At 67.7% G+C, this 229,060-nt stretch carries 203 protein-coding genes, 1 tRNA gene, 1 other RNA gene and 2 pseudogenes (1 of these 207 cut by a window edge); 130 read left to right on the top strand and 77 right to left on the bottom strand.

What is annotated here, in order from left to right:
- The 4 genes in view from JI745_RS10610 to JI745_RS10595 are tightly spaced (at most 38 nt apart) and all read left to right on the top strand, a layout consistent with a single transcriptional unit that may run on beyond the window.
- Window positions 1-99 carry the end of an ABC transporter substrate-binding protein gene (locus JI745_RS10610; protein WP_201806025.1) on the top strand. The gene continues 939 nt to the left of window position 1, outside the view, so the window shows 99 of its 1,038 coding nt (coding positions 940-1,038); the start codon falls outside the window, past its left edge; the stop codon is at window positions 97-99.
- A 6-nt stretch (window positions 100-105) separates the two neighbouring features.
- Complete coding sequence (locus JI745_RS10605) at window positions 106-2,352, top strand: iron ABC transporter permease (protein WP_201806023.1); 2,247 nt, start codon at window positions 106-108, stop codon at window positions 2,350-2,352.
- Window positions 2,353-2,390: 38 nt separating this feature from the next.
- A complete protein-coding gene (locus JI745_RS10600) occupies window positions 2,391-3,446 on the top strand; it encodes an ABC transporter ATP-binding protein (protein WP_201806021.1) in 1,056 nt (351 codons plus the stop codon).
- 18 nt (window positions 3,447-3,464) lie between these two features.
- Window positions 3,465-4,298, top strand: a complete 834-nt coding sequence (locus JI745_RS10595) for a LuxR family transcriptional regulator (RefSeq protein ID WP_201806019.1) — start codon at window positions 3,465-3,467, stop codon at window positions 4,296-4,298.
- 12 nt (window positions 4,299-4,310) lie between these two features.
- On the opposite strand, the gene JI745_RS10590 is transcribed toward JI745_RS10595, so the two are convergent.
- The 3 genes from JI745_RS10590 to JI745_RS26765 form a co-directional block, all read right to left on the bottom strand.
- A complete protein-coding gene (locus JI745_RS10590; protein WP_236674959.1) occupies window positions 4,311-5,246 on the bottom strand; it encodes a LuxR family transcriptional regulator in 936 nt (311 codons plus the stop codon).
- Window positions 5,247-5,358: 112 nt separating this feature from the next.
- Window positions 5,359-5,571: a hypothetical protein gene (locus tag JI745_RS10585; RefSeq protein ID WP_201806015.1), complete on the bottom strand. Its 213-nt coding sequence runs from the start codon at window positions 5,569-5,571 to the stop codon at window positions 5,359-5,361.
- A 209-nt stretch (window positions 5,572-5,780) separates the two neighbouring features.
- Complete coding sequence (locus tag JI745_RS26765; RefSeq protein WP_201806014.1) at window positions 5,781-8,459, bottom strand: LuxR C-terminal-related transcriptional regulator; 2,679 nt, start codon at window positions 8,457-8,459, stop codon at window positions 5,781-5,783.
- Between the two features lie 229 nt (window positions 8,460-8,688).
- Here JI745_RS26765 and JI745_RS10575 point away from each other — a divergent pair, with 229 nt between their 5' ends.
- The 4 genes from JI745_RS10575 (at window position 8,689) to JI745_RS10560 (ending at window position 15,871) form a co-directional block, all read left to right on the top strand.
- Window positions 8,689-11,679: a YncE family protein gene (locus tag JI745_RS10575; protein WP_201806013.1), complete on the top strand. Its 2,991-nt coding sequence runs from the start codon at window positions 8,689-8,691 to the stop codon at window positions 11,677-11,679.
- A gap of 85 nt (window positions 11,680-11,764) precedes the next feature.
- Window positions 11,765-13,147, top strand: a complete 1,383-nt coding sequence (locus JI745_RS10570; protein WP_201806011.1) for a cytochrome ubiquinol oxidase subunit I — start codon at window positions 11,765-11,767, stop codon at window positions 13,145-13,147.
- Window positions 13,148-13,205: 58 nt separating this feature from the next.
- Complete coding sequence (locus JI745_RS10565; protein WP_201806009.1) at window positions 13,206-14,282, top strand: autotransporter outer membrane beta-barrel domain-containing protein; 1,077 nt, start codon at window positions 13,206-13,208, stop codon at window positions 14,280-14,282.
- Between the two features lie 2 nt (window positions 14,283-14,284).
- The gene (locus JI745_RS10560) at window positions 14,285-15,871 is read left to right on the top strand and encodes a caspase family protein (protein WP_201806008.1); all 1,587 of its coding nucleotides are present in this window, start codon (window positions 14,285-14,287) and stop codon (window positions 15,869-15,871) included.
- Here JI745_RS10560 and JI745_RS10555 read toward each other — a convergent pair whose 3' ends face one another.
- From JI745_RS10555 to JI745_RS10545, 3 genes are read right to left on the bottom strand one after another with little or no spacing between them, the layout of a single operon-like run.
- Window positions 15,872-16,627 (bottom strand): GntR family transcriptional regulator, encoded by a 756-nt coding sequence (locus JI745_RS10555; RefSeq protein WP_201812480.1) that lies wholly within the window; start codon window positions 16,625-16,627, stop codon window positions 15,872-15,874.
- A gap of 17 nt (window positions 16,628-16,644) precedes the next feature.
- Window positions 16,645-18,411, bottom strand: a complete 1,767-nt coding sequence (locus JI745_RS10550) for a glycerol-3-phosphate dehydrogenase/oxidase (protein ID WP_201806006.1) — start codon at window positions 18,409-18,411, stop codon at window positions 16,645-16,647.
- Window positions 18,408-19,886 carry an FGGY-family carbohydrate kinase gene (locus tag JI745_RS10545; RefSeq protein WP_201806004.1) on the bottom strand — a complete coding sequence of 493 codons (1,479 nt, stop codon included), beginning with the start codon at window positions 19,884-19,886 and terminating at the stop codon, window positions 18,408-18,410. Before JI745_RS10545 ends, JI745_RS10550 begins: the two co-directional genes overlap by 4 nt.
- Before the next feature lie 167 nt (window positions 19,887-20,053).
- Between JI745_RS10545 and JI745_RS10540 the strand changes: the two genes are divergently transcribed.
- From JI745_RS10540 to JI745_RS10500, 9 genes are all read left to right on the top strand, one after another.
- Entirely contained in the window at window positions 20,054-21,088 is a 1,035-nt protein-coding gene (locus JI745_RS10540; protein WP_201806002.1) for a substrate-binding domain-containing protein, read from the top strand.
- Window positions 21,085-22,599 (top strand): sugar ABC transporter ATP-binding protein, encoded by a 1,515-nt coding sequence (locus tag JI745_RS10535; protein WP_201806000.1) that lies wholly within the window; start codon window positions 21,085-21,087, stop codon window positions 22,597-22,599. Before JI745_RS10540 ends, JI745_RS10535 begins: the two co-directional genes overlap by 4 nt.
- A gap of 44 nt (window positions 22,600-22,643) precedes the next feature.
- The gene (locus tag JI745_RS10530; protein WP_201812479.1) at window positions 22,644-23,636 is read left to right on the top strand and encodes an ABC transporter permease; all 993 of its coding nucleotides are present in this window, start codon (window positions 22,644-22,646) and stop codon (window positions 23,634-23,636) included.
- A complete protein-coding gene (locus JI745_RS10525; RefSeq protein ID WP_201805998.1) occupies window positions 23,633-24,616 on the top strand; it encodes an aldo/keto reductase in 984 nt (327 codons plus the stop codon). Before JI745_RS10530 ends, JI745_RS10525 begins: the two co-directional genes overlap by 4 nt.
- Window positions 24,617-24,721: 105 nt before the next feature.
- Window positions 24,722-25,585, top strand: a complete 864-nt coding sequence (locus JI745_RS10520; RefSeq protein WP_201805996.1) for a class I fructose-bisphosphate aldolase — start codon at window positions 24,722-24,724, stop codon at window positions 25,583-25,585.
- A 92-nt stretch (window positions 25,586-25,677) separates the two neighbouring features.
- Entirely contained in the window at window positions 25,678-30,357 is a 4,680-nt protein-coding gene (locus JI745_RS10515; RefSeq protein WP_201805994.1) for a LamG-like jellyroll fold domain-containing protein, read from the top strand.
- A gap of 7 nt (window positions 30,358-30,364) precedes the next feature.
- On the top strand, window positions 30,365-32,008 hold the full coding sequence (locus tag JI745_RS10510) for a GMC family oxidoreductase (protein WP_201805992.1): 1,644 nt from the start codon (window positions 30,365-30,367) through the stop codon (window positions 32,006-32,008).
- A gap of 39 nt (window positions 32,009-32,047) precedes the next feature.
- Window positions 32,048-32,959, top strand: a complete 912-nt coding sequence (locus tag JI745_RS10505; RefSeq protein ID WP_201805990.1) for an amidohydrolase family protein — start codon at window positions 32,048-32,050, stop codon at window positions 32,957-32,959.
- 6 nt (window positions 32,960-32,965) lie between these two features.
- Window positions 32,966-33,571, top strand: coding sequence for an alpha-ketoglutarate-dependent dioxygenase AlkB (locus JI745_RS10500; RefSeq protein ID WP_201805988.1), 606 nt, complete (start codon window positions 32,966-32,968; stop codon window positions 33,569-33,571).
- 7 nt (window positions 33,572-33,578) lie between these two features.
- Here the strand turns inward: JI745_RS10500 and JI745_RS10495 are convergent, their stop codons facing one another.
- Window positions 33,579-34,394, bottom strand: a complete 816-nt coding sequence (locus tag JI745_RS10495; RefSeq protein ID WP_310738568.1) for a hypothetical protein — start codon at window positions 34,392-34,394, stop codon at window positions 33,579-33,581.
- 200 nt (window positions 34,395-34,594) lie between these two features.
- On the opposite strand from JI745_RS10495, the gene JI745_RS10490 reads away from it, so the two are divergent.
- Both JI745_RS10490 and JI745_RS10485 read left to right on the top strand, forming a co-directional pair.
- Window positions 34,595-35,395, top strand: a complete 801-nt coding sequence (locus JI745_RS10490; protein ID WP_201805984.1) for an SDR family NAD(P)-dependent oxidoreductase — start codon at window positions 34,595-34,597, stop codon at window positions 35,393-35,395.
- A complete protein-coding gene (locus JI745_RS10485) occupies window positions 35,395-35,706 on the top strand; it encodes an ATPase with chaperone activity (RefSeq protein ID WP_201805981.1) in 312 nt (103 codons plus the stop codon). The genes JI745_RS10490 and JI745_RS10485 overlap by 1 nt, the downstream gene beginning before the upstream one ends.
- A 13-nt stretch (window positions 35,707-35,719) precedes the next feature.
- On the opposite strand, the gene JI745_RS10480 is transcribed toward JI745_RS10485, so the two are convergent.
- Entirely contained in the window at window positions 35,720-36,901 is a 1,182-nt protein-coding gene (locus JI745_RS10480) for a diguanylate cyclase (RefSeq protein ID WP_201805979.1), read from the bottom strand.
- A gap of 146 nt (window positions 36,902-37,047) precedes the next feature.
- On the opposite strand from JI745_RS10480, the gene otnI reads away from it, so the two are divergent.
- Window positions 37,048-37,842 (top strand): 2-oxo-tetronate isomerase, encoded by a 795-nt coding sequence (otnI, locus tag JI745_RS10475; protein WP_201805977.1) that lies wholly within the window; start codon window positions 37,048-37,050, stop codon window positions 37,840-37,842.
- On the opposite strand, the gene JI745_RS10470 is transcribed toward otnI, so the two are convergent.
- Window positions 37,814-38,722 carry a 5'-nucleotidase gene (locus JI745_RS10470; protein ID WP_201805976.1) on the bottom strand — a complete coding sequence of 303 codons (909 nt, stop codon included), beginning with the start codon at window positions 38,720-38,722 and terminating at the stop codon, window positions 37,814-37,816. The genes otnI and JI745_RS10470 overlap by 29 nt on opposite strands.
- 130 nt (window positions 38,723-38,852) lie before the next feature.
- On the opposite strand from JI745_RS10470, the gene JI745_RS10465 reads away from it, so the two are divergent.
- The 3 genes from JI745_RS10465 (at window position 38,853) to JI745_RS10455 (ending at window position 41,928) form a co-directional block, all read left to right on the top strand.
- Window positions 38,853-39,041 carry a hypothetical protein gene (locus JI745_RS10465; protein WP_201805975.1) on the top strand — a complete coding sequence of 63 codons (189 nt, stop codon included), beginning with the start codon at window positions 38,853-38,855 and terminating at the stop codon, window positions 39,039-39,041.
- Between the two features lie 143 nt (window positions 39,042-39,184).
- Window positions 39,185-39,940, top strand: a complete 756-nt coding sequence (locus JI745_RS10460) for a response regulator (RefSeq protein ID WP_201805973.1) — start codon at window positions 39,185-39,187, stop codon at window positions 39,938-39,940.
- Window positions 39,937-41,928, top strand: a complete 1,992-nt coding sequence (locus JI745_RS10455) for a PAS domain S-box protein (RefSeq protein WP_201805971.1) — start codon at window positions 39,937-39,939, stop codon at window positions 41,926-41,928. The genes JI745_RS10460 and JI745_RS10455 overlap by 4 nt, the downstream gene beginning before the upstream one ends.
- A 20-nt stretch (window positions 41,929-41,948) precedes the next feature.
- Here JI745_RS10455 and JI745_RS10450 read toward each other — a convergent pair whose 3' ends face one another.
- From JI745_RS10450 to gspG, 17 genes are all read right to left on the bottom strand, one after another.
- Window positions 41,949-42,380 (bottom strand): globin family protein, encoded by a 432-nt coding sequence (locus JI745_RS10450; RefSeq protein ID WP_201805969.1) that lies wholly within the window; start codon window positions 42,378-42,380, stop codon window positions 41,949-41,951.
- Between the two features lie 186 nt (window positions 42,381-42,566).
- Window positions 42,567-43,550, bottom strand: coding sequence for a sel1 repeat family protein (locus JI745_RS10445; RefSeq protein ID WP_201805967.1), 984 nt, complete (start codon window positions 43,548-43,550; stop codon window positions 42,567-42,569).
- Between the two features lie 144 nt (window positions 43,551-43,694).
- Window positions 43,695-44,438: a phospholipase D-like domain-containing protein gene (locus JI745_RS10440; RefSeq protein WP_201805966.1), complete on the bottom strand. Its 744-nt coding sequence runs from the start codon at window positions 44,436-44,438 to the stop codon at window positions 43,695-43,697.
- On the bottom strand, window positions 44,368-45,729 hold the full coding sequence (locus JI745_RS26760; RefSeq protein WP_201805964.1) for a hypothetical protein: 1,362 nt from the start codon (window positions 45,727-45,729) through the stop codon (window positions 44,368-44,370). The genes JI745_RS10440 and JI745_RS26760 overlap by 71 nt, the downstream gene beginning before the upstream one ends.
- 36 nt (window positions 45,730-45,765) lie before the next feature.
- Window positions 45,766-49,077 carry a type VI secretion system Vgr family protein gene (locus JI745_RS10430; RefSeq protein WP_236674958.1) on the bottom strand — a complete coding sequence of 1,104 codons (3,312 nt, stop codon included), beginning with the start codon at window positions 49,075-49,077 and terminating at the stop codon, window positions 45,766-45,768.
- A gap of 126 nt (window positions 49,078-49,203) precedes the next feature.
- Window positions 49,204-50,205 carry an AAA family ATPase gene (locus JI745_RS10425; RefSeq protein ID WP_201805962.1) on the bottom strand — a complete coding sequence of 334 codons (1,002 nt, stop codon included), beginning with the start codon at window positions 50,203-50,205 and terminating at the stop codon, window positions 49,204-49,206.
- Between the two features lie 215 nt (window positions 50,206-50,420).
- The gene (gene gspF / locus JI745_RS10420) at window positions 50,421-51,635 is read right to left on the bottom strand and encodes a type II secretion system inner membrane protein GspF (protein WP_201805960.1); all 1,215 of its coding nucleotides are present in this window, start codon (window positions 51,633-51,635) and stop codon (window positions 50,421-50,423) included.
- Between the two features lie 6 nt (window positions 51,636-51,641).
- Window positions 51,642-53,063 carry a type II secretion system ATPase GspE gene (gene gspE / locus JI745_RS10415; RefSeq protein ID WP_201805958.1) on the bottom strand — a complete coding sequence of 474 codons (1,422 nt, stop codon included), beginning with the start codon at window positions 53,061-53,063 and terminating at the stop codon, window positions 51,642-51,644.
- An 18-nt stretch (window positions 53,064-53,081) separates the two neighbouring features.
- Window positions 53,082-55,364: a type II secretion system secretin GspD gene (gspD, locus tag JI745_RS10410; protein WP_201805956.1), complete on the bottom strand. Its 2,283-nt coding sequence runs from the start codon at window positions 55,362-55,364 to the stop codon at window positions 53,082-53,084.
- 2 nt (window positions 55,365-55,366) lie between these two features.
- Window positions 55,367-56,263, bottom strand: coding sequence for a type II secretion system protein N (gene gspN / locus JI745_RS10405; protein WP_201805954.1), 897 nt, complete (start codon window positions 56,261-56,263; stop codon window positions 55,367-55,369).
- The gene (gene gspM, locus JI745_RS10400) at window positions 56,263-56,778 is read right to left on the bottom strand and encodes a type II secretion system protein GspM (RefSeq protein ID WP_310738567.1); all 516 of its coding nucleotides are present in this window, start codon (window positions 56,776-56,778) and stop codon (window positions 56,263-56,265) included. The genes gspN and gspM overlap by 1 nt, the downstream gene beginning before the upstream one ends.
- Window positions 56,775-58,031, bottom strand: a complete 1,257-nt coding sequence (gene gspL, locus JI745_RS10395) for a type II secretion system protein GspL (RefSeq protein WP_201805950.1) — start codon at window positions 58,029-58,031, stop codon at window positions 56,775-56,777. The genes gspM and gspL overlap by 4 nt, the downstream gene beginning before the upstream one ends.
- 101 nt (window positions 58,032-58,132) lie before the next feature.
- Window positions 58,133-59,089, bottom strand: a complete 957-nt coding sequence (gene gspK, locus JI745_RS10390) for a type II secretion system minor pseudopilin GspK (protein ID WP_201805949.1) — start codon at window positions 59,087-59,089, stop codon at window positions 58,133-58,135.
- A 5-nt stretch (window positions 59,090-59,094) separates the two neighbouring features.
- On the bottom strand, window positions 59,095-59,748 hold the full coding sequence (locus JI745_RS10385) for a prepilin-type N-terminal cleavage/methylation domain-containing protein (RefSeq protein ID WP_201805948.1): 654 nt from the start codon (window positions 59,746-59,748) through the stop codon (window positions 59,095-59,097).
- 2 nt (window positions 59,749-59,750) lie between these two features.
- Entirely contained in the window at window positions 59,751-60,113 is a 363-nt protein-coding gene (gene gspI, locus JI745_RS10380) for a type II secretion system minor pseudopilin GspI (RefSeq protein WP_201805946.1), read from the bottom strand.
- Complete coding sequence (locus JI745_RS10375) at window positions 60,110-60,562, bottom strand: prepilin-type N-terminal cleavage/methylation domain-containing protein (RefSeq protein ID WP_310738566.1); 453 nt, start codon at window positions 60,560-60,562, stop codon at window positions 60,110-60,112. The genes gspI and JI745_RS10375 overlap by 4 nt, the downstream gene beginning before the upstream one ends.
- Window positions 60,563-60,575: 13 nt before the next feature.
- Window positions 60,576-61,016, bottom strand: a complete 441-nt coding sequence (gene gspG, locus JI745_RS10370; RefSeq protein WP_201805944.1) for a type II secretion system major pseudopilin GspG — start codon at window positions 61,014-61,016, stop codon at window positions 60,576-60,578.
- A gap of 219 nt (window positions 61,017-61,235) precedes the next feature.
- Here gspG and JI745_RS10365 point away from each other — a divergent pair, with 219 nt between their 5' ends.
- Window positions 61,236-61,700, top strand: coding sequence for a hypothetical protein (locus tag JI745_RS10365; RefSeq protein WP_201805942.1), 465 nt, complete (start codon window positions 61,236-61,238; stop codon window positions 61,698-61,700).
- A 4-nt stretch (window positions 61,701-61,704) separates the two neighbouring features.
- On the opposite strand, the gene JI745_RS10360 is transcribed toward JI745_RS10365, so the two are convergent.
- Both JI745_RS10360 and ilvA read right to left on the bottom strand, forming a co-directional pair.
- On the bottom strand, window positions 61,705-62,769 hold the full coding sequence (locus JI745_RS10360; RefSeq protein ID WP_201805940.1) for a nicotinate-nucleotide--dimethylbenzimidazole phosphoribosyltransferase: 1,065 nt from the start codon (window positions 62,767-62,769) through the stop codon (window positions 61,705-61,707).
- A gap of 58 nt (window positions 62,770-62,827) precedes the next feature.
- The gene (ilvA, locus tag JI745_RS10355) at window positions 62,828-64,399 is read right to left on the bottom strand and encodes a threonine ammonia-lyase, biosynthetic (RefSeq protein ID WP_201805938.1); all 1,572 of its coding nucleotides are present in this window, start codon (window positions 64,397-64,399) and stop codon (window positions 62,828-62,830) included.
- A 294-nt stretch (window positions 64,400-64,693) separates the two neighbouring features.
- Here ilvA and JI745_RS10350 point away from each other — a divergent pair, with 294 nt between their 5' ends.
- Window positions 64,694-65,116: an OsmC family protein gene (locus JI745_RS10350; RefSeq protein WP_201805936.1), complete on the top strand. Its 423-nt coding sequence runs from the start codon at window positions 64,694-64,696 to the stop codon at window positions 65,114-65,116.
- Window positions 65,117-65,119: 3 nt separating this feature from the next.
- Here JI745_RS10350 and coq7 read toward each other — a convergent pair whose 3' ends face one another.
- Window positions 65,120-65,773, bottom strand: coding sequence for a 2-polyprenyl-3-methyl-6-methoxy-1,4-benzoquinone monooxygenase (coq7, locus tag JI745_RS10345; protein ID WP_201805934.1), 654 nt, complete (start codon window positions 65,771-65,773; stop codon window positions 65,120-65,122).
- Between the two features lie 255 nt (window positions 65,774-66,028).
- Between coq7 and JI745_RS10340 the strand changes: the two genes are divergently transcribed.
- The 6 genes from JI745_RS10340 (at window position 66,029) to JI745_RS10315 (ending at window position 72,644) form a co-directional block, all read left to right on the top strand.
- Window positions 66,029-67,072 carry a porin gene (locus tag JI745_RS10340; RefSeq protein WP_201805931.1) on the top strand — a complete coding sequence of 348 codons (1,044 nt, stop codon included), beginning with the start codon at window positions 66,029-66,031 and terminating at the stop codon, window positions 67,070-67,072.
- A gap of 94 nt (window positions 67,073-67,166) precedes the next feature.
- Window positions 67,167-68,156: an ABC transporter permease gene (locus tag JI745_RS10335; RefSeq protein WP_201805929.1), complete on the top strand. Its 990-nt coding sequence runs from the start codon at window positions 67,167-67,169 to the stop codon at window positions 68,154-68,156.
- A gap of 44 nt (window positions 68,157-68,200) precedes the next feature.
- Complete coding sequence (locus JI745_RS10330) at window positions 68,201-69,760, top strand: ABC transporter substrate-binding protein (RefSeq protein ID WP_404932846.1); 1,560 nt, start codon at window positions 68,201-68,203, stop codon at window positions 69,758-69,760.
- Window positions 69,757-70,671 carry an ABC transporter permease gene (locus tag JI745_RS10325; RefSeq protein WP_310738564.1) on the top strand — a complete coding sequence of 305 codons (915 nt, stop codon included), beginning with the start codon at window positions 69,757-69,759 and terminating at the stop codon, window positions 70,669-70,671. Before JI745_RS10330 ends, JI745_RS10325 begins: the two co-directional genes overlap by 4 nt.
- A gap of 3 nt (window positions 70,672-70,674) precedes the next feature.
- On the top strand, window positions 70,675-71,655 hold the full coding sequence (locus JI745_RS10320) for an ABC transporter ATP-binding protein (protein ID WP_201805927.1): 981 nt from the start codon (window positions 70,675-70,677) through the stop codon (window positions 71,653-71,655).
- Window positions 71,652-72,644, top strand: a complete 993-nt coding sequence (locus JI745_RS10315) for an ABC transporter ATP-binding protein (protein ID WP_201805926.1) — start codon at window positions 71,652-71,654, stop codon at window positions 72,642-72,644. Before JI745_RS10320 ends, JI745_RS10315 begins: the two co-directional genes overlap by 4 nt.
- Window positions 72,645-72,647: 3 nt before the next feature.
- On the opposite strand, the gene JI745_RS10310 is transcribed toward JI745_RS10315, so the two are convergent.
- Window positions 72,648-72,818, bottom strand: a complete 171-nt coding sequence (locus JI745_RS10310; protein WP_201805924.1) for an LPS translocon maturation chaperone LptM — start codon at window positions 72,816-72,818, stop codon at window positions 72,648-72,650.
- A 16-nt stretch (window positions 72,819-72,834) separates the two neighbouring features.
- Here JI745_RS10310 and cyaY point away from each other — a divergent pair, with 16 nt between their 5' ends.
- A complete protein-coding gene (gene cyaY, locus JI745_RS10305; RefSeq protein WP_201805922.1) occupies window positions 72,835-73,197 on the top strand; it encodes an iron donor protein CyaY in 363 nt (120 codons plus the stop codon).
- Window positions 73,198-73,219: 22 nt separating this feature from the next.
- Here cyaY and JI745_RS10300 read toward each other — a convergent pair whose 3' ends face one another.
- On the bottom strand, window positions 73,220-75,583 hold the full coding sequence (locus JI745_RS10300) for a penicillin-binding protein 1A (RefSeq protein ID WP_201805920.1): 2,364 nt from the start codon (window positions 75,581-75,583) through the stop codon (window positions 73,220-73,222).
- A 280-nt stretch (window positions 75,584-75,863) separates the two neighbouring features.
- On the opposite strand from JI745_RS10300, the gene JI745_RS10295 reads away from it, so the two are divergent.
- The 12 genes from JI745_RS10295 to JI745_RS10240 all read left to right on the top strand — a co-directional run bounded on the left by JI745_RS10295 (window position 75,864) and on the right by JI745_RS10240 (window position 91,428).
- Window positions 75,864-76,928 carry a pilus assembly protein PilM gene (locus tag JI745_RS10295; protein ID WP_201812472.1) on the top strand — a complete coding sequence of 355 codons (1,065 nt, stop codon included), beginning with the start codon at window positions 75,864-75,866 and terminating at the stop codon, window positions 76,926-76,928.
- On the top strand, window positions 76,925-77,566 hold the full coding sequence (locus JI745_RS10290; RefSeq protein WP_201805918.1) for a PilN domain-containing protein: 642 nt from the start codon (window positions 76,925-76,927) through the stop codon (window positions 77,564-77,566). The genes JI745_RS10295 and JI745_RS10290 overlap by 4 nt, the downstream gene beginning before the upstream one ends.
- 13 nt (window positions 77,567-77,579) lie before the next feature.
- Window positions 77,580-78,284, top strand: a complete 705-nt coding sequence (locus JI745_RS10285) for a type 4a pilus biogenesis protein PilO (RefSeq protein ID WP_201805916.1) — start codon at window positions 77,580-77,582, stop codon at window positions 78,282-78,284.
- A complete protein-coding gene (locus JI745_RS10280; RefSeq protein WP_201805914.1) occupies window positions 78,281-78,829 on the top strand; it encodes a pilus assembly protein PilP in 549 nt (182 codons plus the stop codon). Before JI745_RS10285 ends, JI745_RS10280 begins: the two co-directional genes overlap by 4 nt.
- Complete coding sequence (gene pilQ / locus JI745_RS10275) at window positions 78,826-80,982, top strand: type IV pilus secretin PilQ (protein WP_236674956.1); 2,157 nt, start codon at window positions 78,826-78,828, stop codon at window positions 80,980-80,982. The genes JI745_RS10280 and pilQ overlap by 4 nt, the downstream gene beginning before the upstream one ends.
- Before the next feature lie 67 nt (window positions 80,983-81,049).
- A complete protein-coding gene (locus tag JI745_RS10270) occupies window positions 81,050-81,490 on the top strand; it encodes a hypothetical protein (RefSeq protein ID WP_201805912.1) in 441 nt (146 codons plus the stop codon).
- A 21-nt stretch (window positions 81,491-81,511) separates the two neighbouring features.
- Complete coding sequence (locus tag JI745_RS10265) at window positions 81,512-82,102, top strand: shikimate kinase (protein ID WP_201805911.1); 591 nt, start codon at window positions 81,512-81,514, stop codon at window positions 82,100-82,102.
- 23 nt (window positions 82,103-82,125) lie between these two features.
- Entirely contained in the window at window positions 82,126-83,220 is a 1,095-nt protein-coding gene (gene aroB, locus JI745_RS10260) for a 3-dehydroquinate synthase (protein WP_201805910.1), read from the top strand.
- A 21-nt stretch (window positions 83,221-83,241) separates the two neighbouring features.
- Window positions 83,242-84,378: a deoxyguanosinetriphosphate triphosphohydrolase gene (locus JI745_RS10255; protein WP_201805909.1), complete on the top strand. Its 1,137-nt coding sequence runs from the start codon at window positions 83,242-83,244 to the stop codon at window positions 84,376-84,378.
- 4 nt (window positions 84,379-84,382) lie between these two features.
- Entirely contained in the window at window positions 84,383-85,039 is a 657-nt protein-coding gene (locus tag JI745_RS10250; RefSeq protein ID WP_201805908.1) for a transposase, read from the top strand.
- A gap of 132 nt (window positions 85,040-85,171) precedes the next feature.
- Entirely contained in the window at window positions 85,172-89,929 is a 4,758-nt protein-coding gene (locus JI745_RS10245; RefSeq protein ID WP_201805906.1) for a glutamate synthase-related protein, read from the top strand.
- A gap of 32 nt (window positions 89,930-89,961) precedes the next feature.
- A complete protein-coding gene (locus JI745_RS10240) occupies window positions 89,962-91,428 on the top strand; it encodes a glutamate synthase subunit beta (protein WP_201805905.1) in 1,467 nt (488 codons plus the stop codon).
- Window positions 91,429-91,511: 83 nt separating this feature from the next.
- On the opposite strand, the gene JI745_RS10235 is transcribed toward JI745_RS10240, so the two are convergent.
- From JI745_RS10235 to JI745_RS10205, 7 genes are all read right to left on the bottom strand, one after another.
- Window positions 91,512-95,375, bottom strand: coding sequence for a pilus assembly protein (locus JI745_RS10235; protein ID WP_201805904.1), 3,864 nt, complete (start codon window positions 95,373-95,375; stop codon window positions 91,512-91,514).
- Between the two features lie 8 nt (window positions 95,376-95,383).
- A complete protein-coding gene (locus JI745_RS10230; protein WP_201805903.1) occupies window positions 95,384-96,046 on the bottom strand; it encodes a hypothetical protein in 663 nt (220 codons plus the stop codon).
- Window positions 96,043-97,293 carry a PilW family protein gene (locus JI745_RS10225; protein ID WP_201805901.1) on the bottom strand — a complete coding sequence of 417 codons (1,251 nt, stop codon included), beginning with the start codon at window positions 97,291-97,293 and terminating at the stop codon, window positions 96,043-96,045. Before JI745_RS10225 ends, JI745_RS10230 begins: the two co-directional genes overlap by 4 nt.
- Window positions 97,290-97,691, bottom strand: a complete 402-nt coding sequence (locus JI745_RS10220; protein WP_201805899.1) for a prepilin-type N-terminal cleavage/methylation domain-containing protein — start codon at window positions 97,689-97,691, stop codon at window positions 97,290-97,292. Before JI745_RS10220 ends, JI745_RS10225 begins: the two co-directional genes overlap by 4 nt.
- A 5-nt stretch (window positions 97,692-97,696) precedes the next feature.
- A complete protein-coding gene (locus JI745_RS10215; protein WP_201805897.1) occupies window positions 97,697-98,347 on the bottom strand; it encodes a GspH/FimT family pseudopilin in 651 nt (216 codons plus the stop codon).
- On the bottom strand, window positions 98,341-98,823 hold the full coding sequence (locus JI745_RS10210) for a type IV pilin protein (RefSeq protein WP_201805895.1): 483 nt from the start codon (window positions 98,821-98,823) through the stop codon (window positions 98,341-98,343). Before JI745_RS10210 ends, JI745_RS10215 begins: the two co-directional genes overlap by 7 nt.
- Before the next feature lie 137 nt (window positions 98,824-98,960).
- Window positions 98,961-99,641, bottom strand: coding sequence for a DUF3108 domain-containing protein (locus tag JI745_RS10205; RefSeq protein ID WP_201805893.1), 681 nt, complete (start codon window positions 99,639-99,641; stop codon window positions 98,961-98,963).
- Window positions 99,642-100,190: 549 nt separating this feature from the next.
- Between JI745_RS10205 and JI745_RS10200 the strand changes: the two genes are divergently transcribed.
- From JI745_RS10200 to JI745_RS10175, 6 genes are all read left to right on the top strand, one after another.
- Window positions 100,191-100,985: an ABC transporter ATP-binding protein gene (locus JI745_RS10200; protein ID WP_201805891.1), complete on the top strand. Its 795-nt coding sequence runs from the start codon at window positions 100,191-100,193 to the stop codon at window positions 100,983-100,985.
- Complete coding sequence (gene mlaE / locus JI745_RS10195; RefSeq protein WP_201805889.1) at window positions 100,982-101,764, top strand: lipid asymmetry maintenance ABC transporter permease subunit MlaE; 783 nt, start codon at window positions 100,982-100,984, stop codon at window positions 101,762-101,764. Before JI745_RS10200 ends, mlaE begins: the two co-directional genes overlap by 4 nt.
- Window positions 101,765-101,803: 39 nt before the next feature.
- A complete protein-coding gene (gene mlaD / locus JI745_RS10190) occupies window positions 101,804-102,319 on the top strand; it encodes an outer membrane lipid asymmetry maintenance protein MlaD (protein ID WP_201805887.1) in 516 nt (171 codons plus the stop codon).
- Entirely contained in the window at window positions 102,316-103,164 is an 849-nt protein-coding gene (locus JI745_RS10185; RefSeq protein WP_236674955.1) for a VacJ family lipoprotein, read from the top strand. The genes mlaD and JI745_RS10185 overlap by 4 nt, the downstream gene beginning before the upstream one ends.
- Window positions 103,165-103,324: 160 nt before the next feature.
- Window positions 103,325-103,930 carry a phospholipid-binding protein MlaC gene (locus tag JI745_RS10180; protein WP_236674954.1) on the top strand — a complete coding sequence of 202 codons (606 nt, stop codon included), beginning with the start codon at window positions 103,325-103,327 and terminating at the stop codon, window positions 103,928-103,930.
- Window positions 103,931-103,936: 6 nt separating this feature from the next.
- On the top strand, window positions 103,937-104,236 hold the full coding sequence (locus JI745_RS10175; RefSeq protein ID WP_201805883.1) for a lipid asymmetry maintenance protein MlaB: 300 nt from the start codon (window positions 103,937-103,939) through the stop codon (window positions 104,234-104,236).
- Window positions 104,237-104,254: 18 nt separating this feature from the next.
- Here JI745_RS10175 and JI745_RS10170 read toward each other — a convergent pair whose 3' ends face one another.
- On the bottom strand, window positions 104,255-105,124 hold the full coding sequence (locus JI745_RS10170; RefSeq protein ID WP_201812466.1) for a MurR/RpiR family transcriptional regulator: 870 nt from the start codon (window positions 105,122-105,124) through the stop codon (window positions 104,255-104,257).
- Window positions 105,125-105,158: 34 nt separating this feature from the next.
- The gene (gene zwf / locus JI745_RS10165; RefSeq protein WP_201805881.1) at window positions 105,159-106,604 is read right to left on the bottom strand and encodes a glucose-6-phosphate dehydrogenase; all 1,446 of its coding nucleotides are present in this window, start codon (window positions 106,602-106,604) and stop codon (window positions 105,159-105,161) included.
- A 159-nt stretch (window positions 106,605-106,763) separates the two neighbouring features.
- Here zwf and tal point away from each other — a divergent pair, with 159 nt between their 5' ends.
- The 3 genes from tal to JI745_RS10150 are packed head-to-tail and all read left to right on the top strand — an operon-like array spanning window position 106,764 to window position 109,923.
- The gene (tal, locus tag JI745_RS10160; protein WP_201805879.1) at window positions 106,764-107,714 is read left to right on the top strand and encodes a transaldolase; all 951 of its coding nucleotides are present in this window, start codon (window positions 106,764-106,766) and stop codon (window positions 107,712-107,714) included.
- A complete protein-coding gene (gene pgi / locus JI745_RS10155) occupies window positions 107,711-109,312 on the top strand; it encodes a glucose-6-phosphate isomerase (RefSeq protein WP_201805877.1) in 1,602 nt (533 codons plus the stop codon). Before tal ends, pgi begins: the two co-directional genes overlap by 4 nt.
- Window positions 109,309-109,923, top strand: coding sequence for an HAD family phosphatase (locus JI745_RS10150; protein WP_201805875.1), 615 nt, complete (start codon window positions 109,309-109,311; stop codon window positions 109,921-109,923). The genes pgi and JI745_RS10150 overlap by 4 nt, the downstream gene beginning before the upstream one ends.
- A 4-nt stretch (window positions 109,924-109,927) precedes the next feature.
- Here the strand turns inward: JI745_RS10150 and JI745_RS10145 are convergent, their stop codons facing one another.
- Entirely contained in the window at window positions 109,928-110,485 is a 558-nt protein-coding gene (locus JI745_RS10145) for an HNH endonuclease (RefSeq protein WP_201805873.1), read from the bottom strand.
- 109 nt (window positions 110,486-110,594) lie between these two features.
- A complete protein-coding gene (locus JI745_RS10140) occupies window positions 110,595-111,593 on the bottom strand; it encodes a 2-dehydropantoate 2-reductase (protein WP_201805871.1) in 999 nt (332 codons plus the stop codon).
- Window positions 111,594-111,772: 179 nt separating this feature from the next.
- Between JI745_RS10140 and JI745_RS10135 the strand changes: the two genes are divergently transcribed.
- From JI745_RS10135 to JI745_RS10090, 10 genes are all read left to right on the top strand, one after another.
- Window positions 111,773-112,435, top strand: a complete 663-nt coding sequence (locus JI745_RS10135) for a TetR/AcrR family transcriptional regulator (RefSeq protein ID WP_201805869.1) — start codon at window positions 111,773-111,775, stop codon at window positions 112,433-112,435.
- A gap of 60 nt (window positions 112,436-112,495) precedes the next feature.
- Window positions 112,496-114,286, top strand: a complete 1,791-nt coding sequence (locus tag JI745_RS10130; RefSeq protein ID WP_201805867.1) for an acyl-CoA dehydrogenase C-terminal domain-containing protein — start codon at window positions 112,496-112,498, stop codon at window positions 114,284-114,286.
- Window positions 114,287-114,334: 48 nt separating this feature from the next.
- Window positions 114,335-114,781 (top strand): DUF2147 domain-containing protein, encoded by a 447-nt coding sequence (locus tag JI745_RS10125; protein ID WP_201805866.1) that lies wholly within the window; start codon window positions 114,335-114,337, stop codon window positions 114,779-114,781.
- A gap of 24 nt (window positions 114,782-114,805) precedes the next feature.
- Window positions 114,806-115,666 (top strand): alpha/beta hydrolase, encoded by an 861-nt coding sequence (locus JI745_RS10120; protein WP_201805864.1) that lies wholly within the window; start codon window positions 114,806-114,808, stop codon window positions 115,664-115,666.
- A gap of 67 nt (window positions 115,667-115,733) precedes the next feature.
- Complete coding sequence (locus JI745_RS10115) at window positions 115,734-118,130, top strand: 3-hydroxyacyl-CoA dehydrogenase/enoyl-CoA hydratase family protein (protein WP_201805862.1); 2,397 nt, start codon at window positions 115,734-115,736, stop codon at window positions 118,128-118,130.
- A 27-nt stretch (window positions 118,131-118,157) separates the two neighbouring features.
- Window positions 118,158-119,354: an acetyl-CoA C-acyltransferase gene (locus tag JI745_RS10110; RefSeq protein ID WP_201805861.1), complete on the top strand. Its 1,197-nt coding sequence runs from the start codon at window positions 118,158-118,160 to the stop codon at window positions 119,352-119,354.
- Window positions 119,355-119,373: 19 nt separating this feature from the next.
- Window positions 119,374-119,910 carry a DUF1569 domain-containing protein gene (locus tag JI745_RS10105; protein WP_201805860.1) on the top strand — a complete coding sequence of 179 codons (537 nt, stop codon included), beginning with the start codon at window positions 119,374-119,376 and terminating at the stop codon, window positions 119,908-119,910.
- Between the two features lie 12 nt (window positions 119,911-119,922).
- Window positions 119,923-120,795, top strand: coding sequence for an alpha/beta fold hydrolase (locus tag JI745_RS10100; RefSeq protein WP_201805858.1), 873 nt, complete (start codon window positions 119,923-119,925; stop codon window positions 120,793-120,795).
- A gap of 35 nt (window positions 120,796-120,830) precedes the next feature.
- Entirely contained in the window at window positions 120,831-121,598 is a 768-nt protein-coding gene (locus JI745_RS10095; RefSeq protein ID WP_201805856.1) for an enoyl-CoA hydratase, read from the top strand.
- 64 nt (window positions 121,599-121,662) lie between these two features.
- Entirely contained in the window at window positions 121,663-122,484 is an 822-nt protein-coding gene (locus tag JI745_RS10090) for an SGNH/GDSL hydrolase family protein (RefSeq protein ID WP_201805854.1), read from the top strand.
- Between the two features lies 1 nt (window position 122,485).
- On the opposite strand, the gene JI745_RS10085 is transcribed toward JI745_RS10090, so the two are convergent.
- Entirely contained in the window at window positions 122,486-122,899 is a 414-nt protein-coding gene (locus JI745_RS10085) for an acyl-CoA thioesterase (RefSeq protein ID WP_236674953.1), read from the bottom strand.
- 68 nt (window positions 122,900-122,967) lie between these two features.
- On the opposite strand from JI745_RS10085, the gene JI745_RS10080 reads away from it, so the two are divergent.
- The 8 genes from JI745_RS10080 (at window position 122,968) to JI745_RS10045 (ending at window position 131,489) form a co-directional block, all read left to right on the top strand.
- Entirely contained in the window at window positions 122,968-124,761 is a 1,794-nt protein-coding gene (locus JI745_RS10080) for an ABCB family ABC transporter ATP-binding protein/permease (protein WP_404932809.1), read from the top strand.
- A 19-nt stretch (window positions 124,762-124,780) separates the two neighbouring features.
- The gene (locus JI745_RS10075; protein WP_201805850.1) at window positions 124,781-125,698 is read left to right on the top strand and encodes a LysR substrate-binding domain-containing protein; all 918 of its coding nucleotides are present in this window, start codon (window positions 124,781-124,783) and stop codon (window positions 125,696-125,698) included.
- Window positions 125,699-125,827: 129 nt separating this feature from the next.
- Window positions 125,828-127,243: an aspartate ammonia-lyase gene (locus JI745_RS10070; protein WP_201805849.1), complete on the top strand. Its 1,416-nt coding sequence runs from the start codon at window positions 125,828-125,830 to the stop codon at window positions 127,241-127,243.
- 54 nt (window positions 127,244-127,297) lie between these two features.
- The gene (locus JI745_RS10065; RefSeq protein ID WP_201805848.1) at window positions 127,298-128,215 is read left to right on the top strand and encodes an amino acid ABC transporter substrate-binding protein; all 918 of its coding nucleotides are present in this window, start codon (window positions 127,298-127,300) and stop codon (window positions 128,213-128,215) included.
- A gap of 110 nt (window positions 128,216-128,325) precedes the next feature.
- Window positions 128,326-129,216: an amino acid ABC transporter substrate-binding protein gene (locus JI745_RS10060; protein ID WP_201805847.1), complete on the top strand. Its 891-nt coding sequence runs from the start codon at window positions 128,326-128,328 to the stop codon at window positions 129,214-129,216.
- Window positions 129,217-129,363: 147 nt separating this feature from the next.
- Entirely contained in the window at window positions 129,364-130,074 is a 711-nt protein-coding gene (locus tag JI745_RS10055) for an amino acid ABC transporter permease (protein ID WP_201805846.1), read from the top strand.
- On the top strand, window positions 130,071-130,742 hold the full coding sequence (locus tag JI745_RS10050) for an amino acid ABC transporter permease (RefSeq protein WP_201805844.1): 672 nt from the start codon (window positions 130,071-130,073) through the stop codon (window positions 130,740-130,742). The genes JI745_RS10055 and JI745_RS10050 overlap by 4 nt, the downstream gene beginning before the upstream one ends.
- Window positions 130,743-130,754: 12 nt before the next feature.
- Window positions 130,755-131,489: an amino acid ABC transporter ATP-binding protein gene (locus tag JI745_RS10045; RefSeq protein WP_201805842.1), complete on the top strand. Its 735-nt coding sequence runs from the start codon at window positions 130,755-130,757 to the stop codon at window positions 131,487-131,489.
- Between the two features lie 89 nt (window positions 131,490-131,578).
- On the opposite strand, the gene JI745_RS10040 is transcribed toward JI745_RS10045, so the two are convergent.
- Together JI745_RS10040 and JI745_RS10035 are read right to left on the bottom strand one after the other, a co-directional pair.
- Window positions 131,579-132,448 (bottom strand): poly(ethylene terephthalate) hydrolase, encoded by an 870-nt coding sequence (locus tag JI745_RS10040; RefSeq protein WP_201805840.1) that lies wholly within the window; start codon window positions 132,446-132,448, stop codon window positions 131,579-131,581.
- 295 nt (window positions 132,449-132,743) lie between these two features.
- On the bottom strand, window positions 132,744-133,565 hold the full coding sequence (locus JI745_RS10035; protein WP_201805838.1) for a helix-turn-helix transcriptional regulator: 822 nt from the start codon (window positions 133,563-133,565) through the stop codon (window positions 132,744-132,746).
- A 66-nt stretch (window positions 133,566-133,631) separates the two neighbouring features.
- On the opposite strand from JI745_RS10035, the gene pyrC reads away from it, so the two are divergent.
- Entirely contained in the window at window positions 133,632-134,693 is a 1,062-nt protein-coding gene (gene pyrC, locus JI745_RS10030; protein WP_201805837.1) for a dihydroorotase, read from the top strand.
- A 93-nt stretch (window positions 134,694-134,786) separates the two neighbouring features.
- On the opposite strand, the gene JI745_RS10025 is transcribed toward pyrC, so the two are convergent.
- Entirely contained in the window at window positions 134,787-135,662 is an 876-nt protein-coding gene (locus tag JI745_RS10025; protein WP_201805836.1) for a poly(ethylene terephthalate) hydrolase, read from the bottom strand.
- Window positions 135,663-135,955: 293 nt separating this feature from the next.
- Between JI745_RS10025 and JI745_RS10020 the strand changes: the two genes are divergently transcribed.
- Window positions 135,956-136,717 carry a lipase secretion chaperone gene (locus JI745_RS10020; protein WP_201805835.1) on the top strand — a complete coding sequence of 254 codons (762 nt, stop codon included), beginning with the start codon at window positions 135,956-135,958 and terminating at the stop codon, window positions 136,715-136,717.
- Window positions 136,718-136,724: 7 nt separating this feature from the next.
- Here JI745_RS10020 and JI745_RS10015 read toward each other — a convergent pair whose 3' ends face one another.
- Window positions 136,725-137,573: a helix-turn-helix transcriptional regulator gene (locus JI745_RS10015; RefSeq protein WP_201805833.1), complete on the bottom strand. Its 849-nt coding sequence runs from the start codon at window positions 137,571-137,573 to the stop codon at window positions 136,725-136,727.
- 132 nt (window positions 137,574-137,705) lie between these two features.
- Here JI745_RS10015 and rnpB point away from each other — a divergent pair.
- The 3 genes from rnpB to JI745_RS10000 all read left to right on the top strand — a co-directional run bounded on the left by rnpB (window position 137,706) and on the right by JI745_RS10000 (window position 140,580).
- An RNA gene (rnpB, locus tag JI745_RS10010) (RNase P RNA component class A) lies at window positions 137,706-138,034 on the top strand.
- Window positions 138,035-138,173: 139 nt separating this feature from the next.
- A complete protein-coding gene (locus tag JI745_RS10005; RefSeq protein ID WP_201805832.1) occupies window positions 138,174-138,338 on the top strand; it encodes a hypothetical protein in 165 nt (54 codons plus the stop codon).
- A 16-nt stretch (window positions 138,339-138,354) separates the two neighbouring features.
- Window positions 138,355-140,580: a hypothetical protein gene (locus JI745_RS10000; protein WP_201805831.1), complete on the top strand. Its 2,226-nt coding sequence runs from the start codon at window positions 138,355-138,357 to the stop codon at window positions 140,578-140,580.
- Between the two features lie 31 nt (window positions 140,581-140,611).
- Here the strand turns inward: JI745_RS10000 and JI745_RS09995 are convergent, their stop codons facing one another.
- The gene (locus JI745_RS09995; RefSeq protein ID WP_201805830.1) at window positions 140,612-141,358 is read right to left on the bottom strand and encodes a hypothetical protein; all 747 of its coding nucleotides are present in this window, start codon (window positions 141,356-141,358) and stop codon (window positions 140,612-140,614) included.
- Window positions 141,359-141,453: 95 nt separating this feature from the next.
- Between JI745_RS09995 and JI745_RS09990 the strand changes: the two genes are divergently transcribed.
- The 23 genes and pseudogenes from JI745_RS09990 (at window position 141,454) to gmhA (ending at window position 166,912) form a co-directional block, all read left to right on the top strand.
- Window positions 141,454-142,659 (top strand): multidrug effflux MFS transporter, encoded by a 1,206-nt coding sequence (locus JI745_RS09990; RefSeq protein WP_201805829.1) that lies wholly within the window; start codon window positions 141,454-141,456, stop codon window positions 142,657-142,659.
- 97 nt (window positions 142,660-142,756) lie between these two features.
- Window positions 142,757-143,893 (top strand): carbonic anhydrase, encoded by a 1,137-nt coding sequence (locus JI745_RS09985; RefSeq protein ID WP_236674952.1) that lies wholly within the window; start codon window positions 142,757-142,759, stop codon window positions 143,891-143,893.
- A gap of 22 nt (window positions 143,894-143,915) precedes the next feature.
- Window positions 143,916-146,252 (top strand): diguanylate cyclase domain-containing protein, encoded by a 2,337-nt coding sequence (locus tag JI745_RS09980; protein ID WP_201805827.1) that lies wholly within the window; start codon window positions 143,916-143,918, stop codon window positions 146,250-146,252.
- A 184-nt stretch (window positions 146,253-146,436) separates the two neighbouring features.
- Window positions 146,437-147,639: an ammonium transporter gene (locus JI745_RS09975; protein WP_201805826.1), complete on the top strand. Its 1,203-nt coding sequence runs from the start codon at window positions 146,437-146,439 to the stop codon at window positions 147,637-147,639.
- 491 nt (window positions 147,640-148,130) lie between these two features.
- Window positions 148,131-149,249 carry a BMP family ABC transporter substrate-binding protein gene (locus JI745_RS09970; protein ID WP_201805824.1) on the top strand — a complete coding sequence of 373 codons (1,119 nt, stop codon included), beginning with the start codon at window positions 148,131-148,133 and terminating at the stop codon, window positions 149,247-149,249.
- Window positions 149,250-149,288: 39 nt separating this feature from the next.
- A complete protein-coding gene (locus JI745_RS09965; RefSeq protein WP_201805820.1) occupies window positions 149,289-150,389 on the top strand; it encodes an ABC transporter permease in 1,101 nt (366 codons plus the stop codon).
- Entirely contained in the window at window positions 150,386-151,309 is a 924-nt protein-coding gene (locus JI745_RS09960; protein WP_201805818.1) for an ABC transporter permease, read from the top strand. Before JI745_RS09965 ends, JI745_RS09960 begins: the two co-directional genes overlap by 4 nt.
- A gap of 11 nt (window positions 151,310-151,320) precedes the next feature.
- Complete coding sequence (locus JI745_RS09955) at window positions 151,321-152,343, top strand: formamidase (RefSeq protein ID WP_201805816.1); 1,023 nt, start codon at window positions 151,321-151,323, stop codon at window positions 152,341-152,343.
- Window position 152,344: 1 nt separating this feature from the next.
- A complete protein-coding gene (locus JI745_RS09950; RefSeq protein WP_201805814.1) occupies window positions 152,345-153,040 on the top strand; it encodes a cysteine hydrolase family protein in 696 nt (231 codons plus the stop codon).
- On the top strand, window positions 153,037-154,593 hold the full coding sequence (locus JI745_RS09945; protein WP_201805812.1) for an ABC transporter ATP-binding protein: 1,557 nt from the start codon (window positions 153,037-153,039) through the stop codon (window positions 154,591-154,593). Before JI745_RS09950 ends, JI745_RS09945 begins: the two co-directional genes overlap by 4 nt.
- The gene (locus JI745_RS09940; RefSeq protein ID WP_201805810.1) at window positions 154,593-155,243 is read left to right on the top strand and encodes a cysteine hydrolase family protein; all 651 of its coding nucleotides are present in this window, start codon (window positions 154,593-154,595) and stop codon (window positions 155,241-155,243) included. The genes JI745_RS09945 and JI745_RS09940 overlap by 1 nt, the downstream gene beginning before the upstream one ends.
- A 161-nt stretch (window positions 155,244-155,404) precedes the next feature.
- Window positions 155,405-157,537 (top strand): annotated as a pseudogene (fdnG, locus tag JI745_RS26360) (formate dehydrogenase-N subunit alpha); the annotation flags it as partial.
- A 276-nt stretch (window positions 157,538-157,813) separates the two neighbouring features.
- Window positions 157,814-158,737, top strand: a pseudogene (locus tag JI745_RS09930) (molybdopterin dinucleotide binding domain-containing protein); the annotation flags it as partial.
- 2 nt (window positions 158,738-158,739) lie between these two features.
- Window positions 158,740-159,627: a formate dehydrogenase subunit beta gene (fdxH, locus tag JI745_RS09925; protein WP_201805808.1), complete on the top strand. Its 888-nt coding sequence runs from the start codon at window positions 158,740-158,742 to the stop codon at window positions 159,625-159,627.
- Window positions 159,624-160,244 carry a formate dehydrogenase subunit gamma gene (locus tag JI745_RS09920; RefSeq protein ID WP_201805806.1) on the top strand — a complete coding sequence of 207 codons (621 nt, stop codon included), beginning with the start codon at window positions 159,624-159,626 and terminating at the stop codon, window positions 160,242-160,244. Before fdxH ends, JI745_RS09920 begins: the two co-directional genes overlap by 4 nt.
- Before the next feature lie 64 nt (window positions 160,245-160,308).
- Window positions 160,309-161,325, top strand: coding sequence for a formate dehydrogenase accessory protein FdhE (fdhE, locus tag JI745_RS09915; RefSeq protein ID WP_201805803.1), 1,017 nt, complete (start codon window positions 160,309-160,311; stop codon window positions 161,323-161,325).
- Complete coding sequence (gene selA / locus JI745_RS09910) at window positions 161,322-162,788, top strand: L-seryl-tRNA(Sec) selenium transferase (protein WP_201805801.1); 1,467 nt, start codon at window positions 161,322-161,324, stop codon at window positions 162,786-162,788. The genes fdhE and selA overlap by 4 nt, the downstream gene beginning before the upstream one ends.
- Window positions 162,785-164,725: a selenocysteine-specific translation elongation factor gene (gene selB / locus JI745_RS09905; protein ID WP_201805799.1), complete on the top strand. Its 1,941-nt coding sequence runs from the start codon at window positions 162,785-162,787 to the stop codon at window positions 164,723-164,725. Before selA ends, selB begins: the two co-directional genes overlap by 4 nt.
- Before the next feature lie 12 nt (window positions 164,726-164,737).
- A tRNA-Sec gene (locus JI745_RS09900) sits at window positions 164,738-164,830 on the top strand.
- A gap of 17 nt (window positions 164,831-164,847) precedes the next feature.
- Entirely contained in the window at window positions 164,848-165,279 is a 432-nt protein-coding gene (locus JI745_RS09895; protein ID WP_201805797.1) for a glycine cleavage system protein H, read from the top strand.
- On the top strand, window positions 165,276-165,668 hold the full coding sequence (locus tag JI745_RS09890) for a DsrE family protein (RefSeq protein ID WP_201805795.1): 393 nt from the start codon (window positions 165,276-165,278) through the stop codon (window positions 165,666-165,668). The genes JI745_RS09895 and JI745_RS09890 overlap by 4 nt, the downstream gene beginning before the upstream one ends.
- 55 nt (window positions 165,669-165,723) lie before the next feature.
- Window positions 165,724-166,302: an NnrU family protein gene (locus JI745_RS09885; RefSeq protein ID WP_201805793.1), complete on the top strand. Its 579-nt coding sequence runs from the start codon at window positions 165,724-165,726 to the stop codon at window positions 166,300-166,302.
- Window positions 166,303-166,321: 19 nt separating this feature from the next.
- On the top strand, window positions 166,322-166,912 hold the full coding sequence (gene gmhA, locus JI745_RS09880; protein ID WP_201805791.1) for a D-sedoheptulose 7-phosphate isomerase: 591 nt from the start codon (window positions 166,322-166,324) through the stop codon (window positions 166,910-166,912).
- Here gmhA and JI745_RS09875 read toward each other — a convergent pair.
- On the bottom strand, window positions 166,900-167,820 hold the full coding sequence (locus tag JI745_RS09875) for a LysR family transcriptional regulator (RefSeq protein WP_201805789.1): 921 nt from the start codon (window positions 167,818-167,820) through the stop codon (window positions 166,900-166,902). The two genes, gmhA and JI745_RS09875, sit on opposite strands and share 13 nt — an antisense overlap.
- A 76-nt stretch (window positions 167,821-167,896) precedes the next feature.
- Between JI745_RS09875 and JI745_RS09870 the strand changes: the two genes are divergently transcribed.
- A complete protein-coding gene (locus JI745_RS09870; RefSeq protein WP_201805787.1) occupies window positions 167,897-169,159 on the top strand; it encodes an SGNH/GDSL hydrolase family protein in 1,263 nt (420 codons plus the stop codon).
- An 82-nt stretch (window positions 169,160-169,241) separates the two neighbouring features.
- Window positions 169,242-170,354 (top strand): NADH:flavin oxidoreductase/NADH oxidase, encoded by a 1,113-nt coding sequence (locus JI745_RS09865; RefSeq protein ID WP_201805785.1) that lies wholly within the window; start codon window positions 169,242-169,244, stop codon window positions 170,352-170,354.
- A 2-nt stretch (window positions 170,355-170,356) separates the two neighbouring features.
- On the opposite strand, the gene JI745_RS09860 is transcribed toward JI745_RS09865, so the two are convergent.
- From JI745_RS09860 to atzF, 13 genes are all read right to left on the bottom strand, one after another.
- Window positions 170,357-170,989: a PEP-CTERM sorting domain-containing protein gene (locus JI745_RS09860; protein ID WP_201805783.1), complete on the bottom strand. Its 633-nt coding sequence runs from the start codon at window positions 170,987-170,989 to the stop codon at window positions 170,357-170,359.
- A gap of 69 nt (window positions 170,990-171,058) precedes the next feature.
- Complete coding sequence (pstS, locus tag JI745_RS09855; protein ID WP_201805781.1) at window positions 171,059-172,102, bottom strand: phosphate ABC transporter substrate-binding protein PstS; 1,044 nt, start codon at window positions 172,100-172,102, stop codon at window positions 171,059-171,061.
- 92 nt (window positions 172,103-172,194) lie between these two features.
- Window positions 172,195-173,643: a serine/threonine-protein kinase gene (locus JI745_RS09850; RefSeq protein ID WP_201805779.1), complete on the bottom strand. Its 1,449-nt coding sequence runs from the start codon at window positions 173,641-173,643 to the stop codon at window positions 172,195-172,197.
- A 16-nt stretch (window positions 173,644-173,659) separates the two neighbouring features.
- Window positions 173,660-174,532 carry a DUF3365 domain-containing protein gene (locus JI745_RS09845; RefSeq protein WP_201805777.1) on the bottom strand — a complete coding sequence of 291 codons (873 nt, stop codon included), beginning with the start codon at window positions 174,530-174,532 and terminating at the stop codon, window positions 173,660-173,662.
- A 69-nt stretch (window positions 174,533-174,601) separates the two neighbouring features.
- On the bottom strand, window positions 174,602-175,501 hold the full coding sequence (locus JI745_RS09840; RefSeq protein WP_201805775.1) for a hypothetical protein: 900 nt from the start codon (window positions 175,499-175,501) through the stop codon (window positions 174,602-174,604).
- A gap of 158 nt (window positions 175,502-175,659) precedes the next feature.
- A complete protein-coding gene (locus JI745_RS09835) occupies window positions 175,660-176,391 on the bottom strand; it encodes a GntR family transcriptional regulator (RefSeq protein WP_201805773.1) in 732 nt (243 codons plus the stop codon).
- Window positions 176,388-176,762 carry an oxalurate catabolism protein HpxZ gene (gene hpxZ / locus JI745_RS09830; protein ID WP_201805772.1) on the bottom strand — a complete coding sequence of 125 codons (375 nt, stop codon included), beginning with the start codon at window positions 176,760-176,762 and terminating at the stop codon, window positions 176,388-176,390. Before hpxZ ends, JI745_RS09835 begins: the two co-directional genes overlap by 4 nt.
- 8 nt (window positions 176,763-176,770) lie before the next feature.
- Window positions 176,771-178,156: an AtzE family amidohydrolase gene (locus JI745_RS09825; RefSeq protein ID WP_201805771.1), complete on the bottom strand. Its 1,386-nt coding sequence runs from the start codon at window positions 178,154-178,156 to the stop codon at window positions 176,771-176,773.
- A 20-nt stretch (window positions 178,157-178,176) separates the two neighbouring features.
- A complete protein-coding gene (locus JI745_RS09820; RefSeq protein WP_201805770.1) occupies window positions 178,177-178,392 on the bottom strand; it encodes a DUF4089 domain-containing protein in 216 nt (71 codons plus the stop codon).
- Window positions 178,389-179,210 carry an ABC transporter ATP-binding protein gene (locus JI745_RS09815; protein WP_201805768.1) on the bottom strand — a complete coding sequence of 274 codons (822 nt, stop codon included), beginning with the start codon at window positions 179,208-179,210 and terminating at the stop codon, window positions 178,389-178,391. The genes JI745_RS09820 and JI745_RS09815 overlap by 4 nt, the downstream gene beginning before the upstream one ends.
- The gene (locus JI745_RS09810; protein ID WP_201805766.1) at window positions 179,207-180,043 is read right to left on the bottom strand and encodes an ABC transporter permease; all 837 of its coding nucleotides are present in this window, start codon (window positions 180,041-180,043) and stop codon (window positions 179,207-179,209) included. Before JI745_RS09810 ends, JI745_RS09815 begins: the two co-directional genes overlap by 4 nt.
- A 6-nt stretch (window positions 180,044-180,049) precedes the next feature.
- Complete coding sequence (locus JI745_RS09805) at window positions 180,050-181,042, bottom strand: ABC transporter substrate-binding protein (protein ID WP_201805765.1); 993 nt, start codon at window positions 181,040-181,042, stop codon at window positions 180,050-180,052.
- A 63-nt stretch (window positions 181,043-181,105) separates the two neighbouring features.
- Window positions 181,106-182,929 (bottom strand): allophanate hydrolase, encoded by a 1,824-nt coding sequence (atzF, locus tag JI745_RS09800; protein WP_201805764.1) that lies wholly within the window; start codon window positions 182,927-182,929, stop codon window positions 181,106-181,108.
- A 214-nt stretch (window positions 182,930-183,143) separates the two neighbouring features.
- Between atzF and JI745_RS09795 the strand changes: the two genes are divergently transcribed.
- The 4 genes from JI745_RS09795 (at window position 183,144) to JI745_RS09780 (ending at window position 185,540) form a co-directional block, all read left to right on the top strand.
- Window positions 183,144-183,428 carry a hypothetical protein gene (locus JI745_RS09795; RefSeq protein ID WP_201805762.1) on the top strand — a complete coding sequence of 95 codons (285 nt, stop codon included), beginning with the start codon at window positions 183,144-183,146 and terminating at the stop codon, window positions 183,426-183,428.
- A gap of 114 nt (window positions 183,429-183,542) precedes the next feature.
- Window positions 183,543-183,812: a GlsB/YeaQ/YmgE family stress response membrane protein gene (locus tag JI745_RS09790; RefSeq protein WP_201805760.1), complete on the top strand. Its 270-nt coding sequence runs from the start codon at window positions 183,543-183,545 to the stop codon at window positions 183,810-183,812.
- 7 nt (window positions 183,813-183,819) lie between these two features.
- Window positions 183,820-184,602 (top strand): histidine phosphatase family protein, encoded by a 783-nt coding sequence (locus tag JI745_RS09785; RefSeq protein ID WP_201805758.1) that lies wholly within the window; start codon window positions 183,820-183,822, stop codon window positions 184,600-184,602.
- Complete coding sequence (locus tag JI745_RS09780) at window positions 184,599-185,540, top strand: NAD(P)H-hydrate dehydratase (RefSeq protein WP_201805756.1); 942 nt, start codon at window positions 184,599-184,601, stop codon at window positions 185,538-185,540. The genes JI745_RS09785 and JI745_RS09780 overlap by 4 nt, the downstream gene beginning before the upstream one ends.
- Here JI745_RS09780 and JI745_RS09775 read toward each other — a convergent pair.
- Window positions 185,476-186,465, bottom strand: coding sequence for a TIGR03885 family FMN-dependent LLM class oxidoreductase (locus JI745_RS09775; protein ID WP_201805754.1), 990 nt, complete (start codon window positions 186,463-186,465; stop codon window positions 185,476-185,478). The genes JI745_RS09780 and JI745_RS09775 overlap by 65 nt on opposite strands.
- 96 nt (window positions 186,466-186,561) lie before the next feature.
- Between JI745_RS09775 and JI745_RS09770 the strand changes: the two genes are divergently transcribed.
- Window positions 186,562-188,220, top strand: a complete 1,659-nt coding sequence (locus tag JI745_RS09770; protein ID WP_201805753.1) for an alpha-amylase family protein — start codon at window positions 186,562-186,564, stop codon at window positions 188,218-188,220.
- 18 nt (window positions 188,221-188,238) lie between these two features.
- Here JI745_RS09770 and JI745_RS09765 read toward each other — a convergent pair whose 3' ends face one another.
- The 3 genes from JI745_RS09765 to JI745_RS09755 are packed head-to-tail and all read right to left on the bottom strand — an operon-like array spanning window position 188,239 to window position 190,856.
- Window positions 188,239-189,132 carry an SDR family NAD(P)-dependent oxidoreductase gene (locus JI745_RS09765; RefSeq protein WP_201805750.1) on the bottom strand — a complete coding sequence of 298 codons (894 nt, stop codon included), beginning with the start codon at window positions 189,130-189,132 and terminating at the stop codon, window positions 188,239-188,241.
- A 42-nt stretch (window positions 189,133-189,174) separates the two neighbouring features.
- Entirely contained in the window at window positions 189,175-190,056 is an 882-nt protein-coding gene (locus tag JI745_RS09760) for an AraC family transcriptional regulator (RefSeq protein WP_201805741.1), read from the bottom strand.
- A 26-nt stretch (window positions 190,057-190,082) separates the two neighbouring features.
- Entirely contained in the window at window positions 190,083-190,856 is a 774-nt protein-coding gene (locus JI745_RS09755; RefSeq protein ID WP_201805740.1) for an SDR family NAD(P)-dependent oxidoreductase, read from the bottom strand.
- 79 nt (window positions 190,857-190,935) lie between these two features.
- On the opposite strand from JI745_RS09755, the gene JI745_RS09750 reads away from it, so the two are divergent.
- Window positions 190,936-192,177 (top strand): TCR/Tet family MFS transporter, encoded by a 1,242-nt coding sequence (locus JI745_RS09750; protein WP_201805738.1) that lies wholly within the window; start codon window positions 190,936-190,938, stop codon window positions 192,175-192,177.
- On the opposite strand, the gene JI745_RS09745 is transcribed toward JI745_RS09750, so the two are convergent.
- From JI745_RS09745 to JI745_RS09710, 8 genes are all read right to left on the bottom strand, one after another.
- A complete protein-coding gene (locus JI745_RS09745; RefSeq protein ID WP_201805737.1) occupies window positions 192,178-193,455 on the bottom strand; it encodes an RNA polymerase sigma factor in 1,278 nt (425 codons plus the stop codon). It lies immediately after the preceding gene.
- Window positions 193,456-193,476: 21 nt separating this feature from the next.
- Window positions 193,477-193,887, bottom strand: coding sequence for a VOC family protein (locus JI745_RS09740; RefSeq protein WP_201805736.1), 411 nt, complete (start codon window positions 193,885-193,887; stop codon window positions 193,477-193,479).
- Window positions 193,888-193,925: 38 nt separating this feature from the next.
- Window positions 193,926-194,465 carry an SRPBCC family protein gene (locus tag JI745_RS09735; RefSeq protein WP_201805735.1) on the bottom strand — a complete coding sequence of 180 codons (540 nt, stop codon included), beginning with the start codon at window positions 194,463-194,465 and terminating at the stop codon, window positions 193,926-193,928.
- Window positions 194,462-194,893, bottom strand: coding sequence for a YciI family protein (locus JI745_RS09730; protein WP_201805734.1), 432 nt, complete (start codon window positions 194,891-194,893; stop codon window positions 194,462-194,464). The genes JI745_RS09735 and JI745_RS09730 overlap by 4 nt, the downstream gene beginning before the upstream one ends.
- A 118-nt stretch (window positions 194,894-195,011) precedes the next feature.
- A complete protein-coding gene (locus JI745_RS09725) occupies window positions 195,012-195,368 on the bottom strand; it encodes a YciI family protein (RefSeq protein ID WP_201805733.1) in 357 nt (118 codons plus the stop codon).
- Window positions 195,369-195,453: 85 nt separating this feature from the next.
- On the bottom strand, window positions 195,454-198,351 hold the full coding sequence (locus JI745_RS09720; protein ID WP_201805732.1) for a hypothetical protein: 2,898 nt from the start codon (window positions 198,349-198,351) through the stop codon (window positions 195,454-195,456).
- A gap of 170 nt (window positions 198,352-198,521) precedes the next feature.
- A complete protein-coding gene (locus tag JI745_RS09715; RefSeq protein ID WP_201805731.1) occupies window positions 198,522-199,403 on the bottom strand; it encodes a hypothetical protein in 882 nt (293 codons plus the stop codon).
- Between the two features lie 19 nt (window positions 199,404-199,422).
- A complete protein-coding gene (locus JI745_RS09710) occupies window positions 199,423-200,460 on the bottom strand; it encodes a GlxA family transcriptional regulator (protein ID WP_201805730.1) in 1,038 nt (345 codons plus the stop codon).
- A 157-nt stretch (window positions 200,461-200,617) separates the two neighbouring features.
- On the opposite strand from JI745_RS09710, the gene JI745_RS09705 reads away from it, so the two are divergent.
- From JI745_RS09705 to JI745_RS09685, 5 genes are all read left to right on the top strand, one after another.
- Window positions 200,618-201,913 carry a vanadium-dependent haloperoxidase gene (locus tag JI745_RS09705; RefSeq protein WP_201805729.1) on the top strand — a complete coding sequence of 432 codons (1,296 nt, stop codon included), beginning with the start codon at window positions 200,618-200,620 and terminating at the stop codon, window positions 201,911-201,913.
- A gap of 14 nt (window positions 201,914-201,927) precedes the next feature.
- Window positions 201,928-202,995 carry a class I SAM-dependent methyltransferase gene (locus JI745_RS09700; RefSeq protein ID WP_236674951.1) on the top strand — a complete coding sequence of 356 codons (1,068 nt, stop codon included), beginning with the start codon at window positions 201,928-201,930 and terminating at the stop codon, window positions 202,993-202,995.
- 135 nt (window positions 202,996-203,130) lie between these two features.
- Window positions 203,131-204,420: a phospholipase D-like domain-containing protein gene (locus JI745_RS09695; RefSeq protein WP_201805728.1), complete on the top strand. Its 1,290-nt coding sequence runs from the start codon at window positions 203,131-203,133 to the stop codon at window positions 204,418-204,420.
- A gap of 159 nt (window positions 204,421-204,579) precedes the next feature.
- Window positions 204,580-205,473, top strand: a complete 894-nt coding sequence (locus JI745_RS09690; protein ID WP_201805727.1) for an amino acid ABC transporter substrate-binding protein — start codon at window positions 204,580-204,582, stop codon at window positions 205,471-205,473.
- Between the two features lie 14 nt (window positions 205,474-205,487).
- The gene (locus JI745_RS09685; RefSeq protein ID WP_201805726.1) at window positions 205,488-206,270 is read left to right on the top strand and encodes an aspartate/glutamate racemase family protein; all 783 of its coding nucleotides are present in this window, start codon (window positions 205,488-205,490) and stop codon (window positions 206,268-206,270) included.
- A gap of 3 nt (window positions 206,271-206,273) precedes the next feature.
- Here the strand turns inward: JI745_RS09685 and JI745_RS09680 are convergent, their stop codons facing one another.
- Window positions 206,274-207,179 (bottom strand): LysR substrate-binding domain-containing protein, encoded by a 906-nt coding sequence (locus tag JI745_RS09680; protein WP_201805725.1) that lies wholly within the window; start codon window positions 207,177-207,179, stop codon window positions 206,274-206,276.
- Between the two features lie 303 nt (window positions 207,180-207,482).
- On the opposite strand from JI745_RS09680, the gene JI745_RS09675 reads away from it, so the two are divergent.
- The 17 genes from JI745_RS09675 (at window position 207,483) to JI745_RS09595 (ending at window position 226,637) form a co-directional block, all read left to right on the top strand.
- The gene (locus JI745_RS09675; RefSeq protein WP_201812455.1) at window positions 207,483-207,911 is read left to right on the top strand and encodes a division/cell wall cluster transcriptional repressor MraZ; all 429 of its coding nucleotides are present in this window, start codon (window positions 207,483-207,485) and stop codon (window positions 207,909-207,911) included.
- Window positions 207,912-207,922: 11 nt separating this feature from the next.
- Entirely contained in the window at window positions 207,923-208,855 is a 933-nt protein-coding gene (gene rsmH, locus JI745_RS09670; protein ID WP_201805724.1) for a 16S rRNA (cytosine(1402)-N(4))-methyltransferase RsmH, read from the top strand.
- A 28-nt stretch (window positions 208,856-208,883) separates the two neighbouring features.
- Window positions 208,884-209,180 (top strand): cell division protein FtsL, encoded by a 297-nt coding sequence (ftsL, locus tag JI745_RS09665; protein WP_201805723.1) that lies wholly within the window; start codon window positions 208,884-208,886, stop codon window positions 209,178-209,180.
- A 47-nt stretch (window positions 209,181-209,227) separates the two neighbouring features.
- Complete coding sequence (locus JI745_RS09660) at window positions 209,228-210,967, top strand: penicillin-binding protein 2 (protein ID WP_201812453.1); 1,740 nt, start codon at window positions 209,228-209,230, stop codon at window positions 210,965-210,967.
- The gene (locus tag JI745_RS09655; protein ID WP_201805721.1) at window positions 210,967-212,469 is read left to right on the top strand and encodes a UDP-N-acetylmuramoyl-L-alanyl-D-glutamate--2,6-diaminopimelate ligase; all 1,503 of its coding nucleotides are present in this window, start codon (window positions 210,967-210,969) and stop codon (window positions 212,467-212,469) included. Before JI745_RS09660 ends, JI745_RS09655 begins: the two co-directional genes overlap by 1 nt.
- Entirely contained in the window at window positions 212,466-213,860 is a 1,395-nt protein-coding gene (gene murF / locus JI745_RS09650) for a UDP-N-acetylmuramoyl-tripeptide--D-alanyl-D-alanine ligase (RefSeq protein WP_236674949.1), read from the top strand. Before JI745_RS09655 ends, murF begins: the two co-directional genes overlap by 4 nt.
- A 4-nt stretch (window positions 213,861-213,864) precedes the next feature.
- The gene (mraY, locus tag JI745_RS09645; RefSeq protein ID WP_201805719.1) at window positions 213,865-215,046 is read left to right on the top strand and encodes a phospho-N-acetylmuramoyl-pentapeptide-transferase; all 1,182 of its coding nucleotides are present in this window, start codon (window positions 213,865-213,867) and stop codon (window positions 215,044-215,046) included.
- Window positions 215,047-215,132: 86 nt separating this feature from the next.
- Window positions 215,133-216,935, top strand: coding sequence for a UDP-N-acetylmuramoyl-L-alanine--D-glutamate ligase (gene murD / locus JI745_RS09640; protein WP_201805717.1), 1,803 nt, complete (start codon window positions 215,133-215,135; stop codon window positions 216,933-216,935).
- Entirely contained in the window at window positions 216,932-218,197 is a 1,266-nt protein-coding gene (ftsW, locus tag JI745_RS09635) for a putative lipid II flippase FtsW (protein ID WP_201805715.1), read from the top strand. The genes murD and ftsW overlap by 4 nt, the downstream gene beginning before the upstream one ends.
- Window positions 218,194-219,267, top strand: a complete 1,074-nt coding sequence (gene murG / locus JI745_RS09630; RefSeq protein ID WP_201805713.1) for an undecaprenyldiphospho-muramoylpentapeptide beta-N-acetylglucosaminyltransferase — start codon at window positions 218,194-218,196, stop codon at window positions 219,265-219,267. The genes ftsW and murG overlap by 4 nt, the downstream gene beginning before the upstream one ends.
- Window positions 219,268-219,358: 91 nt before the next feature.
- The gene (gene murC, locus JI745_RS09625) at window positions 219,359-220,768 is read left to right on the top strand and encodes a UDP-N-acetylmuramate--L-alanine ligase (protein ID WP_201805711.1); all 1,410 of its coding nucleotides are present in this window, start codon (window positions 219,359-219,361) and stop codon (window positions 220,766-220,768) included.
- Window positions 220,765-221,730: a D-alanine--D-alanine ligase gene (locus JI745_RS09620; RefSeq protein WP_201805710.1), complete on the top strand. Its 966-nt coding sequence runs from the start codon at window positions 220,765-220,767 to the stop codon at window positions 221,728-221,730. The genes murC and JI745_RS09620 overlap by 4 nt, the downstream gene beginning before the upstream one ends.
- Window positions 221,731-221,732: 2 nt before the next feature.
- Complete coding sequence (locus JI745_RS09615; RefSeq protein ID WP_201805709.1) at window positions 221,733-222,551, top strand: cell division protein FtsQ/DivIB; 819 nt, start codon at window positions 221,733-221,735, stop codon at window positions 222,549-222,551.
- A gap of 8 nt (window positions 222,552-222,559) precedes the next feature.
- Window positions 222,560-223,789 carry a cell division protein FtsA gene (ftsA, locus tag JI745_RS09610; RefSeq protein ID WP_201805708.1) on the top strand — a complete coding sequence of 410 codons (1,230 nt, stop codon included), beginning with the start codon at window positions 222,560-222,562 and terminating at the stop codon, window positions 223,787-223,789.
- 198 nt (window positions 223,790-223,987) lie between these two features.
- Window positions 223,988-225,187, top strand: coding sequence for a cell division protein FtsZ (ftsZ, locus tag JI745_RS09605; RefSeq protein WP_201805707.1), 1,200 nt, complete (start codon window positions 223,988-223,990; stop codon window positions 225,185-225,187).
- Window positions 225,188-225,356: 169 nt separating this feature from the next.
- Complete coding sequence (gene lpxC, locus JI745_RS09600; RefSeq protein ID WP_201805706.1) at window positions 225,357-226,292, top strand: UDP-3-O-acyl-N-acetylglucosamine deacetylase; 936 nt, start codon at window positions 225,357-225,359, stop codon at window positions 226,290-226,292.
- Between the two features lie 105 nt (window positions 226,293-226,397).
- Window positions 226,398-226,637, top strand: a complete 240-nt coding sequence (locus tag JI745_RS09595) for a hypothetical protein (RefSeq protein ID WP_201805705.1) — start codon at window positions 226,398-226,400, stop codon at window positions 226,635-226,637.
- 6 nt (window positions 226,638-226,643) lie between these two features.
- Here the strand turns inward: JI745_RS09595 and JI745_RS09590 are convergent, their stop codons facing one another.
- Both JI745_RS09590 and lysS read right to left on the bottom strand, forming a co-directional pair.
- Window positions 226,644-227,207 carry a pyridoxamine 5'-phosphate oxidase family protein gene (locus tag JI745_RS09590; RefSeq protein WP_201805703.1) on the bottom strand — a complete coding sequence of 188 codons (564 nt, stop codon included), beginning with the start codon at window positions 227,205-227,207 and terminating at the stop codon, window positions 226,644-226,646.
- Window positions 227,208-227,212: 5 nt separating this feature from the next.
- Window positions 227,213-228,694 (bottom strand): lysine--tRNA ligase, encoded by a 1,482-nt coding sequence (gene lysS, locus JI745_RS09585; RefSeq protein ID WP_201805701.1) that lies wholly within the window; start codon window positions 228,692-228,694, stop codon window positions 227,213-227,215.
- 72 nt (window positions 228,695-228,766) lie between these two features.
- Here lysS and JI745_RS09580 point away from each other — a divergent pair.
- Window positions 228,767-229,060: acyltransferase (locus JI745_RS09580; RefSeq protein ID WP_404932808.1), on the top strand; the 294-nt coding region annotated here is incomplete at its 3' end.

The raw sequence follows: 229,060 nt of genomic DNA, 5'->3' as shown, positions 1-229,060 counted from the left end.
AAGTTCATCCCCTACGACTACGCGAAGTACGGCAAGTCGAGCGAGCGCAAGCGCCTGATCGACCGCTGGGAGCGCGAAGTCAACTCGCTGCCGCGCTGACACGCCATGAGCTTCGACATCAACAACCGCAGCATCGTGGTCTGGGCCGCGCTCGGCCTGGTCGCGTTCGCGCTGCTGCCGTGGTATGCGCTGCCCGACGGCCTTTTCTCGCTGCGTGGCCCGGCCGAACTGCTCGGCGGCCACAACAGCTCGACGGCCCTCGCCCAGGTGCTGCTGCACCGCCGCCCGTGGCTGGTGCTGGGCGCGCTGCCGCTTCTGGCCGCCTTCGCGGCCGCGGCCATGTTGCCCTCGCGGGCGCAGGGCTGGCTGCTCGCACTGAGCGGCGCGCTCGGCGTGGCGGTCGTGCTGGCGCAGGGCTTCCTCATCGGCCTGCCGAACGGTGATGCGAACGCGGCGGCCGGCGTGCTGTCGCAGCTGCTCGACCCGGCCGCCGTCGGCCAGCCCGGCTTTGGCTGGGGCGCGGTGCTGCTGCTGGCGGCGCTGCTGATGCAGGCCGCGTTCGGCATGGCACGGCTCGGCGCCTTCCGCGGCGACCTCTTCGTCGCGGCCGCGGTGGTGGGCAGTGCCGGCCTGCTGCTGGTGTTCGTCGCCTTCCCGGTGCTGCGCACGCTGGCAGGCGCCTTCCTCGACGAAGCGGGCCAGGCCAGTGTGATGGCCGGCCTGCAGCGTGTGGCCAACGAGCGCATCTGGGGCCTCGGCTGCCTGCGCTCGGACACGAGCTGCGGCGTGGCCTGGAACACGCTCTTCCTCGCCACGCTCACAGGCGTGAGCACCACGGTGCTGGGCACGCTGCTCGCGCTGATCGAGGACCGCAGCGACTCGCGCGTGCGTCGCGCGCTGGGCCTGCTCGCGCCATTGCCCATCATCACGCCGCCCTTCGTCGTGGGCCTCGGGCTCGTGCTGCTCTTCGGCCGCGCGGGGCTGGTCAACCAGTTCCTCGAGTGGGCCTTCGGCATCGAGCCGGGGCGCTGGTTCTACGGTTGGTTCGGCGTGTGGCTGGCGCAGCTCTTCGCGTTCACGCCCATCGCCTTCCTGATCGTGCGCGGCGTGGTGCAGGGCATCAGCCCCTCGCTGGAAGAAGCCTCGCAGACGCTGCGCGCCAACACCTCGCGGACCTTCCGCCACGTGACCTTCCCGCTGATGCTGCCGGGCCTGGCGAACGCCTTCCTCGTCGGCTTCATCGAGAGCATCGCCGACTTCGGCAACCCCATCGTCGCGGGCGGGCAGTTCTCGGTGCTGTCGACCGAGATCTTCTTCGCCATCGTCGGCGCGCAGTTCGACCAGGGCCGCGCCGCGGCGCTCGCGTGGATCCTCACGCTCTTTGCGCTGGGCGTGTTCGCGCTGCAGCGCGGCGTGCTCGGGCGCAAGAACTTCACCACCGTCTCGGGCAAGGGCGACGCCGGCATCTCGATGCGGCTGCCCGCTGGGCTGCGGCGCGTGGCGCTGGCGATCGCCATTCCCTGGCTGCTGTTCACGCTGGTCGTCTACGTCTTCGCCTTCAGCGGCGGCTTCGTGCAGACCTGGGGCCGCAACTACACGCCCACGCTGGATCACTTCCGCACGGCCTTCGCCATCACGGCCGAGGGCGGCGCGCTGCAGTGGGCCGGCATCGCGTGGGACTCGCTCTTCACCACCGTGAAGCTCGCCGCCGCGGCCGCGCCGCTGACGGCGGGGCTCGGGCTCCTGATCGCCTGGCTGCTGGCGCGGGTGCAGTTTCGCGGGCAGGGCCTGTTCGAGTTCTCGGCGCTGATGGCCTTCGCCATTCCGGGCACGGTGCTGGGCGTGAGCTACATCCTCGCCTTCAACGTGCCGCCGCTCGAGATGACGGGCACCGGGCTCATCATCGTGATGTGCTTCATGTTCCGCAATTTGCCGGTGGGCGTGCGGGCCGGCTCGGCGGCCTTCCGCCAGCTCGACAAGTCGCTCGACGAAGCGGCGCTGATGCTGCGTGCCTCGACCGCGCGGACCTTGTGGACGGTGGTGTTGCCGCTGCTCAAGCCGGCGGTCGCCGCGTCGCTCATCTACAGCTTCGTGCGCTCGATGACCACGGTGTCGGCGGTGATCTTCCTCGTGACCGCCGAGACCGACCTGGCCACCACTTTCATCATCGGCCGGGTGGGCCAGGGCGACTACGGCGTGGCGCTGGCCTACAGCACGGCACTCATCGTGCTGATGGCACTGGCCACCGCGGCCATCCAGTGGCTGGTGGGAGACCGCAAGCTCGGCCGGCGCGATGCGGCGGCACCTCGCCCTCAGGACACGGTGGCGCGCCCGGTGGCGACCACGCTCTAACCCCGATGACCCCTTCTTCGCTTCAAGGACCCACACCGATGTACGGGATCGAATTCCAGAACGTCTCGAAACGCTACGGCAGCGACGACAGCGCGCCGCTGGTGGTGAAGGACATCAGCTTCGGCGTGCCCAAGGGCACGCTCACCACCATCCTCGGCCCCTCGGGCTGCGGCAAGACGACCACGCTGCGCATGATCGCCGGCCTGGAGAGCCCGAGCGCCGGGCGCATCCTCATCAACGGCGAGGACGTCACCGCGCTCGGCGCGGCGCAGCGCAACGTGAGCCTGGTGTTCCAGAGTTATGCGCTCTTCCCGCACATGAGCGTGATCGAGAACGTGTCGTACGGGCTGCGCATGTCGGGGCAGCGGGGGCCGCAGGCGCGCGAGAAGGCGGCGCAGATGCTCGCCACCGTGGGCCTGCACGGGCTCGACGAGCGCATGCCCAGCGAGCTGTCGGGCGGCCAGCAGCAGCGCGTGGCGCTCGCCCGTGCGCTGGCGCTGGAGCCGGCGGTGCTGCTCTTCGACGAGCCGCTCTCCAACCTCGACGCACGCCTGCGCCGCTCGATGCGCGAGGAGATCCGTGCGCTGCAGCAGCGCCTGGCGCTCACCGTGGCCTACGTGACGCACGACCAGAGCGAGGCACTTGCCGTCAGCGACCACATCATCGTGATGGACCAGGGCGTCATCGCGCAGCGCGGCACGCCGCACGAGCTCTACGAGTCGCCCAACTCCGAGTTCGTCGCCGGGTTCATGGGCGAGGCGATGTTGTTCGACGGCATGTGCGATTCGCAGGGCCGGGTGTCGCTCGGCGCGCTGAGCATCCCCGCGCAGCAGGACATCGAGCCCGGCCCGGTGAAGATCGCGGTGCGCCCCGAGGCCTGGCTCATCCGCCCGGTGGCGAGCTCGGGCCTGGCGGCGCGCGTGGTCAAGCAGACCTACGTGGGCAGCGTCATGGAGTACACGCTGGGCAGCCCGCTCGGCGACATCTTCGTCGTCTCGCCCGACGTGAAGCAGCCGCTGAGCCCCGGGGCGCCGGTGAGCCTCTACCTCGCCGACCATGGCGTGTCGATCGTGGCCCGTGGCCAGCAGGGCTGAACCATGTGCCACCCCGACATGATGATGAGAAGAGAGGCCGAGCCGCGGCTCTATGCCGAAGAGCAGCTGCTGGCGCACGAGGGCACGCTGCCGGCGGCACCGCTGCCGGGCCTCGCGGGCGAACTGCTCGCCGCAGGCAGCGCCGACGCGCGCAAGCGCGTGGTGCAAGGCGCGCTGCTGGCGCTCGGATTCGAATGGCTGGGCTACGGCACCGTGGTGCAGCAGCACGGCCGCGCCGTGCCGACGCGCTTTCTCACGAGCTATGCGCACCCGGCCTGGCTGAAGCGCTACTTCGCGCAGCGCTACCACGAGGTCGACACGCGGCACCAGGACGCGCCCACGTCCAGCCTGCCGCTGATCTGGGACATCGACGAATTGGGCAGCCTGCACACGGGCCACCGGCCGAGCGGCCGCGAGCGCGATTTTCTCGACGACTTCCGCGACAGCGGCATCCGAAGCGGCGTGTTCTTCCGCCTGGCCTCGCCGGTGCGGGCCCACGAGCACACGGTCATCAGCCTGATGTCGTCACGGCCCGGGCGCGCCTGGATCGTCGACGGCGTGCTGGGCCAGGCGCTGACGCTGGGCCTGAGCCTGCACGAGGTGCTGTCGCATCACCTGCACCTGCCGGACGAGCTGCACAAACCTGCGCTGGGCGACATGTCGGCCACGCAGCTTCACATCCTCGAGGAGCTGCAGCAGGGCCGCAGCGACAAGGAGATCGCCTACCGCCTGCAGCTCACGATGCACGCCGTCGATTACCACATGCGCCAGTTGCGCCGCCGGTTCTCGGCGCGCAACCGGGTGCAGCTGGTCAACGCGTCGGTGGAGCTGCTCGGGGCCGGTTGCCCGTGAGGCGCGCGGGGCTCAGAGAGCGTCGTCGCTCTGCATCGCCTGCAGCAACTGCACGCGGTTGCGCACGCCGAAGCGCTTGCGCAGTTGTCGCATGTGGTAGTCGACGTTGTGCAGGCCGATGCCGAGCCTCGCGGCGATGGCCTTGTCGCCCAGCCCCTGCGACACGCACGCGAGGATCTCGCGCTGCAGCGGGGTGAGCCCCGCCCCGGCCGACCGTGGGCTCGCCACCGGGTTGCTGGCCGGTTCGGGCGGGGCGGCGTAGCGGGTGTAGAACTCGTGCAGGCACAACGCGAGCGTGAGCACCTGGCCCAGCAGGCCGTCTCCCATCCAGCCGCTGCCAGGCGTGCGCGAAAGCAGGCTCACGATCTGGCGGTCGGTGTGCGTGGCGCCGGGCAGCGCGAGGATCACGCCGCTGCGCATGCCGGTGTCGCCGAGCTCGTCGACGAAGCGCTGCAGGCGGCCGTCGTCCGGCTGCGCAAGGGCGAGCAGGTGGTCCAGCGTCCACACGACCGGCAGGCAGGATTGCAGCGCGCGCGGCAGACGCGGGTCGACCTCGTAGTGGCGCGCGCCGAAGTAGCGCTCGGCCCAGTGCGAGTCGACATACGTGGTGCAGAAGCTCACCGGCGTGCCGGGCTCGCTGCGGTTGGCGAAGCGGCCGTAGCCCAGCCATTCGAAGCCGAGCACGTGCAGCAGCGTGGTGACGATCCGGCGGCGCTCGTCGGCGCTCTCGGCCCCGATGAGTGCCTGCAGCAGCGAAGGCTGGGTGGGCACCTTGGCGCGCCGGGGTGCCCGGAAGACGGGTTCCTGATGCAGCAGCACCTGCGGGCCACCGGCATCGGTGGTCGGGCACGCAATCTCTGTCGGCAAGCTCATCGGCGCAGGCAAGGCTGGGCCGGTGGCGGTCGCGATCGAGGGCTTCAGAACGGTCTCCCAACGGTGGTCAGGCATCTCGGGTCAGCGCCCGATGGGCCCGTGGGCCAGCTCGTGGCTCGCCTCTGGGCGGGGGATGGTAGCCACGGGACCTTGACCCTGATGTGAACGCTTGTGACAGGCTCACGGGTCATGGGCCGGGTTGCGGCGCGGCATCGGTGCCCGGCGGTGGCAGCGCGGCCTCGGGGGTGAGGACCGCCGTGCTTTGCAGCGCCGCATCGGCGAGTCGCACCTGTTCGCTCAAGGCGTTGAGCGAGTCGGTCAGCGCACGGCGCTGACCGGGCTCCACGCTGGCGAAGTCGGACTCCTGAAAGGCGGTCGTTCCGGAAGTGGACGGCTGCATGGCTGACGCGGCACCTGAAAAGAGGGGTGAGCGCCGAAGGCGTTCAAGCCTCTGGCGGCAAGCCACGTGCCGCGCTCGTGCCTGATCGAGGGGCAGTTCAAAGGCCGAGCCCGCCGCGGCCCGCCCGCGGGGTGTGCCCATGCCACTTGCCCACAGCCTTTTCCACAGCTTCTGTGGACGCCCAAGCGGCAAGCGTTACGCGCACCGCCTCACTCGACCAGCTGCAATTCCCGCCCCCGGGCCACGGCGCTGGTGCGGCTCGTGGCGTCGAGCTTCATGTAGAGATTGCGCAGGTGCCACTTGATGGTGTTGAGCGCCATGCCCGATGCCCGGCTGATGGACTTGTTGCACAGCCCCTTCGAGAGCAGCTGCAGCACCTCCAGCTCCCGGTCGGTCAGCGGCTCGCGTGCCGGCACGGCAGGCGCCACAGCACCCGCCACCTGATGCGCCTGCGGGGACGACGCCGGCGCCAGCGCCGCCAGCCCCAGCCACTGGCGGAACGGCTTGGCCGGCAGCGCGATCTCCAGCTTGCCTGCCGCAAACGCCGAGCGGATGAAGGTCGAGAACCTCGGCACGTCATCGAACACCGCGCGCGAGTACCCGGCCTTGTGGTCCTGCGTGAGGCTGCGCTGGAGCACCTCGTAGGCCAGCTTGTCGCGCCCCGCGCTCCAGTGGCACACCGCGAGCGCGAAGTCGAGCGACATGCGCCGCGCCACGCGACCGGCCCCGTCGGCGCTGTCGCGGATCACCTGCAGCAGCGCCCGTGCGCGATCGTGCTCGCCACCCTGCATCGCGAGCAGTGCGGTCGCAAAGCCGCAGCGCGCCCAGGCCTCCTCGTAGCGGCGCGGGGCCGACCATTCGCCATGGCCTTCGCGCTCGCGCAGGCCGAAGCCCGCGGCCGTGGTGTCGGCCAGCGACACGTCGTTCGACTCCAGCCCGAGCCGCACCTTCTCGTAGCAGATCTCGGCGAGGTAGCGCGGGTGGCCCACGTCGTCGAGCACGCTGTGCGCCACGTCGAGCAGCTCGATCGCGTCGTCGAAGCGGCCTTCCATCGCCTTCAGCCGCGCCAGCACCACGTGGGCGGCGCAGTACACCCAGGGCGTGGAGCACATCGCCACGTGGGGGATCAGCTCCAGCAGCAGGGCGCGTGCGCCGTCGAGGCGGCCGCGCTCGTAGCGCGCGCAGGCGAGCGTGACGGCGGCGTTGACCCACGCGGGCGAGTGCGGTGCGCTCTTGAGCGCGGCGTAGTTGCGTGCCGAGATGCGTGCGGCGCTGCGCAGGTTGCCCTGCTGGTACTCGGCGGCACAGAGCAGTGTCTCGGTGTGGCTGGTGAGGTAGGGCGTGACGCAACGCACGCCGATGTCTCGTGCGCGCAGGGCCATGCGGCGCGCTTCGTCGAACTGGTTGCGGCCGAGCAGGCTGGTGGCCTGGGCAGCGATGAGGATGCCGGTGAAGAAGGGGTCGGGCATCTGGTCGCCTTCGAGGTAGCCCTCCACCGACTCCTGCTTGCCGAACACATCACCGCAGATCAACCGGTGCAGCACGCGGAAGCGGTACTGCACCACCTCGTTGTGCTCGCGCCCCGGGTGGTTGCGCGCGAGGTAGAGGATGCGCCGCGCCTCCACCAGCCGGTGCGCCAGCACCAGGCTCAGGATGTAGGCGCAGCAGATCTCGTCGCGGCTCACGATCTCGTCGCTGCTCAGGTGCGCGAGCCAGCGCATGACCACCAGCGGGTCGCCTTCGCGGATCCAGTCGACGGCGCAGGTGTCCATCGCCTCCACCAGCCAGGCGCGGTCGTTCGAGGCCAGCGCGTGCTGGAGCGCTTCGTCCTTCAGGCCGTGTGCGAGAAACCAGCGGCTCGCCTTCTGGTGCAGCGACGGGATGGCGTCGGCCTCTTCGCGCGCGAGCCGGTCGCGCGCATAGCCGAGCAGCAGCGCGTGCAGCCGGTACCACTGGCGCTGCTCGTCGAGCGGGATGAGGAAGAACTCCGACTGCTCCAGCCGGTCGAGCAGCGCATAGCCGCCCTCGTCGCCGGTGAGCGCGTTGCATAGCGCGCCGTTGAGCCGGTCGACGATGGCACAGCGCACCAAGAGGCGCTGTGTCTCGGCGGGCAGGTCGCTCAACAGCACTTCGTCGAAGTAGCGCACCACGCTGCGGTGGGCGCCGTTGAAGGTGTCGGCGCTGGCCTGCGCCTGCGAGCCGAGCGCGCGGAACGCGAGCTTCGCGCCGGCGCACCAGCCTTCGGTGCTGGCCATCACGCTCGCGATCTCAGTCTCGGAGAGCGTGCGGCGGTGCAGGGTGTGGGCCAGCGCGGCGAGTTCCTGCGCGTTGAACGCGAGGTCACGCGCGCCGAGCACCTCGCACTGGTCGCTGAGTTGCAGCTGGCTCACGCACAGGCCTGGCGCGCAGCGGCTCGCCACGATCCAGTGCACGTGGGCAGGCGAGTTGAGCACGAGGTATTCGACGGCGCGGATCAGGCCCTGGCCCTGCTCGTGTCCGTTCTCGTGCAAGGCTTCGAAGCCGTCGATCACGATGCACAAGCCCTGCGGTGCGCGGTCGAGCGTGTCGAGCAGCATCGCGACGCCCAGCGAGTCGGCGGTGGGCAGCGCATCGGGCAGCGCCACGCCGGCGGCCTGCAGCGCCGCATGCAGGTAGGTGAAAACACGGCCCTGCCCGACGACGAGCGCATCGAGCGACAGCCAGGCCACCTGTCGCTCGCCGCGCACGCTGTCGTGCCACTGCGCGAGCGACGTGGTCTTTCCCGAGCCGGCCGGGGCCACCACGGCGAGCAGGCGCGCGCGCGAGGCGGCATCGATGCGCGACACCAGCGCATCGCGGCGCACGGCCGAGGCGGGCAGCAGCATCGGGCGCAGGTTGGCGCCGCACACGGGCGGGTGTCCCGGCCACTGGCTTGGCAACAACTCAGCAGCAGCCTGCATCGACGCTCGCACCTGTTCCTTCGTGGGTCGCCGCGAAATCTAGGCCTCACCCCGGGCAACGCCTATTAGGTGGAGCCCCGAGGCGATGGCGGGTGGCGGCCCACCCTTTTGAACGTTGATCCGCGGGCCCCTCGGGCGATACCGTCCGCGCCTTTGTTGCAGCTAGAGGAGACAAGGCATGAGTGCTCACAGAAGGTTCAGAGGCTTCAGCGGCTTGCGATCGCGCCTCGCGGCGATGCTCGCGGCGCCGCTGGTGCTGCTTGGCGCCGTGCAGGCGCAGGCCGCGATCACGTTCGACAGCGGCCCGGTGCGGCCGGTCGCGATGTCGCCCGACGGGCGCAAGCTCTTCGCCGTCAACACGCCCAACCACACGCTGGAAGTCTTCAACATCGGCACCACCGGCGCGCTGACCCTTGCGGCGCGCATCCCCGTCGGCCTGGAGCCGGTGGCGGTGGCCGCGCGCAACAACGACGAGGTGTGGGTGGTGAACCACCTCTCCGACAGCGTGAGCGTGGTCACGCTCGCCGGCATCCCCCGTGTCACGCGCACGCTGCTGGTCGGCGACGAGCCGCGCGACATCGTCTTCGCCGCCAACGGCCGCGCCTTCATCACCACGGCCCACCGCGGCCAGCACCGCACCGACTCGTCGATTTCCAGCGTGCCCGGGGCCGGCGACCCGCAGCTCACCACGCCCGGCGTCGGCCGTGCCGACGTGTGGGTCTTCGACTCCGCATCACTGGGCACCACCTTCGGCGGCACGCCGCTGAAGATCATGACCTTCTTCTCCGACACGCCGCGCGCGCTGGCGCTGAGTCCCGACAGGAACACGGTCTACGTGGCCGCGTTCAAGTCGGGCAACCAGACGACGGTGGTGCCCGGCGACTACATGTGCGCCGACTTCGCCACCACGCCGTGCGTGCGCAAGGGCATCACCGTGCCCGGCGGCCAGCTCGGCCCGGCCACCAACTACGAAGGCCACCGCGCGCCCGACGTGGGCCTGATCGTCAAGTTCGACAACACCCGCCGCCGCTGGCTCGACGCCGCCGGCCGCGACTGGACGGCCGCCGTCGGCTTCAACATGCCCGACCTCGACGTCTTCTCCGTCGACGCCAACGCACTCACGCAGCGCAGCGCCATCCCGCACGTGGGCACCACGCTCTTCAACATGGTGACCAACCCGGTGACCGGCAAGCTTTACGTGTCGAACAACGAGTCGATGAACCACATCCGGTTCGAAGGCTCGGGCGCCTACGGCGGCAGCACGGTGCAGGGCCAGATCGCCAAGACCCGCATCACGGTCGTCAACGGCACCACCGCCACGCCGCGCCACCTCAACAAGCACATCGACTACAGCAAGCTCGCAGGCCAGGCCGGCTTCGACCCCACGGCCAAGGACCACAGCCTCTCGACCCCGCTCGACATGGTGGTGAGCCGCGACGGCCGCACGCTCTACGTGGCCGCCTTCGGCTCCAGCAAGATCGGCGTCTTCGACACCGCCACGCTGGAGGCCGACACCTTCAACCCGCGCACCCAGAGCGCCCGCTACATCACGGTGAGCGGCGGTGGCCCGAGCGGCCTGGTGCTCGACGAGACGCGCAACCGCCTCTACGTCACCACCCGCTTCGACAACGCGGTGAAGGTGATCGACCTCGCGACCAACCGCGAGATCGCCGCCAGCTCCATGCCCACGCCCGAGTCGTCGGAGGTGATCGCCGGGCGCCCCATGCTCTACGACGCCAACCGCACCACCGGCAACGGCGAATCGGCCTGCTCCAGCTGCCACACCTTCGGCGGCAAGGACGAGCTCGCCTGGGACCTGGGCGACCCGAACGGCAAGGTCGAGAAGAACCCGATCCCGATCAACCTCAACCCCGAGATCGGCACCGTCACCTTCAAGATCACCCACCTCAACGGCACCAAGGCGGCCGACGACTTCCACCCGATGAAGGGGCCGATGACCACGCAGACGCTGCAGGGCCTCACCAACTCGGGTGCGATGCACTGGCGCGGTGACCGTTCCAACGGCTTCTTCGGTGTCGACGGCTACATCGGCTCGGCCGACAACAACATGAAGCGCGCGGCCTACGGCGACAACGAGGTGCTCAACTTCCGCAACTTCATCGTCGCGCTCGGTGGCCTCCTGGGCAAGCCCACGCCGGCCAGCGGCCCGACGCCGGAAGACGTGGACATCATGGACAAGTTCACCGCGTTCCAGCTCAAGGTGCAGCTGCCGCCGAACCCGGTGCGTGCGCTGAACAACCAGCTCAACGCCTCGCAGCAGCGCGGCCGCGACATCTACTTCGGCCCGCGCAACCTCGACGGCTCCATCCGCCCCTTCGACGGCCTGCCCGGACTGCAGCCGCTGGCCGACCTGCGCGGCACCGGCCGTGCGTCGTTCACCTGCGAGGGGTGCCACAAGATCGATTCGGCCAACGGGCGCTTCGGCACGCAGGGCGAGTCGAACTTCGAAGGCGAGACGCAGATCTTCAAGGTGCCGCACCTGCGCGACCTCTACACCAAGGTCGGCATGTTCGGCACCAAGGAGCTCAACACGGTGCGCATCCCCGGCGCGCCGTTCCAGGGCGACCAGATCCGCGGCTTCGGCTTCATCCACGATGGGTCGTTCGACACGCTGTTCCGCTTCCTCAACCTGTTCCAGTTCAACGACCCGCTGATCCAGTTCGACCGCATGCACCGCGGCACCTCGTCGGAGCTCACGGCGTTTGCGCTGATGTCGACGAGCTTCTTCCAGATGGGCTTCCCGATCGACAACAGCCGCGCGCAGTCGATGCAGCGTGACGTGGAGCAGTTCCTGCTCGCGATCGACACCGACCTCGCGCCCATCGTCGGCCAGCAGGTGACCTACAGCCGCTCGACGGTGCTGAGCGCCGGGGCACGGGCCGACCTGCTGAAGGCGCGTGCGGCGGCGAACTTCACGTCGAAGATCCTCGGCGGCACGGTGAAGGAGTGCGACCTGGTGGCCCGTGCGGTGAGCAACGGCCAGCCGGTGAGCTACCTCTACCAGCCGGCCACGGGCAACTTCACCAACGCATCGGGCGCGGTGGTTTCCGACACCACGCTGCGCTTCAACGCGATCACCGCGGGCACCGAGGTGACCTACACCTGTGCCGTGCCGGGCACCGGCGTGCAACTGGCGTTCAGAAACTGATGCGCTCCTGATCCTCTGACCTCAACCCCTCGCGGCGGTCGGGCCTGCTGGGCCTGCCGCCGCTTTTTTCATTCCCTCATCCGCCATGCAGTACTCGGACGTCGACGCCTCGCGGCTTCTCTTCGGCTTCACCGCGGCCTACCACTTCCTCTTCGTGCCGCTGACCATCGGGCTCGCGGCGCTGATGGCCGCCTTCGAGGGCTGGTCGCTGATGACCGGGCGGCCGGCGCTGCGCACGGTGGCGCGCTTCCTCTCGTGGCCCTTCGTCCTCAATTTCATCTGCGGGGTGCTCACCGGCTACCCGCTGCGCTCGCAGATCGAGCTGCACTGGGCCGGCTATGCGCACGTGGTGCAGGGCGTGGTGGGGCCGGTGTTTGCGTTCGAGGCGCAGGTGGCGCCGGTCATGTTCACGCTGGTGGCGGTGGTGGCGCTCGGCTGGCACCTGAAGCCCGTGTGGCACCTTCTCGCCAGCACGGCGCTCGCCGTGGTGCTGGTGGTGCAGTCGACCGCCATCCTGATGATCAACGCCTGGATGCAGTGGCCCGAGGGCGCCGAGTTCGTGGGCGGGAAGGCGCGCATCGCGTCGGTGATGGACCTGGCAGGCCACCCGCTGGTCGTGCCCAAGGTGCTGCACACCATCGCCGGTGCGTGGGTGCTCGCGGGCATGTTCGTGCTGGCAGTCTGTGCGTGGTTCCGCCTGCGGCAGCGGCACGTCGACGAGGCGCGCGCAGGCCTGCGGGCTGCGGCGGTGTTCTGCCTCGTCTCGCTCGGGGTCACCGCGCTGTCCGGGCACTGGAGCGGCGAGCGGCTGGTGCGCTACCAGCCGATGAAGTTTGCCGCCATCGAGGCGCTGTGGGAGACCGACGGCCGCAGCGCCGACTTCCTCGTCGCCGCGTTGCCCGACACGGCCGCGCAGCTCAACCGCTTCGAGCTCGCCGTGCCCGGCGCGCTCGGCTGGGTGGTCGACACGAGCGAAGTGCGGCTGCAAGGGCTGAAGTCACTGGCGAGGGACTCGAAGGCGGGGCTGCCCAACGTCGGCCTGGTGTTCTGGTCGTTCCGCGTGATGCTCGTGGCCTGGGGGCTGATGACGCTGCTGATGCTGCTCGTGCTCTGGCGAACGCCCGAGCCGCACCGGCTGGGCGGGCGTGTGGTGCTCTTCGCCTGCGTGGCCGCGCTGCCCCTGCCGTGGCTGGCCATCGAGGCCGGCTGGATCGTCTGCGAATCGGGGCGGCAGCCCTGGGTCATCACGGGCGTGCTCACCACGGCGCAGGCCGCGGGCAAGGTGCCGGCGGCCGAGGCCATGCTGCACCTGCTGCTGGCGGTGGAACTGGGGGCGGTGATGCTGTGGGTCAACGTCAGGCTGCACCTCGCGCACCTGCGGCGCGGGCTGGTGGTCACGCAGGAGCTGCCGCCGGGACGGGCCGCGGTGTCTGGACGAAGGTCACATTCGGCCGCCCTGGGGGGGTGAAAGCCATCATGGCGCGCCGGCGCGGCGCTAAGCTCCGCGCAGATCAGGAGGTGCCCCCATGTCGCTGCGCTCAAGCATCCCGCCACTGGCTTTTCTCGTTACCTGTGCGCTCGCGCAGGCCCAGGGCACCACGTCACCGCCATGCCCCGACGACAAGCGCCGTGACGACTGCGCCGCCGCCGAAGAGCAGGACCGGCGCATCCGCAACAACGAGGCGGCCGCGCCGCAGGTGGTGGGCGATGCGCCGCTCGAAGCGGCCGGTGGCCCCGGTGGCCCACCGTCCAACCTGCGCTTCGAGCGCGGGCCGCTCAAGGTGCGCAACTTCGGCGTGAGCCTCGCGGTCGACCGTGTGCTCTCGCCACAGTGGGTGCTCGGCGGCATCGTCAACGTGTCCAAGGGCAAGCTCTCGCGTCAGCAGACGGAATTCGACTTCACCAACTGCGGGCCGAACGTGATCCGCAGCGACACCACGGTCGACACGCGCAGCACCTCGCTCGCGGCCTCGCTCAGCTACTTCACCCGCGATGCGATCGCCATCGACGGCGCGTTCTCCTTCATGCGCACGCAGCTCGAGACGCGCCGCATCAGCAACGACACCGACCAGTTCACCGGCGAGAACGTCAGCAACGCCTGGGGCCTGTGGGTGAGCGCGAGCCGCATCTGGCGCTTCGGCCCGCGTGCGCTCGTGCCGCAGGCCGGGCTCGAGTTCACCGACACCCGCACCAAGCCGCTGGCGGCGATCTACCAGGACCTGTCGGACCCGGCCAACGTCGACAACGGCACCGTGGGCTTCACCGTCGGGGAACAGAAGCAGCGGGTGCTCGCGAGCGTGATCAGCGCACAGCTGCAGCAGCCGATCAGCATGCGCTTCGGCACGCTCACGCCCTATGGGCGCGTGACCTGGCGGCAGCGCCTGTGGCGCGATGCCGACCCCGTGATCGGCTCGAACAACAACGGCCTGACCCGCGAGCTCGACCCCGACAGCGCCGAGAGCCGCAGCTCCATCGGCCTGGCGGCGGGCGTGGTGCTGCAGCTCACCCGCGGCATCAGCAGCTTCGTCGACGTGTCGCACCGGCGAGGGTCCAACGACCTGCAGGAAACGCGGGTCGGCCTCGGCCTCAAGTTCGAGATCTGAGGATGGTTCGCCGGCTGCTGACGCTGAGCGCGCTGGCCCTCGCGGCCTGTGCGGGCGGGCCCGCGCCGCTGCCGGCCAACCTGAGCGAAGAGCAGCTAATGATCGTCGACTGCCTGCTGCCCGGGCAGGTGCGGCAGCTCGGCAACTTCGCCACCTCGCTCTCGGCGCGCCGGCCGCAGAAGCTGCCGGCGCATGAATGTGCGCAAGCCGGTGGCGAGTTCGCACTCGCCGCCAAGGACCCGGCGCGTGCGCTCGCGATCTGGCTGCCGTTCGCCCAGCAGGGCAATGCCGAAGCGCAGACGCAGGTGGGCGAGATGTACGAGCGCGGCATCGGCACCGTGGCCGACCCGGCCACCGCCGCCACCTGGTACGCCAAGGCGGTGGCCCAGGGCGACAGCCGCGCCATGATCAACCTCGCCTCGCTGCACGAGCGCGGGCTCGGCGTGAAGCGCGACCCGGTGCTGGCCGCACGGCTCTTCCGCCAGGCGAGCGGGCAGGGCAGCGAGCCGGGGCGCATCACCATCCACGTGGTCGACCCGGTGGTGGTGGTGCCCACGCCGGGCGCCGATGGTGCCGCGCCGCTCGTGCCGCTGGGCGGCCAGGGCGAGCGGCGCGAGATCCGCGGCAAGGTGAACACCGAGGCCGGCGTGCGGCAGCTGGTGTTCAACAACAAGCCGCTGGCGGTCGATTCGCAAGGGCTCTTCCGCACCGAGATCGAGGTGCCGCCGGGCGGCGCCGACGCACGCTTCACCGCCACCGACCGGCAGGGCGGCCAGGCGACGCTGAGCTTCCGCGCCGTGCCGCGCGGCGCCAACCCGCCGGCCACCAAGCTCAACCACGGCCTGCCCAACGCGCGCTACCACGCGCTGCTGATCGCCAACCAGGCCTACCGCCACTGGCCCAGGCTCAACAACCCGGTCAACGACGCGCAGGACCTGAAGCGCATGCTGGAGCAGCGCTACGGCTTCGAGGTCACCCTGATCACCGACGTCTCGCGCCGCGAGACCTTCGCCGCCTTCAACGCGCTGCGCGCGAAGGTGAAGCCCGAAGACAACCTGCTCGTCTTCTACGCCGGCCATGGCGACATCGAGGAGACCACGCAGCGCGGCTACTGGGTGCCGGTCGACGGCGAGAAAGACAACCGCAGCAACTGGATCTCGGTGGTCGACGTCACCGACCAGATCAACGCGCTGGGCGTGCGCCAGGTGCTGGTGATCGCCGACTCGTGCTACTCGGGCACGATGGCGCGCACCGCGCTGCCGGTGGCCGACGCCGACCTCGTGGGCGAGCGCCACTGGGATGCGCTGCGCGCGATCTCGCAGCTGCGCGCGCGGGTGGCGATGACCTCGGGCGGCCTGGAGCCGGTGGTCGACGGCGGGGCGGGGCGCAACTCGCTCTTTGCGGGCAGCCTGCTCGACGTGCTCGACGCGGTGCGCGAGCCGATCGAGACACGCCGGCTGTTCGACTCGGTCTCGGCCCGCTTCAGCCTGCGTGCGCAGCGGCTGCGCATCCAGCAGAAGCCGCAGTACGCGCCGATCCGCTTTGCGGGGCACGAGGCGGGCGATTTCGTCTTCGTGCCGAAGCGCTGATCAAGTCGTCGTCTTCACGTGGAGACGACTCGACTTGCAGCGGTGCAGCGCCTTGTAGTACTCGAGCACACGGCCGTTCTGGTTGAAGGCGAGCGACTCGATGCGCAGCAGCGGCTCGGGCGCCGTCAGGCCGAGCAGCTCGGCCGTCGCCTCGTCGGGCAGCACGGCGTCGATCCAGCGTTCGGCGCGCACGATGCGCAGGCCGTACTGGCGGCGCAGCACGTCGTAGAGCGAGCGGTTCTCGAGCTTCACGCGGTGCAGGCCGGGTGCCAGGTCGGCCGGCACGCAGGTCTCGACCAGCAGGCGCAGCTCGTTGTCGACGCTGCGCAGGCGCTTGAGGGCGATGAGCGGGTCGTCGCCGGTGAGGCTCATCACCTGGGCTTCGGCGGGCGTGGCAGGGCGCAGCTCCTGCGACAGCACCTGCGTGCGCACGGTCAGGCCCTTGCGCTCCATCTCGTCCGAGAAGCCGAGCACCGTCGAGACGAAGTCTTCTTCACGTTCGCGCGCCGCGACGAAGGCGCCTTGCCCGCGGATCTTGTAGATGAGCCCGCTGCGCACCAGGTCGGCCAGTGCCTCGCGCACCACGATGCGCGAGATGCCGAACTGCTCGCCGAGCTCGGCTTCGGTGGGCAGCTTGTCGCCGACCGACAGCTCGCCGCTGAGGATCACGGTGCGAAGGCTGTCGCGGAACTGCGACCACAGCGGCATGTCGGAGCCGCGGTCGAGCTGGGGGGCGAGGTCTGCGAGCGAGTTCACGTCGGAGGTCACGTCGATTAGGTGGGCAGGGGCCTGATGAAGGGACTGAGCGGCGCGTCGGGCGCGGTGCGGTGCTGTTCGGCGGCCAGGCGCGGCAGCGAGACCCGGTGCTGCTCGTGCAGCAGCAAGGCACAGGCCTGGACTTCCGTGCGCAAGCGCAGCGCGTCCCACCCGAGGGCCTTGGCCGCGATCTCGGCCACTTCGGCAAGCGATGCTTCACTGACCTGGCCGCGGATCGCCAGAAGCGTTCGGCGCAGGACGAGGTCGCTCAGGTGGACGACGCCAGTTCGGCGGCACAAGTATGTCAGCTCGGCTGCCGAGTAGCCCGGGGTGTGGGCAAGGGCGTGGTCGCCATCGGCGGCGAATCGCACGGCCACCGTGTGGGCGAGCGAGCCATAGCGGCCGGCGAGTTCGGCCACGCGGGCCGGTGCCAGGCCGGTGCGGGTGGCGGTCTCGCCGATGAGCCGCTGCTGCTCGCGCTCGTCGGCCGGCCACTGGGCGCCGCCGCCGATCGGCAGGCCCTCGGTCGAGCCGCGGCGCTTGCGACCGAGCTGCTGCAGCACTTCGTCGGCGGCGTGCTGGGCGAGCGCGCGGAAGGTCGTCCACTTGCCGCCCACCAGGCACACGAGCGGGACGTGGCGCGTGGTGTTGGGCGGGTCCAGCACCACCGAGTGGTCGCGGGCGATGCCGCCCGGGTTGTCGGCGGTCGAGCGTGCGAGCGGCCGCACGCCGACGTAGGTGTAGACCACCTGCTGGGCCGAGATGTCGAGCGTGGGGAAGAGGTCGCGCAGCACGCCGAGCAGGTAGTCGACCTCGTCGGGGTCGGTGCTCGCGCGGTCGGGGTCGTCGACGGGGATGTCGGTGGAGCCGACCAGCACCTTGCCGAGGAAGGGGTAGACGATGCACACGCGGCCGTCCGACGCTTCGAAGTACGCCATGCGGCCGGCCAGCGCATCGCGCAGCACCGGGTGGTCGAGGATCAGGTGCGAACCCTTGGTGCCCATCACGCGCGAGCCGGCGCCGTGCAGCGCATCGGCCGAGCGGTCGAGCCAAGCGCCCGTCGCATTGACCACCGTGTCGGCGGTAATGCTGACGCGCTCGCCGGTGAGCTCGTCCTGCAGGTAGACGGTCTTGCCGGCGCAGCCGATGGCGCGGCAGTAGTTGGCGACGACTGAGCGCGGCTCGTCGCGGTGGGCGTCTTCCACCAGCTCGTGGATGAGCCACTCGGGGTGGCTGATCCAGGCGTCGAAGTAGGTGGCCGTCCAGCGCACGCTGCTGCGGAACAGCGAGCCATCGGCACGCGCGACACGCTCGATGCGGTGCGAGGGCATCACGCGCTGGCGGCGGCCGAGGAAGTCGTACAGCAGCAGGCCGAGCGAGACGACGAAGAGGCCGCGCGCCTTCGACGGCATGGCGATGCCGGTGAAGCGCACCATGCTGCTCAGGAGGCCGCCGAAGAAGTTGGACAGCGGCACCACCGTCTTCAGCGGGCGCACCAGGTGCGGCGCGTTGCGCAGCAGCAGGTTGCGCTCGTGCGTGGCCTCGGCCACCAGCGAGAAGGAGCCGTGCTCCAGGTAGCGCAGGCCGCCGTGGATCATGCGCGAGGGGGCGCTGCTGGCGCCGCTGGCGACATCGCCCTTGTCGATGATCAGGCAGTCGACGCCCTGGTGCGAGAGGTCGCGGAACACGCCCGCGCCGTTGATGCCCGCACCGACGATGACGCTCGAGAAATGCCGGCCCGCCAGAGCGGCCGGGCGCAGGTAGACCGACGCCGGCTCGCTCATCGGGCCTCCTTCGGTGCGAGCCGCTGGAACGCGGGCGCGAGCGCTTGCAGCAGCGCGTCGAAACGCGAGAGCTCGTCCGCCATGGCGGCGGCCTGGGCCGTGTCGGGCTCCACACGCTCCATCGGCGCGGGAAGTGCCTCGCGCGCGAGGCCTTGCGACATCGCGGCGCAGAGCGCGGCGCCGCGTGCGCCCGATTCGTCGTCGCAGCGCTGAACGGCATGGCCGAGCAGGCCGGCGATCAGTTGCACCATGCGCAGGTCGCGTGCGCCGCCCCCGAGCACGATCACCTGGCGCGAAGTGTTGAGCCCGGCGGCGCGCAGGCGCGCGAGGTGCCGCACGTGCAGTGCCGCGACCGCGTTGACCGCCGCGCGCGCGAGGTGCGCCGGCCCGTGGTGCGGCTGCACGCCGAGGAAGCCGGCGGTTTCGCCCGGTGGCGCGCCGTGGATGAAGGGCAGGAAACGCGGGCCGGCGTCGAAGGGCACGCTGAACGCTGCGTCGAACACGGCCGCCGGCCCGTTCCACTGCAGCGTGGTGGCGAGCCAGTCGAGGTTGGCCATGCCCGACGGGCTGTTGTCCATGTAGAGGCGGCGCGTCGCGTCGCCGAAATGCACCACCGCCGCGACGTCGGGCGTGACCGGCATCACCGGCCCCACCACGGCGTTCACCGACCAGGTGCCGAGCACGGCCACGGCGCTGTCGGTGCGCGGCGCGTCGATCGCATGCATGGCGGTGAGCAGGTCGATCGCGCTCGTGCACACGGTCACGCCGCGCGGCAGGCCGCATTCGACGGCCCATGCGTCGCGCAGCGTGCCCACGGCGCTGCCCATGGGCACCAGCGGGGCGAAGTTGCGGGCCGACAGATCGTGCAGGCCCGAGGCCGCGAAGGCCTCCTGCGACCACCCCCCATCGCGCAGCGACAGCAGGCCGGCGGTGCTCGCGTCGCTGGCCTCGGTGCTCATCTCGCCGGTGAGCAGCCAGCACAGATAGTCCTTGGCGAAGAGGATGTGCCGGAGCGTGCCGCGCTGCACGACGTCGTCGCCATGCAGCACCGCGGCGAGCACGGTGGGCTGGCCCGCCCAGGGGCTGCCGCCGACCTGCGCGACCAGGGCTTCACCGTGCCGCTGTGCGATGGTGCGTGCACGTGCGGCGCCGCGCTGGTCGGTGGAGCCGATCGACACGCCCCCGAGCAGCTCGCCCTTCGCGTCGAGCGCGAAGAGGCCTGCGCCGTGCCCCGTGCAGCCGATGCCGCGGATGCGCGACGCGCTGGCGCCGAGGCCTTGCGTCACCTGCGTGATCGCACGCACGAGTGCAGCGCGGATGGCCGCCGCGCTGCGCTCGCTCGCGCCCGCGGCAGGCCGGGAAAAGGGTAGTGCGCCACCGCCGGCGGCGAGCACGCGCCCACTGCCGGTCTCGAATGCCACGGCCTTCAGACCGGTGGAGCCCAGGTCGATGCCGAGATAGATGTCTTGGTTCATTGTTATGACATCGTCCCACAACCGATGCGCCTCAATAGCCGCGTTTTCCCTGATGCACGGGCGGAAATCGACTTCTATATTCGCGCTGTTGTCATGACAACGAAGACGGCCAAACAGAACGGCCAACCCCCGATTCAGCCTCGCCCATCACAGAAGGAGCGCGTCAAATGAGGAGACATTTCCTGAAAACCGCGGCGGTTGCCGCCGGAGCCGGACTCACCGGCGGCCATGCATTCGCCCAGGCGGCCGCGGGCGTCGGCCTGCGCGGCAACCCGAACGACGTCTACGTGATGAACGTGATGGTCTCGGGCGTCGAGTACTGGTTCCCCGTGTACGAGATGATGAAGTCGCTCGGCCGCACGCTCGGCGTGAAGACGCGCTACAGCGGCACGCCCGAGTACGACGTCAACAAGCAGCTCGCGTCGTTCGAGCAGGAGCTGGCGCGCAAGCCGGCCGGCATCCTCCTGCACCCGATGAACCCCGACCCGTTCATCGAGCCCATCAACCGCGCCGCGGCGATGGGCATCCCGGTCGTGACCTTCGCGGCCGACTCGCCCAACTCCAAGCGTGTCTCGTTCGTCACCTCCGACAACGACCGCGAGGGCTCGCAGGCCGCTGATGCGATCGCCGCGTCGCTCAACGGCAAGGGCGACTACGGCGTGCTCGAGAACCCGGGCCAGGACAACCACGACCGCCGCGTCGCCGCCTTCATCAACCGCATGAAGACCAAGCACCCCGGCATGAAGCTCGTGGGCCGCGCCGCCAGCAACCAGGATCCGAACAAGGCCTACCAGGCCGTGCTCAGCATGGCGCAGGCCAACCCGAACCTTGCCGCGCTCTTCATGCCCGAAGCCAACTCGGCCCTCGGCGCGGCGCAGGCCAAGATCGAGACCAAGAAGGACATCAAGGTCCTCTGCTGCGACGTCAACGCCAAGATCCTCGACATGATCAAGGCCGGCCAGGTCTTCGGCTCCATCAACCCCAACCAGGGGGTGCAGGGCTTCATGGGCATGATGCTGCTCTTCCTCGCGCGCAACCAGTCGCTCATCGACCCGATGAACGACGCGCGCCGCTCGGGCACCAACCCGATGGCCGTGCCCTTCCTCGACAACGGGCTGTCGGTGGTGAGCAAGGCCAACGCCGACGACTTCTACTGGGACAAGTACCTCAAGCGCCGCGGCACCAAGGGCATCGACGAATGAAGACCGCCGCTCCCCTGCTCGAGCTGCGGGGGATCACCAAGCACTTCGGGGCGTCGCGTGCGCTGGCGGGGGTGGATTTCGCGCTGCAGTCCGGCGAGATCCATGCCCTGTGCGGCGAAAACGGCGCCGGCAAGTCGACCTTGATGAACATCATCGACGGCATCCACCAGCCGGATGCCGGCGAGATCTACCTCGAGGGCGAGAAGGTGGTGATCGACGGCCCGGCGCATGCCATGCGCCTGGGCATCGGCCTCGTCCACCAGGAGATCGCGCTGTGCGGCGATGCCACGGTGGCCGAGAACATCTTCATGGCCGAGATCAACACCAGCCGGCGCGCGCTCGTCGACTACGCCGAGCTCAACCGGCGTGCGCGCGAGGTGCTGGCCAAGCTCAATCAGGACATCGACCCCGGCCTGCGCGTCGACGAGCTGAGCCTGTCGGCGCAGCAGCTGGTGGAGATCGCGAAGGCGCTCAGCCGGCGCTGCAAGGTGCTGATCCTCGACGAGCCGACCGCCGCCTTGACCGAGGTCGAGTCGGAGGCGCTCTTCGAGGTGCTGCACGACCTCAAGGCGCAGGGCATCGGCATCGTCTACATCAGCCACCGCATGGCCGAGATCTTCGAGCACTCCGACCGTGCGACGGTGCTGCGCGATGGCCGCGACGTGCACCGCGGCGCCATCGCCGAGCTGACGCCCGATGCGCTGGTGCGCGCGATGGTCGGCCGCGACCTCGGCCAGTACTACCCCGACAAGGCGTCGGCCACCGCCGAGACGCTGCTGCAGGTGACGAACCTCGGCGACGGCGAACGGGTGCACGGCATCTCGTTCGAGCTGCGCCGCGGCGAGATCCTCGGCATCTCGGGCCTGATGGGCGCCGGCCGCAGCGAGCTGGCCGAAACCCTGTGCGGGCTGCGCCGCGCACGGCAGGGCGAGGTGCACCTGCGCGGCGAAGCGTTGAAGATCGGGAGTTATGCCGACGCGCTGCGCCACGGCATCGCGTACCTGAGCGAAGACCGCAAGTCCTCCGGCGTGTTCCTCGAGTTGCCCATTGCGCAGAACGTCTCGTCGATGGCGCTGCCGCGCGTGGCCTCGCGCTTCGGCTGGCTGCGTCGCAGCGAAGAGCACCGCTTGGCCGAGGAGCTGGGCAAGCGCCTGAAGCTCAAGTGCCAGGCCGTGACGGCCGAGTGCCAGAGCCTCTCGGGCGGCAACCAGCAGAAGGTCGCCATCGCCAAGCTGCTGGCCACCGAGCCCGCGGTGCTGCTGATGGACGAGCCGACACGCGGTGTCGACGTGGGGGCCAAGTCCGAGATCCACCACATCCTGCGCGGGCTCGCGCAGCAAGGGGTCGGCGTGGTCGTGATCTCGTCGGAGCTGCCCGAGATCATCGGCCTGTGCGACCGGGCGATCGTGGTGCGCGAAGGCCGGGTCGCCGGTGAAGTGACGGGAGACCACATGACAGAAGAAGCATTGCTGCGCCTGGCCTCCGGCCTGCGCGCCGAGGAACTGCATTGAACAAGACCAACTCTTTCCACGGCCTCGCCGAAGACGCACCGCTGATGTCGGGCAGCCCGCTCGGCGGCTGGCGCTCACCCTTCAGCGGCGGCTCGCGCCTGGCCAGCATGCGCGAGACCGGGCTCGTCGTCATCATCGCGCTCCTGTGCCTGGTGATGAGCTTCGCCTCGCCCCACTTCGCCACCTGGGACAACGTGCGCGCGATGCTGCTCTCGTTCTCGATCGAGGGCATCGTCGTCGTCGGCATGACCGTGCTGCTGATCGTGGGCGGCATCGACCTCTCGGTCGGCTCGGTGGTGTGCCTCGCGATGGTGATCACCGGCAAGCTCTTCCTGATGGGCGTGGACCCGTGGACGGCGAGCATGGTGGCGATCGGCGTCAGCGCCGTGGTCGGCGCGATGATCGGCGGCTGCGTCACCCGCATCGGGCTCAACCACTTCATCGCCTCGCTGGCCTTCATGGTGATCGTGCGCGGCCTGTGCCTGGCGCTCACGCAGGGCACGCCGCAGTCGCTCTTCTCGCTGCCGGCCTCGTTCAAGTTCATCGGCCAGGGCGACGTGATGGGAATCCCGGCGGTGATCCTGATCTTCGCCTTCATCGTGCTCGTGAGCGACTTCGCGCTGCGCCGCTCCACGCTCCTGCGGCGCGTGTTCTACACCGGCAGCAACGAGAAGGCAGCGCGCTACTCGGGCATCCGCACCGACCGGGTGAAGTTCTGGGTCACTGTGCTGTGCTCGGCACTCGCGGGCCTCGCGGGCGTGATCTACACCGCGCGCTTCGGGGCCGCCACGCCGACCTTCGGCGTGGGCATGGAGCTCAACGTGATCGCCGCGGTGGTGATCGGCGGCGCCAGCCTCAAGGGCGGCTCGGGCACGGTGCTCGGCGCGGTGCTGGGCTTGGCGCTGCTCTCGGTCGTCACCAGCTCGCTCATCCTGCTCGACGTGTCGCCGTACTGGCAAGACGTGATCAAGGGCCTGATCCTGTTGATCGCGGTCACCGTCGACCACCTTTTGAACGTGAGGAAAACCAAGCGATGAAAGCAACAACGATCGGCCGCTCCGGCATCCGCTGCGAGACGGTGGGCCTGGGCACCTGGGCGATGGGCGGGTGGATGTGGGGCGGCAACGACGACGCGGCCGCGCTCGAAGGCATCCGCGCCTCGCTCGACGCCGGCATCCGCTTCATCGACACCGCACCGGCCTACGGCCTCGGCCGTGCCGAGCGCCTGGTGGGCGCGGCGCTCGAAGGCCGCCGGCGCGAAGACGTGGTGATCGCCACCAAGTGCGGCCTGGTGTGGCACACGCGCCAGGGCACGCACTTCTTCGACGAAGCGGGCATGGCGGTGTTCCGCCACCTCGGGCGGGCGTCGATCCTGCATGAAGTGGAGCAGAGCCTCGCGCGCCTGAAGACCGACTACATCGACCTCTATTTCACCCACTGGCAGGACAGCACCACGCCGATCGCCGAGACGATGGACACCCTGAGCGACCTGAAGGCCAAGGGCACGATCCGCGCCATCGGCATCAGCAACGCCAGCCCCGAGGTGCTGCGCGAGTACCTGAAGCACGGCCAGATCGACGCGGTGCAGGAGCGCTACAGCCTGCTCGACCGCGAGATCGAAGCCGAGATCGTGCCGATCTGCCAGGCCAATGGTGTCTCGGTGGTGGGCTATTCGTCGATGGCGCTCGGCCTGCTCTCCGGGCCCATCCCGCCCGAGCGCCAGTTCACCGGCGATGACCAGCGTGCGACCGACCCGCGCTTCTCGGCGGAGAACCGCGCACGGCTGCAGAAGTTCTTCGACGCGATCGAGCCGGTGCGAGCGCGCCACCAGTGTTCGTTTGCGCAGCTAATGGTCGCGTGGACCGTCGCGCACGGCAGCGTGTCGATTGCACTCTGCGGCGCCCGCAACCCGCGCCAGGCGGCCGAGAACGCCGGCGCCGCCCGGCTCACCTTGTCGTCCACCGACCTCGCGGCCATCAAGACGGCCGCCCACCAGACGCTGGGAGAAGCGCTCTAGCGCGCCCCGCACCACCACCTCACCCCAGAGACCTCCGGGCCATCACGTCGGTGACGGCGGCCCGGACAGGCCTCGCTTTGCCTCTCGAAAGAACAAGGAGTACCGATGACCCACCCCAAGCAGGCCCGCCTCAACCGATTGCTCAAGGCCGGCCGCTGCCTCGACATCGCGGTCGACCACGGCGTGTGCAACGAGCCCAGCTTCCTCGACGGCCTGCAGGACATGCCGGCCGTGATCGACCAGCTCGTCGCCGCCGGGCCCGACGCCATCCAGCTCAACTACGGCCAGGCCGATCTGCTGCAGTACCGGCCCGAGCGCCACAAGCCCGGCCTCGTGATGCGCGTCGACATGGGCAACCCCTACAACGCCCAGCGCCACCGCGTGATGTGGGCGGTGCTGCAGAACGAGCACGACCCGGTGCTGCCCGCGGTGCAGATGGACGCGGCCTGCGTGGTCGTCAATCTCTTCATGCTGCCCGACGAGCCGGAGCTCTTCCGCCAGTGTGTGAGCAACATCGCCCGTGTGCGCCAGGACTGCGACCGCTACGGCATGCCATTGATGATCGAGCCGCTGGTGATGGGCCCGAACACCGCGCGTGGCGGCTACCTCGTCGACGGCGATGCCGAGAAGATCGTGACGCTGGTGCGCCTGGCGCGCGAGATGGGCGCCGACATCGTGAAGGCCGACCCGACCACCGACCCGCACGAATTCCACCGCGTGGTGCAGGCCGCACGCTGCCCGGTGCTCGTGCGCGGCGGCGGGCGTGAAGACCTGTCGGCGGTGTTCGAGCGCTCGCGCGTGCTGCTCGACCAGGGCGCGGTCGGCATGGTCTATGGCCGCAACGTCTACCAGCACAAGTCGCCGGCGAGCGTCGTGAGGGCGCTGATGGCCATGATCCACGACGGCGCGAGTGCGCAGGCCGCGTGGAAGCTGTACGAGACCTCGAGCGCCGCGCCCGCCGATCGCTGATCGCGATCCTCCCAGTTCCACCCACCCCCGCCCGCGAGACCACGCCGCATGCACGGTGTGCCGGGGCCGTCTTTCATGTTCAGGAGACCGACATGAGAATCCTCAAGCACCTGCTGGCATTCGCCGGGATGTTGTGTGCCGTGTTGTTCAGCCACGCTGCGATCAACAACCAGAGCCCCGTCACCTCGCTGCGCCAGCTCGGCGCGGCGGCGGGCGTGGTGGCGGCGGCGGCCCCGATCCGCGGGCCCGGCCTCGGCAACCTCACCTACACGCAGGCCGAGCTGTTCCGGCCGGTCTCGATGATCCTGCGCAACGACCAGGGCGTGCCCGCCACCTACCCGAGCCGCAAGGCCTTCGGCCTCAACGCGGGGATCATGCACAACGGCTACTTCGTGACGCTCTTCGCGCCCGACAGCGGCGACGGGCCGGGCGGCTTCCTGATCTACGACGTGTCGAACCCGCGCGCGATCTCGCTGGTGCAGCGCATCTACGAGCCCGAAGGCCGCACCGCCGAGTTCCGCGAGGCGCATGCCTTCGGCGTGTCCACCATCAACAACCGCAACTACATCGCCATCGCCACCACGAAGGGCGTGGAGTTCTGGGACTTCACCGACGTCAACAACGTCCAGCAGGTGCGCAAGGTCCCGCTGCCCACCGTCAACCGTGGCGACTACGCCAACGTGGCCTGGCAGCTCTGGTGGCAGGCGCCCTACCTCTACGTGGCCTCGGCCAACGACGGCATCTACATCGTCGACGCACGCGACCCGGCCACCGCCGCGCTCGCCAACCGCGGCGCCGGACGGCCCAACCCGGTGCCCACCGGCGAGCTCGGCGGCTTCCGCGTCGGCCCCATCTTCACGATGGGCAACCAGATGGTGATCACCTCGATGGAGAGCACCGACGGCATCGCGAGCCTCGACATCTCGGACCCGCTCAACCCCAAGGTGCTCGACACCGTGCCGAGCAGCCCCTTCTATTACGCCACTTGCTACGACGGCAAGAAGCTCTACGGCTCGGTCCGCGGCGGCGGCGCGCGCATGTTCGCCTACGACCTCACCGACCGCAGCCGCTTCGTCGCCGAAGACAACCGCCTGGTGATCGACGAGCAGCTCTACTGCGCCACGCAGGACCACTTCGTCTTCCAGGGTGCGCAGATCCGCATGCACAAGGTCGACGTGAGCAACCCCCTGCAGCACGTGCAGGTCGGCGTGGGCAGCCTTTTCCCCGCGGGCGACCCCAACCTGCCGGGCTCCGACCACGGGCAGGTGGCGGTGTTCGGCAACCTGGTGTTCGTGGGCAACGACCATGGCTCCGGCAGCGGCTTCATGGTGCACTCGACCGCACCCGACACCACCCGCCCGGTGGTGCGCCAGGTCTCGCCAGCACCCGGCGCGCGCCAGCAGGCGCTGAGCTCGCGGGTGGGCATCGGCCTGACCGACAGCATCCTGCCGGAGAGCGTGAACGCCAGCAGCTTCATCGTGCGGCCGCTGGGCGGCAACACGCTGCCCGGCACCTACAGCGTGCAGCTCGGCATCATCAACTTCCACCCGCAGCAGCCGCTGCAGCCCAACACCACCTATGAAGTGCTGCTGCCCGGCGGCGGCGTGAAGGACTACGCCGGCAACCCGATCGGCACCGACTTCCGCAGCACCTTCACCACCGGCAACGCGCTCGACATCGGCCTCGCCCACTACTGGACGCTCGGCCGCAACCTCGTCGACCAGATCGGGCAGAACAACGGCACCGCCGCGGCGAACGATGCCTACGAGAGCATCGGCCTCAACTTCTCGTCGCGCACCGGCGGTGTGGCCTTGCGCGACGACAACGTGGCCTCGGTGCTCGCCGGCACGGCCTCGTTGAGCTTCTACATGCGCACCACCCAAGGCGGCAACAACAGCGCGTGGCTCGCGCCCGGCATCTTCGGCCGTGACCAGACCGGCGGCGACAACGACGTGTTCTGGGGCTGGCTCGATGGCAGCGGCCGCATCAACCTCTCGGTCGGCAACGCCGGCACCGGCAACCCGGGCACCCGCTCGACCAACCCGGTGAACGACGGCAACTGGCGCCACATCGTGCTCACGCGCGACGCGGCCTCGGGCGTGCAGTCGGTCTACGTCGATGGCGTGAAGACCACGTCCACCGGCCGCACCGGGGCGCTCGGCTTGAACAACCGCTTCCAGCTGCTGGGCCAGATCCAGGGCAACCCCGATTTCTTCCGCGGCACGCTGGCCGACGTGCGCGTCTACAACCGCGTGCTGAGCGATGCCGACGTGTCCGCCTTGCGGGCCACGCCGATCGTCGGCGACCCCGGCCTCGGCGAAGGGCCGAAGCTCGTCAACGGCCAGCTCGTCTTCAACCCCACTGTGCTCGGCGGCTCGGCGCAGTACAGCTGGAACTTCGGCAACGGCACCCGCAGCGCCTTTGCCTCGCAGCCCGGCATCAACTACACCTACAACGCCCCCGGCCACTACACGGTGACGCTCACCGTGCGCAACCCCAATGGCCAGGAGACCTACTACACCCAGACGGTGACCGTCATCAACCCGGTGACGGCGGTGGCGCCCACGCACACCAGCAACATCGTGGGCGACGCCAACAACGTCTACAGCGTGAACCCGGACAGCGGCACGGTCGCGGCGATCAACGCACAGACCATGGCACGCCTGTGGGAGGTGAGGGTGGGCCGCGAGCCGCGCACGCTCGCCGTCGGCCCCGACGGGCGCGTGTGGGTCACGGTGCAGGACGAAGACAGGCTCGTCGCGCTCGACCCGGCCAACGGCAGCGTGTCGCTCAGCGTGCAGCTCGCCTACGGCAGCGGCCCCTACGGCGTGGTCTTCACGCCCGACCGCAGCAAGGGCGTGCTGACACTGGAAAACAAGTCGCAGCTCATCACCTTCAACCCGAGCACGGGAGCGACCACCGGCACGCTGGCGTTGAGCGGCGCGGTGCGCGGCGTGGCGGTCAGCGCCGATTCGGCGGTGGCCTACGTGACCCGCTTCAAGTCGGCGATGACCGGCGGCCAGCTGCACAAGGTCAACCTGCAGTCGCTCGCGCTCACGACCAGCATCGGCCTGCGCGTGGACACCACCACCCTCGACGACGAGAGCCGCGCGCGCGGCGTGCCCAACTACCTGGTCCAGGCGGTGGTCTCGCCGGACGGCCGGCGTGTGGTGCTGCCCTCGAAGAAGGACAACATCGTGCGCGGTGTGTTCCGCGACGGCCTCAACCTGGAGCACGACCGCACGGTGCGCTCGATCCTGTCGCAGGTCGACGTGCTGCAGGCGGCCGAGGTGCCGGCCGACCAGCTCGACTTCGACGACCGCGCGCCGGCCCGCGCGGCGGTGTTCTCGCCCTCGGGCGACTACATCTTCGTCGCGCAGATGGAAGGCAACCGCGTCGCCATCGTCGACACCTACACCCGCGCGGTGCGCGGCGAGATCACCGACGTGGGCGCCGCGCCGCACGGCCTGTACCTCGATGCAGCGCGCAAGCGGCTCTTCGTCAACAACTTCCTCTCGCGCTCGGTGACGGTGCACGACATCGCCCAGGTGCTGACGAGCGAAAGTGCCGCCGCCGTGCGCCTGCAGGTGGTGGGCACGGTGGCGCAGGAGCCGCTGAGCGCCTCGGCCCTGCGCGGCAAGCAGCTCTTCTACAACGCGGCCGACCGCCGCATGAGCCGCGACAACTACATGTCGTGCGCGAGCTGCCACGCCGACGGCGGCGACGACGGCATGGTGTGGGACTTCACCCAGCGGGGCGAAGGCCTGCGCCGCACCGTCACGCTGCAGGGCCGCCAGGGCATGGGCCACGGCCGGGTGCACTGGAGCGGCAACTTCGACGAGATCCAGGACTTCGAGAACGACATCCGCACGCAGTTCGGCGGCACCGGCTTCATGAGCGATGCCGACTACGCCGCCACCGTCAACCCGCTCGGCACGCCCAAGGCCGGCCGCAGCGCGGCGCTCGACGACCTGGCGAACTACCTGCGATCGCTGTCGCGCTACACCCGCAGCCCGGTGCGCAACGCCGACGGCACGCTCACCGCGAGTGCGCTGCGCGGCCGCGACGTGTTCGCGAGCGTGCAGTGCGCCACCTGCCACTCGGGCATCCATTTCACCGACAGCGTGCGGCGCGACGTGGGCACGATCCAGGCCTCGTCGGGCCGGGGCAACGGGCAACCGCTCGCCGGCGTGGGCTTCGACACGCCCACGCTATTCGGCAGCTGGAGCACGAGCGCCTTCTTCCACAACGGGCAGGCCGCGGCCTTGCAGAACGTCTTCTCGTCGGGCCACGGCAACGCCTCGTCGCTGCCCGCCGCCGACGTGACCGCGCTCACCGACTATGTGCGCTCGCTAGATGCGACCAGTGCGCAACTGCGCATCCGCTCCAATCACAGCAACCTGTGCGTGAACGTGCGCGGTGCCTCCGCCGCGAGCGGTGCGGTGGTGATCCAGTGGACCTGCGGCACCGGTGCGAACGAGCAGTTCGTGGTGAACAACATCGACGGCTACGAGCAGTACGTCTTCGTGCACTCCGGCCTGTGCCTGGCGCAAGCCGACACCGCGGCCGGTGGCGGCGCGGCCGTGCAGGTGGCCTGCACGACGGGCAACACCACGCAGTGGACGCGCACCGGCAACGTGCTGCGCAACCGTGCGTCGGGCGCCTGCCTGGACGTGCCCAACAACTCGACCGCGCAGGACGTGCCGCTCGCCACCTGGTCTTGCCACAGCGGCAACAACCAGAACTGGACGCTGAGCGTGCTGAACAACTGAGGACACCGTGCAAGAGAAGTTCTTCGACTACGTGGTGGTGGGCGCCGGGACGGCCGGCGCCCTGATGGCCAACCGGCTCAGCGAGGACGGGCACAGCGAGACGCTGCTGCTCGAAGCCGGCGGCCGCGACGACTACCACTGGATCCACATCCCCGTGGGCTACCTGTACTGCATCGGCAACCCGCGCACCGACTGGCTCTACACGACCGAGCCCGACGCCGGCCTCAACGGCCGCAGCCTGCGCTACCCGCGCGGCAAGAGCCTGGGTGGCTGCTCCAGCATCAACGGGATGATCTACATGCGCGGCCAGTCGCGCGACTACGACCAGTGGGCGCAGCTCACCGGCGACGACGCGTGGGCGTGGGAGAAGGTGCTGCCGGTCTTCCGCCGCCACGAGGACCACTACCTCGGCGCCGACGAGTTCCACGGCGCCGGCGGCGAGTGGCGCGTGGAGAAGCAGCGCCTGCGCTGGGACGTGCTCGATGCGTTTGCACAGGCGGCCGAAGAGGCGGGCGTGCCGCGCACCGACGACTTCAACCGCGGCAACAACGAAGGCGTGGGCTACTTCCAGGTCAACCAGCGCGGCGGCTGGCGCTGGAACACCGCCAAGGCCTTCATCCGGCCCGCCTGCACCGACCGCCAGAACTTCCACCTGTGGACGCACGCACGCGCCACGCGGCTCCTGTTCCGCCCCGGCGAGGACGGGCGGCCGCGCTGCATCGGCGTGATGGTGTGGGACGGGCGGCAGATGGTGTGCGCCCGCGCACGCGAGGAGGTGGTCGTCTGCAGCGGCGCGATCGGCTCGCCGCAGCTGCTGCAGCTCTCGGGCCTCGGGCCGGCGCCGCTGCTGCAGCGGCACGGCATCGAGGTCATCGCCGACCTGCCCGGTGTCGGCGCCAACCTTCAGGACCACCTGCAGATCCGCAGCGTCTACAAGGTGCGCGACGTGCCGACGCTGAACGTGCTGGCGAACTCGCTGGTGGGCAAGGCGAAGATCGGCCTCGAATACGTGCTCAGGCGCAGCGGCCCGATGAGCATGGCGCCCTCGCAGCTCGGGGCCTTCACGCGCAGCTCTGCGCGCTACGTGTGGCCCAACATCCAGTACCACGTGCAGCCGCTCTCACTCGACGCCTTCGGCGAGCCGCTGCACGACTTCCCGGCCTTCACCGCCAGCGTCTGCAACCTGAACCCGACAAGCCGCGGCACGGTGACGATCCGCAGCCCGAATTTCGACGACGCCCCGGCCATCGCCCCCAACTACCTGAGCACCGACGAAGACCGCCAGGTGGCCGCCGATTCGCTGCGTGTCACGCGCCGCATCGTGAGCCAGCCGGCGCTTGCGCGCTTCGATCCGCAGGAGTGGAAGCCGGGCCTGCAGTACCAGAGCGACGAAGACCTCACGCGCCTGGCCGGCGACATCGCCACCACCATCTTCCACCCGGTGGGCACGACCAAGATGGGCGCGAGCGACGACCCGATGGCGGTGCTCGACGCGAGGCTGCGCGTGCGCGGTGTGCGCGGCCTGCGGGTGGTGGATGCGGGCGCGATGCCCACCATCACCAGCGGCAACACCAACAGCCCCACCCTGATGATGGCGGAGCAGGCGGCGGCGTGGATCAAGGCCGCGCGGGCGCAGCCGGTACTGGTTTGAGGTATAGATGCGGGCGTGTCAGTTCACGCCCGCATCGACATGCCTTCCCACACGCCATTCCGTTCGCCTGTCCTGCTGAGCCGCCGCGACCTGCTCGCGCTGGCGGCCCTCACCGGCCTCACCGGCACGCGCCCGGCCGTCGCGGCGCAACCGTATGCCGGCCCGCTCTTCGACGCGCACCTGCACTACAACGTCGAAGCGGTGGAGCTGCATCCCATACCCGACGTGCTCGGCCGCATGCAGCGCAGCGGCGTGCGCGCGATCATCGCCAACAGCCGGCCCAACGACGGCACCAAGGCGCTGGCGGCTGCACGCGAGGCGACGAAGAAGGCCGGCGTGACCGTCGTGCCCTTCGTGCGCCTGTACCGCAACCGGGCCGACTACAACGGCTGGCCGCACGACCCGAGCATCGTCGACATGGTGATGCGCGAGCTGGCCGCCGGCACCGAGGCCGGGCCGTACCGCGGGCTCGGCGAGTTCCACCTCTATGACAGCAAGAACGCCGACGGCCCGACCGCGAAGCGCCTGATGCAGCTGGCGCAGGAGCGCAACCTGGTCGTGCTCGCGCACGTGGACGAGGTGGCGGTGGAGAAGCTCTTCGCCCACGCCCCGAAGGCGAAGATGATCTGGGCGCACACCGGCATCGGCGGTGCGGCGGTCGAGCGGGTGCGCGCGCTGCTCGACCAGCACCCCACGCTGTATGGCGAGCTGTCGTACCGACCGGGCCTCACCGTCGACGACGGCAAGCTGAGCGCCGCGTGGAAGGCGCTGCTGAGCGAGAAGCCCGAGCGCTTCTTCGTCGGCTCCGACACCTGGACCAACGGCCGCTGGCCCGACTATGAAAACCTCATGCGCGAGGCGCGGGCCTGGCTGGGCGACCTGCCGCCGGCGGCGGCGCGGCGCATCGCGTGGGAGAACGGCGCGGCGATGTTCGGGCTGGCGGCACCTTAAGCGCCGATGCAGCCGGGTCTCTTCGACGACCTGCCGGCCGCGCTGCCCGAGGGCGCGGCGTATGAAGACGAGTTCATCACGCGCGAGGAAGAGGCTGCGCTGCTCGCGCTGATCGGCGCGCTGCCGCTGCAGGAGGCGAAGTACAAGGACTACACCGCGCGCCGCCGCGTGGTGAGCTATGGCGGCGTCTTCGACTACGACACGATGGAGCTGAAGCCGGCCGGCGAGCTGCCCGCCGAGCTCCACTGGCTGCGCGAGCGGGCGGCGCGCTGGCTGGGTGTCGCGCCTACGGATTTCGTGCATGCGCTGATCGCCGAATACCGCCCGGGCACGCCGCTCGGCTGGCACCGCGACGTGCCGCAGTTCGAGTGCGTGGTGGGCATCTCGCTCGCGGCGCCCACGCGCCTGCGCTTCCGGCCTTATCGACGTGACGCCCCCGACAAGGTGCAGCGCGCCGACATCGTCAACGTCGAACTGCAGCCGCGCTCCATCTACAAGCTCACCGGCGCGGCGCGCTGGGCCTGGCAGCACAGCGTGCCGCCCGTTGCGGCGTTGCGCTACTCGGTCACGCTGCGCACGGCGCGCGGCGTCATGCCGCCACGGCCACGCTGAGCCGGCTTCAGGCGCCCTGGCGGCGGAACTCGCGCTGCTTCATCGCCAGGTACTCGCTGCGCTCCACCTCGTGCAGCTGGCGGGCGTATTGCTCGGTGGCGGCGAACCAGCGCTCCAGCCGCTGCGTGCGCTGCTGCGCCGGCGGGGCCGAGAGCGAGGCGAGGTAGGCCTCGATGGCGAGGTAGTAGCGCATGGTGTTGCGCTCGATCGCGCCACGCATGCCGCCGATGTAGGCATCGCCCGCGGTGCGCGTGAAGCCCACCTTGCTGGCGCCGGCGGTGGCGAAGTAGCCCTGCATCGCGAGCTTGGCCGCCATGCCCATGCCGTAGGAGTACCCAAGGTGCAGGTAGGTGCGCTTGCCGCCGTCCAGCGGAATGGCCTGCAGCTGGATGCGGAAGTCGCGTGTGGAGAAGGGGCCGGAGTCGGCGCCGAGCTGCAGGCTCATGTAGTCGTCGCTGCTCGCCTGTGGCTGCAGCGTGAAAGCCACGCGGTAGGCGTCTTCGAGGGGCTGGTCGTTCTTGCGGCCGATGTGCACGACGAGCTCGCGGCCGTTGACGGCGCACTGCTTGGTGTTGACCTGCAGCATGAGGATCTCGCACAGCGCCTCGGGCTGCTGCAGGTGCTCGCGCGCCAGCGCGTAGGGCTGGGGCATCACCGCATCGACGCTGCCGCTGAGCGCGTTGCCGGCATCGCTGCTCTGCACGACCAGCGGCCGCTTGAAGGGGCTCTGCTCGATCTGCGAGGCCAGCCGGTCATGGCGATCGCGCAGGGCCTGGGCCGATTCGGTGCGGGCCTGGGCGAAGGTGGTGCCAAGGGCGAGCACGGCAGCCAGGAGAACCCGGCCAAGTGGGAACGTCGATTGCTGAGGGCGCGCGAACTGTGCCAAGCGGGTCTCCCGGTACTGCTGAGGATCGCGCTTGGAGGACCGCGAGCCGCCGCAGTTCCCGCTTTTCGGGGCGCAGGTGTGAATTGCTGCCGCTGCAGTAGGCTCTCCCATTTGCATTCAAGGACGGAGACGGCTTCATGGGCAGCAGATTGCAAGGCAAGGTGGCGGTGATCACGGGCGCGACGAGCGGCATCGGCGAGGCGACGGCGCGCAAGTTCGCCGCCGAGGGCGCCTCGGTGGTGATCGCCGGGCGCAGCGTGGAGCGTGGCGAGGCGCTCGCGAAGGAGCTCGGCGGGAAGGTCGTCTTCCAGGCCGCCGACGTGATGCGCGAGGCCGACATCGCCGCCCTCGTCGACACCGCGGTGCAGCGCTTCGGCAAGCTCGATTGCATGTTCAATAACGCCGGCGGCAACACGCCCGGCACGCTGGAGGACGTGACCGAGCAGCAGGTCGACTACGCGATGAAGCTGCTCTACGGCAGCGCGCTCTTCGGCATCAAGCACGCGGCGCGCGTGATGAAGGGCCAGGGCGGCGGCAGCATCATCAACAACTCCAGCATCGCGGCGCACCGGCTCGCGCAGGGCGCGATGCTCTACTCGTGCGCCAAGGCGGCGGTGAGCCACCTCACGCGCCTGATGGGCGTGCAGCTCGGGCCCGACAACATCCGCGTCAACTCGATCTCGCCCGGTGCCATCGCCACGCCCATCTTCTGGGGCGGCGCGGCCACGGCCACCGACGAGGTCAACGCCAAGCGCCTCGCCAAGCTGCAGCAGAACCTGGCGCACGCCACGCCCACGCCGCGCTCGGGGCTGGCCGACGACATCGCCAATGCGGCGCTCTTCCTCGCCAGCGACGAGGGCAGCTTCGTCAACTGCCACGACCTGGTGGTGGATGGCGGGCGCATCTGGCAGTTCAACGAGCGCCCGCGCGAGGCGTGATGTCGGACGACGAGAACCAGATCGAGGTCCCGCCCTCGTTTATCGCGCTCTTCGTGCCCGAGGGGCGCATCAAGCCGACGGCGCCGTGGCGCGAGATCCGCGAGCGCTACGAGTACTGCGAGGACCTGGCCAACATGCTCACCGAGACGGCGAGCACGCAGCTGTGGCAGCTGGGCATCGCCGAGTCGGACGTGCTGGAGCGCATCGGCCTCGGCCTCGCCGGCGGGCAGGCCGGTGTGGAGGAGGCCGAGGCGCAGTGGGTGCTGCGCCGGCTCGCCGAGCTGCTGGGGTGGGACGGGCGCGAGCGCTGAGCCCGGCAGCGGCTCACGCTGCAGCGTGGAACTTGAGCTCGTGCTGCTCGCTGGGGCCCGGGCTTTCGACCAGGCGGCCGCGGCCCTCGGCCTTGGCCTGGTAGAGCGCGGCATCGGCGCGCAGCAGCAGCGCGTCCATCGTCGTGTCGCTCGCCTGGCGCGTGGCCACGCCGGCGCTGTAGTCGAGCGGCTCGGCGCCGGTGTCCCGCGCATGGGTGATCAGGCAGCCGCGCAGGCGCTCGTCGAAGCGCATCGCGTCTTTCGCCTCGGCGCGCGACAGCAGCACACAGAACTCTTCGCCCCCGTAGCGGCAGTAGAGGTCGCCGGCGCGCACGCAGGAGCGCAGGCCGGTGGCGATGGTCTGCAGCGCCACGTCGCCGGCGGCATGGCCGTGCTGGTCGTTGATGCGCTTGAAGTGGTCGACGTCGAGCATCAGCAGCGTCAGCGGCTCGTTGTAGCGTGTGGCGTGGGCGAGGGCCACCTGGGCGCGCTCGAGGAAGGCCTGGCGGTTGAGCAGGCCGGTGAGGCCGTCGGTCTGCGCCTGCCGGCGCAGCTCGCGCTCGGCTTCTTCACGCCACGCGGCGAGCAGGCCCAGCGTGCACAGCGAGAGCGCCACGTGGTTGAGGAACACCGCCGCCACGTTGACCGGGTGCGTGGCGCGGAAGAACGGGTAGGCCTCGGTGAAGAAGGCGCCCAGCACGCCGCGCCACAGGGTGACGATGGTGAGCGCCACGAAGCTCGCCAGCAGCAGGCCGCGCCAGCGCCGGCCGATGTGCGGCGCCGGCATCGCAAGCGCCACGCAGACCAACACCATCTGCGCGGCGAACATCGCGTTCGACAGGCCCACGCGCGCCGGGTAGCTCGGGTAGGCCCATGCGTAGACGAGCGGCATCGCCACCACCAGGCCCCACATCGCCCGCTTGCCCGGCCGCGGGCCGATCCACGCCTGCAGCGCCGACCACAGCATGGCGAAGCTCAGCGCCAGCAGGCCCAGCGCGACCGAGGTGAGGGCACGGTCGTGCACACGGGGTGCGACCAGGAAGAGGGCCCAGCTCAGGCCCTGCACGACCATGCCACCCTGGAAAAGACGGGCAGCGTTGCTCACCCGCCAGCCCATCAGCAGGGGCAGCGCCACGGCGGTGGCCATCACATTGGCCAGCAGCACCACCAGGATGGTTTGTATGTCGAGGTTCATGCAGTGCAGCACTGCATTGTCGGACCGCCGCGCAGGGCCCGGGTGCTAGGCCCTGCGCGCAAGTTGGACTCCGGCCGTGCGTCGCGCGGCCGTTCAAGGCCAGTCGGTCCGCGAGGCAAAACGAGGCGTGCGCTATCGTGCCGGCCATGCCACGCTTTGCCGCCAACCTGAGCTTCCTGTATGGGGAGCATGCGTTCCTCGACCGCTTTGCCGCTGCGCGGGCCGATGGCTTCGAGGCGGTGGAATACCTCTTCCCCCACGAGCACGACGCGAAGCTGCTGGCCGCGCAGCTGCACGCGCACGGCCTGCAGCAGGTGCTCTTCAATGCACCGCCGGGCGACTGGGCGGCGGGCGACCGGGGCATCGCCTGCGTGCCGGGCCGAGAGGCCGAGTTCAAGCGGGCGATCGACCTGGCGCTGGAGTACGCCGCGGCGTTGCGCTGCCCGCGCATGCACGTGCTGGCGGGGCTGGTGCCGGCGGGTGCCGAGCGCGAGCTGCTGCAGGCGCTGTATGTGCGCAACCTGGCGTGGGCCGCGCAGCGGGCGGCCGATGCCGGCGTGAACATCCTCATCGAGCCGATCAACCGGCGCGACATGCCCGGCTACTTCCTCAACCGGCAGGACCACGCGCACGCGATCGTCGACGAAGTCGGTGCGCCCAACCTGCAGGTGCAGATGGACCTGTACCACTGCCAGATCGTCGAGGGCGACCTCGCCGCCAAGCTGCGCCAGTACCTGCCCACCGGGCGCGTCGGCCACATCCAGATCGCCGGCGTGCCCGACCGTGGCGAGCCCGACGTGGGCGAAGTGAACTACCCGTACCTTTTCGAGCTGATCGATGCGCTGGGCTACGCCGGCCACATCGGCTGCGAGTACCGGCCGCGCGCCGGCACCACCGCCGGCCTGGGCTGGCTCAGGTCTTCGTCGCCAGCAGGTTCGTGACGCCGGCCGCCACGTGGCCCGAGGGGACGTGGGGCAGGGCGTTCTCGATGTGGCCGGTCTGGTCGTCGAAGAAGAAATCGGGCTCGAACTCGCGCAGGAACGCGCCCTTGGGCAGGCCGCCGAGGAACATGGCCTCGTCGATGTCGATGTCCCACTCCATCAGCGTGCGGATCGCGCGCTCGTGCGCCGGCGCGCTGCGCGCGGTGACGAGGGCGGTGCGCAGGCGCATGGCGGCCGATTCCTGGTTCTGCAGCGTCTTCAGCGCCTCGAGCAGCGGCTTGAAGGGGCCCGCGGCCAGCGGCAGCTCGGCGCGGTCGCGCTCATGGGCCTGGAAGGCGTCGAGCCCGGCCTGCTGGAAGACACGCTCCGACTCGTCGGAGAAGAGCACCGCATCGCCGTCGAAGGCGATGCGCACTTCGTTCGGGTGGGCATCGGACGCGCGGGCCGAGTGCGGGTAGACGCGCGCGGCCGGCACGCCTGCGCCGAGGGCCGAGCGCACGTCGGCCTCGTTGGTCGACAGGAAGAGGTGGGCGTTGAGCGGCTTGAGGTAGCGCCAGGGCGACTCGCCGCGCGTGAACACGCCGCGCTGGATCGGCAGGCCGTAGTGCTTGGCCGAGCGGAAGACGCGCATGCCGGAGACCGGGTCGTTGCGGGAGAGGATCACCACCTCGACGGCCGGCGACTTGGCGTTGAAGGCCAGCAGCTTGTGCACCAGCGAGAACGCGACGCCCGGCTTGGCCGGCACGCCCACCCGTTCCAGCTGGAGCCGCATGTAGGCGCGGTCGTCTTCGGCTTCGAAGAGACGGTTTTCCTCCTCGAAGTCGAACAGGGCACGCGAGGAGATGGCCACGACGAGCTGGCCGGCGAGGGTGACGGGCATGCGCGGGATGATAAGTGGCGCCCTGGGTGAAACAAACGAAACATGGCCGCCACGGCCCTGAAATGCGCGCGACACGGGGGCTTGCGACAGTCATGGCCACGCACCCGCCAAGACCTTCAGGAGCCCCGCCATGACCGAACTCGTTGCCCAGACGCTCAGCCGCATCCTCCAGCGCACCACCACGGCGCCCGAGCTCGACAAGGCGGTGGCCCTGCGCGCCGGTGAAGAGCGCCCGCGCCGGCCCGATTTCGCCGAGACGCGCCCGGTGATCTTCCGCAGCGAAGCCTTCGCCGAAGACCTGTACCCGCTGGCGGCGTGAGCGGGGTCGTGAGCGCACTGCCCTCGCGCCAGTGGCTGGCGGCCGTGCTTGCCACGGCCGGGCAGGCCGGTGCAAGCACGAGTGCCACCGCGGAACGCGGCCGATATGATCCAGCCCTGTCACAGCACAGGGGAGCACGGCCCATGACTGAGGGCGAAACCAGCACGGCAACCACCGTCCTGGTGGTGGACGACGAGCCCGAGCTGCGCTCGCTGCTCGGGGAATATTTCGGCCGCCATGGCTTTGCGGTGCGCGCCGCGCCCGACGCGCTGGCCGCCCGTGCCGCCATCGCCGAAGCCGCCCCCGACCTGGCCATCCTCGACGTCAACATGCCCGGCGAAAACGGCCTTTCGCTCGCCCGCTGGCTGCGCGATGCGCACCCCCATGTCGGCCTGGTGATGCTCACCACCGCCGGCGAATCGGTCGACCGCGTGGTCGGCCTGGAGCTTGGGGCTGACGACTACATGCCCAAGCCCTTCGAGATGCGCGAGCTGCTGGCGCGCTGCCGCGCGGTGCTGCGCCGGCTGAAGCTCTCGCAGGGCGTGGTGGCCGCGGCCGCGGCGGCAGCCGCTGAAGCGCAGGCCACGCGCCGGGTGAAGTTCGGCACCTGCCAGCTTGACCTCGACGAACGCCGCCTCTTCGGCGCCGACGGGCAGGAGATCGACATCAGCGCCGCCGAGTTCGACCTGCTCGCCCTCTTCGCCCGCAACCCGAACCGCCCCTTGAACCGCGACCAGATCATGGAGCAGGCACACAACCGCGGCTGGGACGTGTTCGACCGCTCCATCGACCTGCGCGTGATGCGCCTGCGCCGCAAGATCGAAACCAACCCCGACAAGCCGGAAGTGCTCAAGACGGTCCGCAACGTGGGCTACGTGTTCGTGCCGGCCGGCGGATGAAAAAACTCGAGCGGGAGTTCGCCTGGACCGGGCAGACCCACTGGGGCCTGCAACGCAACGCGCTCCCGCCGCTCGCGCCCGAGCTCATGGGCGCCCTTCTCCACAACATCACCGCCCGCGTGGCGGTGGTCGGGCGTGACCACTGCTTCATCTACGCCAACCGCGAAGCGCTGGCGTTCTACGGGCGCCCGCCCGAGCAGGTGATCGGGCAGCACCTCTCCAAGGTGCTCGGTGATACGGCCTATGCGGGTTACCTGCCGTGGGCCGAGCGCCTGTTCAGCGGCGAATCGCTGCGCTGGCAGGGATGGGTCGAGTACCCCACGCACGGGCGCCGCTTCCTGCAGGAGACGATGGTGCCGTTTGCATCAGACGGCCGTGACGTGCAGGCCATCATCGTCTTCGGCCGCGACCACACCGAGCTCAAGCTGCGCGAGGAAGAGCTGGCCGAGCAGATGGGCCAGCTGCAGGCGAGCGAGGCGCTCAAGGCGGCCATCGTCGACCACGCGCTCGCGGCGCTGATCTCCACCGACGGCGAAGGCCGCATCGTCGAATTCAACCCGGCGGCCGAAGCCATGTTTGGCCGGCAGCGTGCCGACGTGATGGGCCTGTTCGTGAGCGAGGTGATCATGCCCGAGCGCTACCGCCCTGCGCACGAGGCGGGCCTGCGGCGCATGGAGTCTGGCGGCGCCCCCCGCGTGCTCGGCAAGCGCATGGAGATGCATGCGCTGCGCGCCGATGGCAGCGAGTTCCCGATCGAGATGGTGCTGTGGCGCACGAACGTGGGCGGCACCGGCTACTACACCGCCTCGCTCGTCGACGTGACCGAGCGGCACAGCGCCGCGCAGCAGATCGAGCGCCAGCGCGATGCGCTGCGCCAGAGCGAGAAGCTGAGCGCGATGGGCAGCCTGCTCGCCGGCGTGGCCCACGAGCTGAACAACCCGCTGGCCATCGTGATGGGCCGTGCCAGCCTGCTCGAGGAAAAGTGCGACGATCCCGCACTGCTGGCCGACGTGCAGCGCATCCGCGAAGCGGCCGAGCGCTGCGGCCGCATCGTGCGCACCTTCCTCAACATGGCGCGCAGCAAGCCCGCCACGCGTGAAAACGTTTCGCTCAACGACCTGACGCGTGCCGCCGCCGAGATGCTGAACTACAGCTACCGCAGCCACGACATCGAGATGCGGCTGCACCTGGCCGACGAGTTGCCGAGCGTCAAGGCCGACGGTGACCAGGTCGGCCAGATCGTCTTGAACCTGCTCGTGAATGCACAGCAGGCGCTGGCGGCACGCGAGGGCGAGCGGCGAGTGCTCATCGAGACAGGGGTTGAAGCGCGGCGCGAGAACCGCGAGCCGCGCGTGTGGCTGCGCGTGTCCGACAACGGGCCCGGCGTGCCGGCCGAGCTGCGCGGCAAGCTGTTCGAGCCGTTCTTCACCACGAAGCCGGAAGGCATCGGCACGGGCCTGGGCTTGGCGATGTCTCGCTCGCTCGCGCGCGACCACGGCGGCGACCTCACGCTGGAGCCCACGTCACATCAAGGCGGGGCGAGCTTCCGCCTCAATTTGCCGATCAGCGGCGAGCCGGTGCAGGAGTCGGCCCCGGTGCCGTTGCAGGCGGTGGATGCCGCGCTGCAGACGCGCGTGCTGGTGGTGGACGATGAGTCGGAGCTCACCGAGCTGATGCGCGAGATCCTCGAGTCGGCAGGCTACGAAGTCGCCACGGCCGAATCGGGCGCCGTCGCACTCGCGCTGCTCGACACGGCGAGGTTCGACGCGATCGTGTCCGACCTGCGCATGCCCGACATGGACGGCGCCACCCTGTGGCGCGAGATCGACCAGCACCATCCGCAGTTGTCTCGCCGCATGTTGTTCGTGACCGGCGACACCTTGTCGCCCGGCGCGCGGGAGTTCTTGCGGAAGGCGAAGTGTGCGGGGCTCGACAAGCCGTTTTCAAAGGCGGACCTGCTGGCGGCGGTCGGGCGGCTGGTGGAGTAGGGCCGCCCCCCTTCACTCGCTCAAGCGGCCTGCTGTGCCGGCGTCGTGCTGCGCGCCGCGTCGATCATGGTTTCGCTGACAACGCCATACAGCGCCACCCAGGCCGCGTGCACGTCCTCGGTATAGGCCTCACCGAGGCCTTGCTTGAGCGTCTTGAGCAGGGCCGCACCGACCGTCGCGTAGTGCTCGTCGCGCACACCGTAGTTGACGTGGCGCGTGCCCAGCTTGCGCAGCGCCGGCAGAAGCGAATCGGGCTCTTCGAGCAGCTCGACCGCGGCCGCAATCATGTTCATCAGCCGATCCCCCTGCTGGGCCATGTTGCCTTGGAACAAGCGACGCAGGCTCGGGTCGGCGGCGAAGAGGTTGTCGTAGAACAGCGCAGCGGCTTGCGGGGCAATGGGTACGACGAGGGCGAAGCTGCGGCGGACGTGGCCGATTTGGGCGGGGGTCATGAGGTCTCCTTTAGCGATGGACTGAGAAGTCACATCGTGGATGCCCCTGGATTCAAGGCTGTTTCACTGAAGACCAAGTTTGTTTCGTTGGTTGGACGAGTCTCCTGCGCCGACCCCCGGTCCACTTGCCTACTCATCCAAACCAAGTCGAAGCGCCATCTAGCAAAAGTCGTTAACGTGACTCCGTCATTTGCCTTGGGGCTGTGGTCTTCCGGTCTTGGTGTCTAGGCCCTTTGCTCGAGCCATCGCTGCGATTCGCTCTTCACCGGGCAAAGTAGGTGGCACGTTGGCTTTGTGTGCTTCGAGCCATTGGAACTTGCCGTCCCAGGCCGGTAGCTTGGCCGGCGGCAGTGGGACGATGTCGTCAACCTCGGGCACCTTGGGGTCGCGGTATTCGTATTTGGAGAGGAACGAACCAATGACCTCGTACCGGCGAGCCCGTTCTGGGTCGGCCCGCGTTTGGCCAAGATAAAAGCCAACTTGAGGATTGGTAATTGTGAAGCCGTCTTCCAATCTGCTGGCCGACTGTGCGTTTCCCGCCTTGACGCCTAGCTGGTACGCTTTCATCGCTTCCAGAGGATTGCTTTCATAGATGTAAACACCGAGGTCCAGTGCTGCTTCGCCATGGCCTTGTTCCGCCGCGCACTTGTACATCTGCAAGCCAATGTTTACGACCTCTGGTGAGTGCGCTCTCGCATCCGTTAACTTGTCCGCAATCAGGTATTGGGCGTACGGACTGCCCAAGTCTGCTGCCTTTCTGTAGTAGCGGATGGCCAATTCGGCGTCGGCCACGACGCCATAGCCTTCCATCAAGTACTGCCCCATGTCGTAGTAGCCGCCTGGTATGCCCCGGGCGATGAGATCCTCGACCAGATCAACACTTTCCTTGATGGGATTGGGACTTTGCGCGTGCCCTCGCTTGAGCATGTCGCGCAGTGCCAGATTGGCCTTGTCGTGACCATAGGCGGTGGAGATACGCAGTAGGCGCTCGATTGGTGGGAAAGCGGCGGGGTCTTCCTTGAGCAGATTCGCTTGGCGCAGCCAGCGCGCGTGCTGGTAGAGCTGTTCGGCTTCCGGGTCGCGCGTGGGGATGTGCTCTTTTTCGTGCGAGCAGGTAAAGGTCATGTCGGGCTTCAATGCAACCAGGTTGGGTGCGGTCGGGACGGTCATTCGTTGATCCTTGTCGAGCAAGTGACGTCGCACGGCCAGGCCAGTTGCTCCGGCCACAAACAGTCCAAGCGCTAAGGCGCTGATTAGCCATACCCGTCTTCGGCGCGAACTCGGGGGTGGGGCGGGCATGAAAAACTTTAGTACTTAGTCCAAGTCCTTGCGGCTTGGGTCCAAGCGCAGGAAGGCATCAAGCGGGGCAATCGGCGGACGCCCCGTTTTTTGCTGCTTTTGGTTCTCCTTCATGATCTTGTCCCAAGCTTTGTGAGCCTTTTCCATTGGCATGTCTGCAATGCGTTGGCCGCCATAGTTTTGGGTGTGCATATCCCATAGGGTTTGCCGCGCTGGCTTGGACACTTCGGGGCGGTCGTGCAGGATGTTGAGCTCACTGTCGCTCTCCATGCTGCGGGTATTGATGTTCGCGCTGCCTAAGGTCATGAACGTGTCATCGATGATCATGAGCTTGGCGTGGATGTAGGTTTCCACCCAGGCGGCACCCTTGGCGGTGTCAGGTGCTACCACACGACAGATCAAAGTCTTGAGTCCAGGTGTGTCGATCTCTTTGGCCGAGATGGTTTGTGTAGTCCACTCGTCCAACGATTGTTGGGCTGCGGCTCGCCGCTCCTCCGCAGATTGCAGGCGCGTGTTGACACTCTCATAGCGTTTGGTGATGGCTTGTGCGCTTCCTGGCGAGCCAGCAAGCAAACGAACCTCGTTGTCGATTCCGTTGCGTTCCCCCAATAGCCTCTTGATGGTGGCTTCTTCTTCATCGACCACCGCTTGTCTCTGCTTGTACTGATCGAGCTGGGAACGCGGGAGTTCACCGCGCTCGATCCGAGCGTCTCGGGTGGCTGCAGGCAGCGCACCGCCGTGACCAAGGCTCTCGAGCATGCGCTGGGTGTTTAGGGCGCCTGACCCCCATGCCATCTTCGGATGTATTGGTTATCACGAAGAGGTACAGGTTGCCGTGCTCTTCAGGGGATCTCCCCCAACTTGCCATTGCTTTTGCATGACTCTTTATGCGTTCGGCAAACGGGGGCCATCGGAAGTACTGGTTCTCTATATAGATGCACTGAGTGGCGTTGCCTATGGCTTGAAGGTAGGCATCGCGAATGTGCCTAGCTTGAGGTCTGGCCTGAATCTGCGTGCGCACGATCTGCGCTGTCAACGACACGTCAGCACCTCGAGGCTTTTGCTGGTACTTGACGCTGGTGCGTGGATGCATCCGACCAGGGCCGGGTGTCTCGTCCACGCTCTTGTTCCAGGCGGCTTGGAAGTTGTCGTAGAGGTCCGACAGTATTGGGCCGGTGACTCGAGACGAAAAATCTTGACGAGGGAGAGGAGCGCTGGCACCTGCGTTGGGGGCGAAAGGCCGACCTTTCATGCTGTGGGCATTGGTGTCCCAGTACCAGTCCAGCATGTTGTGTCCCATCACGAATCCGATCGCATCGGTTGCGCTCTCGTGATCAACCAGAACCATTTTCTGGTGTTGAGAGGCGGCGGCGGCCATCATTGTTCGAGTGGTCTTGGAAATGTCCTGATCGAGATACCCATAGCTCGCGATCGTTGCCCGATCAGGCGCGCTGTAGTCCCGTCCCATGAACTCGAGGTTGGCTGTGGACTTGTCGTTCGTAAGGTCGCGGTAGACACCGCGAACTTTGCGTTGCAGCTTGTGGTCGGTCTGAGCGTCGTACTGCTCGAACCAGCGCTTGTTGTATTCGAACTGTTGATCGGTCATGCCTCCGAGTTTGTCTTTGTAGGCGACGTCTCGGCGTCCTGGTGTATTGGGCTCACCAACGAACCCGGTTACGCCGACGCTGGTTTGAGTGAATGGGTTCACGGAGAAGTCGTAGGACCAGCAAAGGACTCTGACCTTGACGCCTGCCCGCGCTTTTCGCTCAAGAAGTTCTCCGATGCAAGGACTCTTGCCATCGCGGATGAAGAACATGCTGGGTTGGAATCCCCAGCAGATGATGCACACGGATTGCTTGGCAGAAGCAATCGCTTCGTGAACAGCTCGGAATGCTTCCTCGCCATTTATCAATAGCCCGAAGGTGGCTGCCTTTCGCGAGTATTCTCCGTGGCTCAGAAACCAAGGCGGTGTCATCTGAGCGCTCATTGCACCGTTTCGAGGGACGGCGATGGTGACGGGCTTGAGCGTTTGGGACTGAAGGACAGACAAGGGAAACCTCTGCAGAGCTGGAGCGGCGGCTCAGGGTCAGGAGCGGGTCAATCCTCTGAGAGCGTCTGCATAGGCTGTTCGAGAAGCCGTCGAGCGGCTTTTCTCGTCACCTTTGTAGATCCCTTGGTTTGCCAAAGGGCCCTCGATGCTGTTTCGATAGGAGTCGACCACTGGAATTTCGTATTTCATGCCATTCGCCAGTTCGACTTGATAGGTCTGAATAGCGGGTGAATGTTGAATATCGAGATGGCCGGTCTCATCCAGCACACCTTGTTTGACTATCGCGCCGTTGGCATGCAGGCGGTATGGCATGCCGACCCATGCGTCGTTCGCGCCCATTGGCGCATTGAAGAAACTCAGTCGCATGGGCACCACGAAAGTCGCTTGCGGAAACGCCGGCATGTTCGGGTTGATCGACTCACCGCCGACGAAACTCTTGCTTGCCGCCCTGACCGTGATCTTTCCGGGGCATTGAACAGTGATGCCGTCGGAGCCGATCACGATCTGCGCCCCCCCCGCCGTCGTCAACGTGACCTTCTTCGCCGCAGCCCAATCGATGTGCGCATTGGCGCTCTGCACGTTTACGAGGTTCTTCGCCGCCACCTCCGCCTGATCCGCCTGGGCCTGCAGCTGCACCGGCCCCTTGCCCGCGATCATCGTGAGCCCCGTGCCCTTGGCACCTTGCCCCGCTTTCACCGCGCCGGCCAGCACCCCGATGCTCTGCCCGGTGTGCAGCCGGAGCTGTTGCCCGCTCGCGAGCTGCAGGTCCTGCCCGGCTTGCCAGCTGATGGCTTCGCCGCTGGCGAGCTGGATGTCTTGACCGGCCACCGTTGCCATGCCCGCCTTGGCGGTGATGGCGACGATGGGGTCGGTGGTGTGCGGCACCTTGCCGTTGCTCGCCTGCGTGCTCTTCTTGCTGGCGTCGGCGATGGCGGCATCGAGCGATGCGTGGCTCACCATGCCGCTCGCGGACTGGTGCAGCGCCTTCATCGGCGCGAGCTTGTCGGAGAGGTTGCTCTGGCCGGCCTTCAGCGTGCCGATGGCGCTCGCAAGAGCCGTTGTCTGATGGGTCTTGGCGGCATTGCTGAAGCTGTCGGCGAGCGTTGCGGCCTGCTTCAGGAGCGCCATGCCGGCGGCGTTGTCGCCGGCGGGGTCGGCCTCGCGGGTACCGAATGTCGTGATCAGCAAGCCGTTGGTGGCGCGCACGGCGCCATACGCGTCGGTCCTCAGTTCGAAGCCTCGGCCGCGGTAGTGGCCGCGGTGGTTGTCGGCCTGGTGGATCAGGTGACCGAGGTTGAGCTGGGTGGCGTGCTGCGTGGTGGCGAGTTGCACGCGCAGCTCGCCGGGCGTGTCGTCGAAGACCAGCTGGTTGAAGCCCTCTCCGCCGAACTCCTTGCTCTTGAAGCCGCTGAGCGCAGCGGTGTTGTTCTGCGCGGCGGCGTCTTGGCCGGCCGGGCCGGGGGCGCCGCCGTGCCACGCCGGGCTGTGGCCGCCCGAGCCACCGCCGACGAGGTTGCCCTGGGCGCTCGGGCCGTGGTTGTGGCTGGCCTTGTAGGCGCTGGTGTCGGCTTCTGCGGCCGCGCCGCCCGGTGTCGGCGGCAGGCCGGCTTCGCCGCGGCCGTTGTACAGGCTGCCGAGCACGATGGGTCGCTCGATGTCGCCCTCGATGAAGTCGAGCAGCACTTCCTGGCCAATGCGCGGGATGTGTTGCCACCCCATGCCGGCGCCGGCCCAGCGCTGCGCCACGCGTACCCAGCAGCTGCTGCGGTTGTCAGGTCTCGCGTCCGCGCCCGGGGCAGACTGCCAGTGGAACTGCACCCGGATGCGGCCGAGCGCATCGGTGTAGAGCTCGTCGGCGCCGTTCGGGCTGGTGATGCCGCCGGGCCCGACCACGATGGCGGTCTGGGCGCCGAGCGCGGTGCGCGTGGTGGGCGGCAGGGGGCGCCACGGGATGAGGCGGCGCAGGGCTTCGAAGCGGTTGGCGTAGCCAAGCTCGGCGGCCTTGAGACTCAGGGCGGGGTCGTGCTCCAGGGTCTCGAGCAATGCATGCGTTGCCGAGTTGGAGGGCTCGCCATCGAGTTCGGCAAAAGGATCGGATGCCGGCTGCTGCATCAGCCGGTCGCTCAGTTCCTTGGGCAGGTTGTTGACGCCCAGGGCATGCACGCTGTGCACACAGAACTCGCGATCGGCGGCGCTTTGCAGCTCCGAGAGCGCATCCAGCGTGCTCTGCGTGAGGCCGAAGTGCTCGCCGGCGCGCAGGCTGCGCACGGTGCTGCGGCCGAGCCAGGTCTTGTGGCGTGCTTCGTGGGCCTGCTGGCGGCAGGTGGCGCGGTGCTGCAGCTGGGCGCTGCTGCAGGTGCCGGTGTCGGCGGTGGCGCCGATGGGCTCGTACTGCTGCAGCCACGGCGCCATGTCGCGTAACGACTCGCTGGTGTAGTCGTAGGCGGTGGGGGACTCGGCGGCGATCGCGCGCTTGGCCTGGTAGTCCCACTGCAGCACGGCACTCGCGGCCGGCGTGAGCTGGCGCCACCCGCCGAAGCTCTGGATGGCGTCTTGCTCTTCGGCGGCCGAGCCGCGGTGGAAGCGGATGCCGGCACCCCCGAGCGCGCTGCGCGAGGTGGTGTTCTCGGGCCAGCGGGCGCTGTCGGCGAAGAAGACGATGCGGTGGCCGCTTGGTGCGTCGTCGGCTTCTTCCACGCGCCAGCCGAGGCCTTCTTCGGCCAGCAGGCGCTGCAGGAAGGCGAGGTCGCTCTCGCGGTATTGCACGCAGTAGGAGCGCACGCCGGCGTTGGGGCCCTGGGCGATGAATGCGGCGAGGTCTTCGGTGTTGCCCTCGGCATCGGTCTCGCCCCACCGCCAGGCGGCGTGGGCCTTGTAGGCGTCGGCGCCCAGCACGTCGTCGAGGATCTGGATGATGGTCTTGTCTTGCCAGACGCGGCTGTTGCGTGTGTGGCCAAGCAGGGCGAGCCACGGCTGGATCAGCAACTGGTGGCGCACGAGGCCACCGTCGGCGCCCGCATCACGGGCCTCGAAGACGAGGCCGCTGCGGCGGTGGCGGCTGCCATCGGCCAGGGTGCTCAGCAGGGTGATGCGCTGGCCGAGCAGCGCTTGCAGCGGGGTGCGGTTGTGCACGCACAGGGTGTGCAGCTGCAGCTGGAAGGGCTCGCTGATGGTGTCGACCACGCTGAAGCGCTCGACCATCAGGTCACTGACCGGGCCTGCACCTTCGAGGTTGTAGAGGCGTTGTGCGCTGGTCCAGCTTGCGAGCAGTGAGCTCAGTGCGCTGTCGAGCCCACTGAGCATGTTGCCCACGGCGCCCTGCATGGCGTCGCTGAGTCGGTCTCGCATTCTTGTGTCTTCCCTGTGCCGATTCGAGCGGGAATTTTGCAGCGCCAGCCTCCCTGCGGCGCGCGGCACACAAAGCGTTACAGCCCCCTGGAAGGGGGATGGGAACGCGACCCCTCAAGGCAGGGGTTACTGCACGAAACCGATGCTCGATTTCTTGAAGCCAGCCTCGGGCAGATCGGTCACGTCGACACGATCCCGGCGTGCGAGCTTGGCATTGCCGAAGGCGGTCATCCAGGCGCGGCGCATTTCGCGCGGCGCCATCTCGCTCATGCGGTCGAGCACGTCGTGGCCGGGCTCGGGCGCGAAGCGGCTGCCCCAGTCGTGGTCGGCACGGATGCTGCGGTACAGCTTGGCGGCGATGTGGCGGGCCGCGTCGCGATCGGGGGCTTGCACCTCGTAGACGTTCATCCGGTTGAGGATGGGCTCGGGGATGCTGCGCCCGTCGTTGGCGGTGGCGACCCAGATCACCTGGCTTGCATCGATGGGCACTTCGGCAAATTCGTCGGTAAAGCTTCCCGCGGTGTCGTGCTCCAGCAGGCTGTAGAGCGCACCCAGTGGGTCGTAGGCGTGCTCACCGCCGGCCTTGTCGATCTCGTCGACGACGAGCACGGGGTTGGCGTATTGGCCGTCGACCAGCGTCTCGAAGACTTTCCCGGGCCGCGCGCCCTTCCATTGGCTCGACGCCCCCGAGAGCACCCAGCCCGCGGTGAGCGAGCTCATCGAGATGAAACCCATGCCGGTGCCGAGCAGCTTGGAAAGTTCTCGCGCGAAATGCGTCTTGCCGACGCCCGGCGGGCCCAGCAGCAGCACCGGGGTGATCTCCAGCGCGTCACGGCTGTCTTCGCACAGCGCGATCTGGCGCTTCACGTCGTCGAGCACGTCGGCAAAGTTGGGCAGGTCGTCGTAGAGGTGGTCCATCGCCGGGATGCCCGACGGCTTGACCTGGAAGCGCTCGGGGCCCTTTTCCAGCATGCGCTCGTAGGTGGAGCGCAGGTGCTCATGCTCCTTCTCGGGCAACTTGTCGAGCTTGCGCCCGACTTCGTCGACCTGATAGAGACTGCGCATGCGGGCGATGGGAATGCTGCTCCCACGCGCCGACACCGTGACCAGATCCTTGGATGCGCTCATACGACCTCCAGAAAACGCAAACCGTCGATTCATTGAAGCAAACCCCGACCAGGCGTATCCATCAATGACAACCCGAATCCCTGCGCATTTCTTCGCAAGCAGCGTGCCAACGCGCCGGCAAGGCCCGGCGACATCAAGCCACGCCCGAGGATCCGGCTCCGCCGGTCCTCCAGGCGGCGCCCCTCGGGGGCAGGAGCGAGAGCGACTGGGGGGCCTTACTTGACCCAGGTGTTGAGCTGGATGATCGGCATGAGCACGGCAAGCACGATCAGCATCACCACGGCGCCCATCACGACAATGAGCAGCGGCTCGAGGATGGTGGCCATTGCAAGCGCGCGGCGCTGCACTTCGGTGCTCGTCTGCGTGGCGGCGCGCTCCAGCATGCGGGGCAGCTGGCCGGTCTGCTCGCCCAGACGGGCGAACATTGCGATGATCCCAGGGAAGCGCTTCTTGCCGGCCAGTGCCGACGCCAGCGGCGCGCCTTCGCGCACCTGCACCAGGGCGTCCATCGCATCGGCGCGCATCGCGCGGTTCGACAGCGTTTCGGCCGCAGCCTGCAGGGCCTTCAGGATCGGCACACCGGCGCCGGCCAGCATGGCCAGCGTGCCGGAGAAACGCGCTGCGTTGTAGCCGCGTGCGAGCTTGCCGATGAGCGGCACGGTGAGCATCGACGCGTCGAACTGCTCGCGGAAGACTTCGTTGCGCAACATCAGCTTCAGGCCGATGCCGCCACCGATCAGCGCGAGCAGCATGAACCAGCCGTAGTTGCGCACGAACGCGCTGATGGCCAGCATGGCCACCGTGAGGGCGGGCAACGCTCGCTTGGAATTGGTGAACACCGAGGCCACCTGCGGCACCACATAGGTGACGAGGAAGATCACGATCACCACTGCGATCAGCGACACGATCGCCGGGTAGAGGGTGGCGCCGATCAGCTTGGCCTTGAGCTGTTGGCGACCTTCCAGGTCGTCGGCCAGTTTTTCGAGCACAGTGCCGAGCGCGCCGCTCTGCTCGCCAGCGGCCACCACACCGCGGTACACCTCGTCGAACTCGCGCGGCATGCTGCCGAGCGCGCGCGCGAAAGGAGAGCCGCCGTTGACCTCGCTACGCAGGTGGGCCACGAGCTCACGCTGGCGCGGGTCTTCCGCTTCGTCGCTCAACGCAGTGAGCGCGCGTTCCAGCGGCAGGCCCGCGCCGACGAGGCCGGCGAGCTGGCGCGTCCAGACCGCCAGGCTGGTCGAGCTGAAGACCTTGCGCGAGAAATTGAAGCCCTTGGTCTGCGTGCCGGCCGATGCGACCTGGGTCACGTCGAGCGGCACCAGTGCCTGCGCCCGCAGCTGCGAACGGGCGGCCTTGAGGTTGTCGGCCTCGACCAGGCCGGTCGTGGTCTTGCCGGCCGCGTTGAGCGCTTCGAACTTGTACGCAGGCACCGGACCTTACTCCCGCGTGACCCGCATCACTTCTTCGGGCGAGGTGATGCCTTCCATCACCAGACGCTCTCCGTCTTCGCGCATCGAGCGCATGCCGTTGGCTTCGGCCGCCACGAAGATCTGCGATTCCGCGGCGCGGCCGTGGATCAGCGCACGCACTTTCTCATCGGCCACCATCAGTTCATACACACCGGTGCGGCCCTTGTAGCCGCTCTGACCGCATTCCGGGCACCCCACCGGGTGCCAGCGGCCGCGGGCGTCCTGCTTCTTGCAATGCGGGCACAGCTTGCGCACCAGGCGCTGGGCCAGCACGCCCAGCAGCGACGACGACAGCAGGAAGGGCTCGATGCCCATGTCGGTGAGACGGGTCACCGCGCTGGGTGCGTCGTTGGTGTGCAGCGTGGCCAGCACCAAGTGGCCGGTGAGCGAGGCCTGCACCGCGATCTGGGCGGTCTCGAAGTCGCGGATCTCACCGATCATGATCACGTCCGGGTCCTGGCGCAGCAGGGCGCGCAGGGCCTTGGCGAAGGTGAGGTCGATCTTGGCGTTGACCTGGGTCTGGCCGATGCCGGCGAGTTCGTATTCGACCGGGTCTTCCACCGTCAGCACGTTGGTCGTGCTGGTGTCGATGCGGCCGAGCGATGCGTACAGCGTGGTCGTCTTGCCCGAGCCGGTGGGGCCGGTCACGAGCACGATGCCGTGCGGCTGCTGCACCAGCTTGTCGAAGTTCTTGAGCGTGTCGCCGCCCATGCCCAGGCCTTCGAGGGTGAACTTGGTCTCGCCCTTGTCGAGCAGGCGCAGCACTGCACGCTCGCCGTGCGACGAAGGCAGCGTCGACACCCGCACGTCGACCGCTCGGCCGCCGATGCGAAGCGAGATGCGGCCGTCCTGCGGCAGGCGCTTCTCGGAGATGTCGAGCTCGGCCATGATTTTCAGGCGCGAGATCAGCGCGGCGTGCAAGGCCTTGTTGGGCTGCACCACCTCGCGCAGCGTGCCGTCGACACGGAAGCGCACCGACGAGCTGCGCTCGTAGGGCTCGATGTGGATGTCGCTCGCGCCGTCTTTCGCGGCCTGCGTGAGCAGGGCGTTGAGCATGCGGATGATGGGCGCGTCGTTGGCGGCCTCGAGCAGGTCTTCCACGGCGGGCAGGTCCTGCATCATGCGGCTGAGGTCGACCTTGCTTTCGACTTCGCCGATCACCGTGGCCGCGCTCGACTCGCCACCGGCGTAGGCGGCGGCGATGCGGTTGCCGAGCGTGCTGGCCGACTCGCGTTCGAGCTTGTCGATCGCGTACAGGCGCAGCACTTCGCTCAGCGCAGGCAGCGAGACCGTTTCGGGAGCCCACAGCACCAGCTGCTCGCCGTCGTCTTCGAGCAGCAGGTTGTGGGCCTTGGCGTAGGCGTAGGGAAGGGGATGGCGGGCGCCCATGGCGTGTGTCTCCGCCGTTCAGTTGGTGCGTGCGCCGCCCGAAGGGGCAGACGCGCCGGCCGGCGGCGAGACCAGCGGCACCGGCACCGGCTGGGGCGGCGTGGCGGCGGGCGGCGGCGTGCGGGTGCCCGACTCGCGCTGGCGGCGCGACTGTTCGCTCTCGAGTTGCGAGCGCAGCGGCGGCACCACCGGCGCGTCGTTCGGCAGCACGAGGCTGCGCGCCGGCTGCGAGTCTTTCTGCGTGGCGCGGATCAGGTCGTAGCGGTCGAGCGAGAAGTTGTTGACCGAGGGGCCGTCGCGCATGACGACCGGCCGCAGGAACACCATCAGGTTGGTGCGGCGCTTCTCACGGGTCTCGCTGCGGAAGAGGGCGCCGATCAGCGGGATGTCGCCAAGCAGCGGCACCTTGTTCTTCGTCTCCTCGAAGCGGTCTTCGATCAGGCCGCCGAGCACGATGATCTGGCCGTCGTCGACGACCACGTTCGATTCGATCGAGCGCTTGTTGGTGGTCGGGCCGGCGTTGGTGGTGCCGGGGGCGACGTCGCGGCTGAGGCTCGACGACTCCTGGTAGATCGTCATGCGCACCGTGCCGGTCTCGCCGATCTGGGGCTTGATGCGCAGCGTGATGCCGACGTCCTTGCGCTCCACCGTCTGGAAGGGGTTGGTGGTCGCCGTGCCGGTGTTGGTGAACTGGCCGGTGATGAAGGGCACGTTGCTGCCGACGATGATCTTGGCTTCTTCGTTGTCGAGCGTGATCAGGTTCGGCGTGGAGACGATGTTGGTGTTGGTCTGGCTCTGCAGGAAGCGCGCGATGGCGGCCAGGCCGTAGGTGCCCGCGAAGTCCTTGATGATGCCGATGTTGAGGCCTTCGCCCAGCAGCGTGGCGCTGGCGCTCGTGACCGTGCCGCCGGCGAGCGCTGCGGTGATGCCCAGCAGGTTGCCGGTGGTGCCGAAATTCGTGCCACCGACCACGCCGACCTTGTCGCCTTCCTTGCCGGAAAGGCCCTGCCACTGGAAGCCGAAGTCGGCGGCGTTGTTGCCGACCACCTCGACGATCATGCTTTCGATGTAGACCTGCGCACGGCGCGAGTCGAGCTGGTCGATCACGGCACGCAGCTGGCGGTACACCGGCTCGGGCGCGGTGATGATGAGCGAGTTGGTGGCCGGGTCGGCCTGGATCATGCCGCCGGTCGACGGGGCGGCCGCCGGGTTGATGGGGCTCGCGGCCGCGGCGCTCTGGCCACCGGCTGTGTTGCCAGCCGCCTGCCCGCCGATGCCGACGTTGGCCGGGGACTGCGGCGCTGTGGCCACGCCGCCACCGCCACCCCCAAGGCCACCCGCGCCGCCCGTCTGCGTGCTGCCGGCGGTGTAGGCCGCGCGCAGCACGGTGGCGAGGCGGGTCGCATCGGCGTTCTTCAGATAGACGACGTAGATGTTGCCCATCGGGTTGTCGCCCGTGGTCGGCCGGTCGAGCTTCTCGACGATGGCCTTGATGCTGGCCATGCGTGCGGGCGTGGAGGCGCGCACGATCAGCGCGTTGCTGCGCGGGTCGACCATCACCGACGAGGTGGCGGCACCGATGCCGGGCACGCCCGGGGCACCGGTGGTGGCGCTGCCATCGCTCAGGCGCTGCACCATCGTGGCCACGTCGGCCGCGACGGCGTGCTTGAGCGAGATGATCTCCACGTCGCCGGCGCTCGGCGTGTCCATCGCCGCGATGATCTTGGCGATGCGAGCGAGGTTGTCGGCGTAGTCGGTGATGACGAGGGTGTTGTTGCCCGGGTTGGCGTTGATGGTGTTGTTGGGGCTGATCAGCGGGCGAAGCACCGGCACGAGGTTGTTGGCGTTCTCGTGGCTCAGTTTGAAGATCTGGGTGAGCACCTGGTCACCCTGCCGCGCCACTGCACCGACCGAGACGGTGCTCGACTGCAGCTTCGCATCGGCCTCGGGCACCACCTTGAAGAGACCGCCCGACTCGACCACCGTGAAGCCCAGGCCGCGCAGCGCGGCGAGGTAGTTGAGGTAGGCCTCGCGCGGCGACAGCGGCTCTTCGCTGTAGAGCGTGATCGTGCCCTTCACGCGCGGGTCGACGACGAACTGTTGCTTGAGGATCGCCCCCATCGCACGCGACACGCCCTCGATCTCGGCGTTCACGAAGTTGAGCGTGACCGGTTCGCCCTTGAAGCGCGTATCGCGGGCCTGCGCGTAGGCCAGCGGCGGGAGCATCGCCGTGCCGAGCAGCACGGCGGCAAGTGCTGCGGCGAGCGGGCGCAGCGACTTGTGGAGGGGTGCATTTTTCATGCTTATCCGATCGAAATGACAGACACGGCGCCGTTGCGCCGGCCGATGATGTTGAGCAGGTTGTTCAGCGCGGATTCATCGGCTTCGGTGGCGGCGCGCGCTTCGCCGCGGAAGCGCACGCCGTTCGGGCCGGCGGTGCCTTCTCCATTGAGCTGCAGGGCGCCTTCGAGCGTGGACAGGCGCAGCTGCGACGAGCCGGCGGTGCCGGTCAGGCTGAAGCGGTAGCTGCCCAGCGGCTCGAGCGTCGACACGCGCGACGAGGCCTGCAGCATGTCGATCTCGGCCTGGCCGTCGACGATCCAGCGGCCCTGCACCAGCTCGAGCTTGAGGCCCGAGGACATGAGCCGCAGGGAGCCGCCGAGCTGCAGGGTGTTCCACGGTGTTCCCAGGCCGCCAAGGAAGGCGCCTGGCCACTGGCCGATCCAGTCGGGCTTGGGGGCCAGGGTGACGGTCATGCGGCCGAGGCCGGGTTTGAGGTGCACGCTCACGGTGTCGTTGAGGCAACAGGCGTGCCGCGCGCGCAGCTCGAAGCCGAGGCCCTTGAGCCGCAGCGTCCATTCCAGGCGGCCGGGCAGCGAGCTGGCGTCGCGGCTACCCGGGCCGCCGGTGAGCACGGCGATCGCGCTGCCGGACCAGACCGTGCCGCGTGCTTCGGAGAGCAGCACCCGCTGGCCGGTGGCGCTGGCCACGGCACTGGCGAGCCAAGCCGCCGGGGCGAACAGCACGATGCCAAAGAACACACCCAGCAAGGCGCCGATCACTGCCCAGCGTGTGGCGGCGCTGCGCGATTTTTCCCAGGCGATTTCGGCGTACGAGGATTCCTGCCAGTGCGTCGGCACCGCGCTCGACGCAAAACGGCGGCGAAAGCCGCGGCGGGCGGGCTTGCGGATGGTGGCCATCAGCTGGCTCCTCCCAGGCTCACCACGAGCGTGCCGGTGTATCCCTGCGGCCCACGTGTGAGCTGCGCTTCGATGGGGCGGGCGCGTGCGCCGCTGCGCGCTTCGGTCAGCCAGGCGCGCAGGACTTCGCCGTTGACGCCGGTGAGCGTGAGCGTGGCACGGTCCCCCATCACGGTGAGACGGCCTTTCTCGCCGAGGCGTTCGGTGGCGGACTTGAGCGCTTGCGCCGCCGCCGTGGCAGGCACCGGCGCCGTGCCGCGCAGTTCGCGGGCTTCGGTGGCCATGCGCTGCATGGCCTGGAGCTGCACGTCGAGTGCGTCGATCTGGGCAGGTGCTTCGCGCAAGGTGCGCAGGGCGGGGTTGACGCCCACCATCCACACGAGGGCAATGGCGACGGCGACGCCCGCCAGCGTGAGGCCGAGGCGCTCGCGCGGAGGGAGCGCGGCCCATTTCTGCAGGGCCTCGGTGCGCAGGGCTGCCAGCGGGGCGGGGAGTTTGATGGCGGAGCGGGTCACAGCGGTCGTCCTGTGGGAGCGCCGGCGGCTGCGCGGCTGAGGATGACGAGGCCGTCTCGCGATTCGACTTGCCAGCCGCGGGGCCTCAATTGGTTGCTGAACTGTTCGATCTGGTTCGGGTTCCAGCCGGCGGCAGACAGCGTGAGGCGGCCGGGCTCATAGCGGAGGTTGTCGACCGGCGGGCGGTCACCGGGCCACGCGTTGGCGGCGGCCTGGAGCATGGGCTCGAGATCGGTTTCGCCGGGGATGCCTGCGGCTGCACGCAAGGTGTCGGTCTCGCGGCGCATCTGGACGGGGGCGTCGAGCACCCCGGAGCCGACCTGCGGGTGGGTCTGTTTCAGGAGCGCAACCATCGCGTCGCGCTTGGCTTTGACCGTGCGGCTCTGGTGCCCGGCCCAGAGGTTGAGTCCGATGAGCTGCACGATGACGAGGGTGGCCAGGCCGTAGCGGGCCGGCTTCCAGGCTGGGGTGAGGAATTGGCGCCACAGGTCGCGCAGCGCGCGCGTGCCGCGGTTCTTGCGGGCGAGGCTGAACTGGCGCAGGTTCCACAGCGAGCGTGAGGCCTGCAGCGCTCGCTGGGGCCAATCCATCACCGTCATCGGCACGCCGAGCCAGCGTTCGGCGGCGGCGGCGGTGGCCGGCGTGGCGCTCCAGCGAGCCCCTTCCGGCAACGGGTTGGGCAGCAGCGAACGCGCCAGCGTGCCTTGCAGGTTCATTTGCACCACGCCGTCGGGGTGGGCCCAGGTGAGCGTGGCGCCTTGCGACGGGTCGCCCAACTCGGCGAAATGGCCCGAAGGCGGCTCGTCGGGCCACGACATCGGCACCACGCGGTCTATGAAGATGTTGGCCTTTTCCAGGGTGGCCAGCTCGGCAGTGAGCCAGGCGCGGTCGACCACCGCCACCCAGGTGGGTTCACCAGCGGTGGCACCCGGGGCCACGGCGATGTGCACGGTGGCAGCTTCTTCCAGCAAGGCATCTTCCAGCACGCCTACCAGCGCCGCGGGCAGGCGGGCTGCCGGCGCCTTGGGCAGGGTGATGCGGTGCCAGCTCACATCGGCATCGGCCAGCACGGCGACGGCGCTCGCCGCCTTGGGCACCAGGGCCAGTGGCGCACGGCCCTGCGCAGACGAGGCCAGGCCATCGGGGCTCACCACGTAGGCGTATTCGGTGCTCAGGCTGCTTTCCTGCGCAGGCGCAGGCTCACGCGCCTGCAGGCGCGGGCGCGGAGGGATCTGGACGACGAGCGTGCTCATACAGGGTGCGAGGGTAACGGAAATAGAAATGCACGACCGTACAAACCTACCCGAATCAACAGCTTGCGACGCTTTGTTGTAGTGATTCCTGCAACTGCCATTCAGCGCTCGCGATCGGTGGAGTTGATGCGTTCGGTGCTGATCACCGTGATGGTCCGCTGGTTGCGTTCGACGAGGGAGCGCTGCTCCAGCACACGGTCGTTCAGGCGCAAGCGGCCGCGTACTTCGAAGTAGCGGGTGGCGATGTCGACCTTGCCCATCCGCTCAGAGGCCCGGCCGAGAAAAGTGGTGAGGTCTTGCGATTTCTTGAACGGCGTGCGTTGCCGGTACTGGACCAGGCGTTCCGCGTCGCCGATGTTCATGTCGGGAATGACGGCGGCAATCACCTCGCGCGACGCGGTGTTGACGTTGATCGGCGTTTCGGTGGGCAGGAGCACGACGTAAGGCTCGAGCCGCTGCAGGGCCTGGGCATCGACGCCGAGCCAGGTGAGCTGCGAGATGCGCTTGGGCTGGAGCGGCGGGTTAGCGACGGCGGTGGTGGAGCCGGGCGGCGTGTAGGCCATCTTCATGCCGTTGGCGAGGAGGTCGGCCACGTTGACGGCGATGTTCACGTTCTCGCAAAGGCGTCGCAGGGCATTGAGGTCGTCCTTCGAGACTTCGAACTTGGCGTCGATCAGGTTGCGCAGGTTGAATCGCGCCTGCGCATCGGAGATCGAGCCTGACAGGAATGCCTCGGGTCCGTCGTCGGCCGCGTTGTTGTCCTTGTCGGCGGCGAGGAAGGTGGAGAGCCGCGCTTCGGCCAGGGGCACGGCCCAGGGTTCGCCGAGGTGGTCGACCTGGCCGGCCGAGGGGCGGGCGTCCTCCTTGAGGATGAGGCCGGCCCAGTCGAGCGCGCCGGAGAGGATCCACGCCGACTGCGCGCGTGCGCGCTCGGCGGTTTCGACCTGCACCGCGCGCCATTGCTGCCACACCATCGAGACCGCCAGTGTGGCCACCAGCGTCACGATGATCATGGCCAGCAGCAAGGCGGCGCCGCGCTGCGGGCGAAGGGGTGCCATGCGCGTCATTGCGGGCCGAGCGCGATGTCGCGCGTGATGTTGCCGGAGAAGCCGCTGCCATCGGCGAAGGTCAGCACGACGCGCAAGGCTTTCAACGGATCGGTCGGGGTGGGAGCCGATGCCCCGCCGGCGGGCGGGTTGGCCGCGCCGCCGCTGTTGCCCGCGCTCGACTGGCAATTGCTCCAGGCGTTTTCGCGGAAGCAGTAGGCCTGCCATTCGGAGATGCCGGTGATCGTGCGCAGCTGGCCCGGTTCGTTGCCGAGGAACTGCTGGCTGGTCATCCACTGGTCCTGAAGGGCCTGGGTGGTGGTGACGGGGTTGCCGGTCCAGCGCAACCAGGTGCCGCCGCGCAGTGACCACACCACCAGCTGCAGGCCGGTGTCGGTGCGGCGGGTGAGGCGAAGCGAGATGCCGTCGAAGGCGGGCATCGGCTGCGGCAGCGCGCCGCTGTCCTGCATGGATTCCAGGTCTTGCTGGAATTGCGCCAGCACGGTGTTGAGCTTGAGCAGCTGCTCCATGCGGCCCTGGCTGGCGCTACGGGTGGTGGTGATGCCGTCGACGCCTTGCCATGCCATGACGGCCAGGATCGCCATGATGAACATGGCGACCAGCACTTCCACCAGCGTGAAGCCGGCATGTCGGAGGCGCACGCGGGCCATCTTCAACGCCCCAGCACGGTGGAGATGGTCAGCACCGGCTGGCCCGCTTCGGTGAAGATTTGCGCATCGGCCCGCAGGAAGTTCGGGTTCGGCGTGCGCTTCGAGATCAGCTTGCCCTTGTAGACAGCGCCCATCTGCTCGCACTGGAACTCGAACTCGGTGGGCACCTGGAAAAAGCGGGTCAGCTTGAGTTCGGTGAGCTGGTTCTCCGCGCACCACTGCGCCGCGGTGACCTCGACGATGCGCTGCGAGTTGTCGGCCAACGCGCCAGCGGCCTTGATGCCGGCACCGAGCGTGATCGCGACGATCGCCAGCGCGACCATGACCTCGATCAGCGTGAATCCCTTGTCGCCGCGGTGCTTCATGGTTTGGCGGTGCTGTCGTTGTCGGCCACCGCGAACGGGCCGAGGCCATCGGTGGCGAGCGCCAGGCGCTGGTCTTCCAGTCTGAGCACGATGCGTTGCGGCGGTATGAAGGGCTCGGGGCCGAGCGTGATGGCCGTGGCACCGACGATCTCGGCCGAGACACCGCTGCCGAGCCAGTGCTCGGGGTACTCGGCGGGGTTGGTCAGGCCCTTGAACTTGAAGCCGTCGGCCTGCGCTTCGTTGCGCGGCTCCCACTTCACCGGGATCCCCGAGGCACGCGACTCGGCCCGTGCCGATTCGAGCAGGGCCGCCAGTCGGGCGGCTTCGTTTTCGAGCTGGGTGCTGGCCGGGTCCCGCAGCGACAGGCTGATGAGGCCGGCGGCGATGGCGATCAGGCTGATCACCACCATCAGTTCGATCAGGGTGAAGCCGCGCGCGCGGCCGGTCACCCCGATGCAGGCTTTACTGCCAGGAGCCGATCTCGGCGTCCTTGCCTTCGCCGCCGACCTGGCCATCGGCACCAAAGCTGTAGACATCGATCTCGCCTTTCACGCCGGGGTTGGCGTACTGGTACGGACGACCCCAGGGATCGTTCTGGAGCTTGGGAAGGTAGGGCCGCCAGTTCGGCGGGACGGCACCAGCCGTGGGCTTGGTGACGAGCGCCTGCAGGCCTTGTTCGCTGGAAGGGTAGCGCTGGTTGTCGAGCTTGTAGAGCTTGAGCGCCTGCATGATGTTGCCCACGTCGGTGCGGGCGGCGGTCACGCGTGCGTCGTCGGCACGGTCGAGCACGTTCGGTGCGATGAGGGCCGCCAGCACGCCGATGATCACGAGCACCACCATCAGTTCGATGAGGGTGAAGCCGCGAGCTCGGCGTGGTGTCTGTGACGAAGCAGGAGAGTTCATGTCTTGCACGGATGGCTTGCAAACGGGGCGTTGAATCATAATCGTCCGATGATGGCGCGATTGTCAGCTTTCGTGATCTGGGCTTTGGTGGCTGCGGCCCTCGTGTTCTGGGGCATGCGCCTCGTGGTGAGGGCCGACCCCGTGCCGCTGAATGCCGCCGTCGTTGGTGAAAGTACCAGTGCGAGAGGTGACCTCTCGCGTCTCTTTGGTGCTGAACCGGTGGCACAAGTTGCAGCCGCTCCGGCGATGAGCTCGCGCTTCCGGTTGCTCGGCGTGATGGCGGCCAAGGCCGCGCCCGAAGGCATGACGCCCGGTGTCGCGCTGATCTCCATCGATGGCAAGCCCGCGCGGGCCTTCACGGCTGGCGCACGCATCGAAGATCAACTGGTGCTGCAGAACGTGAGCCTGCGCACCGCCTCGATCGGCGTGGAGAAAGGCCCTGCATCCTTCGTGCTGGAACTGCCGGCGTTGCCACCCCCGGCAACGGGCACCTTGCCTCGCGCAATGATGGATTCGCCAGGCGCAGCGCCCGCACCCGGAGCCCCGGCTCCGGCCCCGCTCGGGCCACCGATCGCTGTGCCGGGCTATCCCGTGCCCGGCGCCCAGGCGCCTGCTCCAGCGCCCGCGCCTGCACCTGCGACGCCGCGGCCGGCGCCTGCACGCGGGCCCAACAACGCTCGCTGAGTCTTCAGAGTTTGCCGGGCGCCGAGTTCGGCATGTCGGCGGGCTGCGATGGCCCGGCGTCTTCGCCTTCGGCCACTTCAGTCAGCAGCGCCGCCGAGCTCAGCACCAGCGGGAAGGACAAGGTCGCGCCGGTGCCGTCGGTGCTTTCCATCCCGAGCTCCAGCAATGCGATCGACTTGAAGAGCCCTAGGGCCACGCTCAATCCGGGGTGGCCATGGCTGCGGGAGAAGACGCAGTAGTCGGTGACGGTCGGAGCGATGCGCGCAGCCACCATCAAGGCGGCGCAAGCCGGCATGCCATCGACCATGATCAGGCGGCGCTTGCTCGAGGCGACAAGCATCACGCCGACCATCATGGCGATCTCGAAACCGCCGTAGGCGGCGAGCACCTCGACCGGGTCGCTCAGGTCGCGGTGGCGCACCTGGGCCGCCTGCAGGACCATCATCAGGCGGGCTTCATCCTCCGGGACCATCGTCGGGGTGACCACGAGGTTGTGGACCGGCTCGTTGGCCAGGGCCGAGAGCACGAGCGCCGCACTTTCATGCGAGCCGACCCCAATGCCCGCGCAAGCGATCAGGTTGCCCACCATGGCATCGGCGATCTCCATGCCGGCGCGGATGGCGGCATGGGCCTGGTCGAGCGTCATGGCCATGTTGACCCGGCAATTGCGCGTGCCGTGGGCGATCTTGCGCGACATCAGCCGCGGGTGAGGCGCCACGGTCTCGGCCACGCCGCAGTCGACGACGTTCAGGTCCATGCCCTGGATGCGCGCAAACACGGCCACCGGCAACTGGGAGGTCAGCAGGCCTTGCACCAGCTTGGCGGTCGAGGCCTGGCTGGACTGTCCGACCCCATCCACCGCGAGTCCGTGGTCAGATGCAAAAAGCGCAATCTGCGGCGCGCGAAAGCGCGGCTTGAGGGAGTTCTGGACCAGGCCGAGGCGGATGGCGAGCGGCTCGAGTTCGCCCAGTTGCCCCATGGTTTCGCTGCGCCGCTTCAGCTTGTCGCGCAGCGCCCGCTCGAGCAGCGGGTTGGCGGTGGGGGCGATGAGCGATCGGCTGACTGGCATGGCGAGGTCGGCTGGAAAGTCGATGCGGCCGGAGGGGTTTTGGTGTGATTGTGAGGCCTCAGCGCAGGAACAGGCGGTAGGCCGGGTTGTCCGTCTCGTCGATCCAGGGATAGCTCAGGCCTTCGAGGAAGTCCTTGAACGCCTTCTTGTCGGTGCGTGGCACCTGGATGCCCACCAGGATGCGGCCATAGTCCGCGCCCTGGTTGCGGTAATGAAAGAGGCTGATGTTCCAGCTCGGGTGCATGCTGGAGAGGAACTGCATCAGCGCGCCGGGGCGTTCGGGGAAGACGAAGCGGTAGAGGCGCTCGTCCCGTGCGAGCTCGCTGCGCCCGCCCACCATGTGTCGCAAGTGCTGCTTGGCCAGCTCGTCGTGCGTGAGATCGACCGTGGCGAAGCCATGCCGCGAGAAGTTCTTCGTGAGCTTTTCCGACTCGCCGCGGTTGCTGGTGGCCAGCCCGACGAACACATGAGCCTGCTTCTCGTGGGAGATGCGGTAGTTGAATTCGGTGACGCTGCGCGGGCCGATCAGCTCGCAGAAGCGCTTGAAGCTGCCGCGCTCTTCGGGGATCGTCACCGCGAACACGGCCTCGCGCTCTTCACCCACCTCGGCCCGCTCCGCGACGAAGCGCAGGCGGTCGAAGTTCATGTTGGCACCGCAGGTGATGGCCACGAGCGTCTTGCCCTTGAGCTTGTGCGTCTCGACGTATTGCTTGATCGCGGCCACGCCCAGCGCGCCGGCGGGCTCGAGGATGCTGCGGGTGTCCTGGAAGACGTCCTTGATGGCCGCGCAGACGGCGTCGGTGTCGACCACGACATAGTCGTCGACCAGGGCTCGGGTCACGCGGAAGGTTTCTTCCCCGACCAGCTTGACCGCGGTGCCGTCAGAGAACAGCCCGACGTCGGACAGCTGCACGCGTTTGCCGGCCTTCACTGAGCGGACCATGGCGTCGGAGTCGGTGGTCTGCACGCCGATGACCTTGATCTCGGGCCGCACCGACTTGATGTAGGCCGCGACGCCGGAAATCAGGCCGCCGCCACCGATGGCCACGAAGACGGCGTCGATGGGCGTCTGCAGCTGGCGCAGGATCTCGACCGCGATCGTGCCCTGGCCGGCGATGACCTCGGGGTCGTCGAAGGGGTGCACGAAGGTGAGGCCTTGTTTGCGCTCGAGCTCGAGCGCATGGAGGTAGGCGTCGGAGTAGCTTTCGCCGTGCAGCACCACTTCGCCGCCGAGCGCGCGGACGGCATCGATCTTGAGCTTCGGCGTGGTCACCGGCATCACGATCAGTGCCTTGCACCCCAGGCGATGGGCGCCGAGGGCCACACCCTGGGCGTGATTGCCGGCGGAGGCACAGATCACGCCGCGCTTCAACTGCGCCGCGGTCAGGCCCGACATCTTGTTGTACGCGCCGCGCAGTTTGAAGCTGAAGACGGGTTGCGTGTCTTCCCGCTTGAGCCAGACGTGATTGCCGAGGCGCCGCGACAGGTTCTTCGCCGGCTCCAGCGGGGACTCGATGGCGACGTCGTAGACACGCGCCGTGAGGATCTTCTGCAGGTAGCCGGCCAGGCCGATGTCGTCCTTCTCCGCCTTGGCTCGGCGTTTGGACGGGGTGCGAACGGGGCCGGTCATGGCTGCTCCTGGAGGTGCGGCAGGGAAACGAAAGGGCGCCGGATCATAAGGCAGGCCCCCGGGGCCGCCTCAGGCAGAAAAAAGCCCAAGGCATTGCTGCCTTGGGCTGAATCCACCAATGGAGGAGGTGGAGGAGACAAACGGTGATGTGCGTCTTGAGAGACAGGATCCACATCGATGGCCGCGAGTGTACCCTTGTGCATGTTGCGCCGCAATAAATTTTGCCCACCCGAACGGGTGAGGGCCGGGGCCGCACAATTTGCTTTTTGGCGTTGGGAACGAGCAGGAATCAGCATGGAATGCACGATCAATTGGGTGGCCTCGGGTGGCATGACGTTCATGGCCGAAACCGGCAGCGGCCACGTGCTCACGATGGACGGCGCGCCCGAAGGCGGAGGGCGCAACCTGGCGCCACGACCGATGGAGACCGTGCTGGCCGGCACAGGGGCGTGCGCTGCCTATGACGTCGTGTTGATCCTCAAGCGCGGTCGACATGACGTGCGCGGTTGCCAGGCCAAACTCACGTCGGAGCGCGCACAGACCGACCCCAAGGTCTTCACCCGCATCAACATGCATTTCGTGATTTCCGGCAAGGGCTTGCCGGAAGCGGCGGTGCAACGGGCCATCCACATGTCGCATGAGAAGTACTGCTCGGCGAGCGCCATGCTGGCCAAGACGGCCGAGATCACGACCAGTTTCGAGATCGTGGAAGTCTGAAGCTCAGACGTAGTGCGCAGTCGTCGTCATCACTTTGGCGGCGGCTCGCATCGCCCAGCGTACCGGTGCGGGCAATTCCGCTGCGCCCGCCTGCTGGGCTTGAGCACCGTGCTGCGCTTCATCGATCTTCATCTGCTCGACGATGGCACGCGACGCGCTGTCGGAAGCCGGAAGGCGATCGAGGTGAGACGCAAGATGCTGCTCGACCTGCGCTTCCGTTTCGACCACGAAGCCGAGGCTCGTGCCATCACCAATACGGCCGGCCACGAGACCGATGCCGAACGCCCCTGCGTACCAGAGGGGATTGAGGAGGCTGGGGCGCGCATTCAGGTCACGCAGACGCTGTTGCGTCCATGCCAGGTGATCGGTTTCCTCGCGCGCAGCATGGCGAAACTTCTCTCGCAAGGCGGGATTGCGCGTGGCCACGAGTTGAGCGTTGTACAGCGCTTGTGCGCAGATTTCACCCACATGGTTGACACGCATGAGGGACGCGGACAGGCGCGACTCTTCTGTACTTAGCGGCTCAGGGTTTTCCTTGTGTGCGGGCGTGGGACGTGCTGCGGTGTGTGCGCCAGAAAGGGTCCGCAATGCGTTATCTGCGGCGTTGATCCAATCGTCGATCACGGAGGTGGTTCGAGCCGTGGGTGCGCGTGTCATGACCCCGAGATTACCCTAGGCGGCGCAGCGCTTTTTGAGTGCCTTTTTGATCTGGATTCATGGGTGATTCCATGGTGCGCGGAGGCTCTTTTTTCTCGTTGTGCGCCGACAACATTTGCCGTCGTTATGCGTTTCCCACGCTTTGCATCGCATGGGCCCTCTGGTGGAATACGCCAACTTCCGCTGAGGAGTTCGGCCCGGTGCACCCATTGGGGAGAGACCGGGACCTCTTGTTCAACTTAGGAGATAGTCGCAATGAAAAAATCTCTGCTCGCTCTCGCAGTGCTGGGCGCATTTGCTGGCGCCGCGTCGGCACAGTCGTCGGTCACCATCTATGGTGTGCTCGACCAGGCCGTGTCGAAGGGCAATGGCGGTACGGCGGTCAACACCGGCGCCAACGGCACTTCCAAGGCTTGGCAGCTTCGCCAGTCGACCACCTCGCGCCTTGGTTTCCGCGGCAACGAGGATCTTGGCGGCGGCCTGTCGGCTCAATTCCTGATCGAACATCGCTTCCGTCCTGACACCGGTGAGGCAGCGACCTCCAGCACGAACCCCTTCTGGGAAGGTGGCTCGTACGTCCAGCTTACCCACGCTGCTGCGGGTAGCGTGTACCTCGGCCGCTGGTACACCCCGGCCTTCTGGGTGTCGCTCAAGTCTGACCCGTTCGGTTGGGATGGTGTGGGCCAGATGGGCTCGCGTTCGTGGGCTGGCTTCCTGACCCCTGGCCCGACGGGCGCTGGCGTTCGTTCGTCGAACACCGTGGGTTACAAGACCCCGAACTGGGGCGGTTTCACCGCCAACCTGGCCACCGGCCTGGGCGAGGGCTCGGCAACTGTGGGCCGCGACGATGGCCTGAACGTTGAATTCACGAGCGGTCCGATTTACTTCGGCGTCGGCTACGAAAAGATCAACGGTGGTCCTTTGCCCGCTGCTGGCGGCAATGGTGACGGCTCGTCCTTGATCAACGCCGCGTTCCACTGGAACTTCGGCGTGGTGAAGCCCATGCTGTACGTGGCTCGTTCGAAGAACGGCCTGAACAACAACGACAGCAACACCTGGCTGCAGTTCGGTCTGACCGCTCCCATTGGCCCCGGCACTCTTAAGTTCGCCGTGGCCCGCCTGAGCCCTGAAGACAACCGCGACGAGACCAAGGTCGGCATTGGCTACGACTACTACCTGAGCAAGCGTACCAACCTGTACGCTGACTTCGGTCAGGCGAAGAAGGACGGCGCTGCCGCTCCTGGTGTTGGCTTCACCAACAACCGCGCCTTCGCTCTCGGCGTGCGTCACCGCTTCTGATCTCGTCTGAGATCTGGCACTCAAGGCCACCTTCGGGTGGCCTTTTTGTTGGCTTTGCGAATTTGCGGCCATCTCGTTGTACAAACCTGCCGAGATGCTTGTCTTCATCGTCCGCCGTCTAGTGCAAGCGATTGCCGTCATGCTCGCCGTGGCGTTCATCGCATTCATGTTGTTCCAGTACGTGGGCGACCCGGTTACTCACCTCCTGGGCCAAGATGCGACGCCCGCGCAGCGTGAACAACTTCGCTCAGACCTGGGGCTCGACAAGCCTTTCCCGGTGCAGTTCGTACGCTTCGTCGGCAATGCGGTGCAGGGAGAGTTCGGCCTCAGCCTGAGGCAAGGGCAGAAGGTGTCGCGCCTGCTGGCCGAGCGCTTCCCGGCCACGCTGGAGCTGGCGCTCGTGGCCGCAGTGATGGCCTTGCTGCTGGGCATTCCGATGGGTGTCTACGCGGCCTTGCGACGTGGCACGGTGATGTCGCAGATGCTGATGACCGTGTCCTTGCTCGGTGTGTCGCTGCCGACCTTTCTCATCGGCATCCTGCTGATCCTGATCTTCGCCGTGCAACTCCAGTGGCTGCCGAGCTTTGGCCGTGGCGATGTCACGCAGCTTGGCGCGTGGGCCACCGGTCTGGCCAGCGTGGATGGGTGGAAGCACTTGATCCTTCCAGCTACGACCCTCGCGATCTTCCAGCTCACCCTCATCATGCGATTGGTGCGTGCCGAGATGCTGGAGGTGCTGCGCACCGATTTCATCCGCTTCGCGCGGGCCCGAGGTTTGCCCGACCACCTGGTGTATTTCGGCCATGCCCTCAAGAACACGCTGGTGCCGGTCATCACGATCACCGGCCTTCAACTGGGCTCGCTGATTGCTTTCTCGATCATCACCGAGCAAGTGTTCCAATGGCCCGGCATGGGCCTGCTCTTCATTCAGGCGGTGGCGTTTGCCGACGTCCCGGTGATGGCGGCCTACCTGTGTCTCATTGCGCTGGTGTTCGTCACCATCAACCTGGTGGTGGACTTGTTGTACTTCGCGGTCGATCCGCGCCTGCGCGCCGATGCTTCGGGCGTGGCGCGTTCCATCTGAGTGCTACCGGAGGACAGACGATGAAGCGGAATCACCATGTCTCGATGATCCTGAGCGTGCTGCTGATGGCGGGCTCGACGCAAGCCGTGACGCTGCGGGTGGCCAACCAGGGCGATGCGCAGTCGATGGACCCGCATTCGCTGAACGAGTCGCTGCAGCTCACGTTCACCAACAACATCTACGAGCCGCTCGTCGCACGCGACAAGAAGCTCGGCCTCTCGCCGGGCCTCGCGACCCGATGGTCACAGCCCAAGCCCACCGTCTGGCGATTCGAGCTGCGGCGTGGTGTGAACTTCCACGACGGCACGCCCTTCACCGCCGACGACGTGGTGTTCTCCTTCAACCGCGCAGCCGGTGCCGGCTCCGACATGCAGGGCTACACCAACACCTTCAAGGAAGTCCGCAAGATCGACGCGCACACCGTGGAGGTGGAGACGCTCACGCCGTTCCCCATCTTGCCGGACGTCCTCACCAACGTCTTCGTGATGAGCAAGAAATGGTGCGAGGACAACAAGGCACAAGCCCCCGTCGACCGTCGCAAGGGCATCGAGAACGCTGCGAGCTTCAAGGCCAATGGCACCGGGCCCTTCCGCCTCAAGGAGCGCCAGCCGGGCTCGCGCACGGTGCTCGTGCGCAACGGCACCTACTGGGACAAGGTTGACACCAACGTCACCGAAGTGATCTTCACGCCGATCGGCAACGCCGCCACGCGCGTGGCCGCGCTGCTCTCGGGCGAGGTCGACGTGATGGAGCCGGTGCCACTGCAAGACGTGGAGCGCATCAAGGCCTCGCCCAAGCTCAAGGTGATGCAAGGTCCCGAGCTGCGCACGATCTTCCTCGGCATGGACCAGAAGCGCGACGAGTTGCTCTTCTCCAACGTGAAGGGCAAGAACCCCTTCAAGGACAAGCGCGTGCGCCAGGCCTTCTACCAGGCCATCGACATCGAGACGATCAAGAGCCGGGTGATGCGCGGCGCGGCGCTGCCCACGGCCTTGATGGTGGGCCCGGGCATCCGCGGCTTCTCGGCCGAGCAGAACAAGCGATTGCCCTACGACGTCGAGGCCGCGAAAAAGCTTCTGGCCGAGGCCGGCTACCCAAGCGGTTTCGAGGTGGCGCTCAACTGCCCCAACGACCGCTACGTCAACGACGCCGACATCTGCCAGGCGGTGGCGGCCAATCTTGCGCGCATCGGTGTGAAGGTGAACCTGCAGACCGAAACCAAGGTCACCTACTTCCCCAAGATCCTGCGTCGCGACACGAGCTTCTACCTGCTGGGCTGGACCCCGAGCACCTACGACTCGCATAACGCGCTGTCGGCCCTGATGGCTTCGCCCACTGAGAAAGGGCAGGGCCAGTTCAACCTCGGTGCCTACAGCAACGCGAAGGTCGATGAGCTCACGCTCAAGATCCAGAGCGAGACCGATCAGGCCAAGCGCAACGCGATGATCAAGGAAGCCTTCGAGGCGCACGCGGCCGACATCGGTCACCTTCCGCTTCATCAGCAGGCGCTGGCCTGGGCGATGAAGCGCAACATCGAGCTGGTGCAGCTGGCTGACAACTACATGCCTTACAAGTATGTGGTCGTGAACGAGAAGGCGAAGTGAGCGGCACGGCAACAGCCCGTTTCTTCGACAGCGACGTCTGGCACAGCTTCAAGCGCTCGCCGTCGGCGATGGTGTCGGCGGCGATCGCTTTCGTGTGCCTGTTCTGTGCAGCGTTTGCGGGCCTGGTCGCGCCGCACAACCCGATGGACCTGGCGAGCCTGGAGCTCGCCGATGCCCTGTTGCCGCCCGCCTGGCTGGCCGACGGCAAGCCGCGCTACCTGCTCGGCACCGACGCCCAGGGCCGCGACATCCTGTCGGCCCTGATGTACGGCACTCGCATCTCGCTGATGGTGGGCGTGGCGTCGGTGCTGGTGTCGGTGCTCATCGGCGTGACGCTCGGGCTCATCGCCGGATACGTCGGCGGCAGGATCGATGCGGCGATCATGCGGGTGTGCGACGTGATGCTGTCCTTCCCCGCCATCCTGGTGGCACTGCTGGTGGACGGTGTCGGCCGGGCGCTCTTTCCGGCGGCTCACGACAGCCTGGCCTTCGCGGTGCTCATCGTGGCCATCTCGCTGACCGGCTGGGTGCAATACGCGCGCACGGTGCGCGGGTCGACGCTGGTCGAGCGCAACAAGGAATACGTGCAGGCCGCCCGTGTGATCGGTGTACCGCCATTGCGGCTGATGCGGCGGCACGTGCTGCCCAACGTGCTGGGGCCGGTGACGGTGCTGGCTACCATCCAGGTGGCCTCGGCGATCCTCATCGAAGCGACGCTGTCTTTCCTGGGTGTCGGCATGCCCGTGACCTCGCCCTCGCTCGGCACCTTGATCCGCGTCGGCAACGACTTCCTGATGTCGGGCGAGTGGTGGATCACCATCTTCCCCGGGGCGGCGCTGGTGCTGATCGCCTTGAGCATCAACCTGCTGGGCGACTGGTTGCGCGATGCCCTCAACCCTCGCCTGCGCTGACGCATGAGCACATTGCCATTGCTCGAAGTCGACCGGCTGCGCGTGGAGTTCCCGTCGCGGCGCGGCACGCTGGTGGCGCTGGACGAGGTGTCGTTCAGCATCGCACCGGGCGAGGTGCTGGGGGTCGTGGGTGAGTCCGGCGCGGGCAAGTCACTCACGGGCGCGGCCATCATCGGGCTCATCGAGCCGCCAGGACGCATTGCCGGCGGTGAAATCCGCTTCAACGGTCGCCGCATCGACAACCTGCCGCACGAAGAGATGCGCAAGCTGCGCGGTCGCCACATCGGCGCCATCTTCCAGGACCCGCTCACCTCGCTGAACCCGCTCTACACCGTCGGGCGCCAGCTCACCGAAACGATCCGCGTGCACCTTCCGGTGAGCGAGGCGCAGGCGCGCGAGCGTGCGATCTCGCTGCTGCGCGAGACGGGCATTCCGGCGCCCGAGCAGCGATTCAATCACTACCCGCATCAGTTCTCAGGCGGCATGCGCCAGCGCGTGGTCATTGCGCTCGCATTGGCCGCCGAGCCGCGGCTGGTGGTGGCTGACGAGCCGACGACCGCGCTCGATGTGTCGGTGCAGGCCCAGGTGATCGCCTTGCTCAAGCGTGTGTGCAAGGAGCATGGGGCCGCGGTGATGCTCATCACCCATGACATGGGCGTGATCGCCGAGACCTGCGACCGGGTGGCGGTGATGTATGCCGGCCGCGTGGCCGAGCTCGGGCCGGTGCAATCGGTCATCCATGCGCCGGCGCATCCGTACACCGTCGGCCTCATGGGGGCGATTCCTGCCATCACCCACGACCGCGAGCGCCTGGTGCAGATCGACAGCGCCATGCCGCGCCTCGATGCGATTCCCACCGGTTGCGCCTTTCACACGCGTTGCCCTCGCGTGATGCCGCGCTGCCACGTGGAGCGGCCAGGCCTGATGCCAGCCGACACGTCACAGGCGGCGTGCTGGCTCCATGACCGGAGCGCCACGGGATGAGCGCGCTGGTCGAAGCCAGGTCGCTGAGCAAGCGGTTCGACGTCTCGCCGCCGTGGCTCAACCGGGTGATCGAGCGCCGACCGCGCCAGTGGGTGCATGCGGTCGACGAGGTGAGTTTTGCGATCGAGCGCGGCCGCACGCTGGCGCTGGTGGGTGAGTCGGGCTGTGGCAAGAGCACGGTCGCGCGCCTCCTGGTGGGTTTGCACCGACCCACGGACGGCAGCGTGGCCTTCGATGGCGCCGACATCGCGACGGTGCTCGCTGGGCGGGACGCCTTGTCGCTGCGGCGTCGCATGCAGATGATCTTCCAGGACCCTTACGCCAGCCTCAACCCGCGATGGAGGGTGCGCGAGATCGTGGCCGAGGCGCTGACCGAGCATCGCCTCGTGGCCGGTGCCAGCGAACTCGACGGCCGGGTGGGCGAACTGCTCGGCTCGGTGGGCTTGGTCGCTGCCGACATGCACAAGTACCCGCATCAGTTTTCAGGCGGCCAGCGTCAGCGTGTCTCGATCGCACGGGCGCTGGCCACGCAGCCTGAATTCCTGGTGTGCGACGAGCCGACGTCGGCGCTCGATGTCTCGGTGCAGGCGCAGGTGCTCAATCTCATGAAGGACCTGCAACAGCGCCATGGCCTCACGTACCTCTTCATCTCGCACAACCTCGCGGTGGTCCGGCACGTGAGCGACAGCGTGGGGGTGATGTACCTCGGCCGCCTGGTCGAAGTCGCCGAGAAATCGAAGATCTTCGGCATGCCGCGTCACCCCTATACCCGCATGTTGATCGACGCGATCCCGGACATCGGAATGACCGGCCGCGCGCGAACGCCGGTGCAGGGCGAGGTGCCCAACCCATTGGCTCCGCCGACAGGGTGCTCGTTCCACCCCCGGTGCCCGCACGCGAACGAGCGGTGTCGTGTGGAGCGCCCCGTCCTCACCACGATCGACGGCGCCCGCGTGGCCTGCCACGCGGTGCAAGAAGGGCGCCTGTAAAGCTCAGCGGGGTGCGGATGCCGCAGGTGCGCTGGCGGCTGCGGCCGCCGGCGGCTTGGGCAGCGTGAGCGGGCCTTTCTGCCCGCACGCCGACAGCAGCAGCAAGGCCACCAAAGGGCCTACTGCATTCGTTCCGAATGCCCGCGCCGCTAAACTGACTCGCCTGGCTGCCATGCAATGACTCCTGATCATGACCGTTGAACTCGTTCCCACGCCGCTCACCGATGCACAGTTCCATGCACTGGCAGGCGAGGTGTTGTCGTCGATCGAGGCCACGGTCGATGCGTGGCTGCAGGACGACGTGGTCGACATCGACACGCATCGTACCGGTGGCTTGCTCGAGCTGAGCCTGCCCAACGGCAGCAAGCTCATCATCAACACCCAGCCGCCGCTGCATGAACTGTGGCTGGCTGCACGCTCCGGCGGCTACCACTTCAAGCATGTGAACGGCCGATGGCTGGACACGCGCGAAGGCCACGAGTTCTTCGCATTGCTATCGACGTGTGCCAGCGAGCAGACCGGCGTCGCGCTCACGTTCAAGCCGACGGCCTGAAGCGTCCGCTCCGCGCGCTGGCTCAGCGCTTGAAGAGGTCGAGGATGCTTTTCTTCTCTTCCTCGGTGGGCGCGGTCGGCAGCTTGTCGTCCAGGCCCAGGCTGCTCACGCCCTTGCCGTGGGTGAATTCGTCGTAGTACCACTCACCGCCAAGATTGACCACGCCTTCCGGCGCCGAGGCTTCCGCCACCGGCACGCCCTTGAGGGCCTGGCCCATGTAGTCGATCCACACCGGGAGCGACAGGCCACCACCGGTTTCGCGGTCGCCTAGCTTCCGCGGCGTGTCGTAGCCGATCCAGACCACCGCGACCACGTTGCGCTGGTAGCCCGCAAACCAGGCGTCCATCGAGTCGTTGGTCGTGCCGGTCTTGCCGTAGATGTCAGCGCGCTTCAGCGTGCCCTGCGCGCGCGCGGCGGTGCCGGCGCGGGTCACTTCCTGCAGCAGGCTCGTCATCACGAACGCGTTGCGAGCGTCGATCGCACGCGTGCTGTCGTCTAGCGCCTGCGGCTTGGCCTCGTTCAGCGTGCGGCCCTTGTTGTCGGTGATCTTGCTGATCAGGTAGGGGTTGAGCCGGTAGCCGCCGTTGGCGAACACCGCATACGCAGACGCCATCTGAAGCGGCGTCACCGAACCGGCGCCGAGCGCCATCGTGAGGTAGGCAGGGTGCTTCTCGGCTTCGAAGCCGAAGCGGGTCACCCATTCCTGTGCATAGGCGGGCGTCACGGATTGCAGAATGCGGATCGAAACCATGTTCTTCGACTTGGCGAGGCCACGCCGCATGGACATGGGGCCGTCGAAGGTGCCGTCGTAGTTCTTCGGCTCCCATGGCTGGCTGCCGGTGGTCACGGCGTCGAAGAAAAGTGGGGCGTCGTTGATGACCGTGGCGGGCGTGAAGCCCTTTTCCAGCGCCGCCGAGTAGATGAAGGGCTTGAAGCTCGAACCAGGCTGCCGCCACGCCTGGATCACGTGGTTGAACTTGTTCTTCGCATAGTCGAAGCCGCCGACCATGGCACGCACCGAGCCTGTGCGAGGGTCCAATGAGACGAAGGCACCTTCCACTTCCGGCAACTGGGTGACCGACCAATCGCCCTTCGGGCCCTTGATCAGGCGGATCACGGCACCCCGGCGGATCTGCGTCTTTGGGTTTCCCTTCTCGGCCAGCCCAGAGGTGACGGGCTTCAAGCCGTCTCCGGTGACGGTGATGGTCTCTCCGTTCTGCAACACGGCGACCACCTTGCGCGGGCTGGCTTCCAGGGCCACGCCGGCGCGCAGTTCGTCGTTGTCGGGGTGGTCGTCGAGCGCTTCGGCGACGCGTGCGTCGATGTCCTTGGCATTGCCCGGCAGGTTGATGTAGGCCTCGGGGCCTCGGTAGACCTGACGACGCTCATAGTCGAGGATCCCTTTGCGCAGCGCCCGGTAGGCCGCAACCTGCTCGGCGGCATTGATCGTCAGGTAGACGTTCAGGCCGCGCGTGTAGGCCTCTTCGCCGTACTGGCTGAAGATCATCTGCCGGGCGGCCTCGGCCACGTACTCGGCGTGCACCGCGACCTCTGCCGGCGCCCGATAGCGCAGCGTCTGCGCGCGTGCGGCTTCGTGCTGCTCGGGCGTGATGAAGCCGTTGTCCAGCATGCGGTCGATGATGTACTGCTGGCGTACGGTGGCCCGCTTCGGGTTGTTGATCGGGTTGTAGGCGGAAGGCGCCTTGGGCAGCCCTGCGAGCATCGCCGCTTCGGCGATGGTGACATCCTTGAGCGGTTTGCCGAAGTAGATCTCGCTGGCAGCCGCAAACCCGTAGGCACGCTGTCCGAGGAAGATCTGGTTCATGTAGACCTCGAGGATCTGCTCCTTGGTGAGCATGCTCTCGATCTTCAGCGCCAACAGCACCTCATAGATCTTGCGGGTGAAGGTCTTCTCGGTCGACAGGTAGAAGTTGCGGGCGACCTGCATCGTGATGGTCGACGCGCCTTGGCTGCGGGATTCTGCGAACTGGGCGACGGCCGCCCGCAGCACACCCTTGTAGTCCACCCCGCTGTGCTGGTAGAAGCGTGCGTCCTCAATGGCCAGCACAGCCTGCTGCATCACCTTGGGAACCTGGGCGATGGGGGTGAAGTTGCGCCGCTCCTCGCCGAACTCGCCCAGCAGCACGCCATCCGATGTGTACACCCGCATCGGCAGCTTGGGGCGGTAGTCCACCAGTCCGCTGATTTCTGGCAAGTTGGGATACGCCACCGCGAGAGCCAAGCCCGCCAGCATCAGCCCCATCAGGGCGAGAGCGGCGAGCCCCCCAACCGACCAGGCGGCCGCCTTGGCCAACCACTGCGCCCACGGCGGCAATGACGCGAAACGGCGCGGCGGGCTGGCGTCTTGTCGATCGGTTTCGCTCATGGAACTCCAACGAAGTGGGGGCTGATTATAGGAATCGACCCCCTGCCGACCGGAGGTGTGAACTGCTTCTCGAATAAGCGACAAAACGCGCTCAGGGTTGACCCGAAGTTGCCGTTTTTTGGCAGCGTTTTGCGTCAGAGTTTCGCAACGAGGCGAGGTTGTGAAAATTGGAAATTTCTTTGTTGTACAAAGACTTTACTGCTAGCATTGAAGTAACTTCTTAACAATCCAGCGCCCATTTTTGAGCGCGTTGGGAGAGGGTCTCGTGAGCTTCCTAGACATGTTGTTGGGCCGCAAGCATCCACCGATGATCGGCTTGGACATCAGCTCGTCCAGCGTCAAGCTGGTCGAGTTGGGGCAGAGCGCGTCTGGTGAGTACATACTCGAGCGCTTCGCTGCCGAGCCCTTCGAAAAGGGCTGGATTGCCGATGGTCAGATCGAGAAATTTGACGAGGTCGCGGAAGCTGTGCGCCGTGTTGTCACCAAGAGTGGCACCAAGACGCGGCAAGTGATCATGGCCATGCCTCAGTCGGCGGTGATCACCAAGAAGATCATGTTGCCGGCGGGCCTTCGTGAAGAAGAGCTCGAACTGCAGGTCGAGTCCGAGGCGAACCAATACATTCCTTTCTCGCTGGACGAAGTCAGCCTTGACTTCTCTGTGATCGGTCCGAGCCCGACCTCCGTCGGTGATGTCGAAGTGCTGATCGCGGCATCTCGCAAGGATCGCGTGCAAGACCGGCAAGGCCTCGCCGAGGCGGCGGGCCTGAAGCCCGTGGTGCTTGACATCGAGTCCCACGCGTCGCGGCTCGCGATGAGTCGCCTCATCGAAGCTCTGCCGAATGAAGGCAAGGACGCGCTGGTGGCGCTGTTCGAGATCGGCGCCGACACGACAAGCCTCAAGGTGCTGCGTGACGATGAGATGCTCTACGACCGCGATCAGGCTTTCGGTGGTGCGCAGTTGACGCAACTCATCTCGCGCCAGTACGGTTTTTCTTTCGAAGAGGCAGAGCAGAAGAAGCTGGCCGCCGACCTGCCTGAAGACTACGAGACGTCCATCCTCGCGCCGTTCGTCGACAGCCTGTCGCAAGAGATCGGTCGTGCGCTGCAGTACTTCTTCACCAGCACCCCGCACCACAAGGTCCATTACGTGATGCTGGCTGGCGGCACCGCGACCTTGCCGGGCCTGAAGGACCGTGTCACCGAACTCACCGGGTTCGCGTCGATGGTGGTGAACCCCTTCGACAACATGAAGCTTGGGTCAGCTGTGCGTGAAAGCAAGCTGCGCCGCGAAGCGCCGTCCTACCTGACGGCCTGCGGCTTGGCGATGCGGAGGTTCCTGCAGTGATCTTGATCAACCTGCTCCCGCATCGGGAAGAAAAACGCAAGCGTCGCAAGGCGGCCTTCTTTGTTGGATTGGGCTTGGCTGCCGCGTCGGGCTTGGTCGTCGTTGGTTTGTGGTACTTGGTGCTGCAGCAGATGACCGTCGGCCAACAGGAGCGCAACCAGTTCCTCACGACCAAGATCAAGGAACTCGAAATCCAGATCAAGGACATCGCCAACCTTCGCTCCGAGATCGAGGCGCTCAAGGCGCGGCAGAAGGCGGTGGAAGACCTGCAGATCGACCGCAACGTGCCGGTGCATGTGCTCAACGAGTTGGTCAAGCAGACGCCGGAAGGCATCTACTACCGGACCATCAAGCAAGACGGGCAGGTGCTCAGTCTTGCGGGCGTGGCGCAAACAAACGAGCGCGTCTCGGAGCTGCTGCGCAACACCGGCAACAACTCGGAATGGCTGATGCGCCCGGAGCTGGTCGAGATCAAGGCGGCAACTGTCCAGGCGGCTGCCGGGCGGGAGCAGAAGCGTCTCTATGACTTCGCCATGCGGATCAGCATCAAGCGGCCCCAGGATGCTGCCGCTGCCGCGTCAGGCGTCGCGTCCCAGCCTGCTGCCGGTGCTGCAGTCGTGAAGCCGCCGAAACCCTGAGGCCAGACACGTCATGGCAACACAAGGCAAATCTCTCAACGTCGACCTGAACTCGGTTTTCGGGGCAGCTGCGTCTCAGTTCCGCGGCCTCAATCCCAACGAGCCAGGCCAGTGGCCGATGCTGCCCAAGGTGGCCGTCTGGATTGCATTGGCAATCTTCATGGTGGTACTTGGATGGTTCTTGCTCCTGTCCACTGCGGCGGAGGAACTGGAAACTGAGCGCGGCAAGGAACCAGTGCTCAAGCAAGACTACCGGGGCAAGCTAGCTCAGGCAGTGAATCTCGAAGAGTTGCGTAAGCAGAAGCTCCAGGTCGAGGAATACGTGACCCAGCTGGAGAAGCAGCTTCCTGGCAAAGCCGAGATGGATGCATTGCTGTCCGACATCAACCAAGCTGGTCTTGGCCGCGGTCTGCAATTCGAGCTCTTCCGTCCTGGTCAGGTTGTCGTGAAGGACTATTACGCCGAGTTGCCGATTTCAGTGCGCGTCTCTGGCCGCTATCACGACATCGGCAATTTCGCGGCTGACGTCGCGAACCTGTCTCGCATCGTGACTCTTCACGGCTTGAGCATCGCTGCCGGGAAAGACGCGTCGGGCAAGGAGGCGACCGGCTTGTTGGCCATGGAAGCCACGGCCCGAACCTATCGCTATTTGGACAGCAACGAGATTGCTGAACAGCGCGCCGCTGCGGCCAAAGCTAAGGCGGGGGCCAAGAAATGAGCACCATATTCGTTCGCTTGGTTCGCACGGTGCTGGTGATGCTGCCCGCATCAGCCGTCCTGGTGGGGTGCACGGCGTCGCAGGACGAGCTCCAGCAGTGGATCGAGCAGCAGCGCCGTGAAGTGAAGCCCAACGTGCCTCCCTTGTCCGCGCCCAAGAAGTTCATTCCGCAGCCTTACCTCGCCGGCAACGCCGTTGAGCCGTTCAGCGCCCAGAAGTTGACAGTCGCCATCAAACAGGAAGCGCGTCAATCCAACTCCCTGCTTGCTGCTGAAATCAATCGGCGCAAGGAGCCTCTGGAAGCGTATCCCGTCGACAGCATGAGCATGGTAGGAAGCGTCACCAAGCAAGGCCGACCGTATGCCCTGCTGAAAGTCGACAACCTGCTTTACCAGGTCAAGGCGGGCGACTACCTCGGGCAGAACTACGGAAAGATCACCAAGATCACCGAAACCGACATCTCGTTCCGCGAGATCGTTCAAGACGCAGCAGGCGAATGGATCGAGCGCACCAGCTCCCTTCAACTTCAGGAGAAGGCGCGATGAAGAACATGCAGGAGATACAGATCATGGGGAAATTGCGGGCTGGACTCTATGCGCTCGCGTTGTTCTTCGGCGCTTCGGCGGCTACTCACGCGCAGAACGCGATCCAGTCGATCAACAGCGCTCAACAAGCCGGCTCCGAGATCGTGCGGATCGAGTTGTCGGAACCCTTGACCGCCGTGCCGTCGGGCTTCACGGTGCAAACGCCGCCTCGGATCGCGCTTGATCTGCCCAACGTGGGCAATGCGCTCGGGCGTTCCAACATTGAGATCAACCAAGGCAATCTGCGCTCTGTGAACGTGGCGCAGGCCGGCGATCGGACGCGGCTGGTGCTCAACCTGAAGCAGGCGGCCAACTATCGCGCGCAGTTGCAAGGCAAGGTGCTGCTGGTCGTCATGGAAAGCACGGCCGCGCCCGCCGCATCCGGCTCTCCGACGAGCAGCGAACCGGTGCACTTCGCGGAAAGCCAGAACCAGTCCCAGTTGGCGCTGAAAGGCGTTGACTTCCGCCGCGGCCAGGACGGTTCTGGCCGAGTGGTGGTGGATCTGCCGAACAATCAGGTTGGCGTCGACATCCGCCAGCAAGGTCAGAGCCTTGTCGTGGAATTTCTGCGATCCAGCCTGCCCGAGAGCCTACGCAAGCGTCTGGACGTCACAGATTTCGGGACGCCGGTTCAATCCATCTCTGCCTTCCAGTCGGGGGATCGTGTCCGCATGGTGGTGGAGCCCCGCGGAGCCTGGGAGCACAGCGCCTATCAGACCGACAACCAGTTCGTTCTTGAAGTCCGGCAGCAGAAGATCGACCCGAACAAGCTCGTGCAAGGCCCTGGCTACGCCGGCGAGAAGCTGTCGCTCAACTTCCAGAACATCGAGGTGCGGGCGTTGCTCCAGGTCATTGCCGACTTCACCAATTTCAACGTCGTGACCAGCGATACGGTGACGGGCAGCGTGACCTTGCGTTTGAAGGATGTCCCTTGGGATCAGGCTCTCGACATCATCCTGCAGGCCAAGGGTTTGGGCTTGCGGAAATCAGGCAATGTGATCCTCATTGCGCCGAAGGATGAACTGGCTGCCAAGGAAAAGGTGGAGCTCGAAGCCAAGGCGCAAATCGCGAGCCTGGAACCGTTGCGTACCCAGTCGTTCCAGCTGAACTACACGAAGGCTGAAGACGTCGCCAAGGGTCTGGCAGGTCAAAGCGGCGGGGGTGGGGGTTCCACGTCGCGCATTTTGTCGACGCGAGGCAGCGTCATCGCGGAGTCACGGACCAATCAGCTCTTCATCACCGACATCCCATCGAAGCTTGAAGAGATTCAAGCCATGATCGCGAAGATCGATATTCCTGTTCGTCAGGTGCTCATCGAAGCGCGCATCGTGGAAGCCGGCGATACATTCGGTCGCTCGTTGGGTGTGAAGCTCGGTTCAACCGATTTGCGTGGTCTGCGCGGTGGTGTCCCTGGTTATGGCACGCCCGAGTTGAGCGTTGGTGTGGGTGGCAACATGAACGCCATTGGCCTGCAAACCGGTCAGGTTTCAGGAACAACGATTCCTTTCAACGATACGCAGTTCATCAACCTTCCGGCGAACGGCCAGAACAACTACAGCGCGGCAACGTTTGCGGTGTCGCTTTTCAGTGCGGCTGCCAACAGGTTCCTCAACCTCGAGATTTCAGCTCTGGAGGCGGACGGTAAAGGTAAGGTTGTTTCGAGCCCTCGAGTCATCACCGCTGACCAAGTTAAGGCGCTGATCGAGCAGGGTGAGGAACTTCCGTACCAGGCAGCTACCTCCAGTGGCGCCACGTCATTGCAATTCCGGAAGGCCAATCTGAAGCTGGAAGTGACGCCGCAAATCACGCCCGAAGGTAACGTGATCCTTGATGTGGACGTCAACAAGGACAGCGTGGGTCGCAATACCGCTGCAGGCTTTGCTATCGACACCAAACACGTGCGTACTCAGATCCTGGTTGAAAACGGGGGCACCGTCGTGATCGGCGGTATCTTCACGCAGAGCGAGCGCGATGACGTGACCAAAGTTCCGCTGCTGGGTGACATCCCTCTGTTGGGTAACTTGTTCAAGACAAAGACGCGCACGACTTCCAAGACTGAACTGCTGGTATTCCTGACTCCCAAGGTGATCACAGATCGGACAGCTGCGCGCTGATCCGATATCAGTTACAGCAAAAGTCCGCGCATTGGGACGTTGAAACTCGAATACAGGTGGCACACATATGAAGGCGAAGACAAAGAAGCTCGTAATGATTCCGCTGGCCGGTTTGCTGCTGCTGTCCGCTTGCGGCGGTAGCGGTGATGACACGGCGGGGCAAGTGGGTTCAACGTTTCAAGTGAGTCCGGATGAGGCCTCTATTGCCAGCGGCGATGCGGATTGCCCCGGCGCGCTCGCTCCCCTTACCTATGCAAAGGTCGCTGACGTTACTGTCATCGGGGGAACGGCTCCCTATCGGGTTCTAAGCCCGCACCATCAGGCCCTTACGTTTGGCCCGCCGGGTGCGACTGCGCCGACACATATTGGTGAGTACGTTGTCGCCAACCGCAACCAGCAATTTTCGGTTTTTGCGCTGGGGTGTCTGGAATTACAGGTCACCGTGATGGATGACCTGAAACGCGTCGCTATCGTGACCGTCACTGCTGCCTCGGGATCGGGCAACTAGCCAATCGCAGCTCTCCTAGCGATGAATGGAAACGCCGGCATCACAGCGCTGGCGCTTGTCGGCATGCCCGGAGGCGGGAAGTCCACTGTCGGGCGGCAGCTTGCCAAGCGTCTAAGTTGGAGCTTCGCCGACTCCGATGCGCTCATCGAGAAGCGCATCGGCACTTCCATTCGAAGTTTCTTCGAACGCGAGGGTGAGAAGGCTTTCCGCGAGCTTGAATCGTCAGTCGTCGACGAGTTGACGTTGACCACGCGACTGGTCATTGCGACGGGTGGTGGGGCGGTTCTCAAGCCGGAAAATCAACAGCGGCTGAACACCCGCTGTCGTGTCATCTATCTTCACTCTTCACCCGAAGAGCTCTATCGACGCCTGCGCCACGACAGTTCTCGACCGCTGCTGCAGGTGGCCGACCCTCTGGCGAAACTGCGAGAGCTTTACCAACAGCGAGACCCTCTTTATCGCCGGCTCGCCCACTTCACCGTGGAAACCGGGCGCCCTTCGGTGGCTGCCTTGGTGAACACTGTCCTGATGCAGCTGGAGCTCGCAGGTGAGATCGACCCGACCCTGACCCCATCGCCTGTGGACCCGTCGCCAGGCGCGCCAGAGCGCTGATACGGCGCCGCTACACTGCTCGCATGGGTGCAACAAAGATCGAACATATCGGTATCGAGCTTGCCGACCGAAGCTACGACATCATCATCGGTACGGGCTTGTTGGACGCTCCCTCTTGGTTGAGCGATCTCCCCGTCGCGGCGACGGCAGCCGTGGTTACCAATCCGACCGTGTCCAAGCTGTATTCAGAGCGGGTGCTCAGTCAGCTGCGATCGAAGTACAAGAATGTTCTGACGGTCGAATTGCCGGATGGGGAAGCCCACAAGGACTGGACATCGCTCAATCTGATCTTCGACGCATTGTTGGGCGCCGGCTGTGACCGCAAGACCCTGATCTTCGCGCTTGGTGGCGGTGTGGTGGGAGACATGGCCGGCTTCGCCGCCGCTTGCTACATGCGTGGGGTGCCGTTCGTGCAGATCCCCACCACCTTGCTTGCTCAGGTCGACTCGTCGGTAGGCGGCAAGACCGCCATCAACCATCCCCTGGGCAAGAACATGATCGGCGCGTTCTATCAACCGCTGCGCGTGATCGCCGATCTCGACTCGCTCGACACCTTGCCCGAGCGCGAGTTGTCCGCCGGCCTGGCCGAGGTCATCAAGTACGGGCCGATTGCCGACGATGCATTCCTCAACTGGATCGACATCAACCTCGACGCACTTCTCGCACGAGACAAACCCGCTCTGGCCCACGCAGTGAAGCGGTCGTGCGAGATCAAGGCCTGGGTGGTCGGCCAGGACGAGCGCGAATCCGGCCTAAGGGCCATCCTCAATTTCGGCCACACCTTCGGCCATGCGATCGAAGCGGGCCTGGGTTACGGTGAGTGGTTGCACGGTGAGGCGGTGGGTTGCGGCATGGTGATGGCCATCGACCTGTCGCACAGGCTGGGCCTTGTCGACGCCGCTTACGCTGGCCGCCTGACGCGCCTGATCGAGCGCGCGCGCCTGCCGATTCGCGGGCCGGCGCTGGGAGCGGACCGCTACCTCGAGCTGATGCGCGTCGACAAGAAATCCGAAGGGGGCGAGATCCGCTTCGTCGTCATCGAGGCCCCTGGCCGTGCCGCGATGCGGCCGGCGCCTGAGGCGCTGGTGCGCGAGGTGATCGCCGCCCACACGGGCTGACCTTCGGCGCGTCTGCTGCGCATGCTCAAGCCTTACGCGTGCGACCCTGCGCTTTCGCGTGGCCGGCGCTACCCGGAGCCTCCGGCGCCCACGCGCAGCGACTACCAGCGCGACCGCGACCGCATCGTGCACAGCACGGCGTTTCGTCGCCTGGTCTACAAGACCCAAGTGTTCCTCAACCACGAGGGCGATCTTTTCCGAACCCGGCTGACCCACTCACTCGAGGTCGCGCAGCTCGGCCGTTCGATCGCACGCACCTTGGGGCTGAACGAGGATCTCGTCGAAACGATCGCATTGGCACACGACCTCGGCCACACGCCGTTCGGCCATGCCGGGCAGGATGCCTTGGACGATTGCCTGCGCGACGCCGATCCCGCGAGCGGCGGGTTCGAGCACAACCTGCAGAGCCTGCGCGTCGTCGATGCCTTGGAGGAACGCTATCCCGACTTCGACGGCCTCAACCTGACCTTCGAGACCCGCGAAGGCATCCTCAAGCATTGCTCGCTTCGACATGCGAAGGCCCTGGTGGCTTTGGAGCCCGACGGCGTTGCGCGTCGCTTCGTCGACCGCACCCAGCCCAGCCTGGAGGCGCAGCTGTGCAACATCGCCGACGAGATCGCCTACAACGCGCACGACGTGGACGACGGGGTGCGCTCCGGGTTGATCGACATGGAGCAGCTGGACGAGGTGCCTCTCTTCGCGCGCTTTCGCCGCGAGGCACTGCAGGAGCACCCGCAGCTCACCGGTCGCCGTCTGTTGTTCGAGGCCATCCGGCGCATGCTGTCGGCCCAGGTGTACGACGTGCTCGAAGCCACGTCGCAGACGCTTGCCGCTGCCGCCCCAGGCAGTGTCGACGAAGTGCGGCGATCATCGGCCCCGCTGGTGTCGTTCAGCGAGGGGATGGCTCTCGACAGCCAGGCATTGAAGCGCTTCCTGCGGGTCAACCTGTACCGACACCCAAATGTCGTCGCCACGACCGACAGCGCCAAGCAGGTCATCCGCGACCTGTTCGGTGCGTATCGCGCCGACCCGGCTGAAGCGAGGCCCGGACGCTTCGATCCCACGCCACGCGGCATCGCCGACTACATCGCCGGCATGACCGACCGCTACGCCCTGAAGGAACACGAGCGCCTCACCGGCCGCCGCCTGTTCGAATGAGGCCATGGCTCGGCTGACGCGCCTGTGCATTCCCCGCTGGCCGCACTTGCTCGTGCAGCGTGGCCACGACCGACGGGCTGTGTTCCTCGATGACGTTGACCGTGAGCTGTACCAGGCGCTTCTACGAGAAGCGGCTCTCCAGCACGGCGTTCAGGTCCATGCCTATGCGCTCCTGGACGATGAGGTGCGCCTCTTGGTCACTCCCTCGGCGGCGGACAGCCTGAGCAAGCTGGTCCAGGCGATCGGGCGGCGTTACGTCACCCGCTTCAACCGCAGGCACGGGCGTTCCGGAGGACTCTGGGAGGGGCGCTTCCGGGCCACCGTGCTGGAACCGGAACAACACTTGCTTTCTTGCATGTTGTTCGTTGAAAGCGCGGGTGCCTGGTCGAGCGCAGCCCACCACCTTGGGGCGAAGGTCGATCCCCTCGTGACAGAGCCGGCCCAATACTGGGCGCTTGGCAACACGCCCTTCGAGCGCGAAGCCGTCTATCGTCAGGCTTATCAGCAGGCACTCACTGAGCGGCAGATGCAGGAAATCGTGGTGGCGTTGAATGCAGCGTGGCCACTCGGGGGGGCGGAGTTCCGCCAAGCGCTTGAGGGCGTCACGACACGGCGACTGGCGCCTCGACCTCGAGGGCGACCTCGAAAAACAGTCGGTTGATCTGGCCCTATTTATGACCATCAAGTCTGCGATGAGTGATTAATTGGGGCCAGACCCCGTTTAATTTCATTGAATCCTGTGGTGCGCCGCAGTATTCTCGGCACATCCCCCGTTTCCTAGATGGAGTGCGCCATGAACCAGGCCGCCATGGGTGTCCCCACCCCTGCAGAACTTCAAGACAGCGCCGAGCACGGCCTGTACAACCCGGCCAACGAGCATGACGCCTGCGGTGTCGGCTTCGTCGCCCACATCAAGGGCCAGAAGGCCCACCACATCGTCGAGCAGGGCCTGAAGATCCTCGAGAACCTCGACCATCGCGGCGCCGTTGGTGCCGACAAGCTGATGGGCGACGGCGCCGGCATCCTGATCCAGATCCCCGACGAGTTCTACCGTGCCGAGATGGCCGCCAAGGGCGTCGAGCTGCCGCCGCCCGGCGAATACGGCGTGGGCATGATCTTCCTGCCCAAGGAACACGCCTCGCGCCTCGCCTGCGAGCAGGCGGTGGAGCGCGCCATCAAGGTCGAAGGCCAGGTGCTGCTCGGCTGGCGCGACGTGCCGGTCGACACCGAGATGCCGATGTCGCCCACCGTGCGCCAGAAGGAGCCGATCATCCGCCAAGTCTTCATCGGACGTGGCCCCGACGTGATCGTGCCCGACGCACTCGAGCGCAAGCTGTACGTGATCCGCAAGACGGCTTCGAGCGCCATCCAGCGCCTGAAGCTCACGCACAGCCACGAGTACTACGTGCCCAGCATGAGCTGCCGCACCATCATCTACAAGGGCCTGCTGCTGGCCGACCAGGTCGGCAAGTACTACAAGGACCTGCAGGACCCGCGCGTCACCTCCGCGCTCGCGCTCGTGCACCAGCGCTTCTCGACCAACACCTTCCCCGAGTGGCCGCTCGCGCACCCGTATCGCATGGTTGCCCACAACGGCGAGATCAACACGGTCAAGGGCAACTTCAACTGGATGCGGGCCCGCGAAGGCGTGATGAAGTCCCCGGTGCTGGGTGACGACCTGCAGAAGCTCTACCCGATCAGCTTCGAAGGCCAGTCCGACACTGCCACCTTCGACAACGCGCTGGAGCTGCTCACGATGAGCGGCTATTCGCTCGCGCACGCCGCGATGATGATGATCCCCGAGGCGTGGGAGCAGCACACCACGATGGACGAGCGCCGCCGTGCGTTCTACGAGTACCACGCCGCGATGCTGGAGCCGTGGGACGGCCCGGCCTCGATGGTCTTCACCGACGGCCGCCAGATCGGCGCCACGCTCGACCGCAACGGCCTGCGCCCCTCGCGCTACATCGTGACCGACGACGACCTCGTCGTCATGGCCTCGGAATCCGGCGTGCTGCCCATGATCCCCGAGAACAAGATCGTCAAGAAGTGGCGCCTGCAGCCGGGCAAGATGTTCCTGATCGACTTCGAGCAGGGCCGCATCATCGAAGACGAGGAGCTGAAGAACCAGTTCGCGCTGGCCAAGCCCTATCGCCAGTGGATCGAGAACGTGCGCGTGCGCCTCGACTCGATCGAAGCCATCGGCACCGCCTCCGAATTCAGCGAATCGCTGCTCGACCGTCAGCAGGCCTTCGGCTACACGCAGGAAGACCTCAAGTTCCTGATGAGCCCGATGGCGCAAGCCGGCGAAGAAGGCACCGGCTCGATGGGCAACGACTCGCCGCTCGCGGTGCTGTCGGACAAGAACAAGCCGCTCTACAACTACTTCAAGCAGCTGTTCGCGCAAGTCACAAACCCGCCGATCGACCCGATCCGCGAAGCGGTGGTGATGTCGCTCGTGTCCTTCATCGGCCCCAAGCCCAACCTGCTCGACATCAACGCGGTCAACCCGCCGATGCGGCTCGAGGTCTCGCAGCCGGTGCTCGACTTCGCCGACATGGCCCGCCTGCGCGAGATCGAGAAGACCACCAACGGCAAGTTCAAGAGCTACGAGCTCAACATCACCTACCCGCTGGCCTGGGGTGACGAGGGCGTGGAAGCCAAGCTCGCGTCGCTGTGCGCCGAGAGCGTGGACGCGATCAAGAGCGGCCACAACATCCTCATCATCAGCGACCGCCGCATGGACCGCCATAACGTGGCGATCCCGGCGCTGCTGGCGCTCTCGGCCGTGCACCAACACCTGGTGCGCGAAGGCCTGCGCACGACTGCCGGCCTCGTGGTCGAGACCGGTTCGGCGCGCGAGGTGCACCACTTCGCCGTGCTCGCGGGCTACGGCGCCGAAGCCGTGCACCCCTACCTCGCGATGGAGACGCTTACCTCCCTCCACAAGGAACTGCCGGGCGACCTGTCAGCCGACAAGGCCATCTACAACTACGTGAAGGCGATCGGCAAGGGTCTCTCGAAGATCATGTCGAAGATGGGCGTGTCGACCTACATGTCGTACTGCGGTGCGCAGCTCTTCGAGGCCATCGGCCTGGAGAAGAGCCTGATCGACAAGTACTTCCGCGGCACCGCCAGCCAGGTGGGCGGCATCGACGTGTTCGACGTGGCCGAGGAAGGCATCCGCATGCACAAGGCCGCCTTCGGCGACGACCCGGTGCTCGCCGGCATGTTGGACGCCGGTGGCGAATACGCCTGGCGCACCCGCGGCGAAGAGCACATGTGGACGCCGGACGCGATCGCCAAGCTGCAGCACAGCACGCGCGCCAACCGCTACGACACCTACAAGGAATACGCCCAGATCATCAACGACCAGTCGCGCCGCCACATGACCCTGCGCGGCCTGTTCGAGTTCAAGATCGACCAGAGCAAGGCCATCCCGCTCGACGAGGTGGAGCCCGCGGCCGAGATCGTCAAGCGTTTCGCCACCGGCGCGATGTCGCTCGGCTCGATCTCGACCGAAGCGCACGCCACGCTCGCGGTCGCGATGAACCGCATCGGCGGCAAGAGCAACACCGGTGAAGGCGGCGAAGATCCGGCGCGTTACCGCAACGAGCTCAAGGGCATCAAGATCACCGACGGCACCAAGCTGTCCGACGTGGTGGGTGCGAAGGTCGTTGAGGCCGACTACGAACTGAAGGCCGGCGACTCGCTGCGCTCGAAGATCAAGCAGGTGGCGTCCGGCCGCTTCGGTGTCACCACCGAGTACCTCGCGTCGGCCGACCAGATCCAGATCAAGATGGCCCAGGGCGCGAAGCCGGGCGAGGGCGGTCAGCTGCCGGGCGGCAAGGTGTCCGAGTACATCGGCTTCCTGCGCTACTCGGTGCCGGGCGTGGGCCTCATCAGCCCGCCGCCGCACCACGACATCTACTCGATCGAAGACCTGGCGCAGCTCATCCACGACCTGAAGAACGCCAACTCACGCGCCGACATCAGCGTGAAGCTCGTCTCCGAAGTCGGCGTGGGCACCATCGCCACCGGCGTGGCCAAGGCCAAGGCCGACCACATCGTGATCGCCGGCCATGACGGTGGCACGGGCGCCTCGCCCTGGTCGTCGATCAAGCATGCCGGCACGCCGTGGGAGCTGGGCCTCGCCGAGACGCAGCAGACCCTGGTACTGAACCGCCTGCGCGGCCGTGTGCGCGTGCAGGCCGACGGCCAGATGAAGACTGGTCGCGACGTCGTGATCGGTGCGCTGCTGGGGGCTGACGAGTTCGGCTTCGCCACCGCACCGCTGGTGGTCGAGGGCTGCATCATGATGCGCAAGTGCCACCTCAACACCTGCCCGGTGGGCGTGGCCACGCAGGACCCGGTGCTGCGCGCCAAGTTCCAGGGTCGCCCCGAGCACGTGGTGAACTATTTCTTCTTCGTTGCCGAAGAAGCGCGCCAGATCATGGCGCAGTTGGGCATCCGCAAGTTCGACGATCTCATCGGCCGTGCCGACCTGCTCGACACCAAGAAGGGCATCTCGCACTGGAAGGCCAAGGGTCTGGACTTCAGCCGCGTCTTCCACCTGCCGGCCGCGCCTGTCGAAGTGGCACGCCGTCACGTCGAGTCGCAGGATCACGGCCTGGCCCGCGCGCTTGACGTCAAGCTGATCGAGAAGTGCAAGCCCGCCATCGAGCGTGGCGAGAAGGTGCAGATCATCGAGCAGACGCGCAACGTCAACCGCACCGTCGGCGCCATGCTGTCGGGCGAGCTCGTGCGCCATCATCCGGAAGGCCTGCCTGACGAGACGGTGTTCATCCAGACCGAAGGCACCGGCGGGCAGAGCTTCGGCGCCTTCCTGGCCAAGGGCATCACGCTGTACCTGATCGGCGACGCGAACGACTACACCGGCAAGGGCTTGTCGGGTGGCCGCGTGGTCGTGCGCCCGAGCATTGACTTCCGTGGCGACGCGGCACGCAACATCATCGTCGGCAATACCGTGCTCTACGGTGCGACGAGCGGTGAAGCGTTCTTCCGTGGCGTGGGCGGCGAGCGCTTTGCGGTGCGCCTGTCGGGCGCGACGGCGGTCGTCGAAGGCACCGGTGACCACGGCTGTGAATACATGACCGGTGGCACCGTGGCCGTGCTCGGCAAGACGGGGCGCAACTTCGCGGCCGGCATGAGCGGCGGCGTGGCGTACGTGTACGACGAAGACGGCCAGTTCGCCACGCGCTGCAACACCTCGATGGTGTCGCTCGAGAAGGTGGTGCCGTCGGCCGAACAGGAAGCAGCCTCAGACAAGTCGGTGTGGCACCGCGGCGAGACCGACGAAGCCATCCTCAAGAAGCTGCTCAACGACCACCACCGCTGGACTGGCAGCCTGCGTGCGCGCGAGATCCTCGACCACTGGGCCGAGGCACGTGCCAAGTTCGTGAAGGTCTTCCCGAACGAATACAAGCGCGCGCTGGGCGAGATGAGCGCGGCCAAGGAGGCCGGCGACACCATCGCCCGTGCCAAGGCGAGCGAGAGCAAGTCCGGCGGCAAGAGCCGCGCGAAGGCTTGAGGCGTCAGTAGCAATTCGAACGAGACACGAACATGGGAAAAGTCACCGGCTTCATGGAATATGAGCGTGTGGAAGAGGGCTACGAGCCCGTCCAGAAGCGCCTGAAGAACTACAAGGAATTCGTCATCGGGTTGAAGGAGGACGAGGCGAAGGTCCAGAGCGCACGCTGCATGGATTGCGGCACCCCGTTCTGCAACAACGGCTGCCCGGTCAACAACATCATTCCGGACTTCAACGACCTGGTGTACCGCAGTGACTGGGCCAATGCCTGGGCGGTGCTCGACTCCACCAACAACTTTCCCGAGTTCACCGGCCGCATCTGCCCGGCACCGTGCGAGGCTGCTTGCACGCTGAACGTGAACGACGATGCGGTGGGCATCAAGAGCATCGAGCACGCGATCATCGACCGCGCCTGGGCCGAGGGCTGGGTGCAGCCGCGCTTGCCCAAGGCCAAGACCGGCAAGAAGGTCGCGATCGTGGGCTCAGGCCCAGCAGGCCTCGCGGCTGCACAGCAGCTGGCACGCGCCGGCCATGACGTGACCGTGTTCGAAAAGAACGACCGCCTGGGTGGGCTGCTGCGCTACGGCATCCCCGACTTCAAGATGGAGAAGTCGCACATCGACCGCCGCGTGGCGCAGATGGAAAAGGAAGGCGTGGTTTTCAAGACCGGCGTGCTGGTGGGCAAGCTGCCTGAAGGCAGCAAGGTCACCAACTGGGCCAAGGAAACGATCTCGGCCGACGAGCTGCAGCAGCAGTTCGATGCGGTGCTGCTGGCCGGTGGCGCCGAGCAGTCGCGCGACCTGCCGGTACCGGGCCGCGACCTCGACGGGGTGCACTTCGCGATGGAATTTCTGCCCCAGCAAAACAAGGTCAATGCCGGCGACAAGCTGAAAGACCAACTGCGCGCCGACGGCAAGCACGTCGTCGTGATCGGCGGCGGCGACACCGGCAGCGACTGCGTGGGCACGAGCAACCGCCATGGTGCCAAGAGCGTGACCCAGTTCGAGCTGATGCCCATGCCGCCCGAGCAGGAAGACAAGCCGCTCGTGTGGCCCTACTGGCCGATCAAGCTGCGCACCAGCTCGAGCCACGAAGAAGGCTGCGAGCGTGAATTCGCCATCGCCACGAAGGAGTTCATCGGCGAGAAGGGCAAGGTCAAAGCGTTGAAGGCCGTGCGTGTGGAGTGGCAGGGCGGCAAGATGACCGAGGTGCCCGGCTCAGAGCAGATCATCCCGGCCGACCTGGTGCTGCTGGCGATGGGCTTCGTGAACCCGGTGGCCAGCATGCTGGAGTCGTTCGGCGTGGACAAGGACGCGCGTGGCAATGCCAAGGCGACCACCGATTTCACCGGTGGCTATGCGACCAACGTGTCGAAGGTGTTTGCCGCAGGCGACGTGCGCCGCGGCCAGTCGCTGGTCGTGTGGGCGATCCGCGAAGGGCGCCAGGCAGCGCGGGCGGTGGATGAGTTCCTGATGGGCGTGAGCGACCTGCCCCGCTGATCGCATCTCTCGACCATGAAAAAGCGGGCCAGTCGGCCCGCTTCTTTTGTTGCCCGCTGGCGCGGGCTTCCGTCCTTTCCTGATCAGTTGTTCAGGGACTGGATCTCGCGCCAGTTGAGGCGCTTCGATGGCTGTGACGGGGCCGGTGCGCTGCGGGCCTGGCTCAACCCGCCCCGGTCGTCACCGAAGATGATCTCGCGTCTGCCGTTTACGCTCAGGTCCTTGATGTCCGTCACGTTGCTGGCCACCTGGACATAAGGCAATCTGTCCGCGGTTGCCGTCGACAGCAGGAGCGACTGGGCGTTGAACATGTCGACACCGATGATCCGGCTGGTGCCCGTCGGGCTGCAGGGATCGTTGACCAGCGCCACCGCAACGAAGGTCACCGTGCCATAGAAACTGGTGGGCCGGCTCACCACACGATACGGCGCACCGGTCTCCAGGTTCGTGAGCGAACCCAGCCTGTTGAGGTTGATGTACCAACCGCGACGGGTGTCGTAGTCGATGTTGAGCGTATTGAGCGTGTTGTTTGTCTCCACGAGATCGGACTTGCCCAATGGCGTCGACGTGATCGGCCTGAACCCGCCAAAGTTTCTCGAGCCGTCTGAGATGGCATAGAACGTCTGGTACTGGGTGGAGCCGATGTCGCTCGTGTCAAGCAGCTTGCCCGTGCCAACCATGACGAAACGCATCTCGGTACGCGGCTCGATCTCGACGATGATGCGCGCCGTGATCGGCTGCCGCGCTCCAGCGGTATCGGTGAGCACGGCAAACAGCTGCGGTGTCGGGTAGGTGCCCGTCGTTCCTGTCACGTCAAGGCGCCAGATGTTGCCGTCGAGGTCGCCGGCGTAGAGCGCGTCGGTCAGGTTGTTGCGATAGGTCTCCACGAAGCCGTTCACCGATGCCAGACCATTGCTGGTACCGGGCATTGCCACTTTCTCGAGCAGTTCGCCGGTGCGCGGGTTGACGAAGAACAGGTAGCCGTTGGTGCTGCCATTGTTGTAGCCGGAGGTCAGCACCACGACCCAGCCATATTTGAGCGTCTTGATGATCAGTGGCGCTCCGTAGCTGTAGCCCATGTCGGGGTCGGTGAACTCCCAGAGAACCCTGCTGACCAGGTTGGACTCGCTCTGGGCGAGGAAGGTCGGGTCGGTCACGTCGAGGGCGTAGTAGCTCTTGCCGCCCTTGCCCAGGCCGCCGACGAGGATGGTGCGCCAGTCGGGTGCGGTCGCCACCGGATTGCGGGTGTTGAAGAAGTCGACGTCGAAGGTGACCGGCGTCGAATTCACGAAGTACTTGTGGATGTAGGGCGACCGGCCCAGCGCTGCCAGCCCATCGACGGCCGGCGTGTTGTTGGGGCCTGTGATGAGCGCACTTGGGATGTACGCAAACATCTCGCGGCCGGCGTCGGGGTCTGTCTCCAAGGTGTTGGGAGTTGCCGGCTGGACGCGCTGAAGGGCGCCGTTGATGGCGTGCAGCATGCCGTCGTTCGCGCCGACATACACCGCGGTGCGACGATTCCTGTAGGCTGTCTTGAACGCCTCGTAGCCGGGGTTGGAGCCCTCCTCGAACGGGTAGTCGGGGCGTCCGACCGGCACCGCCTTGGATCCTTCGATGTCTCCCACCAGCGTGGTGCGGGTGCGATAGGCCCGCGTGCTGCCGGTGGTCGTCGAGGCGATCTCGTTGGAGCGGTCGCCCCTCAGGTAATTGAGGTAGTTGGTGCTGTCGTTGGCAGGGTCGTAGGGCGTGTCCAGCGCCAGGAGCTGCGCGTTGGTGAGGCGCGAGCCACCGGAGGCACGGAAGGCCACGGCCGTGCGCGAGACGGGGTCCCAGCTGGCGATGCGACGGTTGGTATTCCAGCCGGTGCCACTGTTGGCGCTGGTTTGCGCGGCGAGTTCGGTGGAAAAGTTCCAAGCCGGGGGCTGGATCAGCACGGGATCACCGGTGACTGCGTCGAAGTTCAGGATGTTGGCCTGCACCTCGCCAGTCCAGCTCTGGGAGTCGTACTGGGTGCTGAAGCTTCCGTTGCCGGTCTGCGCGACCTGCGGCAAGGTGGTGGAGAACGACGTCGTGTAGGCACGGATCCGCGAAGCAATGTCGGCGAACGCGCGGGTCAGGCCGGAGATCATCTGGTCGGGGGCACCGGCGGTGAAGTAGTTGTCCGGGCGAGGCGCGCCATTCGGCAACACATCGGTTGTCGTGCGCCACCAGGCTTGGGGCAGAGCCGCGTTGTTCGTATAGAGGTTGAAGCCGTCAGGTACTTCAAACCCACCATACTTGGCTGCAAGCAGGAACTGGTTGTTCGCTGCCATGGTCTGGTATTCCATCACGTCGAGCCAGTAGGTCGAGATCGTCTGGCGACCCAAGGTGTTCGGTTGTGCGTTGTCGTCGGGACGGATGTCGCGTGTGTGCACGTCATAGGCGATGCCTGCCATCAGCGCGCTGTTGTTCGTACAGCAGCCGTTGTACGGGTTCACCGTGCCCAGCGAGCCACCGCCGATGCCCTCGAGCAGGCCGATGCGGTTGGTGGCCGTGACGGCATTCGTGCTCTCGCCGCTGCCAAAGCTGGGCTTGGCCGGCTCGTTGGCGGTAAGCGAGGTCGCACCCGGAACGTTCTTGTCGGCGTGGGTGTTGGTGTCGCCAATGCCGAGGATGAAGTTGCGCTGGCAGGAGTACTGGATGGGGTCATCCCAGGTGGTGATCACCGGGAAGTTGTCGACCCAGGTGGTTCGGGTCGCGACGCTGGCGGTACCTGTGCTGGTCCAGGACGGGATGTTGCCGAGGTTCTTGAAATAGCGCACGGCGGCGTAGTAAAGCTCGCCGACCGGGTCGTATGTCTTGTACGAGCCCGCTGCGCGCCCGAATTTGTTGAGGTAGTTGATGACGCCGCTGTTGGCGACGGGCACACCGAAGACCGTGGCCGTGTTGGCCGCGTCGGCACTGTCCGGATTGAGGATGAAGACCCCGGTGGCCGGGTCCCACTCACGCAGCGAGTTGGTAGTGGCTGGAGAGCCAATGACCGGCTGGGTGGGGCCGACGAACTTCTGGCGCGCGCGCAACACGCCGCCGTCGCGCTGGACGTTGCTGTCGTTCAGGTAGCCGAAGGCGCTGTAGCGGATGCGATCTGAGTAGCGCTGGATCAGCCCCTCAGGCTTGTGGTTGGCCCCGTAGGCCCTGCAATTCGATTCGAGGCCGACGGCACTGTCGCAAACTTTGACGCGTGCGAAGACTTCATAGACCGTGTTGGCTACACCGGTGGGGTTGGTCGCGGGGTTGTAGTGGACCGGCACCGTGCCGTTGGTCAGGTTGCTCGAGCTGCTGCTGAAGCGCAGGCGGTTGCCCATGCTTTCGACGCGCATGTTGACCGCGCTCAGCGATGTCAGAGGCGTGGCGCCCGAGATCGTGGTGGCGTTCGAGATGGAGCGATTGGGGAAGTTGCCAGTGCCCCCTTGGCCCGATGCCCAGGCTTTCTCAAGGACGGTCAAGGTGGGGGTGTCGATCACCCGGTACCCGCCCGTCAAGGCCCAACGGAACGGGTCGATGGTCTGCATCGTCGCCCAGTTGAGAAAGTTGCCGCTCCATTGCCCAGTGCAGGTGCGTGTGGCGCTTGCAGCGGCCACCGGATAGAAATAGCTGTCTGGCGCCGTGAGGTTGGGCGTGGTGGTGCTGTCGGTAGCACTCGACCGGTAGCTGTAGCACTTGGTGGCATCGAAGTAGCCAAGGTACGTGCGGGAGTTGTCGTAGTTGCCGATGTGGGCCACGCTGACCGCGGTCGGGAATTCCACCGACAGGGCCAGCGCCAAGTTGCCTGGTACCGGGTTGTTGGTAAACAAAGGCTGATCGGCGAGCGCGACTTGCGCCTGGGCGGCAACACTCGATACCACGAGCGCCGCGGCCCCGAGGGTGCGTGCCGATTGGCGCAGCATGGAAAGCTTGGTCTTGGACATGAAAAGCCTCACCGAAGCGTGAAGGTGGTTTGGTAGAAGGCCAGCGTGCCCTTGGGGCCGGTGGCGCGGATCGACAAGCGATAGACGGGAACGAAGGCGAATGCGCCGGGGAGGCCACCACCTTCGGTCTCAGCGCGGATGGGCATGTCGGAGCTGCCGCCATCAGGGCCAGCCCCACCGCCCGGCACGCAATCCGCGGCACCCAGCAACGACACAAGGCCCGGCGAGGCACATTGCCGGTCGATCACGAAACGCAGCCGGATCTGATCGTCCGTCAGCACGATGTCGTTGTTGGAATGGGTGAAGCCCGAGGCGTTGAAGGTTGCATCGTTGACGAGCAGCAGATTGGGGATGCCCTGCTCGTTGTACGTGAGGATCTGCGGGCTGTAGTTCATGCTCAGGTACGGGGCCGCGGCAATGTTGGGGTCAGTCAGGTTGGTGGGCTGCCGCGCCAACGTGATGACGCGCGCAATCGCGGCCTCATTGCGGTGCACCAGGTCCTTCTTGAACGCGAGGCTGCCGGTGTTCAGGAGCGACGTGTTGAACGACTTCACCAGGGCCACGGCCCCGATCATCATGATCAGCAGTGCGATCAAGGCGAACAGCAGCACGACGCCCCGTTCGCGGCCGACGAACCGGCCGGTGTGCTTGCGCGAGAGGCGGATGTTCATGGCAGTGGGGCGAATTGCATGTTGCGCAAAGGGATGATGGCTTCGTAGGTGCGGTAGCGGAAGTTCCGCTCGTCCGCCGTCAGCGTCCGGGTGCGTTGCAGCGAGATGCCACCGCTGGTGGTCAGGCCTGGGAAGAGGACGATCTGCTCGGGGCCGACGGGGGTGCCGTCGTCGCGAAGCTTCTCTTGCAGCGGCGAACGCGTGATGAGGCCAATCCGGATGGCCGTGATCTGCTTGAGCCTGCGCAGGGCGTCGGTGCTTCCGTCTGTGAGCTCGGCGTAGCGGTAGGGCGAGGTGGCGGGATCCTGCCAGTCTTCAAGGGAATGATTCAGGTCGGTGTCGATCCCGTACAGCGCACGGAGTTCGACCACGTTGTCTGCGACGGGCTGCGGGTCGTTTTGTGCCGCAGTCGTTCCGGTTTTCAGCAGGTCGTAGCTGAAGAGAACGGAGTTGTCGCCCACGGCGAACATCTGAAACAGCGGTGGGTTGGGTCGCGGAGCCGGAGCGGGGCCGGCGGTGGGCACGACATAGCCCAATTGCGCCGCGTACACGGTGCTCATGCCAGGAGCGGCGAAATCGGCGAAGTTGATCGTCGTGCCTGCGCCTGAGGTGTGGTTGTCGCCGAGCTCGAGAATGCTGCCGTTGATCCGCGTCACCTGCTGGATCATGCAGTCCCGGTTGGCGCCTCGGTCACCACCCAGCAGCACCATGTCGCCAACCCTGTATTCGCCGGTGAAGGCAATGGAGAAGTTCATGGGCATCGCCGCGTTGAAAGCCGAGGCACGCACCGGCATCTCGCTCTTTCCACCAGCGCCAGACATGACGGTGATGATGTCGCCGCGAACCTCGGCTCCTGTATCGGCCGCGCCTGGTTCGATCAACACGGGGGCCAGGCGGCGGAGTTGGGCAGCGCTGCCAAAAGGAGATGGAAACGCGGCCGGTGCGGGCAACATGACGCCGCCTTCGCGCGTGTTCCAAGCGTTGAGCCGGCAACCGAAGAGTTGGCTGAGCCGCTGCGTATAGCCCGTGCCGGCCTGGCGGATCGCTCGCTCCAGCATGTACCCGGTGTAGGCGCCGGACTGCACCGTGTCGTTGAGCGAAGTCGAGGTGCGCTTGTCGTTCTCGGAACGAAGCAGCACGTTGGTGATGACGAGCGTGACCACAAGGCCGATGGCCATGGCCACCATCAGCTCGACGAGCGAGAACCCTCGAGTCGGACGGAAATCAGACTTGGAGATGCGGCTCATACGCCCCCCACTTCCGTGACATATCGGCGTGGCTGGGAGCCGACGGGCGCATCGGGCGGACTCCAGGTGATGGTGATCCTCAGGATGCCAAAGGCATCGGGCTCCGAGATTTCACCGTCACCGTAAGCGAAGCCGACCGCGGGGTCCCGGACGCGGAGCCGCCACGCGTTGTATGCCGTCGAGCTGATTCGCCCCGTCCCTTCGTTCTGGATGGCCCAGACTGCCTCGTCTGCCAGCCGTGCAGCTCGGGTCACGTCTTCGGCGCCGACGGTGTACTGCATGGCCCGGGCCTGCAGGCCCAGAATGCCCATCAGTCCGATCGAGCAAATGAGGATCGCGACCAGCACCTCGATGAGCGTGAAGCCGGCTTGGCCGCGGAGAGGTCTTTTGGTTCTCATGATGTTCAGCACCCGTCAGGAGCGGTTGCGGGACGGCCGGGGTCGCACATGCGGACTCGCCCGCCGAGCTCCACTCTGACTTGGAGCGGACGGTCAACGCCGCCGCCGACATAGCCGATGTTGAATGTGGTGGCAGACGCGTTGCAGTTGGCGTTGACGACACCGTTGGCAGCCGGGGTCGATGTGATCAGGCGGCCGTTCGCGTTGAAGCAGATCGCGGTGACGTTGCCGCCACCATTCGTGCCGAGGACCAGAACCCGGTTGGTGCCGACGTCGGACATCGACCCAGCATGGACGACCGGCTCCGGCAACACCGGGGTATCGATCGCGGTCGGGACATATTGCACCGCCCAGTTTCGGCCGCCGTAAGCTGCAGGCGCGCCGACCATTGGAGTGGCGTAGGTCTGAAAGAACACCACCGTGCGACTGCGGCGCACGGCTTCCTGTTGCGCAGTGCGCAGTCCGTTCTGGAGGGATTCGGCAACGCCGCGAATCTGGTTGTTGCGAATCCAGTTGTTGAACGTGGGGAGACCCAGCGCGAAAAGGATGCCGAAGATGGCTAGCGTCACGATAAGTTCGATGAGCGTCACGCCGCGCACGCGCGGTGCAACCGCACGCAACGGCCCCGCAGGTGCCTGCATCGTGGTGGTCAGCACGTCTGTCCCCGCTTCAGGAGCCAGCAGGAGGCGGGATAGGTGCCCCAGTTGGCGACCCCAACGTTCGCTGTACCGGCGTTGCCCTGCTGGTCCAGCGTGAAGTCGAAGTTAAGCACTGGGCCGGCGCCACGAGCGATCAACGTGTAGCTCGTGGCATTGGATCCCGGGGCGCATGTCACCGTGAAGTGGCCGACGACGCGCCCCGGAGCTGCGCAAGGCGGATTGAAAGCGCCGACCGCGGCATAGCTACGGTTGTCTTGGAAATATCGCTCCATGTCGGCACGCATGGTTGCCAGTGCGTTCGTGCCATCGACGAGATGCCCGCGCAAGACATAGTCGCGATAGCTGGGAATCGCAATGGCCGACAGGATGGCTACGATTGCCAGGACGACCATCACTTCGACGAGAGTGAAGCCCCGCGCACGTAGCGTCGGCTTCAGAGAGCGGTAGCGATCGTGGGAGAGGCTGTTCGACATCTTGGGGCCCTTCGGGTGAGAGACGGGAAACTGAGTTAGCGCGAGCATAGTCAAGCGGCTTTGGCCCGGCGCACCAGGCTCGACGGGTGGCAGCTTGTGGCTGACGGACGGCACCGCCCTTGGGGCGTTGTGGCGCCTCAGCGCCAGGCCGGGAAGGCGGTGGGTTCGGACTCCAGCTCGAACCTTGTCGCCGCAAGGCCTTCCTGTTCGATGAGGATCCGGACCACCGCGTGCCGGAAGGCGGGGGCGAACCACACGCTGACCTGAGGACCGTCATGGAAGTTGTTCAAGTACTTCGTGACGTACTTCTCGGTTTGCAGTTCGCCGTGAGGGGTGGAGAGCAGTTCTTCACCCTGTCGTTCGAAGTTGAGGTGCAGCCTTCGCGCGCCCAGCTGCACGACGATCGCATATGGCCCAGAGGCGCCCCCTGTGGCGCCCGGCGACGCCTGCCGCTGGTGCAAGTCGCTGCTCATGCGAAGCAGTGCGCTCAGCGGGTCCAGCCGAGGAATGGGGGTACCTGCAGTTGTCTGGTCCGGGTGGGACTCATCCGCAAACGTCACCGTGTGGGCACTGCCTCCGGCGCCTGCGAACTGCAGTGCTTCATCGTAGGTCTCCGGCCTCATCGAATGGTCTTCAATGAGCCCCCGGGTCTTCAGCCGCCAGGCAAACAGCGTGCTGAAGCGGTGCGAGCCAGTGACGTCGAGCGACGCCAGGTACTCGTGAGGCGCGACCTTCAGCCTGAATTGCGCGCTGCCTCCCACGGCGTGGCCACCGAAGTAGCCGCTGATGGCGTAGAGCAGGCCGCCTTCATCTTTCATGTCGTCAACCGAGCGGGGCTCCGCGGCTGCAACCGCATCCGGTGTGGTGCTCGACTCTTGTGCCGCTGGCTGCCGATTCAGAGGCTGATGGGGCGTTGGAGGCTCCGGCGTCGATGACTCAGCCGGCGCCTTCGGCATGGCCGTGAGCGCCGGCGCGTCAGGCGGTTGGATCGTTGACGGCTTTGTGACCTGTCGTGTGACCAGAGGCGTGGTCGGTGGCGTTCCACCCTTGAACTCGATCTGCGGCAGGCCCGCCCTCAACACCCAAGGCACCGACACATGCCCGAGCGACACCCCCACAACCAGCAGCGCCCAGGCAACGATGCGGCCTCCTCGGGGGCGTTTGCGGAAGGGCTCGCGCTGAGTGGGCATCCTGGTGGAAAGGGTCGGCGTCGGGACGGGGCGGGCAAGGGCATGCGCGCCTGCGCTACATTCTCCCCGCCATGCCGTGCGATCCGGTGCCGGGCGTCCTGCAGGGCGGCCCGCCTGTCACCCGGGTGCGCGGCCCACCACCCTCTGAGCGACACAGGAGCAGCTAGGCCCAACACGATGATCGAACTGCGCAACGTCACCTGCGGCTACGGCGACCGGGTCATCCTGGAAGGCGTCAACCTCACCGTGCCCCGGGGCAAGGTTCTCGCGCTGATGGGCACCTCGGGCGGTGGCAAGACCACCGTGCTGCGCTTGATCGGGCGCCAGTTGCTGCCCATGAGCGGGCAGGTGCTGTTCGACGGCGTCGACATGGCCACGCTCGATGCGAAGGGGCTTTATGCCATGCGCCGGCGCATGGGCATGTTGTTCCAGTTCGGGGCGCTCTTCACCGACCTCACCGTCTTCGAAAACGTGGCCTTCCCGCTGCGAGAGCACACCTCGCTCTCCGAAGCCATGATCCGCGACCTCGTGCTGATGAAGCTCAATGCGGTGGGCCTGCGCGGTGCGCGCGACCTGCTGCCCTCGCAGGTGTCGGGCGGCATGGCGCGGCGCGTGGCGCTGGCGCGTGCGATCGCGCTCGACCCCGAACTCATCATGTACGACGAACCCTTCGCCGGGCTCGACCCGGTCTCGATGGGCGTGGCGGCCACGCTCATCAAGAACCTCAACCACGCGTTGGGCGTGACGAGCATCGTGGTGTCGCACGACGTGGACGAAACCTTCCTCATCGCCGACCACGTGGTCTTCATCGCCAACGGCCGGATCGCCGCGCAAGGCACCCCCGCCGAAATGCGCGCCAGCGACGACCCGCTCGTGCGCCAGTTCGTCGGCGGGCATGCCGACGGGCCGGTGCGCTTCCACTACCCGGCCGCGCCGGTGGCCGAAGATTTCGGACTGGGGAGGCGCCCATGAACTGGCTTCATCCCGCTCACCTCGGGCTGCTGGTACGTTCCAAGCTCGCCGACGTGGGCGTCGGTGCGCGGCTCTTCGTGCAGATGGTGGCGCTCCTCGGCGAGACCTTCGCCCGCTTCCGCCTGGTGGTGGACCAGCTGTTTTTCCTGGGCAACCGCTCGCTCTCGATCATCACCGTGTCGGGGCTTTTCGTCGGCTTCGTGCTGGCGCTGCAGGGCTACTACACGCTGCAGCGCTACGGCTCTGCGGAGGCGGTGGGCCTGCTCGTGGCCCTGTCGCTCGTGCGCGAGCTCGGGCCGGTCGTCACGGCGTTGCTTTTTGCAGGCCGCGCCGGTACCTCGCTCACGGCGGAGATCGGCCTCATGAAGGCGGGCGAGCAGCTGGCCGCGATGGAGATGATGGCCGTCGACCCCGTCAAGCGCGTGCTGGCGCCGCGCTTCTGGGGCGGGGTGCTCGCGATGCCGCTGCTGGCGGCGGTGTTCAGCGCCGTGGGCATCATCGGCGGCTGGCTCGTCGCGGTGCCGCTGATCGGCATCGACGAAGGCGCCTTCTGGTCGCAGATGCAGGGCGGCGTGCAGGTCTGGGCCGACGTGGGCAATGGCGTGGTCAAGAGCATCGTCTTTGGCTTCACCGTAACCTTCATTGCCTTGCTGCAAGGCTATTCGTGCCGGCCCACGCCCGAGGGCGTGTCGGCGGCCACCACGCGCACCGTCGTGATGGCCTCGCTCGCGGTACTGGCACTCGACTTCGTGCTGACCGCGATGATGTTTTCGATCTGATTGAATCTGGCTGAAAGAGACGCAAAGGGAGCGACGGCGATGCAGAAATCTCGTCACGATGTGTGGGTCGGGTTGTTCGTGCTGATCGGCGCGGCGGCGGTGCTGTTTCTCGCGCTCAAGGCAGGCAACCTCCTGAGCCTCAACTTCGACGAGACCTACGCGGTGACGGCGAAGTTCGACAACATCGGCGGCCTCAAGCCGCGCGCGGCGGTCAAGAGCGCCGGCGTGGTGGTGGGCCGTGTCGAGTCGATCGGCTTCGACGACAAGAGCTACCAGGCGAGCGTGGTGCTGCACATGCAGAAGAAGTTCGTCTTCCCGAAGGACAGCTCGGCCAAGATCCTCACCGCCGGCCTGCTCGGCGAGCAGTACCTGGGCCTGGAGCCCGGTGCGTCGGAGAAGAACCTGGCCTCGGGTGACGTCATCACGCAGACGCAGTCGGCCGTGGTGCTCGAGAACCTCATCAGCCAGTTCCTCTACAACAGGGCTGCCGATGCCGGCACGAGCGCGGCGCCTGCCGCGCCGGCGCCGGCACCCGCCGGGGGTGCGAAGAAATGATGCGCCGGCTGGCGCTGCTGCTCGCGGCCTGCTGGATGGTGCTGCTCACGGGCTGCGCGACGACGACCGCCAGCACGCCGGCGGCCCCGGTGTCGCGTTCCGAGAAGATCGATCCCTGGGAGCGCTGGAACCGCCGGGTCTTCAGGCTCAACGACAAGGTCGACGAAGCGGTGCTCAAGCCCGTGGCCACGACCTACACCAAGGTCGTGCCCGAGCCCATGCGACGCGGCGTGAACAACTTCTTCGGCAACGTGTCCGACGTGTGGTCGGCCGTCAACAACATGCTGCAGGGCAAGTTCAGCAATGGCCTGCAGGACATGGTCCGCGTCGGCACCAACACCTTGTTCGGCCTGGGCGGCTTCCTCGACGTGGCCAGTGAGTTCGGTGCCGACCGCCAGGGCGAAGACCTGGGCCAGACGCTCGGCAAATGGGGCATGGCGCCGGGGCCGTATGTCGTGTGGCCCATCATCGGCCCGTCGACCCTGCGCGACTCCATCGCCCTCCCGCTGGACGTGCAGGTCTCGCCGGCCCTCGGCATGAGCAGCAACGGCGCCAAGCTCGCCACCGCCGGGCTTCAAGCCGTCAACCAGCGTGCCAACCTGCTCGGTGCCACGGGCATGCTCAACGACATCGCGCTCGACCGATACGTGTTCGTGCGCGATGCCTATCTGCAGCGCCGCCGCAACCTGGTCTACGACGGCGATCCGCCTGAAGAGAAGGAGCCGGACGACGACGGTGACACCGCGCCCAAGGCCCCCGCGGCGGGTGCCAGTGCTCCGGCGTCGGTTGGTCCTGCCGCTTCCGCACCTGCGCCCGCAGCGGCTGCGTCGGACGCGGGCCGTTGAGGCGAACCGGCCGCATGTTGCTGTTGTGTAATGCTGCCAACCGCCGCGGCACCTGCCGCGTTGATCACTGAACTCGGGCACTAGACGGGCCTCCAACGGCCGTGGGCTCAAGGCCCGAGTCTTGAAAGGATTACCAATGCTGTTTCTTCGTCGACGTTTCATGACCTGGTGTTCGGCGCTCGCCGTCGTGGTGGGTGCCTCGGGCACGGCGTTTGCCCAGCAGGCGCCCGATGAGCTCGTCAAGCGGGTCTCCAACGAAGTGCTCGAAGCCGCGCGCGCTGACAAGTCCATCCAGGCCGGTGACGTCAACAAGGTGATGGCCCTGGTCGAGACAAAGGTCATGCCGCATGTGAACTTCCAGCGCATGACCTCCTCGGCCGTGGGTCGCTATTGGCGCCAGGCCACGCCCGAGCAGCAGAAGCGCCTGCAGGACGAATTCAAGGTGCTGCTGGTGCGCACCTATTCCGGCGCCCTGGCCCAGGTGCGCGACCAGACCGTGCAGCTGAAGCCGCTGCGCGCCGCCGCCGGCGATGCCGAAGTGCTGGTACGCACCGAGATCCGCGGCAAGGGCGACCCGATCCAGCTCGACTACCGCCTCGAGAAGGCGGCCGACACCTGGAAGATCTACGACGTCAACGTGATGGGCATCTGGCTGGTCGAGAACTACCGCAACACCTTCGCGCAGGAAATCAGCGCCGGTGGCATCGACGGCCTCATCGCCAAGCTGGCCGAGCGCAACAAGGCCGCGGCCGGCACCAAGAGCTGAAGCACGATGCTCGTCCTGCCCGCCACGATCACCCTGCAGGAGGCCCGCAATGCCCAGCGCATGCTGTCGCAGGCCCTGCAGCAAGAGGCCAAGGCCCAGGCCGAGCAGCCCGTGGTGATGGTGGATGCCTCGGGGCTGAGGCAGTTCGATTCCTCGGCCCTGGCGGTGTTGCTCGAGTGCCAGCGACTCGCCTCGGCCTGGGGCAAGGGCTTCGCGGTGCGCCATGCGCCGCAGAAGCTCGCGGAGCTGGCGCGCCTCTATGGCGTCGACGTGCTCCTGATGCCGCCCGAAGACAAGGCGGCCTGAGCCGCCACGAGGCCGGCCTCAGGTCGGCGTGGCGTAGCGCTTGCTACGCAGATTGCGCTTGATGTCCTGCAGCATCGGGCGAAGCTCCTTGCCGAGCTTGAGCGCCACGCCGGTGGTGAGGATGTCCACCACCAGCAGGTGCAGGAGCCGCGACACCATCGGGCTGTAGCGGTCGAAGTCTTCCGGGTGGTCGACCGGCAGCAGCACCTGCTGCGTGCCCGACTGCCCCATGGCCGCGAGCGGCGAGCCGCTGGTGGTGATGAAGATGGTGGTTGCACCCTTCTTGCGCGCGATGTCGGCCACGTCGATCAGGTCGCGGGTGCGGCCCGAGTTGGAGATGATCACCGCGCAGTCGCCCGGCTGCAGCATGGTGGCGCTCATCACCTGCACGTGGCTGTCGCTGATGGCCGCGGCGTTCACGCCCAGGCGGAAGAACTTGTGCTGCGCGTCCTGGGCCACGATGCCCGAGTTGCCCACACCGTAGAACTCGATGCGCCGGCCGCCCTTGCCGGCGGCGACGAGGGCCGCCACCGCGCGGTCGAACGCGAGCCCGGCCGCGTCGTTGCGGTACTTGAGCAAGGCGCTCACCGCGTTGTCGATCACCTTGACGATGACGTCGTCGACCTTGTCGTCTTCATCCACCGCCCGGTGCACGAAGGGCACGCCTTCGTTGACGCTGCCGGCCAGCTTGCGCTTGAAGTCGGCCAGCCCGTCGTAGCCCACGCTGCGGCAGAAGCGCACCACCGTCGGCTTGCTCACGTGCGCCCGCTTGGCCAGCTCGCTGACGGGCAGGGTGGCAAAGCTGCGCGAATCGTTCAGCAGCAGCTTGGCCACGCGCTGCTCGGCCGGGGGCAGGGCGGGCAGGGAAGCGCGGATGCGGTCGAGCATGCTCATCTGAGGGTGGCGGGGCGTCGGCCGGCCATCATTGTTCTTCGGACCAGGCGAAGCCATCGCGCGCCACGAGCGCACTTGCGGCGGCCGGGCCCCAGGTGCCCGCGGCATAGGGGCGCGGCCCGGTGGCGTCTTTCGTCCAGGCCTGCAGGATGGGCTCGACCCAGCGCCAGGCCTGCTCCTGCTCGTCACTGCGCACGAACAGGTTGAGCCGGCCGGCGATCGCGTCGAGCAGCAGGCGCTCGTAGGCGCCCACGCGGTTCTCGGCAAAGGCCTTGTCGAAGTCGAGGTCGAGCGACACCGGCGCCAGCATCTCCTGCTGCCCCGTGCCCTTGGCGGCGAGCAGGTGCAGCTCCAGGCCGTCTTCCGGCTGCAGCTTGATCACGAGCTTGTTGGGCTGGCTCACGCCGGGGAAGATGTTGTGCGGCGTCGGGCGGAAGTTGACGACGATCTGCGCATCGCGCGCCGCCAGCCGCTTGCCCGTGCGCAGGTAGAAGGGCACGCCCGCCCAGCGCCAGTTCTGGATTTCGGTGCGCAGCGCCACGAAGGTCTCGCAGGTGCTGCCGGCCGGCACCTTCTGCTCCTGCTGGTAACCCGGCACCGAGTGGCCGCCCGCGGTGCCGGCCCGGTATTGCCCGCGCACCACGTCGCGCGCGACCGACTCTTCGGTGAAGGGCTTCAGCGACTTCAGCACCTTGAGCTTCTCGTCGCGGATCGCATCGGCATCGCTGCTCGACGGCGGCTCCATCGCCACCATGGTGAGCAGCTGCAGCGCATGGTTCTGGATCATGTCGCGCAGGGCGCCGGTGCGGTTGTAGAAGTCGCCGCGGGTGCCGACGCCGATCCCTTCGGCCAGCGTGATCTGGATGTTGGCGATGCTCTCGCGGCGCCACAGCGGCTCGAAGAGCACGTTGCCGAAGCGCAGGGCCATCAGGTTCTGCACCGAGGGCTTGCCGAGGTAGTGGTCGATGCGGAAGGCCTGCGTCTCGCTGAACACCGAGCGCACGACGCGGTTGATCTCCTGGGCGCTGGCGAGGTCGTGGCCGAGCGGCTTTTCGAGCACCACGCGGATGTGCGGCGCGTTCAGGCCGGCGGCGCCGAGCTGCTCGCAGATTTGCGGAAAAAGATGCGGGCTGGTGGCCAGGTAGAGCACCGCCGTGTCGGCGTTGCGGGCCTGCAGCCAGGTCTTCAGCTTGCCGTAGTCGGCCGGTTGCGACAGGTCCATGCGCAGGTAGTGCACCAGCTCGGCGAAGCGGGCGAACTCCTCGTCGCTCGGGCGCTTGGCGCCTTCCACGTCCTGGAAACGCTCCTTGAGCCAGGCGCGGTACTTCTCGTCGCTCTGCTCGTCACGGGCGACGGCGAGGATGCGCCCGCCGGCAGGCAATTTGCCGTGACGGAAGGCTTGGAACAGGGCCGGCATCAGCTTGCGCCATGTGAGGTCGCCGGTGCCACCAAAGAAAACGAGATCGAAGGACATCTGCAGGGGCCTCAAGTACTCAGGGATGCGCTAGGATGTAACTTTGTTTCATCCCGGATGATGCCGCTGTTTCGTCGCAACGTCAAACCTTCAGGGCCTTCACGAACCACGCCGCAAGCTCGGGTTCTAATGAAACATCGCGCAGCACGGGCTCAGACCATGAACCAACTCGACCAGCTCAAGCAATACACCACCGTCGTCGCCGACACCGGCAATTTCAAGCAGCTCGGGGCCTTTGCGCCGCGTGATGCGACCACCAATCCCTCGCTCATCCTCAAGGCCGTGCAGCAGCCCGACTACGCGCCGCTGCTGGCCGAGACCGTCGCCGCGCACAAGGTCCGGCCGATGGACGAAGTGGTCGACGAGGTGCTGGTGCGCTTCGGGCTCGAGATCCTGAAAGTGGTGCCGGGCCGGGTGTCGACCGAGGTCGATGCGCGCCTCAGTTTCGACACCGCCTGCACCGTGCAGCGTGCGCGCCGCATCATGGCCATGTACGAGGCCGCGGGCATCGGCCGCGAGCGCGTGCTGATCAAGATCGCCGCCACCTGGGAAGGCATCCAGGCCGCGCGCATCCTCGAGCACGAGGGCATCCACTGCAACCTCACGCTGCTTTTCTCGTTCTGCCAGGCCGTGGCCTGCGGTGACGCCGGCGTGCGCCTCATCTCCCCCTTCGTCGGCCGCATCTACGACTGGTACAAGAAGTCGGCCGGCAGCAGCTGGGACGAAGCGGCCAACGCGGGCGTGAACGACCCGGGCGTCAAGTCGGTGACCCAGATCTACACCTACTACAAGAAGTTCGACATCGACACCGAGGTGATGGGTGCGAGCTTCCGCAACGTGGGCCAGATCGTGGCGCTGGCGGGGTGCGACCTGCTCACCATCAGCCCCGAGCTGCTCGCGCAGTTGCAGTCGAGCGACGCACCCATCGTGCGCCGCCTCGACCCCGAGAGCGCCCGCCAGGCGGCCATCCACGCCGTGACCTACAACGAGACCAGCTTCCGCTACGCCCTCAACGAAGACGCGATGGCCACCGAGAAGCTCGCCGAAGGCATCCGCGCGTTTGCCGCCGATGCGATCAAGCTCGACAAGATGATCGAAGGACTGAAGTGACGACCTCCGCTCCCCGCTGCGACAAGACCGAAGCCTGGGCCGCACTGGCAGGGCACTACGAAGCCCACGGCCGCGACTTCGACCTGCGCGAAGCCTTCGCCCGCGACCCGGGCCGTTTCGACACCTTCAAGGTCGAAGCGCCCGAAGTCTTTGCCGACCTGTCGAAGAACCTGATCGACGTGGCGACCCAGCGCTTCCTGCTCGACCTGGCGACGGAATGCCAGCTCGAGGCGCGGCGCGACGCCATGCTGCGCGGCGACGTGGCCAACCTCACCGAAGGCCGCGCCGTCCTGCACACCGCGCTGCGTGCGCCGCGAGGCCGCTCGCCGTTCAACGCCGAGGTGCACGAGGTGCTGGACCGCATGCTCGCGTATGTCGAGACCGTGCGCGACACCGCCAGGAGCGGCATCCAGCACATCGTCAACATCGGCATCGGCGGCAGCGACCTCGGGCCCCAGATGGTGGTGCCGGCGCTCGATGCCTTCTGCCACCGCGGGCTCAGCTTCCACTTCGTGTCCAACGTCGACGGCCATGACATCACGCCGGTGCTGCGCCAGCTGAAGCCGGCCGAGACGCTCTTCATCATCGCGAGCAAGACCTTCACGACGCAGGAGACGATGGCCAACGCGCAGGCCGCCAAGGCCTGGTTCCTCGAGAACGGCGGCACCGACACGCAGAAGCATTTCGTCGCCACCACCACGAACGTGAAAGCCGCGGCCGAGTTCGGCGTCAGCACCACTTTCGGCTTCTGGGACTGGGTGGGCGGCCGCTACTCGATGTGGTCGGCGATCGGCCTGCCGATCGCGCTCGCCATCGGGGCCGACCACTTCCGTGCCCTGCTGGCCGGGGCGCATGCGATGGACCGCCATTTCGCCGAGACACCGCTCGCGCAGAACCTGCCGGCGCTGCTGGGCCTCGTCGACGTCTGGTACCGCAACTTCCACGGCTTCACGAGTCGCAGCGTCGCGCCCTATCACCAGGGCCTGCGCCGCCTGCCGGCCTACCTGCAGCAGCTCGAGATGGAAAGCAACGGCAAGTGCGTCGACCTCGCCGGTGCGCGCCTGCCCTACGGCACGAGCCCGGTGGTCTGGGGCGAGCCGGGCACCAACGGGCAGCATGCGTATTTCCAGATGCTGCACCAGGGCACCGACGTCGTGCCGGTCGAGTTCATCCTCGTCAAACGCCCGACGCACGGCCTCGCCGACCTGCACACCAAGCTGCTGGCCAACGGCCTCGCGCAGAGCCAGGCGCTGATGCTCGGCAAGAGCACCGAGCAGGCCCTGGGCGAAAAAGCGCCCACCGCCTCGCGCGAACTCGACGCCGAGACCATCGCGCGCCACCGCACTTTCCCTGGCAACCGGCCCAGCACCACGCTGATGCTGGACGAGCTGACGCCGCGCAGCCTGGGCGCCTTGATCGCGATGTACGAGCACCGGGTGTTCACCGCCGGCGTGCTGTGGGGCATCAACAGCTTCGATCAGTGGGGCGTGGAGCTGGGCAAGGCCTTGTGCAACGACCTGCTGCCGCGTCTCGCTTCGGGTGACACGGCGGGCCTCGATGCGTCGACGGCCGGCCTGCTGGCGAGGTTGCGCGCATGAAGAAGCATGTGGTATTCGACTTCGGCGGCGTCGTCTTCCAGTGGCGCCCGTCGGAGCTGCTCAAGCGCACGCTGCCGCACCGCGCCGTCGACGAAGCGGCGGCCCAGCAGTTGGTGCTCGACTTCTTCCAGAACTACCAGGGTGACTGGGGCCGCTTCGACCGCGGCACGATCGAGATCCCCGAGCTGGCGCCGCTGATCGCCGAGCGCCTGGGCTTCGAGCTGGGCGAGGTGCAGGCCGTCATCGATGCGGTGCCCGGCGAGCTGGAAGCGCAGAAGGAGACGGTCGACCTGCTGCACCGCCTGCACGACAACGGCCACCGGCTCTACTTCCTCTCCAACATGCCCGAGCCCTATGCGGTGCACCTCGAGAGCACGCACGAGTTCTTCTCGCGCTTCACCGACGGGGTGTTCTCGTCACGCGTGAAGCTGATCAAGCCCGAGCCCGAGATCTTCGAGCTCGCGACAAAACGCTTCGGCATCGAGCCCGCGCAGACGGTGTTCATCGACGACGTGGCGAAGAACGTGGAGATCGCCCGCGCCCACGGCTGGCACGCGATCCAGTTCATCACTGCGAAGCAGGTCGAAGCCGACCTGGAGGCGCTGGCCTAGTGGCCTAGCTGCGCAGGCGCGAGTGCCGCGGCACGCTCGCCAGCAGGAACTCCATCTGGTCCGCGAGGATGCGCCTCCCGCGCAGGATCATGTCTTCGTGCAGGCTGGGCACGTAAGGCAGGTACATCAGCGCCATGTTGGCCTCTTCGGGCAGGCGGTTGCCCTTGTGGCCGTTGCAGGCGCGGCAGGCGGTGATGCAGTTCATCCACGTGTCGTGGCCGCCGCGCGAGGTGGGCACGATGTGTTCGCGCGTCAGGTCGTCGGTGTGGAAACGCCCGCCGCAGTAGGCGCAGACCTGGCGATCGCGGGCGAAGAGCTTGGGGTTGGAGAGCGCCGGTGTCTGCCGCCACGCGCGGCTGGGGATGGCCCCGCGCACCGCGATGATCGGGTGCACCTCGATGCGCGATTGCAGGCCGGTGCGCCGTTGCATGCCGCCACGCAGCACATAGAAGGCGTCGCCGAGGGTCCATGCGATGCCGTCGCTGGCATAGATGACCGCCGCTTCCTTGGCCGAGATCCACGATTGCGGGCGGCCGGATACATCGAGTTGCAGCACTTCCACGGATCAATCTCCTTGCCGGAGAGTAATCCATCCAACGCCTTTTGCTCAATAGCGGTGCGGACTGCGGCGCGGTGCCATTGCCACACACGGTCGCAATGTCATCAATCGATCACGCTGCCGGCGGATAAAGACCGCGTGAACGTGCCATCAGCCGCACCAGCCCGAGCACGGTGTCGATGTGCGGCGTCGCAATGCCGAGTTTCTGGCCGATCTCGTGCACCGCGGTGACGATGGCGTCGATCTCCAGCGGCCGGTTGGCTTCGCTGTCCTGCAGCATCGAGGTCTTGAACGCGCCGAGCTGGCGCGTGACGGTGAGGCGCTCTTCTCCCGACTGCGCGATCGGGCAGCCGATCTGCGCGCCGACCTCGGCGGCTTCGGCCATCGCCCGCAGCATGAAGCTGCGCACCAGCGGGTCGTCGAGGATCCGGTCTGCCGTCGCACCGGTGAGGGCAGAGACCGGGTTGGTGGTCATGTTGCCCCAGAGCTTGAACCAGATCTCGCGGCGGATGTCGGTGCTGGCCTCGACCTTGAAACCGGCAGCGCCGAAGGCACCGGCCAGGCGATCCAACCGGTCGCTCGTGCCGCCAGCCGGCTCGCCGAAGATGAGCCGGTCGCCGAACCCATGCTGCACCACGCCCGGCTCGGGCTGCGAACAGGTGAGGTGCACCACGCAGCCGAGCACCTGTTCCACGGGCAGGGCGGCGCCGAGCGTGCCGTGCGGGTCGACGCTCCTGAGCTGCCGCTCTGCGCTCGACAGGCGTTGCTGCAGCGCTGGTGTCTGCAGGAACCACCACGGCACGCCGTTCATGGCCGGCACGACCAGCGTGTGCGGGGCGATCAGGGGTGCGAAGGACGCGGCGGCGTCGGGCAAGGACTGGCCCTTGAGCGCGATGACGAGCACGTCCTGCGGCCCGAGCGCTCCAGCATTGTCGCTCGCGCGAACGGCGGCCCGTTGTTCCTGCCCCCCCATGCGCAGCACCAGCCCGTGGTCGCGCACCGCCTGCAGCGTGCGCCCGCGCGCCACGGCGCTCACCTCGTGCCCGGCGAGCGCCAGCTTCGCCGCGATGAGGCCGCCGACGGCCCCGAGTCCTGCCACTGTGATCTTCATCGGCCCATCGTAGCGACCAGAAACCGAGGGTTAACCCTTGGGGGGCGGAGCGGCCCGTGGTCTCTTAGGCGACAAGCCCTAGAAAAAGGTGACAAAGAGCGCATGAGGGGCTCGCTTTCCACGGGGGAGGTCGGTAAGAATAGAACGATCGTTCGTTTCATTTCTGTTGCACGACGACCATGAGCGCCAATCCCCGGACCCTGCGCGAAACCCCCCGCCAACTGCAGAAGGGCCAGCAGACACGCGCCGCCATTCTGGAGGCCGCGCTGGGCCTAGCGTCCCACATGGGCCTGGAAGGCCTGTCGATCGGGGCGCTGGCCGACGTGATGCAGATGAGCAAGTCGGGCGTGTTCGCCCATTTCGGCTCCCGCGAGGAGCTGCAGATCTCCGTCATCCGCGAGTACCACGCCAAGTTCGAAGAGGAAGTGTTCTTCCCCGCGCTGCGCGAAGCGCGCGGCATGCCCCGCCTTGCGGCCCTCTTCGAGCGCTGGATCAAGCGCGTGTCGGTCGAGCTGGATTCCGGCTGCATCTACATCAGCGGTGCCGTCGAGTTCGACGACCGCCCGGGCCCTGTGCGCGATGCGCTGGTCGAGATGGTGCGCACCTGGCACCTCGCGCTGGAACGCGCGATCCGCATGGCCATCGAAGAAGGCCACCTGCGCGAAGACACCGATGCCCAGCAGATGCTGTTCGAGATCCACGGCCACATCCTGGCCGTGCACCACGACGCCCGTTTCCTGCGGATGCCGGGCGCGCTCGACCGGGCGCGCATCGGCTTCGAGCGGGTGGTGAGCTATTACGCCACCGCGCCGCGTCAACCCGCACGCACGTCACGCCGATAACCCGATCAGCCTGTTTTCTTTCCACCTCTCTTTCGATTCCAACATTCAAGGAGCTTCACCATGGCCCAGTACAACCCTCCTCTGCGTGACATGCAGTTCCTCATGCACGAAGTGTTCAACGTGCCGGGCGAGCTGCAGGCGCTGCCGGCGCACAAGGACATCGACGCCGACACCATCAACGCAGTGCTGGAAGAGGGCGGCAAGTTCGCGTCTCAGGTCATCTTCCCGCTCAACCAGAGCGGCGACGAAGAGGGCTGCACGCTGAACAAGCAAACGCACGAGGTCACCCCGCCCAAGGGCTTCAAGGAGGCCTACCAGCAGTACGTGGAGGGCGGCTGGCCCGCGCTGAGCTGCGACCCGGCCTATGGCGGCCAGGGCCTGCCGCACGTGGTGAACCAGTGCTTCTACGAAATGCTCAACTCGGCCAACCAGGCGTGGACGATGTACCCCGGCCTGTCGCACGGCGCGTATGAAGCGCTGCACGCCCACGGCACCGACGAGCAGAAGAAGACCTACCTGCCCAAGCTGACCAGCGGCGAGTGGACCGGCACCATGTGCCTGACCGAGCCGCACTGCGGCACCGACCTCGGCCTGCTGCGCACCAAGGCCGAGCCGCAAGCCGACGGCACCTACAGAATCACCGGCCAGAAGATCTTCATCTCGGCCGGCGAGCACAACATGGCGCCGAACATCGTTCACCTGGTGCTGGCCCGCCTGCCCGATGCACCGGCCGGCTCGAAGGGCATCTCGCTCTTCGTCGTGCCGAAGTTCCTGGTGAATGCCGATGGCAGCCTCGGCGCCCGCAACGGCATCTTCTGCGCCGGCCTGGAAGAAAAGATGGGCATCCACGGCAACGCCACCGCCCAGCTGGTGCTGGAAAACGCCGTCGGCACGCTGGTCGGCCAGCCCAACAAGGGCCTCGCCGCCATGTTCGTGATGATGAACGCCGCCCGCCTGGGCGTCGGCAACCAGGGCCTGGGCCTGACCGAAGTGGCCTACCAGAACGCCGTCGCCTACGCGAAGGACCGCATCCAGATGCGCGCCCTCTCGGGCCCCAAGGCCGCTGACAAGCCGGCCGACCCCATCATCGTGCACCCCGACGTGCGCAAGATGCTGCTCACCGCCCGCGCCTATGCCGAAGGCGGCCGTGCGCTCGGCATGTGGACGGCGCTGCAGCTCGACAAGGAACTGGCCACCGACGACGACGATGTGCGCAAGGAATGCGCCGACCACGTGGCGCTGATCACGCCCATCGTCAAGGCCTTCCTGACCGACAACGCCTGGATCTCCACCTCGCACTGCATGCAGGTCTACGGCGGCCACGGCTTCATAAAGGAATGGGGCATGGAGCAGTACGTGCGCGATGCCCGCATCAACATGATCTACGAGGGCACCAACACCATCCAGTCGCTGGACCTGCTGGGCCGCAAGGTGCTGGGCGACAACGGCGCCAAGCTGAAGAAGTTCGGCAAGATCGTGCAGGCATTCGTTGAAGAGGAAGGCACCAACGAAGCCATGCAGGAGTTCGTGAACCCGCTGGCCGACCTGGGCGAGAAGCTGGTCAAGCTCACCACCGAGATCGGCATGAAGGCCTTCGGCAACCAGGACGAAGTGGGCGCCGCTGCCGTCGACTATCTGCGTGTGGCCGGCCACCTGGTGATGGGCTACTTCTGGGCCCGCATGGCCAAGGTCGCGCTCGAGAAGCAGGGCTCCGGCGACCCGTTCTACACCGCCAAGCTCGCCACCGCGCGCTTCTACTTCGCCAAGCTCTTCCCCGAGACCGCGAGCCTCATCCGCACCGCACGCGCGGGCTTGAAGCCGCTGATGGAGATGGACGAGGCTTTGTTCTAAGCTGGCCCGCATCCACCCCCACCCACAAGAAGCCAGGAGAGACAAACGATGAAGAAGCTGCTGGCGGCTGCGGCCGCGCTGATGGTCTCGGGCGTGGCGTTCGCACAGAACGCGACTCCCGTGGGCCTGTGGAAGAGCATCGACGAGAAGAGCAAGGTCGAGAAATCGCTGGTGCGCATCACCGAGACCGGTGGTGTCATCAGCGGCAAGATCGAGAAGCTGCTCGACCCGGCGGTCAAGCCCGACGCGGTGTGCGACGAATGCAGCGGCGAGCTCAAGGGCAAGCCCGTCGTCGGCCTCACCATCATCAGCGGCGCCAAGAAGAACCCCGACGAGTCCGCCCAGTGGGATGGCGGCACCGTGCTCGACCCGGCCAACGGCAAGACCTACAAGCTGCGCCTGCGGCCTTCGGCCGACAACAAGAAGCTCGAAGTGCGGGGCTACGTCGGCACGCCGATGATCGGCCGCTCGCAGACCTGGGTGCGCGTGGAATAACGCGACGGCACCGGAGGCCCCACCATGGGTGAGTACGCAGGCGCCGCCTGGCGCGGCATGACGAAGGGCAACCCCGGCGCGCGCTGGTGGTGGCATCGCCAGCTGAAGAAGCCGTTCTTCGGCCGCTTCATGAAGCCCTGGCGTTGGCCGCAAGGGGTGCCCGCCGAGGGTTGGCAGCGCGTGACGATCCCAAGCGGCAGCCATGCCGATCTCGCGGCGGTCGTCGCCGAGACCCCGATGGCGACGGCGCGTGGCGTGGTCGTCTGCGCCCACCCGATGGGCTTGGCGAGCAAGGGCTTCTGGCTGCGCAACGGCCATGCGCAGAAGCTGCTCGACGAGGGCTTCCACGTCGTGCTGTTCGACTTCAACGGCTTTGGCGAAAGCCCGTCGACCAACTTCGACTGGCCCGCCGACATCGTGGCCGCGGGCCTTTGGGCGCGCCGCCGCTTCCCCGGCCTGCCGGTGCATGCGATGGGCGCGTCTTTCGGGGCAATGCACGCGCTCAATGCGATGCCGCGTGCCGACTTCCCGTTCGATCGGATCGTCGCCGAGTCCTGCGCCGCCACCTTGCCCCTGTTCTGGAAGTCCTATCCCTTCGCCCACACCGTGCTGCAGGTCGGCCGCTTCTTCGCCCCGACGATGGAGCGTGGCCTGCGCGCCGAATGGAACATCCAGCACCTGAAGCCGTCTTCGCGGCTGCTGCTCATCCACAGCCGTGGCGACACCTGGACGCCGGTGTTCCACGGAGATCGTCTGCAAGCCGCGGCACCCCGCGGGGCGCAGTTCACCCGCCTGACCCTCGAACGCGCCGAGCACACCCACGGCCTGCGCGACGAGGCCGACACCTACTGGCCTGCGGTGCGCGAGTTCCTCGCCACCGACTGAGCCACGCCAAGACAAGAACAACCTTTCTCTCTCAACCGCTTAGAAAACCCGTTCCAAGGAGAAGACCGTGAGTCGATTCAATGTCCGCAAGGTCGCCGTGCTCGGCGCCGGCGTGATGGGCGCGCAGATCGCCGCCCACCTCGTCAACGTGAAGGTGCCGGTCGTGCTGTTCGACCTGCCGGCGAAGGAAGGCCCGAAGAACGGGATCGTCACCAAGGCCGTCGAGGGCCTGAAGAAGATCAAACCCTCGCCGCTGGGCATTCCCGAAGACGCCGCGCTGATCCAGCAGGCCAACTACGAAGAGCATCTTGAACTGCTCAAGGACTGCGACCTCATCATCGAGGCCATCGCCGAGCGCATGGACTGGAAGCTGGACCTCTACACCAAGGTCGCCCCGTTCATCGCCCCGCACGCCATCGTCGCGTCGAACACCTCGGGTCTCTCCATCACCAAGCTCAGCGAAGTGCTGCCGGCCGAGATCAAGCCGCGCTTCTGCGGCATCCACTTCTTCAACCCGCCGCGCTACATGTACCTGGTGGAGCTGATCCCCACCCCGACCACGCGCCCGGAGATCCTCGACCAGCTCGAAAGCTTTGTCACCACCGCGCTCGGCAAGGGCGTGGTGCGCGCCAAGGACACGCCCAACTTCGTGGCCAACCGCGTGGGCATCGCCAACATGCTCTCGACGATGAAGGAAGCCGACAACTACGGCCTCTCCTACGACGTGGTCGACGACCTGACCGGCAAGAAGCTCGGCCGTGCGTCGAGCGGCACCTTCCGCACCGCCGACGTGGTGGGCCTCGACACGATGGCCCACGTCATGAAGACGATGCAGGACAACCTGAAGGACGATCCCTTCTACCCCGTGTATCAGACGCCCAAGGCCGTGGCCGCGCTGATCGAGAAGGGCGCGCTCGGCCAGAAGACCGGCGCCGGCTTCTACAAGAAGGTCGGCAAGGACATCCTGCGCCTCGACCCGGCCAAGGGTGACTACGTGCCCGCCGGCGGCAAGGCCGACGAGATCGTCGCCCGCATGCTCAAGAAGGCCCCGGCCGAGCGCCTGAAGCTGCTGCGCGAGTCGACCAACCCGCAGGCGCAGTTCCTGTGGGCCATCCTGCGCAACGGCTTCCACTACGCCGCGGTGCACCTGGCCGACATCGCCGACTCGGCCCGCGAGATCGACCTCGCGCTGCGCTGGGGCTTTGGCATGAACCAGGGCCCGTTCGAGCTGTGGCAACAGGCCGGCTGGAAGCAGGTCGCCGAATGGGTCAAGGCCGACATCGACGCCGGCAAGGCGCTCTCCAAGGCGCCGCTGCCCGCGTGGGTGTTCGACGGCCCTGTCGCCACAAACGCGGGCGTGCACACGCCTGAAGGCTCGTGGAGCGCGTCGCAGAACAAGTACCTGCCCAAGAGCAACCTGCCCGTCTACCAGCGCCAGCACTTCCCCGAAGCGCTGTTCGGCTCCGGCGCGGTCGACCCGCTCAAGTCGGGCACCGAAGAGTTCAAGAACGACGAAGTGCGCGCCTGGACGCTCGATGGCGAGGTGCTGATCCTCAGCATCACCTCCAAGCTGCACCTGATCGGCGAAGGCGTGATCGATGGGCTGGCGAAGGCCGTGGACGTGGCCGAGGCCAAGTACAAGGGCCTCGTGATCTGGTCGCCGGACGATGTGTTCTCGGCCGGTGCCAACCTCGAGTCGATGCTGCCGGTCTTCATGAAGAGCGGCGCCAAGGGCATCGCCCCGATGATCAAGAAGCTGCAGGACACCATGCTGCGCATGCGCTACTCGACCGTGCCGGTGATCGCCGCGGTGCGTGGCATCGCACTCGGCGGTGGCTGCGAGATCGCCGTCTACACCACCAAGCGTGTGGCCGCGATGGAGAGCTACATGGGCCTGGTGGAAGTGGGCGTGGGCCTGATCCCGGGCGGCGGCGGCCTGACCTACATCGCCCGCCGTGCGGCCGAGATGGCCAGCGCTGCGAACGCCAACGCCGACATCCTCAAGTTCCTGACCGAGGGCTTCACCGCCGCCGCGATGGCCAAGGTGGGCACGAGCGCGATCGAGAACCGCAAGAACGGCTACATGCTGTGGAGCGACGTCGTCGTGCCGAACAAGGACGAGCTGCTCTACGTCGCCTCGCAACAGGCCAAGGCCATGTTCGAGAGCGGCTACCGCGCCCCGGCCAAGGCCGTGTTCCCGGTCGCCGGCCGCAACGGCATCGCCACCATCAAGGCGCAGCTGGTCAACATGCGCGACGGCGGCTTCATCAGCCAGCACGACTTCTACATCGGCTCGCTGATCGCCGACGTGGTCTGCGGCGGTGATGTCGACGCCGGCTCGCTGGTCAACGAGGAATACCTGATGACGCTGGAGCGCAAGCACTTCTGCACGCTGCTGGAGCACCCGAAGTCGCAGGAGCGTGCCATGGGCATGCTCTCGACCGGCAAGCCGGTGCGCAACTAAACAGCGGCCTCACAAGGAAACCACATCATGAGCAAGCAAGTTCAAGACGCCTACATCGTCGCCGCCACCCGCACGCCCATCGGCCGTTCGGGCCGTGGCTATTTCAAGAACACCCGCCCGGACGATCTGCTGATCGCCGCCATTCGCAGCGCGCTGGCCCAGGCCCCCGGCCTGGACCCGGCCGCGATCGAAGACGCGATCATCGGCTGCTCGTTCCCGGAAGGTGAGCAGGGCATGAACATGGCGCGCATCGCCGCCGGCCTGGCACTGCCGAAGCCGGTGGGTGGCGTGACCGTCAACCGCTTCTGCGCTTCGGGCGTGACCGCGATCCAGATGGCTGCTGACCGCATCCGTGTCGGCGAGGCCGACATCCTGATCGCCGGCGGCGCCGAGTCCATGAGCCTCGTGCCCATGGGCGGCAACAAGCCCTCGTTCAACCCCGAGATCTTCGCCAAGGACGAGAACATCGGCATCGCCTACGGCATGGGCCTGACCGCCGAGAAGGTCGCGGCGCAGTGGAAGGTCTCGCGCGAAGCGCAAGACGCCTTCGCCTACGAGTCGCACATGCGCGCGCTCAAGGCCATCGAGAAGGGCGAGTTCAAGGACGAGATCACGCCAATCGACGTCATCTCGCGCACGCCCGATCTCGCGACCGGCGAGCAGATCGCGAAGAAGCGCACCGTCAGCATCGACGAAGGCCCGCGCCCCGACACCTCGCTCGAAGGCCTGGCCAAGCTGAAGCCGGTGTTCGCCGCCAAGGGCAGCGTGACCGCCGGCAACAGCTCGCAGACGAGCGACGGCGCCGGTGCGCTGATCCTCGCCAGCGAAAAGGCGGTCAAGCAGTTCGGCCTCAAGCCGCTGGCCCGCTTCGTGAGCTTCGCCGCGCGCGGCGTGCCGCCCGAGATCATGGGCATCGGCCCGATCGAGGCGATTCCCGCCGCCCTGAAGTACGCCGGCCTGACGAAGGACCAGATCGACTGGATCGAGCTCAACGAAGCCTTCGCGGCCCAGTCGCTCGCGGTCGTCAACACCATCGGCCTCGACCCGGCCAAGGTGAACCCCATGGGTGGCGCGATTGCGCTGGGGCACCCGCTGGGCGCCACCGGCGCGATCCGTGCCGCCACGGTCGTGCACGCGCTGCGTCGCCACAACCTGAAGTACGGCATGGTCACGATGTGCGTGGGCACCGGCCAGGGTGCGGCCGGCATCTTCGAGCGCGTCTGATCTGTTGACGCGCAAGCCCATGCAACGCGGGCGCCGCATCGCTTTCCTCGGCCTCGGGGCCGTGGCGGTCGGGGCTCCCGCGTTGTACGCGGCCTCCCGGCCGGCGGCCTTGCAGTCGCCGGCGTTTGGATCGACCGAGGGTGCCTTGCGCACCCTCGCTGCGTTGAAGACGCAACCCGTGCGCATGGGTGGCGCATGGGACCTGGCGCACGTGCTGCACCACGCGGCACAAAGCGTCGAGTATTCGCTGCAGGGCTTTCCCGAGCTGAAGCCGGCTTGGTTCCGCGCGAGCGTCGGCCCGGCCGCGGCCACCGTGTTCTCGGCGCGCGGCCGCATGAGCCACTCGCTGACCGAGCCCATTCCCGGCGCCCCCGACATCGCGCAGGGTCAGCCACTGATTCCTGCCGTCGACCGCGCCATGGCGGCACTGCAAGCCTTCGAAGGCCACACCGGCGCCTTGCACCCTCACTTCGCGTACGGCGAGTTGTCCAAGGACGACTACCGCCGTGCCCACCTCATGCATTTCGCCAACCATTGGCAGGAAGTCGTGACCTGAGGAGACCCACAGATGGAAGCATTCGAGTTCAAGGCAGCAGACGGTTTTGCGCTTCAAGGCCGCGTCTACGGCAACCCGGCCACGTGCCGGTCGGCGGTGCTGATCGCCCCGGCGATGGGCGTGCCGCAGCGCTTCTACGCCGACTTCGCCGAGTGGCTCGCCGGAGAGGGCCATGCGGTGGTGACCTTCGACTACCGCGGCATGGGCGAATCTCGCCCCGCGCAGATGAGGCATTCGCTGCGCGGCCTCGAAGCCACCATCGACACCTGGGCACAGCAGGATGCGTCGGCTGCGCTGGCCTGGCTGGACGCCCAGGTGGCCAAGGAGGTGCCGATCCACTGGTTGGGCCACAGCCTCGGCGGCCAGATCTTCGGCATGGTGCCCAACCGCGAGCGCGCGGCGAGCGTCGTCACCATCGGTGTGGGCACCGGCTACTGGCTGCGCAATGCCGCGAAGGCGCGTGCCTACGTGTGGTGGCTGTGGTTCGTCGCTGCGCCGCTGGCGATGAAGCTCTACGGCTACTTCCCCGGCAAGCGGCTGAAGAAGGTGGGCGACCTGCCACTGGGCGTGATGCAGCAGTGGCGGCGTGCCTGCCTGAACCGCGACTACATCATCGGTGTGGGCGGAGAGAAGATGCGCTCTGACTACGCCGCCGTGCGCACGCCCATCCTCTCGCTCTCGTTCACCGACGACGAGTACATGTCGGCCCGCAACACCGCCGACATGCACGCCTTCTACGCCAGCGCACCGCGCGAGATGCGCCGCATCGCACCGCAAGACATCGGTGCCAAGCGCATCGGCCATTTCGGCTTCTTCCGCGAGCGCTTTGCCGACAGCCTGTGGCCGCAGGTGTCACGTTGGTTGACGCTCGCCACGGCGCGCTGACGCAGAATCCCCCACCCCCTCCGGAGACACATTCCATGAGCATCAAGACCGCGCTGCTGAACGGCGTCTACACCATCGAGATCGCCCGCCCCGAGAAGAAGAACGCGCTGACGAGCGACATGTACCTGGCGATGGCCAAGGGCCTGAACGACGCCAAGGCCGACGGCGCCGTGCGCAGCGTGCTCATCACCGGCCAGCCGGGCATCTTCACCTCGGGCAACGACATCGAGGACTTCGCCAAGCGCTCGGCCGCGGCCTCGGCCGTGTCGCCGGCCCGCACCTTCATGGAAGCGCTGATCGGTTGCGACAAGCCGGTGATCGCCGCCGTCACCGGTGCGGCCATCGGCATCGGCACCACGCTGCTGCTGCACTGCGACTTCGTCTACGTGTCCGACGAGGCGCGCCTGGTGATGCCGTTCGTGAGCCTGGGCCTCGTGCCCGAGTTCGCCTCGAGCCAGCTCATCCCGCAGCTCATGGGCCAGCGCAAGGCGGCCGAGAAGCTGATGCTGGGCGACCCCTTCACCGGCAGCGAAGCGGTGGAGTGCGGCATCGCCAACGCGGTGCTGCCCGCGGGCGAAGTGGCGCCTCACGCCCGCCGCGTGGCCGAGCGTTTCAACACGCTGCCGCCGGGTGCGATCCGCGCCACCAAGAAGCTGATGCGCGGCCGCCTGGCCGACGACTTCTTCAAGACGATCGATGCCGAAAACGCGGTCTTCGCCGCACAGCTGCAGAGCCCCGAGGCGAAGGAAGCGTTCAGCGCCTTCTTCCAGAAGCGCAAGCCGGATTTCAGTCAGTTTTCCTGATCCGCGCTGACCCCGTGCAGTCGGGCGGTGCCGGGAGGGGCGGCGTGCGGGTATCGTCGCGCGCATGAATCCTGGGCTCTTCAAGGCCATCAAGTTCCTGCTGGTGCCGGTGCTGCTGTGGCAGGGCCGGCAGGTGCGCCGCGCGGCGCTTCGGCTGCCCGAGGCCGAAGGCCCACGCGAAGGGGTGGCCGGCACGGGCAAGGTGCGCTTGCGCATCCTCATCGTCGGCGACTCGTCGGCCGCGGGCGTGGGCGCCAAGAACCAGATCCAGGCCCTGGCCGGCCGCCTGAGCGAGGCGCTGTCTCAGCGCCTGCACGGCGCGGTGGTGTGGCAGCTCATCGCGCGCAGCGGCGACACGACGCGCAGTTCGCTGGCCGCGGTGCGCAAGCTCTCGCTGCACCCGGCCGACGTGATGGTGACGGCGCTCGGCCTCAACGACGTGATCGCGCAGGTGCCGGTGAACACCTGGCTCCACCAGCTCGAGAAGCTCAATCGCGCCGCGGCACGCCGCGCGGGCATCAAGCACGTGGTGCACACCGGCATCCCGCCGGTCCACACGTTCCCCTTGCTGCCCAACCCGCTGCGCTGGGTGCTGGGCACCGACGCGCAGGCCTACAACCAGGCCTTGAGCGCGTGGGTCGGGCGTTCGTCCGACCGTTGGTGGCTGCCGGTGCCCATCGAGCCCGAGATCCCGGTGCCGGGCAACGACAGCAGCGTGCTGATGGCCGAAGACGGGTTCCACCCCGGCCCGGCGGCCTATGCGATGTGGGCCGAGCAACTGGCGGGGACCATCGCCCGCGAGATCGTGCCGCGCCTGCCGGCGACCGTGCCCACGCGGCGGCGGCGCCAAGGCCTCGCCGTCGACACGCAGCCGCTCGACCTTTGATTCAGTCTTGCGGCGGCAGAGGCCGCGGCTTGCCTTCGTCGTCGATAGCCACGTAGGTGAGGCTGGCCTCGGTCACCTTCACGACCTCCAGCTTGGCCGGGTTGCGCTCGGCGTAGACCTCCACATGCACCGTCACCGAGGTGCGGCCGATGCGTTCGACGCGGGCATACAGGCTCAGCAGGTCGCCCATGGAGACGGGCTGCTTGAAGATGAACTGGTTGACCGCCACGGTGGCGATGCGGCCCTTGGCGATGCGGTTGGGCAGCACCGAGCCGGCCAGGTCGACCTGGGCCATGATCCAGCCGCCGAAGATGTCGCCGTTGCCGTTGGCATCGGACGGCATCGGCATGACGCGCATGACCAGGTCCATGTCGGTGGGCAGGGTGACGGGCAGGGTGTTGGCAGCAGAAGTCATGGGCCACATTGTGGAGCGCTTTGCGCTGGCACACTGAGGCGATGCGTCGAGATTCCGTGTTGTCTTCCATGCCGCCCGCACCAGCGAGCAAGGCCCCCCGCTCCGACTGGGCCACCTTGCGCAAGCTGCTGCCCTACCTCTGGCAATACCGCTGGCGAGTGGCGCTGGCGCTGGCCTTCATGGTGGGGGCGAAGCTGGCCAACGTGGGCGTGCCGCTCCTGCTCAAGGAACTGGTCGACAGCATGTCGCTCAAGCCCGGCGATGCGGGTGCGCTGCTCGTGGTGCCGGTGGGCCTCCTGATCGCGTATGGCGCGTTGCGCCTGTCGACTTCGCTTTTCACCGAGCTGCGCGAGCTGGTCTTCGCCAAGGCGACCGAGGGCACGGCGCGCAGCATCTCGCTGAACGTCTTTCGCCACCTGCACTCGCTGAGCCTGCGCTTCCACCTGGAGCGCCAGACCGGCGGCATGACGCGCGACATCGAGCGCGGCACCCGTGCCGTGCACTCGCTGATCTCGTATTCGCTCTACAGCATCGTGCCGACGCTCATCGAAGTGGTCATGGTGCTCACGCTGCTGGGCGTGAAGTTCGATGCATGGTTCGCGTGGATCACGATCGCGGCGCTCGTGGTCTACATCGCCTTCACCGTCACCGTCACCAACTGGCGCACGCAGTTCCGCAAGCAGGTCAACGAGCTCGACTCGACCAGCCACACCCGCGCGATCGACTCGCTGCTCAACTACGAGACCGTCAAGTACTTCAACAACGAAGACTTCGAAGCGAAGCGCTACGACGAGAGCCTGGAGCGCCTGCGCCGCGCGCAGCTCAAGGCGCAGACCACGCTGTCGATCCTCAACACCGGCCAGCAGCTCATCATCGCCACCGGCCTCGTGGCGATGCTATGGCTGGCCACGCGCGGCGTGGTCGACGGCACCATGACGCTCGGCGACCTGGTGATGGTCAATGCCTTCATGATCCAGCTCTACATCCCGCTCAACTTCCTGGGCGTGATCTACCGCGAGATCAAGCAGGCGCTGACCGACCTCGACAAGATGTTCACGCTGATGGCGCGCGAGCGCGAGGTCGACGACGCGCCCGGCGCGCAGCCGCTGCAGGTCAGCGCGGGCCATGTGAAGTTCAGCGACGTGAACTTCTCCTACGAGCCGGCACGGCCCATCCTGCACGACGTGAGCTTCGAGATCCCGGCGGGCAAGACGGTGGCAGTGGTCGGACCCTCGGGCTCCGGCAAGAGCACGCTGGCGCGGCTGCTCTACCGCTTCTACGACGTGAACGCGGGCACCATCAGCATCGACGGACAGGACATCCGCCAGGTCACGCAGGGCAGCGTGCGCCGGGCCATCGGCATCGTGCCGCAGGACACCGTGCTCTTCAACGACACGGTCGCCTACAACATCGCCTACGGCCACACCGGCGCCACGCGCGAGCAGATCGAAGCGGCCGCGAAGGCGGCACGCATCCACGACTTCATCGTCTCCACACCCAAGGGTTACGAGACGGCGGTGGGCGAGCGGGGGCTGAAGCTGTCCGGCGGCGAGAAGCAGCGCGTGGCCATCGCCCGCACGCTGCTGAAGAATCCGCCGATCATGATCTTCGACGAGGCGACCTCGGCGCTCGATTCAGCGAACGAGCGTGCGATCCAGGCCGAACTGCAGGGTGTGGCGCGCAACAAGACGGCGCTCGTGATCGCGCACCGCCTGTCGACGGTGGTCGAGGCGCACCAGATTCTCGTGATGGAGTTGGGGCGGATCGTCGAACGCGGCACGCACGCCGAGCTGCTGGCGCGTGACGGGCGCTATGCTGAAATGTGGCGCATGCAGCAGGCGGCGGGGGAAGAGGCCGCCTGAAGAGATCACAAGACACACCATGGAAACCAAGTGGCTCGAAGACTTCGTCAGCTTGGCTGAGACCCGGAGCTTTTCTCGTTCGGCCCAGTTGCGGCACGTCACGCAGCCGGCCTTCTCGCGGCGCATCCAGGCGCTGGAGGCCTGGGCGGGGCTCGATCTGGTGGACCGTTCCTCCTACCCGACGCGGCTCACGCCGGCCGGCGAGACCTTCCACTCGCAGGCGCTCGAGATCCTCGGCAGCCTGCAGGCCACACGCAACATGATGCGCGGCCACCAGGTGGCCAGCCAGGACATGATCGAGTTCGCGGTGCCGCACTCGCTGGCCTTCACCTTCTTCCCGCACTGGGTGATGGACCTGCGCAACCGCTTCGGCGCGGTGAAGAGCCGGCTCATCGCGCTCAACGTGCACGATGCGGTGATGCTGCTCACCGAAGGCAGTTGCGACCTGCTGATCGCCTACCACCACCCCTCGGCGCCGCTACAGCTCAGCCCCGACCGCTACGAGATGCTGAGCCTCGGCCACGAGACGATCGCGCCCTATGCAAAGGCCGACGACAACGGCCTGCCGCTGTTCCGCATTCCCACTGCCCCGGGCAGCCGGGTGCCGTTCCTGAGCTACGGCTCGGGGGCCTACCTCGGGCGGCTGGTCGACCTGATCGTGAAGCTTTCCTCGGTGCCGCTCAACCTCGAGCCCATCTACGAGACCGACATGGCCGAGGGCTTGAAGGCCATGGCGCTGGAGGGCCACGGCCTGGCCTTCCTGCCCGGCAGCTCGGTGAAGAAAGAGCTCAAGAGCAAACGCCTGGTGCGGGCCTCGGCCCCAGGCGCCTGCGAGCTTTCCATGGAAGTTCGCATTTACCGCGAGCGGCCGGAAGTGTCGCGCCACCTGAAGCCCGGCGCGCAGGCTTTGTGGGACTTCCTGCGGGATTCCGCCTGATCGCCTGAGCGGGGCTTGGCGCGGAGACATTCTGGGTAAACCCTAGGGGCGCATGCAGCAAACGCATGCACCCCCTCGACATTCAGCATTGGACCGCGCGTGACGGGCGACCCTACAGTCCGCGCCGTCATGCAGCCCACACCCACCACCCGCACCGAACACGACTTCCTCGGCGAGAAGCTGATCCCCGCCGAGGCCTACTGGGGCGTGCACACCGCACGTGCCGTCGAGAACTTTCCCATCAGCGGCCAGACGGTGGGCGGCTGGTCCGACCTGGTGGTGGCGCTGGCCCTGGTCAAGCGGGCGTCGGCGCAGGCCAACCTCTCCTTCGGCGTGATCGACGCCGGGCTCGCCCGGGCCATCGAGCAGGCCTGCGACGACCTGGTGAACGGCGAGCTGCACGAGCAGTTCGTGGTCGACGTGATCCAGGGCGGTGCCGGCACCTCCACCAACATGAACGCCAACGAGGTGATCGCCAATCGCGCACTCGAGCGCCTGGGCCATGCCCGCGGCCGCTACGACGTGCTGCACCCCAACGACCACGTCAACGCTTCGCAGAGCACCAACGACGTCTACCCCACCGCGCTGCGTCTGGCGGCCTGGTTCGGCATCGGGCGACTCCTGGCGGCCATGGCCGACCTGCGCCTGGCATTCGAGGCCAAGGCGCACGAGTTCGCGGGCATCCTCAAGATCGGCCGCACGCAGCTGCAGGACGCCGTGCCCATGACGCTGGGCCAGGAGTTCATGGCCTTCGCCGTGATGATCGGGGAAGACGAGCAGCGCCTGCGCGAGGCGCGTGCCCTCATCACCGAGGTCAACCTCGGCGCCACGGCCATCGGCACCGGCATCAACGCGCCCGCGGGTTATGCGGAAAAGGTCATCGCCCTGCTGGCCGAAGTCTCCGGCGTGCCGGTGGTGAAGTCGCCCAATCTCGTCGAGGCCACGCAGGACACCGGCGCGTTCGTGCAGTTGTCGGGCGTGCTCAAGCGCGTGGCCTGCAAGCTCTCGAAGATCTGCAACGACCTGCGGCTGCTGTCGTCGGGCCCGCAGGCGGGCTTCGGCGACATCCGGCTGCCGCCGCGCCAGGCGGGTTCGTCGATCATGCCGGGCAAGGTGAACCCGGTGATCCCCGAGGTGATGAACCAGGTGGCCTTCGAAGTCATCGGCAACGACGTGACCATCACGATTGCAAGCGAGGCCGGGCAGCTGCAGCTCAACGCCTTCGAGCCCATCATGGGCTGGGCGCTGGCCAAGAGCGTGAAGCACCTCACCCAGGCCTGTCGCACCTTGCAGGTGAATTGCGTGCAAGGCATCCAGCCCAACACCGAGCTGCTGGCACGCCGCGTGGCCGAGTCGGTGACGCTCGTCACCGCCCTCAATCCCATCATCGGCTACGAGAAGGCGGCGCTGATCGCCAAGATGGCGCTCGCCACGGGCGGCACGATCGCCGCCACGGCCGAGAACCTGAACATCATGACGCAGTCGGACATGGAGGCGTTGCTCGTACCGGAAACGCTGACCCGTCCCGTGCGCCTCATGGCATGAGCAGTGCATAGGGTTGCGCTCTTCTTTTCTTTTGCACCTGTTCGGAGTCGCACGATGACCATTGGGTCCTTTCTCTCCCCCTGGCTGACCGGGGCTGCCGTGTGGACGGCGCTTTGCGGTTTCGCCCTCGCCGCCGAGGCCCCGCCCAAGGGCCCCTCGATCGATCGCATCAAGCAGACGGGCAAGATCATCATCGCGCACCGCGAGTCGTCGGTGCCCTTCTCGTACGTGTTGCCCGACAAGAAGCCCGTGGGCTACGCGGTCGAGCTGTGCCTTCGCATCGCCGAGGGCGTGCGCAAGAAGCTCGGTCTGGCCAGCCTGCAGCCCGAGTACCTGCTGGTGACGCCGTCCAACCGCATCGCCGCCATCGCCGAGGGGCGCGCCGACCTGGAGTGCGGTTCGACCACCAACAATGCCGAGCGGCGCGAGAAGGTGGCCTTCACCGTGCCGCACTACATCACCGGCGCGCGCTACATGGTCCGGGCCGACAGCGCCATCGACGACCTCGCCAATTTCGGCGGCAAGACCCTCGTGTCGACCAAGGGCACCACGCCCCTGAAGGCCGTCAACGCGGCCAACAAGGAGCGCCTGATCGGCATCAAGCTCGTCGAAGCCCCGGACCACGCCGCGGCGGTGGCCATGGTGGAGAAGGGCGAGGCCGACGGCTTCGCGATGGACGACGTGCTGCTCTACGGCCTGATCGCCGGGCGCCCCGACCCGGCCCGGCTGAAGGTGGTGGGGAAGTTCCTGACCATCGAGCCGCTGGCCATCATGCTGTCCAAGAACGACCCCGAGTTCAAGAAGATCGTCGATGATGAGATGAAGCAGCTCATCAAGAGCCGCGAGGCCCATGCGATCTTCGACAAGTGGTTCATGAAGCCGGTGGCTCCCATGAACACCTCGCTCAACCTGCCGATGAACTACCTGCTGAAAGACTTCTGGAAGTACCCCACCGACCAGGTGCCTTATTGATGAAGGTGCACCGCCGCGCGTGATTTCGTAGGGCATGTACGTGGTTTCGCGTACAACCCACCTCCCTAGAATTTCGTTACTGCACTTCCTACACCCCCGAAGGAGTTTTTATGAAGAAGACCATGTTCGCTTTGGCTGCCGTTCTCGCGATGGGCGTGGCCCAGGCCGACACGCTCAAGAAGATCAAGGACAGCGGTTCGATCACGCTGGGCGCTCGTGAATCCTCGGGTGCCCTCGCGTACACCCTGGGTGACGGCAAGTACGTCGGCTTCCACACCGAGATGGCCCAGCGCATCGCCGCCGACCTGCAGAAGCAGCTCGCCCTGCCCAAGCTCGACGTGAAGTTCCAGGTCGTCACCTCGCAGAACCGCATCCCGCTCGTGCAGAACGGCACCGTCGACCTCGAGTGCGGCTCCACCACCAACAACGCCACGCGCCAGAAGGACGTCGCCTTCGCCGTGACGACCTACATGGAAGAAGTGCGCATCGCCACCAAGGCGAACTCGGGCATCAACTCCATCAAGGACCTGACCGGCAAGACGATCGCCACCACGACCGGCACGACCTCGGTGCAGACCCTGCGCAAGCACGAGCGCGCCACCGGCGTCGACTTCAAGGAAGTCTTCGGCAAGGACCACGCCGACAGCTTCCTGCTGCTCGAATCGGGCCGCGCCGATGCCTTCGTGATGGACGGCCAGATCCTCGCCGGCAACATCAGCAAGGCGAAGAACCCGGCCGACTTCAAGATCGTCGGCGAAGTGCTGTCGGTCGAGCCGATCGCCTGCATGATGCGCAAGGACGACCCGGCCTTCAAGAAGGCGGTCGACGACAGCATCAAGGGCATGATCAAGAGCGGCGAACTCGCGAAGATCTACGACAAGTGGTTCATGCAGCCCATCCCGCCGAGCAACACCAAGGTGGGCCTGGCGCTGTCGCAGGCGACCAAGGACGCCTGGGCGAACCCGAACGACAAACCGATGGAAGACTTCGTCAAGAAGTAAGAAGGCGCATCGGGGCGAGCCCTAGCGCCCAGTGGCGCAGGGCTTGCTTACATTCCGAGCGCGGCGCGGGTCATCAAAACCGGCCGCGCTTTTTCCTTGGGGCTCACGAAGCCCCTCAGGCCCGGCACATGACAAGAGGAGCGCGCCGTGGGGCAGACATGGGACTGGCAGGTCTTCCTGCGAGATGACGGAGGGGGGCGAACCTACCTCGAGTGGTTGATGTCCGCCTGGGGCTGGACGCTCTCGGTGGCGCTGCTGGCGCTGGTCGTGGCGCTGGTGGTGGGCTCGCTGATCGGCGTGCTGCGCACGGTGCCGAACAAGGCCGTGGCCACCTTCGGTGAAGCCTGGACGGAGCTCTTCCGCAACATTCCGCTGCTGGTGCAGATCTTTCTCTGGTACCACGTGATCCCGGGCATCTTCCTCGGCCTGCGTGACGTGCCGAGCTTCATCCTCGTGGTATTCGCGCTTGGCTTCTTCACTTCGGCGCGGGTGTCCGAGCAGGTGAAGGCCGGCATCCAGGCCCTGCCCAAGGGCCAGCGCTATGCCGGCCTCGCCATGGGCCTCACGCTGCCGCAGACCTACCGCTACGTCATCCTGCCGATGGCGTTTCGCATCGTCATCCCGCCGCTCACAAGCGAAAGCATGAACATCATCAAGAACTCGTCGGTGGCCTTCGCCGTCAGCGTGGCCGAGATGACGATGTTTGCGATGCAGGCGCAGGAAGAAACCTCGCGCGGTGTGGAGGTCTACCTCGCCGTGACGGGCCTGTACTTCATCTCCGCGTTCGCGATCAACCGCATCGCGCTCTTCATCGAACACAAGGTGCAGATCCCCGGCACGCTGGGAGCTGGAAGATGATCAGCGCCCTCGATTTCAGCTTCCTCAACTGGAGCGTCATCTCCAGTTTCGTGGTCAAGGGCTTCATCTACTCGATCCAGCTCACGCTGATCGCGATGGTGGGCGGCATCATCCTCGGCACCGTGCTCGCGCTGATGCGCCTGTCGGGCAAGAAGTGGCTGGAGATCCCCGCCGCGGCCTATGTCAACACGCTGCGCTCCATCCCGCTGGTGATGGTGATCCTGTGGTTCTTCCTGCTGATCCCGCTGCTGATCGGTCGGCCCATGGGCGCGGAACTGTCGGCCATCATCACCTTCACGGTGTTCGAGGCGGCCTACTACTCCGAGATCATGCGGGCGGGCATCCAGAGCGTGCCGCGCGGGCAGGTGCATGCCGGCTACGCGGTGGGCATGAACTACCGCCAGACCATGCAGCTCATCGTGCTGCCGCAGGCCTTCCGCAACATGCTGCCGGTGCTGCTCACGCAGACCATCATCCTGTTCCAGGACACCTCGCTCGTGTACGCGATCGGCGCCTACGACCTGCTCAAGGGCTTCGAGGTCGCGGGCAAGAACTTCAACCGGCCGGTCGAGACCTACCTCGTCGCCGCCGTCGTCTATTTCGTCATCTGCTTCAGCCTGTCCATGCTGGTTCGCCGGCTGCAGAAGAAGATCCAGATCATCCGCTGAGGTCATCCCATCATGATCGACATCAAGAACGTCTCCAAGTGGTACGGCTCCTTCCAGGTGCTGACCGACTGCACCACCAGCATCCAGAAGGGTGAAGTGGTCGTGGTCTGCGGCCCGTCGGGCTCTGGCAAGTCGACCCTCATCAAGACCGTCAACGCGCTCGAGCCCTTCCAGAAGGGCGACATCGTGGTCGACGGCATCTCCATCTCCGACCCCAAGACCAACCTGCCCAAGCTGCGCTCACGCGTGGGCATGGTGTTCCAGCACTTCGAGCTCTTCCCCCACCTGAGCGTGACGGAGAACCTCACCCTGGCGCAGATCAAGGTGCTGGGCCGCAGTGCCGACGAAGCCAAGACCCGCGGCCTCAAGATGCTCGACCGCGTGGGCCTGATGGCGCACAAGGACAAGTTCCCCGGCCAGCTCTCCGGCGGCCAGCAGCAGCGTGTGGCCATCGCGCGCGCGCTGAGCATGGACCCGATCGTGATGCTCTTCGACGAGCCGACTTCGGCGCTCGACCCCGAGATGGTGGGCGAGGTGCTCGACGTGATGGTGCAGCTCGCGCACGAAGGCATGACCATGATGTGCGTGACGCACGAAATGGGCTTCGCCAAGAAGGTGAGCCACCGCGTGATCTTCATGGACGCCGGCAAGATCGTCGAAGACTGCGCCAAGGCCGACTTCTTCGGCAACCCCGAGGCGCGCTCGCCGCGGGCCAAGGACTTCCTCTCGAAGATCCTCCAGCACTGAGCCAAAGGCCTCCGGCCAAAGAAAAAGGGCGCCACGGTGTGGCGCCCTTTTTCGTTGCGGCGACTGGCGCCGCAAGGTGGCTCAGCCCATCACGAGCAGCGAGCGGTGCGGAAGTCCGACACGTCCAGGCTGCTTTCCTGGTTGGTGCAGGCGAAGGTAGTGAAGCGGGTGTCGTTGTCCATGAAGCGCTTCATCCACGCCACGCCCTTCTTGCCCAGGAAGTCCTTGTCGCTGTTGCTGGAGTTGGCGCAGTAGTGGCCTTCGCCGCGCACTTCCAGGAACTGCTTCGGGTTGCGCGTCATGCTGTTGTAGAACGGCGAGGCGTGCGAATAGACCGGCGCGATGGAGTCGTCCTGGCAGGCGATGATCAGCGTGGGCACGGTCACCGACGAGAAGTTCTCGGTGCTGTTCCAGGGCGCGAACGGGATCGAGGCCTTGAGCGACGGGCGGTTCTCCGTCGAGATCAGCGAGCCGCCACCGCCCATCGACCAGCCCATCACGCCCATGCGGTTGGTGTCGAGCTTGTTGTAGATCGGGCTGCTGCTGGTGCGCGACAGCGTGGCGAGCTGGTCGAGCGCGGCGAGCTGCTGGCGTGAGCGCGAAGCCGGCTGGTCCAGGGTGGAGTTGGTGTCGATCGTCATGACGATGAAGCCCCACGACGCCAGGCGCGGCCCCCACCAGTTGATGTCGGACTGGTAGGCGGTGTAGCCCGGCACCACCACGATGCCGCCGACGGTGCCGCCGGCATTGGTGGGGTAGTACACCGTGCCCGCACGGTAGCCGCTCGGGCGGCTGACGGTGAACTGGCTCGTGGCCATCGGGCCGCGGGTGGCCTCGAGGGTCGCTTCGGTCGGGGCCGGGCCGCGCTGGAAGGGGTTGGTCTGGGCGGAAGCCGCGGTGGCGGCCACGAGGGCGGTGACCGCGAGCGCGGCCTTCATCAAACGGGTAGTTCCAAACATCGATGTCTCCGGTTTTGTGATGCTCCGCCTGCGGGGGCGGGTGGGCGTCGCCTCGAAGTGCGACGCCTTGATTTTTGGACGGCCACGCATTTTTTGCATTGACGGTTTCCATCAAGCGCGGCATCAAGACAAAACTGGCGGTTTGTGTTAGCTGCTCCAGGTGCTTGATTTGCCTATGAAAAACCGCACTTGCAGGCGGGAATACCCGAAATCTGCAAGCCCGCTTCGCAAGCCAGCTTCCGTCTACGCTTGATGGTTTTTTGAATCACCGTCCGGAATTGAGTGATTTTGTCGCTCAAGGCTTGGGCGGCCGACGCACGAGCACACGCACCCGCGACGGGTCGCGTGTCGTCGATGGCGGGCGGCCGTACCAGCGCAGGTAGGTGCGCGAGAACTGCGGCGAATCGGAAAAGCCCGCGTCGAGTGCGACGTCGGTGAGCGAGCGCGCGCTGTCCATCAGCTCCATCATGCGACGCATCCGGAGCCAGCCCTGGTAGTCGCGCGCCGACATGCCCAGCGCCAGCGGGAACAGCCGCGACACCGCCCGCGGTGGCCGCCCCAGCTTGCGGGCGAGTTCGTCGATCGTGCAGCAGGGGTTGTCGTCGAGCAGCTGGATCAGCAAGCCCGCCGCAGGGTCCTGCGGGGGCGCCGGGGGCAGTTGCGAGCAGGCGAGGTCGACCAGGTGCTCGAAGAGCGTGCCGGCAGTGTCCAGGTCGAGTTCGCCCTTCACCAGTCCCCGCAGATCTGCGTCCCACGCGAAGTAGAGCTCGCGGTGGAGTGGCTGCACGCCGGCGTGCTGCCGTGCAGCAAAGACGTGGAAAGCGCGGTGCGACGGCATCACGTTGATGCTCAGCAGTGCCACGCCGGCAGCGTCGAGCCGGCGGGGCACGAGCGGTGGCACGAGCAGCGCCGGCCCGCTGAAGCGCGTGCCGTCGGGCGAGGTGACCGTCACCGCACGGTGGTCGGCGCTGAGGAGGATGGCGGCCGAGTGGCGCGAGGTCACGCCGCTGGAGAGGTCGTGTCCGGCGTAGATGAAGCCGTCGTGGCCGAGCACATAGGCGGTCTCGCGCGGCCGGAGCGCGGCGGCATGCGGAATGGAGAAGGACGCAGTGCGCATGCCGTGCCCTCAGCTCGAGCGGCGGCGCCCCGAGGCCGACGACGGTGGGGTGGGTGACAATTCCGCATGACTTCCGCAGCACCCTCCCTCTCGATCACCCTCACCCGGCCCGACGACTGGCACCTCCACGTGCGCGACGGCGCCGCCCTCCAGGCGGTCGTGCCGGACACCGCGCGCCAGTTCGGCCGCGCGATCATCATGCCCAACCTCAAGCCGCCGGTGACCACCGCGGCGCAGGCGGTGGCCTATCGCGAGCGCATCCTGGCCGCGGTGCCTGCCTCGCTGAAAGAACAGGGCCTGGGCTTCGAGCCGCTGATGACGCTCTACCTCACCGACAACCTGCCGCCCGACGAGATCCGCCGCGCCAAGGACGCCGACGTGGTCGCCCTCAAGCTCTACCCCGCCGGTGCCACCACCAACAGCGATGCCGGCGTCACCGACATCAGAAAGACCTACGCCACGCTCGAGGCGATGCAGCGTGAAGGCCTGAAGCTTCTCGTGCACGGCGAAGTGACCAGCCCCGACATCGACCTCTTCGACCGCGAGAAGGCCTTCATCGACACGCAGCTCATCCCGCTGCGCCGCGACTTCCCGGAGTTGAAGATCGTGTTCGAGCACATCACCACGCGCGAAGCGGCGCAGTACGTGCCCGAAGCCGGCCCGCACACCGCGGCCACCATCACCGCGCACCACCTGCTCTACAACCGAAACGCCATCTTCCTGGGGGGTGTGCGTCCGCACTATTACTGTCTCCCGGTGTTGAAGCGCGAAGAGCACCGCCGCGCGCTCGTGGCCGCCGCCACCTCGGGCAGCGACCGCTTCTTCCTCGGCACCGACAGCGCGCCGCACCCGGCGCACCTGAAGGAGCACGCGACCGGCTGTGCCGGCTGCTACACGGCGCTGAGTGCACTCGAGCTCTATGCCGAAGCCTTCGATGCCGCAGGCGCCCTCGACAAGCTGGAAGCCTTCGCGAGCTTCAATGGCCCGGCTTTCTACGGCCTGCCTCGCAACAGCGGCACGGTCACCTTGAAGAAGGAGACCTGGACCTTGCCCGAGGCCTTGCCCTTCGGCGATGCCCAGCTCAAGCCCTTGCGCGGCGGTGAAACGCTCGCCTGGAAGCAGGCCTGACCTGACCGCGCGCCAGGCGCGTGAAACGCAAAAGGACCGCGACCCTTGCGAGTCGCGGCCGTCAAGGCATCACGCCCCGGAGGGCTCGGGTCCTCAGCTGCAGTTCGCGGTGCGGAACTCCGACACGGAGAACGTGTTCGGGTTCGAGCAGGCGAACGAGGTGTAGCGCGTGTCGTTGTCCATGAAGCGCTTCATCCAGGCCACGCCGCGCTTGCCGATGAGCGCCTGGTTGCTGTTGCCGCTGTTCGCGCACGAGTGCGAGCCGTTGTTGATCTCGAAGTACTGGCGTGGGTTGAGCCGCATGCTGTTGTACATCGGCGATGCGTGCGAGCTGGTCGACGCGATGCTGTCGTTCTCGCACGCGAAGATCAGCGTCGGCACGGTCATCGAGGAGAAGTTGCTCGAGGTGTTCCAGGGGGCTTGCGGTGCCGCGGCCTTGATGGAGGGGTTGTCGCGTGCAGAGATCAGCGAGCCGCCGCCACCCATCGACCAGCCCATCACGCCCAGGCGCGACGCGTCGACCTTGTTGTAGATCGGGCTGGTGCTGGTGCGGCTGAGCGACACGACCTGGCTCAGCGCGGCCATCTGCTGGCGCGAGCGGCTCGACGGCTGGTCGAGCGTGGAGTTGGTGTCGATGGTGATGACCACGAAGCCGTGTGAGGCCAGGCGCGGGCCCCACCAGTTGATGCTCGACTGGCGTGCGGTGTAGCCCGGCACGATGGCGATGGCGCCCACGGTGCCGCCGGCGTTGGTCGGGTAGTAGACGGTGCCGGCGCCGTAGCCGCTCGGGCGGCTCACGGTGAACGAGCTGATCGAGAACGGGCCGCGGCTCGCTTCCAGCAGGGAATCGGTCGGGTTCGGGCCGCGGGCATAGGGGTTGGTCTGTGCGGTGGCGGCGGCCGAGACGGCCATCAGGCCGCCCAGGGCGGCGGCTTGCAGCAGACGCAAGGTGCGTGCTTTGAATTGCATGTTGTCTCCTTTGTAGGTGGAACCGGGGTGGCCGCTGCATGGCGGCCCCAAGGGCACGGCCGACTTGTGACGCCGGGCTGATCGCATCTTGGGTGCACGTCCGTCCTTTTTCATCCGAACATGCGATGTACGCATTCCATCAATCCAGCGACCCGCCTTTTGTGCTACGCGCGCGTCTGGTGCCGCTTCTCCTGGGAAATCTTGCTTTTGGGCAGGGTGATCGGGGTTTGGCCCCGATCTGGGGCGGGGCAATGCTGATGTCAACTTCTGGATGTGCGTGCAACATTGGCCCCATGCCTGCCTTCAAGCCCTTTCCCATCGCGCTGACCATCGGTGTCGTCCTGGTGGTCGCAGCCATCGTCTATGCCAACTGGACCCCGGCGGCCGACGTCTCCACTGCGCCTGCTGCCGGGGTGGCCGGCGCGCCGCCGGTGGCGGGAGGACGCGCGGCCGGTGCATCGGGCGGCGCGCCGCGGCCTGGCGAGGAGACCGTGACGGTCTCCGACGCCGTCCTCGGCAACCTCGACGCCTCGCGCCTCTTCGAGCTGGGCTTTGCCGGCGGCCTCGTGATCGACCGCGACACCCGCTCCGCCATCGAGGCGGTGCTGAACTCGATGCCCGAGAACCCCTCCGACCAGGACCTGCAGCGCCTCGAGCGCACGCTGCGCCAGGGCCTGCCCCGTGAAGACGCCGAAAAGGCCCTGAAGCTCTTCACCGACTACCGCGCCTACACCCGCGACATCGCCACGCAGATGCAGCCCCAGGGCATCCCGCGCACCCTGCAGGAGGCCAATGCCTTCTTCGACCAGATGGAGAGCATCCGCCGCCGCCATTTCGACGAATCGACCGCGAGCGCACTCTTCGGCCCCTACGACGCCTATGCGCGCGCCACGATGACGGCCTCGTTCATCGTGCAGGACGCTTCGCTCACGCCCGAGCAGAAGAAGGAGCAGCTCGACGCCATCCGTGCGCAGCTGCCGCCCGACCAGCAGTCACTGATCCCGCAGCCGGACGGCACCCTCGCGTCGCAGCCGCCGGCGCAGCCCGCGTCCTGAGGCTTCCTCAGGTCGGCGCAGCCCGCTGGTTGCTGCCGCCGTGGATGAACACGCGCACGTTCTTCGGGTCGCGTGCCGTCGACGGCGTCACGCCGTACCAGCGCTGGAAGGTGCGCGTGAACTGCGGTGAATCGGCAAAGCCCGCGATGTAGGCCACCTGCGTGAGCGAGCGGCGGGTGTAGAGCACGTCGTACACGCGGCGTTGCTTGAGCCAGTTCTGGTAGTCGCGCAGCGACATGCCGACCGCCGACGAGAACATGCGCGACATCACCTGGTGCGAATAGCCGAGCTTGCGCGCGAGCGCGTCCAGGCTGAGCTCGGGGTGGGCGTCGAGCATGCGGATGAGCGCGAGCGCGCGCGGGTCGGGTGCCGGCGCGGGCGGCAGCACACGCTGCACCTCGGTGACCACACGCGAGAAGACCAGCTCGGCCTCGACGATGGAGGCACGGCCCTCCACCAGCGCGGCGAAGCTGTCGTTGAGGTCGTTGAACAAATGGCGGTCGAGCTCGCGCACACCGCCGTGCTGCATCGCGCGGAACACGTGGTACGCCCCGTGCGCCGGCATGATGTTGAGGCTCAGCAGCGGGACGCCGACGGCGTCGAGGCCGCGCTCTACGCGGGGCGGCACCATCGCGGCCGGGGCCTCGAGCACGCGGCCGTCGGGCATGGGGATGCGGAACGGGCGGCCGTCCATGCTCAGCAGCACCACGGCCGGGTGGCGCACGGTGGAACCACTCGCGAGGTGCACGCTGGTGTAGATGAAACCGTGGTGGCCCAGGACGTAGGAGTTGTCGAGCAGGTCCTGGCCGACGGGCAGCCCGGTGTCGGAGGGAAATGAAGAGTCGGAACGCGCCATGGTCGCCTTTCGTGTGAAGGCGCTCCTCCCAGCACGCCTGCGCCCGACCATAGTGCGCGCCTCAGGGGGCGTCTTGTACCGAGTTGCCATGCCGCCTCATGGAAACCCCGGCCCGTCGATAATGCCGCCCGTGAAGCGGGCCAGACCGCCGCTGGTGCGATCTCGGAAACGAGGCACTGGAGGAAGGTCCGGACTGCACAGGGCGGCGTAGCAGCTAACGGCTGTCCACCGTGAGGTGAGGATCAGAGCAACAGAGACGAGCCGATTCAGTTCGGGTGAAACGGGCAATCTCTACGCGCAGCAACACCAAATAGGCCAGCGTTGATGTGGCTCCGCGGAGCTGGCGGGTAGGTGGCATCGAGCCATGCAGCGATGCATGGCCCAGAGGAATGGCGGTCACGCTCGGCGCTTCTTCGGAAGTGACGGGTGCACAGAATCCGGCCTATCGGCCCGCTTCACACTTTTAACCTGCAGTGCACGCGGGTGCACGTCATCGCCAGCGTGCAAAGCATCACGGGCCGCCATCGCCGGCCGCTCAAGCGCACTGCACAAACCTCCGAAGCACCGTTGTCGCTTCGTTCCTTCTTCGGAGGCTTCTTCATGTTCCATCGTCTCTCGGCACTCTCTGCCGCACTCGTGTTGATGCTCGGCCTTGCGGCCTGTTCCGGTGGCAGCGGCGGTTCGTCGGCCCCCGCCGCGCAGACGCCCGTCACCCAGTCGACCATCACCCTGCCGTCGTCGGTGCAGGTCGTGAGCGCGAAGTAAGCCGGGAGGGCGCAACATGAAACTCTTGTCTCGACTGGGCGTCGCGCTGGCGCTCGCCGGCGCGCTGGCCGCGCCCGCCATGGCCACCACGCCCACCTCGGGCGCCTACGTCACCGACCCGCAGAACACCTGGGTGCAAGACCGCGTGGGCGACCGCATCAGCACGGTCAACATGATCATGTGCATCATGAGCAGCCTGCGCCCCGACGCGATGGTGAACCAGGGCGCCTACGTCGCGCTGGTCGACCAGAACAAGTGCGCCGGCCGCGGCGACGCTGCCAAGTCCACCAGCACCAACGCCGGTGCGTCGAACGCGACCGACTACATGTCGGCCACCGTCGTCTCCGAGCAGGCCACGAATGCCGACCCGCTCACGGTCAAGATCTGGCTGCACGAGGAAGAAGACCACGGCAACGGCCCCGAGAAGATGACGATCTACGTCTACATCGTGGCCACCGAAGGCAAGTCGGACAGCAACCCCAACGGCCTCTTCCGCATGTACTTCTGCGGCACGCCCGATGGCCTCTCCACCTGCATGTTCCGCGGCACGCTGAAGTCCGACGGCACCGGCCTGAGCTTCTACCAGGCCGAGTCGGGCGGTGGCGGCGGTTCGTCGGAGACCAACCTCAAGCTGCAGTCGAACCCCACCACCGACAGCGGCATGGGCCGCGTGCAGGGCACCGAGGGCGGCAACCCCTACGCCTACACCTTCGCCTTCGACGGCACCACCTTCCACCGCAACGATGGCGCCGGCAGCGACGAATGCTTCGCCCGCGACCGCACGCTGGCCGACACCTCGACCTGGAGCTACGGCGTCTACAACGACGACGGCTCGCGCCTCGACGTGAGCAACCCCGGCTTCGCGGTGAAGTACGTGTCGGGTGCCAACACCTACTACGGCTTCTGGAGCTTCTGGGGCCTGTGGCTGCCCGACTCGGCGCTCGCCACCGTCGGCAGCTCGGGCACGCTCACGCGCCAGGTGTCGGGGGTCGACGTGCCGCTCACGGTCGTGCGCCGCGGCGGCAAGCTGTGGAAGCTGACCAAGCACCAGTCGACGCTCGGTGCCTTCAAGAACGTCTCGATGATGTACTGGTCGCCCAACGCCATCGGCAGCGGCCCGGCCAACACCAACTACGAGCTGCAGTGGGACGGCAGCGCCCTCAACGCGATCGGCTACCAGCAGTGCTCGCCGGGCAACCCGTGCTCCAGCACCGCCTTCGGCACGCCGGTCGCCCTGAACGCCGCCACGCTCTCGGCCTTGCAGATCCGCGCGCTGCCCATCTTCTTCCCCTCGGGCGGCGGCAACGGCTCGGTGCTCGTGCCGGCCAGCGGCAACTTCTCGGCCACCGACGCGGTGACCTACCGCACCCGTGAAGTCGTGGAGCCGGGCGCACCCGACGTGGCGCTCAACTGCATCGGCATGTGCCCGAAGACCGGCACCAACCTCGTGAGCGGCGGCAACCTCGCGGCCTCGCCATACCAGGACGCCAGCTCCTGGGGGCCGACCGGCACGCGCTACGCCTACACCTGGCAGAACGGCATGCTCTCCGACGGTGGCGGCAACGCCGACGCCTCGGGCGCCAGCAAGGACAGCATGGGCATGAACCAGTGGGGCCTCACCAGCGGCTCGATGGTGACCGACAGCGACCTGCCGTCCATCCGCTGCGACATGAACGGCCAGGCCAACCCCTCCGGTGCCTACTACTGCCCGCACCTCGTCGACCAGGCCTCGGTGATCTACCAGTGGGAGACCGGCCCGAACCAGTGGAACCGCTACTTCGGCGCGCAAGGCGTGACCATCGATCCGCCGAAGCCCCTGAGCTTCACCGCGACCGCGAGCCCGGCCAACATCAGCGCGCCCGACGTGAGCAAGTTCGACGGCAACACCGTGCAGCTGCAGTACAACGGCTTCGGCCAGCTGCAAGGCATTCCGGGCAGCTGCGTGAACCCCGACACCAACCAGCCGGTGAGCTGCGGCCCCAACACCCGCTGGGTGCCGGCCTTCGACATCCGCGACGGCTCGTCGGTGTCTGACGGCGCCACGCACTTCCATGTGAAGTACCTCCAGCGCGAGCTGCGCCTGGGCCGCACCTCGTGCGCCAGTGCACCGTCGCTCGTGGCGGCATCGGCGCTCACGTTGCCCGACTCGACGGCCTACGACGTGAATCCGATGACCACCATCGGCACCGAGCCGACCCCGGCCAGCTCCAAGCCGAAGGTGATCGACGGCATCGTGCAGTAAGGCTCCTCCCCGCCTTCGCGGGGATGACACGTCAGGGCGCCGCAGGCGTGGCGCAGTCGGCGTCCTGCACCTGCTGGCCCGCCAGTCGCAGGCACAGGCGCTGTGCAGCGTCCGACACGAGGCCCGCCACCAGCGTGCCGTGCAGGTGGCCCCACGCGAGCGCCTGCTGCTGGCCATCCTCACACTCGATCTGGCCGATGTGGCGCTCGACGTCGATCACGAGGTCGCAGGCCACCTGCGCCTGCGCCACACGCAGCTGGTCGGCCAGGGACGCGAATCGTGCGGCCAGGGCCACGCGCAGGTTCACCAGCGCCTGCTCGCGCTGTTGTTCGGGCGGCAGGGTGGCCGGCAGGTTCGAGCGGCGCGAGGTCCAGCGGCCCGATCCGATCGGCGCGTGCACGATGGGCGCGAAGAGGCTCGCGAAGCGGGCGCCGGGCGGTTCGGTGGGCGACGACGGTGGCGTGGCCTCCGCGACGGTCGCCGGTGCCGGCTTGGGCGTCGCCGCCGGTCGCTCGGCGCGAGCCCGCTGCTTGCGGGGCGCGGGTGCCGCGGTGCTGCGTTCGGGTGGTGGTGTGGCCGCCTTCGCCGGCACGGCTGCATCGCGCCGCAGCGTCACCTGCAAGGCGCCTTTCTGACGGCCGACCGAGGCCGCGGGCCGGGCCTCCTGCCAGGCCTTGAACACCCACCCGGCCACCACCGCATGCGCCAGGAGCGACAGCACCAGCGCGCTCGGCAGGGCGGCACGCTGCAGTCGATGCGCAGGCAGGCGAGGGGGCATTTGAGCATTCACGGCAGCCCATTGCAGCAGCGATGGGCGCGCCTTAGTCCCTGGAAAAGCGGGGCAAATGCCCGTCGCTACACTCGCTCGCTTCCATGAATCCCGACGCCGCTTCCCTCTGGCGCGCACCGCGCTGGGCCCTTGCGTTCTTGCTGGCCTGCCTGGGGATGCTCGGGCCCTTCTCGATCGACACCTACCTGCCGGCCTTCACCGGCATCGCGCAGTCGGTGGGCGCCACGCCGGTCGAGATGCAGCAGACGCTGTCGGCCTATCTCTTCGGCTTCGCGGTGATGAACCTCTTCCACGGCGCGCTGTCCGACAGCCTCGGCCGCCGCCCGGTGGTGCTGTGGGGCATCGCGGTCTTCACCATCGCCTCGGCCGGCTGTGCGCTGGCCGACCACATCGGCACGCTGGTCTTCTGGCGTGCGGTGCAGGGCATGTCGGCCGGCGCCGGCATCGTGGTCTCGCGTGCGGTGATCCGCGACATGTTCCCGCCCGCCGATGCGCAACGCGTGATGTCGCAGGTCACCATCTACTTCGGCATCGCACCGGCCATCGCGCCGATGGTCGGAGGCTTCCTCTTCGTGCACATCGACTGGCACGCGATCTTCTGGTTCCTCACCGCGATCGGCGTGGCCATGTGGATCGCCAACTTCCAGCTGCTGCCCGAGACGCTGCACACCACGCACAGGCAGCCCTTCAACCTGCGCAACCTGATGAGCGGCTACTGGGCGCTCGGCGCCAACCCGCGCTTCCTCGCGCTCGCGCTCGCCAGCGGCATCCCGTTCAACGGCATGTTCCTCTACGTGATGTCGGCGCCCGTCTTCCTGGGCGAGCACCTGGCGCTCAGGCCGGAGCAGTTCTTCTGGTTCTTCCTGCTCACCATCGCTGGGATCATGGGCGGTGCGTTCCTGTCGGGGCGGCTGGCGGGCAAGATCAAGCCGCAGCACCAGATCCGCCATGGCTTCGTGATCATGCTGGCGGTGTCGCTGCTCAACCTGGCGCTCAATCTCGTCTTCACACCGCATGTGTCGTGGGCGCTGTTCCCGATCGCGGTGTTCTCCTTCGGCTGGGCGCTGATGGTGCCGGTGGTCACGCTGCTGGTGCTGGACCTCGTGCCCGAGCGCCGCGGCATGGCCTCGTCGTTCCAGGCCTTCGTCGGCAGCCTGGCCAACGGCGTGGTGGCCGGGGTGATCGCGCCATTCGTGATGCATTCCACGATCGGCCTGGCGGTGGCCTCGCTCCTGATGATGAGCATCGGCATCGTGGCCTGGATCTGGGTCAAGCCGAGGGTGACCTAGCTTTTCGACGGTTCGGAGCGCTCAAGCAGCGTGGCCTCAGGCCGATATACGGAGCAGACGCCCTGTGTCAGGGCCATGCGCTGGAGAAAAGATCATCATGCTCACCCCGCCTCGCACCCTTGGAGCGGCCTTGTCTGCCCTGGGCTTCCTGGCCTGGGCGCTGCCGGCATTCGCGGCCGACCCGGTCATTCGCACCTCGCCCGGCCGCCCCGCACTGATGCGTGACAGCGCGCCGACCGAGGTCGACGGCAAGCCGGTGAAGAAACCGCTCGCCAAGGCCGAGGACGACAGCGAATCCATCGATGCCCTGCGCGAGCGCCTGGCCCGCAAGCTCGGTGCGCAGGCTGCGAGCGAGCGTGCGGCCGAGAAGCCCGAGCCCGGTGTGCTGCGCGTGGTGGCCCGCCCTGCGGCGCCGGTTGCCGCGCCGGCCAAGGCGGCGGGTGCGCTGGCGGTGTCGCCCGGTGGCGAGCCCGCACCCGGCATCCACTGGAGCGAGCCGCGCCGTGCGGCGGCCGCCGGTGCGGTGGCGCCGGCCAAGGCCGCTGCGCCGAAGAAGAAGCCCGACCATTGGTCGTACCACGGCGAGGGCGGCCCCGAGCACTGGGGCAGCATGAAGTCGGAGTACTCGCTGTGCAGCAGCGGCAAGCGCCAGAGCCCGATCGACATCCGCGACCAGATCTCGGTGCAGCTCGACCCGGTGCAGTTCGACTACAAGCCGAGCAACTTCCGCGTGATCGACAACGGCCACACGGTGCAGGTCAACGTGTCGCCGGGCAACAGCATCGAGGTGATGGGCCGCCGCTACGAGCTGCAGCAGTTCCACTTCCATCGCCCGTCGGAAGAGCGCATCAACGGCCGCCAGTTCGACATGGTCGCCCACCTCGTGCACAAGGACCTCGAAGGCAAGCTCGCCGTCGTGGCCGTGCTGCTCGACCGCGGCAGCGTGCAGCCGGTGGTGCAGCAGGTGTGGAACAACCTGCCGCTCGAGAAGAACGAGGAGCTCGCCGCCAAGTCGACGCTCGACCTCAACGGCCTCCTGCCCGCCGACCGCGGCTACTTCACCTACATGGGCTCGCTCACCACGCCGCCGTGCAGCGAAGGCGTGCTGTGGATGGTGATGAAGAACCCGGTCTCGATCGCCGCCAACCAGATCGACATCTTCTCGCGCCTCTACCCGATGAACGCACGGCCCGTGCAGTCGGCGGCCGGCCGCATGATCAAGGGCTCGAACTGAGCCTCACCGGCGCACGCCACCCATGCCCCTGAGTGCCAAGCCACTGGTCTCGTCTCGCCCCGCGCTGGCGAGCTGGCTGTTCGTCTGCGTCATGGTGGCGCTGGTGGCGGCCGTGCTCACCTGCGCGGTGCTGATCGACCGCTTCACGCGCGAAGAAGCACGCGAGCAGGCCACGCGCTACCTTCAGATCAACGCGGATGCCTTGCGTGATGCGCTCGACCGCGGCATGGCTCAGCACTACGAGGAAGTGCACGTGATCGCGCGGCTCGATCAGGTGGCGCGCCATCGCGACCCGGCACAGGCACGCCGCGTGCTCGAGAGCGTGCGCGCGAGCTTCCCGCTCTTCACCTGGATCGGCCTCACCGATGCGCAGGGCAACGTCATCGCGTCCGCCGATGGCCTGCTGGAGGGCAAGAACGTCGCGGCCCGGCCCTGGTTCAAGGGTGCGACGCAGGCGAGCTTCGTCGGCGACGTGCACGCCGCGGTGCTGCTCGAGAAGCTGCTGCCCAGGCAGTCGGAGCCCTGGCGCTTCGTCGACATCGCCGTGCCGATCTTCAACGCGCAGGGCGAGCTGCAGGGCGTGCTGGGCACGCACCTGAGTTGGACCTGGGCTGGCACGATCAAGCGCGAGCTGGTCGACCAGGCCATCGAGCGCCATCAGGCCGAGGCCCTCGTGCTCTCGACCGACGGCACCGTGCTGCTGGGCCCCCCGGCGCTGCAGGGCCGCAAGCTCGAGGCGGCGGCCGGCCACCTGCTGGCCGAGTCGAAGACCCGTGGCGCCGGCCGCTACCCCGGCCTCGGCTGGAAGGTGGTGCTGCGCCAGCCCGAGGCGGTGGCGCTGGCGAGCTTCCGCGAGCTGGAGCGCCGCATCATGTGGGCGGCGTTCTTCCTTTGCATGCTGCTTGCGCCGCTGGTGTGGCTGCTCGCACGCCGCTTCTCGGTCCCGCTGCTGGAGCTCACCGCGGCGCTCGAGTCGCGCCAGCCGCCGAAGCCCTCGCGCGACCCGGTGTACCGCGAGGCCGAAGTGCTGGGCCAGGCGCTGCGGGCCTATGCCGAGCGCCAGGCCGACGACGCCGCGCGCCTGCAACAGATCAACGACTCGCTGCAGCAGCGGGTGGCCGAGCGCACCGAGGCGCTCGCGGCCAGCGAACAGCGCCTGCGCGACATCGCCGACAACATGCCGGCGCTCATCGCCTACGTGGGCGCCGACGAGCGTTTCCAGTTCGCCAACTCCAGTGCGCGCAAGATCCACGGCGTGGCCGCCGACCGCGTGCACGAGGTGAGCTTGCGCGAAGGGCTGGGCCATCGCTATGACGAGCACCGACCACACATCGAGCAGGCGCTGGCCGGCCGTCGTGCGCGCTTCGAAGGGCAGGTCGAGATCGCCGGCCGCGTCGTCGATTTCGAGACCCACTTCGTGCCCGACATCGGCGCCGACGGCAAGGTGCGCGGCCTGTATGTGCTGTCGTACGACCAGTCGGCGCTCAAGGCCGCCGAGCGTCGCCTGCGCACGATTGCCGACAACACGCCGGCGCTCATCAGCTACGTCGACCGCCACGAGCGCTTCCAGTTCTGCAACGCGACCTATGGGCCTTGGCTGGGGCTGGACCCGGCCTCGGTGATCGGCCAGCCCTTGCGCGAGGCCCTCGGCAACGAGCTGTACGCACAACGCAAGCCGCTGCTCGACCGTGCCCTGGCCGGCCAGCGCTGCGACTTCGACACCTCGATCACCCGCCTGGGCGTGACGCGCCATCTGCACACCATCTACCTGCCCGACGTGTCGAGAGACGGCACGGTGGAGGGCGTGTACGCGCTGGCGGTCGACGTGTCGGCGATGAAGGCCGCCGAAGAGCAGCTGATGACGATGGCCCGCACCGACACGCTGACCGGCCTGCCCAACCGCCTGCGCTTCAACGAGAAGCTCGCCGAGGCGCTCGCGCGCAGCCGTCGCCGCCGCCAGCCGATCGCGCTGCTGTTCCTCGACGTCGACAAGTTCAAGAGCATCAACGACACGCTGGGCCATGCGGCCGGCGACGAGGTGCTGAAGGTGTTTGCCGCGCGGCTCTCGGCCAGCGTGCGCGAGACGGACACGGTGGCGCGTCTGGCCGGCGACGAGTTCGTCGTCATCCTCGAAGACCTGCACACCGAGGCCGAACCCCAGTTCGTGGCCCGCAAGATCCTCACCGCCATCAACCGGCCGTTTGCCGTGCAAGGGCACGAGCTGAACGTCAGCACCAGCATCGGCATCGCCTTCCACGCCGAAGGCACGGCGCTGCCCGAGCAGCTGCTGTCGGCGGCCGACAAGGCGCTCTACCAGGCCAAGGCCGAGCGGAACACCTACTGCCTGGCGGCGTTCTGATCGCACAAGGTCGGTGCGCTGGCGGCGTCAGAACGCCCCAAGGTCGTGCCGAAACCGCGGTTGGAGCCGCCCCAAAAAGGCACAGAAATTGCGTGCCATTGGTGCTCGATCGCACCTTTCGAGGGAAATCGCGCCAACTGGGTGCGGTTTGGGGGTGCGACGCCTCTCAACTCGGAACGATCACATGGAGCAACTCAAGCAGGGCGCCGATGCGCTCTTCATCCTCCTGGGCGCCATCATGGTGCTCGCCATGCATGCCGGCTTCGCCTTTCTAGAGCTGGGCACCGTGCGCAAGAAGAACCAGGTCAATGCGCTGGTGAAGATCCTGGTCGACTTCAGCGTCTCGACCATCGCGTACTTCTTCGTCGGCTACCTCGTTGCGTACGGGGTGCAGTTCTGGGCCGGCGCCGAGACGCTCGCGCAGAAGAACGGCTACGACCTCGTCAAGTTCTTCTTCCTGCTCACCTTCGCCGCGGCCATCCCGGCCATCATCTCCGGCGGCATTGCCGAGCGGGCGCGCTTCTATCCGCAACTGCTCGCCACGGCGGTGATCGTGGGCGTGGTGTACCCGCTTTTCGAGGGCGTGGTGTGGAACGGCAACTTCGGCATCCAGGCCTGGCTGAAGGGCGTGGCCGGTGCCGAGCTGCACGACTTCGCCGGCTCCATCGTCGTGCATGCGGTGGGCGGCTGGCTGGCGCTGCCGGCGGTGCTGCTGCTGGGCGCGCGCAGCAACCGCTACAAGAAAGACGGCGGCATCTCAGCCCACCCGCCCTCGAGCATCCCCTTCCTGGCGCTGGGCGCCTGGGTGCTGACGGTCGGCTGGTTCGGCTTCAACGTGATGAGCGCCCAGACCGTCGACAAGATCTCCGGGCTCGTGGCCGTGAATTCGCTGATGGCGATGGTGGGCGGCACGCTGGTCGCCGTGATCGTCGGCAAGAACGACCCGGGCTTCGTGCACAACGGACCGTTGGCCGGGCTGGTGGCGGTGTGCGCCGGGTCTGACGTGATGCACCCGGTCGGCGCGCTGCTGACCGGCGGCATCGCGGGTGCGATCTTCGTCGTGATGTTCACCCTCACGCAGAACCGCTGGAAGATTGACGACGTGCTCGGCGTGTGGCCGCTGCACGGCCTGTGCGGCGCCTGGGGCGGCATTGCCTGCGGCATCTTCGGTCTCACGTCGCTCGGCGGTCGGGGTGGCGTGACCTTCTCGGCCCAGCTGATCGGCACGTTGATGGGGGTGGCGTGGGCGCTGGTCGGCGGCTTCGTGGTCTACGGGCTGATCAAGCTCGTGATGGGGCTGCGGCTCAGCCAGGAAGAGGAATTCGAAGGCGCTGACTTGTCGATCCACCGGATCACGGCGACGCCGGAGCGTGAAGCGAACTGGTGAGTCGCTGAATCTGGAATGAGGGCGGCCTGTGGGCCGCCTTTCTGCCTTTCTATTTGTGCTGTTGCTTTCGGCGGCGCCGAGGGGATGGGGTGGGTGAATCCCTCCGTGTCCCCCGCCCTGTCACCACTGCCGTGGTGACAGGGCTCCTCCTTTACCTGCGGGATTCACCCACCCCATCCCCTCGGCGCGACACACCGCGCTGTTCCTCGGGCGAAGTAAAGGCAGTGCGTCTCGCGGTGAGGGCTTGGGGTTGCGGATTACGCAGGTAAAGGAGGAGCCTGGTGATCGCGGGAGCGACCACCAGGCGGGGGACACGGAGTAATCCGCAACCCCAAGCCCTCATCGCCGCTCCAGCAGCAGGAAACGAAGCTGGCATACCCATTGCATGTATACAAGAAGGTGTTCAAACCGGCCTCGTCTCGGTGCATGCCCGTGGGCACGGCTCCTGCGAAGGCTTCTTCAACCACTTGCAACGTGCACAGGAGCGCAGCATGTCTGGAACGGAAATCAACCGTCGCGGAGTTCTGAAGGGGGTGGGGGCTGTGGGCGCTACGGCGGCGCTCGGCGGCTTGAGCGGGCTGGTGCAAGGGCAGGCGCCCATCACCGTCGGCGTGATCTACGTCGGCCCGCGTGACGACTACGGCTACAACCAGGCGCAGGCCGAAGCGGCCGCCGAAGTGAAGAAGCTGCCCGGCGTCAAGGTGGTCGAAGAAGAAAACGTGCCCGAGACCACCGCCGTGCAGAAGACGATGCAGGGCATGATCGCCCAGGACGGTGCGGCGCTGCTGTTCCCCACGTCCTTCGGCTACTTCGACCCCCACATGCTGGCCGTCGCCGGCAAGAACCCCAAGGCCCGCTTCGCGCATTGCGGTGGCCTCTGGAGCGAGGCCAAGCACCCGAAGAACACCGGCAGCTTCTTCGGCTACATCGACGAAGGCCAGTACCTCAACGGCGTGATCGCCGGCCACATGACCAAGAGCAAGAAGCTCGGGTTCATCGCCGCCAAGCCGATCCCGCAAGTGCTGCGCAACATCAATGCGTACACGCTCGGTGCACGCTCGGTCGACCCGAGCATCACGACGACCGTGATCTTCACTGGCGACTGGTCGATGCCCGTCAAGGAAGCCGAGGCCACCAACAGCCTCGCCGACCAGGGCATCGATGTCTTCACCATGCACGTCGACAGCCCCAAGGTAATCGTCGAGACCGCGGCCAAGCGCGGCAAGTTCGTCTGCGGCTACCACGCCAGCCAGGCCAAGCTCGCACCGAACGCCTACCTCACCGGCGCCGAGTGGAACTGGATCACCGCCTACAAGACCATCATCGAAGCGGCGCGCAGCGGCAAGCCGCACCCCAATTTCGTGCGCGGCGGCCTGAAAGACGGCTTCGTGAAGACCTCGCCTTACGGCTCGATGGTCACCGCCGCCGCCAAGAAGAAAGCCGACGACGTGAAGGCCGCGATGGTGGCGGGCAAGTTCGACATCTTCAAGGGCCCGCTGAAGGACAACACCGGCAAGGAAGTGATCGCCGCCGGCAAGGCCTTCGCACAGACCGACGTGACGCTAGAAGGCATGAACTACCTGGTTGAAGGTGTGGTCGGCAAGGCCTGATCACACGAAGACTGCAAGGCGAGGAGGAGGGAACCCACCATGACCTTGTCCACCCGCACCAGCGAAGCACTGGAGGCGATTGCGCTTCCGGTGCTCGCGATGACCGGCGCGCTGTTGTTGTTTGGCGCCTTCATCTGGGCGGGTGGCAAGAGCCCGGTCGACGCATGGACGCTGCTCTTCAAGGGCGCCTTCGGCGACTGGTTCTCATGGCAGAACTCGCTGCAGCGAGCGGCGCCGTTGATGTTGACGGCGTTGTGTGTCGCGATCCCGGCGCGGGCAGGGCTCATCGTCATCGGCGGGGAAGGGGCGCTGGTGCTCGGTGGCTTGGCCTGCGCCGGGCTTCCTTATCTCTTTGCGCCGCCGGCGAATGCCGTCGGCACGGCGATGCTGCTGCTGGCGGCCGCGCTGACCGGCGCGGTGTGGATCGCGCTCGTCGGCGTGCTGCGCCAGTGGCGTGGCGTCAACGAGACCATCAGCAGCCTGCTGCTGGCCTACACCGCAATTGCCCTCTTCAAGCATTTCGTCGAAGGGCCGATGCGCGACCCGGCGAGCTTGAACAAGCCGTCGACCCGCACGCTCGGCGACGGCCTGCTCATCGGCGGCATCGCCGGCACCGACATCCATTGGGGCCTCGTCTTCGGCGTGGTGGCGTGCGTGGCACTCGGCCTCTGGCTCTTCTTCACCACCTCGGGTTTTGCGACGCGCATCGTCGGCGGCAACAACCGCGCCGCGTTGCTGGTGGGCTTGCCGGGGGCTCGCCTGATGGTCGGTGCGTGCGCCATCGGTGGCGCCTGTGCGGGCCTGGCCGGCGGGATCGAAGTCGCCGCGGTGCACACCAACGCCAACGCGTCCCTGATCGCGGGCCTCGGCTACACCGGCATCCTGGTGTCGTTCGTCGCGCGGCACAACCCGTGGGCCGTGATCCCGGTGGCCGTGCTCTTCGGTGGCTTCGGCGCGGCGGGCAGCTTGTTGCAACGGCGCATGGACGTGCCCGACGCCTCGGTGATGGTGCTGCAGGGTTTTGCCTTCCTGCTGATCCTGGCCAGCGAGGCGCTGCGCGGCAAGCTCTTCGCGCCGCGCGTGCCCAAGCCGGCACCGGCGCCGCAACCCGTGCCGGCGGTGGCGGAGGCGGCGACATGAGCACGTCGGAGATCGTCCTCAACGTCCTCATCGCCGTGCTCGGCGGGGCCATCCGCGTGGGCACACCCTTCCTGCTGGTGAGCCTGGGCGAGTGCATCACCGAGAAGTCGGGCCGCATCAACCTCGGTCTCGAAGGCGTGCTGGTCTTCAGCGCCATGGCAGGCTTCGGTGGCGCCTACCTCAGCGGCAACGTGTGGGTCGGCGTGCTGCTCGCAGGCGGCTGCGGTGCCTTGCTCTCGCTGCTGCACGGCCTCGTGTGCTCGTTGCCGCGGGTGAACGACATCGCCACCGGCATCGCGCTGATGCTGCTCGGCAGCGGCCTCGCGTTCTACCTCGGCAAGCCGCTGATCCAGCCCCAGGCGCCGCAGATTCCGTCGCTCGACCTCGGGGCCTGGAGCAGCTCGCCGCAGATCAAGTCGGCGCTCCAGATCAACATGCTCTTCCCCATCGGCGTGGCGCTCGCGGCGCTGCTCGCCTGGGGCTTCAAGGCGACCCGTTTCGGGCTGGTGCTGCGCATGGCGGGTGATTCGAGCGATGCGGCACGTGCACTCGGCTATTCGGTCAACGGCATCCGGATTGCCGCCACTTGTGCCGGCGGCTTCATCGCCGGCCTTGGCGGCGCCTCGCTCTCGCTCTACTACCCCGGCAGCTGGAACGAAGGCCTGTCCAGCGGCCAGGGCCTGATCGCCGTCGCGCTGGTCATCTTCGCGCGCTGGAGCCCGTGGCGCTGCCTGGGTGCGGCGCTGCTCTTCGGCGGAGCGGGTGCGCTCGGCCCCGCACTGCAATCGGTGGGCATCAGCAGCGGCTACTACCTCTTCAACGCCGTGCCCTATGTGCTGACGCTCGCGATTCTGATCTGGACCTGCTCGCCCACCCGCAGCCTGAAAGGCGCGCCGATGGAGCTGGGCGTCACACGCTGAAGGAGTCGTCAATGAGTGGATTGGGTGGTTTGAACAAATCGCCGAATGGCGTGGTGATGGGCCTGGTGCAGCTGCAGTTGCCGGTCGTGAAGACGAAGGCCGATCTGGCGGCGCAGACGGCGCGCATCGTCGAGCTGGTCGGCAAGGCACGCCGCAACCAGGGCACGATGGACCTCGTCGTGTTCCCCGAGTACTCGCTGCACGGCCTCTCGATGGACACCAACCCCGAGATCATGTGCACGCTCGACGGCCCCGAGGTCGCTGCCTTCAAGGCCGCCTGCGTTGCCAACAAGATCTGGGGCTGCTTCTCCATCATGGAAGCCAACCCGCACGGCAACCCGTACAACAGCGGCATCGTCATCGACGACACCGGTGAGATCAAGCTCTACTACCGGAAGCTCCACCCCTGGGTGCCGGTGGAGCCATGGGAGCCGGGCAACCTCGGCATCCCCGTCTGCGACGGTCCCAACGGCAGCAAGCTCGCGCTCATCATCTGCCACGACGGCATGTTCCCCGAGATGGCGCGCGAGGCGACCTACAAGGGCGCCGAGATCGTGATCCGCACAGCGGGCTACACGGCGCCGATCCGCCACGCGTGGAAGATCACCAACCAGGCCAACGCGTTTTGCAACCTCGTCTACACCGCCAACGTCTGCATGTGCGGCAGCGACGGCACCTTCGACTCGATGGGCGAAGGCATGTTTTGCAACTTCGACGGCACCGTGATGGTGGAAGGCAGTGGCCGCCCCGACGAGATCATCACCTGCGAGCTGCGGCCCGACCTCGTGCGCGAGGCGCGCGCCACCTGGGGCGTCGAGAACAACATCTACCAGCTCTACCACCGCGGCTACGTGGCGGTGAAGGGCGGCGCGCAGGACTGCCCCTACACCTACATGCACGACATGGCCGCCGGCCGCTACGTGCTGCCGTGGGAAGCCAGCGTGCAGGTGACCGATGGCACGAGCTGTGGCTTCGAGGCGCCCACCCGCAGCTATGCCGGCCCCGAGATCCCTCCCTTGAAGAAGGTGGCCTGACATGAAAGAGCGCTACGTCGCCGCCGACCCCTACCGCTGGCCGTATAACGGCGACCTGCGGCCCGACAACACCGCGCTCGTCGTGATCGACATGCAGGTCGACTTCTGCGGCCCGGGCGGCTACGTCGACAAGATGGGCTACGACATCTCGATGACCCGTGCGCCCATCGAGCCCCTGAAGAAGCTCTTCAAGGTGATGCGCGAGGCCGGCTACACGCTGATCCACACCCGCGAAGGCCACAAGCCCGATCTCTCGGATCTGCCGGCCAACAAGCTCTGGCGCTCGCGCCAGGCCGGCACCAACGGCATCGGCATCGGCGACGTGGGCCCGTGCGGCCGCATCCTCACCATCGGCGAGCCCGGTTGGGAAATCATTCCCGAGCTGGCCCCGCTGCCCGGCGAGCCGGTGATCGACAAACCCGGCAAGGGCTCGTTCTACGCCACCAACTTCGACCTCATCCTGCACACGCGCGGCATCCGCAACCTGATCCTCACCGGCATCACCACCGACGTCTGCGTGCACACGACCATGCGCGACGCCAACGACCGCGGCTACGAGTGCCTGATCCTGTCGGACTGCACCGGCGCCACCGACCTCGGCAACCACCACGCCGCGCTCAAGATGGTGACGATGCAGGGCGGTGTGTTCGGCGCCGTTTCCGATTCGAAGGCGGTGATCGAGGCGGTGACCGCATGACCGCGCCGCTCGACCCGGTGCCGCGCCCGACCGGTGCGTTGGCGCTCGACACCTTCGACCTCACCAAGCGCTTCGGCGCCTTCACCGCGCTCGACCACTGCTCGCTCAAGGTGCGGCCCGGCACCGTGCACGCGCTGCTCGGTGAAAACGGCGCCGGCAAGAGCACGCTCGTGAAATGCGTCGTCGGCTACCAGCGTGCGGAAGAGGGCGCGGTGCTGCTCGATGGCAAGGAGCACGACATCGCCACACCCGTGGTCGCGCGCGAGCTCGGCATCGGCATGGTCTACCAGCACTTCACCGTGGTGCCCGGCATGACGGTCGCCGAGAACCTGCTGCTGGCGCGTGGCCACCTCCCAGCTGTGATCGACTGGAAGAAGGAGCGGGCGGCGCTCGCCGAGTTCATGAAGACCACGCCCTTCAAGCTCGACCTCGACGCCACGCCGCAGGAGCTGTCGGCCGGGCAGAAGCAGAAGCTCGAGATCCTGAAGCAGCTCTTGCTCAAGCCGCGCCTGCTGATCCTCGACGAACCCACCTCGGTGCTCACGCCGCAGGAAGCCGACGAGGTGCTGGGCCTGCTGCGCGACCGCGCGCATGCGGGCGAGTGCAGCATCATCCTCATCACCCACAAGTTCCGCGAGGTCACGGCCTATGCCGACGACGTGAGCGTGCTGCGCAAAGGCAAGCTCGTCGCGGCGCACCGGGTCGACGAGACCACGCCGCAGCAACTGGCGGCTGAGATGGTGGGGAGCGAAGGCGACGCCAAGCGCGAGTTCGCCGCGCCGCAGCGCAGCGAGCGCGAGCGGGGCGAAGCGATGCTGCAGGTCAAGTCGCTGGTGGTCGACGGCGACCGTGGGCAGGTCGCGGTGGCGGGCTTGTCGGTGAACGTGCACGCCGGCGAGATCGTCGGCATCGCCGGGGTCTCGGGCAATGGTCAGCGTGAGTTCGCCGAAGCGCTCGTCGGCCAGCGCCGGCGGGTGTCGGGCGAGGTGTGGGTCGGGGCCGAGCGCTTCGCTGCCACGCGCGCGCAGAACCGGCGCCTGAAGGTGCGAAGCCTGCCCGAAGAGCCGCTGCGCAATGCGTGCGTGGGCGACATGAGCGTGTCCGACAACATCGGCCTGCGGTCCTTCGACGTAGCACCCGCCTCGCGCCTCGGCTGGATGCGCGGCCGCACGCTGCGCGAGCGTGCGCGCAAGCTCATCGGCGAGTTCGGCGTGAAGACCCGCGGCGAGCTGGCGCAGATCCGTTCGCTCTCGGGTGGCAACGTGCAACGTGCCGTGCTGGCACGCGAGCTGAGCGACGACGCCGAGGTGCTCATCGTCTCCAACCCCGTCTTCGGCCTCGACTTCGCCGCCGTCGCCGAGATCCATCAGCGCCTGATGGACGTGCGCAACCGCGGCGGCGCCGTGTTGCTGATCAGCGAAGACCTCGATGAGTTGCTGGCCCTGTCGGACCGCATCGCCGTGATGAGCGGTGGCCAGGTGGTGCACGAGACCGACGCACGGCAAGCCGACCGCAACCGCCTCGGCGCCTTCATGGGCGGGAGCGCGCACTGATGCTCACCGTCGCCGCGCAGCCGGGCCCGTTCAGCTTCGACCCGGCGCACACCGCGCTCGTGATGATCGACATGCAGCGCGACTTCATCGAGCCCGGCGGTTTCGGCGCCACGCTCGGCAACGATGTCTCGCTGCTGAAGCCGGTGGTGCCGGCGGCGGCCGACCTCATCGCGTGGTGCCGCGAGCATGGCGTGCTCGTGATCCACACGCAGGAGTGCCACCAGCCCGATCTCTCGGACTGCCCACCTGCGAAACGCCTGCGCGGCAAGCCCAGCCTGCGTATCGGCGACCCGGGGCCGATGGGTCGCATCCTGATCCTCGGTGAGCCCGGTGCCGGCTTCGTGCCCGAGCTGCTGCCACAGGACGGCGACCTTGTGATCGCCAAGCCCGGCAAGGGCGCCTTCTACGGCACCGAGCTCGGTGACGAACTTCAGCAGCGCGGCATCACCCACCTCATCTTCGGCGGCGTGACCACCGAGGTCTGCGTGCAGACCACCATGCGCGAGGCCAACGACCGCGGGTACGAATGCCTGCTGATCGAAGAGGCGACCGGCTCCTACTTCCCCGAGTTCAAGCAGGCGGCGATCGAGATGATCCGCGCGCAGGGCGGCATCGTGGGGTGGACGGCGAGGCTCGCGGACTTGCCCTGACGGCGCAGGCCGGAGCGATCGGCACCTGCGTGCTATTCCGTGGCGAACCCGCTAAGGGATCGTCCTAGTCAGGGGCCGCGGTTCGACCTGTCAAATAGGCCCGCACCTGCCGGCGGGCAATCGGTTGCCTTGCGGGTCTGGCGCTCTGAGGAGATCGAACCATGGACATGAACCGGAGGGACTTCTTCCGGGTCAGCGGAGCAGGGTTGGTCGGGTCGAGCCTCGTCGCACTGGGCTTCTCGCCCACCGCGGCGCTCGCCGACACGCGCAGCTTCAAACTGGCCAGGACGACAGAAACCCGAAGCACCTGCCCTTACTGCTCGGTGAGCTGCGGACTCGTGATGTACACGCTCGGCGACCGGGCGAAGAACGTCAAGTCGACCATCGTGCACGTTGAAGGCGACCCCGATCACCCGGTCAACCGTGGCACGCTGTGCCCCAAGGGCGCGGGCGTGATCGACATGATCCAGTCGCCCAACCGGGTGAAGTACCCGCAGGTGCGCGAGGCCGGCGCCAACGAATGGAAGCGCATCTCGTGGGACGAGGCGCTCACCCGCGTGGCCAAGCACATGAAGGCCGACCGCGACGCCAACCTCGTCAAGACGATCGAGAAAGACGGCAAGCAGATCACGGTGAACCGCTGGAACACCACCGGCTTCCTGGTCAGCTCGGCGTCGTCGAACGAATCCGGTTATCTGTCCGTCAAGGTCGCACGCGGCCTGGGGATGGTCGCACTCGATACGCAAGCACGTATCTGACACGCGCCGACGGTGTCCAGTCTGGGCCCGACTTTCGGTCGCGGAGCGATGACCAACTCGTGGACCGACATCAAGAACACGGACTTGGTGTTGATCATGGGCGGCAATGCCGCCGAAGCGCACCCCTGCGGGTTCAAGTGGGTGACCGAGGCGATGCAGCACCGCAAGGCGCGGCTGATCGTCGTCGACCCGCGCTTCACGCGCAGCGCGGCGGTGGCCGACGTCTACGCGCCCATTCGCGTGGGCACCGACATCGCCTTCCTGGGCGGCGTCATCAACCACCTGCTGTCGACCAACAAGATCCACCTCGACTACGTCAAGCTGAACACCGACGCGTCGTTCCTGACCAAGCCCGCGTACAAGTTCGACAACGGCAACTTCAGCGGCTACGACGAGGCCAAGCGCAGCTACGACAAGTCGAGCTGGGGCTACCAGGTCGGCCCTGACGGCTACGTGTTGGTCGACGAAACCCTGCAGGACCCGCTGTGCGTGTTCCAGCAGATGAAGAAGCACTATGCCCGGTACACGCCCGAGCTCGTGAGCCAGATCACCGGCACGCCGAAGGACCAGTTCCTGAAGATCGCCGACATGCTGGCCGCCACCTCGACGCCCGACAAGGTGATGACCATCTGCTACGCGCTCGGCTGGACGCAGCACAGCGTGGGCTCGCAGAACATCCGCGCGATGGCGATGATCCAGCTGCTGCTGGGCAACATGGGCCGGCCGGGCGGCGGCATCAACGCGCTGCGCGGCCACGCCAACGTGCAGGGCATCACCGACATGTGCGCCTACTCGGAGGTGCTCTCGGGCTACCTCTCGGCGCCCACCGATGCCGACGTTGACCGTGCGACCTACCTGGCCGCGCGCACCGGCAAGCCGCTGCGCCCGAACCAGATGACGTTCACGCAGAACTTCCCGAAGTGGCACACGAGCCTGATGAAGGCCTACTTCGGGAACGCGGCGACGAAGGAAAACGACTTCGGCTACCACTGGATCCCCAAGCGCGACACCGCCTACGACATCCTCGCGATCTTCGAGCGCATGCACCAGGGCAAGGTCAACGGCTTCATCGTGCAGGGCTTCAACCCGCTCGCCGCGGTGCCCAACAAGAAGAAGCTGTCGGCGGGACTGGCCAAGCTGAAGTACCTGGTCGTGATGGACCCCCTGGAGACCGAGACGAGCGAGTTCTGGAAGAACTTCGGCGCGCTCAACGACGTCAAGCCCGAGGAGATCAAGACCGAGGTGTTCCGCTTCCCGGCGAGCTGCTTTGCGGAAGAGACGGGCACGTTCACCAACTCGAGCCGCGTCATCAGCTGGAAGGAGAAGGCGGTCGACCCACCGGGCGAAGCCAAGACCGACTCGGAGATCATGGCGCGCCTCTTCGTGAAGCTGCGCGAGATGTACGCCAAGGACGGCGGCACGCTGCCCGAGCCGATCCAGGCGCTGGCCTGGCCGTACGTGGTGCCGAACATGCCCTCGCCGCAGGAGCTGCTGCGTGAGATCAGCGGCAAGGCGCTGGCCGACCTGTACGCGCCGCCGCCCGCACCGCCCGTGCCGCCGTATCCGCAGTCGAAGCAGACTGCGGCGACGCAAGCGGCCGAGGCACCGACCGCCGGCGCTGGCGACAGCAAGGCCGCAGCACAGGCGGTGGGCGCGGGTGCTGCGGCGGCCATGGCGTCGCGCAGCCCGTCGGCTGCCGTCAAGCCCGGTGCCGCCACCACGACCGCGAGCACCGCGCCCAGCGGTGCCCCAGCACGCGGCCCCGCCGGGCCGAGCGGCCCGCCGATCGTCACCACGCCCACGGCGCCGCCCATCCTCAAGGCCGGCGAGCAGTTGCCGGGCTTCGCGGTGCTGCGCGACGACGGCACCACGAGCTGCGGCAACTGGATCTACGCCGGCTGCTGGAGCCAGGCCGGCAACCTCACCGCGCGGCGCGACACCAGCGACCCGACCGGCCTCGGCGTGTTCCCCAACTGGGGCTACGCGTGGCCGGCCAACCGGCGCATCCTCTACAACCGCGCCAGCGCCGACAAGGACGGCAAGCCCTGGGACCCGACACGCCGCTACATGGCCTGGAACGGCACCAGCTGGGCGGGTGGTGCCGACGTGCCCGACATGCGGCCCGACGCCGCGCCCGAGCAGGGTGTGGGCGCCTTCATCATGAACCCCGAGGGTGTGGCGCGGCTGCACGCGGTGGGCATGAACGAGGGCCCGTTCCCCGAGCACTATGAGCCCTTCGAGACGCCGGTGGGCGTGAACCTCATGTGCCCGGGCAACCCCAAGGCCGTGAGCAACCCTGCCGCGCGTGTCTACAAGGGCGACCTCGAGGCCTTCGGCAAGAAGGAGGAGTTCCCCTACGCGGCGACGACCTACCGCCTCACCGAGCACCTGCACTACTGGACCAAGCACGCGCGCAGCAATGCAATCGTGCAGCCCGCGCCCTTCGTCGAGATCGGCGAGGAGCTGGCGCGCGAGAAAGGCATCCAGCAGGGCGACCGCGTGAAGGTGCGCAGCAACCGCGGCGAAGTGATCGCGGCCTGCGTGGTCACCAAGCGGATGAAGGCGCTCGACGTGAACGGCAAGAAGGTGCACCACGTCGGCATCCCCATCCACTGGGGCTTCAAGGGTGTGACGCAGAACGGCTACCTGGCCAACGCACTGACCCCGTTCGTCGGCGATGCGAACTCGCAGACGCCGGAGTTCAAGGCGTTTCTCGTCAACATTGAAAAGGCGTAGCCATGGCCATGCAATCCCAAGACGTCGTCGCGCGCTCCGCCACGACCACGCCATCCCCGCAGGTGCGCAGCGCCGTGCCACAGGTCGCCAAGCTCATCGACGAGTCCAAGTGCATCGGCTGCAAGGCCTGCCAGGTCGCGTGCATGAACTGGAACGACCTGCGCGACGACATCGGCACCAACATCGGCGTCTACGACAACCCGAGCGACCTCACGCCCAGCTCCTGGACGGTGATGAAGTTCTTCGAGGTCGAGCCCGAGAAGGGCAACCTCGAGTGGCTGATCCGGAAAGACGGCTGCATGCACTGCGAGGACCCGGGCTGTCTCAAGGCCTGCCCGGCGCCGGGCGCGATCGTGAAGTACGCCAACGGCATCGTCGACTTCATCAGCGAGAACTGCATCGGCTGCGGCTACTGCGTGAAGGGCTGCCCCTTCGACGTGCCGCGCATCAGCCAGAAGGACAACAAGGCCTACAAGTGCACCTTGTGTTCCGACCGGGTGGGCGTGGGCCTGGAGCCGGCGTGCGTGAAGACCTGCCCGACCGGCGCCATCGGCTTCGGCACGAAGGAAGACATGGTGGCCTACGGCGAGAAGCGCGCGGTCGAGCTGCAGGAGCGCGGCTTCAAGAACGCGGGCCTCTACAACCCGCAGGGCGTGGGCGGCACGCACGTGATGTACGTGCTCAAGCACGCCGACCGCCCCGAGCTGGAAGACCTGCCGAAAGACCCGAGCATCAGCCCGCTGGTCTCGCTGTGGAAGGGTGTGGCCAAGCCGCTGGCCGTGGCCGGCATGATCGGCGCGGTGCTGGCCGGCTTCTTCCACTACATGAAGGTGGGGCCGATCGAAGAGAAGCCGGAAGAGAAACCGGAAGACGAGAAGGAGCCGTCATGAGCCGACTGCTGCTGCGCTACAACGCAAGCGAGCGCATGAACCACTGGGCGATCGCGCTGCTCTTCGTGCTGGCCGGGCTTTCGGGCCTGACCTTCTTCCATCCGGCGTTCTACTTCTTCAGCTACCTCTTCGGTGGCGGGCAGTGGGCGCGCATCCTGCACCCCTTCCTCGGGCTGCTGATGTTCGTGTGCTTCCTCGGCCTCTTCTTCCGCCTGTGGCGCGACAACGTGCTCAACGACGACGACCGCGTGTGGCGCCAGCATGCGGGCGAGATGCTGCGCGGCGACAAGTCGAAGATGCCGCCCGCGGGCAAGTACAACGCCGGGCAGAAGATCGTCTTCTGGCTGATGGCCGCGAGCCTGCTCGTCATCCTCGTCACCGGGTTCATGTTCTGGTCGCCGTGGTTCACCGGCTTCTTCCCCATCGTGCTGCAGAGGCTTGCGTTGCTGCTGCACGCGGCGGCGGCGGTGGTGTTGATCCTCGCAGTCATCGTGCACGTGTACGCCGCGATCTGGGTCAAGGGCACCGTGCGGGCGATGACGCGCGGCACCGTCACCGAAAGCTGGGCGCGGCAGAACCATGCGCTGTGGCACCGCAAGATGACGGAGGGCCGTTGACGGTGCATCATCGGCCGGCGGGCTTGATCGGGGGCCCGCGCTTCAGGCAAGGAGTGAAACGGCCATGGCGGTGACGGCCACCGTGCGGGTGATGTCCGCGGAAGAGATTGCGGCCAAGGCGGGCGGCGAGACGCCCTTCCTGCAGATGCCGCAGCGCGCGACCCTGTTCGCCGAGCGCGCGATGCGGCTGCGCCAGCTCGCGCGGGGCCACGCGATGGAAGACTTCCTGGTCTTCATGGCGGATCTCGCGCAGGCGCAGCAGACGCGGCTCGCCCAGTTCCCCGAGGTGCCGCTGCCCGATGCCCAGGCGCTCGACCGCGCCGCCGAGCGTGGCGTGCCGCCGCTGCCGGCGTCGGAGTGGCCGCGCGATGCAGCGTGGCACGGCGTGCTGCGCGCGCTTGTGGCCGAGCTGCGCGAGAAGGCTCCGGCGGCGACGCAGCCCACGCTCGCGCGTCTTGAAAGCGCCGATGGCGAATGGCTGGAGCGCCAGGCCGACTGCCTGCTCACCTGCGTGATGGAAGGGCTGGACCTCGCCACCGCGCCGCTCGTCGCGGCGGCCCTGCAGGTCTACTGGGTGCACATGGTCGCCGCCGTCGTGCAGCGGCAGTCGCGGCATCCGCAAGGCGGCCAGGCCTTCGGCCGCATCGACGACGCGACCGCCTGCCCCTGCTGCGGCAGCCGGCCGGTGGCGAGCATCACGCGCAGCGGCGGCGAGCTGATGGGCCAGCGCTACCTGCACTGCTCGTTGTGCAGCGCGCAGTGGCACATGCTGCGCATCCAGTGCACCCACTGCCTGAGCAACAAGCATGTGGCTTACCAGTCGCTCGACCTGGCCGGCGCCGACGACGACAGCGCGAGCCGCGCCGCCGGTGCCGCGGTGCAGGCCGAGACCTGCGAGGACTGCGGCCACTACCTCAAGATCGTGCACAGCGACCGCGAGCCCTTCGTGGAGCCGGTGGCCGATGACCTGGCGACGCTCACGCTGGACCTGCTGGTGTCCGACACCGGCCTCAAGCGGCATGGCGTCAACCTGATGCTGCTCTTCGGCGAGCCCGAACCACCCCCTCCGGGGGCGCCATGACCGCCCGGCCCGCCGAATCCGTGGTTCACGGTTCCAAGGCCAGCGCGAAGGACCTCCCCTCCGTTGACCGCCTGCTGCGCCTGCCCGCCGTGACGGCGCTCGTGGCCGAGCACGGCCACACCCTGGTGACGGAGGAAGCGCGGGGGCTGCTTGAGTCCCTGCGTACCCATGCGCTTGCGGGCGTGCTCGATGCGACCGCCGTGCAGCCCGAAGCGCTGGCCACGTCGCTCGCCGATCGCATCGAACAGCGGCTCGCCCCGCGCATGCGCCGCGTGTTCAACCTCACCGGCACGGTGATCCACACCAACCTCGGCCGCGCGCTGCTGGCCGACAGCGCGCTGCAGCACCTGCTGGCCATGATGGCCGGCCCCAACAACCTCGAGTACGACATTGCCTCGGGCGGGCGCGGCGATCGCGACAGCCTCGTCGAGGAGCTGCTGTGCCGCATCACCGGTGCCGAGGCCGCGACCGTCGTCAACAACAACGCGGCAGCGGTGCTGCTCACCATCGCGGCGATGGCGTCCCACCATCCCGGTGGTCGCGAGGTCATCGTCTCGCGCGGCGAGCTGGTCGAGATCGGCGGTGCCTTCCGCATGCCCGACGTGATGGCCAGTGCGGGCGCGACGTTGGTGGAGGTGGGCACCACCAACCGCACCCACCCGCGCGACTACGAGGCGGCGATCAACGAACGCACCGCGCTCGTGATGAAGGTGCACACCAGCAACTACGCGGTGCAGGGCTTCACCTCGGCGGTGGACGAAGCGACGCTCGCCGGCATCGCCCATGCGCGCGGCGTGCCGCTGGCCACCGACCTCGGCAGCGGCTCGCTCATCGACCTGGCGCAGTACGGCCTGCCGCGCGAGCCCACGCCGCAGGAGATGCTCGCGGCCGGGTGCGACGTCGTCACCTTCAGCGGCGACAAGCTGCTCGGCGGCCCGCAGGCCGGGCTGATCGTCGGCCGCAAGGAGGCGGTGGCACGCATCCGCAAGTTCCCGATGAAGCGTGCGCTGCGCATGAGCAAGCTGCCGCTGGCGGCGCTCGAAGCGACGCTCTTGCTCTACCTGCGGCCCGAGCGGCTGGCGCATGACCTGCCGACGCTGCGCCTGCTCACCCGGCCGGCCGATGCGATCCGTGCGCTGGCGCACGAGCTGCAACCGATGGTCGCCTCCGCGGTGGCGCCGCAGTTCGGCGTGGAGGTGGTGGCGCTGCAAGGGCAGATCGGCTCGGGCTCGCTGCCGGTGGAGCGGCTGCCCTCGGCCGGCCTCGCGCTCGCGCCCACGGGCACCCGCAAGAAGGGCCTGGGCACGGCGCTCGACCGCCTGGCGCTGGCGCTGCGCAGCCTGCCGGTGCCGGTGATCGGCCGCATCGCCGACGACCGCCTGCTGCTCGACCTGCGCTGCCTCGAAGACGCGCGGCCCTTCGTCGCGCAACTGCCGCAGCTGCGCGAGGGCCTGAGCGCATGATCGTCGGCACCGCCGGTCACATCGACCACGGCAAGACCACGCTGGTGCGGGCGCTCACCGGCGTCGACACCGATCGGCTGCCCGAAGAGAAACGGCGCGGCATCTCGATCGAACTCGGCTATGCGTTTCTCGACACGCCCGACACCGATGAACGCATCGGCTTCATCGACGTCCCCGGTCACGAGCGCCTGGTGCACACCATGCTCGCCGGCGCCACCGGCATCGACTACGGCCTGCTGCTGGTGGCCGCCGACGATGGCGTGATGCCGCAGACGCGCGAACACCTGGCGGTGCTGTCGCTGCTGGGGGTGTCGCGCGGCGCGGTGGCGGTGACCAAGATCGACCGCGCTGAGGGCACGCGTGTGGCCGCGGTGCAGGAGGAGGTGGCCGCACTGCTGGCCGACAGCTCGCTCGCCGGTGCGCCGGTGCTGCCGGTGTCGGCACACACCGGCGCGGGGCTCGCCGACCTGCGCGGGCTGCTCTTCGACGCCGCGCGCCAGACGGCGCAGCGCGACATGGCGGGAGCTTCGTTCCGCCTGGCGATCGACCGCGTGTTCACGCTGGCCGGTGTGGGCACGGTCGTCACCGGCACCGTGCATGCAGGCCAGGTGCAGGTGGGCGACGAACTGCTGATCCTGCCCTCGGCCAAGGGGCTGCGCGCGCGTGTGCGCAGCCTGCATGCGCAGAACCAGGTGGTCACGCAGGCGCATGCGGGCCAGCGGTGTGCAGTGGCGCTGGTCGGCGTGGCAAAGGACGACATCGCGCGCGGCCAATGGCTCACCGCACCCCATGGCGCGCTCGACACGCAGCGGCTCGATGCGGATCTCACGTTGTGGCACGACGAGGCGCGGCCGCTGCGCTCGGGCACGCCGGTGCACGTGCACCTCGGGGCGTGCGACGTGATGGGCACGGTGGCCGTGCTCGACCGCAGCGACACGCAGGACGCACTCGCACCCGGCGCGCGTGGGCGCGTGCAGATCGTGCTGGCCCAGCCCATCGCGGCCTGGCGTGGGGACAGGGTGGTGCTGCGCGACAACTCCGCCAGCCGCACGCTCGCCGGCGGCGAGGTGCTGGACCCGCAGGCACCGGTGCGCTACCGCCGCACGCCGCAGCGCTTGCGCGAACTCGACGCGTGGTCGCAATCCGACGCGCCGTCGCGGCTCGCGGCCTTGCTGGCGGCTTCGGCTCACGGGCTGTCGCTGCAGCGCTGGGCCGGCGCCGAGGGGCGCGACCCGGCCGCGCTGCCGACTATGCCCGAGGGCAGCCTGCGCGCGGTCGATGCCGGCACGGGTGAATGGGCGCTCGGCGCCGAGCACCGCGCGGCCGCGCGCGACGCCGTGTTGAGCGCCCTGCGCACCTTCCACACCCAGCGGCCGGACGAACTCGGCCCCGACAGCGGCCGCCTGCGCCGCCTCGCGGCGCCACGTCTGCCCGAGCCGCTGTGGCGTGCGCTGCTGGCGAGCCTGGTGACCGAGGGCGCGGTGGCTGTGCGCGGCGCCTTCGTGCACTTGCCGGAGCACGGGCTGCGTCTGTCGAGCGCCGACCAGCGCATCGCGCAGAAGATTGCGCCCATGCTGGCCGCCGCCGGCTTCGAGGGCAGCTGGGCGCGGGATCTGGCGCGCGACGGCGGTGAGAGCGAAGCGCTGATGCGCACGACGCTCGCGCGGCTGGCGAGCGGTGGCGAGTTGCACCAGGTGGTGAAGGATCTGTTCTATTCGACCGCGTGCATGAGCAAGCTTGCGGCGCTGGCGCGAAACGTGGCGGCGGTGCATGGAGGCGAGGTCACGGCCGCTGCTTATCGCGATGCCACTGGCCTGGGCCGCAAGCGGGCCATCCAGCTATTGGAGTATTTCGATCACATTGGCCTGCTGCGAAGGGTGGGTGATGTCCATCGTTTGCGCATCGATTCGATGTTGTTCAAGGAGGAGGCAGCTTGAGGCCATCTCCATGGAGGGGAAACGTCCCCGGTGGGACGGCCGGGCTTCAAACCCGGTGGGTGGCGCCACGCGTCGCCGGGTGGGTTCGACTCCCACACCCCTCCGCCGTCTGCTGAGCGTGTATGAACCTGCAGGACTTGGTCTTTCCTCCTGATCTGCACTACCTCGTCGAGCACGACGTGTGGGCGCGGCTCGAAGCGGACGGCAGCGCCACCGTCGGCATCACCGCGCTGGGCATCAAGCTCTCGGGCGAGATCTACATGTGCCGGGCCAAGCCGGTGGGCACGGTCGTGGAGCAGGGGCGGTCGGTCGCGGTGGTGGAGCTGGCCAAGGCCATCGTGTCGGTGAAGTGCGCGGTCTCGGGCACGGTGCTGGCGGTGAACCCTCGGTTGGAGGAGGCGCCGCACCTGGTGCACACCGATCCCTATGGCGAAGGCTGGATCGCGCGCCTGGCGCTGGCGGATTTCGAGCGTGACCGTGCGCAGCTCGTGCAGGGCGAGGCGGTGCAGGCGGCGATGGCGCACCATGCGGCTTCATACGAGGCGAATCCATGAGCGACGCCGACCACACCGCCGCGGGCATCGCGATCCTGCTCTGGGCCAGCGAGCCCGAGGCGCCGCATCGCCTGGCCACGCCGTTCTTCCACGCCGCGGCGGCGGCAGCGCTCGACATGCCGGTCGAGGTCTACTTCACCGCGCGCAGCGTGCGGCTGCTGGAGCCGGGGGTGGCGGCGGCGCTTTTTGCGTCGGAGCACCCCAAGTCGGTGTACGACGCGATGCGCGAAGCCGTCGCGCACGGCGCCGTCTTCTTCGCCTGCAGCGATGCCCTGCAGGCACACGGCCTCGCCGGCGCCACGCTGATCCCCGAATGCACACGCCGAGGCGGCGCGGTGCAGTTCATGGCCCGCGCGGCCGACCTGCGCTGGCGCACGCTGGTGTTCTGATCGCAGGTGCCGAAGAGGCCCTAGACTGCGCGACTTCGCCTCTCCGGAGCGCCCCATGACCCTGCTGATTCTCGGACTCGTCCTCTTCCTCGGCATCCACTCGGTGTCGATCGTCGCGCCAGCCTGGCGTGACGCGCAGGCCGCGAGCAACGCGCTGGGCTGGAAGGGCGTGTACACCGTGGTCGCCATCGTGGGCTTCGTGCTCATCGTCTATGGCTACGGCGAAGCACGCCTCACCGCGCCGCTGCTATACGCACCGCCCACCTGGATGCGGCACCTGTCCATGCTCTTGCTGCTGCCGGTGTTCCCGCTTTTGCTGGCCGCCTACCTGCCCGGGCGCATCAAGACCGCCGCCAAGCACCCGATGCTCGCCGCCACCAAGCTTTGGGCGCTGGCGCACCTGCTCGCCAACGGCACCTTGGCCGACGTGCTGCTCTTCGGCGGCTTCCTCGTGTGGGCGGTGGCCGACCGCATCTCGCTCAAGCGGCGCGTGCAGCGCCCGACCCTCGGCGCGCCGCCGAGCGCGGCCAACGACCTCATCGCGGTCGTCGGCGGCCTCGCGCTCTACGGCCTCTTCGTGTGGCGCGCCCATGCCTGGCTGATCGGCGTGTCGCCGTTCGGCAAGGCGCTTTGAAGTTTTGAAAGTGACGACCATGAGCCCTCATATCCAGCAGACCCTGATCGACGCGCGCGCCGCGCTCGACGCCCTCATCGCCAACGAGGCGACCCTCCAGTCCATCGACGCGGCGGGCACCTTGCTCGCCGACACCTTCAAGCGCGAAGGCCGCGTCTTCAGCTGCGGCAACGGCGGCTCGATGTGCGATGCGATGCACTTCGCCGAGGAACTCTCCGGCCGCTACCGGCAGGACCGCCCCGCGCTCGGCGCCGCCTCCATCAGCGACCCCTCGCACATCAGCTGCGTCGGCAACGACTACGGCTACGAGCACATCTTCTCGCGCTACCTGGAAGGCCACGGCCGCAGCGGTGACGTGCTGCTGGGCATCAGCACCAGCGGCACAAGCCGCAACGTGGTGGCCGCCGCCGAGATGGCGAAGAAGAAGGGCATGAAGGTGATCGCGCTCACCGGCAAGCCCGGCGCCACGCTCGGCACGCTGGCCGACATCGAGATCTGCACCCCCGGCGGCAAGTTTGCCGACCGCTCGCAGGAGCTGCACATCAAGGTGATCCACATCCTGATCGAAGCGGTGGAGCGCCAGCTCTTCCCCGACAACTACCGCGGCTGAGCGCGCGGCGCCTTCTCGCCGCCCGGCAGGGTGGCCAGGCGCTCGCTGAGGAAGTCGACCAGCACGCGCACGCGCAGCGGCTGGTGGCGGCGCGTCGCATACAGCAGGTGCGCCAGCTGTGCCGGCCCGGTGTGGCGCGGCAGCACCCGCACCAGCTCGCCGCGCTGCAAGGCCTCGGCCACGCTCCACGAGGGCGCAAGGGCAATGCCGGCGCCTTGGTGCACGCTCTCGAGCAGGGCCATCGCGTTGCTCACGCGGTAGCGGCTGGTGAGCTCGACCCGCACCGGCCCGTCGGGGCCGTCGAGCACCAGGGCGTCGTCACCGCCGCTCGCATAGCGCAGGTAGTGGTGCGCGGCGAGGTCGCTGGGCTTGCGCGGCCTCCCATGCGTGGCCAGGTAGTCGGGTGAGGCCACGAGCAGCCGTGGCCAGCGGCCGACCGCACGCGCCACGAGGTGAGGCGGCAGCGGTCCGCTCAGCCGCAGCGACACATCGATGCGCTCTTCCAGCAGGTCGACGAAACGGTCTTCGAGCAGCAGGTCCATCTCGATGTCGGGGTGCCGTGCCAGGAACTCCAGCATCCAGCCGTTGAGCTTGGCCTGACCGAGCGCGGCCGGCGCACTCACGCGCAGCAGGCCGCGCGGCGTCTGCGATTGTGCCCGCGCGTCGGCCACGGCCTCGTCGTACTCCTCCAGCATGCGCCGCGCACGCTCGTGGAAGCGCTGGCCCTCGTCGGTCAGCGTGAGGTGGGTGGCACTGCGGCGCAACAGGCGCACGCCGAGCGAACGCTCGAGGCCGGCGACGAGCTTGCTGACCGTCGGCTGCGTCGTGTCGAGCGCACGGGCGGCACTCGAGAGGCTGCCGAGTTCGACGCTGTGCACGAAAGCGGAGAGTGCGCGGAGCGTGTCCATGTCATTCGATTCTGGAATGGGGCGGATGCCATTCTGGCGTCTTCTCATCTCGATTGGAATTCGAGACAGTGGTGCCATGACTTCCATCCTGACCATTACCCGCCGCCGCGTGCTGACCGGCCTCATCGTCCTCGCCGCCAGTGCAAGCACCTTGGCGCAAGCCCCCACCTTCTGGCGCGACAGCTGGATGGCCAGCCCGCAGCCGTTGTGGTCGGCCGATTTCGTGCTGCCGCTCGGCGTGCCCGTGCGCTTCGAAAAGCAGACGCTGCGCCAGGTGGCGCGTGTGAGCGTCGGCGGCTCGCGTGTGCGCGTCGTGCTCAGCAACGATGAAGGCCAGGCGCCCCTCGTCATCGGTGCGGCCCATGTGGCGCGCCATGCGGAGGGCTCGGCGGTGGTGGCCGGCAGCGACCGGGCGCTGCGCTTCGGCGGCCAGGCCAGCGTGCGCATTCCGCCTGGCGCGCGCATGGTGAGCGACCCCGTCGACCTCGCCCTGCCAGCGCTCAGCCGCGTGGCGGTGTCGATCTACCTGCCGCAGCCCACCGCGCCGGCCGGCTTCCATTTCGATGCCCGGCAGACCGCCTATCTCGTGGACGGCGACCACACGTCGGCGGCGGTGCTGGCGCGTGATGCCGCCACGCTGAGCACCCGTGTGTTCCTCACCGGCGTGATGGTCGATGGCCCGCAGCCGCCGGTGGCGGTGGTGGCGCTGGGCGACTCGATCACCGATGGCAACGGCGCCTCGCCCGATGCCGACACGCGCTGGCCCGATGCCCTGGCCGAGCGGCTCGCACCGCGCGGCGTGGCGGTGCTGAACGCCGGCATCTCCGGTGCGCGCCTGCTCAGCGACGGCATGGGCCGCAGCGCGCTCGCGCGCATCGGCCGCGACGTGCTGTCGCGCCCCGGCGTGCGCACGGTGATCGTGCTGCTGGGCACCAACGACATCGGCTGGCCCGGCGGCCCCTTCGCGCCGCGCGAAGCGGCGATGACCGTCGAGGCCTTCACCCAGGGCTACCGCGCGCTTGCCGAGCTGGCCCGTGCCCACCACGTGCGCGTGGTCGCGGCCACGCTGCCGCCCTTCGAGCGCGCGTTGCAGGGCACGCCGCTCGAAGGCCACCACAGCCCCGAGAAGGAGCGCCTGCGCCAGGCGGTGAACCGGTGGATCCGCGACAGCGGCAGCTTCGACGCCGTCGTCGACATGGACCGCGTGCTGCGCGACCCGGCGCACCCCTCACGCTTGAACCCGGCCTTCGATTCGGGCGACCACCTGCACCCCAACGATGCCGGCTACCGCGCCATGGCCGCGGCGCTTGACCTCGACGCCCTGCTGCCCGCGCCGTGAGAGGCCCCCGTTCCCCAAGGCCCACCCGTTCGATGGCCCAATCCGTCACCTGACCTGTCGTTCACCTGTCCCGTTCACCCTCATGTCCACGCCCACTCCTCACCTGTTCCAGCCCTGGCAGATCGGCAACCTGCGCCTGCCCAACCGCATCGTCATCGCGCCGATGTGCCAGTACTCTGCCGTCGAGAGCAGCGCCACCGACTGGCACACGATTCACCTCGGGCAGCTCGCGCTGTCCGGCGCCGGCCTCCTGATCCTGGAGGCGACGGCGGTGTCGCCCGAAGGCCGCATCTCGCCGCAGGACCTCGGCCTGTACTCCGATGCGAACGAGGCGGCCTTGCGCCGTGTGCTCGCGGCGGTGCGCCAGCATTCGGCGATGCCGATCGCCATCCAGCTCGCGCATGCCGGGCGCAAGGCCTCGACCCTCGCGCCGTGGAAAGGCGGCGCCCAGATCGCCCCGGGCCAACCCGAGGGCTGGAAGACGGTGGCGCCATCGCCGCTGCCCTTCCTCGAGCACTACGACGCGCCCCAGGCCCTCAGCCTGGACGAGATGGCGCGCATCCGCGAAGACTTCGCCGAAGCCGCCCGCCGCGCGGCCCGCCTGGGGCTCGATGGTGTGGAGGTGCACTCGGCACACGGCTACCTGCTGCACCAGTTCCTCTCGCCCTTGTCCAACCATCGCACCGATGCTTATGGCGGCAGCCTGGAGAACCGCATGCGCTTTCCGCTGGAAGTGTTCGACGCGGTACGCGCCGCCTTCCCGGCCGACAAGCCGGTGTGGGTGCGTGTGTCGGCCACCGACTGGGTCGAGGGCGGCTGGTCGGTCGAGGAAACCATCGCCTACGCGAAGGCGCTGAAGGCCCGCGGCTGCGCGGCCATCGACGTGAGCAGCGGTGGCCTGTCGGCGAAGCAGGCGATCCCGCTCGGCCCGGGCTACCAGGTGCCGCTCGCGCAGCGCCTGAAAGAAGAGGTGGGCATGCCCACCATGGCGGTGGGCCTGATCACCGAGCCTGCGCAGGCCGAGGCCATCCTCGCGCAAGGGCAGGCCGATGCGGTGGCGCTCGCACGCGCCATGCTCTACAACCCCCGCTGGCCGTGGCATGCCGCCGCGGCCCTGGGCGCCAAGGTGAACGCGCCGCCGCAGTACTGGCGCAGCGCGCCGCACGGCGTGAAGGCGCTGTTCGAAGGTGCCTGACGCTAGGCGCCTGGGTCCGGCCGGGCGCGGCGCCGCCGCACGGCCCACAGCGTGAGCACGCCCGCCGCGCCGAGCGCCAGCGAGGCCGGCTCGGGCACCGGGGCCACGTTGCCGAAGTACAGGTCGTCGATCACCGGCCCGGTGCGCAGGAAGTAGAACGCGCTCAGGTCGAGGTTGGAGATGCCGGTCTCGGAGTGGAACGACACGTACTGGTTGGGCCGGTACGGTGTCGACGTGGGCCATCCCGCGCCATCGGTGACGACCGTGCGGGCCCAGCCGCCCGGGCCGGCGGCGTCGACGAACACCCGGTCCCGGTTGGGTGCGCTGACGTAGAGGCTCACGTAGGTCGGCAAGGTGCCGCCGATGAAGCTGAGGCTCAGGTAAGGCGCACCGTAGAGCGACTGGTCGGTGCCGGGCACGCCCGAGCCGGCCAGGTAGCCCTCGTTGACGAGGAGGCCGAGCGGCGCGTACTCGTTGGTGACCGGGGTGCCGGCGAGCCCGCCTTCGGGATCGGGTGGCGGCAGGTCGTCGAAGGTGATGAGCACCGCCTGGGCGAGGGCGGCATGCACCCCCAGCAGCACCGGAAGCAGGGCACGCGCGAGCGTGCGCACGAAGGAGCGGGAACGAAGGGCCATGAAAGCCTCCGCAGGAGCCACGGTGGCCTCTCGCGGCAAGCCATGTTCCGCGCTATGGAGGAGGGGCGTTCAGTAGGCCTGGAAGCTCAGCGGCTGACCGTCCTGCGGGCGGATGCTCTGGAAGCGAGGCACCAGCCGCGCCTGCACCGTGGCCGGCAGCGGCGTGAAGCCGGTCGAGCGCAGCAGCGAGTCGCCCTTCATGAAGGCCCAGTAGAGGAACTGCAGCGACTCGCGCGCCGAGGCCGACGAGCGCGGCGCGGCGTCGACCAGCACGTAGGTCGTGACCGTGATGGGCCAGCTCAAGGGGCCGGGCTGGTCGAGCAGCGACGCGGTCTCGTCGCCCTTGGTGTTGAGGTCCGACGCACGCACCGCCCACTTGAAGCCGTCTTCGCCGGCGGAGACGGTGTTGCCGGCGCGGTTGACGAGCTTCACCGCGGCGAGCTTGTGCTGCAGCACGCGGTCGTACGACACGTAGCCGATCGCGCCTGGCGTGGCCATGAGGGCCTTCACGATGCCGTCGTTGCCCTCGGCCGTGACGGGTGCGCCGGGCCACTTCACCGCCTGGCCGTGGCCGACGGTCGCCTTCCAGCTCGCCGACATGAGCGACAGGTAGCGGGTGTAGGCATCGGTCGAGCCCGATCGATCGGCGCGCACCACGCGCACGATGGGCGTGGCGGGAAGCACGTGCTCGGCGTTGAGTGCGGCGATGCGCTTGTCGTTCCAGTGCGTGATGGCGCCGCCCATGATCTCGGCCAGCACCTCCCCGCTCAGGCGCAGCGTGTTGGCGCCGACGCCGCGCAGGTGGACCACCGGCACGATGCCGCCCACCGCGATGGGGAACTGCAGCAGCCGCTGCTTGTCGAGTTCGGCCGGCTTGAGCGGGCTGTCGGTGCCGCCGAAGTCGACCTCGCGCGCCACGATGCGCTTGATGCCGTCACCCGAGCCGGTGGGCTGGTAGCTCACGCGCACGCCGCGCTCCTGGCCGTAGGCGGCGGCCCAGCTCTTGTAGACGTCGGAGGGGAAGGTGGCGCCAGCGCCGCGGATGTCGGCGGCCTGGGCCGCGATGGCGTGCGCGAGCAGCAGCACGCCTGTCAGCAGGAATCGGGAAGTCATGGGGAAGCGGGAAAGCGTGCGCGCAAAAAGCGCGGCATCTTAGGGCCCGACCGGGCCATCCTTGATGACGGCGGCGTGACAGCCGCGGCGCCTCAGCGCGCCGGCTTGCGCAATGCGGCGAGCAGCTTGTCGCGCTCGGGCCCGGCGCTGACCTGCTCGCCGAGCAGCACGAAGAGCTGCTCCTGGGTCTGAGCCTTCGCGACGCTCTTCTTGACGACGATGCTCGCGATCGGGCCGATGCTGCTCGTGAGCACGCGCGTGGCGTGGGCCAGCGTGTCGGCCGTGATGGCGGTGCCGAGCGCCACGCCGCCGCTGCCGGGCTGTGTGGCTGGCGACGGGGCGCGCGTGGTGGCGGCGGTGACCTTCGAGCCGCCGCTCGCATGGCCCACCCGGCCGGGCGAGGTGACGGCGTCGAACTTCGCCATGAAGCGCTGCCGGTCCTGCTCGTTGCCGAGCTGGTCGCACAGGGTGGTCTTCAGGCCGTTGATGTCGTGGAAATCGCGCGCCGCCTTGCGCACCATCACCTTGGCCATCGGGCCGACGAAGGAGGCCAGTGCCAGCTCCACCTGGTGCAGCGTCGCCGGGTCCCAGCCGGGGATGCTGGTCGGCATGGAGCGCGGCACGCCGCTCGGCGGCTCGAGCACGCCCACGGGCGGGGCGGGCGGGGAGTCTTCACGCACCACGATCACGGTGGTCTCGCCGGTGTCGGGCTCGGCCGAGAGGTCGCGCTTGGCGAGTGCGGCGCGGAACTCGGCCACGCTCTGGTAGCGGTCGGCCGGCTTCTTGGCCAGGGCCTTGGCGATGATGGGGTCGTAGAACGCCGGGCGGCCCGAGTCGGGCACCTTGCTCGGCGGCACGGGGTGCTCGTTGACCACCTTGTACATGACCGATTCGGCCGAGCCCTGGAAGGGCGGGTGGCCGACCAGCATGCCGTAGAGGATGGCGCCGGCGGCAAAGATGTCGATGCGGTGGTCGACGTTCTCGCCGATGTACTGCTCGGGCGCCATGTAGCCGGGCGTGCCGATGGTGGAGGTGATCTGCGTCAGCACCACCGACTCGATGCGCGCGATGCCGAAATCGGTGACCTTGAGCTGGCCGGCGTTGGTGACCAGCAGGTTGGCGGGCTTGATGTCACGGTGCCAGACGCCGTGCTTGTGCGCGCAGTCGAGCGCGGCCAGCAGCTGGTCCATGATGGTCAGCACGTCGCACTCGGGCGGCTGCGGCGTGCCGTGGAGGATCTGCGAGAGCGTGCGGCCCTCCACGTACTCCATCGCGATGTAGGCGGTCTCGGCGTCTTCGCCGTACTCGTAGATCGCCACGATGCCGGGGTGCGACATGCGCCCCACCGCGCGGGCCTCGTTCTTGAAGCGGGCGGTGGTCGACGAGCCGGAGAGGTCCTGCCCGATCAGCGCCTTGTGGATGGTCTTGATCGCGACGGGGCGGTTGATGACCGGGTCGAAGGCCTTGTAGACCACGCCCATGGCGCCTTTTCCGAGCACACCCGTGATCGGATATTTGCCAAGTTGCGCCGGGTGGGTCATCTCACCGATTCTGGCGTCAGGAATCGAGCATCTTCATCGCATGGACCATGCTCTTGCGCATGCGCGTGAACGATTGCGCCAAAGTGCCGATCTCGTCCTTCGACTTCACGTTGAACTCGGGCGCGTCGAGCTCGCCCAGGCTCACCCGGTCGGACAGCTGCGACAGCTTGCTCACCGGCCGGATCACCAGCTGCCACAGCATCAGGTTGAGCGCCAGGCCGATCAGCAGGAAGACGCCGGTGAGCAAGCCCATCACCACCTTGAAGTTGCGCTCGGCGCGCTCCAGCGGCACCGACATCGGCACCGACACCACCTGCGCGCCCAGCACTTCGTTGAGCGTCCAGCCGAAGCCGTTGGCCGGGCCGTACTTCTCCACCAGAGGCTTGGGCGCGGCTTCCACCGTGCTGTGGCAGCGCAGGCAGTCGGGGTTGGTGATCTTGATCGGGCGCGCGATGTAGGTCACGAGGCCGGAAGGCGTGTCGCGCTGGCCGATGAATTCCTTCTCGTCGGGAGACTGCTTGAAGCGCGAGATCACGTCTTCTTCCCAGTCCTGCGCGCGGTCGCGCGGATTGGTGGGGTTGAGCATCGCCGGCTTGTACGCGTATTCGGGGTGGTTCTTGCGCAGCGCGTTGAGCACTTCCGACGACGAATACGCCGGCACCGACTGCGGCAGGAAGGTGTAGGTCATCTGCGTCTGCAGGAGCGGCGCGACCTGGGTGGCGGTGTAGGTGCTGACGGCCATGGCGCTTTCCATCAGCAGGCGGGCGCGGTCGAGCACTTCGTCTTGTGCACCCTGCTGCAGCAGCTTGCGGGCGATGGTGCCCGAGGCCCCGAGCCCCAGCGCGAACACGAGCAGGAACACGAGGTTGAACTTGACGAGCAGCTTCATGGGCGTCTTTCGATGGATCGGTGTTCAGTGCGACTTACGTGGAGCGGGCCGGTGGCGGATGCAGCCGGCTCATTTGCCGTACGAGGGGGCGCTTGCCGGGGCGGGCTTGGGCAGGTACTTCTCGGGGAAGAGGATGCGGTCCCACTCGGGGTGGTTGGCCATGTTGGCGACCAGGCCCTCGCGGAAGGCCGGGTTCTGCGCCAGCGGCTTCCAGCGGGTGACGAAGTAGGCGCGCAGGCCTTCGGCATCGATCCATGGCTCGGCCTCGGCGTAGCCGATGTCGGCGAGCGGCTTGGGCGCCACGTCGCGGCTGGCGAAGGTGGCGGCGCGCGAGGGCAGGCTGTCCATGAAGGCGCGCGGCAGCTTCTGGATGAAGGCGCCGCTCGGGCGCGGGGCGCTGGTGGCCTTGCCGTCGGCTCCGCGGCTGTAGAACTCGCTGTTCTTGACCGTGGCCTTGGCCGTCACCTTGCCGGCGCGGCGCTCCTGCAGCGTGACCTCGCCCGACTCGGCAAAGACCTGCAGCTCGGGGCCCTGCACCGCAAAGACGGCGCTGCGGGCAACGCCGGTCACGTCGAGGCCGGGCGCGGTGAAGCTCGCGGCCGCGGGCGTGAGCGGCTTGGGCACGGTGAGCTTGGCGGTGCCGCGCAGCAGGTGCAAGCGCGAGGCCTGCCTGGCGCGCTCGCCGCTGAATCTGGGCGAGAGCAGTGCGCGCGATTCGGGGCCGAGGTCGACGATCAGGCCGTCGGTGAACTCCAGGCGCACGAAGAGCGTCTTGGCGGTGGTCTCGACGATGTCGTCCTTGGCGAGGCGCACGCCTTCGGCCAGGGCATGGCGGGTGGCGTCGCGCACGAGCTGGGCTTCACCGGCGACGATCGTGGCCGTGGCCAGGTTGGCGGCCGCGGCAGGGCTGAGCCAGGTGCCGAGCAGCACGCCGAAGAGGCCGAGAGCGGATTTCCAGACGACGGACATGGTTCTTGTGGAGAGGCGGACCCGCAGGGCTCGCAAGCATAGCGGCACTGTTGCGCACTTTGACCTGTCAGAAGCACAGGGGTCACGGCCCGGAGGGGTCGAAAAAGCGCGACGAATTTCACACAAGAACCCGCTCGCTTCGCGAGGGGCTGGGCCCGCTACAGATCGGTGCTCGCAGGGCGGGCGCTGTGCAGCTTGTGGATGGTGATCTTGCGCACTTCGGCCTTGCTGGCCTCGATGTGGGTGCGCAGCATCAGCTTGGCCGGGTCGGCCCGCCGCGCGAGGATGGCGCGCAGGATCTTCGCGTGCTCATCGTAGGTGGCCGCAATGCGCGGCGGCTGCGTGAAATCGAGCCGGCGCACGATGCGGATGCCGTCGGTCACCTCGGCGTGCACGCGCGTCATCTGCAGGTTGCCGGCGGCGCTCACCAGCGTGGCGTGGAAGGCCTCGTCGAGCGCGGCCACCTCGGCGGTCTCGGTCTTGCGCTCTTTCTCCGCCACGAGCCAGGTGGCCTTGAGCAGGCCGAGGTCGGGCATGGGGTCTTGCGTGCAAAGTCGGTCGACGGCGGCGCATTCGAGCATCACGCGCAGGTCGTACAGCTCCTCGAGCTTGCGGAAGTCGAAGGGCGCCACGCTCCAGCCGCTGCGGAAGGCCACCTTCACATAGCCTTCCAGCTCCAGCCGGAACAGCGCCTCGCGCACCGGCGTGCGCGACATGCCCAGGCGCTCGGCCATGTCGCTCTCGGTGAAGCCGTCGCCGGGCAGCAGCACGAAGTCGAAGATGGCGGCCTTGAGGCGACGGTAGGCAATCTCGGAGCGCGTGAGGTCGCGCGGGTTGGCCGGCGGCTCCTTGGCGCTTGCGGCGGTGGTCTGGGTGGCCGGGGCTTTCATCCCAACAAGCTTACATGCGCGGATACCACGCGCCAGCCGTCGGGGGTCTTCATCCAGGTCTGGCTTTGCCGGCCGGGCCTGGCGGCGCCGGTGCGCTGGAACTCGACGTTGGCGGTGGCGAAGCTGTCGCCGTAGGTGGTGATGACGGTGCGCAGCAGCGTGCGGGCCAGGCCGGTGGAAGGCCGAGAGGCGCGGAAGGCCGCGATCTCGTCGTAGCCGTAGAGGTTTTCGGTCGCGCCGTAGCGCAGGGTGTGCGGGCTGTTCCAGAACAACTCGTCCAGCACCTCGACCTTGTTGTTCACCAGCGCGTCTTCGTAGCGGTGGAACGCGGCGGTGACCTCGGCGACGACCTCGGGCTTGTTGATGTCCATGTGGAGGGTCAGATGCCCGCGATGGGGGAGCAGGCGGCACCGCTGGCTTCGAGGGCACGGCCCACGCGCAAGGCGAGGTCTTCGCGCCACGGCGCGGCAATGACCTGCACGCCGAGCGGCAAGGCGTGGCGGCCCTCGGGCCACAGCGGTGCGGCGACCACCGGGCAACCGGCAAAGGAGATCGGCTGCGTGAGCAGGCCCATCGAAGGGCGGGCCGGCACCTGCTGGCCGTTGAGGTCGAAGGTCTCGGCGCCGACGGGCGTGGCCTGCACCGGCGTGGCGGGGGCGATGAGCACGTCCCACTCGTTGAAGAGCGCCAGCACCTTGTCGCGGTAGACGCGGCGGAAGCGCTGCGCGCGCACGTACCAGTCGGCCGGCTGCAGCGCGCCCGAGATGAAACGGTCGACCGACAGCGGCTCGAAGTCGGCCGCGCGCTCGCGCAGCAGCGGCAGGTGCAGCGAGCCGCCTTCGCTCGCGGTGGTGATGAAGGCGGCGGCGCGTGCGAGCGCTGCATCGGGCCAGGTCACGCCGGGCGTGGCCTTGAGCACCTCGGTGGCAATCGCGACGGCCTTGCGTGCGGTGGGGCTCGCGTTGTCTTCGAAGTAGCCGCCGAGCACGCCGATGCGCAGGCCGGAGAGGCTGGCGCCGATCTGCCAGGCGGTGGGCTGGATGCGGGTGGCGTGGCAGCCGGGGTCGTCGGGGTCGGGGCCCTGCAACGCGTCGTAGGTGGCGGCAAGGTCTTCCACGTTGCGCGCGAAAGGCCCGAGGTGGTCGAGGCTTGCGACAAAGGGGAAGCTGCCGCGGCGCGAGAGCCGGCCGAAGGTCGGCTTCAGGCCCCACACGCCGCACAGCGACGAGGGCACGCGGATGGAGCCATTCGTGTCGGAGCCGAGCGTCACCGGCACCTGGCCCGCGGCCACCGCCGCGCCACAACCGCCGGAGGAGCCGCCGGCGATGTGCTCCAGCCGGCGTGGGTTGCGGCAGGGGCCGTAGTGCGAGTTCTCGGTGGTGAAGCCGTAGGCGAACTCGTCCATGTTGAGCGCACCGACCAGCACCGCACCGGCGTTGCGCATGCGCTTCACGAGCTCGGCGTCTTCATGCGCGGGCGGGGCGCCGTTGCGCACCTTGCTGCCGGCGCGCGTGACCATGCCCTCCACGTCGAAGAGGTTCTTCACGGCGTAGGGCATGCCGGCCAGCGGCGGCAGCGGCTTGCCCTTGAGGCGCAGCTGGTCGATGGCGCGGGCCTCGCGCACGGCGCGCTCGAAGCTGCCGTCGGTGAAGGCATTGACCTTGGGGTCGGTGACCTCGATGCGCGCGATGCAGTGCTCGAGCGCTTCTTCGGCCTGCATCTCGCCAGCGTGGACCGCGCGAACGATGGAAAGGCCGGGGGTCATGTCGTGGCTCCTCGCGAAACTCATTCGCTGCCCGGGGGAAAGGGGGCAGGGCGATACACCTCGGCCGGCTCGGTCTCCTCGGGCAGGGGCACGGCGAGCAGGCTGTCGGCCAGGGCCTTGGTGCGCGCGAGGTGCACGGCGACGCGCTGCACCTGCGCGTCGTCGAGTGGCAGCGAGGCCATCTGGGCCGCACTGCGCACGTAGCGTTCGATGTCTTCCTGTGTCGTGGTCGTCAACGTCTCACCTCGCGCTGGAAGATCTCCAGGCTCTGCTTCTTGGTCGCCACGAAGCTCGGCTCGGAGAGCGTGGCCACCGTTCGGGGCCGCGCGTCACCGTAGTGCAAGATCTCTGCCACCTTGGTGGGGCGCTTGGTGAGCAGCAGCACCTGGTCGGCGAGGTACACCGCCTCTTCGAGGTCATGCGAGACGAGCAGCATCGTCGTGCCGGTCTGGATGAAGACCTCCTGCAGCTTCTCGCGGATGAAGAGGGTCATCTCGAAGTCGAGCGCGGAGAAGGGCTCGTCGAGGAAGAGCACCTCGGGATTGGGCGCGAGTGCCCGCATGATCGAGGCCGTCTGCTGCTGGCCGCCGGAGAGCTCGTACGGGTAGCGCTTGAGGTCGAACTTGACGTCGAAGGAGGCGACGAGTTCTTCCATGCGCCGGTCGACTTCCACCTTCGACCTGCCTTCCAGCTTGAGCGGGTAGGCGATGTTGTCGATGGTGCGCATCCACGGGAACATCGCCTCGCGGTAGTTCTGGAAGACGTAGCCGATCTTCGTGTCTTGCAGGGTCTTGCCGTCGAAGAGGATCTGACCGCTGTCGATCGGGATCAGCCCCGCGATCATGTTGATCAGCGTGCTCTTGCCGCACCCGTTGGGGCCGAAGACCGAGACGATCTTGCCCTTGGGGATGTCGAGGTCGAAGTTCTCGTAGAGCGGCCAGCCGGCGAAGTATTTCGTCAGGCCGCGGATGGTGATGTGCGTGCCGGCCGGGCCGGGCTCGAACTTCGGCGCCGGGACGTCGGCGTAGACGGGACCATTGAGGACTGCGCTCATCTTCCGCTCCAGTGCACGATCTTGCGTTCGATCATCAGGAAGAGCACGTTGAGCGCATAGCCCAGCGCGCCGGCGGCGAGGATCGCCGCGTACATCGTCTTCACGTTCAGCACCTGCTGCGCGTCGATGATGCGGTGGCCGAGACCCTTGTCGGAGCCGATGAACATCTCGGCCACGATCACGATCACGAGCGCCATCGAGACGGCCGAGCGCAGGCCCACGAAGCTCGGCTGCAGCGACTCCCACACCAGCACGTCCTTGAAGATCTGCCAGCGGCTCGCGCCCATCACCTTGGCCGCCATCACGCGCTGCTTGCGGGCGTTGATCACGCCGTAGGCACTGTTGAAGACCACGATGAGGAAGGCACCGAAGGCGGCGATCGCCACCTTGTTGATGTCGCTCACGCCGAAGATCAGCAGGAACAGCGGGATCAGCGCCGAGCTCGGCGTGGAGCGGAAGAAGTCGATCAGGAACTCCAGGCTGCGGTAGGCGCGCTCGTTGCTCCCCAGCAGCACGCCGAGCGGCATGCCCACGGCGGCCGCGATGCAGAAGGCCTGCACCGTGCGCCACACCGTCACCAGGAAGTCGGCGAGCAGCGAGCCTCCCAGGAGGCCGGTGACCAGCGTTTCCAGCGTCGCCAGGGGCGGTGGCAGCAGGATGGGCTTGATGAGCCCGGCGCGCACCACCACGTCCCACACGATGAAGAGCACCAGCGGCCCCACCGCCGGCAGCAGCTTGCCCCAGTTGAAGGCCTTGCGCGGCGCGGGGGCCGCGGTGCTCGGTGCCTGCCACGGCGCGGCCGCGGCAGAAGAGGAGGATTCAACAGCGGCCATGGCGCATCACCCCTTGTAGATGAGCGACTCGACGGCCAGCTTCTTCTCGAACACGCCCTTCTCGGTGAAGAGGTCGAAGAACTTCTGGAACGCGGCGATGTCGCTCGGCTTGAACTCGTTGTAAAGCATGTATGAGGCCAGGGGCACCTCGCCGGTCAGCGGGCCCTCGATGGCCGTGTAGCCCTTGAGGTACTGGCGTGCGTCGGCGGGGTTGGTGCGCACGAGCTCGATGCCACGGGCGTAGGCGGCGATGTACTTCTTGGTCTCCGCGGGGTGCTTCTTGATGAACTCGGTGGTGAGCGTGGCCGAGCCGCCGTGCCACGGGGCGAGCGGGTCGCCGAGGATGTACTTCGCGATCACGCCGGCTTCGAGCACCCGAGTGGTGCCGTTGAGCCTGCCGACGGTGCCGGTGGGCTCGAGCGTGTAGACCGCGTCCACCTGGCCGGCCGCGAGCGCCGCGACGTGCTGGCCGATGGGGAGCTCGGTGACCGCAGTGCCCGGGGCGCCGGCGCGCTCGAGCACGGTGATCGCGAGCACGCGGTTCTGGATGCCGGGGCCGGAGGCGACCTTCTTGCCCTTGAGTTCGGCCAGGGACTTGATCGGGCTGTCCTTCGGCACCAGGAACTGGTCGAGCACGTACTTCTGGTTGCTCGGGTTGGTGGCGATGATCTTGAAGAGCCCCGGCGAGGCGATCTCGCCCACACCGAGGTTGCCCGAGCCGGTGCCGTTGGAGCTGCCGTCGCTGCGGCCCGAGAGCATGGCCTCCATCACCTGCTGGGCGCCGGCGAACTTGAGCGGCTCGACGTCGAGGCCGGCTTCCTTGAAGTAGCCCTTCTCGACGGCGGCGAAGAAGGGCAGGCCGGCGGCCACCGGCCAGTAGCCGATGCGGATCTTGGGGCCGCTCTGTGCGCGCAGCACGGCAGGCGCGCCGAGGGCGAGCGCGGCGCCCGCCTGGACGATGCGGCGACGGCGGGTGTCGAGGGAGGGCTTGGTGCTCATGCGGGGTCTCCGTGGGTGAGGGCAAAGGTCGGGACAGGGGAAATGGGTGTGAGAAAGCGGGTGTCAGGAAGCCGGCTTCAGCGAGGCGAGGTAGGCCCGCCAGCCGCCGAATTCGGTGATGTCGCGCGCGCCTTCGAGGGCAAGCGCTTCGCAGACGAAGCCGTGCACTGAAGTGCCGTCGGCGAGCGTCAGGCTGCCGAGGCCGAGCGGTGCCGGGATGAGGGCGAGGAAGGAGCCGATCTCGGCAAGCGGCACGTCCCACACCTCGACGGCGATGGCCGCGCCGCCGCTGCCCACGCGCTGCAGGCCCGGCTTGGGCGGCACGGTGCCGGGCAGGGCGTAGAGACGGTACTGCGGCGCGGTGGTGGTGGCCAGGCGCAGCGTGGCGCCACGCTCGGTGAGTTGGCCGTTGAGCGGCAGGCCGCTCAGGTGTGCGCCGACGACCGCGATGGCGAGCGTGGGCGTGCTGGCCGGGGCGCGGGTCAGCGTGGGCCGCAACTCGGTGTGTTGCTTGAGCGCCCCGAGCGGCAGCTTGAGCTGCGACTGCCACGCGGCGCCGAATTGCGCGAGGGCGGCATCGAAGCCGGCCGGCGCGATGAAGGTCACGCCGAAGGGCAGGCCGCGCGCGGTGAAGTCGAAGGGCAGTGCGATCGCGCTCCAGCCCAGCAGGTTGACGAAGTTGGTGTAGGTGCCGAGCTGCGCGTTGGCACCGATCGGGTCGGCGGCCACCTCGGCCATCGTCGGGTGCGCGGGGGCGGTCGGCACCATCAGCACGTCGGCCTGCGACCAGAACGACGTGGTCGACGCTTGCGCGGCGCGCAGCTTGTAGTGGCCGCGGAAGGCGTCGGTGGCGCTGAAGTCGCGCGCGCTCTCGACGATGCTGCGCACCGAGGGGTCGAAGAGCTCGGGCTTCTGGTCGAGCAGCCGCTCCACCGCTGCATGGCGCTCGGCCACCCATGGCCCGCCGTACAGCAGCTCGGCGGTGGCGTGCAGCGGCGAGAAGTCGAGCGGCACCACCTCGTGGCCGAGCGACTGCACATGCGCGCACGCCTGGGCAAACGACTCGCGGTAGCCGGCATCGCCGTTGAACACCGGCCGCGCCGGGATGCCCACCCGCAGCCGCGGCTTGAGCCTGGCCGGGCCGGGCTGGAAGCGGCTGTAGGCATCGGCTGCGTCGGCCCCTTCCATGACCGACAGCACGAGCGCCGCGTCGTCGGCGGTGAGGGCGAGCACCGAGATGCAGTCGATGCTGCGGCAGGCGGGCAGCAGGCCGGTGGTGCTCACGCGGCCGGGCGTGGGCTTCAGGCCGACGATGTTGTTGAAGCCGGCGGGCACGCGGCCGGAGCCGGCGGTGTCGGTGCCCAGCGCGAAGGGCACCTGCCCTGTTGCGACCACATAGGCCGAGCCCGAGCTCGAGCCGCCGCTCACGCGTGCGGGGTCGAAGCTGTTGGGCACGGCGCCGTAGGGGCTGCGCGTGCCGACGAGGCCGGTGGCGAACTGGTCGAGGTTGGTCTTGCCGACCGGGATGGCGCCGGCCGCCACTAGCTTCTGCACCGCCACTGCATGGGTGGAGGCGGGCTCGCTCGCGAAGCCCTTGCAGGCGGCGGTGGTCAGCAGGCCGGCGACGTCGATGTTGTCCTTCACGCCGAAGGGCATGCCCAGCAGAGGCTGCGTGTCAAAGACCGCCGGCCCCTGGGCCAGAAGGCGGGCGTCGCACGCGTCGGCCTGGGCGAGCAGGGCCTCGTCGTGGAGCCGCGAGATCCAGGCCGGGCTGGCGAACTGCGATTGCTCCTTGAGGAAGCGCAACATCAGCTGCCGCACCGTCATGGTGCCGTTGCGCAAGGCCTGCTGCAGTTCTGCCAGTGTGCGGGGATCGGTGCTCGTCATGTTCTGCCCTGTCCTTGTGCATGCCATCTTGTATGCAAGAACAAAGCAGGACACATGCCAGTCGGTTTAGGCGAGGGCGGAAATGGCAGGGCGACCCGACCCCGCACTGCGCGCAGTCGGGCGACAAGCGGGAACTAGTGCCCGCTATTCGGCCCGGTAACCGCCGGTACAGCCGCTAACCTTCCGGGGTCGTTTTTCCCTTGCCGTACCTGTCATGAAATTCATCGGTGTGCCGCTTCGCCGGCCCGGTTTCAACGAACTCACGGCCGCCGCCGTCATGGGCTCGGGCCTGTGGGTCCTCGCGGTGGGCCTGGCCCATGTCGCCCGCATGGAGCTGACCAAGGCCGATGCCGGTGCGCTGCTGCTCGTGATGCTGTGGGCGTGCGTGTCGGCCCGCATCGGCATCCGTGTCGGCGCCGGTGGCCGGCACCTGGCAGCCAACCTGATCGTGAGCGGCCTGCTGCTCGCGGTCTACGAGGTGGCGCGCGGCCTCTTCTGACGCCGGCCTCGGGGCGTAGGCCCCCGCCTACGACCGTTTGCGACCTTCTCCGCTCGTGCCGTTGCAAGGTGCCGGGTAACTTGCCCGCACCTTGAACTTCACTGGAGAACGGTCATGAACTTCATCATCTGGCTCATCGTCGGCGGTCTTATCGGTTGGGTCGCCAGCATGATCATGCGCACCGACGCCCAACAGGGCGTGATCCTGAACGTGGTGGTCGGCATCGTCGGCGCCTTCCTGGGCGGCTTCCTGCTCGCCCCGCTGCTCGGCACGGGCACGATCAACAGCAACGACTTCAGCATCGCGGGCCTGGGGGTCTCGCTGCTCGGCGCCGTGATCCTCCTGGCCATCGTCAACCTGTTCCGTCGAGGCTCCGCACGCTGACGACGGCATGACTGCCCAGCCGTCCGAGCAGAAGTGGCCCCAGTGGCTCTATGTCGTGCGGCATGGGCAGAGCGCGGGGAACGTCGCGCGTGACCGGGCGGAGGCCGCCGGGCACACGCTGATCGACATCGCCGCGCGCGACATGGACGTGCCGCTCTCGCCCCTGGGCGAGCAGCAGGCCGATGCGGTCGGGCGCTGGTTCGGCGCCCTGCCGCCGGCGCAGCAGCCCCGCGTGGTGCTGTGCTCGCCGTATGTACGGGCACAGGCCACGGCCGAGCGGCTGCTGGCCGCCGCGGGCATCGCCCGCGGCGCCATCACCCTCGAGCGCGATGAACGCCTGCGCGAGAAGGAGTTCGGCATCCTCGACCGCCTCACCGTGCTGGGCATCCGCCAGAAATACCCCGAACTCGCCGAGCAGCGCGCCCACGTCGGCAAGTTCTACTTCCGCCCGCCGGGGGGCGAGAGCTGGTGCGACGTGATCCTGCGTCTGCGCAGCGTGATCGAGATGGTGACGCGCGAGTACCGGCGTGAGCGTGTGCTGGTGGTGGCGCACCAGGTCACCGTCAACTGCCTGCGCTACCTGCTGGAATGCAAGAGCGAGGCAGAGATCCTCGACATCGACCGCCAGGCCGACGTGCCCAACTGCGGCGTGACGGCCTATGAGTACGACCCGGCGCAGGGCTCCATCGGCAAGCTGGTGCCGCGCCTCATCAACTTCGTCTCGCCGCTGACGCAGGACGGCACGCCGGTCACGGCCGAGCCCGACGTGCCGGTGGCCGCCAAGCCATGAACCGCCGCCGTGTGCTCGACACCGGCGCGCTGCGCCACTGGCCCTTGCCGACGATCGACGCGGGCTGCGACAAGGAATCGCGAGGCCGCGTGGTGCTGATCGCGGGCAGCCGCGAGATCCCCGGGGCCGCCCTGCTCGCCGCGCAGGCCGCCTTGCGGGCCGGTGCAGGCAAGGTGCTCGTGGCGACCGGCGAATCCGTTGCGATGCACGTGGCGGTGGCGATGCCGGAGCTGCGGGTCGTCGGGCTGCCCGAGACCTCGCTCGGCGGGCTAGACCCCTCAGGCCTGTCGCAGCTCGACACCGCCCTTCGCCGCGCGAGCGCCGTGCTGGTCGGCCCCGGCATGCAGGATGAAGCGGCGGCCATCGACCTGACCCAGGCGCTGCGCCAGCGCCACCCGGAGCTGCCGACGATCCTCGACGCCGCGGCGATGGGGGGCGCCACGCGCGAGCCGGTCGCCGGTCACCCGGTGCTGCTCACGCCGCATGCCGGCGAGATGGCCCACCTCACCGGCCATGACAAAGGCGCCGTGCTGGACGATGCCGAAAGCGCCGCACGCGAGGCGGCCCGCTGGTGGAACGCGGTCGTCGCGCTCAAGGGCGCGACCACCGTGATCGCCGACCCGCTGGGCGAGACCTGGGTGCACGAGAACGCCAACCCGGGCCTTGCCACCGCCGGCTCGGGCGATGTCCTCGCCGGCCTGATGGTGGGCTTCGCGGCCCGCGGCGCGCCGCTGCTGCAGGCTGCGGCCTGGGGCGTGGCGGTGCACGCACGCGCCGGCGACCGGCTGGGCGCGGTGGGCTTTCTCGCGAGCGAGTTGCTCGCGCAGGTGCCGGCGCTCATCGGGAGCCTGGCGCCCCTCGACCGCGGCCGCTTCACGCCGGTCGAACAGACGCCAAGCGCAGCGCAGGCAGCACCTGTTCGCCGAAGCGCCGGATGAACGCGGCCTGGTCGCCGGCGACCTGGTGGATGTCGAGCGTGTCGACGCCCACGCTCGCCCAGCGGCGCAGGTGCTCGACGTGCGCCTCCAGTTCGTGCGAGACGAAGACGTGCTCGCGCATCGCGTCCGGCGTGATGTGGCGCGTGAGGCGGTCGAAGTCTTCCGGCTCGCGGGCGTCTTCATCGGCATCGCCGGGCGCGGCGTTGTAGCGCCACTGCGAATGCGCGGCCTGCAGCGCCTCGTCGTCGCTCGCGGCCCAGCACACGTCGACCTTCAGGTGCACCGGCTTGCCCTCGCCGCCTCCGTCACGGAAGGCCTGCACGATGGCCTGCAGGTCCTCGAAACGCGAGGCCACGGTGAGCAGCCCGTCGGCCCAGCCACCCATCCAGCGCGCCGTCTCGACGCTCGTGGCCGCACCGACCAGCGGCACCGGTGTGTCGGGCCGCGTCCACAGCCGCGCGTGGTCGAGCGGCACCGGCGCTGGCTGCGACACCCGCTCGCCCGCCATCAGCGCACGCATCGCCAGTGCCGCCTTCTGCAAGCGTTGCTGCCGCTCCGGTTTCGCCGGCCAGCCGCTGCCGATGCAGGCCTCGTTGAGCGCCTCGCCGCTGCCGAGTGCGACCCAGGGCACGCGGCCCGGGTACATCACCGCCAGTGTGGAGATGGCCTGCGCCAGCACCACCGGGTGGTAACGCCAGCCGCCGGGCACGGTGATGGCCGAGAAGTGCAGCCGCTGCGTCGCCTGCAGCGCCGCGCCCAGCCATGACCAGGTGAAGCCCGAGTGCCCCTGCGCCGGCCCCCAGGGCTGCAGGTGGTCGGAGCTGAAGGCCGCGTCGAAGCCGGCGCCCTCGGCGAGCTGGACGTAGTGCAGCAGATCCCTGGGCGAATGCTGCTCGTGTGAGACGTGGTAGCTGATGCGGGTCATGGTGCCCATCGGCAAGCGCCGTTCCGTGCGGGTGGCCCGAAGCCGCGGCATGTGCCTTGCCGCTTTCGCGCAGCACACAACGCGAGGAGCCCGCGCATGGCCGAGCACTGGTACAAGAACGCGCTGATCTACTGCCTGGACGTCAAGACCTTCGCCGACGGCAATGGCGACGGCATCGGCGATTTCGTCGGGCTCAGGAACAAGCTGCAGTACCTCGCCGGCCTCAACGTCGACTGCGTGTGGCTGCAGCCGTTCTTTCCGTCGCCCATGCGCGACAACGGCTACGACATCACCGACTACTACAACGTCGACCCGCGCTTCGGCACGCTGGGCGACTTCGTCGAGTTCTCGCGCAGCGCGCGCGACAAGGGCCTGCGCGTGATGATCGACCTCGTCGTCAACCACACCTCGATCGACCACCCGTGGTTCCAGGCGGCGCGGCGCGACCCGCACTCGCCCTACCGCGACTACTACGTCTGGTCGGAGACGAAGCCGGCCGATGCGGCCGAGGGCACCGTCTTCCCCGGCGAGCAGACCACCACCTGGACCTGGGACCGCGAGGCCAAGGCCTACTACTTCCACCGCTTCTACGACCACCAGGCCGAGCTCAACATCGCCAACCCGGCGGTGCGTCGCGAGATCGAGAAGATCACCGGCTACTGGCTCCAGCTCGGCGTGACGGGGTTCCGCATCGATGCCTTGCCCTTCCTCATCGAGCTGAAGAACCTGCCGGCCGAAGGCCAGGCCGACCCGCACGACTACCTGCGCGAGCTGCGCCACCACGTGCAGACGTTGTGCGGCGACGTGTGCCTGATGGCCGAGGCCAACCTGCCGCCCGAAGACGTGCCCGACTACTTCGGCGATGGCGACAAGATCCACATGTCGTTCAACTTCTGGCTCAACCAGCACCTCTTCCTCGCGCTCGCCCGCGAAGACGCGACGCCGGTGCGGGACGCCTGGGAGCAGCTGCCGCCGCTGCCCGACAACTGCCAGTGGAACAACTTCCTGCGCAGCCACGACGAGGCCGACTTCGGCCGCCTCACCGAGGCGCAGCGCGAGGAGGTGTTTCGCGCCTTCGGCCCCGAACCCGACATGCAGCTCTACGACCGCGGCGTGCGGCGGCGCCTTGCGCCCATGCTGGGCAACGACCGTCGCCGGCTCGAGCTCGTGCACAGCCTCCTGCTCACGCTGCCCGGCTCGCCGGTGCTTCGCTACGGCGACGAGATCGGCATGGGCGACGACCTGAGCCTGCCGCACCGCGAAGCCGTGCGCACGCCGATGCAGTGGAGCGCGCAGCCCAACGCCGGTTTCTCGGCGGCGCCGCCCGAGGCCCTGGCCCTGCCGGTCATCGAGGAAGGCGAGTACGGGTTTGCCAACGTCAACGTGGAGCAGCAGCGCCACGACCCCGACTCGCTGCTCAACTGGCTGGAGCGCATGCTGCGCCGGCGCAAGGAGTGCCCGGCCTTCGGCCTGGGCGACTGCGTGTTCGTCGACACCGGCGAGCGCGAGGTGCTGGTCCACCGTTGCGTGCACGAGAACACGGCGGTCATCGCCGTGCACAACTTCAGCGGCCGGCGCCTCAAGCTGCGCCTGCCGGTGCTCAACAGCGGTGTCGAAGGTGCCTGCGTGCACGACATCCTCGTCGGCCGGCGCGACGGGTTGCGCGACGACGGCAGCTACGACATCGAACTGCCGGCCTATGGCTACCGCTGGTTCATGGTGAATGCCGAGGGCAATGCGCTCACCCTGTGCTGACGGCGAGCTGGAGGCGGCTCAGAGCTCGAAGGGCTCGGGCTGCCGGCCGTCGATGTCGGTGAAGCCGTAGCTGCGGGCGAGGTCACCCACGCGCAGGAGCTCGCCGGTGTGGCGCATCACCTGCGCGTCGGCGGCGAGCGCGGCCACGGCGCGGCCGAGGTAGCGCGGCGACTCCGTGCGGGCGAGCGCGGGCCGTTCCTGCCAGTGCGCCTCGTCGGTCTGGTGGCCGAGCAACACGAACTCGGTGCGCATCCAGCCCGGCGAGAGCGCCACCGACGCCACGCCATGGAGTTTCAGTTCCTCGGCCATGCTGAAAGCGAGCCGCACCATCGCCGACTTCGCAAGGTCGTAGTAGAGGTTGCCCTTGAGGTAGTGCCCGCGGTCCCAATAGGTGGTGGTGACGATCAGCCCGCGCTGCTGCTTCAGGAAGAGCGGCGCCGCAAAGCGGCTGGCCACGAGGTGGTTGCGCACGCCGCGGTCCATCATCGAATCCCAGTGCGTGAGCGGGCGTTCCCAGAAGGGCGCATCGAACACGCCGTCGAAGGTCTCGTGCCCGCCCCAGGCGTTGTTGACCAGCAGGTTGAGCCGGCCCTGCTGCTCGCGCGCGACGCGCTCGAAGAGCGAGCGCACCTCGTCTTCGCGCGTGTGGTCGCAGCGCACCGCGATGCCGTGGCCGCCGAGGCGCGTGACCTCGTCGGCGGTGTCGTCGATGTGGCCCGGCAGCGTGTCGAGCTTCGACAGCGCGAGGATCTGCTCGTAGCCGCGGGCGGCTTGCGTGCGCGTGCTGCGGCCGGTGACGTAGACAGTGGCACCGGCGGCGCCCAGCTCGAGCGCGATGCCGCGGCCGGCGCCACGGCTGGCGCCGGTGACCACGGCGACGTGGCCTTGCAGGGGGCGTGGGGTGTCGGGCATGGCGGTCTCCTTCAATCGGTGAGCCGCCATCTTGGCCGCTGCTCAGGCCGGTGTCTTGGAAGAACCCGCAATCGTGCTGCACCAGTAGTCGGTCGGGCTCAGGCCGCACAAGGCCCGGAATTCGTTGGCGAGGTGCGGCTGGTCGTAGAAGCCGCAATCAGCGGCCAGGCCGGCCCAGTCCGGTGGACCGCCCTCGACCTCGCGCAAGCGGCGCAGGCAGACCTGCAATCGCAACAGCCGGCGCCAGGTGCGCGGTGGCAGGCCGACATGGGCATGGAAGAGCTGCTGCAGCCGGCGCTCGCCGCAGCCCAGCCGCCCGGCGATGTCGGCCATGGAAGTGGGGGCGTCGGTGCGGGCGAGCAGGCGCAGGGCCTCGTCGACCTGTCGCGCCGGCGATTCGCGGCGCAGCCCTTGCACCCGGCGCAGCAGATGGCGCTGCAGCACCCGGGCGCGGCCGGCGTCGCTGCGCTCGTCGGCCAGTGTCGCCTGCAGGTCCGCGCCTTCGCGGCCCCATATCGCGTCGAGCGGCACCGCCGCACCGTTGAACTCGCCCGCCGGCACGCCCAGCAGTGCGGTGGCCGCACCGGGCCGAAGCGTGAGCGAGAACGCGTGCATGCGCCCGCGCAAGCGCACGAGCGAGGGCGCCGCGCTGGGGCCGATCACGCCGGCCACGAGCCCGGGCGCCTCGGCGGTCGAGGGAGCGTCACCGAAATTGAAGACGAGCCGCAGGTGCCCGTCGGGCACCACACGCTCGATCAGCTCGGCATCGCGGGGCACGGTCTCGTGGTACAGCAGCATGTCGGCCACATGGCCCCGCAGCGCCGCGTGCAGCACGACCGGCTGCAGGCTCGCCTGCGGCATCGGCCCGGCCTCGGGGCCGTGCAGCTCGTCTTCGGGCAGGCGCAGGAACAGGCGGTCGCTCATGCCGCCATCTTCGTCGACGGTTGACCTCAGCGGGCCGTGGCCCCACCGTCGACCAGGTAGAAGCCGCCGGTGCAGAAGGAGGCCCTGTCCGACAGCAGGAAGGCGGTGAACTCGGCCACCTCCTCACGGCTTGCCAGGCGGCCGAGCGGGTGCATCGCGGCGAACTGGTCGAGCACCTCCTGTGGCATCTCCAGGATGCGCGGCGTGCCCACGTAGCCCGGCCCGATGCAGTTGATGCGGATGCCGCGATCGGCGTACTCCAGCGCGGCACTGCGGGTGAGGCCGATGACGCCGTGCTTGGCGGTGGTGTAGGCCGACAGGCCGGCCACGCCGATGATGCCGTTGGCCGACGAGAGGTTGACGATCGCCCCGCGGCCGCCGTCGAGCATCGCCGGCAGTTCGGCCTGGAGGCAGATGAACATGCCGGTGAGGTCGGTGTCGATCACGCTGCGCCATGCGTCCAGCGGCAGCTCGTGGGTGGGCGTGTCGGCGGGGCCGGTCACGCCGGCGTTGTTGACGGCGAGTTGCAGCCCGCCGAAATCGCGCACCGCCACCGACACGGCACGCGCCATGGCCTGCGGGTCACGCACGTCGGCCTCGACGGCGCGGCTGCGCTCGCCGTGCGGGTCGAGCTCGCGCAGCAGCACTTGCAGCCCTTGCAGGTCGTGGCCGCAGACCACGAGGCTCGCGCCACCGGCGAAGAGGCGGCGAGCGATGGCCTCGCCGTTGCCGGTGGCCGCGCCTGTGACGAGTGCCGTGCGGCCGCGGAATTCGCTCGCCAGGTCGGGCAGGTGGGGCATGGGCATCTCCTTGGCAGTGAATGGATGCCCCTTCGCGGCAAGGTCCGTTCCGAGGTGCTGACATTGACTGACATGGACCATGAATGGCGTGGCATGCTCGCCGCCCATGTTCGCCAACCTCTTCCACCGCCAGGCCGCGGTCGGCTTCATCCTCGTCACCGCGGCGCTCGACATCGTGGCGCTCGGCATCATCATCCCGGTGCTGCCCAAGCTCATCGAGCAGTTCGCCGGCTCCAACGCGCAGGCCGGTGTGCTCAACGGTCTCTTCATCGCGCTGTGGGCGCTGATGCAGTTCGTGGCCTCGCCCATCATCGGCTCGCTGTCCGACCGCTACGGCCGCCGGCCGGTGCTGCTGCTGTCGTCGATCGGCCTGGCGGCCGACTACGTGCTGATGGCGCTCGCACCCAACCTGTGGTGGCTGGCGGTCGGGCGGCTGATCGCCGGCATCACGACCTCGAGCTTCACCACCGCGTTTGCCTACCTCGCCGACATCACGCCGCCCGAGAAACGCGCGCGGGTCTACGGGCTCGTGGGCGCGGCGTTCAGCGGCGGCTTCGTCGCGGGGCCGCTGCTGGGCGGCCTGCTCGGCGAATGGTCGCCGCGTGCGCCCTTCTGGGCGGCGGCGGCGCTGGGCGCGATCACCTTTCTCTACGGGCTCTTCGTGCTGCCCGAATCGCTGCCGCCCGAGAAGCGCATGGCCTTCAGCTGGAAGCGCGCCAACCCCTTCGGTGCGCTCACGCTGCTGCGCTCCCACCCGGAACTCACCGGCCTCGCGGGCGTGAACTTCCTGCTGCACTTCGCGCACCACCTCTTCTCGGCGGTGTTCGTGCTCTACGCGGGCTACCGCTACGGCTGGGGCGCTGCGCAAGTCGGCGGGCTGCTCGCGTTCGTGGGCATCCTCGACATGCTGATGCAGGGCGTGATCGTCGGCCCGGTGGTCAAGCGGCTGGGCGACGGGCCCACGATGGTGCTGGGCCTCAGCTTCGGCGCCATCGGCATCGCCTGCATGGGCCTCGCGCCCACGGGCTGGCTCTTCGTCGCAGCCATGCTGCCCAACGGCCTGTGGGGCCTGGCCATGCCCACGCTGCAGTCGCTGATGACACGCCGGGTGTCGGAGTCGGAGCAGGGCCAGTTGCAAGGGGCCAACAACAGCGTCGCCAGCATCGCGGGCGTGCTGTCGCCGCTCTTCTTCGGCTGGGTGTACTCGGTGTCGGTGGGTGACGCGGCCTGGGTGCACCTGCCGGGGCTCGCGTTCCTGATCGCGTCGCTGGTGCTCGCGTCGGCGGGGTTCGTGGGCTGGCGGACTTCGGTGCGCAGTTGATCAGTTCAGCATCGAGCGCGCCCGCTCCAGCAGGAACTCGCGCTCGCGCGCATTGCCCGCCAGCGCCGCCGCGCGCTCGAACTCGGCGCGGGCTTCCTCGCGCCTGTCGAGCTTGGCGAGCAGGTCGCCGCGCACGCTGGGCAGCCACTGGTAGCTCTTGAGGCTGGGGTCGTCGCGCATCGCGTCGACCAGCGCCAGCGCCTCGGCCGGCCCGTAGGCCATGCTGACCGCCACCGCGCGGTTGAGCTCGACCACCGGCGAGGGCTGCACTTGCGCAAGCGCGTCGTAGAGCGCGGCGATCTGCGGCCAGTCGGTGTCGTCCGCGACATGCGCGCGCGCATGGCAGGCGGCGATCGCGGCTTGCAGCAGGTAGGGGCCCGGGGTGCCCGAGGCGAGCGCCTCGGCGCGCTCGAGTGCGCTCAAGCCCCGGCGGATCAGCAGCTGGTCCCAGCGGCTGCGGTCCTGCGCCATCAGCAGCACCGGCTTGCCTTCGGCGTCGGTGCGGGCCGCGGTGCGCGAGGCCTGCAGCTCCATCAGCGCCACGAGGCCGTGCACCTCGGCTTCGTCGGGCGCGAGGCCGGCGAGCACGCGCCCGAGGCGCACCGCTTCGTCGCACAGCGCAGGGCGCATCCAGTCGTCGCCCGCGGTGGCGGTGTAGCCCTCGTTGAAGACGAGGTAGATCACTTCGAGCACCGACGCCAGCCGGGGCCCGAGCGTGTCGCCGCGCGGCAGCTCGAAGGGGACCTTGGCGGCAGTGAGGGTGCGCTTGGCGCGCACGATGCGCTGCGCGATGGTGGGCTCGGGCACGAGGAAGGCGCGCGCGATCTCGGCGGTCGACAGGCCCCCCAGCATCTTCAGCGTGAGGGCCACGCGCGCCTCGGTGCTCAGCACCGGGTGGCAGGCGGTGAAGATCAGGCGCAGCATGTCGTCGCCGATCTCGTCGGCACGGGCGGCGTCGAGGGCGTCGACGAAGTCCGGCACGATCAGGGCCTCCTGCGCTTCGAGCTCGTGGCCGATCTGCTCATGCTTCTCGGCCGCGAGCTTGTGGTGGCGCAGCTGGTCGAGGGCGCGGCGCTTGGCGGCGGTCATCAGCCAGGCGGCGGGGTTGTCGGGCACGCCGTCCTTCGGCCAGTGTTCCAGCGCGCTCACCAGCGCGTCCTGTGCCAGCTCTTCGGCCAGGCCCACGTCGCGCACCATGCGCGCGACGCTGGCGATGATCTTGGCCGCTTCGATGCGCCAGACGGCGGTGATGGCTTGGTGAGTCTTCTCCGAGGTCATGGCGCAGTGTTGCACGAAGCATCACGCGTTCGGCGTGGCGCCGGGCACCATGTACACGAGCTCCCACACGTGGCCGTCGAGGTCTTCGAAGCCATGCGAGTACATGAAGCCATGGTCCTGCTTGGCGTTGGGGGCGGTGCCGCCGGCGGCGACGGCCTTGGCCACGAGCTCGTCGACCTGCGCGCGGCTCTCGCACGACAGGCAGATCAGCACCTCGGTCGTCTGCTTCGCATCGGCGATCGGCTTCTTGGTGAAGCTCTTGAAGAAGGGCTCGGTGAGCAGCATCGCGTAGATGTGCTCGCTGATCACGCAGCAGGCGCCCTCGTTGTTGCTGAACTCGGGGTTGAAGTGGTAGCCCAGGGCTTCGAAGAAGGCGCGCGAGCGCGGCAGGTCCTTGACGGGCAGGTTGACGAAGATCTGTTGGTTGGTCATGGCGGTGCTCCAGTGGGTGTGGGGGTGAGAGAGTCGGATCAGGTGCGCTCGGCGAGGGCTTTCAGGTCCGCCAGGCCGGCGTCGAAGTCCTTGCCGAGCATCTTGTCCATGTCGATGAGCGTGTGCATCACCTTGGCGATGAAGGGCGTAGGGCCGTGCATGGCCCAGGTCACCTGGGTGGCGTTGCCGGTCGGGCGCAGCGTGAAGTCGATGAGGTTGCTGGCCTCCATCGGCGCCTTCATGTCCAGACGCATCGAGACCGTGCTCGGGCCCGAGGGCTCGATGATCGAAATCGTGCCCTTGCCCACCTCGCCGTTGCCGTCGAAGTCGTAGGCCGCACCCGGTCCGGACTGCGGGCCGCGGTAGGTGGTCTTCATCGCCGGGTCCTTCTTGTTGTAGGGGTTCCAGGTGTTGAAGCGCTGCATGTCGTTGATCAGCGGGTGGATCTTGTCGGGGCCGGCGTTGATGGTGATCGAGCGCTCGAAGCGGAAGGTGTCGGGCTTGGTGGCGGCCACGGCGAGCAGGGCGCCCACGGCGAGCACGAGCACGACGGCCACGGTGATGAGGATCTTGATCATGCTGCGGCTCCCCGGGTGAGGGTGGCGGCTTCCAGCGCCTTGAATCGGTCGACGGCCTCGCCGCCGGCGAAGTCACCCAGCTCGAAGACCTGCCGCAGCTCGATGTGACAGTCGTGGCCCGGGGAAAGCGCAGGGAAGCGGCGCGACCACTCCAGTGCCTCCTCCCGCGAACGCACCTGGATCAGCGTGTAGCCGCTGATGAGTTCCTTGGTCTCGGCAAACGGACCGTCGACGATGCGGCGGCCGCCCTGGCGGTCATGGTGGACGCGCCATCCCATGGCGCTCGGGTGCAACGGGTTCGAATCGAGCAGCACGCCTTCGCGGGCCAGTTGCTCGTGGAAGTCGGCCAGCGCGGCCATCAGGGCGTCGTCGGGCACCACGCCGGCTTCGGAGGCGGGCGTGGCCTTGATGAGGATCATGAAACGCATGTCGGCTCTCCTGTCGTGGCGGGGATGGAGCCTTGTTCATCGGCTCTCATTCCCACGACGAAGCAGCCGGGGCGATTTCGACATGGGGTCTGCTAAGTGCAAACCCTGAGGCCTGACCTCACTCGTAGCAGGGGGCGATGCCGCGCACTTCCACCGTCGCCCATTCGGCCGCCGGGCAGGTGCGGGCGATGGCGAGCGCCTCCTCGCGCGTCTTGCAGTTCAGCAGGAAGAAGCCGCCGATCATTTCCTTCGCCTCGGCGAAGGGGCCGTCGAGCACCGAGGCCCGGCCGTTGCGCACCTGCAGGCGCGCGGCGCTTTCGTCCTGCGACTTCAGCGACTCGCTGGCCACCAGCACGCCGCGCTCCCGGAGCGAAGCGCCCCACTTCAACATGCGGTCATAGGCGACGCGGCCTTCGGCTTCGCCGCGCTCCGCGCGCTGGCCGATCGGTTCATGGATGAGGAGCATGTAGGACATGGCGGCGAGGTCGTGTGGTGCGAGGGCCGAAGAATACGGGAAGCCCCTTGGCATGCACAGGACCTTGCCGCCGTCACCACTTTCTTCAGCAGCGGGCCGGCGGCGGGCAGCAGCGGTCATCGATGCACGGCTCGCAGCAGTGGCGTTGCGGCTTCGGCGGCTCGCAGGGTTTGGCGTCGTCGCAGGGCCGCTTGTCATCGTCGCAGCGTGGCTTGTCGTCCTGGCAGGGCTCGGGCTGCGGCCGGCAGTCCTTCGGCACCGGCCGTTCGCGGGCCGGGGCGTCGAGCTCGGGGTCGAGCCGGTAGCTCATGCCGCCGACGACGATCCCGTTGGCGAGCACGAGCACGGTGATCGTGGCCGGGCCTTCGTCGGCCAGCTCGCCGGGGCTGAAGTCGCGCCCGCTCACGAGCACCGGGCGGATCTCGCGTTCGTCGCGCGGCCCGAGCGTGAAGTGGCTGCCGCCGGGGTTGTGGAAGTGCATCGTCCAGCCGCGCGATGCGAGCAGCGGCGGCAGCACCGCGCGGATCTCCATGCGCGCGGCTTTCGCGAACGGGTTGTGTGCCCAGAACCTGCGATTGCAGAACGCCGCCTCGAGCGCACAGCGCCCACCGCCGCCCGGCACCGGGATCAGCGCGCGCATCGCGATGTTGTTGTCGGTGGGCACCAGGCGCCACGCCGGCGTCGGACCCTTGGCGGCGGGCAGGCCGGTGAGGCGGTCGTTGTTGGCCCGGTCCTGCGGCGCGGTGACGCTCATGAACATCACTTCATGGCCGGGGTGGATCGGCGTCCATTCGAACGGGCCCACCACCACCTCGTCGCCCGGCTTGAGCGGCGGCAGGCCGAGGGAAGCGGTCGTCATCGGCTCGAAGTCGTCGGGCCACACCAGGCCCGCGCCGGGGCGGGCATGCCAGCCGTGCACACGACCACCTTTCGACGCCTTCGTGCCGCGGTTCTTCACGCGCACATACGCGTGGTTCCTGCGGCAGACGATGGGAGTCTGGTGGCGGGTCTCGCCATCGGGCTCGTGCCGGTTCCAGATGTCGCGCGTTTCCCAGAAGTGCTCCTGGAACTGGTACTCGCCGTGGCGACCGTCGTCGATGTAGAGGTCGACGTCGGGCGGCGCGCCTTCGGTCACCACGTCCTGCGGGGCACCCGGTGGCTGGTAGGCGCCCTGCTTCTCGAAGGCCCAGCGCACCACCTTGCCGTAGACGCCGCCCACCATGTCTTCGCTCGTCCAGTTCCCACGCTCGGCCGCGATCATGGTGGTGGCATAGGCTTCGGCGTCGGACGGGTTGGTGGCCTGCGTCAGCGAGCCGATGGTGCGCAGCATCAGGTAGGCGACGTAGCGCGCGGCGTATTCGCGCTGCTTCAGCTCGGCACCGTCACCGCCCACCGAGCGGTAGAGGCGGAAGTGGGTGGTGCAGAGGATCTCTTCCGACGGGTAGCCGCCCACGTCGAACATGCCGCCCCAGGCCCAGCCGGCCGTCACGTCGCGGTCGTGCCGGCGGTCGATCACGCTGTAGACCCAGGGGAAGGTCTCGAAGCGGTCGGGCGCCTGCGAGGCCGGGTCGTTGAGCACCGCGGCGAAGCTGTCGCCCGCGCTGTGCGCGAAGCCGAAGTTCGGCGAGTTCACATGGTTGTAGAGGATGCCGTGGCCACCGAGCTCGTGCAGCACCACGCGCCAGTCGCAGGCCAGGCCGAGGGGGTTGGCCACGTCGCCCAGGTCGGCCAGCATGAAGGCGGTGCGCAGGATGCCGTAGCTGCCGTTGCCGGCGCAGTAGGCGTTGATCGTGTTGGTGCTTCCCCAGATGTTGCCGCGGTGGTCGACCGGCGAAGGGAAGGGCGTGCCGGTGAAGTAGGTGGGCAGGTCGAAGCCGAGGTCGCGCACCAGGTGGAAGAAGCGGTCGCAGTGGTAGTAGGCATTGACGGCCGCGAAGTGGTTGGTGCGGGCGTCGTAGCTGAAAGGCGAGCCGGCGGGGCGTGTGGGCGGTGCGGCGGCCAGCGCCTCGAGGTCCTGCACCGCGACGTGCGGGCCGGTGAGCGAGACCACGCCGGCCGCTGGCACCAGCTCGGGCAGCTGCACGGTCGAGCGCAGCGGGTTGAGCTGTGCGGTGGTGGCGCTGGGCAGCGGGCCCCCGTTCAGCGTGATGGGATCGGCTTCGAACACCAGGCCGTTCACGTCGTCGATGAAGGCGCGCAGGTAGAGCACCGAAAGCGTGTCGACGTCGAGCAGCGCCACCCAGGCGAGGTCGGCGATGCCGTTCCACGTGACCGAGAAGGTGAGCTCGACCACCACCTGGTGGCGGCCGGCGCGCACGCGCTCGTTCACTGGAGGCAGCGGCAGGGTGGGATGCAGGTGGCGCTTCGGCGAGGAGGGCTGCGCGGTCTGTGCCGCGGTGTGCGCGGGGGCGTGGTGGTCGCGTGCGAGCCGCTCGGCCGGGTCGTAGCGGTAGACCATCAGGCGCTGGCGCAGCACCTTGAACGAGCTCGCATCGCAGGCCTTGTCGTGGTCGATGCCCAGCTCCTTGGTGAGGCGCTTCTTGTCGAGCCTGGCGGCGCTCTTGAGCGCGTCGGCGCTCGGCATGTCGGCGTCGACTTGCGTGTGCCGCTTCGACTGCGCGGCGACCACGACGAAGGGGTCGCGCTGCAGGTGCACCGACACGCCGGCTTGCCAGATTGGCAGGCCGAAGAGCGTCTGGTCGAAGACCACGGTGGTCATGTCGAACTGCGGCTTCTCCTCGCTGTAGCGCAGCTCCACGCCGAGCGCGCGCGGCTCGGCCTCGGGCGCCAGGCTGAAGTTCGCCAGCTCGGCGGCGCCCACGCCCAGCAGCGCGCCGTGGCGCAGCAGGTACTCGTGCGCGGCGAGCAAGGGGCTGCCGGCGGCGCTGATGAACACCTCGTCGACGTGCTGCACGTCGCGCACCGTGCCGTGTGCATCGCGGGTGACCATCGCCTTCGCGGCGGCATTGAACTCTTGTGTCATGGGACCTCCACTGAACCTGCCGGCACAAGGCGTGTGCCGGCTCGAATTCAGTCTAGGAACCGATGCGGTGCGTGCCGCCCCCTAAGGTTTGGCCTCTCCCCTAACTCGAAGACGATGTGTGGGGGGTGCCTCTCCTCAACACAGAGGAAGACACGGCCGGGTTTCCGGCCTCAGTTCCCCGCGGCAGGCTCGGCCGCCGGCACCGCGATGCCCAGCGCCAGCGCCGTGCTCAGGAACCAGAGGATCTCGAAGGCCGACAGGCCACCCGCCACGGCGGCCTCGCCGACGCCCATCGCGCGCTGCGTCCACGCGGCCACCAGCCGCGGTGCGCTCGGGCGGGTGAGGGCCGCCGGCTCCGGCGCAGAGACGAGCTGGTAGCGGCCGTTGATGGTGCGCGGCGAGACGCCCTGGTCGATGAGTGCGTGCGTCAGCGTCCACAGCAAGGTCGACAGGCGCAGCGTGTGGGTCGTGCCCAGCCACGGAAATGTGTCGGGCGCACGCTGCGGCTCGGCGAGCTGCAGCGGGCTCAACATCAGCTCGGCCTGCGACAGCGAGCTCGTGATCTCGCCGGAGCGGAAGTCGATCACCATGCTTTGCCCACCGCCGAGGCCAACGAGGGTGCGGCGTCGTTCGCCGGCGAGCAGCGCCCCGACCAGCAGGTCGCGCAGCGCGTTCAGGGCCATGCGCGTGTGCTCGCGCTGCACGGCACTGAGGGCCAGCTCGTGCAAGGCGGTCGCGGCGGCCAGCACCTCGTTCATGTCGCTCACGCGGATGGGCAAGGCCAGCGCCAGGCCGCGGGGCGACTCGGCCGGCCGGGTGCCGCGCGGCACCAGCCGCACCAGCACGCGTGGTGGCGGGATGTACTGCGTCCAGTCGTGCGGCACGAAGAGCGTGGTGCAGGCCTGGGCATCGTCGACCCAGCGCAGGCGCAGCCCGGCCTGGCCATCGAGCAGGCGCGTCATCGACACCAGCACGGCGCGTTCGCGCGCGTCCAGGCCGATGGCAGCCAGGTCCAGTGTGCGCGCGGGCGACGGGGCAGGGGCGTCAGGCATGGCGCCAGTCTAGGGGCTCTCAGGGACGCGCGAACTCCGGAATGCGGAAGCGCTTGCGGTACGCCCCCGGCGCCATGCCGGTGGTGCGCTTGAAGAGCCGGCGAAAGAAGGCGGCGTCTTCGTAGCCCACGCGCCAGCTGATCTCGTCGACCGAGGCGTCGGTGCGCTCGAGCCGCCGCTTGGCGTCTTCGATGCGCAGGCGTTGCACGTAGGCGATGGGGGCCACGCCGGTGGCGGTGGTGAAGCGGCGCTTGAAGGTGCGCTCGGCCAGCTTCGAGCGCTTGATCATCTCTTCCACCGGGTTGGCCACCGAGAAGTGCTGCGAAAGCCAGCGCTGCGCGGCCTCGATCTCGGCGTCGCCGTGGTCGCTCTTGCCCTCGAAGGTGATGTAGGGCGTGAGGCCGTCCTGGTGCCACTGCAGCGCGTACATGCGCGCGAGCTCCTGCGCATCGGTCGCGCCGGCAAAGCGGGCCACGAGGTACAGCACCATGTCGTGCCAAGTGGTCGAGGCGCCCGAGCTGATCAGCTCTTCGCGCCCGCCTGAGATCACGAGCACGCGCTCGGGATGGATGGTGACCTGCGGGTGCGTCTCGGCGAAGTCGCGTGCGTAGCCGAAGTGCACCGTCGCGTCCTTGCCGTCGAAGAGGCCGGTCTCGGCGAGAAGAAAGATGCCCGAGCACGCCGAGCACAGCACCGCGCCACGCGCATGCATGCGCTGGATCCACGCCACGAGCGCGGGGTAGCGGCCGGTGGACCAGCTGCCGCGCAGCAGCACCGAGGGCACGATGATGATGTCGGTGCTGTCGATGTCGGCAATGGCGCGCTGCACCGGCATCGGCACCCCGCTTGCGAGCGTCATCGGGCCGGTCGCCTCGCCGACGATCTCGACCTGGAAGGGCGCGCGTGCCGAGTCGCTCGGCGTGCCCATCAGCGAGCGTGCGTTCATCACGTCGTAGATGCCAGCGAGTGTGGACACCACCGCATCGGGCAGCGCCACCAGCGAGACGTGGCGCGCACCGGGCGTGCGCGAGGCGGTGCGGGGAGCGGCTTTCGGCATGGCGCGCATCTTCGCTCAGACGCATGACGTGCTGGTGCCCGGTGGCACAAACGAACCGTTTTCGGGCGAGGTCGGCACTGCCGCCAAAAGCGGCCTGCCAAGACGATGGGAACCCTCATCAACTGCTCCGCATGTGAGCTTGCAAGGAAGACCCGTCATGAAGCATTTCGACTCTGAGCGCCGCTCGTTCGGCCTGAAGCTGATCAGCATGGCCGCGCTCGTCGGCGCCGCCGCGTCGCTCACCGCCAACCCCCGTCCCGCCGAAGCCCGCACGCCGCAGCCGCCGGCACCGGTCAACGTGGTGGTGCAGTGGAACTCGGTCGCCGAAGCGGCGTTCACGCCCAGCCAGGGCACCAACCCGATGTCGCAGTCGCGCACGCTGGCGATCCTGCATGCGTCGATGCACGACGCGCTGAACGCGATCGACCGGCGCTATGAGTCGTACACGCCGGGCTTGCCGAAGTCGCCCAAGGCGATGCCGGAAGCCGCCGTGGCGGCCGCTTCGCGCGAGGTGCTGGTGCGCCTGCTGCCCGAGCAGGCGGCGCTGGTGGAAACCGCCTATGGGCAGGCGCTCAAGGCACTGCCCGACGGTGGGACCAAGACCGCCGGCATCGCGCTGGGCCAGGCCGCCGCCTGGGCCACGATGAACCGTCGACAGAACGACGGGGCCGATGGCGCCTTCATTCCCTACGTGCCTCGCCCCGGTGCCGGCGAGTACCAGTTCACCCCGCCCTTCGACTTCGCCGGCGCGCCCGGCTGGGGCCATGTCACGCCCTTCGTCATCCAGCTTTCGGACCACGCGCTCGAAGGCCCGCTGCCCCTCACGAGCGACCGCTACGCCAAGGACCTGGCCACCGTGCGCGAGATCGGCGACGTGAACAGCCGCACCCGCACGGCCGAGCAGACCGAGATCGCGAAGTTCTGGTACGAGGATTCGCCGCTCGGCTGGAACCGCATTGCCAACAACGTGATGCGCGAGCGCCGCATCGACGCCTGGGACGCGGCGCGCGCCTTCACGCTTCTGCACTTCGCGATGGCCGATGGCTTCATCGCCGGCTTCGGCGAGAAGTACGAGCACCGCTTCTGGCGGCCGGTGACCGCGATCCACGCCGCTGCGACCGATGGCAACCCCGACACGCAGCCCGATGCGAGCTGGCAGCCGCTGCTCGTGACCCCGCCCGTGCCCGACTACCCGTCGACGCACACGGTGCTCGGCTGGTCGGCCGCGGAGGTGCTGATCGAGCTCTTCGGCGACAAGCAGCGCTACAGCCTGACCAGCCTCACGCTGCCGAACGTGACGCGCCAGTACCGCGGCTTCTCGCAGGCGGCGCATGAGAACGGGCTGTCCCGCCTCTACGCCGGCATCCACTTCCCGTATGCCATCAAGGAAGGCCGCCGCCAGGGCCGCAGCATCGGCCAGGCCGTCGCCGAAGCCCTGCCGCGCGTTCGTTGAGCGGGAGCACGAGCATGGACACCCCCGTGATCGACAACGCCAAGCTGGATGCCTTCGTGGCCCGTGCGGTCGGCGACCTCAGCACCGGCTACACCGGCGTGATGGTGAGCCTGGGCGCCAAGCTCGGGCTCTACAAGGCGATGGCCGGTGCCGGCCCGCTGAGCGCGAAAGAGGTGGCGCAGCGCGCCGGCTGCGCCGAGCGCTACGTGCGCGAGTGGCTCAACGCACAGGCGGCCGGCGGCTACCTCGCCTACCACGCGCGCAGCGACACCTACGAGCTGCCACCCGAGCACGCACTGGTGCTGGCCGACGAGGAGAGCCCGGTCTACGTGCCGCCGGCGTGGAACGTGCCGGCCGCGATGTGGTTCGACGAGCCGAAGGCGCTCGATGCCTTCCGCAGCGGCCGCGGCGTGGCTTGGGGCGAGCACGACCCGCGCATGGCCTGCGGCGTGGCGGCCTTCTACCGCAACGGCTACCGCGCGGCCCTCGTGCCGCAGTGGCTGCCCGCCCTCGACGGCGTGGTGGCGCAGCTCGACGACGGCATCGCCGTCGCCGACGTCGGCTGCGGCCACGGCCACTCGACGCTGCTGATGGCGAAGGCGTTTCCAAACTCGCGCTTCCATGGCTTCGACACGCACCCCGCGTCGGTGGCCGAGGCGCAGCGCCTCGCCGCCGAGGCCGGCGTGTCCGAGCGCGCCCAGTTCGCCATCGCCCGCGCCACCGACTACCCCGACCGCGGCTACGGCCTCATCTGCTTCTTCGACGTGCTGCACGACCTGGGCGACCCGGTCGCCGCCGCGCGCCACGCGGCCGAGGTGCTGGCGCCGGGCGGCACGGTGCTGCTGGTGGAGCCGTATGCGGCCGACAAGGTGGAAGACAACCTCCACACGGTTGGCCAGCTCTACTACGCCGCCTCATCCGTCATCTGCTGCGCACACGCCGTCTCCGAAGGCGGCAAGCTGGTGCTGGGCGCGCAGGCCGGACCGAAGCGCCTGGCCGACGTGTTCCGCAAGGCCGGCTTCTCGCATTTCCGGCAGGCGGCGCAGACGCCGTTCAACCTGATCTTCGAGGTGCGGCGCTGAGGCGCTGGGAGCGGCGGGTCGGCCAGGCGAGCCGGTTCTGTCGGGCGTCCGACACGCGGGCCCGCCCGCTTCCTACAGACGCCGCTCTGCACCTTTTCTAGCCTGTGCGCTCCATCACTTCGGGAGTGCAGCGCCGTGATCGATGCCATCACCACGCCGGTGTCGTTGCCGGTGATCGCGCTGCTCGGGCTGATGTTGCTGCCCCTGGTGCTGGGCCTCGTGATCTGGTCCATCCGCAGCCACCGCGACCCGAGTCTCTCGGTGGATTGCGACAGCCCGGTCTCGGAGCTGCTGCCTTCACTTGCGGGCCTGAGCCAGGGCACGGTGTACGAAGGCAACTCGGTCGAGCTCTTCGAGAACGGTGCCTTCTTCGAGATGATGTTCGACGAGATCGCGCGGGCGCGTGCGTCGGTGCACTTCGAGACCTTCCTGTGGAAGGAGGGCCGGCTCGGCGCGCGGCTCGTCGAGGCGCTGGTCGAGCGGCGGCGCGCGGGCGTCGAGGTCCGCGTGATGGTCGACGGCAACGGCGGCAAGAAGATGGGGAAGGACGCGAAGCGCCGGCTGCGCGAGGCCGGCTGCCGGCTCGTCCTGCACCACCCGACCAAGCTGCGGCACATCGGCGTGGTCAACGACCGCGACCACCGCAAGCTCGTGGTGATCGACGGGCGCGTGGCGCTCGTCGGTGGCCACTGCATCGTCGACAGCTGGCTCGGCAATGCCGAGAACCGCGAGCACGTGCGCGACCTCGCGGTGCGCCTGCGTGGCCCTGCGGTGCATGGGGTGCAGGCGGCGTTCAGCGAGAACTGGGTCGAAGACACCGGCGAGCTCTTTCTCGGCGATGCCTATTTCCCGCCGCTCGAGCGCTGCGGCGAGGTGGCCGCGCACGTGGCGAGCGTGAAGGCCGAGGGCTCGCCGCCGGCGGTGAAGATCGTGCACCACCTCGCGGTGTGTGTCGCCAAGCGGCGCATCCGCATCCAGAACCCGTACTTCCTGCCCGACGACGAGGCCATCGAGGCCTTGTGCAAGGCTGCCGCGCGCGGGGTGGACGTGCGGGTGATGGTGCCGTCCACCGACGCGAGCGACATGCCGATCGTGCAGCACGCGGCGCACCGCAACTTCCACAAGCTGCTCGAGGGCGGCGTGCGCATCTTCGAGTACCAGACCTGCCTGCTGCACCAGAAGGTGATGACCGTGGACGGCCACTGGTGCGCCATCGGCTCCAGCAACTTCGACGACCGCTCGCTGGAGACCAACGACGAGATCACGCTGAGCCTCTGCGACGAAGTGCTGGCCCGCCAGCTGGAGGCAGTCTTCGAGCGCGACGCCCGCCAGTGCGTGGAGCTCGATGCCGAACGCTGGTCGCAGCGCGGCCTGTGGCCGAAGTGCCGCGACAACGTGCTGCACGTGTTCAACGAGGTGCTGTGAGGAGGGCACGGCGACGGCCGGAGCCCGACCTCGCCACCGGACGGAGGCATTAGGTTTTCTAATGGTCCACCGAGCAATTGCAATGTGACAGCGCCGTGCGGGCGCGACAGAATTTTCCATCGCCTACAGATCACTCTCTCTTCAGCGAAGGAAGGTTCCATGAAGCATTTGCAGACGCTCGCGCTTTGCGCCTGGATGGCCGGCTTGCCCTTGCTGGCCGCGGCCCAGGCCGAATCGACACTGGACAAGATCAAGAGCAGTGGCGCCATCGCCGTCGGGTACCGGGAATCGTCCATCCCGTTCTCCTACCTGGGCGCAGATGCACAGCCGACCGGGTTCGGCTGGGAGATCTGCAGCAGGATCGTGGACCGCGTGCGCAAGGAAACGGGCCGCCCCGATCTCAAGGTGACGACGCAGGCCGTGACCTCGCAGAACCGCATCCCGCTGATTCAGAACGGCACGATCGACATCGAGTGTGGCTCGACCACCAACAACAGCGAGCGGGCGAAGCAGGTGGCCTTCAGCATCAACTACTTCTACACCGGCACGCGCCTGCTGGTGAAGGCGGGCTCGCCCGTCAGGTCGGTTGCCGACCTGAAGGACAAGAAGGTGGTCGCCACCACCGGCACGACCAACTTCCAGGTGATGCGCAAGGTCAACGCGGAGCGACAACTCGGCTTCGAGCTGCTCGGTGCCAAGGACCACGCCGAGGCCGCACTGATGCTGCAGCAGGGCAGGGTCGAGGCCTTCGGCATGGACGACATCCTGCTGTATGGCCTGAGGGCCAGCTCGCAGAACCCCGCCGAGCTGGCGGTCGTGGGCGAGCCCCTGCAGGTCGAGCCCTACGCCGTCATGCTCCGCAAGGGCGACGCGAAATTCAAGAAGCTCGTCGACGACACCATCGCCACGCTCGCGCAGAGCGGCGAGTTCGAGGTGCTGTACAGGAAGTGGTTCCAGTCGCCCATCCCGCCGCGCGGCATCAACCTCAACGCGCCGATGAGCCCGGAGTTGCGCGACAACCTGAAGCTGCTCTCCGACAAACCTGCCACTTGAGCGCTGCACGCGACATGCAACTGCAAGAGGCCTGCGTCGGAGAGGCCCCGTTGCCTGCCGATGCCGAGACCGTGGGGCTGGTGGGGGTCCTGGGTGGCATGGGGCCGCTCGCCACCGTCGACTTCCTGCGCAAGATGCTCGACGCCACGCCTGCCGTGGCCGACCAGGACCACGTGCCGGTCGTCGTGAGCTCGATCCCCCAGGTGCCCGACAGGACGCTCGCGTTTCGCGGCGAGGGGGCATCACCTCTTGCGGCCATGGTCTCCAGCGCGCGACGGCTCGTGGCCGCCGGCGCGGGGCTGCTGGTCGTGCCGTGCAACACCGCGCACCTGTGGTACGACGAGATCCACGATGCCGTGGGCCTGCCGATGCTGCACATCGTCGATTCGGCGATCGAAGACGCGGCGGCCCAGGCGGGACCGGCGGCCCGCATCGGGCTCCTTGCGACCGATGCGACGCTGGCCTCGGGGCTCTACGTCAATCGCCAGGCGGGCGCCGCGCGCGGCGTGCACTGGTTGCTGCCCACGGCTGGCGAGATGCTCGACTGGGTGATGCCGGGCGTGGCGGCCGTCAAGGCCGGCCAGCTGCACGACGGCGCCGCCCTCCTGCTCAAGGCCGTGTCGGCGCTCGAACGGCGAGGGGCCGCGGCCATCGTTCTCGGCTGCACCGAAATCCCGGTCGTGCTGCGGCCGGCCGATTCGCCGCTCCCGCTGATCGATGCCACCGCCGTGCTGGCGCGGCGCGCCGTGGCGTGGTCGTTGGCGCAGCGTCGTCACGCCCCGGGTACCGCAGCCTGAGCGTCAGGCCGCGTTCACCACGCTCCGGAAGGCCTCGATGAAATCGGTGGCCGGCTTCGACGATCGAGCGCCCAGCGGGATCAGGGCCTGAACGCCCACCGGCACTTCGGGCAGGACCGTGCGCACTTCCAGCGTCTCGCTGGTGGTGGCCGAAGCGGTGAACGAGTCGACGATCGCCGGGCCGAAGCCCTGTTCGGCGAACACCATCGCGATGTGGTGCGTTTGCACGGTGATGCCGTCGCTCGACGCGATGCCTTGCCGTGCGCAAAGCTCGGCGAGCATGGCCCCGATGGGGTCCCGTTCGTTGATGCGGATGCAGCCCGAGCGCATCACTTCGGCCAGGTCGACCGTGCTGCGGCGCGTGCTGGCGGTCGGACGATGGGCCGCAGCCTTCGGCGCTTCCGACACGCACACCAGGCGCCCGGTGGCGATCGGCACGGTCTGTACCGACGGGTGTTGCGCCGTTCCGTACACGATGCCGACGTCGCCCTCCCGAAGGGCGATCGACTCCGTGATCTCGTTGGAATGCAGCGTTCGGATCGACACATTCAGTGCCGGATAGCGGCGCTGGAAGCGCTTCAGCGCGTCGGGCAGCGCGCGGACCGCCAGAGACGGAACGACCAGCAGTCGAAGTTCGGCCTGGACGCCGGCTTGCAAAGCCTTCGCCAGCCGGCGCACGGACTCCAGCTGCGACACCAGCTTGATCACCTCGGGATACAGCGCCTGGGCTTCGGCGGTCGGGATCAGGCGGTTGCGCTGGCGGGTGAACAGCGCGTAGCCCAGCTGCATCTCGGCATGCTGCAAGGTCTGGGTGATGGCGGGCTGGGTGACATGCAACAGGCGGGCGGCACCACTCAAGGAGCCGCTCAGCATGATGGCGTTGAAGATCTCGATGTGCTTGAGCTTCACGACCCGCGTTCTTTCCTCAATGCGACAGCGAGCCAGTTTGGCATGCCGGCGTCCCGGCGCCGGATCGCCGCTGCAGCTGCTCGCTAACCCTGGCCCGCCCGCCTGGAAGCTCAGGCATCGCTTTCACTGCCTTCCGCAAGTCCTTATTTCTTAAGCAATTTTTCACGCAGTTTCATCCTTTCAAGTTCCTCCGCTAAGTCCTTGATTCCATTGATTTTTCTTTGAAAGTCCCGTTGACCCTGGCTCTTCTGATGAGCTACAGTGCAGATAAGTGCACTTCAGTGGGTTTTTGTGGCAAACATTGTGTTCCAGGGTCCAGCAGCGCTGACGCTGGACGGCAAAGGGCGTATCGCCATGCCGTCGCGTCATCGCGAGGTCCTGTCCGCGATGGGTGTCAACCAGCTCACCATCACCAAGAACCCCCATGGGGGCTTGCTCGTGTTCCCCCGGCCCACGTGGGAGGTGTTTCGCGACAAGCTGGCCGCCCTGCCGATGGAGGCTGCTGGCTGGAAGCGCGTCTACCTCGGCAATGCGATGGACGTGGAAATCGATGGCTCGTCGCGGGTGCTCATCGCGCCTGAGTTGCGCGCCGCCGCCGGTCTGACGCGCGACGTGATGCTGCTCGGAATGGGCAGCCACTTCGAGCTGTGGGACACCGCCCGCTATGCCGAGCACGAGGCCGAGGTGATGCAGTCGCCGATGCCTGATTCGCTGAAGAGCTTCAGCTTCTGAGCGAGCCGGTCATGTTCGAACACACCACCGTGCTCCTCCATGAGGCGGTCGATTCGCTTGTGACGAGCGTCGACGGGACCTACCTCGACGGCACCTTCGGCCGCGGCGGCCATTCGCGGCTGCTGCTGTCGCGGCTCTCCGACAAGGGGAGGGTCGTCGCCATCGACAGGGACCTGCAAGCCGTTGCCGCTGCCACTTCAGGAGCAACGCGGGTCGATGACCCGCGTTTTTCCATCCATCACACGAGCTTTGCGCACATGGCCGACGCCTTGGCCGCGCAGGGCATCTCCAAGGTCAATGGGCTCCTGCTCGATCTGGGTGTGTCTTCCCCGCAGATCGACGACCCGGATCGCGGGTTCAGCTTCCGCCACGACGGCCCGCTGGACATGCGCATGGACACGTCGCGGGGTGAGAGCGCCGCGGATTTCCTGGCCCGCGCCGACGAGCGCCTGATTACGGAGGTGATCAAGAACTATGGGGAAGAACGGTTTGCTCTACAGGTTGCAAAGGCGCTTGTTGCTCGGCGCGAAGGCGGGAATCCTGTTCGAACCACACGGGAACTTGCCGACGTCGTGGCTGGCGCGGTCAAGACCCGCGAGCCGGGCCAGAACCCTGCAACGCGCACATTTCAAGCTCTTCGGATTTTCGTCAACGCCGAGCTTGAGGAGCTCGAACAAGCTCTGAACGTGGCGGTCGACCTGCTGCTGCCCGGCGGGCGGCTGGTGGTCATCAGCTTCCACTCGCTCGAAGACCGCATCGTCAAGACCTTCATCGCGAAAGAGAGCAAGGAGGTCTACGACCGCCGTGCGCCTTTCGCGGCGCCGAAGGCGATGCGGCTCAAGTCCCTGGGGCGCGTCAAACCTTCCGACGAGGAGGTCAACGCCAACCCCCGCGCACGCTCCGCCGTGATGCGCATTGCTGAAAGAACGGAGGCCCTGGCATGAGGTTCGTGCTCTGGAATCGGAAGGCGGCATGACCCGTCTGAACCTGCTCCTGCTGGTGGCGCTGGTGATCTCCAGCGTCTACCTCGTCCGCGTGTCCTACGACTCGCGGCGCCTCTTCGCGCAGCTCGACCGCGCGCAGGGCGAGGCTCGCACGCTTGCGATCGAGCACGAGCGCCTGATCGCCGAGAAGCAGTCGCAGGCGACACCGCTGCGGGTGGAGAAGGTCGCGCGCGAGCGCCTGGCGATGCGCAACGCCACGCCGGCCGTCACGCAGTACGTGGGGTACGCGGCATCGGCCGCGTCGGCGCCGGAGGCTGCACGGTGATCAAGCAGAAGAACCCCAAGGCCGGCGCCGTCAACGTGCGCAGCGTCATGTATTCGACGAGCCCGCTGCTCGCCTCGAAGACGCCGCCGTGGCGCTCGAAATTCCTGGTCGGCCTCGTCGGCCTGGGCTTCTGCGTGCTCGCCGGCCGCGCGGTGTATGTGCAGATCGTCGGCAACGACTTCTTCCTGAAGCAGGGCGAGATCCGCTACGCCCGCACGCTCGACCTGGCGGCCAGCCGTGGCCGCATCACCGACCGCAGCGGGCTCATCCTCGCCTCCAGCGTGCCCGCGCCGTCGCTGTGGGTCATCCCCAAGGACTTCGAGGCCGACAAGCACCAGCGTGCCAACCTCGCCAAGCTCTTGGGCATGACCCCCACGGAGCTCGCCAACCGGCTCGACGACAGCCCCAACTTCGTGTGGCTGCGTCGCCAGGTCGACGACGCCGTGGCCAAGAAGGCCCTGTCGCTCGGCATCAAGGGCCTCTACCAGGTGCGCGAGTTCAAGCGCAAGTACCCCGAGGGCGAAGCCGCCGCGCACGTGGTCGGCTTCACCAACGTGGAAGAGCGCGGCCAGGAAGGCATCGAGCTCGCGTTCCAGAAAGACCTGCAGGGCCGCAACGGCACGCGCCGCGTGGTGAAGGACCGCCTGGGCCGTGTCGTCGAAGACATCGGCGAGAGCGTGCAGCCGGTCGACGGCAAGGACATCCAGCTCTCCATCGACTCCAAGGTCCAGTTTTACGCCTACCAGCGCATCCGCGACGCGGTGGCGCAGCACAAGGCCAAGGCCGGCAGCGTGGTGGTGCTCGACGTGCAGAGCGGCGAGGTGCTGGCGCTGGCCAACTTCCCGAGCTATTCGCCCAACGACCGGCAGAACCTCACCGGCGCGCAGTTGCGCAACCGCGCGCTGACCGACACCTTCGAGCCCGGCTCGACGATGAAGCCCTTCATCGTGTCGCTCGCGATGGAGACCGGCCGCGTGTCGCCCAAGACCGTGATCGCGACCGCTCCCGGCACGATCAACATCACCGGCTCGACCATTCGCGATGCCCACCCGCACGGTGACCTCACCGTCGAAGAGGTGATCCAGAAATCGAGCAACGTCGGCACCGTCAAGATGGCGATGCAGATGCAGCCACGCGAGATGTGGGAGCTGTACACCCAGGTCGGCCTGGGGCAGCGGCCGCAGATCGACTTTCCGGGCGCAGTGAGCGGGCGCCTGCGCCCCTACAAGACCTGGCGCCCGGTGGAGCAGGCGACGATGAGCTATGGCTACGGCCTGTCGGCCAGCCTCTTCCAGCTGGCGCGTGCGTACACCGTGTTCGCGCGCGATGGCGAGCTCGTGCCCACCTCCATCCTGAAGAACCAGAACGTGCCGAGCGACGTGCAGACGCCGGGCGTGCGGGTGATGTCGCCGAAGACCGCGCAGGCCGTGCGCCACATGCTGCAGATGGCGGCTGGCCCGGGCGGCACCGCGCCCAAGGCGCAGACCATCGGCTACTCGGTGGGCGGCAAGTCGGGCACCGCGCACAAGCAGGAAGGCAAGGGTTACGCCGAGAAGAAGTACCGCTCGTGGTTCGTCGGCATGGCGCCGATCGACAAGCCGCGCATCGTGGTGGCGGTGATGGTCGACGAGCCGAGCGACGGCCGCTACTTCGGCGGCGACGTGGCCGCGCCCGTGTTCAGCGAAGTCGTGCAGCAGACGCTGCGCTCGATGAGCGTGCCGCCCGACCTGGAAGTGAAGCCGCAGATCGTGACCCACAAGCTGCCGGTGGTGGAGGAGAGCTTCTGATGGCGACCCTCACCACCTTGCATGACGTGGGCAGCGCGGTCGCCTGGCTGCGCAGCCGCGGCGTGAAGCAGCTGCGCACCGACAGCCGACGTGTGCAGCCGGGTGATGCGTTCATTGCCTGGCCGGGTTATGCGAACGACGGGCGGCAGTTCGTGCCGGCCGCCTTGGCGGCGGGTGCGGTCGCGTGCCTGGTCGAGGCCAAGGGCGCGGAAGCCTTCCATTTCGATGGTGTGCAGGTCGGCGCACTCGCCGGGCTGAAGGCCGCGACCGGGCCGCTCGCGAGTGCCTGGTACGAACAACCGAGCAAGCTGCTGGACGTGGTGGCCATCACCGGCACCAACGGCAAGACCTCCACCGCGTGGTGGGTGGCTCAGGCGCTCTCGCTGCTGGGCAAGCGCTGCGGCGTGGTCGGCACGCTGGGCGTGGGCGAGCCGCCGTCGGCTGCGGCGGCGCCGAACGCGTCGATCCAGTCGACCGGCCTCACCACGCCCGACCCCGTCACCTTGCAAGCGGGCTTCAAGCGCTTCGTCGACCAGGGCTTCAAGGCCTGCGCGATCGAGGCCTCGTCGATCGGCATCGTCGAGCGCCGCATGGCGGGCACGCAGGTGGCCGTCGCGCTCTTCACCAATTTCACCCGCGACCACATCGACTACCACGGCAGCATGGAGGCCTACTGGGCCGCCAAGTCCGAGCTCTTCATGTGGCCCGGGTTGCGCGCCGCGGTGCTCAACGTGGACGACGAGCGTGGCGCGACGCTGGCACCGGCGCTGCAGGGCCTGATGGACGTGTGGACCTACAGCACCCACGCCGAGGCTCGCCTGCGTGCGAGCGACATCGCCTACCGCGACGGCGGCCTCGTGTTCACCGTTCACGAAGGCGATGCCTCGACCCTCGTGCGCACCGGCCTGATCGGCGACTACAACGTCTCGAACCTGCTGGCCGTGATCGGCGGCCTGCGGGCGCTCGGCTTCGCGCTCGGCGACATCGCCCGCGTCTGCGCCCAGCTCACGCCGGTGCCCGGCCGCATGCAGCAGATCGGCGGCGGCGAGCAGCCGGTGGTCGTGGTCGACTACGCCCACACGCCCGACGCCCTGGAAAAAGCACTGCAAGCCGTACGCCCCTTCGCGCAGGAACGACAGGGCACGCTGTGGTGCGTGTTCGGCTGCGGCGGCAACCGCGATGCGACCAAGCGCCCGCTGATGGGGGCCATCGCCGAGCGCCAGGCCGACCAGGTGGTGGTGACGAGCGACAACCCGCGCATGGAGCGACCGGGGCAGATCCTCACGCAGATCACCGCCGGCATGGCGCGGCCTGATCGCGCGCTGGTGATTGAAGACCGGCGTGCCGCCATCGTGCACGCGGTGACGAACGCGAAGCCGCAGGACGTGATCCTCGTCGCCGGCAAGGGCCACGAGGCCGAGCAGGACATCGGCGGCGTCAAGCACCCGTTCTCCGATGTGGAAGAGTCGCGCACGGCGCTTGCCGCGAGGGTGTCGCCATGATGATGACGCTCGCCCAGGCCCACGCGCTGCTGCCCGGTTCCACGCTGGTGGGCGACGGCGCGCTCGCGCTCGGCCGCGTGCATTCCGACACCCGCACGCTCCAGCCCGGCGACCTCTTCGTCGCCCTGAAGGGCGAGCGTTTCGACGCGCACGATTTCCTCGCGCAGGCGAAAGCGGCCGGCGCCGTGGCCGCGCTGGCAGAGCGCGGACTGATCGAAGCCGGCATGCCCGGCCTGCAGGTGGCCGACAGCAAGCAGGCGCTGGGCGCACTCGCCGCTGCGTGGCGCGCCCGCTTCCACCTGCCGCTGATCGCCATCACCGGCAGCAACGGCAAGACCACCTGCACGCAGATGACCGCCTCGGTGCTGCGCGCCTGGCAGGCTGACGCGGCCTTCTGGACCGAAGGCAATTTCAACAACGACATCGGCGTGCCGCTCACGCTGCTGCGCCTGCGCGACCAGCACCACGCCGCCGTGATCGAGCTCGGCATGAACCACCCGGGCGAGATCGCCGGCCTGGCGGCGATGGCCGCGCCGACGGTCGCGCTCGTCAACAACGCGCAGCGCGAGCACCAGGAGTTCATGGCGACGGTCGAAGCGGTGGCGCGCGAGAACGCGACGGTGTTCGACGCGCTGGGCCCGACCGGCACGGCCGTGTTCCCGGCCGACGACACCTACGCGCCGCTGTGGCACCAGCTCGCCGGCACGCGCCCCACGCTGACCTTCGCCCTCAAGGGTGATGCCGACGTGACGGCCGATGCCGAATGGGCGGTCGACCACTGGTCGCTGATGCTGCACACGCCGGCCGGTTTTGCCGCGGTGCAGCTGCGCATGCCCGGCTGGCACAACGTGAAGAACGCGCTGGCCGTCACCGCCTGCGCACTCGCCGCCGGCGCACCGCTCGAGGCGATCGTGCGTGGCCTCGAAGCCTTCGAGCCGGTCAAGGGCCGCTCGCAGCTCAAGCGCGCGCAGGTGCAGGGCGTGCCGGTCGCACTCGTCGATGACACCTACAACGCCAACCCCGACTCGGTGCGCGCCGCGGTCGAGGTGCTGTCGCAGCTGCCCGGCCCGCACTGGCTGGTGCTGGGCGACATGGGCGAGGTCGGCGACCAGGGCCCGGCCTTCCACCGCGAGGTGGGCGCCTATGCCCGCACGCACGGCATCGATGCGCTGTGGACGGCCGGCAAGCTCTGCCGCTACGCCGCCGATGCCTACGGCCCCGGCGCGCGCCACTTCGACACCGTGGCCGAGCTGCTGGCCGCGCTGCCCGCTGCGCCCGATTGCGCCTCGGTGCTGGTGAAGGGCTCGCGCTTCATGAAGATGGAACAGGTGGTGGCCGCGCTCACTGAGGCGATCAAGCCGGCCGGCACCTCACAACAACAAGGACATTGACCTCATGCTGCTGAGTCTCTTCCAGTGGCTGCAGAGCCTGTACCCCGAGCAACTGGGGTTCTTGCGCGTCTTCCAGTACCTCACCTTCCGTGCCGTGCTCGCGGCGATGACTGCGCTGCTGATCGGCCTGGCGTTCGGGCCGTGGGTGATCCGCCGCCTCACCGCGCTCAAGATCGGCCAGCCGATCCGCGAATACGGCGTGCAGCAGCACATTGCCAAGAGCGGCACGCCCACCATGGGCGGCGTGCTCATCCTGATCGCCATCGGCATCAGCACCTTGCTGTGGTTCGACTGGAGCAACCGCTTCGTCTGGATCGTGATGATCGTGACCATGGGCTTCGGTGCCATCGGCTGGGTCGACGACTGGCGCAAGGTTGTCAAGAAGGACCCGGAAGGCATGCGCTCGCGCGAGAAGTTCTTCTGGCAGTCGCTGATCGGCCTCGTGGCCGCGCTCTACCTCGCGTTCAGCGTGTCGGAGACGTCCAACATCCGCGTGCTGGAGCTCTTCATCCGCTGGGTGCAGAGCGGCTTCTCCAACGACCTGCCGCCCAAGGCCGACCTGATGATCCCGTTCATCAAGACGATCAGCTACCCGCTGGGCGTGTTCGGCTTCATCATCCTCACGTACCTCGTGATCGTGGGCGCGAGCAACGCGGTGAACCTGACCGACGGCCTCGATGGCCTGGCGATCATGCCGGTGGTGATGGTGGGCTCGGCGCTGGGTGTGTTCGCCTACGTGGTGGGCAGCTCGGTGTATTCGAAGTACCTGCTGTTCCCCTACATCCCGGGGGCCGGTGAACTGCTCATCTTCTGCGCCGCGATGGCTGGTGCGGGCCTTGCCTTCCTCTGGTTCAACACCCACCCGGCACAGGTGTTCATGGGTGATGTGGGCGCGCTTTCCCTGGGAGGGGCGTTGGGCACCATCGCCGTCATCACCCGCCAGGAGATCGTGCTCGGGATCATGGGCGGCATCTTCGTCGTCGAAGCGCTGTCGGTGATGCTGCAGGTGAGCTGGTTCAAGTACACGAAGAAGAAGACCGGCACCGGCCGCCGCATTCTGTTGATGGCGCCGCTGCACCACCACTTCGAGAAGTCGGGGTGGAAGGAGACGCAGGTCGTCGTGCGCTTCTGGATCATCACCATGTTGTTGTGCCTGGTCGGACTGGCCAGCTTGAAGTTGCGTTGAATGAATGACTACCCCCACGTCGCTTTGCTCCTGCCCCCCGAGGGGGCGCTCAGCCCCCTTGAGGCGGCTCGGCGGGGGCTGATGCAATGAAGCATTTGAAAGACGCTCACGTGCTGGTGCTCGGACTCGGTGAGTCCGGCCTGGCCATGGCGCGCTGGTGTGCAGACCACGGCGCCCGGGTGCGCGTGTGGGACTCGCGCGAAACGGCACCGCAAGACGCGGCGCTGAAAGAGCAGGTGCCCTCGGCCGAGCGCCTGAGCGGTGCGCTGGACGCCGCGCTGCTGCGCGAAGGTGTGCAGCTGGTGCTGAAGAGCCCGGGCCTCGCGCCCGCGGATGAGCGCGTCGCCCCCTTGCTCACGCTCGCGCGCGAGACCGGCGTGCCGGTGCAGGGCGAGCTCGACCTCTTCGCCCGCGCGCTGGCCGACCTGAAGGCCGAGCGGGGCTATGCGCCCAAGGTGATCGCGATCACCGGCACCAACGGCAAGACGACCACCACCTCGATGACCGGCCAGCTGATCGAGCGCACCGGCAAGCGGGTGGCGGTGGCCGGCAACATCGGGCCGACGATGCTGCAGACGCTGGCCGATGCGCTGGCACTGGAGCCGGCGCCGGTGATCAATGGTGCAGCGGGCGCTGAAACCCCTGAGCCCGTCGTGCCCGACGAGCCGTTGATGGAGCCGCCCGCGCCAGTGGACGACGACATCGTCGCCGCCGAAACGGAGACGCTCGCAGCGCAAGAGATTCCGGCGGAAGATGAAGCTGCGGCGGTCTCCACCCCCGAAGCCGCGCCCGCGGACGACGAACCCACCGGTGGCGGCCCGCCGCCGCACCTGATCCCGCCGCCACCGCCCGGCCCGGTGTTCGAGCACCTGCCCGAGGTGTGGGTGCTCGAGCTGTCCAGCTTCCAGCTCGAGGGCGTGCAAGGTTTCGAGCCGACGGCTGCCACTGTGCTCAACGTGACGCAGGACCACCTGGACTGGCACGGCAGCATGGAGTCGTATGCCGCCGCGAAGGCGCGCATCTTCGGCAAAGAGGCGGTGATGGTGATCAACCGCGACGATCCGCTCGTCGAGAAGATGATCCCGGCACCGACCCCCGGCAAGGGCCGTTTCGCGAAGCCGATCGAGCGTCACGTGGTGCGCTTCGGCCTCGACGCGCCGCAACGCCCGGGCGACTTCGGCGTGCTGGTCGAGAACGGCATCGCCTGGCTGGTGCGCGCGCTCGAGCCCGATGAAACGGGCGTGAAGAAGCACAAGCGTGGCGCGGCGGTCGAGGAAGAAGACCTCATGATCCAGCGCCTGATGCCGGCCGACGCGCTGCGCGTGCGCGGCCGCCACAACGCCGCCAACGCACTGGCCGCACTTGCGCTCGCCACGGCGGCCGGCAGCCCGCTCGCGCCCATGCTGCACGGCCTGCGCGAATACGCCGGCGAGCCGCACCGTGTCGAGTTCATCGCCACCGTCAACGGTGTCGAGGCCTACGACGACAGCAAGGGCACCAACGTCGGTGCCACCGTCGCGGCCTTGAACGGCCTGGGCGAAGACAAGGCACCGAACAAGCTGGTCGTCATCCTCGGTGGGGACGGCAAGGGGCAGGACTTCACGCCGCTCGCCACGCCCGTCCAGCGCCACGTGCGCGCCGTGGCGACGATCGGCCGCGATGCCGAGGCGATCGAGCAGGTGCTGCGCTACACCGGTGTGCCGGTGCAGCGCCACGAGTCGCTGGAGCTGGCCACACGCTGGGCCTTCCAGCGTGCGCATGCGGGTGACGCGGTGTTGCTGAGCCCGGCGTGCGCCAGCCTCGACATGTTCCGCAACTACGCGCACCGCGCCGAAGTGTTCGTCGCGGAAGTGCAGGCCATCGCATCGGCCGGTGGGGAGGTCGTGTGACTGCACTGGCCGCACGCTTCGCGTTCTTCGCCTCTCTGAAAGAGAGGGTGCTGTCGCTCGTCAAGCGCGACGGCGGCAGCAGCGTGCCCATCCGCGACTGGACCGGCGCCAGTGGCCAGCCCACCAAGCTGCAAGGCTTCGACCTGCAGATGATCTGGGTCGTCATCGCCTTGATGGCGCTCGGGCTGGTGATGGTCTATTCGGCCTCGGTCGCGCTGCCCGACAACCCCAAGTTCGCGCGCTACGCGCCGACGCACTTCCTCGTGCGCCATGCGCTGTCGATCCTCGTCGCCTTCGTGGCGGCGGTGATCGTGATCCAGGTGCCGGTGAACGTGTGGGAGAAGTTCGCGCCCTGGGTGTTCGTCGGCGCGCTGCTGCTGCTGGTGGCGGTGCTGATCCCCGGCATCGGCAAGGGCGTGAACGGTGCACGCCGTTGGATCCCGCTGGGCTTCACCAACTTCCAGCCCTCCGAACTCGCCAAGCTCGCGATCGCGCTCTACGCCGCCAACTACATGGTGCGCAAGATGGAGGTCAAGGAAAACTTCTTCCGCGCCGTGATGCCGATGGCGGTGAGCGTGGCGGTGGTGGGCCTCCTGCTGCTGGCCGAGCCCGACATGGGTGCCTTCATGGTGATCGCGGCCATCGCGATGGGCATCCTCTTCCTCGGCGGCGTGAACGGGCGCATGTTCTTCCTGATCACTGCCGTGCTGGTGGGTGCCTTCGTGCTGATGATCACCTTCAGCGAATGGCGGCGCGAGCGCATCTTTGCGTACCTCAACCCGTGGGACGAGAAGTACACGCTGGGCAAGGCGTACCAGCTCTCGCACTCGCTGATCGCCTTCGGCCGCGGCGAGATCTTCGGCCAGGGCTTGGGCGGCAGCGTCGAGAAGCTGCATTACCTGCCCGAGGCGCACACCGACTTCCTGCTCGCCGTCATCGGCGAGGAGCTCGGCTTCATCGGCGTGGTGGCGGTGATCTGCGCCTTCTTCTGGCTGGCGCGACGCATCTTCCACATCGGCCGCCAGGCGGTCGCGCTCGACCGGGTGTTCGCGGGCCTCTTCGCGCAGGGCATCGGCATCTGGATCGGCGGACAGGCCTTCATCAACATGGGCGTGAACCTGGGCGTGCTGCCGACCAAGGGGCTCACCTTGCCGCTGATGAGTTTCGGCGGCTCGGGCATCCTGATGAACCTGGTGGCGCTCGCGATCGTGCTGCGCATCGACATCGAGAACCGGCAGTTGATGCGGGGAGGGCGTGCATGAGCAGGCACCTCGTCATCATGGCGGCGGGCACCGGCGGTCATGTGATCCCCGGCCTGGCCGTCGCGGCCGAGATGCAGAAGCGCGGCTGGACGGTCAGCTGGCTCGGCACCACGCACGGCATGGAGAACAAGCTCGTGCCGCCCTCGGGCATCCCGATGGACAACATCACGTTCAGCGGCCTGCGGGGCAAGGGCCTGCTGCACACGGCGACCGGCGGCTTGCGCCTGCTGCTGGCGTTCTGGAGCTGCCTGCAGATCCTGCGCAAGCGCAAGGCCAGCGCGGTGCTCGGCATGGGAGGCTATGTCTGCTTCCCCGGCGGGCTGATGGCCTCGCTGCTCAGCAAGCCGCTGATGCTGGTGAACGCCGACGCGTCGCTCCTGATGAGCAACAAGAGCCTGCTGCCGGTGGCCGACAAGGTGGCCTTCGGCTTCGACGGCGACGCGGCGCGCAAGGTCAAGCAAGGCATCGTGACCGGCAACCCGGTGCGCGCGGAGATCGAGAACCTGCCGCCGCCGATGGAGCGCTTCGAGGGCCGCATCGGCGCGCTGCGCGTGCTGGTGGTGGGTGGCAGCCTGGGTGCGACCGCGCTCAACGATGCATTGCCGCGTGCGATGGCGCTGCTGCCGGTGCGCGAGCGGCCAGTGCTCACGCACCAGACCGGCAACGCGAACTTCGAGAAGGCGCGTGCCGATTACGCCGCGGCGCAGGTCGACGCCGAGGTGCTGCCCTTCATCCACAACATGAGCGAGCGACTGGCCGACTGCGACGTGATCATCTGCCGCGCCGGCGCGGTGACGGTGAGCGAGCTCTGCGCGGCGGGGGTGGCGAGCGTGCTGGTGCCGCTGGTGGTGAGCACCACCAGCCACCAGCGTGACAACGCCGAATGGATGGCGCGGCAGGGCGCGGCGATCCACCTGCCGCAAAGCGAGCTGACGCCGCAGCGATTGGCAGATTTGTTGAAAGGCCTCACGCGCGAGGCGCTGATGAGCATGGCGACCAAGGCCCGCGCCCTGGCGCGTGTGCACGCAGCGGCGCGGGTCGCCGATGAGTTGGAAGGACTGGCTGCATGAAAGCGATCCGAGCGCCGGGCCGCCCCAAGCCGGATCGCATCCCCGCGGGGGATCGGCCGATGTATTCAGCGGACGAGGGGCAGACATCCTCATGAAACACGCCGTCAAGCACATTCACTTCGTCGGCATCGGTGGTGCCGGCATGAGCGGGATCGCGGAGATCCTGCACAACCTCGGGTATACGGTGTCAGGCTCCGACCAGAGCGACAGCGCGGTGTCGCGCCGCCTGGCCTCGCTCGGCATCAAGGTGTTCGTCGGCCACGACGCCAAAAACATCGAAGGCTCGCAGGCGGTGGTGACCTCCACCGCGGTGAAGGGCGACAACCCCGAGGTGCTCGCCGCCCGCGCCAAGCGTGTGCCGCTGGTGCCGCGCGCGGTGATGCTGGCCGAGCTGATGCGCCTCAAGCAGGGCATCGCCATCGCCGGCACGCACGGCAAGACGACGACCACCTCGCTGGTGACGAGCGTGCTGGCCGAAGCGGGTGTCGACCCGACCTTCGTGATCGGCGGCCGGCTCAACGCGGCGGGTGCCAACTCGCGCCTGGGCTCGGGCGACTACATCGTGGTCGAGGCAGACGAGTCGGACGCCTCCTTCCTCAACCTGCTGCCGGTGATCAGTGTCGTGACCAACATCGACGCCGACCACATGGACACCTACGGCCACGACCTGACCAAGCTCAAGGGCGCGTTCGTCGAGTTCCTGCACCGCATGCCGTTCTACGGCGCGGCCATCCTCTGCGGCGACGACCCGGGCGTGAAGTCGATCATCCCGATGGTGTCGCGGCCGGTGGTGACCTATGGCTTCGGGCCGGACAACCAGGTGCGCGCGGTCGACGTGCAGGCGCTCGAGGGCGGCCAGATGCGCTTCACCGCGCAGCGGCGCAACGGCGTGGTGATGCCCGACCTGGACATCACGCTCAACCTGCCTGGCGAGCACAACGTGCTGAACGCGCTGGCCGCGGTGGCGGTGGCGACCGAACTCGAGTTGCCGGACGCGCCGCTCGTGAAGGCGCTCGGCGAGTTCCACGGCGTGGGCCGGCGCTTCCAGCGCTACGGCGACTGGCCGGCGAAGGACGGCGGCAAGTTCACGCTGATCGACGACTACGGCCACCACCCGGTCGAGATGGCGGCGGTGATCGCGGCGGCACGTGGCGCCTTCCCCGGCCGTCGCCTGGTGATCGCCTTTCAGCCGCACCGCTACACGCGCACCCGCGACTGCTTCGAGGACTTCGTCAAGGTGATGGGCACGGCCGACGCGGTGCTGTTGGGCGAGGTCTATGCGGCGGGCGAAGCGCCGATCGTCGCCGCCGACGGCCGCTCGCTCGCACGCGCCCTGCGCGTGGCCGGCAAGGTCGACCCGATCTTCGTCGACGACATCGCGCAGATGCCGGCGGTGATCGCTGAGCAGGCCAAGGGTGGCGACGTGGTGATCGCGATGGGCGCCGGCACGATCGGCGCGGTGGCAGGGCAGGTGGCAGAGATGTTGAAGGAGGCCACATGAGCAGCATCAACGTGAAGAGCCTCGGCAAGGTCGCGGTGCTCATGGGCGGGACGTCGGCCGAGCGCGACGTGTCGCTGATGTCGGGCGAGGGCGTGCTGCAGGCGCTGCAGTCGCAAGGCGTGAACGCGCACGCGTTCGACCCGGCCAAGCAGGACCTCGTCGAACTGAAGAAGCAGGGCTTCGACCGCTGCTTCATCGCGCTGCACGGCCGCCACGGTGAAGACGGCACGGTGCAGGGCGCGCTCGAACTGCTGGGCATTCCCTACACCGGCTCGGGCGTGATGGCCTCCAGCATCGCCATGGACAAGGTGATGACCAAGCGCATCTGGCTGGCCGAAGGCCTGCCGACGCCGCGCTACGTGGTGCTGCCGGCAAACCGCCAGTCGCGCGAGGACGTGCGCGCCGTGCCCGACGAACTGGGCCTGCCGCTCTTCGTGAAGCCGCCGCATGAAGGCTCGTCGATCGGCGTCAGCAAGGTCAGCGGCTATTCCGACATGGCCGACGCGGTGGCGCTGGCGGCCAAGTACGACCACGAGGTGCTCTGCGAGGAGTTCATCGACGGCGACGAGGTGACCTGCCCGGTGCTCGGCCAGGGCGCGAACGCCGTGGCCTTGCCGGTGGTGCGCATCGCAGCACCGGAAGGCGACTATGACTACCAGAACAAGTACTTCACCGACGTCGTCAAGTACCACGTGCCGAGCGGACTGCCGGAGGCGGAAGAGCGCGAGATCCAGCGCATCGTCGTCCAGGCCTACCGCACGCTGAACTGCCGGGGCTGGGGCCGCGCCGACCTGATGATCCGCAAGAGCGACCGCAAGCCTTTCCTGCTGGAGATGAACACCTCGCCGGGCATGACCTCGCATTCGCTGGTGCCGAAGTCGGCCGCGGCGAATGGCATGCCCTATGAGCAGCTCTGCCTGCACCTCATCGCCAACGCCTCGCTGGACAGCACGAAGACCTGAACATGCGCGCCCACGCCGCCACGCCTCGCTTCGACCCGGCCGCCGTCGAGCTGCCGGGAGAGGTGCGCCTGCTCAACATCACCGCCTCGATGCTCTTCGTCGTGGGTGGCGTGTTGATGGCGGTGCTCGCGTTGATGTGGCTGATCCGCCAGCCGGTGTTCAACATCAAGTCGGTGAAGGTGGAGGGCGAGGTCACGCGCAACAGCGTGTCGACCATCCGCGCCAACGCGCTGCCGCAACTGGCGGGCAACTACTTCACGCTGGATCTCGCGCGCGGCAAGCAGGCCTTCGAGGCCGTGCCGTGGGTGAGGCAAGCCATCGTGCAGCGCGTGTGGCCGAACCGGCTGCGCGTGCTGCTCGAGGAGCACCACGCGGTGGCGCTGTGGGCCATGAAGGACGGCGACGACCAGCTCGTCAACGCGCAGGGCGAGGTCTTCCAGGCCAACCTGGGCGACGTGGAAGACGAATCGCTGCCGACGTTGAAGGGCCCGGACGGCAGCTCGGCCGAGGTGCTGGCGATGTACCACCGGCTGGTGCCGGTGTTCGAGAGGCTGGAGATGCACATTGACCAGCTCTCGATGAGCGGGCGCGGCTCGTGGCACGCCGAATTCGACAGCGGCGCCGAGATCGAGCTCGGCCGGGGGACACAAGACGAACTGGTGGCACGCAGCGAACGCTTCGTCGCCACCGTCACGCAGGTGATCGAGCGCTACCAGCGGCCGCTGGTCTACGCCGACCTGCGACACAACGAAGGTTATGCCGTGCGGCTCAAGGGGATCACCACCACGACGGTGGCCACTCCGCCCGGCAGGAGAAATTGAGGGAACACATGGCCAAGGAATACAAGGACCTGGTCGTCGGCCTGGACATCGGCACCGCCAAGGTGATGGCGGTGGTGGCCGAGGTCTTGCCCGATGGCGAGTTGAGAGTCGCCGGCCTCGGCATCGCGGCGGCGCACGGGCTCAAGCGCGGCGTGGTGGTCAACATCGACGCCACGGTGCAGAGCATCCAGCAGGCCCTGAAAGAGGCCGAGATGATGGCCGACTGCAAGATCACGCGCGTCTACACCGGCATCACCGGCAGCCACATCCGCGGCCAGAACAGCACCGGCATGGTGATCGTGCGCGACAAGGAAGTGACGCCGGTCGACGTGACGCGTGTGGTCGAGACGGCCAAGGCGATCAACATCCCGAACGACCAGCGCCTGCTCCTGGTGGAGCCGCAGGAGTTCGTGATCGACGGCCATGAGGTGAAGGAGCCGATCGGCATGAGCGGTGGGCGCCTGGAGGTGAAGGTGCACATCGTGACCGGCGCGCAGAGTGCCGCCGAGAACATCGTGAAGTGCGTGCGCCGCTGCGGGCTCGAAGTGGACCAGCTGGTGCTCAACCCGAGCGCGAGCAGCCATGCGGTGCTGACCGAGGACGAGAAGGATCTGGGTGTCGCCATCGTCGACATCGGCGCCGGCACCACCGACGTGGCGATCTTCACCGACGGGGCGATCCGTCACACCGCGGTGATCCCGATCGCCGGCGACCTGATCACGAGCGACATCGCGATGGCGCTGCGCACGCCGACGAAGGACGCCGAAGAGATCAAGGTCGAGTACGGCGTGGCCAAGCAGCTGCTCGCCGACCCCAGCGAGCAGCTCGAAGTGCCGGGCCTCGGCGACCGTGCACCGCGCATGTTGTCGCGGCAGGCGCTGGCCGGCGTGATCGAGCCGCGGGTAGAGGAGATCTTCTCGCTCGTGCACCAGGTGATCCGCGACAGCGGCTACGAAGAGCTGCTCAGTAGCGGCATCGTGCTGACCGGCGGCGCGGCGGTGATGCCGGGCATGGTGGAGCTGGGCGAAGACATCTTCCTGAAGCCAGTGCGCAAGGGCATCCCGACCTACCACGGCTCGCTCTACGACATGGTGGCCAATCCGCGCTCGGCGACGGTGATGGGCCTCCTGGAAGAAGCACGCCTCGGCCGTGCGCGTGGCATCAAGGCCGCGCAGCAGGCCGGTTCTGTCAAGACACTTTTCGGCCGGGCCAAAGACTGGTTCCTCGGCAATTTCTGAAGACCGACTTTTTGAAATACAGGGAGTTCACATGACACGCCATCCACATCTCATCGATCGTCTCCAGCGGGCGCATCACCTGGGCCACGACCCACCTGGCGCCTGGCCACCCCAGACTGCGGGCCCACCCGCGGCACAGCAAGAAGAGAAGACGAGTTTTTCAACACACACGGCAACTGCAAAGAATTGGAGTCAGACATGGCAATCGAAATGATCGAAGAGTTCGACCTGGGCACCCAGATCAAGGTGATCGGCGTGGGCGGCGGCGGCGGCAACGCGGTCGACCACATGATTGCGCAAGGTGTGCAAGGCGTGGAGTTCGTCTGCGCCAACACCGATGCACAGGCGCTCAACCGCTCGAGCGCGCACCACCTCATCCAGCTCGGCAGCACGGGCCTGGGCGCCGGCGCCAAGCCGGAAGCCGGCCGCGCCGCCGCTGAAGAAGCGGTGGACCGCATCCGTGACGCCATCAAGGGCAGCAACATGCTCTTCATCACCGCCGGCATGGGCGGCGGCACCGGCACCGGTGCGGCGCCCGTGATCGCACGCGTGGCCAAGGAGATGGGCATCCTGACGGTGGGTGTGGTCACCAAGCCTTTCGACTTCGAAGGCAACCGCCGCATGAAGGCCGCCGACAACGGCGTGGCCGAGCTCGAAGCCAACGTCGACTCGCTGATCGTGATCCTCAACGACAAGCTGCTCGACGTGCTGGGTGACGACGTGACGCAGGACCAGGCCTTCGCGCACGCCAACGACGTGTTGAAGAACGCCGTGGGTGGCATCAGCGACATCATCCACGTGCCGGGCCTCGTGAACGTCGACTTCGAAGACGTGAAGACGGTGATGAGCGAACCCGGCAAGGCGATGATGGGCACCGCCATCGCGAGCGGCCCCGACCGCGCCACCAAGGCGGCCGAATCGGCCGTGGCCTGCCCGCTGCTCGAAGGCATCGACCTCTCGGGCGCGCGTGGCGTGCTGGTGCTGATCGCCGCCGGCCGCAGCACCTTCAAGCTGTCGGAAAGCCGCAATGCGATGAACACCATCCGCCGTTACGCCGCGGACGATGCGCACGTGATCTACGGCACCGCCTACGACGAAAGCCTGGGCGACCAGCTTCGCGTGACGGTGATCGCCACCGGCCTGTCGCCGGCCAAGCGCCAGCAGCAGGCACCGATGACGGTCGTGCACAGCACCGTGGCGCAGCGCACCGGCACCGACAACATCCCGGTGCTGACCCAGCCGGTGCACACCACGCAGACGGCGCACGACTACAGCAGCCTGTCGGTGCCGAGCGTGTGGCGCAACGGCCGCACGGCGGCGGCGAAGGTGGATGCGTTGGCGAGCAATGGCATGGACGAGATCGAGATCCCCGCGTTCCTCCGGAAGCAGGCGGACTGATAGAGCCCCCCAGTCGCTTCGCTCCTGCCCCCGAGGGGCGCCCCCCGAGAGGCCCGGCAAAGCCGGTTCCTCCGGGGGTGGCTGGAATTTGCAGTCGCTTCGCTTCTGCTATCGCTGCGGTAGGCATCCTCCAGCCCAGGGGTAAGGCCCGGCTCCTAAAATCATGGCCATGCTCGCCCAACGCACTCTCAAGTCCATCACCCGCGCCGTCGGCGTGGGTGTTCACGGCGGCCAGCGGGTCGAGCTGACCCTGCGGCCGGCCGCGGCCGACAGCGGCATCATGTTTCGCCGGGTCGACCTGCCGTCGCCGGTCGACATCCCGGTGAAGGTCCATGCCGTGTGCGACACGCGCATGGCCACCACCATCTCGCCCGGTGGCGACCCTGGCGCGCCCAAGGTCAACACCATCGAGCACCTGCTGTCGGCCTGCGCCGGCCTCGGGCTCGACAACCTGGTGGTCGACATCACCAACGAAGAGGTGCCGATCCTCGATGGCTCGGCGGCCTCGTTCGTGTTCCTGCTGCAAAGCGCCGGCATCGAGGTGCAGAAGGCGCCCAAGCGTTTTTTGCGCATCAAGAAGCCGGTGGAAGTGCGTGAAGGCGAGGGCAACACGCTCAAGTGGGCGCGCCTCGACCCGTACGACGGCTACAAGCTCACCTTCGAGATCGAGTTCAAGCACCCGGCGGTCGACCAGACCGGCCAGCAGTTCACCTTCGACATGGGCTCGGGCCAGTACAAGCGCGACATCGCCCGTGCCCGGACCTTCGGCTTCACGAAGGACGTGGAAATGATGCGCTCGCGCGGCCTGGGTCTCGGCGGCAGCATGGACAACGTGATCGTGGTCGACGACTACCGCGTGCTCAACAGCGAGGGCCTGCGCTATGACGACGAGTTCGTGAAGCACAAGATCCTCGACGCGATCGGCGACATGCACGTGCTCGGCCACCCGCTGATCGCCGCCTACACCGGCTACAAGTCGGGCCACGCGCTCAACAACAAGCTCCTGCGCGCGGTGCTGGCCGATGCCTCGGCCTACGAGATCGTCACCTTCGAAGACGAGCGCCAGGCCCCTGCCGGCCTGGCCGAACTGGCCCCCGCCTGGTAGCCGCACCTACCAGACATCTGGTAGCGCCGGGAAGTTAGGGGGTGCCCTCGGGCTATGCCGCGGCTGGCCGATGGTATGGTTCGGGGTCGTCAACCCCCCAATCGCATGGTTATCTTTGGCTGGATCATCGCCGGCATCGCCGGCTTGTTGTTCGCGTTCAGTGCGGTCTGCTGGGGCATTCACATCGCTGTCGACAACAGCGACTGGAAGCGGCTGGGCATCAAGGTCTTCCGGATCGGGCTGGTCTTCGTGCTGCTCTACATCAATGTGTATGTATACGCCCACATCTTCGGTGTGATGAGCGGAACACAGAAGCCGGTGGCCGAGGTCGTCTCGGAGGAGTAGCCGCCGTCAGGGCTGCACCCAGCGGCTGCTGCCTGTCTCAAAGACCGCCCGGCGCTGACCGTCGGGATGCAGCTCCAGCCAGTCGATCGACTGCACCTGCGCATCGACCACCGCGAAGTGACCCAGGGCCTCCGGGTCGGGCCGTGGCATCGCCCTCGGTTCGTCGAGCGCCGTGCCGGGAGGCCAGGGAGACAGGTAGTCCTGCGCGGCCGGCGAGAGCTTGATCTGCGCCCAGCGCGAGGTGACGGCCAGGCCCGATGTCTCCAGGCTCAACTTGACCCGGCACCGCAGCTGCCAGCCGAGGGCCCGCGACCACATCACGAGCGTGCCGAGAGGGTGAGACGCCAGCTGGGCCGCCTTGGCGCTGCGCCGGTCGGTGTAGACCAGCAGGCGTCTGGGCTCCGGCAAGGCCTCGCGCAGCACGACGACACGTCCATCGGCCAGCTCGCCGTCGGTGGTGGCCAGCACCGGGTTGCGCCAGGCGTGCTGCTTGTCGCGCACGCAGGCGACGAGTTCGCGCCACACCGCGGCTTCGATCTCCGGCAGAGATGCCAGCCGCGGGGCGCTCATCGTGTTCAGCCTTCCTTGCGCAGCGACGGGAAGAGGATCACGTCGCGGATGCTCGGGCTGTCGGTGATCAGCATCATCAGGCGGTCGATGCCGATGCCGCAGCCGCCCGTGGGCGGCATGCCGTATTCGAGGGCGCGGATGAAGTCGGCGTCGTAGTACATCGCCTCCTCGTCGCCGGCTTCCTTGTTGGCGGCCTGGGCCTGGAAACGCGCGGCCTGATCTTCGGCGTCGTTCAGCTCGGAGAAGCCGTTGGCGTATTCGCGGCCGGTGATGAAGAGCTCGAAGCGCTCGGTGATCGACGGGTCGGTGTCGGAGGCGCGGGCCAGCGGCGAGACCTCGACGGGGTAGTCGATGATGAAGGTCGGGTCCCAGAGCTTCTCTTCCACCGCGGCTTCGAAGAGGCCGAACTGCAGCTCGGGCAGCTTCCAGTGGGCCGGGGCTTCCTCGCCCAGGTGCTTGAGCTTGTCACGCAGCACCTTCGCGTCTCCCGCTTCGGCCTGGCTCAGCCCGGCGAATTCGACCAGCGAATCACGCACCGTCAGGCGCTTGAAGGGCTTGTCGAGGTCGACCGTCTTGCCGCCATAGGTGAGCACCGCCGAGCCGGTGGCCTGGCGCGCGGCATGGCGCAGCACCTGCTCGGTGTAGTCCATCAGGTCGTGGTGGTTCCAGTAGGCCGCGTAGAACTCCATCATCGTGAACTCCGGGTTGTGCCGGACGCTGATGCCTTCGTTGCGGAAGCTGCGGTTGATCTCGAAGACGCGCTCGAAGCCGCCCACGATCAGGCGCTTGAGGTAGAGCTCGGGCGCGATGCGCAGGAACATGTCCTGGTCGAGCGCGTTGTGGTGGGTGACGAAGGGCTTGGCGTTCGCGCCACCGGGAATCGGGTGCAGCATGGGCGTCTCCACTTCCATGAAGCGGTTCTCGACCATGAACTGGCGGATCGAGGCCAGCGCACGACTGCGAGCGGCAAAGCGCGCGCGGGCCTCGTCGTCGGTGATGAGGTCGACGTAGCGCTGGCGGTACTTCTGCTCCTGGTCGGTCATGCCGTGGAACTTGTCCGGCAGCGGGCGCAGGCTCTTGGTGAGCAGGCGCAGCGTGGTCACGCGCACCGACAGTTCGCCGGTCTTGGTCTTGAAGAGCGTGCCCTCGGCGCCGAGGATGTCGCCCAGGTCCCAGTGCTTGAAGGCGTTGTAGACCTCTTCGCCCAGCGCATCCTTCGTGACGAAGAGCTGGATGCGGGCGGTGCTGTCCTGCAGCGTGCCGAAGCTTGCCTTGCCCATCACGCGCTTGAGCATCAGACGGCCGGCCACGCTGACCTGGATGTTCTGCGGCTCCAGCGTCTCGTTGTCGAGCTCGCCATGCAGGCGCACCAGCTCAGCCGCGTGGTCCTTGGGCTTGAAGTCGTTGGGGAAGGCCACGCCCTGTTTGCGGATCGCCGCGAGCTTTTCACGTCGTTCGGCGATGAGCTGGTTGTCGTCTTGTTCCATGGTCAGGGCGGGGAGTAAAGCGGTTGAGCGAACCGGCAATTCTAAGTGGGCCACCCCTAGAATCCTGCCCCCATGAGGCACCTGGTCGATCAGCTCTATTTCATGGCCTTGGCGCTGATCAACACGGTCCATGGCTGGCTGCCGTTTTTCGTGCGCCCGGTGCTGTACCGGGTGTGCGGTTTTCGCATCCACCGCAGCGCGACGCTGCAGGGCGGCATCCGCTTCTTCCACGTCGGGCGGCTCCGCGTGGGCGAGGGGTCGCTCATCAACCGCGGCGTGTACCTCGACAACCGCGGCGGCATCGAGATCGGCCGGCACGTGTCGATCGCGCACGATGCCAAGCTCTACACGATGGGGCACGACCCG

It is taken from the genome of Piscinibacter sp. HJYY11 (assembly GCF_016735515.1).
In the GTDB taxonomy this organism is placed as follows: domain Bacteria; phylum Pseudomonadota; class Gammaproteobacteria; order Burkholderiales; family Burkholderiaceae_C; genus Rhizobacter.
Note: the sequence above shows the minus strand (reverse complement) of the source record. Positions and strands in the feature narration are given on the sequence as shown.

Coding starts and splice junctions, on each gene's coding strand:
- JI745_RS10250 (WP_201805908.1), top strand. CDS start 84,383: ATGGCTCGGCTGACGCGCCTGTGCATTCCCCGCTGGCCGCACTTGCTC.
- murF (WP_236674949.1), top strand. CDS start 212,466: ATGATGATGACGCTCGCCCAGGCCCACGCGCTGCTGCCCGGTTCCACG.
- JI745_RS10330 (WP_404932846.1), top strand. CDS start 68,201: ATGATCCTGAGCGTGCTGCTGATGGCGGGCTCGACGCAAGCCGTGACG.
- JI745_RS09740 (WP_201805736.1), bottom strand. CDS start 193,887: ATGACCAACCAACAGATCTTCGTCAACCTGCCCGTCAAGGACCTGCCG.
- coq7 (WP_201805934.1), bottom strand. CDS start 65,773: ATGACACGCGCACCCACGGCTCGAACCACCTCCGTGATCGACGATTGG.
- gspL (WP_201805950.1), bottom strand. CDS start 58,031: ATGAGCACGCTCGTCGTCCAGATCCCTCCGCGCCCGCGCCTGCAGGCG.
- JI745_RS09860 (WP_201805783.1), bottom strand. CDS start 170,989: ATGGCCCTTCGTTCCCGCTCCTTCGTGCGCACGCTCGCGCGTGCCCTG.
- JI745_RS10295 (WP_201812472.1), top strand. CDS start 75,864: ATGTTGTTGGGCCGCAAGCATCCACCGATGATCGGCTTGGACATCAGC.
- JI745_RS09760 (WP_201805741.1), bottom strand. CDS start 190,056: ATGAGCGACCGCCTGTTCCTGCGCCTGCCCGAAGACGAGCTGCACGGC.
- JI745_RS09980 (WP_201805827.1), top strand. CDS start 143,916: ATGCCCCTGAGTGCCAAGCCACTGGTCTCGTCTCGCCCCGCGCTGGCG.
- JI745_RS09660 (WP_201812453.1), top strand. CDS start 209,228: ATGTATTCGACGAGCCCGCTGCTCGCCTCGAAGACGCCGCCGTGGCGC.
- JI745_RS09590 (WP_201805703.1), bottom strand. CDS start 227,207: ATGAGCGCCCCGCGGCTGGCATCTCTGCCGGAGATCGAAGCCGCGGTG.
- otnI (WP_201805977.1), top strand. CDS start 37,048: ATGCCACGCTTTGCCGCCAACCTGAGCTTCCTGTATGGGGAGCATGCG.
- JI745_RS09790 (WP_201805760.1), top strand. CDS start 183,543: ATGAACTTCATCATCTGGCTCATCGTCGGCGGTCTTATCGGTTGGGTC.
- JI745_RS10270 (WP_201805912.1), top strand. CDS start 81,050: ATGAAGGCGAAGACAAAGAAGCTCGTAATGATTCCGCTGGCCGGTTTG.
- JI745_RS10245 (WP_201805906.1), top strand. CDS start 85,172: ATGAACCAGGCCGCCATGGGTGTCCCCACCCCTGCAGAACTTCAAGAC.
- JI745_RS10360 (WP_201805940.1), bottom strand. CDS start 62,769: ATGCCAGTCAGCCGATCGCTCATCGCCCCCACCGCCAACCCGCTGCTC.
- JI745_RS10095 (WP_201805856.1), top strand. CDS start 120,831: ATGAGCATCAAGACCGCGCTGCTGAACGGCGTCTACACCATCGAGATC.
- JI745_RS09975 (WP_201805826.1), top strand. CDS start 146,437: ATGGAGCAACTCAAGCAGGGCGCCGATGCGCTCTTCATCCTCCTGGGC.
- JI745_RS10015 (WP_201805833.1), bottom strand. CDS start 137,573: ATGGCGCGTTCCGACTCTTCATTTCCCTCCGACACCGGGCTGCCCGTC.
- JI745_RS09985 (WP_236674952.1), top strand. CDS start 142,757: ATGCTCACCCCGCCTCGCACCCTTGGAGCGGCCTTGTCTGCCCTGGGC.
- JI745_RS09840 (WP_201805775.1), bottom strand. CDS start 175,501: ATGTCCGTCGTCTGGAAATCCGCTCTCGGCCTCTTCGGCGTGCTGCTC.
- JI745_RS10590 (WP_236674959.1), bottom strand. CDS start 5,246: ATGCCTGACCACCGTTGGGAGACCGTTCTGAAGCCCTCGATCGCGACC.
- JI745_RS09710 (WP_201805730.1), bottom strand. CDS start 200,460: ATGCCGAAAGCCGCTCCCCGCACCGCCTCGCGCACGCCCGGTGCGCGC.
- JI745_RS10465 (WP_201805975.1), top strand. CDS start 38,853: ATGACCGAACTCGTTGCCCAGACGCTCAGCCGCATCCTCCAGCGCACC.
- JI745_RS10585 (WP_201806015.1), bottom strand. CDS start 5,571: ATGCAGCCGTCCACTTCCGGAACGACCGCCTTTCAGGAGTCCGACTTC.
- JI745_RS10005 (WP_201805832.1), top strand. CDS start 138,174: ATGTTCCATCGTCTCTCGGCACTCTCTGCCGCACTCGTGTTGATGCTC.
- JI745_RS10220 (WP_201805899.1), bottom strand. CDS start 97,691: ATGAGAACCAAAAGACCTCTCCGCGGCCAAGCCGGCTTCACGCTCATC.
- JI745_RS10110 (WP_201805861.1), top strand. CDS start 118,158: ATGAGCAAGCAAGTTCAAGACGCCTACATCGTCGCCGCCACCCGCACG.
- atzF (WP_201805764.1), bottom strand. CDS start 182,929: ATGACGAGCACCGATCCCCGCACACTGGCAGAACTGCAGCAGGCCTTG.
- JI745_RS09700 (WP_236674951.1), top strand. CDS start 201,928: ATGGACACCCCCGTGATCGACAACGCCAAGCTGGATGCCTTCGTGGCC.
- selA (WP_201805801.1), top strand. CDS start 161,322: ATGACCGCCCGGCCCGCCGAATCCGTGGTTCACGGTTCCAAGGCCAGC.
- JI745_RS10230 (WP_201805903.1), bottom strand. CDS start 96,046: ATGAACATCCGCCTCTCGCGCAAGCACACCGGCCGGTTCGTCGGCCGC.
- JI745_RS10560 (WP_201806008.1), top strand. CDS start 14,285: ATGGTTCGCCGGCTGCTGACGCTGAGCGCGCTGGCCCTCGCGGCCTGT.
- gspE (WP_201805958.1), bottom strand. CDS start 53,063: ATGGGCGCCCGCCATCCCCTTCCCTACGCCTACGCCAAGGCCCACAAC.
- lysS (WP_201805701.1), bottom strand. CDS start 228,694: ATGGAACAAGACGACAACCAGCTCATCGCCGAACGACGTGAAAAGCTC.
- tal (WP_201805879.1), top strand. CDS start 106,764: ATGAACCAACTCGACCAGCTCAAGCAATACACCACCGTCGTCGCCGAC.
- JI745_RS10140 (WP_201805871.1), bottom strand. CDS start 111,593: ATGAAGATCACAGTGGCAGGACTCGGGGCCGTCGGCGGCCTCATCGCG.
- JI745_RS10150 (WP_201805875.1), top strand. CDS start 109,309: ATGAAGAAGCATGTGGTATTCGACTTCGGCGGCGTCGTCTTCCAGTGG.
- JI745_RS09715 (WP_201805731.1), bottom strand. CDS start 199,403: ATGCCTGACGCCCCTGCCCCGTCGCCCGCGCGCACACTGGACCTGGCT.
- fdxH (WP_201805808.1), top strand. CDS start 158,740: ATGGCCATGCAATCCCAAGACGTCGTCGCGCGCTCCGCCACGACCACG.
- JI745_RS10460 (WP_201805973.1), top strand. CDS start 39,185: ATGACTGAGGGCGAAACCAGCACGGCAACCACCGTCCTGGTGGTGGAC.
- JI745_RS09970 (WP_201805824.1), top strand. CDS start 148,131: ATGTCTGGAACGGAAATCAACCGTCGCGGAGTTCTGAAGGGGGTGGGG.
- JI745_RS10080 (WP_404932809.1), top strand. CDS start 122,968: ATGCCGCCCGCACCAGCGAGCAAGGCCCCCCGCTCCGACTGGGCCACC.
- JI745_RS09995 (WP_201805830.1), bottom strand. CDS start 141,358: ATGCCCCCTCGCCTGCCTGCGCATCGACTGCAGCGTGCCGCCCTGCCG.
- JI745_RS10545 (WP_201806004.1), bottom strand. CDS start 19,886: ATGAACCAAGACATCTATCTCGGCATCGACCTGGGCTCCACCGGTCTG.
- JI745_RS10440 (WP_201805966.1), bottom strand. CDS start 44,438: ATGCTCGAGAGCCTTGGTCACGGCGGTGCGCTGCCTGCAGCCACCCGA.
- JI745_RS09770 (WP_201805753.1), top strand. CDS start 186,562: ATGGCCGAGCACTGGTACAAGAACGCGCTGATCTACTGCCTGGACGTC.
- JI745_RS10315 (WP_201805926.1), top strand. CDS start 71,652: ATGAGCGCGCTGGTCGAAGCCAGGTCGCTGAGCAAGCGGTTCGACGTC.
- JI745_RS10200 (WP_201805891.1), top strand. CDS start 100,191: ATGATCGAACTGCGCAACGTCACCTGCGGCTACGGCGACCGGGTCATC.
- JI745_RS10025 (WP_201805836.1), bottom strand. CDS start 135,662: ATGCAATTCAAAGCACGCACCTTGCGTCTGCTGCAAGCCGCCGCCCTG.
- JI745_RS10205 (WP_201805893.1), bottom strand. CDS start 99,641: ATGAAAGATGAAGGCGGCCTGCTCTACGCCATCAGCGGCTACTTCGGT.
- JI745_RS10565 (WP_201806009.1), top strand. CDS start 13,206: ATGTCGCTGCGCTCAAGCATCCCGCCACTGGCTTTTCTCGTTACCTGT.
- JI745_RS10515 (WP_201805994.1), top strand. CDS start 25,678: ATGAGAATCCTCAAGCACCTGCTGGCATTCGCCGGGATGTTGTGTGCC.
- ftsL (WP_201805723.1), top strand. CDS start 208,884: ATGACCCGTCTGAACCTGCTCCTGCTGGTGGCGCTGGTGATCTCCAGC.
- JI745_RS10570 (WP_201806011.1), top strand. CDS start 11,765: ATGCAGTACTCGGACGTCGACGCCTCGCGGCTTCTCTTCGGCTTCACC.
- JI745_RS09795 (WP_201805762.1), top strand. CDS start 183,144: ATGAAATTCATCGGTGTGCCGCTTCGCCGGCCCGGTTTCAACGAACTC.
- JI745_RS09775 (WP_201805754.1), bottom strand. CDS start 186,465: ATGACCCGCATCAGCTACCACGTCTCACACGAGCAGCATTCGCCCAGG.
- JI745_RS09815 (WP_201805768.1), bottom strand. CDS start 179,210: ATGAGCGCAGTCCTCAATGGTCCCGTCTACGCCGACGTCCCGGCGCCG.
- JI745_RS10335 (WP_201805929.1), top strand. CDS start 67,167: ATGCTTGTCTTCATCGTCCGCCGTCTAGTGCAAGCGATTGCCGTCATG.
- gspI (WP_201805946.1), bottom strand. CDS start 60,113: ATGAAGCACCGCGGCGACAAGGGATTCACGCTGATCGAGGTCATGGTC.
- JI745_RS10430 (WP_236674958.1), bottom strand. CDS start 49,077: ATGCGAGACCGACTCAGCGACGCCATGCAGGGCGCCGTGGGCAACATG.
- JI745_RS10285 (WP_201805916.1), top strand. CDS start 77,580: ATGGCAACACAAGGCAAATCTCTCAACGTCGACCTGAACTCGGTTTTC.
- fdhE (WP_201805803.1), top strand. CDS start 160,309: ATGGCGGTGACGGCCACCGTGCGGGTGATGTCCGCGGAAGAGATTGCG.
- gspK (WP_201805949.1), bottom strand. CDS start 59,089: ATGGCACCCCTTCGCCCGCAGCGCGGCGCCGCCTTGCTGCTGGCCATG.
- JI745_RS10280 (WP_201805914.1), top strand. CDS start 78,281: ATGAGCACCATATTCGTTCGCTTGGTTCGCACGGTGCTGGTGATGCTG.
- JI745_RS09895 (WP_201805797.1), top strand. CDS start 164,848: ATGAACCTGCAGGACTTGGTCTTTCCTCCTGATCTGCACTACCTCGTC.
- mraY (WP_201805719.1), top strand. CDS start 213,865: ATGCTGCTGAGTCTCTTCCAGTGGCTGCAGAGCCTGTACCCCGAGCAA.
- JI745_RS10425 (WP_201805962.1), bottom strand. CDS start 50,205: ATGAGCGCATCCAAGGATCTGGTCACGGTGTCGGCGCGTGGGAGCAGC.
- murG (WP_201805713.1), top strand. CDS start 218,194: ATGAGCAGGCACCTCGTCATCATGGCGGCGGGCACCGGCGGTCATGTG.
- JI745_RS10225 (WP_201805901.1), bottom strand. CDS start 97,293: ATGAGCCGCATCTCCAAGTCTGATTTCCGTCCGACTCGAGGGTTCTCG.
- mlaE (WP_201805889.1), top strand. CDS start 100,982: ATGAACTGGCTTCATCCCGCTCACCTCGGGCTGCTGGTACGTTCCAAG.
- rsmH (WP_201805724.1), top strand. CDS start 207,923: ATGTTCGAACACACCACCGTGCTCCTCCATGAGGCGGTCGATTCGCTT.
- gspD (WP_201805956.1), bottom strand. CDS start 55,364: ATGAAAAATGCACCCCTCCACAAGTCGCTGCGCCCGCTCGCCGCAGCA.
- JI745_RS09720 (WP_201805732.1), bottom strand. CDS start 198,351: ATGACACAAGAGTTCAATGCCGCCGCGAAGGCGATGGTCACCCGCGAT.
- JI745_RS09785 (WP_201805758.1), top strand. CDS start 183,820: ATGACTGCCCAGCCGTCCGAGCAGAAGTGGCCCCAGTGGCTCTATGTC.
- murD (WP_201805717.1), top strand. CDS start 215,133: ATGAAGCATTTGAAAGACGCTCACGTGCTGGTGCTCGGACTCGGTGAG.
- cyaY (WP_201805922.1), top strand. CDS start 72,835: ATGACCGTTGAACTCGTTCCCACGCCGCTCACCGATGCACAGTTCCAT.
- JI745_RS09810 (WP_201805766.1), bottom strand. CDS start 180,043: ATGGCCGCTGTTGAATCCTCCTCTTCTGCCGCGGCCGCGCCGTGGCAG.
- JI745_RS10100 (WP_201805858.1), top strand. CDS start 119,923: ATGGAAGCATTCGAGTTCAAGGCAGCAGACGGTTTTGCGCTTCAAGGC.
- JI745_RS09755 (WP_201805740.1), bottom strand. CDS start 190,856: ATGCCCCACCTGCCCGACCTGGCGAGCGAATTCCGCGGCCGCACGGCA.
- JI745_RS10505 (WP_201805990.1), top strand. CDS start 32,048: ATGCCTTCCCACACGCCATTCCGTTCGCCTGTCCTGCTGAGCCGCCGC.
- JI745_RS09705 (WP_201805729.1), top strand. CDS start 200,618: ATGAAGCATTTCGACTCTGAGCGCCGCTCGTTCGGCCTGAAGCTGATC.
- JI745_RS09780 (WP_201805756.1), top strand. CDS start 184,599: ATGAACCGCCGCCGTGTGCTCGACACCGGCGCGCTGCGCCACTGGCCC.
- JI745_RS10035 (WP_201805838.1), bottom strand. CDS start 133,565: ATGCGCACTGCGTCCTTCTCCATTCCGCATGCCGCCGCGCTCCGGCCG.
- JI745_RS10050 (WP_201805844.1), top strand. CDS start 130,071: ATGATCAGCGCCCTCGATTTCAGCTTCCTCAACTGGAGCGTCATCTCC.
- JI745_RS10550 (WP_201806006.1), bottom strand. CDS start 18,411: ATGAGCGAGCCGGCGTCGGTCTACCTGCGCCCGGCCGCTCTGGCGGGC.
- aroB (WP_201805910.1), top strand. CDS start 82,126: ATGGGTGCAACAAAGATCGAACATATCGGTATCGAGCTTGCCGACCGA.
- JI745_RS10045 (WP_201805842.1), top strand. CDS start 130,755: ATGATCGACATCAAGAACGTCTCCAAGTGGTACGGCTCCTTCCAGGTG.
- JI745_RS10300 (WP_201805920.1), bottom strand. CDS start 75,583: ATGAGCGAAACCGATCGACAAGACGCCAGCCCGCCGCGCCGTTTCGCG.
- JI745_RS10255 (WP_201805909.1), top strand. CDS start 83,242: ATGCTCAAGCCTTACGCGTGCGACCCTGCGCTTTCGCGTGGCCGGCGC.
- JI745_RS10480 (WP_201805979.1), bottom strand. CDS start 36,901: ATGAACCTCGACATACAAACCATCCTGGTGGTGCTGCTGGCCAATGTG.
- JI745_RS10500 (WP_201805988.1), top strand. CDS start 32,966: ATGCAGCCGGGTCTCTTCGACGACCTGCCGGCCGCGCTGCCCGAGGGC.
- JI745_RS09805 (WP_201805765.1), bottom strand. CDS start 181,042: ATGAGCACCAAGCCCTCCCTCGACACCCGCCGTCGCCGCATCGTCCAG.
- JI745_RS09865 (WP_201805785.1), top strand. CDS start 169,242: ATGTCCACGCCCACTCCTCACCTGTTCCAGCCCTGGCAGATCGGCAAC.
- JI745_RS10000 (WP_201805831.1), top strand. CDS start 138,355: ATGAAACTCTTGTCTCGACTGGGCGTCGCGCTGGCGCTCGCCGGCGCG.
- JI745_RS10455 (WP_201805971.1), top strand. CDS start 39,937: ATGAAAAAACTCGAGCGGGAGTTCGCCTGGACCGGGCAGACCCACTGG.
- JI745_RS09955 (WP_201805816.1), top strand. CDS start 151,321: ATGAGTGGATTGGGTGGTTTGAACAAATCGCCGAATGGCGTGGTGATG.
- JI745_RS10070 (WP_201805849.1), top strand. CDS start 125,828: ATGCAGCCCACACCCACCACCCGCACCGAACACGACTTCCTCGGCGAG.
- JI745_RS10265 (WP_201805911.1), top strand. CDS start 81,512: ATGAATGGAAACGCCGGCATCACAGCGCTGGCGCTTGTCGGCATGCCC.
- JI745_RS10595 (WP_201806019.1), top strand. CDS start 3,465: ATGATGATGAGAAGAGAGGCCGAGCCGCGGCTCTATGCCGAAGAGCAG.
- JI745_RS10130 (WP_201805867.1), top strand. CDS start 112,496: ATGGCCCAGTACAACCCTCCTCTGCGTGACATGCAGTTCCTCATGCAC.
- JI745_RS09920 (WP_201805806.1), top strand. CDS start 159,624: ATGAGCCGACTGCTGCTGCGCTACAACGCAAGCGAGCGCATGAACCAC.
- JI745_RS09765 (WP_201805750.1), bottom strand. CDS start 189,132: ATGCCCGACACCCCACGCCCCCTGCAAGGCCACGTCGCCGTGGTCACC.
- JI745_RS09940 (WP_201805810.1), top strand. CDS start 154,593: ATGCTCACCGTCGCCGCGCAGCCGGGCCCGTTCAGCTTCGACCCGGCG.
- gspG (WP_201805944.1), bottom strand. CDS start 61,016: ATGAACTCTCCTGCTTCGTCACAGACACCACGCCGAGCTCGCGGCTTC.
- JI745_RS09735 (WP_201805735.1), bottom strand. CDS start 194,465: ATGATCAAGATCCTCATCACCGTGGCCGTCGTGCTCGTGCTCGCCGTG.
- JI745_RS10490 (WP_201805984.1), top strand. CDS start 34,595: ATGGGCAGCAGATTGCAAGGCAAGGTGGCGGTGATCACGGGCGCGACG.
- JI745_RS09690 (WP_201805727.1), top strand. CDS start 204,580: ATGAAGCATTTGCAGACGCTCGCGCTTTGCGCCTGGATGGCCGGCTTG.
- JI745_RS10540 (WP_201806002.1), top strand. CDS start 20,054: ATGAGGAGACATTTCCTGAAAACCGCGGCGGTTGCCGCCGGAGCCGGA.
- JI745_RS09950 (WP_201805814.1), top strand. CDS start 152,345: ATGAAAGAGCGCTACGTCGCCGCCGACCCCTACCGCTGGCCGTATAAC.
- JI745_RS10575 (WP_201806013.1), top strand. CDS start 8,689: ATGAGTGCTCACAGAAGGTTCAGAGGCTTCAGCGGCTTGCGATCGCGC.
- JI745_RS10235 (WP_201805904.1), bottom strand. CDS start 95,375: ATGTCCAAGACCAAGCTTTCCATGCTGCGCCAATCGGCACGCACCCTC.
- mlaD (WP_201805887.1), top strand. CDS start 101,804: ATGCAGAAATCTCGTCACGATGTGTGGGTCGGGTTGTTCGTGCTGATC.
- pyrC (WP_201805837.1), top strand. CDS start 133,632: ATGACTTCCGCAGCACCCTCCCTCTCGATCACCCTCACCCGGCCCGAC.
- JI745_RS10135 (WP_201805869.1), top strand. CDS start 111,773: ATGAGCGCCAATCCCCGGACCCTGCGCGAAACCCCCCGCCAACTGCAG.
- JI745_RS10105 (WP_201805860.1), top strand. CDS start 119,374: ATGCAACGCGGGCGCCGCATCGCTTTCCTCGGCCTCGGGGCCGTGGCG.
- JI745_RS10020 (WP_201805835.1), top strand. CDS start 135,956: ATGCCTGCCTTCAAGCCCTTTCCCATCGCGCTGACCATCGGTGTCGTC.
- ftsA (WP_201805708.1), top strand. CDS start 222,560: ATGGCCAAGGAATACAAGGACCTGGTCGTCGGCCTGGACATCGGCACC.
- JI745_RS09885 (WP_201805793.1), top strand. CDS start 165,724: ATGACCCTGCTGATTCTCGGACTCGTCCTCTTCCTCGGCATCCACTCG.
- gspN (WP_201805954.1), bottom strand. CDS start 56,263: ATGGCCACCATCCGCAAGCCCGCCCGCCGCGGCTTTCGCCGCCGTTTT.
- JI745_RS10175 (WP_201805883.1), top strand. CDS start 103,937: ATGCTCGTCCTGCCCGCCACGATCACCCTGCAGGAGGCCCGCAATGCC.
- JI745_RS10525 (WP_201805998.1), top strand. CDS start 23,633: ATGAAAGCAACAACGATCGGCCGCTCCGGCATCCGCTGCGAGACGGTG.
- ftsZ (WP_201805707.1), top strand. CDS start 223,988: ATGGCAATCGAAATGATCGAAGAGTTCGACCTGGGCACCCAGATCAAG.
- JI745_RS10320 (WP_201805927.1), top strand. CDS start 70,675: ATGAGCACATTGCCATTGCTCGAAGTCGACCGGCTGCGCGTGGAGTTC.
- JI745_RS10450 (WP_201805969.1), bottom strand. CDS start 42,380: ATGACCCCCGCCCAAATCGGCCACGTCCGCCGCAGCTTCGCCCTCGTC.
- JI745_RS09685 (WP_201805726.1), top strand. CDS start 205,488: ATGCAACTGCAAGAGGCCTGCGTCGGAGAGGCCCCGTTGCCTGCCGAT.
- JI745_RS09835 (WP_201805773.1), bottom strand. CDS start 176,391: ATGAAAGCCCCGGCCACCCAGACCACCGCCGCAAGCGCCAAGGAGCCG.
- JI745_RS10085 (WP_236674953.1), bottom strand. CDS start 122,899: ATGACTTCTGCTGCCAACACCCTGCCCGTCACCCTGCCCACCGACATG.
- zwf (WP_201805881.1), bottom strand. CDS start 106,604: ATGTCCTTCGATCTCGTTTTCTTTGGTGGCACCGGCGACCTCACATGG.
- pilQ (WP_236674956.1), top strand. CDS start 78,826: ATGAAGAACATGCAGGAGATACAGATCATGGGGAAATTGCGGGCTGGA.
- JI745_RS10530 (WP_201812479.1), top strand. CDS start 22,644: ATGTCGGGCAGCCCGCTCGGCGGCTGGCGCTCACCCTTCAGCGGCGGC.
- gmhA (WP_201805791.1), top strand. CDS start 166,322: ATGAGCCCTCATATCCAGCAGACCCTGATCGACGCGCGCGCCGCGCTC.
- JI745_RS09965 (WP_201805820.1), top strand. CDS start 149,289: ATGACCTTGTCCACCCGCACCAGCGAAGCACTGGAGGCGATTGCGCTT.
- JI745_RS10210 (WP_201805895.1), bottom strand. CDS start 98,823: ATGTCGAACAGCCTCTCCCACGATCGCTACCGCTCTCTGAAGCCGACG.
- JI745_RS10445 (WP_201805967.1), bottom strand. CDS start 43,550: ATGACCGTCCCGACCGCACCCAACCTGGTTGCATTGAAGCCCGACATG.
- JI745_RS09875 (WP_201805789.1), bottom strand. CDS start 167,820: ATGGACACGCTCCGCGCACTCTCCGCTTTCGTGCACAGCGTCGAACTC.
- JI745_RS10605 (WP_201806023.1), top strand. CDS start 106: ATGAGCTTCGACATCAACAACCGCAGCATCGTGGTCTGGGCCGCGCTC.
- JI745_RS10120 (WP_201805864.1), top strand. CDS start 114,806: ATGGGTGAGTACGCAGGCGCCGCCTGGCGCGGCATGACGAAGGGCAAC.
- JI745_RS10535 (WP_201806000.1), top strand. CDS start 21,085: ATGAAGACCGCCGCTCCCCTGCTCGAGCTGCGGGGGATCACCAAGCAC.
- JI745_RS09890 (WP_201805795.1), top strand. CDS start 165,276: ATGAGCGACGCCGACCACACCGCCGCGGGCATCGCGATCCTGCTCTGG.
- JI745_RS09845 (WP_201805777.1), bottom strand. CDS start 174,532: ATGAAGCTGCTCGTCAAGTTCAACCTCGTGTTCCTGCTCGTGTTCGCG.
- JI745_RS09990 (WP_201805829.1), top strand. CDS start 141,454: ATGAATCCCGACGCCGCTTCCCTCTGGCGCGCACCGCGCTGGGCCCTT.
- JI745_RS10170 (WP_201812466.1), bottom strand. CDS start 105,124: ATGCTCGACCGCATCCGCGCTTCCCTGCCCGCCCTGCCCCCGGCCGAG.
- JI745_RS09960 (WP_201805818.1), top strand. CDS start 150,386: ATGAGCACGTCGGAGATCGTCCTCAACGTCCTCATCGCCGTGCTCGGC.
- JI745_RS10040 (WP_201805840.1), bottom strand. CDS start 132,448: ATGTTTGGAACTACCCGTTTGATGAAGGCCGCGCTCGCGGTCACCGCC.
- ilvA (WP_201805938.1), bottom strand. CDS start 64,399: ATGACCGGCCCCGTTCGCACCCCGTCCAAACGCCGAGCCAAGGCGGAG.
- JI745_RS09620 (WP_201805710.1), top strand. CDS start 220,765: ATGAGCAGCATCAACGTGAAGAGCCTCGGCAAGGTCGCGGTGCTCATG.
- JI745_RS09945 (WP_201805812.1), top strand. CDS start 153,037: ATGACCGCGCCGCTCGACCCGGTGCCGCGCCCGACCGGTGCGTTGGCG.
- JI745_RS10125 (WP_201805866.1), top strand. CDS start 114,335: ATGAAGAAGCTGCTGGCGGCTGCGGCCGCGCTGATGGTCTCGGGCGTG.
- JI745_RS09615 (WP_201805709.1), top strand. CDS start 221,733: ATGCGCGCCCACGCCGCCACGCCTCGCTTCGACCCGGCCGCCGTCGAG.
- JI745_RS10180 (WP_236674954.1), top strand. CDS start 103,325: ATGACCTGGTGTTCGGCGCTCGCCGTCGTGGTGGGTGCCTCGGGCACG.
- JI745_RS10185 (WP_236674955.1), top strand. CDS start 102,316: ATGATGCGCCGGCTGGCGCTGCTGCTCGCGGCCTGCTGGATGGTGCTG.
- JI745_RS10060 (WP_201805847.1), top strand. CDS start 128,326: ATGAAGAAGACCATGTTCGCTTTGGCTGCCGTTCTCGCGATGGGCGTG.
- murC (WP_201805711.1), top strand. CDS start 219,359: ATGAAACACGCCGTCAAGCACATTCACTTCGTCGGCATCGGTGGTGCC.
- JI745_RS10600 (WP_201806021.1), top strand. CDS start 2,391: ATGTACGGGATCGAATTCCAGAACGTCTCGAAACGCTACGGCAGCGAC.
- JI745_RS09745 (WP_201805737.1), bottom strand. CDS start 193,455: ATGACCTCGGAGAAGACTCACCAAGCCATCACCGCCGTCTGGCGCATC.
- JI745_RS10075 (WP_201805850.1), top strand. CDS start 124,781: ATGGAAACCAAGTGGCTCGAAGACTTCGTCAGCTTGGCTGAGACCCGG.
- JI745_RS09850 (WP_201805779.1), bottom strand. CDS start 173,643: ATGACCCACCCGGCGCAACTTGGCAAATATCCGATCACGGGTGTGCTC.
- JI745_RS10065 (WP_201805848.1), top strand. CDS start 127,298: ATGACCATTGGGTCCTTTCTCTCCCCCTGGCTGACCGGGGCTGCCGTG.
- selB (WP_201805799.1), top strand. CDS start 162,785: ATGATCGTCGGCACCGCCGGTCACATCGACCACGGCAAGACCACGCTG.
- JI745_RS10385 (WP_201805948.1), bottom strand. CDS start 59,748: ATGGCCCGCGTGCGCCTCCGACATGCCGGCTTCACGCTGGTGGAAGTG.
- JI745_RS09725 (WP_201805733.1), bottom strand. CDS start 195,368: ATGTCCTACATGCTCCTCATCCATGAACCGATCGGCCAGCGCGCGGAG.
- JI745_RS09750 (WP_201805738.1), top strand. CDS start 190,936: ATGAATGGCGTGGCATGCTCGCCGCCCATGTTCGCCAACCTCTTCCAC.
- JI745_RS09870 (WP_201805787.1), top strand. CDS start 167,897: ATGACTTCCATCCTGACCATTACCCGCCGCCGCGTGCTGACCGGCCTC.
- JI745_RS10310 (WP_201805924.1), bottom strand. CDS start 72,818: ATGGCAGCCAGGCGAGTCAGTTTAGCGGCGCGGGCATTCGGAACGAAT.
- JI745_RS10485 (WP_201805981.1), top strand. CDS start 35,395: ATGTCGGACGACGAGAACCAGATCGAGGTCCCGCCCTCGTTTATCGCG.
- JI745_RS09655 (WP_201805721.1), top strand. CDS start 210,967: ATGGCGACCCTCACCACCTTGCATGACGTGGGCAGCGCGGTCGCCTGG.
- JI745_RS09825 (WP_201805771.1), bottom strand. CDS start 178,156: ATGACCCCCGGCCTTTCCATCGTTCGCGCGGTCCACGCTGGCGAGATG.
- JI745_RS10470 (WP_201805976.1), bottom strand. CDS start 38,722: ATGCCCGTCACCCTCGCCGGCCAGCTCGTCGTGGCCATCTCCTCGCGT.
- JI745_RS10350 (WP_201805936.1), top strand. CDS start 64,694: ATGGAATGCACGATCAATTGGGTGGCCTCGGGTGGCATGACGTTCATG.
- JI745_RS09730 (WP_201805734.1), bottom strand. CDS start 194,893: ATGCGTTTCATGATCCTCATCAAGGCCACGCCCGCCTCCGAAGCCGGC.
- JI745_RS09595 (WP_201805705.1), top strand. CDS start 226,398: ATGGTTATCTTTGGCTGGATCATCGCCGGCATCGCCGGCTTGTTGTTC.
- pstS (WP_201805781.1), bottom strand. CDS start 172,102: ATGACTTCCCGATTCCTGCTGACAGGCGTGCTGCTGCTCGCGCACGCC.
- JI745_RS10090 (WP_201805854.1), top strand. CDS start 121,663: ATGAATCCTGGGCTCTTCAAGGCCATCAAGTTCCTGCTGGTGCCGGTG.
- JI745_RS10240 (WP_201805905.1), top strand. CDS start 89,962: ATGGGAAAAGTCACCGGCTTCATGGAATATGAGCGTGTGGAAGAGGGC.
- JI745_RS10340 (WP_201805931.1), top strand. CDS start 66,029: ATGAAAAAATCTCTGCTCGCTCTCGCAGTGCTGGGCGCATTTGCTGGC.
- JI745_RS10520 (WP_201805996.1), top strand. CDS start 24,722: ATGACCCACCCCAAGCAGGCCCGCCTCAACCGATTGCTCAAGGCCGGC.
- hpxZ (WP_201805772.1), bottom strand. CDS start 176,762: ATGGACATCAACAAGCCCGAGGTCGTCGCCGAGGTCACCGCCGCGTTC.
- lpxC (WP_201805706.1), top strand. CDS start 225,357: ATGCTCGCCCAACGCACTCTCAAGTCCATCACCCGCGCCGTCGGCGTG.